206 protein-coding genes, 1 tRNA gene and 15 pseudogenes (1 of these 222 only partly in view) are annotated in these 230,686 nt (G+C 60.3%); 110 read left to right on the forward strand and 112 right to left on the reverse strand.

Going from position 1 to position 230,686, the window contains the following annotated elements; translation table 11 throughout:
- From tssF to tssA, 7 genes are all read right to left on the reverse strand, one after another.
- Window positions 1–605: the beginning of a type VI secretion system baseplate subunit TssF gene (tssF, locus tag A0U93_RS00820; RefSeq protein ID WP_077805688.1), read on the reverse strand. It extends 1,210 nt beyond the left edge of the window; only the first 605 of its 1,815 coding nucleotides appear in the window; its start codon is at window positions 603–605; the stop codon falls past the left edge of the window.
- A 7-nt stretch (window positions 606–612) separates the two neighbouring features.
- A complete protein-coding gene (gene tssE, locus A0U93_RS00825) occupies window positions 613–1,107 on the reverse strand; it encodes a type VI secretion system baseplate subunit TssE (RefSeq protein ID WP_077805689.1) in 495 nt (164 codons plus the stop codon).
- Window positions 1,108–1,911: a type VI secretion system accessory protein TagJ gene (locus A0U93_RS00830; RefSeq protein ID WP_077805690.1), complete on the reverse strand. Its 804-nt coding sequence runs from the start codon at window positions 1,909–1,911 to the stop codon at window positions 1,108–1,110.
- A complete protein-coding gene (gene tssC / locus A0U93_RS00835) occupies window positions 1,908–3,512 on the reverse strand; it encodes a type VI secretion system contractile sheath large subunit (RefSeq protein ID WP_077805691.1) in 1,605 nt (534 codons plus the stop codon). Before tssC (A0U93_RS00835) ends, A0U93_RS00830 begins: the two co-directional genes overlap by 4 nt.
- A 9-nt stretch (window positions 3,513–3,521) precedes the next feature.
- Window positions 3,522–5,018, reverse strand: a complete 1,497-nt coding sequence (gene tssC, locus A0U93_RS00840) for a type VI secretion system contractile sheath large subunit (RefSeq protein WP_077805692.1) — start codon at window positions 5,016–5,018, stop codon at window positions 3,522–3,524.
- A 5-nt stretch (window positions 5,019–5,023) separates the two neighbouring features.
- Window positions 5,024–5,530, reverse strand: a complete 507-nt coding sequence (gene tssB, locus A0U93_RS00845; protein WP_077805693.1) for a type VI secretion system contractile sheath small subunit — start codon at window positions 5,528–5,530, stop codon at window positions 5,024–5,026.
- A 66-nt stretch (window positions 5,531–5,596) separates the two neighbouring features.
- A complete protein-coding gene (tssA, locus tag A0U93_RS00850; RefSeq protein ID WP_077805694.1) occupies window positions 5,597–6,733 on the reverse strand; it encodes a type VI secretion system protein TssA in 1,137 nt (378 codons plus the stop codon).
- A 300-nt stretch (window positions 6,734–7,033) separates the two neighbouring features.
- On the opposite strand from tssA, the gene tssH reads away from it, so the two are divergent.
- The 17 genes from tssH (at window position 7,034) to A0U93_RS00935 (ending at window position 30,434) form a co-directional block, all read left to right on the forward strand.
- Window positions 7,034–9,688, forward strand: a complete 2,655-nt coding sequence (tssH, locus tag A0U93_RS00855) for a type VI secretion system ATPase TssH (RefSeq protein WP_077805695.1) — start codon at window positions 7,034–7,036, stop codon at window positions 9,686–9,688.
- Window positions 9,685–10,635, forward strand: a complete 951-nt coding sequence (locus A0U93_RS00860) for a hypothetical protein (RefSeq protein WP_147151194.1) — start codon at window positions 9,685–9,687, stop codon at window positions 10,633–10,635. Before tssH ends, A0U93_RS00860 begins: the two co-directional genes overlap by 4 nt.
- Before the next feature lie 44 nt (window positions 10,636–10,679).
- Window positions 10,680–11,258 carry a putative adhesin gene (locus A0U93_RS00865; RefSeq protein WP_077805697.1) on the forward strand — a complete coding sequence of 193 codons (579 nt, stop codon included), beginning with the start codon at window positions 10,680–10,682 and terminating at the stop codon, window positions 11,256–11,258.
- Between the two features lie 169 nt (window positions 11,259–11,427).
- Entirely contained in the window at window positions 11,428–11,907 is a 480-nt protein-coding gene (locus A0U93_RS00870) for an Hcp family type VI secretion system effector (protein ID WP_077805698.1), read from the forward strand.
- A 104-nt stretch (window positions 11,908–12,011) separates the two neighbouring features.
- Window positions 12,012–13,814 (forward strand): type VI secretion system Vgr family protein, encoded by a 1,803-nt coding sequence (locus tag A0U93_RS00875; RefSeq protein WP_077805699.1) that lies wholly within the window; start codon window positions 12,012–12,014, stop codon window positions 13,812–13,814.
- A 116-nt stretch (window positions 13,815–13,930) separates the two neighbouring features.
- Complete coding sequence (gene tagH / locus A0U93_RS00880) at window positions 13,931–15,535, forward strand: type VI secretion system-associated FHA domain protein TagH (protein WP_147151190.1); 1,605 nt, start codon at window positions 13,931–13,933, stop codon at window positions 15,533–15,535.
- Entirely contained in the window at window positions 15,532–16,857 is a 1,326-nt protein-coding gene (tssK, locus tag A0U93_RS00885; protein WP_077805701.1) for a type VI secretion system baseplate subunit TssK, read from the forward strand. The genes tagH and tssK overlap by 4 nt, the downstream gene beginning before the upstream one ends.
- Entirely contained in the window at window positions 16,839–18,191 is a 1,353-nt protein-coding gene (gene icmH, locus A0U93_RS00890; RefSeq protein WP_077805702.1) for a type IVB secretion system protein IcmH/DotU, read from the forward strand. Before tssK ends, icmH begins: the two co-directional genes overlap by 19 nt.
- Window positions 18,188–21,628 carry a type VI secretion system membrane subunit TssM gene (gene tssM / locus A0U93_RS00895; RefSeq protein WP_077805703.1) on the forward strand — a complete coding sequence of 1,147 codons (3,441 nt, stop codon included), beginning with the start codon at window positions 18,188–18,190 and terminating at the stop codon, window positions 21,626–21,628. The genes icmH and tssM overlap by 4 nt, the downstream gene beginning before the upstream one ends.
- Window positions 21,628–22,179 (forward strand): type VI secretion system-associated protein TagF, encoded by a 552-nt coding sequence (gene tagF, locus A0U93_RS00900; RefSeq protein ID WP_077805704.1) that lies wholly within the window; start codon window positions 21,628–21,630, stop codon window positions 22,177–22,179. The genes tssM and tagF overlap by 1 nt, the downstream gene beginning before the upstream one ends.
- Window positions 22,180–22,339: 160 nt before the next feature.
- A complete protein-coding gene (locus A0U93_RS00905) occupies window positions 22,340–23,998 on the forward strand; it encodes an ATP-binding protein (RefSeq protein WP_077805705.1) in 1,659 nt (552 codons plus the stop codon).
- A 5-nt stretch (window positions 23,999–24,003) separates the two neighbouring features.
- On the forward strand, window positions 24,004–25,155 hold the full coding sequence (locus tag A0U93_RS00910; RefSeq protein ID WP_077805706.1) for a peptidoglycan-binding domain-containing protein: 1,152 nt from the start codon (window positions 24,004–24,006) through the stop codon (window positions 25,153–25,155).
- Between the two features lie 4 nt (window positions 25,156–25,159).
- Entirely contained in the window at window positions 25,160–26,017 is an 858-nt protein-coding gene (locus A0U93_RS00915; protein WP_169852668.1) for a c-type heme family protein, read from the forward strand.
- Window positions 26,014–27,861 carry a serine/threonine-protein kinase gene (locus A0U93_RS00920; protein WP_077805708.1) on the forward strand — a complete coding sequence of 616 codons (1,848 nt, stop codon included), beginning with the start codon at window positions 26,014–26,016 and terminating at the stop codon, window positions 27,859–27,861. Before A0U93_RS00915 ends, A0U93_RS00920 begins: the two co-directional genes overlap by 4 nt.
- On the forward strand, window positions 27,858–28,892 hold the full coding sequence (locus tag A0U93_RS00925) for an FHA domain-containing protein (protein ID WP_077805709.1): 1,035 nt from the start codon (window positions 27,858–27,860) through the stop codon (window positions 28,890–28,892). The genes A0U93_RS00920 and A0U93_RS00925 overlap by 4 nt, the downstream gene beginning before the upstream one ends.
- Window positions 28,893–28,911: 19 nt before the next feature.
- A complete protein-coding gene (locus tag A0U93_RS00930) occupies window positions 28,912–29,625 on the forward strand; it encodes a PP2C family protein-serine/threonine phosphatase (RefSeq protein WP_077808224.1) in 714 nt (237 codons plus the stop codon).
- Complete coding sequence (locus A0U93_RS00935; protein WP_077805710.1) at window positions 29,622–30,434, forward strand: response regulator; 813 nt, start codon at window positions 29,622–29,624, stop codon at window positions 30,432–30,434. Before A0U93_RS00930 ends, A0U93_RS00935 begins: the two co-directional genes overlap by 4 nt.
- Before the next feature lie 9 nt (window positions 30,435–30,443).
- Here A0U93_RS00935 and A0U93_RS00940 read toward each other — a convergent pair whose 3' ends face one another.
- The 3 genes from A0U93_RS00940 to A0U93_RS00950 form a co-directional block, all read right to left on the reverse strand.
- Window positions 30,444–31,979, reverse strand: coding sequence for an APC family permease (locus A0U93_RS00940; protein ID WP_077805711.1), 1,536 nt, complete (start codon window positions 31,977–31,979; stop codon window positions 30,444–30,446).
- 128 nt (window positions 31,980–32,107) lie between these two features.
- Window positions 32,108–33,499, reverse strand: coding sequence for an NAD-dependent succinate-semialdehyde dehydrogenase (locus A0U93_RS00945; RefSeq protein ID WP_077805712.1), 1,392 nt, complete (start codon window positions 33,497–33,499; stop codon window positions 32,108–32,110).
- 206 nt (window positions 33,500–33,705) lie between these two features.
- Window positions 33,706–34,482: a class I SAM-dependent methyltransferase gene (locus A0U93_RS00950; protein ID WP_147151184.1), complete on the reverse strand. Its 777-nt coding sequence runs from the start codon at window positions 34,480–34,482 to the stop codon at window positions 33,706–33,708.
- A 107-nt stretch (window positions 34,483–34,589) separates the two neighbouring features.
- Here A0U93_RS00950 and A0U93_RS00955 point away from each other — a divergent pair, with 107 nt between their 5' ends.
- Window positions 34,590–35,327, forward strand: a complete 738-nt coding sequence (locus tag A0U93_RS00955) for a glycosyltransferase family 2 protein (RefSeq protein WP_077805714.1) — start codon at window positions 34,590–34,592, stop codon at window positions 35,325–35,327.
- Here the strand turns inward: A0U93_RS00955 and A0U93_RS00960 are convergent.
- Window positions 35,269–35,796: a COG4648 family protein gene (locus tag A0U93_RS00960; protein ID WP_077805715.1), complete on the reverse strand. Its 528-nt coding sequence runs from the start codon at window positions 35,794–35,796 to the stop codon at window positions 35,269–35,271. The genes A0U93_RS00955 and A0U93_RS00960 overlap by 59 nt on opposite strands.
- A 190-nt stretch (window positions 35,797–35,986) precedes the next feature.
- Here A0U93_RS00960 and A0U93_RS00965 point away from each other — a divergent pair, with 190 nt between their 5' ends.
- The 10 genes from A0U93_RS00965 to A0U93_RS01010 are packed head-to-tail and all read left to right on the forward strand — an operon-like array spanning window position 35,987 to window position 46,156.
- Window positions 35,987–36,274: a phosphopantetheine-binding protein gene (locus tag A0U93_RS00965; RefSeq protein ID WP_255318307.1), complete on the forward strand. Its 288-nt coding sequence runs from the start codon at window positions 35,987–35,989 to the stop codon at window positions 36,272–36,274.
- An 8-nt stretch (window positions 36,275–36,282) separates the two neighbouring features.
- A complete protein-coding gene (locus A0U93_RS00970) occupies window positions 36,283–37,950 on the forward strand; it encodes an AMP-binding protein (protein ID WP_169852669.1) in 1,668 nt (555 codons plus the stop codon).
- The gene (locus A0U93_RS00975; protein WP_077805718.1) at window positions 37,937–38,836 is read left to right on the forward strand and encodes an LpxL/LpxP family acyltransferase; all 900 of its coding nucleotides are present in this window, start codon (window positions 37,937–37,939) and stop codon (window positions 38,834–38,836) included. The genes A0U93_RS00970 and A0U93_RS00975 overlap by 14 nt, the downstream gene beginning before the upstream one ends.
- Window positions 38,833–39,408, forward strand: a complete 576-nt coding sequence (locus A0U93_RS00980; protein WP_077805719.1) for a LolA-related protein — start codon at window positions 38,833–38,835, stop codon at window positions 39,406–39,408. Before A0U93_RS00975 ends, A0U93_RS00980 begins: the two co-directional genes overlap by 4 nt.
- Window positions 39,409–41,754, forward strand: a complete 2,346-nt coding sequence (locus tag A0U93_RS00985) for an MMPL family transporter (protein ID WP_077805720.1) — start codon at window positions 39,409–39,411, stop codon at window positions 41,752–41,754.
- Window positions 41,751–42,941, forward strand: coding sequence for a beta-ketoacyl-ACP synthase (locus A0U93_RS00990; protein ID WP_077805721.1), 1,191 nt, complete (start codon window positions 41,751–41,753; stop codon window positions 42,939–42,941). Before A0U93_RS00985 ends, A0U93_RS00990 begins: the two co-directional genes overlap by 4 nt.
- The gene (locus A0U93_RS00995; protein WP_077805722.1) at window positions 42,938–43,735 is read left to right on the forward strand and encodes a beta-ketoacyl synthase chain length factor; all 798 of its coding nucleotides are present in this window, start codon (window positions 42,938–42,940) and stop codon (window positions 43,733–43,735) included. Before A0U93_RS00990 ends, A0U93_RS00995 begins: the two co-directional genes overlap by 4 nt.
- Entirely contained in the window at window positions 43,726–44,184 is a 459-nt protein-coding gene (locus A0U93_RS01000; protein ID WP_077805723.1) for a hypothetical protein, read from the forward strand. The genes A0U93_RS00995 and A0U93_RS01000 overlap by 10 nt, the downstream gene beginning before the upstream one ends.
- Entirely contained in the window at window positions 44,181–44,900 is a 720-nt protein-coding gene (fabG, locus tag A0U93_RS01005; RefSeq protein ID WP_077805724.1) for a 3-oxoacyl-ACP reductase FabG, read from the forward strand. Before A0U93_RS01000 ends, fabG begins: the two co-directional genes overlap by 4 nt.
- Window positions 44,897–46,156, forward strand: a complete 1,260-nt coding sequence (locus A0U93_RS01010) for an FAD-dependent oxidoreductase (RefSeq protein WP_077805725.1) — start codon at window positions 44,897–44,899, stop codon at window positions 46,154–46,156. The genes fabG and A0U93_RS01010 overlap by 4 nt, the downstream gene beginning before the upstream one ends.
- On the opposite strand, the gene A0U93_RS16100 is transcribed toward A0U93_RS01010, so the two are convergent.
- Together A0U93_RS16100 and A0U93_RS01020 are read right to left on the reverse strand one after the other, a co-directional pair.
- Window positions 46,041–47,378: a hypothetical protein gene (locus A0U93_RS16100; protein WP_147151177.1), complete on the reverse strand. Its 1,338-nt coding sequence runs from the start codon at window positions 47,376–47,378 to the stop codon at window positions 46,041–46,043. The genes A0U93_RS01010 and A0U93_RS16100 overlap by 116 nt on opposite strands.
- Window positions 47,379–47,446: 68 nt before the next feature.
- Complete coding sequence (locus A0U93_RS01020) at window positions 47,447–48,037, reverse strand: TetR/AcrR family transcriptional regulator (protein WP_255318306.1); 591 nt, start codon at window positions 48,035–48,037, stop codon at window positions 47,447–47,449.
- A 130-nt stretch (window positions 48,038–48,167) separates the two neighbouring features.
- Between A0U93_RS01020 and A0U93_RS01025 the strand changes: the two genes are divergently transcribed.
- Window positions 48,168–49,562 (forward strand): DHA2 family efflux MFS transporter permease subunit, encoded by a 1,395-nt coding sequence (locus A0U93_RS01025; protein WP_077805728.1) that lies wholly within the window; start codon window positions 48,168–48,170, stop codon window positions 49,560–49,562.
- 4 nt (window positions 49,563–49,566) lie between these two features.
- Here A0U93_RS01025 and A0U93_RS01030 read toward each other — a convergent pair whose 3' ends face one another.
- The 4 genes from A0U93_RS01030 to A0U93_RS01045 all read right to left on the reverse strand — a co-directional run bounded on the left by A0U93_RS01030 (window position 49,567) and on the right by A0U93_RS01045 (window position 52,559).
- Window positions 49,567–49,812, reverse strand: coding sequence for a hypothetical protein (locus tag A0U93_RS01030; RefSeq protein ID WP_077805729.1), 246 nt, complete (start codon window positions 49,810–49,812; stop codon window positions 49,567–49,569).
- A gap of 81 nt (window positions 49,813–49,893) precedes the next feature.
- Entirely contained in the window at window positions 49,894–50,898 is a 1,005-nt protein-coding gene (locus tag A0U93_RS01035; protein WP_077805730.1) for an inorganic phosphate transporter, read from the reverse strand.
- A 9-nt stretch (window positions 50,899–50,907) separates the two neighbouring features.
- On the reverse strand, window positions 50,908–51,570 hold the full coding sequence (locus A0U93_RS01040) for a DUF47 domain-containing protein (RefSeq protein ID WP_077805731.1): 663 nt from the start codon (window positions 51,568–51,570) through the stop codon (window positions 50,908–50,910).
- A 113-nt stretch (window positions 51,571–51,683) separates the two neighbouring features.
- Window positions 51,684–52,559 (reverse strand): oxidoreductase, encoded by an 876-nt coding sequence (locus A0U93_RS01045; RefSeq protein ID WP_077805732.1) that lies wholly within the window; start codon window positions 52,557–52,559, stop codon window positions 51,684–51,686.
- A gap of 99 nt (window positions 52,560–52,658) precedes the next feature.
- Between A0U93_RS01045 and A0U93_RS01050 the strand changes: the two genes are divergently transcribed.
- Window positions 52,659–53,558: a LysR family transcriptional regulator gene (locus A0U93_RS01050; RefSeq protein ID WP_077805733.1), complete on the forward strand. Its 900-nt coding sequence runs from the start codon at window positions 52,659–52,661 to the stop codon at window positions 53,556–53,558.
- Window positions 53,559–53,568: 10 nt separating this feature from the next.
- Here A0U93_RS01050 and A0U93_RS01055 read toward each other — a convergent pair whose 3' ends face one another.
- Window positions 53,569–54,471, reverse strand: coding sequence for a DMT family transporter (locus tag A0U93_RS01055; protein WP_077805734.1), 903 nt, complete (start codon window positions 54,469–54,471; stop codon window positions 53,569–53,571).
- A gap of 205 nt (window positions 54,472–54,676) precedes the next feature.
- Between A0U93_RS01055 and A0U93_RS01060 the strand changes: the two genes are divergently transcribed.
- From A0U93_RS01060 to mutL, 6 genes are all read left to right on the forward strand, one after another.
- Window positions 54,677–55,465 carry a deaminated glutathione amidase gene (locus A0U93_RS01060; RefSeq protein WP_077805735.1) on the forward strand — a complete coding sequence of 263 codons (789 nt, stop codon included), beginning with the start codon at window positions 54,677–54,679 and terminating at the stop codon, window positions 55,463–55,465.
- 89 nt (window positions 55,466–55,554) lie between these two features.
- Entirely contained in the window at window positions 55,555–55,728 is a 174-nt protein-coding gene (locus A0U93_RS16345) for a hypothetical protein (protein WP_169852670.1), read from the forward strand.
- Window positions 55,729–55,810: 82 nt separating this feature from the next.
- The gene (gene ileS / locus A0U93_RS01065; protein ID WP_077805736.1) at window positions 55,811–58,720 is read left to right on the forward strand and encodes an isoleucine--tRNA ligase; all 2,910 of its coding nucleotides are present in this window, start codon (window positions 55,811–55,813) and stop codon (window positions 58,718–58,720) included.
- Entirely contained in the window at window positions 58,717–59,220 is a 504-nt protein-coding gene (gene lspA, locus A0U93_RS01070; protein WP_245824989.1) for a signal peptidase II, read from the forward strand. Before ileS ends, lspA begins: the two co-directional genes overlap by 4 nt.
- Before the next feature lie 49 nt (window positions 59,221–59,269).
- Window positions 59,270–59,818 (forward strand): DUF3035 domain-containing protein, encoded by a 549-nt coding sequence (locus A0U93_RS01075; protein WP_077805738.1) that lies wholly within the window; start codon window positions 59,270–59,272, stop codon window positions 59,816–59,818.
- Window positions 59,819–59,833: 15 nt separating this feature from the next.
- The gene (gene mutL, locus A0U93_RS01080) at window positions 59,834–61,624 is read left to right on the forward strand and encodes a DNA mismatch repair endonuclease MutL (protein ID WP_077805739.1); all 1,791 of its coding nucleotides are present in this window, start codon (window positions 59,834–59,836) and stop codon (window positions 61,622–61,624) included.
- Window positions 61,625–61,653: 29 nt separating this feature from the next.
- Here mutL and A0U93_RS01085 read toward each other — a convergent pair whose 3' ends face one another.
- The 4 genes from A0U93_RS01085 to A0U93_RS01100 form a co-directional block, all read right to left on the reverse strand.
- Entirely contained in the window at window positions 61,654–62,337 is a 684-nt protein-coding gene (locus tag A0U93_RS01085) for a YfdX family protein (RefSeq protein WP_077805740.1), read from the reverse strand.
- 73 nt (window positions 62,338–62,410) lie between these two features.
- On the reverse strand, window positions 62,411–63,316 hold the full coding sequence (locus A0U93_RS01090) for an EamA family transporter (protein WP_077805741.1): 906 nt from the start codon (window positions 63,314–63,316) through the stop codon (window positions 62,411–62,413).
- Window positions 63,316–65,322, reverse strand: coding sequence for a DNA topoisomerase IV subunit B (parE, locus tag A0U93_RS01095; RefSeq protein ID WP_077805742.1), 2,007 nt, complete (start codon window positions 65,320–65,322; stop codon window positions 63,316–63,318). The genes A0U93_RS01090 and parE overlap by 1 nt, the downstream gene beginning before the upstream one ends.
- A 106-nt stretch (window positions 65,323–65,428) precedes the next feature.
- Window positions 65,429–65,947 carry a hypothetical protein gene (locus A0U93_RS01100; protein WP_147151205.1) on the reverse strand — a complete coding sequence of 173 codons (519 nt, stop codon included), beginning with the start codon at window positions 65,945–65,947 and terminating at the stop codon, window positions 65,429–65,431.
- Between the two features lie 524 nt (window positions 65,948–66,471).
- Between A0U93_RS01100 and A0U93_RS01105 the strand changes: the two genes are divergently transcribed.
- Window positions 66,472–66,840 (forward strand): hypothetical protein, encoded by a 369-nt coding sequence (locus A0U93_RS01105; RefSeq protein WP_245824991.1) that lies wholly within the window; start codon window positions 66,472–66,474, stop codon window positions 66,838–66,840.
- Between the two features lie 50 nt (window positions 66,841–66,890).
- On the opposite strand, the gene A0U93_RS01110 is transcribed toward A0U93_RS01105, so the two are convergent.
- The 11 genes from A0U93_RS01110 to acs form a co-directional block, all read right to left on the reverse strand.
- Complete coding sequence (locus A0U93_RS01110) at window positions 66,891–67,340, reverse strand: Rrf2 family transcriptional regulator (RefSeq protein WP_077805744.1); 450 nt, start codon at window positions 67,338–67,340, stop codon at window positions 66,891–66,893.
- A 230-nt stretch (window positions 67,341–67,570) separates the two neighbouring features.
- Window positions 67,571–68,695, reverse strand: a complete 1,125-nt coding sequence (locus tag A0U93_RS01115) for an OmpA family protein (protein WP_077808226.1) — start codon at window positions 68,693–68,695, stop codon at window positions 67,571–67,573.
- A gap of 262 nt (window positions 68,696–68,957) precedes the next feature.
- A complete protein-coding gene (locus tag A0U93_RS01120; protein ID WP_077805745.1) occupies window positions 68,958–69,293 on the reverse strand; it encodes a DUF1491 family protein in 336 nt (111 codons plus the stop codon).
- A complete protein-coding gene (locus A0U93_RS01125; protein WP_245824993.1) occupies window positions 69,290–70,906 on the reverse strand; it encodes a S41 family peptidase in 1,617 nt (538 codons plus the stop codon). The genes A0U93_RS01120 and A0U93_RS01125 overlap by 4 nt, the downstream gene beginning before the upstream one ends.
- A 185-nt stretch (window positions 70,907–71,091) precedes the next feature.
- Window positions 71,092–73,743 (reverse strand): type I DNA topoisomerase, encoded by a 2,652-nt coding sequence (gene topA / locus A0U93_RS01130; RefSeq protein ID WP_077805747.1) that lies wholly within the window; start codon window positions 73,741–73,743, stop codon window positions 71,092–71,094.
- Window positions 73,744–73,774: 31 nt separating this feature from the next.
- The gene (gene dprA, locus A0U93_RS01135; protein WP_077805748.1) at window positions 73,775–74,899 is read right to left on the reverse strand and encodes a DNA-processing protein DprA; all 1,125 of its coding nucleotides are present in this window, start codon (window positions 74,897–74,899) and stop codon (window positions 73,775–73,777) included.
- A gap of 40 nt (window positions 74,900–74,939) precedes the next feature.
- Entirely contained in the window at window positions 74,940–75,590 is a 651-nt protein-coding gene (plsY, locus tag A0U93_RS01140) for a glycerol-3-phosphate 1-O-acyltransferase PlsY (protein WP_077805749.1), read from the reverse strand.
- The gene (locus A0U93_RS01145) at window positions 75,587–76,879 is read right to left on the reverse strand and encodes a dihydroorotase (protein ID WP_077805750.1); all 1,293 of its coding nucleotides are present in this window, start codon (window positions 76,877–76,879) and stop codon (window positions 75,587–75,589) included. Before A0U93_RS01145 ends, plsY begins: the two co-directional genes overlap by 4 nt.
- A complete protein-coding gene (locus A0U93_RS01150; RefSeq protein ID WP_077805751.1) occupies window positions 76,876–77,820 on the reverse strand; it encodes an aspartate carbamoyltransferase catalytic subunit in 945 nt (314 codons plus the stop codon). Before A0U93_RS01150 ends, A0U93_RS01145 begins: the two co-directional genes overlap by 4 nt.
- The gene (gene gltX / locus A0U93_RS01155; protein ID WP_077808227.1) at window positions 77,813–79,219 is read right to left on the reverse strand and encodes a glutamate--tRNA ligase; all 1,407 of its coding nucleotides are present in this window, start codon (window positions 79,217–79,219) and stop codon (window positions 77,813–77,815) included. Before gltX ends, A0U93_RS01150 begins: the two co-directional genes overlap by 8 nt.
- A 40-nt stretch (window positions 79,220–79,259) precedes the next feature.
- Entirely contained in the window at window positions 79,260–81,161 is a 1,902-nt protein-coding gene (gene acs / locus A0U93_RS01160) for an acetate--CoA ligase (protein ID WP_077805752.1), read from the reverse strand.
- A 268-nt stretch (window positions 81,162–81,429) separates the two neighbouring features.
- Here acs and A0U93_RS01165 point away from each other — a divergent pair, with 268 nt between their 5' ends.
- The 3 genes from A0U93_RS01165 (at window position 81,430) to A0U93_RS01175 (ending at window position 85,912) form a co-directional block, all read left to right on the forward strand.
- Window positions 81,430–83,403, forward strand: a complete 1,974-nt coding sequence (locus A0U93_RS01165; protein ID WP_456306287.1) for a M61 family metallopeptidase — start codon at window positions 81,430–81,432, stop codon at window positions 83,401–83,403.
- 68 nt (window positions 83,404–83,471) lie between these two features.
- Window positions 83,472–84,710, forward strand: a complete 1,239-nt coding sequence (locus A0U93_RS01170) for an allantoate amidohydrolase (protein ID WP_077805754.1) — start codon at window positions 83,472–83,474, stop codon at window positions 84,708–84,710.
- Between the two features lie 2 nt (window positions 84,711–84,712).
- Complete coding sequence (locus A0U93_RS01175) at window positions 84,713–85,912, forward strand: pyridoxal-phosphate-dependent aminotransferase family protein (RefSeq protein ID WP_077805755.1); 1,200 nt, start codon at window positions 84,713–84,715, stop codon at window positions 85,910–85,912.
- On the opposite strand, the gene A0U93_RS01180 is transcribed toward A0U93_RS01175, so the two are convergent.
- From A0U93_RS01180 to A0U93_RS01190, 3 genes are all read right to left on the reverse strand, one after another.
- Entirely contained in the window at window positions 85,897–86,409 is a 513-nt protein-coding gene (locus A0U93_RS01180; protein WP_245824995.1) for a hypothetical protein, read from the reverse strand. The genes A0U93_RS01175 and A0U93_RS01180 overlap by 16 nt on opposite strands.
- Before the next feature lie 73 nt (window positions 86,410–86,482).
- Complete coding sequence (locus tag A0U93_RS01185) at window positions 86,483–87,358, reverse strand: SDR family oxidoreductase (protein ID WP_077805756.1); 876 nt, start codon at window positions 87,356–87,358, stop codon at window positions 86,483–86,485.
- A gap of 1 nt (window position 87,359) precedes the next feature.
- On the reverse strand, window positions 87,360–88,715 hold the full coding sequence (locus A0U93_RS01190; protein ID WP_077805757.1) for a hypothetical protein: 1,356 nt from the start codon (window positions 88,713–88,715) through the stop codon (window positions 87,360–87,362).
- Between the two features lie 252 nt (window positions 88,716–88,967).
- Here A0U93_RS01190 and rplM point away from each other — a divergent pair, with 252 nt between their 5' ends.
- Window positions 88,968–89,444: a 50S ribosomal protein L13 gene (rplM, locus tag A0U93_RS01195; RefSeq protein ID WP_077805758.1), complete on the forward strand. Its 477-nt coding sequence runs from the start codon at window positions 88,968–88,970 to the stop codon at window positions 89,442–89,444.
- A 5-nt stretch (window positions 89,445–89,449) separates the two neighbouring features.
- On the forward strand, window positions 89,450–89,935 hold the full coding sequence (gene rpsI, locus A0U93_RS01200; protein WP_077805759.1) for a 30S ribosomal protein S9: 486 nt from the start codon (window positions 89,450–89,452) through the stop codon (window positions 89,933–89,935).
- A gap of 89 nt (window positions 89,936–90,024) precedes the next feature.
- Here rpsI and A0U93_RS01205 read toward each other — a convergent pair whose 3' ends face one another.
- Complete coding sequence (locus A0U93_RS01205; protein ID WP_211274036.1) at window positions 90,025–90,270, reverse strand: con-10 family general stress protein; 246 nt, start codon at window positions 90,268–90,270, stop codon at window positions 90,025–90,027.
- Window positions 90,271–90,574: 304 nt separating this feature from the next.
- Here A0U93_RS01205 and odhB point away from each other — a divergent pair, with 304 nt between their 5' ends.
- Together odhB and lpdA are read left to right on the forward strand one after the other, a co-directional pair.
- Window positions 90,575–91,858 (forward strand): 2-oxoglutarate dehydrogenase complex dihydrolipoyllysine-residue succinyltransferase, encoded by a 1,284-nt coding sequence (gene odhB, locus A0U93_RS01210; protein WP_077805760.1) that lies wholly within the window; start codon window positions 90,575–90,577, stop codon window positions 91,856–91,858.
- 16 nt (window positions 91,859–91,874) lie between these two features.
- Window positions 91,875–93,272, forward strand: a complete 1,398-nt coding sequence (lpdA, locus tag A0U93_RS01215) for a dihydrolipoyl dehydrogenase (RefSeq protein WP_245824997.1) — start codon at window positions 91,875–91,877, stop codon at window positions 93,270–93,272.
- Window positions 93,273–93,345: 73 nt separating this feature from the next.
- Here lpdA and A0U93_RS16900 read toward each other — a convergent pair whose 3' ends face one another.
- From A0U93_RS16900 to zapE, 3 genes are all read right to left on the reverse strand, one after another.
- The gene (locus A0U93_RS16900) at window positions 93,346–93,474 is read right to left on the reverse strand and encodes a hypothetical protein (RefSeq protein ID WP_281251205.1); all 129 of its coding nucleotides are present in this window, start codon (window positions 93,472–93,474) and stop codon (window positions 93,346–93,348) included.
- Between the two features lie 164 nt (window positions 93,475–93,638).
- Entirely contained in the window at window positions 93,639–95,126 is a 1,488-nt protein-coding gene (gene mqo, locus A0U93_RS01225) for a malate dehydrogenase (quinone) (protein ID WP_077805763.1), read from the reverse strand.
- A gap of 143 nt (window positions 95,127–95,269) precedes the next feature.
- Entirely contained in the window at window positions 95,270–96,406 is a 1,137-nt protein-coding gene (zapE, locus tag A0U93_RS01230; protein WP_077805764.1) for a cell division protein ZapE, read from the reverse strand.
- Between the two features lie 315 nt (window positions 96,407–96,721).
- On the opposite strand from zapE, the pseudogene A0U93_RS01235 reads away from it, so the two are divergent.
- Window positions 96,722–96,934 (forward strand): annotated as a pseudogene (locus A0U93_RS01235) (Arm DNA-binding domain-containing protein); the annotation flags it as partial.
- On the opposite strand, the pseudogene A0U93_RS01240 reads toward A0U93_RS01235, so the two are convergent.
- Window positions 96,847–97,437, reverse strand: a pseudogene (locus A0U93_RS01240) (tyrosine-type recombinase/integrase); the annotation flags it as partial. The pseudogenes A0U93_RS01235 and A0U93_RS01240 overlap by 88 nt on opposite strands.
- Before the next feature lie 386 nt (window positions 97,438–97,823).
- On the opposite strand from A0U93_RS01240, the gene A0U93_RS01245 reads away from it, so the two are divergent.
- Window positions 97,824–98,234: a hypothetical protein gene (locus A0U93_RS01245; protein ID WP_077805765.1), complete on the forward strand. Its 411-nt coding sequence runs from the start codon at window positions 97,824–97,826 to the stop codon at window positions 98,232–98,234.
- A 30-nt stretch (window positions 98,235–98,264) separates the two neighbouring features.
- Here the strand turns inward: A0U93_RS01245 and A0U93_RS01250 are convergent, their stop codons facing one another.
- Together A0U93_RS01250 and A0U93_RS01255 are read right to left on the reverse strand one after the other, a co-directional pair.
- Entirely contained in the window at window positions 98,265–98,594 is a 330-nt protein-coding gene (locus tag A0U93_RS01250; RefSeq protein WP_077805766.1) for a hypothetical protein, read from the reverse strand.
- 16 nt (window positions 98,595–98,610) lie between these two features.
- A pseudogene (locus A0U93_RS01255) lies at window positions 98,611–99,024 on the reverse strand (hypothetical protein); the annotation flags it as partial.
- A gap of 448 nt (window positions 99,025–99,472) precedes the next feature.
- Here A0U93_RS01255 and A0U93_RS01260 point away from each other — a divergent pair.
- From A0U93_RS01260 to A0U93_RS01270, 3 genes are all read left to right on the forward strand, one after another.
- On the forward strand, window positions 99,473–100,726 hold the full coding sequence (locus A0U93_RS01260; protein ID WP_077805767.1) for a PAAR domain-containing protein: 1,254 nt from the start codon (window positions 99,473–99,475) through the stop codon (window positions 100,724–100,726).
- 68 nt (window positions 100,727–100,794) lie between these two features.
- Window positions 100,795–101,205, forward strand: coding sequence for an ankyrin repeat domain-containing protein (locus tag A0U93_RS01265; RefSeq protein WP_147151171.1), 411 nt, complete (start codon window positions 100,795–100,797; stop codon window positions 101,203–101,205).
- Window positions 101,178–101,660 carry a DcrB-related protein gene (locus A0U93_RS01270; protein WP_077805769.1) on the forward strand — a complete coding sequence of 161 codons (483 nt, stop codon included), beginning with the start codon at window positions 101,178–101,180 and terminating at the stop codon, window positions 101,658–101,660. The genes A0U93_RS01265 and A0U93_RS01270 overlap by 28 nt, the downstream gene beginning before the upstream one ends.
- Before the next feature lie 424 nt (window positions 101,661–102,084).
- On the opposite strand, the gene mntR is transcribed toward A0U93_RS01270, so the two are convergent.
- Complete coding sequence (mntR, locus tag A0U93_RS01275; RefSeq protein WP_077805770.1) at window positions 102,085–102,597, reverse strand: manganese-binding transcriptional regulator MntR; 513 nt, start codon at window positions 102,595–102,597, stop codon at window positions 102,085–102,087.
- A gap of 179 nt (window positions 102,598–102,776) precedes the next feature.
- On the opposite strand from mntR, the gene A0U93_RS01280 reads away from it, so the two are divergent.
- The 3 genes and pseudogenes from A0U93_RS01280 to A0U93_RS01290 all read left to right on the forward strand — a co-directional run bounded on the left by A0U93_RS01280 (window position 102,777) and on the right by A0U93_RS01290 (window position 105,566).
- Window positions 102,777–102,992 (forward strand): hypothetical protein, encoded by a 216-nt coding sequence (locus A0U93_RS01280; protein WP_077805771.1) that lies wholly within the window; start codon window positions 102,777–102,779, stop codon window positions 102,990–102,992.
- Window positions 102,986–103,162: pseudogene (locus A0U93_RS01285) on the forward strand (divalent metal cation transporter); the annotation flags it as partial. The gene A0U93_RS01280 and the pseudogene A0U93_RS01285, both read left to right, overlap by 7 nt.
- A gap of 235 nt (window positions 103,163–103,397) precedes the next feature.
- Window positions 103,398–105,566, forward strand: coding sequence for a TonB-dependent receptor (locus A0U93_RS01290; protein ID WP_245824998.1), 2,169 nt, complete (start codon window positions 103,398–103,400; stop codon window positions 105,564–105,566).
- 71 nt (window positions 105,567–105,637) lie between these two features.
- Here the strand turns inward: A0U93_RS01290 and A0U93_RS01295 are convergent, their stop codons facing one another.
- On the reverse strand, window positions 105,638–106,726 hold the full coding sequence (locus tag A0U93_RS01295; protein WP_077805773.1) for a Gfo/Idh/MocA family protein: 1,089 nt from the start codon (window positions 106,724–106,726) through the stop codon (window positions 105,638–105,640).
- 101 nt (window positions 106,727–106,827) lie between these two features.
- On the opposite strand from A0U93_RS01295, the gene A0U93_RS01300 reads away from it, so the two are divergent.
- From A0U93_RS01300 to A0U93_RS01315, 4 genes are all read left to right on the forward strand, one after another.
- Window positions 106,828–107,916 (forward strand): LLM class flavin-dependent oxidoreductase, encoded by a 1,089-nt coding sequence (locus A0U93_RS01300; RefSeq protein WP_077808231.1) that lies wholly within the window; start codon window positions 106,828–106,830, stop codon window positions 107,914–107,916.
- 56 nt (window positions 107,917–107,972) lie between these two features.
- Complete coding sequence (gene mgrA, locus A0U93_RS01305; RefSeq protein WP_077808232.1) at window positions 107,973–108,995, forward strand: L-glyceraldehyde 3-phosphate reductase; 1,023 nt, start codon at window positions 107,973–107,975, stop codon at window positions 108,993–108,995.
- 414 nt (window positions 108,996–109,409) lie between these two features.
- Window positions 109,410–111,518, forward strand: a complete 2,109-nt coding sequence (locus A0U93_RS01310) for a TonB-dependent receptor (protein WP_245825000.1) — start codon at window positions 109,410–109,412, stop codon at window positions 111,516–111,518.
- 3 nt (window positions 111,519–111,521) lie between these two features.
- Window positions 111,522–112,817, forward strand: a complete 1,296-nt coding sequence (locus A0U93_RS01315; protein WP_077805774.1) for an MFS transporter — start codon at window positions 111,522–111,524, stop codon at window positions 112,815–112,817.
- A 321-nt stretch (window positions 112,818–113,138) separates the two neighbouring features.
- Here A0U93_RS01315 and A0U93_RS01320 read toward each other — a convergent pair whose 3' ends face one another.
- Window positions 113,139–113,660, reverse strand: coding sequence for a hypothetical protein (locus A0U93_RS01320; RefSeq protein ID WP_147151167.1), 522 nt, complete (start codon window positions 113,658–113,660; stop codon window positions 113,139–113,141).
- A gap of 290 nt (window positions 113,661–113,950) precedes the next feature.
- Between A0U93_RS01320 and A0U93_RS01325 the strand changes: the two genes are divergently transcribed.
- A complete protein-coding gene (locus A0U93_RS01325; RefSeq protein WP_077805776.1) occupies window positions 113,951–116,023 on the forward strand; it encodes a phosphocholine-specific phospholipase C in 2,073 nt (690 codons plus the stop codon).
- Between the two features lie 97 nt (window positions 116,024–116,120).
- Here A0U93_RS01325 and zigA read toward each other — a convergent pair whose 3' ends face one another.
- Window positions 116,121–117,335: a zinc metallochaperone GTPase ZigA gene (zigA, locus tag A0U93_RS01330; RefSeq protein WP_077805777.1), complete on the reverse strand. Its 1,215-nt coding sequence runs from the start codon at window positions 117,333–117,335 to the stop codon at window positions 116,121–116,123.
- Between the two features lie 79 nt (window positions 117,336–117,414).
- Between zigA and A0U93_RS01335 the strand changes: the two genes are divergently transcribed.
- Both A0U93_RS01335 and A0U93_RS01340 read left to right on the forward strand, forming a co-directional pair.
- Window positions 117,415–118,047: a DUF1826 domain-containing protein gene (locus A0U93_RS01335; protein WP_077805619.1), complete on the forward strand. Its 633-nt coding sequence runs from the start codon at window positions 117,415–117,417 to the stop codon at window positions 118,045–118,047.
- A gap of 2 nt (window positions 118,048–118,049) precedes the next feature.
- On the forward strand, window positions 118,050–118,628 hold the full coding sequence (locus A0U93_RS01340) for a hypothetical protein (RefSeq protein WP_077805778.1): 579 nt from the start codon (window positions 118,050–118,052) through the stop codon (window positions 118,626–118,628).
- Between the two features lie 6 nt (window positions 118,629–118,634).
- On the opposite strand, the pseudogene A0U93_RS17165 reads toward A0U93_RS01340, so the two are convergent.
- From A0U93_RS17165 to A0U93_RS01360, 5 genes and pseudogenes are all read right to left on the reverse strand, one after another.
- Window positions 118,635–118,913 (reverse strand): annotated as a pseudogene (locus A0U93_RS17165) (transposase); the annotation flags it as partial.
- A gap of 25 nt (window positions 118,914–118,938) precedes the next feature.
- Entirely contained in the window at window positions 118,939–119,151 is a 213-nt protein-coding gene (locus A0U93_RS17170) for a transposase (RefSeq protein WP_456306288.1), read from the reverse strand.
- Window positions 119,152–119,197: 46 nt separating this feature from the next.
- Window positions 119,198–119,437, reverse strand: a pseudogene (locus A0U93_RS01350) (IS630 family transposase); the annotation flags it as partial.
- Window positions 119,436–119,865 (reverse strand): annotated as a pseudogene (locus A0U93_RS01355) (IS5 family transposase); the annotation flags it as partial. The pseudogenes A0U93_RS01350 and A0U93_RS01355, both read right to left, overlap by 2 nt.
- Window positions 119,866–120,209: 344 nt before the next feature.
- Window positions 120,210–120,299: transfer RNA gene (locus A0U93_RS01360), tRNA-Ser, on the reverse strand.
- A gap of 264 nt (window positions 120,300–120,563) precedes the next feature.
- Here A0U93_RS01360 and rplU point away from each other — a divergent pair.
- The 4 genes from rplU (at window position 120,564) to proB (ending at window position 123,447) form a co-directional block, all read left to right on the forward strand.
- Window positions 120,564–120,878 (forward strand): 50S ribosomal protein L21, encoded by a 315-nt coding sequence (rplU, locus tag A0U93_RS01365; RefSeq protein WP_077805779.1) that lies wholly within the window; start codon window positions 120,564–120,566, stop codon window positions 120,876–120,878.
- Between the two features lie 32 nt (window positions 120,879–120,910).
- On the forward strand, window positions 120,911–121,177 hold the full coding sequence (gene rpmA / locus A0U93_RS01370; protein ID WP_077805780.1) for a 50S ribosomal protein L27: 267 nt from the start codon (window positions 120,911–120,913) through the stop codon (window positions 121,175–121,177).
- A gap of 93 nt (window positions 121,178–121,270) precedes the next feature.
- Window positions 121,271–122,311, forward strand: coding sequence for a GTPase ObgE (gene obgE, locus A0U93_RS01375; protein ID WP_077808234.1), 1,041 nt, complete (start codon window positions 121,271–121,273; stop codon window positions 122,309–122,311).
- Window positions 122,311–123,447 (forward strand): glutamate 5-kinase, encoded by a 1,137-nt coding sequence (proB, locus tag A0U93_RS01380; protein WP_147150878.1) that lies wholly within the window; start codon window positions 122,311–122,313, stop codon window positions 123,445–123,447. Before obgE ends, proB begins: the two co-directional genes overlap by 1 nt.
- Window positions 123,448–123,506: 59 nt before the next feature.
- Here the strand turns inward: proB and A0U93_RS01385 are convergent, their stop codons facing one another.
- Both A0U93_RS01385 and A0U93_RS01390 read right to left on the reverse strand, forming a co-directional pair.
- On the reverse strand, window positions 123,507–124,205 hold the full coding sequence (locus tag A0U93_RS01385; RefSeq protein ID WP_077805782.1) for a hypothetical protein: 699 nt from the start codon (window positions 124,203–124,205) through the stop codon (window positions 123,507–123,509).
- Between the two features lie 130 nt (window positions 124,206–124,335).
- Entirely contained in the window at window positions 124,336–124,602 is a 267-nt protein-coding gene (locus A0U93_RS01390) for a DUF2312 domain-containing protein (protein WP_077805783.1), read from the reverse strand.
- Between the two features lie 212 nt (window positions 124,603–124,814).
- On the opposite strand from A0U93_RS01390, the gene zwf reads away from it, so the two are divergent.
- Window positions 124,815–126,290 carry a glucose-6-phosphate dehydrogenase gene (gene zwf, locus A0U93_RS01395; RefSeq protein ID WP_077805784.1) on the forward strand — a complete coding sequence of 492 codons (1,476 nt, stop codon included), beginning with the start codon at window positions 124,815–124,817 and terminating at the stop codon, window positions 126,288–126,290.
- Between the two features lie 19 nt (window positions 126,291–126,309).
- Window positions 126,310–126,783, forward strand: a complete 474-nt coding sequence (locus A0U93_RS01400; protein ID WP_371862845.1) for a hypothetical protein — start codon at window positions 126,310–126,312, stop codon at window positions 126,781–126,783.
- A gap of 5 nt (window positions 126,784–126,788) precedes the next feature.
- On the opposite strand, the gene gloA2 is transcribed toward A0U93_RS01400, so the two are convergent.
- The 3 genes from gloA2 to cysS are packed head-to-tail and all read right to left on the reverse strand — an operon-like array spanning window position 126,789 to window position 129,321.
- Complete coding sequence (gene gloA2 / locus A0U93_RS01405) at window positions 126,789–127,172, reverse strand: SMU1112c/YaeR family gloxylase I-like metalloprotein (protein ID WP_077805786.1); 384 nt, start codon at window positions 127,170–127,172, stop codon at window positions 126,789–126,791.
- Window positions 127,169–127,957, reverse strand: a complete 789-nt coding sequence (locus A0U93_RS01410; RefSeq protein ID WP_077805787.1) for an RNA methyltransferase — start codon at window positions 127,955–127,957, stop codon at window positions 127,169–127,171. Before A0U93_RS01410 ends, gloA2 begins: the two co-directional genes overlap by 4 nt.
- Complete coding sequence (gene cysS / locus A0U93_RS01415; protein WP_245825002.1) at window positions 127,954–129,321, reverse strand: cysteine--tRNA ligase; 1,368 nt, start codon at window positions 129,319–129,321, stop codon at window positions 127,954–127,956. The genes A0U93_RS01410 and cysS overlap by 4 nt, the downstream gene beginning before the upstream one ends.
- A gap of 109 nt (window positions 129,322–129,430) precedes the next feature.
- Here cysS and A0U93_RS01420 point away from each other — a divergent pair, with 109 nt between their 5' ends.
- On the forward strand, window positions 129,431–130,852 hold the full coding sequence (locus tag A0U93_RS01420) for an MATE family efflux transporter (RefSeq protein ID WP_077808236.1): 1,422 nt from the start codon (window positions 129,431–129,433) through the stop codon (window positions 130,850–130,852).
- A gap of 2 nt (window positions 130,853–130,854) precedes the next feature.
- Here A0U93_RS01420 and A0U93_RS01425 read toward each other — a convergent pair whose 3' ends face one another.
- The 5 genes from A0U93_RS01425 to A0U93_RS01445 all read right to left on the reverse strand — a co-directional run bounded on the left by A0U93_RS01425 (window position 130,855) and on the right by A0U93_RS01445 (window position 135,670).
- Window positions 130,855–131,322 (reverse strand): LysM peptidoglycan-binding domain-containing protein, encoded by a 468-nt coding sequence (locus A0U93_RS01425; protein WP_077805788.1) that lies wholly within the window; start codon window positions 131,320–131,322, stop codon window positions 130,855–130,857.
- 96 nt (window positions 131,323–131,418) lie between these two features.
- The gene (gene hpnK / locus A0U93_RS01430; protein WP_077805789.1) at window positions 131,419–132,279 is read right to left on the reverse strand and encodes a hopanoid biosynthesis-associated protein HpnK; all 861 of its coding nucleotides are present in this window, start codon (window positions 132,277–132,279) and stop codon (window positions 131,419–131,421) included.
- Between the two features lie 22 nt (window positions 132,280–132,301).
- Window positions 132,302–133,726, reverse strand: coding sequence for a hopanoid biosynthesis associated radical SAM protein HpnJ (hpnJ, locus tag A0U93_RS01435; protein ID WP_077805790.1), 1,425 nt, complete (start codon window positions 133,724–133,726; stop codon window positions 132,302–132,304).
- A gap of 77 nt (window positions 133,727–133,803) precedes the next feature.
- Complete coding sequence (gene hpnI, locus A0U93_RS01440; protein ID WP_077808237.1) at window positions 133,804–134,985, reverse strand: bacteriohopanetetrol glucosamine biosynthesis glycosyltransferase HpnI; 1,182 nt, start codon at window positions 134,983–134,985, stop codon at window positions 133,804–133,806.
- Between the two features lie 82 nt (window positions 134,986–135,067).
- Window positions 135,068–135,670 (reverse strand): ABC transporter substrate-binding protein, encoded by a 603-nt coding sequence (locus A0U93_RS01445; protein WP_371862848.1) that lies wholly within the window; start codon window positions 135,668–135,670, stop codon window positions 135,068–135,070.
- Window positions 135,671–136,230: 560 nt separating this feature from the next.
- Between A0U93_RS01445 and hpnH the strand changes: the two genes are divergently transcribed.
- Both hpnH and A0U93_RS01455 read left to right on the forward strand, forming a co-directional pair.
- Window positions 136,231–137,415, forward strand: a complete 1,185-nt coding sequence (hpnH, locus tag A0U93_RS01450) for an adenosyl-hopene transferase HpnH (protein ID WP_077805791.1) — start codon at window positions 136,231–136,233, stop codon at window positions 137,413–137,415.
- Between the two features lie 141 nt (window positions 137,416–137,556).
- A complete protein-coding gene (locus A0U93_RS01455) occupies window positions 137,557–138,849 on the forward strand; it encodes a hemolysin family protein (RefSeq protein WP_077805792.1) in 1,293 nt (430 codons plus the stop codon).
- 21 nt (window positions 138,850–138,870) lie between these two features.
- On the opposite strand, the gene A0U93_RS01460 is transcribed toward A0U93_RS01455, so the two are convergent.
- On the reverse strand, window positions 138,871–140,829 hold the full coding sequence (locus A0U93_RS01460; RefSeq protein WP_077805793.1) for a transglycosylase SLT domain-containing protein: 1,959 nt from the start codon (window positions 140,827–140,829) through the stop codon (window positions 138,871–138,873).
- Between the two features lie 189 nt (window positions 140,830–141,018).
- Window positions 141,019–141,795 carry a uracil-DNA glycosylase gene (locus A0U93_RS01465; protein WP_077805794.1) on the reverse strand — a complete coding sequence of 259 codons (777 nt, stop codon included), beginning with the start codon at window positions 141,793–141,795 and terminating at the stop codon, window positions 141,019–141,021.
- A gap of 79 nt (window positions 141,796–141,874) precedes the next feature.
- Between A0U93_RS01465 and A0U93_RS17015 the strand changes: the two genes are divergently transcribed.
- From A0U93_RS17015 to A0U93_RS01485, 4 genes are all read left to right on the forward strand, one after another.
- Window positions 141,875–142,498 carry a hypothetical protein gene (locus A0U93_RS17015; RefSeq protein ID WP_169852671.1) on the forward strand — a complete coding sequence of 208 codons (624 nt, stop codon included), beginning with the start codon at window positions 141,875–141,877 and terminating at the stop codon, window positions 142,496–142,498.
- The gene (locus A0U93_RS01475; protein WP_342743077.1) at window positions 142,381–143,688 is read left to right on the forward strand and encodes a tetratricopeptide repeat protein; all 1,308 of its coding nucleotides are present in this window, start codon (window positions 142,381–142,383) and stop codon (window positions 143,686–143,688) included. The genes A0U93_RS17015 and A0U93_RS01475 overlap by 118 nt, the downstream gene beginning before the upstream one ends.
- Entirely contained in the window at window positions 143,685–144,578 is an 894-nt protein-coding gene (locus A0U93_RS01480) for a 4-(cytidine 5'-diphospho)-2-C-methyl-D-erythritol kinase (RefSeq protein ID WP_077805797.1), read from the forward strand. Before A0U93_RS01475 ends, A0U93_RS01480 begins: the two co-directional genes overlap by 4 nt.
- 81 nt (window positions 144,579–144,659) lie before the next feature.
- Window positions 144,660–145,055, forward strand: coding sequence for a hypothetical protein (locus A0U93_RS01485; RefSeq protein WP_245825005.1), 396 nt, complete (start codon window positions 144,660–144,662; stop codon window positions 145,053–145,055).
- Window positions 145,056–145,103: 48 nt separating this feature from the next.
- Here the strand turns inward: A0U93_RS01485 and A0U93_RS01490 are convergent, their stop codons facing one another.
- Both A0U93_RS01490 and A0U93_RS01495 read right to left on the reverse strand, forming a co-directional pair.
- Window positions 145,104–146,090: an SDR family oxidoreductase gene (locus A0U93_RS01490; RefSeq protein ID WP_077805798.1), complete on the reverse strand. Its 987-nt coding sequence runs from the start codon at window positions 146,088–146,090 to the stop codon at window positions 145,104–145,106.
- 17 nt (window positions 146,091–146,107) lie between these two features.
- The gene (locus A0U93_RS01495; RefSeq protein WP_077805799.1) at window positions 146,108–146,686 is read right to left on the reverse strand and encodes a YqaA family protein; all 579 of its coding nucleotides are present in this window, start codon (window positions 146,684–146,686) and stop codon (window positions 146,108–146,110) included.
- A gap of 170 nt (window positions 146,687–146,856) precedes the next feature.
- Between A0U93_RS01495 and A0U93_RS01500 the strand changes: the two genes are divergently transcribed.
- The gene (locus A0U93_RS01500) at window positions 146,857–147,357 is read left to right on the forward strand and encodes a GlcG/HbpS family heme-binding protein (RefSeq protein WP_211274067.1); all 501 of its coding nucleotides are present in this window, start codon (window positions 146,857–146,859) and stop codon (window positions 147,355–147,357) included.
- An 18-nt stretch (window positions 147,358–147,375) separates the two neighbouring features.
- On the opposite strand, the gene A0U93_RS01505 is transcribed toward A0U93_RS01500, so the two are convergent.
- The 3 genes from A0U93_RS01505 to A0U93_RS01515 form a co-directional block, all read right to left on the reverse strand.
- Window positions 147,376–148,848 carry an ATP-binding protein gene (locus A0U93_RS01505; RefSeq protein ID WP_077808240.1) on the reverse strand — a complete coding sequence of 491 codons (1,473 nt, stop codon included), beginning with the start codon at window positions 148,846–148,848 and terminating at the stop codon, window positions 147,376–147,378.
- A gap of 86 nt (window positions 148,849–148,934) precedes the next feature.
- Window positions 148,935–149,654: a response regulator gene (locus A0U93_RS01510; RefSeq protein WP_077805801.1), complete on the reverse strand. Its 720-nt coding sequence runs from the start codon at window positions 149,652–149,654 to the stop codon at window positions 148,935–148,937.
- A 110-nt stretch (window positions 149,655–149,764) separates the two neighbouring features.
- Entirely contained in the window at window positions 149,765–150,745 is a 981-nt protein-coding gene (locus tag A0U93_RS01515) for a cysteine synthase A (RefSeq protein ID WP_245825225.1), read from the reverse strand.
- 142 nt (window positions 150,746–150,887) lie between these two features.
- On the opposite strand from A0U93_RS01515, the gene A0U93_RS01520 reads away from it, so the two are divergent.
- Window positions 150,888–151,286 (forward strand): rhodanese-like domain-containing protein, encoded by a 399-nt coding sequence (locus A0U93_RS01520; protein WP_077805803.1) that lies wholly within the window; start codon window positions 150,888–150,890, stop codon window positions 151,284–151,286.
- Between the two features lie 66 nt (window positions 151,287–151,352).
- Here A0U93_RS01520 and A0U93_RS01525 read toward each other — a convergent pair whose 3' ends face one another.
- Complete coding sequence (locus A0U93_RS01525) at window positions 151,353–152,225, reverse strand: DUF2272 domain-containing protein (RefSeq protein ID WP_245825226.1); 873 nt, start codon at window positions 152,223–152,225, stop codon at window positions 151,353–151,355.
- 165 nt (window positions 152,226–152,390) lie between these two features.
- Entirely contained in the window at window positions 152,391–153,497 is a 1,107-nt protein-coding gene (mtnA, locus tag A0U93_RS01530; protein WP_077805805.1) for an S-methyl-5-thioribose-1-phosphate isomerase, read from the reverse strand.
- Window positions 153,498–153,637: 140 nt separating this feature from the next.
- Here mtnA and A0U93_RS01535 point away from each other — a divergent pair, with 140 nt between their 5' ends.
- Both A0U93_RS01535 and A0U93_RS01540 read left to right on the forward strand, forming a co-directional pair.
- A complete protein-coding gene (locus tag A0U93_RS01535) occupies window positions 153,638–154,267 on the forward strand; it encodes an NUDIX hydrolase (protein WP_077805806.1) in 630 nt (209 codons plus the stop codon).
- Window positions 154,267–155,346 (forward strand): glycosyltransferase family 4 protein, encoded by a 1,080-nt coding sequence (locus tag A0U93_RS01540; protein ID WP_077805807.1) that lies wholly within the window; start codon window positions 154,267–154,269, stop codon window positions 155,344–155,346. Before A0U93_RS01535 ends, A0U93_RS01540 begins: the two co-directional genes overlap by 1 nt.
- Here the strand turns inward: A0U93_RS01540 and bioD are convergent.
- The 3 genes from bioD to A0U93_RS01555 are packed head-to-tail and all read right to left on the reverse strand — an operon-like array spanning window position 155,326 to window position 158,584.
- A complete protein-coding gene (bioD, locus tag A0U93_RS01545; protein WP_245825007.1) occupies window positions 155,326–156,762 on the reverse strand; it encodes a dethiobiotin synthase in 1,437 nt (478 codons plus the stop codon). The two genes, A0U93_RS01540 and bioD, sit on opposite strands and share 21 nt — an antisense overlap.
- Window positions 156,759–157,394, reverse strand: coding sequence for an alpha/beta hydrolase family protein (locus A0U93_RS01550; protein ID WP_077805809.1), 636 nt, complete (start codon window positions 157,392–157,394; stop codon window positions 156,759–156,761). The genes bioD and A0U93_RS01550 overlap by 4 nt, the downstream gene beginning before the upstream one ends.
- Window positions 157,391–158,584, reverse strand: a complete 1,194-nt coding sequence (locus tag A0U93_RS01555; protein WP_077808241.1) for an aminotransferase class I/II-fold pyridoxal phosphate-dependent enzyme — start codon at window positions 158,582–158,584, stop codon at window positions 157,391–157,393. Before A0U93_RS01555 ends, A0U93_RS01550 begins: the two co-directional genes overlap by 4 nt.
- An 86-nt stretch (window positions 158,585–158,670) precedes the next feature.
- Here A0U93_RS01555 and A0U93_RS01560 point away from each other — a divergent pair, with 86 nt between their 5' ends.
- Window positions 158,671–159,912: an adenosylmethionine--8-amino-7-oxononanoate transaminase gene (locus A0U93_RS01560; RefSeq protein ID WP_077805810.1), complete on the forward strand. Its 1,242-nt coding sequence runs from the start codon at window positions 158,671–158,673 to the stop codon at window positions 159,910–159,912.
- Between the two features lie 73 nt (window positions 159,913–159,985).
- On the forward strand, window positions 159,986–161,476 hold the full coding sequence (locus A0U93_RS01565) for a glucoamylase family protein (protein WP_077805811.1): 1,491 nt from the start codon (window positions 159,986–159,988) through the stop codon (window positions 161,474–161,476).
- A 92-nt stretch (window positions 161,477–161,568) separates the two neighbouring features.
- On the opposite strand, the gene A0U93_RS01570 is transcribed toward A0U93_RS01565, so the two are convergent.
- A complete protein-coding gene (locus A0U93_RS01570; protein ID WP_077805812.1) occupies window positions 161,569–162,024 on the reverse strand; it encodes a hypothetical protein in 456 nt (151 codons plus the stop codon).
- Window positions 162,025–162,100: 76 nt separating this feature from the next.
- A complete protein-coding gene (locus A0U93_RS01575; RefSeq protein ID WP_077805813.1) occupies window positions 162,101–163,087 on the reverse strand; it encodes an aldo/keto reductase in 987 nt (328 codons plus the stop codon).
- Between the two features lie 124 nt (window positions 163,088–163,211).
- Here A0U93_RS01575 and A0U93_RS01580 point away from each other — a divergent pair, with 124 nt between their 5' ends.
- The 3 genes from A0U93_RS01580 to A0U93_RS01590 are packed head-to-tail and all read left to right on the forward strand — an operon-like array spanning window position 163,212 to window position 166,555.
- Complete coding sequence (locus A0U93_RS01580) at window positions 163,212–164,543, forward strand: O-antigen ligase family protein (protein WP_245825008.1); 1,332 nt, start codon at window positions 163,212–163,214, stop codon at window positions 164,541–164,543.
- A gap of 9 nt (window positions 164,544–164,552) precedes the next feature.
- The gene (locus tag A0U93_RS01585; protein ID WP_077805814.1) at window positions 164,553–165,524 is read left to right on the forward strand and encodes a CobW family GTP-binding protein; all 972 of its coding nucleotides are present in this window, start codon (window positions 164,553–164,555) and stop codon (window positions 165,522–165,524) included.
- A complete protein-coding gene (locus tag A0U93_RS01590) occupies window positions 165,521–166,555 on the forward strand; it encodes a WD40 repeat domain-containing protein (protein WP_077805815.1) in 1,035 nt (344 codons plus the stop codon). The genes A0U93_RS01585 and A0U93_RS01590 overlap by 4 nt, the downstream gene beginning before the upstream one ends.
- Before the next feature lie 48 nt (window positions 166,556–166,603).
- On the opposite strand, the gene A0U93_RS01595 is transcribed toward A0U93_RS01590, so the two are convergent.
- Window positions 166,604–169,240 (reverse strand): M1 family metallopeptidase, encoded by a 2,637-nt coding sequence (locus A0U93_RS01595; protein WP_077808243.1) that lies wholly within the window; start codon window positions 169,238–169,240, stop codon window positions 166,604–166,606.
- A 482-nt stretch (window positions 169,241–169,722) separates the two neighbouring features.
- Between A0U93_RS01595 and A0U93_RS01600 the strand changes: the two are divergent.
- A pseudogene (locus A0U93_RS01600) lies at window positions 169,723–170,139 on the forward strand (hopanoid C-3 methylase HpnR); the annotation flags it as partial.
- Window positions 170,140–170,157: 18 nt separating this feature from the next.
- Here A0U93_RS01600 and A0U93_RS01605 read toward each other — a convergent pair.
- Complete coding sequence (locus A0U93_RS01605) at window positions 170,158–172,398, reverse strand: CHASE3 domain-containing protein (RefSeq protein WP_077805817.1); 2,241 nt, start codon at window positions 172,396–172,398, stop codon at window positions 170,158–170,160.
- Window positions 172,399–172,473: 75 nt separating this feature from the next.
- Window positions 172,474–173,367: a LysR family transcriptional regulator gene (locus A0U93_RS01610; RefSeq protein WP_077808244.1), complete on the reverse strand. Its 894-nt coding sequence runs from the start codon at window positions 173,365–173,367 to the stop codon at window positions 172,474–172,476.
- 99 nt (window positions 173,368–173,466) lie between these two features.
- On the opposite strand from A0U93_RS01610, the gene A0U93_RS01615 reads away from it, so the two are divergent.
- Entirely contained in the window at window positions 173,467–175,143 is a 1,677-nt protein-coding gene (locus tag A0U93_RS01615; RefSeq protein WP_077805818.1) for an alpha-keto acid decarboxylase family protein, read from the forward strand.
- Between the two features lie 48 nt (window positions 175,144–175,191).
- On the opposite strand, the gene A0U93_RS01620 is transcribed toward A0U93_RS01615, so the two are convergent.
- From A0U93_RS01620 to A0U93_RS01630, 3 genes are all read right to left on the reverse strand, one after another.
- Complete coding sequence (locus tag A0U93_RS01620) at window positions 175,192–175,893, reverse strand: septal ring lytic transglycosylase RlpA family protein (protein ID WP_245825010.1); 702 nt, start codon at window positions 175,891–175,893, stop codon at window positions 175,192–175,194.
- A gap of 280 nt (window positions 175,894–176,173) precedes the next feature.
- Window positions 176,174–178,252, reverse strand: coding sequence for a glycine--tRNA ligase subunit beta (gene glyS, locus A0U93_RS01625; RefSeq protein WP_077805820.1), 2,079 nt, complete (start codon window positions 178,250–178,252; stop codon window positions 176,174–176,176).
- Window positions 178,245–179,138 carry a glycine--tRNA ligase subunit alpha gene (locus tag A0U93_RS01630; protein WP_077805821.1) on the reverse strand — a complete coding sequence of 298 codons (894 nt, stop codon included), beginning with the start codon at window positions 179,136–179,138 and terminating at the stop codon, window positions 178,245–178,247. Before A0U93_RS01630 ends, glyS begins: the two co-directional genes overlap by 8 nt.
- 184 nt (window positions 179,139–179,322) lie before the next feature.
- Between A0U93_RS01630 and A0U93_RS01635 the strand changes: the two genes are divergently transcribed.
- Complete coding sequence (locus A0U93_RS01635) at window positions 179,323–180,069, forward strand: DUF2076 domain-containing protein (protein ID WP_077805822.1); 747 nt, start codon at window positions 179,323–179,325, stop codon at window positions 180,067–180,069.
- A gap of 78 nt (window positions 180,070–180,147) precedes the next feature.
- Here A0U93_RS01635 and A0U93_RS01640 read toward each other — a convergent pair whose 3' ends face one another.
- Window positions 180,148–180,303: a DUF3309 family protein gene (locus tag A0U93_RS01640; RefSeq protein WP_077805823.1), complete on the reverse strand. Its 156-nt coding sequence runs from the start codon at window positions 180,301–180,303 to the stop codon at window positions 180,148–180,150.
- Window positions 180,304–180,487: 184 nt separating this feature from the next.
- Here A0U93_RS01640 and A0U93_RS01645 point away from each other — a divergent pair, with 184 nt between their 5' ends.
- From A0U93_RS01645 to A0U93_RS01660, 4 genes are all read left to right on the forward strand, one after another.
- Window positions 180,488–182,005: an FAD-dependent oxidoreductase gene (locus A0U93_RS01645; protein ID WP_169852672.1), complete on the forward strand. Its 1,518-nt coding sequence runs from the start codon at window positions 180,488–180,490 to the stop codon at window positions 182,003–182,005.
- Window positions 182,006–182,098: 93 nt separating this feature from the next.
- A complete protein-coding gene (aspS, locus tag A0U93_RS01650) occupies window positions 182,099–183,895 on the forward strand; it encodes an aspartate--tRNA ligase (RefSeq protein WP_077805824.1) in 1,797 nt (598 codons plus the stop codon).
- A 6-nt stretch (window positions 183,896–183,901) separates the two neighbouring features.
- Window positions 183,902–184,702: an EipB family protein gene (locus tag A0U93_RS01655; protein WP_077805825.1), complete on the forward strand. Its 801-nt coding sequence runs from the start codon at window positions 183,902–183,904 to the stop codon at window positions 184,700–184,702.
- 105 nt (window positions 184,703–184,807) lie between these two features.
- Window positions 184,808–185,068, forward strand: a complete 261-nt coding sequence (locus A0U93_RS01660) for a YXWGXW repeat-containing protein (protein WP_147150884.1) — start codon at window positions 184,808–184,810, stop codon at window positions 185,066–185,068.
- 4 nt (window positions 185,069–185,072) lie between these two features.
- Here A0U93_RS01660 and xth read toward each other — a convergent pair whose 3' ends face one another.
- The gene (xth, locus tag A0U93_RS01665; RefSeq protein WP_174807250.1) at window positions 185,073–185,837 is read right to left on the reverse strand and encodes an exodeoxyribonuclease III; all 765 of its coding nucleotides are present in this window, start codon (window positions 185,835–185,837) and stop codon (window positions 185,073–185,075) included.
- Between the two features lie 9 nt (window positions 185,838–185,846).
- Window positions 185,847–186,206 (reverse strand): HesB/IscA family protein, encoded by a 360-nt coding sequence (locus A0U93_RS01670; RefSeq protein WP_147150886.1) that lies wholly within the window; start codon window positions 186,204–186,206, stop codon window positions 185,847–185,849.
- Window positions 186,207–186,256: 50 nt separating this feature from the next.
- Here A0U93_RS01670 and A0U93_RS01675 point away from each other — a divergent pair, with 50 nt between their 5' ends.
- From A0U93_RS01675 to A0U93_RS01720, 10 genes are all read left to right on the forward strand, one after another.
- Window positions 186,257–187,426, forward strand: a complete 1,170-nt coding sequence (locus A0U93_RS01675) for a deoxyguanosinetriphosphate triphosphohydrolase (protein ID WP_077805828.1) — start codon at window positions 186,257–186,259, stop codon at window positions 187,424–187,426.
- Window positions 187,427–187,463: 37 nt separating this feature from the next.
- Complete coding sequence (gene argS / locus A0U93_RS01680; protein WP_077805829.1) at window positions 187,464–189,263, forward strand: arginine--tRNA ligase; 1,800 nt, start codon at window positions 187,464–187,466, stop codon at window positions 189,261–189,263.
- The gene (locus tag A0U93_RS01685) at window positions 189,260–190,264 is read left to right on the forward strand and encodes an SPOR domain-containing protein (protein WP_077805830.1); all 1,005 of its coding nucleotides are present in this window, start codon (window positions 189,260–189,262) and stop codon (window positions 190,262–190,264) included. Before argS ends, A0U93_RS01685 begins: the two co-directional genes overlap by 4 nt.
- A 37-nt stretch (window positions 190,265–190,301) precedes the next feature.
- Complete coding sequence (locus A0U93_RS01690) at window positions 190,302–191,075, forward strand: segregation and condensation protein A (protein ID WP_077805831.1); 774 nt, start codon at window positions 190,302–190,304, stop codon at window positions 191,073–191,075.
- A complete protein-coding gene (scpB, locus tag A0U93_RS01695; RefSeq protein ID WP_077805832.1) occupies window positions 191,072–191,647 on the forward strand; it encodes an SMC-Scp complex subunit ScpB in 576 nt (191 codons plus the stop codon). The genes A0U93_RS01690 and scpB overlap by 4 nt, the downstream gene beginning before the upstream one ends.
- 40 nt (window positions 191,648–191,687) lie before the next feature.
- Window positions 191,688–192,284, forward strand: a complete 597-nt coding sequence (gene tatB / locus A0U93_RS01700; protein ID WP_077805833.1) for a Sec-independent protein translocase protein TatB — start codon at window positions 191,688–191,690, stop codon at window positions 192,282–192,284.
- On the forward strand, window positions 192,256–193,053 hold the full coding sequence (gene tatC / locus A0U93_RS01705) for a twin-arginine translocase subunit TatC (RefSeq protein ID WP_077805834.1): 798 nt from the start codon (window positions 192,256–192,258) through the stop codon (window positions 193,051–193,053). Before tatB ends, tatC begins: the two co-directional genes overlap by 29 nt.
- A 32-nt stretch (window positions 193,054–193,085) precedes the next feature.
- Window positions 193,086–194,357 (forward strand): serine--tRNA ligase, encoded by a 1,272-nt coding sequence (serS, locus tag A0U93_RS01710; RefSeq protein WP_077805835.1) that lies wholly within the window; start codon window positions 193,086–193,088, stop codon window positions 194,355–194,357.
- A gap of 121 nt (window positions 194,358–194,478) precedes the next feature.
- A complete protein-coding gene (locus tag A0U93_RS01715) occupies window positions 194,479–195,273 on the forward strand; it encodes an NAD kinase (RefSeq protein ID WP_077805836.1) in 795 nt (264 codons plus the stop codon).
- A 25-nt stretch (window positions 195,274–195,298) separates the two neighbouring features.
- Window positions 195,299–195,760: a c-type cytochrome gene (locus tag A0U93_RS01720; RefSeq protein ID WP_371862849.1), complete on the forward strand. Its 462-nt coding sequence runs from the start codon at window positions 195,299–195,301 to the stop codon at window positions 195,758–195,760.
- A 9-nt stretch (window positions 195,761–195,769) separates the two neighbouring features.
- Here the strand turns inward: A0U93_RS01720 and A0U93_RS01725 are convergent, their stop codons facing one another.
- The 3 genes from A0U93_RS01725 to petA are packed head-to-tail and all read right to left on the reverse strand — an operon-like array spanning window position 195,770 to window position 198,327.
- Window positions 195,770–196,459: a cytochrome c1 gene (locus A0U93_RS01725; protein ID WP_077805838.1), complete on the reverse strand. Its 690-nt coding sequence runs from the start codon at window positions 196,457–196,459 to the stop codon at window positions 195,770–195,772.
- Entirely contained in the window at window positions 196,456–197,649 is a 1,194-nt protein-coding gene (locus A0U93_RS01730; RefSeq protein ID WP_077805839.1) for a cytochrome b, read from the reverse strand. The genes A0U93_RS01725 and A0U93_RS01730 overlap by 4 nt, the downstream gene beginning before the upstream one ends.
- 3 nt (window positions 197,650–197,652) lie before the next feature.
- Complete coding sequence (gene petA / locus A0U93_RS01735) at window positions 197,653–198,327, reverse strand: ubiquinol-cytochrome c reductase iron-sulfur subunit (RefSeq protein WP_077805840.1); 675 nt, start codon at window positions 198,325–198,327, stop codon at window positions 197,653–197,655.
- Window positions 198,328–198,571: 244 nt separating this feature from the next.
- On the opposite strand from petA, the gene A0U93_RS01740 reads away from it, so the two are divergent.
- Window positions 198,572–199,873 (forward strand): hemolysin family protein, encoded by a 1,302-nt coding sequence (locus A0U93_RS01740; RefSeq protein ID WP_077808247.1) that lies wholly within the window; start codon window positions 198,572–198,574, stop codon window positions 199,871–199,873.
- An 18-nt stretch (window positions 199,874–199,891) separates the two neighbouring features.
- Here A0U93_RS01740 and A0U93_RS01745 read toward each other — a convergent pair whose 3' ends face one another.
- The 13 genes from A0U93_RS01745 to gspG all read right to left on the reverse strand — a co-directional run bounded on the left by A0U93_RS01745 (window position 199,892) and on the right by gspG (window position 211,771).
- Window positions 199,892–200,080 carry a hypothetical protein gene (locus tag A0U93_RS01745; RefSeq protein WP_077805841.1) on the reverse strand — a complete coding sequence of 63 codons (189 nt, stop codon included), beginning with the start codon at window positions 200,078–200,080 and terminating at the stop codon, window positions 199,892–199,894.
- A gap of 625 nt (window positions 200,081–200,705) precedes the next feature.
- Complete coding sequence (locus tag A0U93_RS01750; protein WP_077805842.1) at window positions 200,706–201,488, reverse strand: type II secretion system protein GspK; 783 nt, start codon at window positions 201,486–201,488, stop codon at window positions 200,706–200,708.
- On the reverse strand, window positions 201,485–203,809 hold the full coding sequence (gspD, locus tag A0U93_RS01755) for a type II secretion system secretin GspD (protein WP_077805843.1): 2,325 nt from the start codon (window positions 203,807–203,809) through the stop codon (window positions 201,485–201,487). The genes A0U93_RS01750 and gspD overlap by 4 nt, the downstream gene beginning before the upstream one ends.
- Window positions 203,806–204,291 carry a general secretion pathway protein GspN gene (locus A0U93_RS01760; RefSeq protein WP_147150888.1) on the reverse strand — a complete coding sequence of 162 codons (486 nt, stop codon included), beginning with the start codon at window positions 204,289–204,291 and terminating at the stop codon, window positions 203,806–203,808. The genes gspD and A0U93_RS01760 overlap by 4 nt, the downstream gene beginning before the upstream one ends.
- A gap of 83 nt (window positions 204,292–204,374) precedes the next feature.
- Window positions 204,375–205,004 carry a type II secretion system protein GspM gene (gspM, locus tag A0U93_RS01765; RefSeq protein WP_149026857.1) on the reverse strand — a complete coding sequence of 210 codons (630 nt, stop codon included), beginning with the start codon at window positions 205,002–205,004 and terminating at the stop codon, window positions 204,375–204,377.
- A gap of 2 nt (window positions 205,005–205,006) precedes the next feature.
- On the reverse strand, window positions 205,007–206,053 hold the full coding sequence (locus tag A0U93_RS01770; protein ID WP_077805846.1) for a PilN domain-containing protein: 1,047 nt from the start codon (window positions 206,051–206,053) through the stop codon (window positions 205,007–205,009).
- A gap of 69 nt (window positions 206,054–206,122) precedes the next feature.
- Entirely contained in the window at window positions 206,123–206,731 is a 609-nt protein-coding gene (locus A0U93_RS01775; RefSeq protein ID WP_077805847.1) for a prepilin-type N-terminal cleavage/methylation domain-containing protein, read from the reverse strand.
- Window positions 206,728–207,156: a PulJ/GspJ family protein gene (locus tag A0U93_RS01780; RefSeq protein WP_147150890.1), complete on the reverse strand. Its 429-nt coding sequence runs from the start codon at window positions 207,154–207,156 to the stop codon at window positions 206,728–206,730. Before A0U93_RS01780 ends, A0U93_RS01775 begins: the two co-directional genes overlap by 4 nt.
- Before the next feature lie 3 nt (window positions 207,157–207,159).
- Window positions 207,160–207,582 (reverse strand): GspH/FimT family pseudopilin, encoded by a 423-nt coding sequence (locus A0U93_RS01785; protein ID WP_077805848.1) that lies wholly within the window; start codon window positions 207,580–207,582, stop codon window positions 207,160–207,162.
- Window positions 207,572–208,804, reverse strand: coding sequence for a type II secretion system F family protein (locus tag A0U93_RS01790; protein WP_245825012.1), 1,233 nt, complete (start codon window positions 208,802–208,804; stop codon window positions 207,572–207,574). The genes A0U93_RS01785 and A0U93_RS01790 overlap by 11 nt, the downstream gene beginning before the upstream one ends.
- A 29-nt stretch (window positions 208,805–208,833) precedes the next feature.
- Window positions 208,834–210,366 carry a GspE/PulE family protein gene (locus tag A0U93_RS01795; protein ID WP_245825014.1) on the reverse strand — a complete coding sequence of 511 codons (1,533 nt, stop codon included), beginning with the start codon at window positions 210,364–210,366 and terminating at the stop codon, window positions 208,834–208,836.
- Between the two features lie 197 nt (window positions 210,367–210,563).
- A complete protein-coding gene (locus tag A0U93_RS01800; RefSeq protein ID WP_077805850.1) occupies window positions 210,564–211,340 on the reverse strand; it encodes a prepilin peptidase in 777 nt (258 codons plus the stop codon).
- A gap of 8 nt (window positions 211,341–211,348) precedes the next feature.
- Window positions 211,349–211,771 (reverse strand): type II secretion system major pseudopilin GspG, encoded by a 423-nt coding sequence (gene gspG / locus A0U93_RS01805; protein ID WP_077805851.1) that lies wholly within the window; start codon window positions 211,769–211,771, stop codon window positions 211,349–211,351.
- Between the two features lie 116 nt (window positions 211,772–211,887).
- Between gspG and A0U93_RS01810 the strand changes: the two genes are divergently transcribed.
- A complete protein-coding gene (locus tag A0U93_RS01810) occupies window positions 211,888–212,292 on the forward strand; it encodes a lytic transglycosylase domain-containing protein (protein ID WP_077805852.1) in 405 nt (134 codons plus the stop codon).
- A gap of 74 nt (window positions 212,293–212,366) precedes the next feature.
- Here the strand turns inward: A0U93_RS01810 and A0U93_RS01815 are convergent, their stop codons facing one another.
- Window positions 212,367–214,142: a glycoside hydrolase family 68 protein gene (locus tag A0U93_RS01815; RefSeq protein ID WP_077805853.1), complete on the reverse strand. Its 1,776-nt coding sequence runs from the start codon at window positions 214,140–214,142 to the stop codon at window positions 212,367–212,369.
- Window positions 214,143–214,518: 376 nt separating this feature from the next.
- On the opposite strand from A0U93_RS01815, the pseudogene A0U93_RS01820 reads away from it, so the two are divergent.
- Window positions 214,519–215,351 (forward strand): annotated as a pseudogene (locus A0U93_RS01820) (IS701 family transposase); the annotation flags it as partial.
- Between the two features lie 77 nt (window positions 215,352–215,428).
- Window positions 215,429–215,978, forward strand: a pseudogene (locus tag A0U93_RS01825) (transposase); the annotation flags it as partial.
- 389 nt (window positions 215,979–216,367) lie between these two features.
- Here the strand turns inward: A0U93_RS01825 and A0U93_RS01830 are convergent.
- The 3 genes and pseudogenes from A0U93_RS01830 to A0U93_RS16910 form a co-directional block, all read right to left on the reverse strand.
- Window positions 216,368–216,925 carry an NADPH-dependent FMN reductase gene (locus A0U93_RS01830; RefSeq protein WP_077805854.1) on the reverse strand — a complete coding sequence of 186 codons (558 nt, stop codon included), beginning with the start codon at window positions 216,923–216,925 and terminating at the stop codon, window positions 216,368–216,370.
- 45 nt (window positions 216,926–216,970) lie between these two features.
- On the reverse strand, window positions 216,971–217,375 hold the full coding sequence (locus tag A0U93_RS16905; RefSeq protein ID WP_255318283.1) for an NAD-binding protein: 405 nt from the start codon (window positions 217,373–217,375) through the stop codon (window positions 216,971–216,973).
- A 6-nt stretch (window positions 217,376–217,381) separates the two neighbouring features.
- Window positions 217,382–217,861: pseudogene (locus A0U93_RS16910) on the reverse strand (NAD(P)-dependent oxidoreductase); the annotation flags it as partial.
- A 183-nt stretch (window positions 217,862–218,044) separates the two neighbouring features.
- Here A0U93_RS16910 and A0U93_RS01840 point away from each other — a divergent pair.
- On the forward strand, window positions 218,045–218,773 hold the full coding sequence (locus A0U93_RS01840; RefSeq protein WP_245825017.1) for a helix-turn-helix domain-containing protein: 729 nt from the start codon (window positions 218,045–218,047) through the stop codon (window positions 218,771–218,773).
- A 6-nt stretch (window positions 218,774–218,779) separates the two neighbouring features.
- Here the strand turns inward: A0U93_RS01840 and A0U93_RS01845 are convergent.
- Together A0U93_RS01845 and A0U93_RS17070 are read right to left on the reverse strand one after the other, a co-directional pair.
- Window positions 218,780–219,548: pseudogene (locus A0U93_RS01845) on the reverse strand (IS5 family transposase).
- Window positions 219,549–219,954: 406 nt separating this feature from the next.
- A pseudogene (locus A0U93_RS17070) lies at window positions 219,955–220,227 on the reverse strand (DUF6538 domain-containing protein); the annotation flags it as partial.
- A gap of 471 nt (window positions 220,228–220,698) precedes the next feature.
- Here A0U93_RS17070 and A0U93_RS01855 point away from each other — a divergent pair.
- From A0U93_RS01855 to A0U93_RS01870, 4 genes are all read left to right on the forward strand, one after another.
- Window positions 220,699–220,941, forward strand: coding sequence for a type II toxin-antitoxin system Phd/YefM family antitoxin (locus A0U93_RS01855; protein WP_077805858.1), 243 nt, complete (start codon window positions 220,699–220,701; stop codon window positions 220,939–220,941).
- The gene (locus A0U93_RS01860) at window positions 220,938–221,363 is read left to right on the forward strand and encodes a type II toxin-antitoxin system VapC family toxin (RefSeq protein WP_077805859.1); all 426 of its coding nucleotides are present in this window, start codon (window positions 220,938–220,940) and stop codon (window positions 221,361–221,363) included. Before A0U93_RS01855 ends, A0U93_RS01860 begins: the two co-directional genes overlap by 4 nt.
- Before the next feature lie 210 nt (window positions 221,364–221,573).
- Window positions 221,574–221,816 (forward strand): type II toxin-antitoxin system Phd/YefM family antitoxin, encoded by a 243-nt coding sequence (locus A0U93_RS01865; RefSeq protein WP_077808250.1) that lies wholly within the window; start codon window positions 221,574–221,576, stop codon window positions 221,814–221,816.
- On the forward strand, window positions 221,817–222,254 hold the full coding sequence (locus A0U93_RS01870) for a type II toxin-antitoxin system VapC family toxin (protein WP_077805860.1): 438 nt from the start codon (window positions 221,817–221,819) through the stop codon (window positions 222,252–222,254).
- A gap of 20 nt (window positions 222,255–222,274) precedes the next feature.
- Here the strand turns inward: A0U93_RS01870 and A0U93_RS17075 are convergent.
- The 3 genes and pseudogenes from A0U93_RS17075 to A0U93_RS01890 form a co-directional block, all read right to left on the reverse strand.
- Window positions 222,275–225,250 (reverse strand): annotated as a pseudogene (locus A0U93_RS17075) (AAA domain-containing protein); the annotation flags it as partial.
- Between the two features lie 1,108 nt (window positions 225,251–226,358).
- Window positions 226,359–226,571: a hypothetical protein gene (locus tag A0U93_RS01885; RefSeq protein WP_077805861.1), complete on the reverse strand. Its 213-nt coding sequence runs from the start codon at window positions 226,569–226,571 to the stop codon at window positions 226,359–226,361.
- Window positions 226,564–227,487 (reverse strand): hypothetical protein, encoded by a 924-nt coding sequence (locus tag A0U93_RS01890; RefSeq protein WP_077805862.1) that lies wholly within the window; start codon window positions 227,485–227,487, stop codon window positions 226,564–226,566. The genes A0U93_RS01885 and A0U93_RS01890 overlap by 8 nt, the downstream gene beginning before the upstream one ends.
- A 673-nt stretch (window positions 227,488–228,160) precedes the next feature.
- On the opposite strand from A0U93_RS01890, the pseudogene A0U93_RS01900 reads away from it, so the two are divergent.
- The 3 genes and pseudogenes from A0U93_RS01900 to A0U93_RS01910 all read left to right on the forward strand — a co-directional run.
- Window positions 228,161–228,364, forward strand: a pseudogene (locus A0U93_RS01900) (hypothetical protein); the annotation flags it as partial.
- An 11-nt stretch (window positions 228,365–228,375) separates the two neighbouring features.
- A complete protein-coding gene (locus A0U93_RS01905; RefSeq protein WP_077805864.1) occupies window positions 228,376–228,897 on the forward strand; it encodes a helix-turn-helix domain-containing protein in 522 nt (173 codons plus the stop codon).
- Window positions 228,894–229,115 carry a hypothetical protein gene (locus tag A0U93_RS01910; RefSeq protein ID WP_077805865.1) on the forward strand — a complete coding sequence of 74 codons (222 nt, stop codon included), beginning with the start codon at window positions 228,894–228,896 and terminating at the stop codon, window positions 229,113–229,115. Before A0U93_RS01905 ends, A0U93_RS01910 begins: the two co-directional genes overlap by 4 nt.
- 151 nt (window positions 229,116–229,266) lie before the next feature.
- Here the strand turns inward: A0U93_RS01910 and A0U93_RS17080 are convergent, their stop codons facing one another.
- Together A0U93_RS17080 and A0U93_RS01915 are read right to left on the reverse strand one after the other, a co-directional pair.
- Window positions 229,267–229,497, reverse strand: a complete 231-nt coding sequence (locus A0U93_RS17080; protein ID WP_147150931.1) for a DUF4113 domain-containing protein — start codon at window positions 229,495–229,497, stop codon at window positions 229,267–229,269.
- Window positions 229,498–229,550: 53 nt separating this feature from the next.
- Window positions 229,551–230,564 carry a Hint domain-containing protein gene (locus A0U93_RS01915; RefSeq protein WP_077805866.1) on the reverse strand — a complete coding sequence of 338 codons (1,014 nt, stop codon included), beginning with the start codon at window positions 230,562–230,564 and terminating at the stop codon, window positions 229,551–229,553.
- Between the last annotated feature and the right edge of the window lie 122 nt (window positions 230,565–230,686).

Consider the following 230,686-nt stretch of genomic DNA (forward strand, 5'->3'; position numbering starts at 1 on the left):
ATGAGTTGATGCAGTGCCGAGGATTGCTCCGGTGGGGCATGGATGAAAAACTTGAGTGCTTCCGGGGCGATATCGGCAAACTGTGCTTCCGGATTGGCCAGCGTCAGCCGCACGCTCAGAACACTCTGCGCGCGGCGTGAGGCCGGATGAACCGGCGCTTCGAATGGGACCGCCTGCATGCGGGTGTCATGCGCGCGGATCGGCCATATATCGGTTGGCGCCGCCGTCCGGAAACGACATGTTGCACCGTCGGGAAGCGAAGTCTGCACGGGCGTATTTCTCGGAATGGGGATGGCCGTGCGGGCGTCCGACATTCCTTCGAATTGAACCAGACATGCGGAGGGGAGGGGGGCAAGATAATGCGGGTAGAGAATATCGAGCAGCGTGTCGGTAAGTTCGGGATAATCGTCATCCAGACGTTGCTGCACACGGCCTGTCAGAAAAGCGACGCCTTCGAGCAGTCGCTCGACATGTGGATCGTCCACGGTGTCGCGTGACAGACGCAAGCGGCCGGCAATCTTCGGGTGGGTCTGCGCGAACGTATCCGCAAGTGTGCGAAGGGCATCGAGTTCACGCTGATAGGCGTCGATGAAATCTTCAGCCATGGTGTCCCTATGTTTCGCGAACGGCTTGCACGGAGATCGGCTGGCCGGGTGGCAGGATCGCTGTGCTGTATCTGACGAACTCGGGCTGGGGATCGACCAGAAGGATGCCCTCTATGTGCAGACGGATCACCGCGCTCAACGGTGCATCGTCTGGCAGCAGGGTAACACGGATATCGGTCAGTCGCGGATCGAAGCGGTGAATGGTGGCCTCGACATCCGCCCGGATGCGTTCACGTTCTTCCTCGTTTGAAAGAACGCGCGCCGTGACATCCGCGATGCCGAAGCCGAGCGGAGATGTTTCCAGCATCGCCTGATGTGGCTTCAAGACGATCCAGGGACGCGTAGCGTTCAGAAGCGCCTCGAGATCACGGCGTAATGCGGCGCGCATCTGCTTTTGCGTACGAACCTCCGAATGTGGCGGATCGGCAGACCGGTCCGGGTGTTCGTCCAGCAGCCGATCGAGCACCGAGAGCGATGCTGGCGCGTGATGTCGCGCGCGCATTTACCCGAACGACAATTCTGAGACCTGCAGGACGCCCAATGCATCGTCGCCTGCAAGGAAAACACGCTGTCCACTGCCGCGGACAGGGCCGTCGCCGGTTGCCCAGTCCGTCTCCCGGCCAAGGCGCAACGCGGTGGTCGCGCCAGCCGGATAATAAAGCGAAGGGAGGTAGACATCGCCTTCCGGGCCGTTGCGCACGACGACCGAAGCACGACGCCAGAACAGATCGCGGGGGCGGCGGGGCGGATGAAACATGATTTCCACGAAAGCTTCTGTCGGAATCCAGAAACATTTTCCGGTCGTCGTCAGCACTTCAAGCGAGCCGCACAGAATGTCGTCAGCATCACGAAAATCGTCGAACACGTTGTCGATACCGTCCTGAACGCTTCGGCCTGCCACGCGGGGGCGGGCAGCCTCCGCGGCTTCTGCCGCCTGAGTTGCCTCTTCCCTGTCGCCATTGCGCAGCGCGGCCAGCGCACGGAGGGATTCTCGCTGGCTGTCCGTGGGCGCACCGATGAATTCGGGCGCCGCGCCGTCGTCCAATATGGCGCGGCGCTGCATTTCCGCACGGAGAAGCTGACGGAACTCCGCGGCAACCAGCCCCATGTCGGGATTGATCGACGTCAGCGCACTCGCCAGCGTTTCGGCACGCTGTAGATCGCTGGCGAACAGACTGTATTCTGCAAGAAGCAGACGTGGCGCAGCATCCGAGGGCGCAGCCTTTACCGCAGCAGTCGCGGCGGCGATGGCACCATCAAGATCGCCCTGGCGGAACAGGTCATCGGCGGACAGAGGCGTCGTCATCGGGTTGGCTCCAGTGAACTATGGTTTGTGCTACCTCCGGCACGGTCCGGAGACGCGAGATTGGTGACAAGTCGGAATGTCGTCGAGATATCGTCAAGCTGGTAATGCGGTTGGAGATGGATCACGCATCCATAATGACCTGGCTGCCCTTCCCGTGCGTGGACGCTGACCCGGCTGGACAAGAGAGGATATCGTGCGCGGCTCTCTCCGGAAGACAGGCTGCTGGCATTGGTGTATCGCCCCAGCCAATCCTGAAGTTCGCGCTCGATTTCTCCCGGGGTCGGCAATCGGCCGATCATGTCGCGGCCCAGCATCTTGATGTGATGAGCAAAACGACAGACGCAGAGCAGTGAGACGATATCGGCGGAAATGCGACGGTTGGCGTGTCCGGGCTCGGGCTGGCGCGGCGCGGTCGGGCGCGCCTGAAGACTGCGGGTCGACGCGAACGCGGCACCACCGAAGGGCAGCGTGTTCAGCGGCATGAAGCCTGTCTCGATCAACGCCTGACATTGCCGATCGGTAAAACCAAGTTCCGTTGGCGCTCGGGCAATCCGGGTTCTCGCACCGAAGCGGAAGGGATCTTTCACAGTATCCGCCACGAAACTGCCTGTCTGTCGGCCGGGTGTCACGCCGCGTACGTCGGCCGGCCAACGATAAGTCCGTTGAGCACGCAGGACATTGCGCGCAAACGCATATCCTGCTGTGTGCCAACATATATCCGTGGCATCGGGCGCATATTCCTCGTGCCGCAAACGGTTGTTGTCGCGCGCCCAGCGGGGACGGGCGCGTAGATGCGGCAGGGTCAGGCACAGAAAGCGACTGTCCTCCTGCGCGACAAGGCCGCGCCAACGTCTATGGTCCTCGTCATCCAGAACCGTGGTCATATCCTGAGCCAGGCTCAGTTCGGAAAACGCCTCCACCCCGAGAAGGCGCGGCGCGGCGGAAAGCACGGTCGGCACGAAGGCCGCTGCGGCGACGGCTGCAAGTTGCCGCAGGACTGCGACATCATCAACCGGCGCCATGCTGTCGAAGGCCGAGCGACGGGGCGGCTGATGGGCGATTTCATGATCCACGACCAGAAGGCCAAATGGCTGGCCGCCCGCATGACCGAATTCACCTTCGTAAACGAGCTTGAAAAACGCGGATTGATCGAATTCCAGGGCTCGCCCGAAGTCGCGCTCCAGTTCCTGCCACTTCATTGAGAAGATTCGAATGAGGATGTCTTCTGCCGGATCGCATGACGAGACGAGCCAGAGCAGGCCACGCCACGATCCCTCAAGCAGAAGAAATCGTGGGTGATGAAGAATGGCATCAATCTGCCGCGCGATCATGATATCGATCTGCGCAAGGTCACGATCTATCCGACCGCGCAGGGCCAGACCGAGCCGATTATCCTTGAATTTCCGGAAGTCCTCGAGCGCTTCCAGACCGAACCATGCAAGCAATGCTCCACGATCGTCTCTTAGAAACTGTTCGAATGCCTGGAAATCCCAGTCTGGCCCCGTATGCGCCCCGGCCAGCAAGCCTGCACGCAGCGATGACGTCCTTTCGCCATCGGATGCGTCCGGCTTGCTGAATTCCTGGGGTGCGACAGACGGCATCCCTGACGATCAGACCCGTTCCGGAATACGTGCCACCATACGCATGCTGGTCGTCAGTTCTTCCAGTTGCAGCCAGGGCCGCATGTAGGCGACGGCGTTGTAGGCGCCGGGGCGACCGGGAATTTCCGCGACTTCCACACGGGCTTCCCGGAGCGGGTAACGCGCCTTGCTTTCCGGACCGGCAAGATCGTTGGCGTTGACGTAGCGGCTGATCCAGTCGTTCAGCCAGCGCTCGCAATCGCCGACCTCCATGAACGAACCGATCTTGTCGCGTGCCATGACCTTCAGATAATGCGCGAACCGGCTGGTTGCCATGATATAGGGCAGACGAGCGGAGATCGCGGCATTGGCCGTCGCCTCCGGTCGATCGTAGACCTTCGGCTTCTGTGTCGTCTGTGCACCGAAGAAGACGGCGTAGTCCTCGTTCTTGTAGTGACAGATCGGCAGGAAACCCAGATTGGACAATTCGTTTTCACGACGGTCGGTGATGCCGATCTCGGTGGGGCATTTCGCGTCCATATCGCCATCGTCGGACTGGAAGATGTGCTGCGGCAGATCATCGATCCGACCACCGCCCTCCTTTCCGCGAATCATGGTGCAGAAACCGGTGCGGGCGAAGGCATCCGTCATGCGCGCGCCCATAACGTAGGCCGCATTCATCCAGCAGTACTCGTCATGATCGAGGGCCAGCGGCTTGCCATCATCGGCACGCGGAGCCTCCTCGTAGCGGAACTCGTCCACGGCCTTCACGCCTTCGCCATAAGGCAAACGGCTCAGCACGCGTGGCAGCGTCAGGGAAACGAAGCGGCTGTCCTCGCTATCGCGGAAGCCACGCCACTTCAGGAATTCAACCGTGTCGAAAGCCTTTGCGAGATCGCGGGGGCGGGAAAGCTCGGTCCAGTCCTCGAAACCGAACATGCCGGCACCTGCCGCCGACACGAACGGTGCGAAAGCCGCTGCCGAAACGTGGCTGATTTCGCGCAGCGTCTCGATATCTTCCGGCGCGTTCGTCCATTCATAATCGCCGATCAGCGCGCCGTAAGGTTCGCCACCGGGTGTCCCGAACTCGTTCTCGTAGATCTTGCGGAACAGCAGGGACTGGTCGAACTCGACAACGCGCGTCAGGTCGCGGTGCAGTTCACGCTTGCTGGCATTGACGACGCGGATTTTCAGGTTGCTGCTCGTCTCGCTGTTCATGACGAGGTAATGCAGGCCACGCCAGCTACCCTCCAGCTTGAGAAAGCGGGGGTCATGGATGATTGCATTGAGCTGCTTGGAAATCGCGGCGTCCAGCCCCTCGACCGCGCGTTCGATCGTGCGGGTCAGGTTGCGGTCGAAGGAGACGGTTCCTTTGCCGGCCTCCTCGACCAGGGTGCGCACCAGTTCGGCGGCCCGGTCCGGTTCGGTTTGCCGTGTGGCGGCAACGACCTGCGACAGGAGATTGGCACCGCTTTCCGTGGTGACGGCGCCCGGAGCCTGTTGGGGAGAATGAGCGGAATCGGACATGGAGGTCAGCCTTCCTTCCGGGACTGGAATTCGGCATTCAGCGCCGACAGTTCCTCATTATTCTTCAGGATGCGCTCGAGGAGTAGTTCGAGCTCTTCGGAGCGATCTGCCTTGCTCATGAGATCACGCAGGCGATTGCGCGTTTCAAGAAGCGCCTTGAGTGCGGGAACCTGATCGACGACGCGCTGGGGCTCGAAATCCTCAATGCTGTTGAAAGCCAGATCGACGGCCATCGTCTCGTCACCGCCCTTGAGCGTGTTGGCGACCTTGAGATTGAGGCCCGGCGACATGCGCTGCATGACCTCGTCGAAATTGTCCCGATCAATCTGGATGAAACGTCGTTCGGCGAAAGGACGCAGCGGCTTGGTCGGGTCGCCGGAGAAGTCGCCTACCACACCGACGACGAACGGCAATTCGCGAACGACCTCCGCCCCTTCGATCTCGACTTCGTAGGTTATATGGACTCGCGGCCGACGAACGCGGGCCAGTTTCTCATGGATGCTTGCACTCATGAATCGCTCCAATCGTTATTAAGGCCCGCCAGATTGGTCGGGCGGCGTTCCAGCCGAAGAACCGCGCTAGACATCGAGTTCCTGGATGCCCAGTCGGGTCAGGATTTCAATGCGCGATGAATCGTCCATCACCACTTCACGCAGAAGATCAGGGAGGGACAAACGCGCACGCCGGACGGCATTTTCCAGCGTGTAACTGAAAGGGGAATGTGGCTCCATCTCACGGAACTGTTGCGCGATATCCATGGCCGCGTCCAGCAGTTCGCTTCGCGTAGGACGCGCGTGCCGATGTGGGGCCGCGGCTTCGGCGGTGGTGCCCCCGACTGCCTCCGCGTCATGCAGGTCGCCTGGATCTTCCGTGACATCGTTTGCCGGCAACTCGTCGGGAACGACATAACGATGGGCGGCGGCGCGGATATCGCCAAGGATATTCGCGACGCGACCCATGGATGGCGCCTCAGCCGCAGGCACCGTATCCTGGCAGACTTCAAGGAATATATCGTTCAGTTTCTGCCAGGCGGCATAAGCCGCATCGGCATGCCGGGCGACGATCGCAAGATCCGCGTTCCCGGATCCACGCGCAGCGCTTTCCATCTGGTCGAGGGAAGGCAGACCGTCATGGACAACCGCGATATGCTCGCCCTGCGCACTGGAGGCCGCACGGGAACGGGCCCGTTCGTACTCCCAGAAAGCGATCGGACGACCGTCTTCGAGTTCGAACAGAATGGTCTTGCGAAGTGGTTGGATCAGCGATCCATCCCGATCCGACCCGCTAAGTCCTGAGACGGCGAATGTCCGCGCTTCGGGATCATCGGCTTCAAGGGCGGGATAAAGGCCCTGCGACCAGAAAGATTCTACCAGACGCGTCATGATCCGCGCGCCGAGTGACAGACCTGCCAATCCCCCACGGCGCGCCAGCGATTCCGCAAGAGCGCTGGCAATCTCGAGGTCCTTGGTCTCGGTCGTCAGCGCTTCGATCGCCAGCGCTTCGACAGTCCGCCATTCCTCCGGCATACCGATGGCACGTTCAGGATCATCATCTCCCGCACGTTCCTGCATGCGCGCGGCCGAACGGGCGTCCCGAAGTGCCGAATAGGTGGAATTGACGCCCGCGCCTGTCCGAAGGTCCCGGCCGCATGGCATTGCATCGCCAATGGGCGCGGCAATAGCGGCAAGAATGGTTTCCTCGTCAGGCAGAAGCATGTCTGTCGATCACACCTTTCCGCATCATGCCATCCCGCCCTTGCGCGACGCGCTGCGGAATGAAAAATGGTGAGAGACGCGAAGTGAGGCAACGACCGACTTCATGAACTCTCGATGACGTCAACTATGCGCAGCATCATTATAGGCGACAAGTCGAATGTCACGATGAAAAAGCTACAAATGAAACGTCAATGCGGTAGACGTGGGTCCATTTACTGCCGAGAATTTCCCACTACTTGCGCGACAGACCGCCGTGCCAATGCGCCGGTTTGCCGAAAGTGAACGGACGACGGGGTAAGCATGGCGGCGGTGATCGATCTTCAACGACTGGTCGGGCATCTGGACGATGTCTGTCGACGTGCACTCGAAGCGGCGGCAGGCGCGGCAATGTCCCGCACGCATTACACCGTCGATGTCGAGCATTGGCTGGCGCAGATCGTTCAGGACGCGCAATCCGATGTCGTGCAGATTCTTCGGCGCGAGGATATCGACCCTGGCCATGTTGCGGCGGGCCTCAATACGGTGCTCGACCGCTTCTCGACGGGCAACGGGCGTAGTCCGGCGCTTTCGCCGGAACTCGTCGGCATCCTGAAAGATGGCTGGCTGATCGCGACCGTTGATCGGTCCGACCGGGTTTTGAGATCGGGCCATGTTCTCTGCGCCTGTCTGGCGGACGAGGTCGTGGCATCCCGACTGCGCATCGCCTGTCCCGCCTTGCGAAAGCTGGCGAGCGAAATACTTGTCCGGGATTTTGCGAGGCTGACCGCGGATAGCGCCGAGGGCAGGTCCACCGAAGGTCACGCCCCGGCAGTCGACAGCGGCCCGGCAATCGGGAGCAACGCAGCACTGGACCGCTTCACGACCGATCTGGTCGGACTGGCAAGAGCCGGGCGGATCGACCCGATCCTGGGGCGGGATACGGAGATCCGGCAGGTGATCGATATCCTGACGCGTCGTCGACAGAACAATCCCATCCTGACGGGCGAGGCGGGCGTGGGCAAGACTGCGGTCGTCGAAGGTCTGGCGCTTCGGATTGCCGAGGGTGATGTGCCGGAGGCCTTGAAGGACGTCTCGATCCGGACGCTGGATCTCGGCCTTCTGCAAGCCGGCGCCGGTGTGAAGGGCGAATTCGAAAACCGCCTGCGGTCCGTCATCGACGATGTCCAGAAGTCCCCGACGCCGATCGTGCTGTTTATCGACGAGGCACACACGTTGATCGGTGCCGGCGGGCAGGCCGGGCAGGGCGACGCCGCCAATCTGCTCAAGCCGCCGCTGGCACGAGGGGAGCTGCGGGTGATCGCCGCGACCACGTGGGCCGAGTATAAGCGCTATTTCGAAAAGGACGCCGCACTGACGCGGCGTTTCCAGACCGTGAAGGTCGATGAGCCTTCGGAATCGACGGCTATCGATATGCTGCGCGGACTGATCGGCGTGCTGGAGAAACACCATAAGGTGCGTATTCTGGATGAAGCGATCGAGGCCTCCGTGCGTTTGTCGAAACGCTTCATCCCTGACCGGCAATTGCCGGATAAGGGCGTCAGCCTGCTGGATACGGCTTGCGCACGCGTGGCGATGAGCCAGGGCTCGACGCCAGGGACGATCGAAAGTCGACGTCGGCGTCTGACCGCGATCGAGCGTGAGATCGACCTTCTGAAACGCGAGGGCCTGTCCGGCGTGTCGCAGGAAAAGCGTCTTGCGCGGCTGGATGCCGAAGCAGCCGAGATTGCCGAACGGCTGGCCGGCGATGAGGCGCGCCTTGCGAAGGAAAGCGAACTTGTCGCCTCTCTGAGCGCGTTGCGTGAACGGGCGGAAAGCGGCGGCACAGACTCATCCGGCACACGAGCGCAGGCGATTGCGGTCGCGGCGGAACTCGAGGCATTGCAGGGCGAGCATCCCATGATCCACCCTGTCGTGGATGCGCAGGTCATCGCGGAAATCGTGGAGAAGTGGACGGGCGTCCCGGCGCGCCGGATGCGTTCTGACGAAATTCAGCGCCTGTTGCGTCTCGAAGACGATCTGCGCGCCCGTGTGGTCGGGCAGGATCATGCACTGACGGCGGTGTCCGAAGCGATCCGCGTTTCGCGCGCGGGACTGACGGATTCACGCAAACCCGTGGGCGTTTTCCTGATGGTCGGCACGTCTGGCGTCGGCAAGACCGAAACGGCGACCGCGCTGGCCGATCTGCTCTATGGTGGGGCACAGAGCCTGACGACGATCAACATGACCGAGTTCAAGGAAGAGCATAAGGTCAGCCTGCTGATGGGCAGCCCGCCCGGTTACGTCGGATACGGCGAGGGCGGCGTGCTGACGGAAGCCGTGCGGCGTCGACCGCATTCCGTGCTGCTTCTGGACGAATTCGAGAAGGCGCATCCGGGCGTGCAGGACATCTTCTTTCAGGTGTTCGACAAGGGCATGATGAAAGACGGTGAGGGACGGGACATCGACTTCCGCAACACCATCATCATCATGACGACCAATGCAGGCACGCAGCTGATTGATGCGCTGTTCGCCGATCCCGATACAGCGCCCGATACCGATGGCCTGACGACAGCCCTGCATGACGAGATGCTCAAGCACTTCAAAGCCGCTTTTCTCGGTCGGGTGACCACAGTGCCGTATCTCCCCCTGTCGGACGAAACGCGGCGGCTGATCGTGGACCTTCAGGTGGCGAAGGTCGTGCGGCGGGTTGCGGCGGTTTATGGTGCGAAAGTCGCATTCGACGACACGGCACTGGCGGCACTGCAGGCCCGGTCGGTTTCCAGTGCATCGGGCGCGCGGGTTATCGAGCGAATGATCGCGACGGAAATACTGCCGCTTCTGGCGCGCCGTTTTCTTGGCCGGTCGGCCGATGCCCCGGATGCCGAAATACGTCTGGTCTATGACGGCCAGAGCTTCGATCTGCTGCATGATATCGATCAACGCACGTCGTCCATGCACGAAGGAATTGTATCATGAGAGAGACCATGCGCCGCAATGTGCCGGTTCCTGGCAACGTCAATGCGGAACGGTATCCGACCCTTCATCAGGGCGATTTGAACACCAACCTGCGAAAATCGCTTGGCAAAGCCGAGGCGTATGGGAAATCGAAGAATGCGCCCGACCGTCTGAAAGCGGCCGTGACGATGTCCGATATCGCCACAACCGTGATCGGCACCGCGGTTTCCGGCAGTCATGCGTCGCAGGCAGGGGGCTCGATCGATGTTCTGAATGCATTCTACAAGGCGACAAAGAAGGCGGAACTGCCGGCCAATCCTTTTCTGGAGGGCAGCACCTACGAAGGGCGACATTCACCACAGACACTCTCCTATCTGCGACAGCGTGCCAAGAAAGGGATCGGGACACAGATTCTTTCGCTGGGCGGCTCGGCCGCATCGGCGAAAACCGCCGGCATCAATGTTGCCGGCCTCACGCGTCATGTCAGCTCCCTCTCCACGACGGTCATTCATCTCATCAAGCTCAGGCAGATTGCGGCCGATCGAAGCGGAGAGGAGCATGAGCGGCTCGTCGAATGGTGCGATACGGTCATTCGCATGAAGCAGATCAAGATGTCCCGCCGGGGGATCAATACGGCTGTATCCGCGATTCCGGTGGGATCGATCATTGGTAACATCGACAACCTGATTACGATGGGCATCAATATCGGTGCGTCGTTCGAGGGTGTCGCCACGCCGATGGGTGTCGGACAGGCATGCTATGCGGCGGCCGCTGGCCTTCACTGGATGGCCTTCGACGAGCACAGGTTTACGTTGCGCCAGTCCGATAGTCAGGCCACGCGCATGATCTACGAACTTTTTCAACAACGCGGACTGACACGTCTTTTCACGCGCAAATATGACGTGATGGGTATCATTCGGGAACCGGCCGGATGGCTGGCGATTGGAGACAAGCTTCTGATGTCCTGAGTGATCTTTCTCCCTGTCGTTTCATCCAGGAAAGAAAACCGTCGATGCCATCGCTGATCAGAAATGAAGTTGGAAACAACTTTTACGTATGGACTCTTGCAGATGGCCGATCGAGCAAATCCGAGTGCGTCATCACCGCGCATGGGATGATCGATCCACTCCATCGCCGATATTCCGGGCCGGATGTTACATTTTCCTTTTATTGCAGTCGCCGCACGACCCTGACCGATCCGGGGATTGCCATGTTCAATACGGAAAGCGCCAATCCGAGAAACGCTGAACGTGTTGCGCAGGGTTCATCATCCTCTATGGATGAATACCTGCTGGGAAAATATACCAATACCGATGGGCAAAGTCGTCAGCACAATGGCATGGGTGAGGACTACGCGAAACTCGCCGACCTTGGCCGGTTTTTACCCAGATACGATGTTGTCAGCGTCCGCAATCGGGGGTTACGCTATGCCAACCCGGTTACGTTGACCGAGCTTGTCGGAACGCTGTGGGAGCACGGGTATCGGTATAATGTTTTCCACTGTCTTTTCTGTCGACCGACTTTCAGTCAGATGGTCAGCGAGACACTGAAGGGATCGGCCGTCCCGTCTGAAACGGTGCAATGGGCGTGACCTGGTCCGGTCGAGCCGTAAAGCGTGCCTGATAAAGATGGCGGAATTTTACATTGGTAACCCAGAATCGAAAGACCTGCCTCAGTAAAGGGTCTAGTTTTTTCACGTAGGGCTGCCGTGTGGTTGGCCTTCGGATGTATCGACTAGTAAAAAAGGGTGCAGAAAAAAGATGGGTATCTATCTTAAATACGGTGACGCCCAGGGTGATGTGACCGAAACCAATCATACGAACTGGATCGAACTGCTCGACGCCCAGTGGAGCATGTCCCGCACGATCCGTAGTTCCGTTGGTATTGGCAAGAACCGCGAGTCCACCTCGGCATATGTGAGTGAACTGACACTCACCAAATATATCGATGCGTCGAGCCACACGCTCTCGACCTACGCTTTCGTCGGGCAGGCGAAGCAGGCGCAGATCGACTTCACGCGCGTCAACGAGGGCGGGGAGACGTTGTTCCGGTCTCTCATCCTGAAAGACTCCATCACCTCCAGCCTCGTGAATTCCGGGCACGGCAAGGATCGTCCGACAGAGACTCTGACCCTTAATTTTACCGAGATCACGATCGAAGATTACGGTGAGGGTGCGGACGGCAGCAAAACCGGTCCGAAGCGGATTATCTACGATCTCACGCAGGCAAAAACTTCCTGATCGCTTTTTTTCTGCTCGGTGGGTGCTGCATCGCAACGGCATGCAGCACCGTCATATGATCGCGCTATTCATCAGGCATTGAACCCTAAACGAAAGTGGAGGCCATGGGAGGCGAACTCCAGAACCTCCTTCTTCTGACGTCGCCTCTGGGCGATGATACGAAGCCGTATCAGGAAGGTAGCCTGCACGCCATTGGCCTGCATGCGACCGAGCAGCTGAGCGCACCTTATCTGATTGGCCTTGATGTCGTTTCGACAGAAAAACAGATCGCGCCGGACTCCCTGCTTCACAAGCCCGTAACCGTTACAATACGCCGCAAAGATGGCATCGATCGATATTTCAACGGTCTCGTCCGTCATGTATCGTCCAGCGGTGTGGAACACCGTGGACGTTGGGAATATCACCTCGACGTCGTGCCATCCTTATGGTTCCTGTCCCAGACAAGTGACTGTCGAATTTTCCAGAAGAAAACAGCTGTGGAAATTTTGCGGCAGTTGTTCGCCGATCATGCTGTCCAGCCGGTCGATTTCCGTGTGACGGGCAGTCAGCCGGTGAGAGAGTACACGACCCAATACAATGAAAGCGATCTCGCGTTCTGCCAGCGCATCATGCAGGAAAGTGGGCTATTTTATTATTTCGTGCATGAGAAATCACAACATACCCTGGTTGTAACGAATACCAATCAGGGCTTCCGAACGATGGCAGATCCAGTTCATCGCGTGATGATGCAGGGAGACAATGTTGATATCATCAGCGAGTGGCGAACGGCAAAAATGGTTTCACCGGGTGTCGCGGTGCATCAGGATTACGATCCTACCCGTCCCCTGAGTCCTGTCACCGGCCAGACCGTCGCAGATGACGCCGGCCCGGGCTCGGGGCAGCGGCGTCATTTCGTCTGGCCTGCGATGACCACGGAAAATGATGTTGCACGCGATCGGACGCGTTATGCGCTCGAGGCCAGTGCGGCGTCGGCTGGACTCACGTCAGGTTTGTGCCACGACCCGCATTTCTGTGCCGGATTTCGTTTCCAGATTGAAAATAATCCCGCATCGGGCGGGAACGAATATGTCGTGCAGGCCGCGCAGCATGTCGCGCGGGACGAAAGCTGGCTTGGCGGTACTGCGCCGTCAACTTATCACGTCATGTTCTCGGCGTTTGCTTCATCGTTGCCATGGCGTGAACCGCTGACAATTTCCCGCCCCTCGATGCCCGGGATTTATTCCGCTATCGTGCTGGGCGAGGGCGGCGAGGAAATCCATGTCGATCGACTGGGGCGCATCAAGGTTCGCCTGCTTTTCGACCACCGTCGGGACACGGTCGCCGGCATGGCGACCTGGGTGCGTGTCATGCATCCATGGGCCGGGAATAAATGGGGCTGGCAACATCTTCCGCGTGTCGGAACGGAAGTCGGCGTTTCGTTCATGAGTGGCGATTGCGACAATCCGGTTGTGATGGGCTGCTTTTATCACGAACAATACCAGCCCGTGTTCAGCCTGCCTGCCGAAAAGACGAAGATGGGCTTCCGAAGCCGATCCACGATGGGGGGTGGCACGGCGGACTTCAATGAGCTTTCGTTCGACGACAAACTGGGTCAGGAAATGTTCTTCCTGCATGCCCAGCGCGACCATCGCGTCGAGGTGGAGCGCGATCATGCATCGGAGGTCGGACGCGACCGCACCACGGTCGTGGAGCGCGATGAGACGTTGAACAGCCGTACGGGCGATATCCGCGTGCAGGCAGACTCGAAAACAGTCACGGTTCAGGCCGCGGAGGAAATTCGTCTGATATGCGGCGCTTCGTCAATCACCCTGTCGCCGGCAGGGGTGACGATCCGTTCGCCCAAGGTCTCCGTCGAAGGAGAAGCGGAAGTGACGATCGAGGGTGGCATAGTCCGTATACAGCCCTGACTTTGCCCGATCGACTGGCATAGTATCGGCTATCGCGCGGCGACGGCGGCAGGAAAAGGGTTGTGAATGCCGGGCGGAACAGCAATTCGTTCCGGCATGGAGGGAAGGAACAGGAGATGGCAGAACTTACGCTTGTGCCGCGCCGCACGCCATCCGGCGTTGGGCTGGAGGCGTTTCATGTCCATAATCGGCATGCGTCTCTCGGGCGTGGGGCGCACTGCGACTGGGTGCTGCCCGACCCACAACGCCTCCTGTCCAAACGTCATTGCGAGATCGTCTGGCGCAACGGCCATTGGACGATCACCGATCTCAGCAGCAACGGCACGACGGTCGGCGGCCGGACGCTCCCCCCGGGCGTGCCGCACGAACTGCATGATGGCGACCGGATTGGCTGCGGCAGCTACGAGATGGACGCGGTCTTCGGCCCGACGACCGAGGACGAGCCGACGCGCATCGGCATCCGGCCACAGGATACGCTCGTCAATGCGCCGTTACCGCAATTTTCCAATCCTTTCGAGGATGCAGGCGAGCCTGGAGACAGGCGGGAGAGTTCGTACACGCGCAAAATGCCCCCCGATGATGCCGCGCCGTTTTTCGAGACGACGTCTCCCCGTTACGGACGGAGTTCAAGCGAGACGCTGTCGATCATCCATCCGTTCGATTTCGCGCTCGGTGCAAACGATTCGGGTTTTGATCTCGGAGCCGGAACGCCATCGGGAGACGTGTCCTCCGTAGCGCCCCAGACGACCGGCCTGCACGACTCTTTCCAGCCGCCACGACCGGCCAGCGAGCTGTTGCCGGAAGACTGGAGTGCACCGGAAACGCGTCAAATGCCGCCGATCGCGCCTGATCCGAAAGCGCCGCCGCCTGTTGGGGCGGACGAGCCATCGGAACACGATGACGGATCGCCGAAAGGACTGTTCACGGCGCCGGTCGCGCCAACGTCAACCCAGGTGTCGCAGGCTGAAACGGCATCTCCAGGCGTTAGGCCTGACCATGGAATCGATCCGCTATCGGTGCGACTGGATTCCGAAATCGCGGTCGAGGCCACACGACCAGGACTGCCCGGTCAGGCGGATGGCGCCGCCATTATCGCCGCATTCATGCGTGGCGCCGGCCTTGAAGGCGCGCCTTCGAAAACGGCCGAAGCGTTTTTCGAAGGGCTTGGCCAGACGTTCAGGGCGTTCGTCGTCGGGTTGCGACGCGCGATGATCGCTCGCGCCGAGATCAAGGGCGAGTTCCGCATCGACCAGACCATGATCCAGCCTTTCGGCAACAATCCCCTGAAATTCGCGGTCGACGACGATGACGCTCTTGCCGCACTTCTTGGCGTGGGGCGCCGGACCGGTGTCTCAAGCCCGGATGCCGTTGCGGATGCCTTGCGCGATATACAGGTTCACGAGATGGCGCTTACGCGCGCCATCGAGCCGGCGGTGCGCGAGTTTCTCGCCGCCAACGGCCCCGCTGCGGTGCTCGAACTGCTGTCCTATCCCGCCGACCAGCCCCTTTCCCTTTTTCGTCGGGCAAAGGCCTGGACGACCTATGTGCGTCACTATCAGGAGACCGCGGACGTGGCGACGGAGACCCTCGATGGCGCCTTCGGTCGGGCATTCGGGCGCGCCTATGAAGCTGCGCGTGCTGAAATCGAGGGCGCTGGCAGCAGCGGCGGGAGAACGAACAAAACTGCGTTCTCCCGGTTGCCGCCGGAGCAAGGCCGATGAGTTGGGGTAGCCGGGTCGTCTGGCAGGAAGGCATGTTCCTGCGTGCGCAGCATTTCCAGCAGCAGGATCGATGGAGTGCGCACGATCTGGCGCAGGGACTATCGTTGACGCGCGCCTATGGCTGGGGATTTGCCGAACTCGACATTGCCCGCGATCTGCTGGCGTCCGGACGCATCGGCCTGTCGACGGCAAAAGGGATTTTCGGGGACGGCACGCGCTTTTCCGCCCCGGACGAGTCGCTGCTGCCTCCGCCGTTATCGGTCCCGGATGGCGCGCGTGATGTGCTCGTCTATCTGGCCATTCCAATCGCCGGGCCGGGCCGCATGGAATTCAGCGCCGACTCGGGGTTGGCACGCTTTTCGGGAACGAGTCAGGAGATTTACGACACGCATAGCGGTTCACCCGACCCCGCGACGATCACGGTCGGACAGTTGGCGCCCCGCCTGATGCTCGGCACGGATGACAGGGCGGGGTATCACTGCCTCTCCGTGGCGCGGATCGTCGAGGTGGCGGCGGATCGTCGCGTCGTTCTGGATGCCACATGGATTCCACCGGTCCTGACATGCGCGGCAACGCCGATCCTGGCCAACCTGCTGATCGAACTGGCCGGGATCCTGCATCAGCGTGGCGAGGCGATCGCCGGACGGCTGAGCGCAATCGGCGCGCGCAGCAACACGGAGATCGCGGATTTCATGTTGTTGCAATCGCTCAACGGCTGGCAGCCGCTGACGGCGCATCTGGCTGACGGCGCGCGTATCCATCCGGAGGAACTGTTCCGGCTGTTGCTGACCATGGCGGGCGAACTGTCAACCTTCACCGAAACGTCGCGCCGTCCAGACCGCTTCGAGCCTTATCGGCATGACGACCTGCATCGTAGCTTCGGGCCGGTGACGGCCGCGATCCGGCGCGCACTTTCCAGCGTCCTGGAGCAGACCGCGGTTCAGATCCCGCTCAAGGAACACAGACATGGTGTCAGCGTCGGCGCCATCGCCGACCGGACGATCCTGACCGGCGGCAGCATCGTTCTGGCGGTTCGGGCCGATGTGCCGATCGAGACGCTGAGGCGCGTTTTCCCGACGACCGTCAAGATCGGTGCCGTCGAGCATATCCGGGAACTGGTGAACGTGGCGCTGCCGGGAATCGAGCTTCGGTTGTTGCCTGTCGCGCCACGCCAGATGCCGTTCATTTCCAATGCGCTGTATTTCGAGCTGGAGCGCCATTCCACGCAGTGGGACGCGCTGCGCCATTCAGCAGGTTTTGCCATCCACGTGTCGCATGACTTCCCTAACCTGAGGCTGGAACTATGGGCAATCCGGGCGTGAACGGGATGAACAACCCCTTTGCGGAACCGGATGACGACGATCGCACCGTCATCATGCCGAGAGAAGCTGTCTCGGCCCTTTCCGCGCGGCAGAATCTCGCACCGGTCGAAAGGGCCGAAGATCAGGATATCGAGTTCTCGGCTTTGCCGCAGGGGGGAGAGTCGCCGATCGTCGCCTGTGCAAGTTCGCTGCTGACCCTGATGGCACGCCTGCGCAATACCGTCAGCGTGCCGGACGCCAGCGCGTTGCGTGAGCGGGCCGCGCGTGAGATTGAGCGCTATGGCGCGGCACTGCGCGAGGCGCGGCTGCCACCGGAGACGATCCGCCTGGCGCATTATGTCATGTGCGCGAGTCTGGATGATGTGGTGCAGTGCACGCCGTGGGGATCGCATGGACCATGGGCAGACCTTTCGCTGACCTCTGCCTATCATCGTGATGTCCGGGGCGGCGAACGGTTCTTCGGAATTCTGCGCAAGCTGCTGGAGAGCCCGAACGCCTATATCGGCGTCATCGAGTTGATGTATCTGTGTATGTCGCTCGGCATGCAGGGGCAGTATCGGCTCATGCCACGCGGACCTGCCGAACTGGAACGCGTGCGCGAGGAAACCTATGCAGCAATCGTGCGCATTCGCGGTGCGGCGGCGGCCGATCTGTCGCGTCATTGGGTTGGCGTGGCGGAGCCGTATCGACCCCTGCGGTTCGAGATGCCGTTATGGCTGGCTATGGCTCTCGGCACGGGAATACTGGGCATTGCGTATGCCCTGGCGCTTCTGGCCACGGGTGCGGCATCCGATTCCCTGCTCGCCGGTGCTACCGGTCTGCCACCCCACGCCATGCCGGCGATCGCGCGGCCGGCGCCAGTGGTTGCGCCGCCGGTCGTCCCGCATCGCGATGCTTTGCGTGCGCGACTGGTCGCGGCGTTGCAATCCGACATCCACGACGGCGTATTGAGTGTAGCGGGAACCGAACGCGTGCCTATTATTCGTCTTCAAAGCCAAGGCATGTTCGAAACGGGCGCGGCGACCGTGCTGCCGCAATATATTGCGGTCCTGCGCCGCGTCGGGGATGCAGTCGGCCGCAACGAGGGCCACACGAACGTTGTGGGCTACACCGATTCCCAGCCAATCCGCACGCTGGCGTTTCCGTCGAATTATGCGCTGTCACTGGCACGGGCACAGGCAGCGGCGGCCGTGATCGCGCCATATGTCGGGGCGACACGCATTGCCGCGTCCGGGCAGGGAGCGCAGTCGCCTGTCGGCGACAATGCGACGGAGGCGGGGCGTCGCGCCAATCGGCGTGTTGAAATCGTTGTCGAGGAGGGTCGCCCGCAGTGAGCGTCTTCTACACGTTGCTCGCCCTTGTACAACGTTGCGTCAGCAATCGCTGGGCGCAGGCTTTCGGGATCGCCGCGCTCCTGACGGGGCTGCTCTGGTTTTACCTGCCACTCTCACCTTTTTTTCTGCCGGCAGGGCGGCGTCTCGGCATCATCGCTGTTGTATGGGTCGCGGTCTTCGCGGTCGCATGGCTCGTTCAACGTCGTCGCAGTCGGGAGGAAAAGGATCTCAGCGCAACGCTCACGGGCGGTGGCAAGGCCGACCGGGACGACGGAGAGCGGGACGGTCAGGCCGCGAGTGATGAAGTGCGTGAACTGCGTCGCCGCCTTTCCGCAGCTGTGGCCACATTGCGCAAGCGCGGCGTGCGGCGGCTTTACGATCTACCGTGGTATGTTTTGATCGGCCCGCCGGGCTCGGGGAAAACGACATCGCTGCGTCACTCCGGTCTTCATTTCCCGCTGGAAGCCGATGGTGAGGACTCGCTGCGCGGCGTCGGGGGAACGCGGTTGTGCGACTGGTGGTTTGCCGATGAGGCCGTGCTCATCGATACTGCCGGGCGATACACGACACAGGACAGCGCCAAGGCTGTCGATCGCGCCGGCTGGCTTGGCTTCCTCGACAGTCTTCGCAAGACGCGCCCGCGCCAGCCGATCAACGGCGTGATCGTCATGATCTCGTTGCTCGATATCGCGGCCGGTTCCCCGGAAACGCGCGAGGCCCATGCGCGGCAGGTTCGGCTGCGCATCAACGAACTGACGGAGAAGCTTGGCGTCCGGATTCCGGTCTATCTGATCTTCAACAAGATCGACCGGCTCACGGGTTTCGACATGTTCTTCGATGATCTCGATACGGCGAGCCGGGGGCAGGTCTGGGGCATGACCTTTCCGGTCGATGGCGGTGTCGAGCACTTCCAGAACGAATTCGATCAGCTCATCGCGCAACTGGACAGGCGGCTGATCGACAGGCTTCAGGCGGAGCGCGCGCCGGAGCGACGTGCCGTCATGAGTGGCTTTCCGCTTCAGGTCGCAAGTCTTGCGGAGCCGATGAGCGCCTTCCTCAATAGCGCCTTTCGCGGTAGTCGGATCGACAAGCCGCCATTCCTGCGCGGGATCTACATGACATCCGCGACGCAGATCGGTGCGCCGCTCGACCGTCTGTCGGGCGCGCTCGCCCGATCCTTCGGGATTGACCAGCAACGCTCCGGCCCGCCGGCGGGGGCACGGGGGCGTGCTTACTTTCTGACGCGGCTCATGCGTGATGTCATTCTTGGCGAAGCCCTGCTCGGCGTCTATGCGCCGGAACGGTATCGCAGACGGCGCAGACTGCGCGCGGCAGCCTTCGGCGTCATTTCCGTCGTGACATTTCTGGGCGTCATGCTGATCTGGCAAGGACACCGGCAGGCGCGGGCGATGGTGCAGGAGCGATTTGCCCGTTTTGCTGCCTATCACGATGCCGTCGCGCCGCTTGTCGGCAGAAGCGTGGATCGCGATGCCGATCTTCCCGCCGTATCGGACGCGCTGGATCAGGCCCGGGCATTAGCCTACGGCAAAAGCGGCGGTCTGGTGGGGCGTCTGCGCCTTGGGTCCGATGCCGCGGCGGAACAGGCCGGCCGTGGTGTCTACGACAATGCGCTGGCGCGTGTCCTGTATCCGCGCCTTCTCTGGCGGCTCGAACACGATATGCGGGAGCGTTTCCAGGATCCGTCATTTCTGTATGACGCAACCCGGGTTTATCTGTTGCTCGGAGGGTTGGGGCCACGCGATCCGGAGATCGTCGAAAGCTGGTTCGCCGCCGACTGGGAGCGTCGTTACCCCGGAGCCCTGAACCGTGCGTTGCGTGAGCGGCTTGGCGTTCATCTCGCGGCGCTGCTTGCAAATCCCGTTCCCGACGATGCGATGCTGGATGGAAAACTCGTTCAGCAGGCACGCATTGCGTTCGGTCATGTCACACCTGCGCAGCGGATTTACAGTCGCTTGCGCGATCTGCCGGTTCCTGCGGGCGTTCATGGCTGGTCTCCGCAGGACGCTGTCGGCAATATGGAGAATTCTGTCTTTGCACGGCGCAGTGGCGCGCCGCTGAACGATGGAGTTCCTGCTTTCTTCACGGGGGAGGGTTACGCGCGGATACTGCGTCCACAATTGCCGGCTGCTGCACAGGCCGTCGCGGATGAGTCGTGGGTTGTGGGGCATGATACGGCCATGACGGTTCGCGGCAGCGACGCATCGGCGCTGGAAGCGAGTGTCGCACGTTTGTGGAGCGATGATGCGCGTGCGCACTGGTCCGGCATATTGAATGATTTGACAATACGGATCGGCGGTTCACCGTCCCAGGTATCCGGCGCACTTTATCTGCTGTCGTCTCCGCAATCGCCGCTACGCGACATGGTCAGGTCCATCATTGCTGCCCAGACCATTCCGGCGCCCGCTGGACAGAAATCGGCCCCGGGCGCTGAAGCGAAGCCCGTAAGTGCCGGGGAGGGCGTGGATTCGCTCGATGCCATCGACCAGGCGGCGGCGTGGAATGCGTCCATCGCACCACTGGCGGATATGCTTCATCCGGCGACGGGCGGCACGCCGCCGATCGAAAGCGTTACGGCATTGATCGGCCAGCTTGACAACGCCGTCGCTCTTGGGGGCGTGTCGCAGCAATCCGGTTCAGCTACCGGTCTTGCCATGCCCGACCCGGGCGAGCGGCTGCGCGCGGAGGCGTCAAGGCGTCCGCAGCCGGTTGCAACGTGGTTGCGTGAAATTGCGGACTCTGGACAGGCATCACGAGAGCGGGAGGCAAAAGCGACCGCCTCCGACACCTTCAACAGTGCTGCCGGCCCCGGTGCTGCTTGCCGTGCGCTGGTGAAGGGGCATTTCCCGTTCGACCCGACATCGACGCAGGATGCGCCACTGGAAGGCTTTATACGTGTGTTCGCACCGGGTGGCTTGCTCGATCGTTATGTGGAGCAGTCCGTAGCACCGTTCGTGGATCGCAGTGGCTCCACGTGGCGCCTGCATGATGCTGGCGGCGTGCACGCACCATTCACCGCCGCGCAACTTCCTGCGTTTCAACGTTCTGCCGCAATCCGTGACACGTTCTTTCCGGCTGCCGGTGCGCCTTTTGTCAGCCTGACGATCAGGCTTCAGGGCGATAGTGACATGGCAATGAATCTTGGGAGCGCCACGGTTCGGCCCGATGTGCCGGTCACGCTGTCCTGGCCCGGATCCGACGGGCTTTCTCCGGCTGTCATCTCCCGCACACGCAATGGTAAGCCGCAGGAACTGGAGCGTGGCGATGGAATCTGGGGTCTTGCACGCCTGTTGCAGAAGGGAATTAGCCAAGGGACCGGCGCGCTTTATTCGGATGGTGAGACGGTATCGATCTCGGGTGCCAAAGGTGCGTCGCCCTTTGCCCTGCTATCCGGTTTCTCCTGCCCGGAGGTTCCCTGATGCTCGAACCGTTTGCCGGATACTGGGGAAAACTGCCGGCACATGGCGATTTCCTGAAGGCAGGTTTTCCGCAGGAGGTCGTAACGAGGCTCGATCGATGGATCGATACGCAACTAGGGGACGCCGAACACCGGCACGGCGCGCGCTTTAACGGCATCTGGCACGCGGCGCCGAGCTGGTGTTTCGTGGTGCGACCCGGTGTTCTGGACCCTCTTCACGCGGTGACGGGCATCTGGACACCCAGCATCGACTCCGTTGGCCGGTGTTTTCCCTTTCTCTTTGCCATCCTGCACGATCCGGCAATGGCAGCTTTCCGGGCACTGCCTTCCTATGACACGGTCATTCGGCAGGCAATCGAACGGACACAGACGATCGGCGTTCTGGAGGAAGCCTTGATCGCGACCGGGCAGGCGCCCTGGCCGCCAGCCGCGCCCGTGTTCGACGTCTGGTGGTGCGTTAATCACGCGGGCGGCGGAACATTGCATGGCGCCTTGCCGGTGGGCGCGGCATTCGACTGGTTATTGGACGGCACACCGCCGACAGGGACTTAAAAAACACGACCATATGAAATATTGATGCCGGCAGATGAAATTTATGCGAAGCAGAAGATAGGTCGTGGCATATATGTTACCAACTTCCATGATCTGTCCGTATCAAGATTCATCCGGAGTTCTTATGCATCGCACCACAGTTATGGGAAATCGGTGATTGATGCACGCAGGTGACCCGCAGATTGACCGTTTGCCGTCTTGCGACACTGCATTCCAGACGACTGCTGCCCGAGATGGTGATGCGCTTCTCGATCATATCGCCTGTGCCTTTGCGGCATGCGCGTCCTCCAGCATACGCACGACGACACGCCAGGTCCTGCGCGATCTGGCGGCGGCCTGTAGGGCCGAATGCGCCCTCATCCTGAGGCATGATGACAGCCAGCGGTATGGCCTTGTCTCATCGACATCTGAAGACGATCTGCCATCGGGTGACTGGATACGTCGGGTTCTGGAAAATGGTGGTGATGAATTCTTTGAACTGACGGATTGGCAGAAATCTGGCGCAACGGTTTATGCGCAGCGTTTCGATGGCCGCGACACACTTGTGTTGCGATGGCGTGAAAAACCTGCGGGAAATTTTTTGCAGGATTTCTTATCTCTGACCCGGCGGATCGGCAAGCTGATTGCAGCGGCCATGAAACGTGAAAATGCCGCCGAGGAAAGGCGGATACTCCTGCGCCGTTTAAGTGAGAGTCAGAAGCTTGACGTCGCAGGAACGACGGCCGTGGCGATGGCGCATAATCTGAACAATGTTCTGGCGGCCATGCTTGGGCAGACCGAAGTTGCGCTGGATGCACTGCGGAACCAGCCGCGCGGATACAATGCCGTTATGGCGATCCGCAATGCGAGCGAGCGGGCGGCCGAACTGATCGAAAGCATACTGGGTTTCGGGCAGCGGGATATAACAAGCGCACCCATCTCAATGTCGAGACTGACCAACGAAACGCTCGAACTGCTCCGTCCAGCGATACCCGAGCGGATCACTATCACCTTTGAGGATCGAGGAGATGAGGAGCGCGTTCATGGGCGGGCGACCGAACTGCAGCAGGTCATTCTCAATCTTCTGCGCAACGGTATGCAGGCTATTCCCGACCGTGGGCGCATAGTTCTGCGGATTGAGGTGAGAGAAGGCCATGGTCGCCTTGCCATGCAGATCGGCGCTCTGGAAGAACGACCCTATCTGGTCGTCGAGGTGAAGGATACCGGCGTCGGCATCGATCCGGCCTCCCACGCGACGATTTTTCGCCCGTTCCACACGACGCGCCCCGCCGGAACCGGGCTTGGGCTGTCGACGGTGGCGGATATCGTCAGTGACCACAACGGGGCGATCCGCATCGTCGATCCGCCTGAAGGCGGTACAACTTTCGAGGTCTGGCTTCCGATTTCCCGTGAGATCGAAGGACGGCCTGCGCTTGAAAACGGCACCGGCCAGCCGGTTCTGATCGTCGCGCGCGATGCGGTGCGCGAACGGTTCGAGGACATTGTTGCCGCACTCAATTACGAGCCGGAGGGCTACGCCAGCATCGATGCAGCACTTGGCGCGATTGCGTATGATCCGCTTCGGCCCTGCGCGATCATGCTGTGCACCGAACGCGCCGATCTTGACGGATGCATCGTCATGGCGGAGCGTTTTCGTTCATTACCAGGTGCTTTGCCTTTGACGATACTCATGCCGGGGCGAATGTCCGCGACGCCGCTCGGTCAGATTGCGGGTCGGCCGATGTGGCTGGCCGGATCGGAAAATAATTCCGCGATTGCGGCCTGCATGCGCCTGATGGCCGATGCAGCCGTGCTCACACCCCAGGGAGCGACGAAGTGAGGTCCATGCGTCAGATAATGATTTCAGCGCGAGCAGGCGGTTCGGCGCGTGACAAGGGCGCTTTGCGTCTCGGCGCACTTGCCATGCTGACAGGCGGAATGCTGCTGACGGCGGGCCAGGCGGCTGCCAGGCCCTCTCTGGTGACGCTGATCGACCTCTCTGCAGGCAAGGATATGAAACCGGCGGCCTGCTCGACTGCATTGTCTGGTTTGCGGGACGCACTCGACGCAATCGGCATCCCGACCGCACGCCCTGCCGTGCCGACGGTCGATGCGCTTCGTATGGTCCTGCTGCAACTCGGCAATCAGGGAAGCAGCGAACCGCGAATGGTCGTGGCCTGCGCTCAAGGCGCTTCGGCCGAGGGGCAACTCTACCTTGCGCCGGCAAACCTTGCCGCTGACAATCGCGACCTGAGTCGGAATGGCGTCAGTGCCGACACATTCGCGCGTGTCGCGGGGGCGGGCGGCCTGACGGCGCTCGACATCGTGCCGATTTCCGGAACGAGCCTCTCCGAGAATTCAGGCGAGCAGTGGCGGCGTGCGGCAGAGCCCAATACGTCGCGTCTGATCGCGATTGAGCAGGCGCCCGATGCGGCCACCCTGATCGATCGCCTGACCGCAGCCGCGAAGGGGCATGGCGATGCCATGTTATCGGCGTTCCTTGGCGTGCAGCCTGCTGAAAGGTCGGCAACACCGCCGCCGCCGACCGTGGCGCCGGTAGCCGTGCCGACGATTGCCGCCAAGTCAGACGACAATACCGCTCATCCCGCTGCGGCAAATGGTTCTTCGGCTCAATCCTCGCCGACTTCAGCGACGGCAGATACACCTGCGCCGAAGCCCGTGAACAAGCCGTCCGAACCGGCCGTCGAGGCGGCGGCACCGAAAGCGGCGCAGGCCGCCGCGCCGCCCGCGGCCACGAAGCCTGTTTCCGTCAAACCTGCCGTGGTGCGCCATCCGCCTGCAAAACGTGTGGTGGCCGATCCTGCGGTGCATCAGGTGCAGCTTGGCCTTCTAGCGAAGGGTTTCTATCATGGCAGGGTATCGGGCATCAGCAATGTCGCAACCGTGCAGGCCATTCGGCATTATCAGGAGAAACTGGGTCATCAGGCGACAGGAACATTGACGCCCGATGAACAGAACGAGTTGGCGGGCAAATAAGACCATGACGCTTCGTTTGAAGATCTACGCGACGCTGGGCGTAATAGCTCTTGTCGGTTATCTCGCGCTTCTGGCGAGCATAACTCACGGTGATCGCACGGCGCGTGTGGCTTCGGCGGAGCGTTCGGCCCGGTTGATGATCGTCCAGGCCGATGCGGCCGATCAGTATACCCGTCATGAGATCGCGCCACTTCTCGACAGTGCCATGCATAGCCGTCTGGTGTTCATTCCCCAAAGTGCGGGCTTTTACGCCGTGGAAACTCAGGGGCGTCAGATCGAGCGGGCCCTTGAGGGATATCGCCTGCGACGGGTCGTGCTCGATTCCACAGGACCGGCCGATACGCCGGACGGGTGGGAGCGCGATGCGATCATGCGCCTTCGGGGGACGCCGGACGGCGCGCCTTTCGCTGAACTGCGGCCTGACGGCGCTCTGGCCTATGTCGTGCCGCTCACGATGCAGGACGGCATTTGCGCCACGTGCTATCCCTCTCGCGATCAGGCGCCGCTGTCCGTGCGGGACGCTTTCGGAAGTGCGAAGGGCTTTGATCGCCATCCGGGTGAAATCGTCGGGGCGACGATTGCGACCGTCCCAGTCGCGCCGTTTAACCTGTTTGGCAATGCGTCCCTCTTGCTGGCGGCTCTCGTCCTGTTGATCTGCTGGGCCTCCGCCTGCCTGCTGATCGAATTCATGGTTCTGCGGCCGCTCTCGCAAATCGCGACTGTCGCGGAGCGCGTATCGCTCGGCGCGCCGGATGTCGAAGAATTCGATACGCGATCGGGCGGGGAGATCGGCGCATTGACGCTGTCCTTCAATCGCCTGCGGCGCAGCATGGAAACCGCGATGGCGTTGGTCCGGCCATGACGGCGACGTTGGAGATACCCCAGCGGATCGGGCGCTTTCGCATCCATTCGATGCTGGGGCGCGGGGCGATGGGCGTCGTCTACAAGGGGCATGACGAGCATATCGACCGCCTCGTGGCGATCAAGCTGATCCGAACCGATCTTCTCGACAGCGAGGAGCGCGAAAACTATTTCCAGCGTTTTCGTAATGAAGCGAAGATCGCCGGGCGATGCGTGCACGCGAATATCGTCGGTCTGTATGATTTCTCATTCCATGAGAGCAATCCCTATCTCGTCATGGAATATGTGGACGGGATGGGCCTTCAGCAGGCCCTGCCGCGTGGCACCCAGTGGCGGGAAGAGGAAGTTCTGCCGATTGGGTTGCAGGTGCTGGACGCGTTGCAATACGCGCATGAGCGCGGCATCGTCCATCGCGACGTCAAACCGCCCAACATTCTTCTGACGACCGAATCCAAGCTCAAGATCACCGATTTCGGCATCTCCCGGCTGACCAGCACCGAGCAGACCATGACGCCGTTGCTGATCGGAACGCCAAGCTATATGTCGCCCGAGCAGTGCATGGGTGCATCGCTTGACGGGCGATCCGACCTTTTCTCCCTGGGTTGTGTCCTATACGAACTTCTTGCAGGGCGACGGCCGTTCACCGGCGCGAACTACACCGATACGATTCTCGGCATCATCAACCGGCCACATCCGCCGTTACAGGATTTCCGCGACGACCTGACGCCGGCATTGATCGATGTCATCGACCGGGCGTTGGCCAAGAATCCCGCCGATCGCTTTCCCGATGCCAGTGCTTTCTCTCTGGCGCTGGAGCAGATTTCCGGTTCCCCGTTTCGTGTTCCCGCCATTCCGCGAAATCTGTCCGATATCGTGGTGGCGTCGCAAACGCGTGACACGATGGATCCATCAGGCGCAGTCGGGCATGTCGCGCCACTGGTCGGCGATGAGGCAGATACTGTGCTCGCTCCGCGCAGGGCCGAGCCGGATCGTGCCGAGGCAGCGACAGCACGACCCGCAGAGGCTGATGCAGGAGAGCCGACGCAAGACAGGCGCCTGTCGGGATATGAAACCGCGAATGACGGTGTGGAAGCATCGGAAGTGACATCCGTCCGGACGATCGTGACGACTGTGCCGTTGCGGGACGAGGCGGACGCCGTCGAAAGCGCGCCGGCGGATGAAATGGAGAGAGCGGTCGTCGATGAAGACGACGATGCAACCCGTATCATGCCGTCACCGGCATCTCCCCTGGCGCCGCCGTTCGTCGCCGACCCGATGGCAGTGGCGTCCGTCGAAAACGACGAGGGGGCGATTGCTGACCGATCGTCCCCGGAGGTGCCTGATAGGTCTTACGTTTCGGTTGAGGAGGAACGCGAAGAAACGCGCGAGGGCCGGTCGGATGAAGGCGGTGAGCAGGAACCGCTCATGACGCCGCCAATGGACCCGGCGCCAACGGCGTATGCAGGGGAACAGGAGACGATCCGCGAGATGTCGTCACCTGATCTGGCGGCTGTGGACGCCATCCAGGCGATACCGGATCAGGCGACCCCGAACGGCGATGCGCGTGTGGTGTTCGGAGATGCATTTGCTGGGGCAACGACCGACGATCACGCTCTCGAAGTCGACTGGGGTGCCTGGCAATCCTGGACGGCGATCTGCTTGACGCGTGTGATCGGGCCGATCGGACCGATCCTCGTCGCGCGTCATGGGAACGATGAGCAACCTGATCGTCTGGTGGACCATTGCGCCGATTTCATTCAGCATGACGACGAGCGTGCGGATTTTCTTCGTTTCGTCGGGGAGCGTCCTGTTCCCGCAGCACTGGCGCGGAAGGGGCAGCCATGACTTCCCTCATACTGAGTCTGACATGCGCGCCGGGCGGTATTCCGCTGGAAACACGCCAGATCGACGCGGATCGATATTCGCTCGGCCGGGACCCGGATAACGACTGGATTTTGTTCGATCCCACCTGTCAGGTTTCACGGCATCATTGTCGTATCGTGCGGGAAGGTGACGACTGGCTATTCGCCGACCTCAGCCGCAATGGAACGCGGCATGAGGTGGGTCACGCCTCGGGGATGACGTGCGACGAAGTCGGATCGCATCGACTGGCATCCGGTGATCGACTTCACCTGGGTGATTACGAGATCGCGGTGACGGTGCAGGAAGAAGAAAGCTCATTCCGGATCATGCCGTTGCCGGATTTCATCGCCGACCTGCGAAGCAATTTCGCGGCGCGCCCGCCCACGTCACGAGAGCCGGGTAGGACGCGTGCCCGGTCGGAGACGCGCCTTTCGTCATCGGCGCGCGGGACAGAAGCGCGGTCCCCGCAAAGAGGGGACCCGTTGCTCGAACTGCTTGGGCTGGAAGGCACAGACCTTCCGCTGGGACGCCGGTCTGTCGTCCTTTATCGTCTCGGCGCTTCCCTGAGCGCTGCGGTGCATGGTCTTCGACGCATGGCGAGGCCGGGGCGCGCCGCGGAAAAAGGCGAAGATTTCCGATTGCTGGACGAAAGCCAGCCGATACCGAAGGTCCTGCGCGCGATTGCAGGAATGGACAAATCGGTGATCGCCTCGCCGGAGCAGATCATCGGGCAGGCATTCGACGATCTTCACCGTCATCAGCTATGTCTGTCGCTTGCTTATCGCCGGTGTATGAAAGAGATGTTGCATGCTCTGGATCCAGAGGAAGCCTCCCCCTCGTCCGTGCGAGAGGGTGGGCAGGGTCGTCGGACATTGTCTCTGTCGTTTCTCAAGCGCAGGCATCGACGTGTGAGCGAGAATTTCGACCGGATCGTCGAGGCATCCTTCGCGCGTCATTATCGGGAGGAATGGGAGCGTCTGGATTCCGGCCGGGATGCGGCGGGGCGGGATTGAAGCGGATCGTGGCCTGTCGATGACGACCTTGTCGGAATATAGTTACTGCGCGACGCATAAAGGGCCGTTCCGCACCGAAAATCAGGACGCGCTGATCTGCCGTCCCGATCTTGGCATCTATGTCGTCGCGGATGGCGCGGGCGGACATCGGGACGGTCGACTGGCGGCCAATACCGTTACGGATGCGATTGCGGCCTTGCCGGACGGTCTGCCGCCGGACCAGCGGCTTGCCATGCTTCGCGGCGCCGTTGGTGACGCGCATCGCCGTTTGAGGGATCTCGCCGGAAATCTCGGGAATGGTGCGGTCTCGACAATCGCAGCACTCCTCCTCGAAGGAGACTATTTCGTTGTGCTCTGGGCCGGGGACTCTCGCATTTATCTTCTTCGAAACGGCGAGATGACGCAGTTGACGCATGATCATACCCTGGTGCAGCAGATGGTGGATTCCGGTTCGATTTCCCCTGCGGAAGGGCGCAATCACCCGAAGGGAAACATCATCACACGCGCTGTCGGGGGCGCTGATCCGGAGCTGATTCTCGACAAACGCATTGGCATGGTTCTTCCGCACGACCGCTTTCTTCTGTGCAGTGACGGCCTGCTGAAAACGATGGATGAAGACGAGATCGGCTATCTGCTCGGGCAGGATGGAGACGTGGCGGACGCCTTGCTGTCAACTGCCCTGCGGCGACGCGCCCGCGATAATGTTTCCATCGTGGCGGTGGTCCGGCCATGAGCAACGTTGCACCGGATTCGATGGCACTTCACGACGCGGCGCGCGCGCGTTCGGTTCTGCTGATTGACGATGACCACGAGTTTCGCTCGGCGATCGGCAATTATCTGGCGCTTAATGGCCTTCGGGTCATTCTGGCATCTGGACCGGAGGACTTGCGTGACGTTGAGGTCGACTGGACGCATTGCGTGATCGTGCTTGATCTCCAGCTTGGCGGCATTGATGGTATCGACGTCATGCGGTCGTTACGGGAGGCGACCGACGCACCGATTATCCTGATGACCGGCCACCGGATATCCGAACTGGATCGTGTGATCGGGCTCGAACTCGGTGCGGACGATTATCTGGTCAAGCCATTCGGCCCGCGTGAGCTTCTTGCGCGCATACGTGTCCTTGGCCGCCGGCATGATGAACTCTGTTCCATTCGCGAGGCTCAGGCAAACCGGCCCATATCGGAGAATGATGAGACCGACAGTCTCACGATGAAGCGGGTCTATCGTTTCGGTGAATGGGAGCTCGATCGACGCTCACGCGTCCTGAAAGATCCTTCCGCTCGCGTCGTAAAGTTGACGAAAGGCGATTTCGCATTGCTTGTCGCATTTCTGGATGCGCCAGGACGACCGCTCACGCGAGAATATCTGCTCAACGCCACGCGAATTCACGAAGATGTCTATGATCGCAGTGTCGACGTCCAGATCCTGCGTCTCCGGCGCCGGTTCGATAAAGGCAGTGTGGACGGCCTGAGCGGGCGCGACATCATCCGCACCGATCGCGGCGCAGGATACGTCTTCACGCTCGATGTGACGTTCTGACCGCACCTGTCAACGTTCGAGCCGACGCTCCTTGCGCATCAGGCGTTCGATAAGGAAACCGCCGACAACGAGATAGGCGCCCAGAAAGATCAGGGCTGCCGAATGGCCTGAGCGCGCCTGGACGACAAGGTCACTGAAGACCACGCCGATCATGACGCAGCATGTTGTGAACGCGGCAATCGGTATGATGCCGAGCCACATGCCGTGCAGGACGATGCCGCCGAGAGGCACGCGAAACCGCCTTGGCAGGGCAGGGGCCGTTACGCGCAACCGCATGAGACTCAAGGCAACGCCGGCAAAAGCGACCATCGTTCCGATGCTGACGACATCGGCAAGGATCGAGATGGGGAACAAGGCCGCGATGATTCCGGCAGCCAGCGCGCTCGCCGCGATTCCGGCACGGGGCGCACCGGAATGTGTATCCACCGTTGCCAATCGCCTTGGCAGGACACCGGCGCGCGCCATGGCGAGGCTGATCCGTGAATGACCGTAGATATTGGCGAGGATGACCGATCCAAGGCCCGCGAGGGCGCCAATCTTGATCAGCATTGAAAGTTCAGCATGGCCGATCGTTCTCATGACGCGCGCGATGGGGTCGGGTACGTCAAGCTGCCTGAACGGGACGATGCCTGTCACGACAAGGGAGACGGCGATGTAGAGACTCGTGCTGACGACAAGGGTCGCGATAAGGCCGAAAGGCACGTCGCGCCCGGGATTGCGTGCTTCCGCAGCGCCATTGGCGACGGCATCGAAACCCAGATAGGCAAAAAAGACGATGCTGGTCGCACGTATGAGACCGCCGAGGCCATAGTGGAATGGTCCCTCGGAGGCGGGCAGAAAAGGATGCCAAAGCACGCTGTGTATATGCGTGAACCCCACCGCCAGAAAGAGCGCGAGGACACCGATCTTGACGGCCACCAGAACGGTGTTGGCGTGCGCTGTCACTCTTGCGCCGAACATCAGGGCAAAGCCGATCAGACACAGCACCAGCACCGCTGCGATATTGGCACTCGCACCGATTGCTGGCATCGGGTCGTGGGGCGGTGCGACGGTCGCCGTCATAAGCGACTTCGGGATCGACAACCCCAAATCGAGCAGGAGGCTTTGCAGATAGGCGACGAAACCTGTCGCGACGGTCGCATTGGCCAGCCAATATTCCAGCATGAGCATCCAGCCGATCCATAAGGCCGGTCGTGTGCCGAACGCCCGCGCCGCATACAGATACGCTGCTCCGGCTTCCGGCAGCGCGGCGGCCAGTTCCGCGTAACATAACCCGCTTAGAAGGCAGCCGATCCCGGCCATCAGGAAAGCGACAGTGACGGCCGGACCGGCATATTCCGCTGCTGCAACGCCGGGCAGGATGTAGATACCCGCACCGACGACACAACCGATGCCCAGCAGCACAAGGTCGCGGGCACCCAGTGTGCGGTGCAGGGCGCCTTTCTCGACGTCGTCCGTCAAATTCATGATGACAGGTTTCTCCTCCGCCGGTTCGGCGTCCACCGTTGCATCGCGGCAATTCTGCAAGGCGGCCAAAAGCGTCACGCAGAGGCTGGCTTATATGATGGCCGGGACTTTCAATAACGATATCGAAATATACCGTTTGACGACCCATAGCAAAATGGCCCTGCGGCGTCATGCCGCAGGGCCATTTTCTTTCCCTTGGGGGCGGATCAGAAGGGCGCGTCGATATCGACGACGTCGATCAGCTTATGATTGACGAATTCCTTGATCCCCAGGCCGATCAGTTCGCGACCGTAGCCGGACCGGGCGACGCCGCCAAAGGGAAGGTCGGCTTTCACCATGGTCGGATGATTGATGTAGACCATGCCCGTATAGATCTGCTCTGCCACCTTCACGCCCCGTTTCGTATCGCGGGTGAACACGGAACCACCAAGACCGAACGGGGAGTCGTTGGCGATGCGGATCGCATCGGCCTCATCGTCCGCTCGGTAGAGTTGGGTGACCGGGCCGAAAAACTCCCAGTGACGGGCTTCGTTTTCGTTATGCAGGTTCGTCATGAGCAGAGGCTGGAAGAAAGCGCCTTCCTTCGGCACAGGTGCGCCGATCGCCTCGACCTTCGCACCATGTTCCTTGGCACTCTCGACCTGCTTCAACAGATCGTCCGCCGCTTTCTGGGAGGAAAGCGGCGCCAGCGTGGTGGCGGGATCCATCGGATCGCCCGCCTTCAGTTCGGCAACGCCTTTCTTGTAGAGCTCGACGAACCTGTCATAGACGGCATCCACGACGATCAGTCGCTTGGACGAGACGCAAACCTGCCCTGCGTTCCAGTGGCGGCCAAAAACCGCCCATTTCGCTGCCTTTTCGATATCGGCATCTTCCAGGACGATGAATGCGTCCGAACCGCCCAGCTCCATGGTCGCCTTCTTCAGGGCCTTTCCTGCGATACTGGCGACGATACCGCCCGCCGTTTCCGAACCGGTCAGCGCGACGCCACAGACGCGCGGATCGTTGAGGATCGTTTCCGTGTGGTGGCGGGCCGTATATAGGTTCCGGAACGCGCCTTTCGGCAGCCCGGCTTCCTGCATCAGTTCATCGAAGGCGTTCGCGCTCTGCGGCACGTTTGATGCGTGCTTCAGCAGGACCGTGTTGCCGGCGGAAAGCTGGGGGGCGATAATTCGGGCAATCTGGTAATAGGGGAAATTCCAGGGCTCGATCGCCAGCAGCACACCCTGCGGCTGATGCGCGAGAATGGCCTCGCCTTCCTTCGCATCGGCAACCGGCAGTTTCTCCGGCTTCAGCAAATCCTCGGCATTCTTTGCATAATATTCGAAGATTTCGGCGGACAGTTCGGTCTCGAGCTTCGCTTCGCTGTAGAGCTTGCCCATCTCCAGCGTCAGCAGTCTGGCATATTTGTCGATATCGCGGCGCAGGATATTGGCAGCCGCCGTCATGACCTTGGCGCGGTCCGCGAATGAAACATGGCGCCAGGAAAGGAAGGCGTCATACGCGTCCGTCAGAGCAGCCTGCACCTCCTGATCCGTCGCCTCCGGAAAGGTCCTGAGCTTTTCGCCGGTATAGGGATTGATTGTTTCGTAAGCCATTTTCTTCCGTTTCCTTCATCGTCAGCTGAGGCTGTAACAGGCCAGCGTTACTGTCTTATCAGGCTAGTCAGACATACGAAGTCCATGTTGTCCATGTTCGCGGCTGGCGCGACGCGGCCCTAGCGGCGTATGCGAGCGGAAAGCATATGCCGCCGTTGTGTTCCTGACTGACGCTTGAGCGATGCCGCGGTTTTCTGAAAAGAATGTCATGCGTCCACATGATGGTGGTTCAAGGCGGTGGCATTGATCGGTCTGGATGCAAGATAGGCGTGGAAGACGCCAAAATGTGTCTGCTTTCGGACGTTGGAAAAACCGGCCTGCTGCAAGGCGGCCAGAATACTCTCCGGCGCGACGCATTCCTCGATCGTATCCCAGTAGTAGGTCATGAGCGTGCGACTCTCCGCAGAGGCGGTAACGCCGGAGAGAAACGGGACGACGCGACCGAGATAAACGCGCAACGCTGCCTGAACCCGTCTGCTTCGCGCGCGCCCGATCTCAAGGATAATGAGGTTTCCGCCCGGCTTCAGCACGTTCAGAAACGCGCCAAAAGTTGCCCCCAGATCGTGGACGTGCCGCAAGGCATAGCCCATGCTCAGCATGTCCATGCTCGCATTGGCAACAGGGAGCCGCTGGGCGTCCGCCTGAATGACGTCGATGGACGATCTCCTGCGGCACTCCGCCAGCATGCCGGGACTCATGTCCAGCCCGATGACGTTGCCTTTGCCGGTTATCCGCTCGGCCTCCCTTGCGACCAGTCCGGTACCTGTCGCGACGTCAATCAGCTTGTGACCGGCCTTCAGCCCGGCGACGCCGAGCATGTGCCGGCGATACCAGCGCCCGGTTCCCAGAGAGAAGATGGCATTGATCCGGTCATAATAACGCGCGGTCCCGTCGAACAGCGAACGGACGAATGTCACGCGGTCGCTTTCGGAACGATAATATGCTGACAGGATCGGATGGGGCGGGTTGGGGTCGTCTGGCACTTTCAGGTTCCGTCGATTGGCGGCTCAAGCTCTTTTTCCGGCTTCTTACGGCATAAGAACCATGGAAGGATAGCCAGCGCATAATCCGATCGATAACGTAACGCACGATGTCGCTCTCGCCACGCCACGCGGTTCTCATCCCGTCCTACAATTCCGGGTCGCTCCTTGCCGAAACGGTGAAAGAAGCCCTGGGAGCCTGGCCGGATGTCATCGTGGTGATCGATGGTAGCGACGACGGCAGCGATCGGGTTGTGGCAGGTTTGTGCGCCGAACATGCCGGGCTGGCCATGTTGCGGCTACCGACCAATCGGGGAAAGGGCGCAGCTGTTCTGGCCGGCGCGCTCTGGGCGCGGGCGCATGGCTTCTCCCATGTCCTGACCATGGACGCAGACGGCCAGCACCCCGCGAGTGCCATCCACCCCTTCGTCAGCCGTTCACAAGCCTGGCCGGACGCCATGGTGCTGGGCAGGCCGGTTTTCGGCAAGGACGCGCCCTTCATCCGAGTTTGGGGGCGCGAAATCTCGAACATGCTGGTCGGCATTGAAACTGGCGGGATGGTACGCGACTGTCTGTTCGGATTTCGTGTGTATCCTCTCGCGCCCCTTATCGCGACGATGGAAGCCTCCCGCTTTATGCGCGGTTTCGACTTCGATCCCGAAGTGGTCGCGCGCCTTTGCTGGCATGGTGTGCCCGCAGAGAACATCCCGACGAGCGTTCGTTATCCTTCAGCCAACGAGGGCGGCATCTCGCATTTCCATTACGGGCGCGATAATCTTCGCCTCATACTCATGCATCTGCGGCTTCTTTTTGCCTGGATGCGGGGCGGAAATCGCGAAAGGCGGTAATCGTCGTCCTGAGAGATACATGGTCGAAGTTGCGAATGACGATCCGCCGGAGAAAGGCCTCCACGGCCATCGCGAACACCGCCGCCGCAATCGTCCCTCCGGTCATCGGCCAGCGCCAGCTGCCGGATGGTCCCCACAGGAAGAGAGCGGCCGGTAACAACAGGGCAATCGCGAAGAAAAACGACCAGAACATCGTGACGCGACGGGTATATCGCGCGACATCATCCCGCAATGTGCCGTGCACGTGTCGGGCGAGAGTAGAGACAAGGGGCTCGTGCCCCGGACGGAGCGAGCCGGCGAAGCTGGCCAGCATGGCGCCCATGGCAAGGGAATAAAAGCCGATACCGTCCAGAACGATCGTCTGTTGGGGCCAATGCGCGGCAAACGGAAGAAAGAGGATTGCGAAAAGGATCGGCAACGCATGCCATTTGCTCAACAGGGACAATGCAAGGCCTTGCAGCACGATCATCGACAAGGCCTGCGCGACCGGATGGAGTTGACGTGGCCCTATATGGGCGATGAGGAAAGACAGCAGCAGCAGAGCACCGCCGAGCAGACGGTAGCCGCCCGCGCGATGCTTTCGCCCCGTGGCCTTCTTTGCGATTGTATCGCTGTGTGATAGCAGGACGCCTCACTCCTCGTGCGACATGAGATGGACGGTGAATACGAACAGTGCCTCGGCGTTGCAAACGCCTTTTGAACATGAGATGGCGGAACGTCTGGTCGAATCGCTTCAACTCGAGGTTGCCTCCGAAGACATTGACCCCGTCGCGCCGCTGTTCGGAGAGGGGCTCGGCCTGGATTCGATCGACGCGCTGGAGATCGCCCTTCTGATCGGTCGGGATTACGCCGTCACGCTGCGCTCGGACGATCCGGACAACAAGCGCATTTTTGGTTCGCTGCGGTCTCTTTGCGACTACGTGCTGGCGCATCGTCCAGCGGCCTGATGCAAGGCTTGCCACAGTCGTCCATTGAAAGCTGGCCGGATCTCTCGTTGGTCCATGCGCCGGAGCGTATGCTTCTGCTGCGGGGCGATCGGCATATTACCGGCACGCAATTCCTGGCAGCGGCACACCGTCTGGCGGCCTTGCTGCCCGATCGCCCTGTCATGCCGTTATGCGGCGATACGGGACGATTCATGTTCCTGTTCGCCGCCACCCTGTTGCGCGGGAAGCACGCGCTTTTAACAAGCGAGCGGGCAGCCGATCGGCTGTTCGACCTGCTGACAACGCACGATGCCATCGCCGTGACGGTCGAGGGCGACCCGGATGCATCGAGCCTGCCTGAAGGGGGGATCGTTCTGCCCGATCCATGGGCATGGAACCGGACGACCGATGATGTGCCGGTCAATCCGTCCTTCCCGGCTGACAGGCTGGCGGCGATCGTTTTCACGTCCGGAAGCACGGGCAGGCCGATCGGGCATCGGAAAAGCTGGGGCGCGCTGGTGGCCCGCAGTGTTGCCGCACTGGATCTGCTGGACCCGGAGACGGAGAGTGCCTGTATCATTGGGACCGTGCCACCCTATCATATGTATGGGTTCGAGACACTTGTCCTGCAAAGCCTCAACACGCGCGTTTCGCTCTCGGTGGGTCCCAGTCGCTATCCCGCCGACTGGCAAGATCAGCTTCGGCAGGCCCCCGCGCCAAGGATGCTGGTGACGACCCCGTTGCAGCTCCGCAGCCTGTGTCGTGCCGGGCTCGACCTGCCGCCGGTTCGCCGGGTGATTTCGGCGGCAGCGCCCCTTGACGCATCTGTCGCCGCGGATGCCGAGGAGATGCTCAAGACCGAGGTCATGGAAATCTATGGCGCGACCGAGATCGGATCGGCGGCGACGCGCCGTACGCTGGAAGGCCCGGAATGGCGGCTTTACGACGGTATCGAGTTGTCGGTGACGCAAGCGGGAGCGACCATCGCGGCGCCTGGCGCGCCGGCCTATCCGATTTCTGACGTTGTGGAGCGTACGGGCGCGCGTGGGTTTCGACTGCTGGGGCGTATCGGCGATCTGATTAAACTGGGCGGCAAACGCGCCTCCCTCTCGGCGCTCAATGCCGCGCTGAACGCCATTCCGGGCATGGAGGACGGTGCTTTCCTGCCGCCGGACGGGGAGCGCCTCGCCGATCCGGCGGCACGGATGCAGGTGTTCGCTGTCGCGCCGGGCCGGACGGCGGACGAAATTCTTCACGCTCTCAAACAGCACATCGACCCGATTTTCCTGCCGCGCGGCATTCGCATGCTGGATGCCTTGCCACGTAACGCCGTGGGCAAGCTGACACTCGCGTCTCTTCGCAAGTTGGCCAGCAACCATGAGGATGAGGAATCCCTTGGTGCTTTCAACATCCCCGCCGATCATCCATGTCTGGCCGGTCATTTTCCCGGCATGCCGGTTGTGCCGGGCGTGATGATGCTGGACGCCGGACTGGCGTGTCTGGCGAATGAATGGGGCGATGTCGGATTCCCTGTGCACATCCGGATGGTGAAGTTTCTGAAACCGGTCTTTCCCGACGAGACCGTGCAGTTTCTGGCACGCCGTTCGGACAATACCATCTGGTTGCATGGTCGGCGCGCGGATGAAACGGTTCTGCGTGTTGTGCTCGAAATGAAGCGCGGGCATGAACCGGCCTGATATCCGTTGGGTCGTGCCAGAGCGCGGCAACCGAATTGTCATGACGGCGCTGCTCGGGTTCGCGCGACGCTTTGGCCGTCGCCGGACGTCGATGCTCCTGTGGCCGATCAGCTTTTATTTCCTCGTGATGGACTATCGGGCGCGGCGCGGCTCACGCGTCTGCCTGCAACGCATCCTCGGGCGACAGATCGGCCTGCGCGACATATTCCGGCATATCCACCGTTTTGCCGAGGTCACGCTGGATCGCGTGTATTTTCTTCTCGGGGGCGTCGACGAGCCGAAACTGCATGTTTCGGGTCGTGATGTCCTGCTCGACGCACTTGGGCGCGGGAAAGGCTGCCTGCTTCTGGGCGCGCATATCGGTTCCTTCGACGCCATGCGTGCACTTGGGGCCGAACGCAATATTCGCATGCGCATGCTTATGTATCGGCGCAATCTGGGTGGCGCGACGGCTGCGCTCGAGGCGCTGGCGCCGGATTATGAGGCGGGCATCATCGCCATCGGCCAGCCGGACACGATGTTGAAGGTGGCCGAGAGTCTGGCACGTGGGGAGGTGGTCGGCATTCTGGCGGATCGCGCGGCGATTGCCGGGCGAAGCGTCGGCGTGCACCTGTTCGGGCGTGAAATCCGGCTGCCTGAGGGACCATTCCGTCTGGCCCTGCTCACCGGTGCGCCCATCGTGATGGCCAGTGCCCTGCGTCGGAACGATGGTTCCTATGATGTGAAATTCGAAGCCATGCCCAGCCTGCTGGCAACGCAGGGTCGTGGGCGTCGTGCGCTCGTTCAGGCTGCGGCTGAACGATATGCGGCATGGATGGAAAATCTATGCCGGGCGCATCCGTTCGCATGGTTCAATTTCTACGACTACTGGAATGAGACGACATGAAGCCTGTTCGCGTTATCCTTGCGGTCGGCATCCTGACGGGCATCGGCGGTGCGAAGGCTGCCGATCAGGGCGCGGAACTTGCCGCGCGTATCGTCGCGCAACTGGGGCAGGTGCCGGAACGTGCCCGCCATTTCCAGGAACACCGTGAGATTGCGGCCCTCGACCGCCCGCTCGTGACGACGGGTACGCTGACGTTCCGCAAGCCGGATTTTCTCGAAAAGACGACGATCACCCCGCGCCTCGAGGACATGACCATCCAGGGCGACAGGGTATCGATCCGGCGTGGCGATGGTCCGGTCCATGTAATCATGCTCGATCAGAGCCCCGAGCTTTCCGTTCTCGCAACCACCCTGCGCGCGCCCCTTTCCGGCGACAGTCAGGCGCTCAGGCATTACTACACGCTCTCCGCCAGCGGCGATCTAGGCCATTGGACTCTCCTGCTGTCGCCCGTCGATCAGGAAGCGGCGCGATATGTTCGGAATGTTACGCTGGCGGGGCGCAACAACGTCGTCGATAGCGTTCGCGTCGTCCTGAGAAACGGCGACAGGCAGATGCTGGTTATCGATCCCTAAATGACGTCAGGAAAACACTGGTGGCTCGCGATGGCGTTCGTATGCGCCGCCATGTTCGCGGGCGGCGTTTTCATCGTCATTCCGTTGCGTATGGACATGGCCGGTTTCCTTCCCCGAGGCCACGATGCGGGGTCGCGCTTTCTGTTGCGGGAAGTTCAGCAAGGCGTCGCGGGTACTGTCATTATGGCCGGGATCGACAACGCGCCGGAGCCGGAGTTGGCGCGTCTCAGCATGGGACTGCGCAACGCCCTGGCACAGGACCGCCAGTTCGTGACCGTGGCGAACGGTGCGTTTTCGATTGAGGGCGATGAAGCATTGCGTCGGATTATGTTCCAGAACCGGTATGTTCTGGCGCCCGATGCCGCCAGTCGGGATTTCCGGCCGACCTCGCTTCGGCAGTCCTTCGGCAGGCTGCTGGACGACCTGAATTCTGAATCTGGCGCGCCGTTCTCGGGCATGTTGCTGCGCGATCCCACGGGTGCGTTTCTCGATTTGGCGCGATCATTCTCACCCGATGCCTATGTCGGCTTTCGCCAGGGCGTATGGTTCGCGCCCGAACAGACGGAACGCGCGCCGCGCGCCTTGCTGTTGATCCGCACGCGGGCAGCGGGCATGGACCTGCCGCATCAGGCGTCGGCACAAAAAGCCATCCGGGGCGATTTCATGGCCCTGCATCCCAAGGAAGCGCGGCTCCTGCTCAGCGGTCCGGGCGTTTTCGCGCAGGCGAGCGCGGGCGGTATGCGGCATGATATCGATACGATCTCTGCCGCCTCCCTCCTGTTGGTCATTGGCATTCTGTACTGGCGCTTTCGCTCCCTGTGGATGCTGGCGGCGATCGGCGTGCCGTTCCTGTTGTCTCTCGGCGCAGGCATGATCGCGGTGCGCGCGGTCTTCGGTTACGTGCACGGCGTGGCTTTCGGCTTCGGCATGACAATGCTCGGCGTTTCGCTCGACTATCCCGTGCTGCTGGTCGGGCACCGGGATCGCGGGGAAGGGCCGGAGGCAACGTTGCGCCGGATCGGCAGGAGCATGCGTATCGGGGTGGCCACGGCAGTGCTTGGCCTGACGGGTATGATGTTCTGCGGCCTGACCGGACTCGCGCAATTGGGTGTTTTCGCGGCGGCGGGTTTGCTGACAGCGGCGTTCGTGACGTTATACATTATGCCGAAACTGATCGTTGCGGCGGATCTGGCGCCAAATATCAGCGGTCCATCGCGGATTTTGGCGCGAATGGAGCAATGGCGTCAGGCACGCGCGATTTGCCTTGTGCCGGTATTAATCAGCGTGGGGGTTATCGTCTGGTACCCGCCGGCATTCGATGTCCGCCTGACCGCGCTAAGCCCCATTCCCGATCAATTGCGCCAACTGGACACGGCGTTCCGGCGCGATCTCGGCGTGCCGGATGCTTCGCTGCTGGTGGCCGTGTCCGATGTCAGCGCGGAGGGGGTGCTCGAACGTGAAACGGCGCTGGAACCGGCTGTCGCCGCACTGCGCGCGCAAGGTGCATTGGCCGGTGCCCAGAGCGCGACACGCCTTCTCCCCGCCGCCGCGACGCAACGCAGTCGAGCCGCCACTTTGCCGGATCCAGCCACTCTGAAGGCAGCCGTCGACGAGGCGCGACGGGATCTGCCGTTTCGTGCCAACGCTTTCGATGGGTTCACGGCCGATGTCGCCATGGCGCGTCAGTCGCCGCCAGTGATTCCGCAGGATTTTCATAACACGCCGTTGGCAGCGGCATTGTCGCCGCTCCTGTTCGAGCGGGACGGCCGATGGTGGGGCCTGCTCTTGCCGGAAGACGTGCGGGATCGCGTTGCGGTCACAAGGGCTTTCGAGAATATACCGAACGTGATGGTCCTGGATTTCCGCCAGGAAATGGACGGCCTCAGCGCCCATTACCTCCATCGAACCATCCGTTGGATGGCTGTAGGTTGTATTCTGGCGATCGCGGTGCTTGTCCTCGGCCTGAGGGAAATCCGACGCGTGGCGCGCGTTCTTGGCGTGGTGATGAGCGTGATCGTCACGATGATGGGGGCTGCCTCGTTAGCTGGCGTGCCCTTGACCCTGGTGCATCTTGTGGCGCTGCAATTCGTGCTGGGCGTCACGCTCGACTACGCGTTGTTCTTCGCACGGCCGCAACTCGATGATGCCGAACGGGCGCGCACGATGCGTACGCTCCTGATCTGCAATGCCATGACGGTCATGACATTCGGGATGCTGGCGTTGTGTCATACCATGGTTCTGCGGCATATCGGCGCAACGGTCGCGCCGGGTGTGCTCCTGGCGATGATCTATGGCTTCCTGCTGGCCGGGGAGCGCCCGGCGATAGAGAGAACCAACGCGTCATGACGCCACTGTCGATCAGTGCCGGTACGGTGCTCAGCGCGATTGGCGCGGGCTGGGCCGAAACGGATAAGGCCCTGTGTGCCCGCCGTTCGGGCCTGCGACCTTGCGATTTCGCGGGCATCACGGCGGGGTTTGCCGGTGAAGTCGCGGGCGTTGCCGAACATGCGTTCTCCGGTCCTGCGGGGTTCGACTGCCGTAATAACCGGCTGGCCGATATGGCGCTGGGGCTGGACGGTTTCGGCAAAGCCGTGGCCGCGGCTGCGGCATTCTACGGTCGCGCGCGCGTTGCTGTCGTGGTGGGAACCTCCACGTCGGGCATCCTCAGTGCCGAGGATGCCTATGCGGCAACCGATCCCGAAACTGGCGCCATGCCAGCCGATTTCGATCAGGCGCGCACGCAGGACCTTTTCTCGCTGCCGCGTTTCGTGGCGACGAAACTGGGTCTGGAAGGGCCGTTGTTGACAGTTTCGAATGCCTGCGCGTCGTCTTCGCGTGCTTTTGTCGACGCGCGGCACTGGCTGGAAGCGGGACTTTGCGATGCGGTTGTCGTTGGTGGGGCTGATAGCCTTTGCCGGATGACATTGCGCGGTTTCGCGTCGCTGGGACTGGTCGCGCCCGGTATGACGCGCCCCTGCGATGTGGCGCGCGACGGGATTTCCGTGGGCGAAGGCGCGGGGTTCGTATTGCTGGAGCGAACCGGCGTCCGGCCCGATGCCCCTGTTCTCGCACGCTGGCTCGGCTATGGCGTGAGCAGCGACGGACACCATATGTCATCCCCCGACCCGGCCGGACGCGGTGCCGTGGCGGCGATGTCTCAGGCGCTTGACCACGCCGGATTGCAGGCCTCCGACATCGACTACATTAATCTGCATGGCACCGGCACGCCTGCCAACGATGCCATGGAGGATCGCGCTGTTTTCACGGTTTTCGGCGATCAGGTTCCCTGCGCGTCGACAAAGGGCTGGACCGGGCATACGCTGGGGGCGTCGGGTATCATCGAGGCGATGATGGCGGCGATCATGCTGCGGCAGCATTACCTCGCGGGTTGCCTGAACGTGGGCGCCGTGGATCCGGCCTTCAAATCATCCGTGATGACGGAGACAATTGCGGCGTCGCCAGCCTTCATCATGAGCAATGCCTTCGGCTTCGGTGGCACGAATTGCAGCCTCCTGTTCGGTGCTGCGGGATGAAGGTCATCCTGCGTGGAACATCGGTCTGGGGACCGGGACTTTCGGGATGGTTGCAGGCGGCGCCGGTCCTGCGTGGGGATGTCGGCTGGGCATCGTCGCCGGTGCTGCCGCCGGCGCCAAGCTGTCTGCCGCCCAATGAACGACGTCGTTGCGGGCCTGTGACACGGCTGGCGCTCGCGCTGGCGGAAGATGCGTGCGTGCGGTCCGGACTCGCACCTGCGGCGCTCCGAAGCGTTTTTGCCAGTTCGAACGGGGATGGAGGCGTCGTGGATGATATTCTCGGTGCGGTGACGACGCCCGGTGGCGAGGTGTCGCCGACGCGCTTCCATAACTCCGTCCATAACGCGACTGCCGGATACTGGACGATCGGCCAGGGCACGATCGCGCCGGCGGCCGCGCTCGGATGTTTCGACTGGTCCTTCGGCCAGGGATTGCTCAAGGCGATGGCGGAATGCGTGGTCGAAGATGCGCCGGTTCTGTTCGTGGCCTACGACCTGCCGATCCCCGGGCCGATTGGCACCGTGCGCATCACGCAGGAAGCTTTTGGCTGCGCATTGCTGCTCGATCCTGCAACGACGACCAACGGTCTTGCGACACTCGACGCCGCATACTGCCCGACAGCGGTCACGGAGGACGACATTCCACTAGAGGCGCTGGACCGTTTGGCCATGGGCAACCCGGCAGCCAGAAGCATTCCGCTGCTCCGCGAAATCGCACGAGGCGGTACGGGTAAGCCGCTGCAAATGGTCTGTCAGCCCGGAATTTTGCATATCAAGGTAACGCCATGCCCCTGACCGCTGCCCTCGAACGTGCTGACATTCTCGCGCTGATCCCGCATCAGGGTCGATCATGCCTGCTCGATACCTGTCTGGGCTGGACGGACACGACACTTTCGGCACAGACGCGGATGCATCTGCTGCCCGACAATCCATTGCGGGCGAATGGTCGCCTTGGGGCAGGAGCCGGCGCGGAGATGGCGATGCAGGCGGCGGCCCTGCATGGGGCGTTGACTGCCGGGAGAGAAAAGGCGCCCGGCTATCTCGCCGTCCTGCGTGACATGGAGATTGCAGTGCCATGGCTCGACTGTCCTGATTATGGCGCGTTAGCCATCGACGTCACACGTGAGCAGGCGGATTCAGCCGGGATGATCTACGGGTTTCGTGTCTCGTCAGAGAAAGGCGAAAGACTTCTGGCGGGGCGTGGGATCGTGATGTTTCGATCGATCTCAACGGTGAATGCATGAAACGCGCTCTGGTCACGGGTGGCGCCAGCCCGATCGGCGCTGCCATATGTCGGCGTCTGGCGGCGGATGGTCTGCATGTCATCATCCATGCGCACGCATCGGCGGCTCATGCACGCGATCTTGCGACGACGATCTGCCGGAAAGGTGGTTTGGCCGAAACCTGGATATGTGATCTGACCGACGCTGCGGCGACGCACGCGGCGCTTGCCGGGCTTACGACACAGGGTGTGCCGCAGGTGATCGTACATAATGCCGGGACGCACGATGACGTAACGATGGCGGGGATGAGTGCCGCGCAATGGCGCGATGTCCTGGCGGTCTCGCTGGATGGCTTTTTCCATATCGTGCAGCCACTGTTGCTGCCCATGACGCGGACGCGCTGGGGGCGTATCATCGCCCTGTCTTCCGTCACCGCGCGAATGGGCAACCGGGGGCAGGTCAACTATGCCGCCGCCAAGGCCGGGCTGGAAGGTGCCGTCCGCTCCCTGGCGCGGGAGGTCGGAAGCCGAGGCATCACGGTCAACGCCGTGGCGCCGGGCATTATCGAATCTCCGGCAACCAGCGTAGTGCTGGACGCCGGGGCCATTGCCGCGATGGTGCCCGCCAGACGTGCCGGGCAGCCGGATGAGGTGGCCGATCTCGTGGCCTTTCTGGCATCCGAACGGGCGGCCTATATCTCCGGGCAGACAATCGGAATCAACGGAGGCATGGCATGACCGAGGCAATCGCACCGGAATTGTGCGATGTTCTGGTGATTGGCGGCGGACCGGCCGGCAGCACGGCGGCGACGCTGCTGGCGCGCCGTGGCTATTCCGTCGTGATGCTGGAAAAGGAGCATCATCCGCGCTTCCACATCGGCGAATCCCTTCTGCCATGCAACCTGCCGCTGCTCCGCGATCTGGGCGTACTGCCGCAGGTGAAGGAGATCGGCGTTTTCAAGCCGGGTGCCGAGTTTGTCTCCGATGGCGGGGAAGGGCGGGTGGCGTTTCCGTTCCGATGGGCGATCGGTGCCAGGGAAACGCATGCCTATCAGGTTCGGCGCTCGGAATTCGACGAGATACTGTTCCGCAATGCCGCGGCGCATGGCGTGTCCACGCGGGAGGGAATACGCGTGACCGAAGCCCGTTTTCCACCGGGCCAGCGTGCGGACATTCTGGCTGTCGATGGACAGAAGCGGGTGCGCCGCTTTGCACCGCGGTTTGTTCTCGATGGGTCCGGTCGCGATGGTTTCCTGTCGCATCGCTTCCACGAGCGAAGGGCCAACAAGCATAATTCCACGGCCGCGATCTTCACCCATTTCCGCCATGTCGAGCGACGTGAATCGGGCATGGAAGGGTATATCTCGATCCATCTTGTCGAGGATGGATGGTTCTGGATGATCCCGTTGCGTGATGACGTCATGAGTGTGGGTTTCGTCGGCGATCGGAAGGCGTTCCGGGAACATGCGGGTCCCAGAACCGATCTTTTCTGGAAGAAGGTGGCCGAGAGCCCCAGCGTGTCCCGGCGTCTGGCAAATGCGACACAACTGAACCCGCTCTCGACGACGGGCAATTACTCCTATCGCGCCGACCGCAACTGGGGGGCGGGATATTACATGATCGGGGATGCCTACGCCTTTCTCGATCCTGTCTTTTCCTCCGGCGTGCTGTTGGCCATGCGAAGTGCCTATCGGGGCGCGCGGGTGGCTTCGGCATGGCTACGCAGTGCGGAAGCCGGACGACGCGCCGCGCGACGCGAGGAGCGCCGAACAAAGGCGGAAATGCGCCGCGTGGCCTGGATGATCTATGGGATCAACGACCCGGATCAGCGAAAGCTTCTGCTTAATCCCCGCAATTTCCTCCGGATGCGCGATGGCGTCATTTCCCTGCTGGCGGGAGACTTCGGAGGGCGCTGGATTGTGCAGTTGCCGCTGGCGGCGTTTCGACTGGTATTACGGACCATGCGCTGGCGCCGGGCGCGGGCAACTGGTTGAGACCGCGCTCGACCAATGCCTGCTCACGTGTGAGCCAATCGTAATATGCGTTGTAGAAAGCGCTGAAATCGGAAGGCTCGCGCCCCAGCCACCACGCAAGCGGCTTTCTTTCGGCGCTGATTCGAGCATACAGGGCACGGTACCATAAAAGGTTGGCGCGCAGATCGTGATAGCGCGGTGCATCGAGATATCGCTGGAATGCACGATGATAGTGCCCCAGAACCGGGTCGTCATAAAAGATCAGCGCTAGTCTGGTGTTGTAAACGTCGTTCGGTGTCCTGACGGGGTGGGAGTCCAGGATGATGCCCGGTTCACCCGGCAACCAGCCGTCATCCATGAGCGAGCGCCGCGTCAACGGATCGTGATATAGCGCGTGCAGATCATCGGGTGCATGACGCGCGGCGCGGTCCAGCAGATTGACGACCTCATTTTTCGGCACGGGAAAACTGAAGGCGGACGTCAGGATGAAACGATCGACCGGCCAGTTGTGCCAGAAGCCCGCAGCGGCGAGCGCGTTATGGGTGAGATGATTGCAGTTGTCCTGCAACACATTGGTGTCGAAGGTTTTTTCTCCCTGATGATAGGGTGCGTTACGGCTATTGAGGAAGGAGATGGCGCGACTCATCTGCTTTTCCGTCAGCGGCAGCCGTGCGCAGTAACGCGCCCGGCCGAAACTGACCGCATAATCCGTGCCGATGGAGACCTCGTATTTCCATGACTCGCGTGAGGTGCCGGCCGGTCTGTCGGCGACGGCCCAGTCCCGGAAATTGATCGCGCTGTAAAGCCCGCGTTTCTGCGCCTCGGCCTTCGTTGCCTGATAATCGGCGCGGCCAAGTCCTTCACCCGGCCTGAGGATGCCATCGAAAAAGAACGCGCGATCCCCGATGCCGACCCAGTTCGCATTGACAAAATGGGCGTTCATGCTGATCCCGGTGCCCCCATCGGCACAGGCGTGCAACACCGGATAGGTCGAATGTGGATCGAGGCACGCACCGTGCAGGAACATGACGGCATGGCCGCCCGGGCCGCCAGCAATATCCGCCCCATAGCCCGGCTTCTTGGATATCTGCGAAACGGCGCATAATTCGGCCCATTGCGGAAACAGACCGTCGTATGCTGCATCGTTCGCAAGCGGACCGGGATGGTTGAAGTCTGGCGGTGTGCATCCAACGAGGCAGATGACGGTTGCTGCGACAGGCAGAAAATAGGCAAAAAGGCGCACGCGGTTCCCTGGCTGATGTGTGTTCGAGCGTCGGCAACCGCCAGTCCCGATTTTGACATGTGCGTCGTTTATTCGATCGGCGCAGCTTTCAGCCTCGATACCAGATAAAGCCGATTCATGAAGCGCAATTCGTCTGATGCGCCGTTGCTGGTCGGCAGGCTGCCGTTGGTCATACCCAGCATTGTTTTCATGTTATTGGCAACGACAGCTGCGATATCGGCGGTCTGCGCCGTCGATATGTGCGGCGCATGTTTCCCGATTGCTGCGGCGATACCCGCCAGCGCAAGGGCGCGGGAATGCCGGCGTATTTCCGTCCGGTTGGTGTGGGCGTCCATCAGGATGGGCAGGGCGTTGATACGCGGGTAGTGGGTCACGAGCAGATCGACCAGCAGGTCGGCTAACTCCGGCGTGCCGATCGTGTCGGCGCGATGCTGGATGGCTGCATATTCTTCATGCAGGATGGCCATCTGCTGGGTCATGAGTGCTTCAGCCACGCTCTCCTTGTTGGGAAAGAACCGGTAAAGCGACCCGATCCGCGCGCCTGCGCTGGTCGCGATTTCCGCCATCGTCGTCGCATCGTAGCCCCGCTGTTCGAACACCTGTGCCGCAGCATTCAGGATTGCGGCGACACGCTGTCGGCCATCGGCGCGCTGAGGCACCAGTGCTGAACGGCTTGACGAAGTTGAGTGCGTGCTCAAATATCCGGCCTTGTTTGAGGATTGGCTCAATTTCCAATGACGCCCGTCGGAGGGATCCGACTGAGGGACTGTCCGATGAAAAGTAGGTCCGATGAAACCTCTCGTAAATGATATACGCGATGGGCAATGGTCGTCCGATGTCTGGAAGGTGGTCGCCGTTGCAGCCATCGGATCATTTATGGCGCAACTGGATGCGACGATCGTCAATGTGTCGTTGACGACTCTCGCGCATGAACTGCGAACCTCGCTGAATACGATTCAGTGGACGATGAGCGGATATCTGCTGGCGTTGGCACTGACGCTGCCACTCAGCGGCTGGCTTGTGGATCGTTTCGGCACGCGAGCCGTCTATCTTGCCTGTTTCGTGGCGTTTACCTTGTCTTCGGCACTATGTGGCCTCGCCTGGTCTGGCGAGTCGTTGATCGTCTTCCGTATTTTGCAGGGCATGAGTGGTGGACTGCTGACGCCGATGGCGCAGCTGGTCGTCGCGCGGGTTGCCGGGGAGCGCCTGCCGCAACTGGCCGGCATCATGACGATGCCGGTGTTGCTTGCGCCTCTTTTCGGTCCTGCCATTGCCGGCGTGCTGCTGCACGTTGCGTCCTGGCGTTGGCTGTTCTGGCTCAATCTTCCCGTTGGTGGGCTGGCCGTCGTCATGGCGATGCTGTTTTTGCGTGAGGAGAGCGATCGACAAGCGCCGAGGTCACTGGATTTGCGGGGACTTGGGTTGGTTTCCGTTGCTTCTGTTCTGTTTCTTCTTGGACTGGATCATGTCGCTGCGATGGGCGGCTTGGCAGCCCTGCTCGCGGCGATGACGTCCGCCGTATCATACTGGCTTTGGGCGCGACGGCAGGGCGAGCGGGCGTTGATCGATCTGCGGCTGTTGAAGGTGCCGCCGTTTCGTATTGCGCTTGGTGGCCTGTTCCTGATGAATGGCGTTTCCTTTGCCGGTCAGATGCTTGTGCCGGTCTATTTCATACGCGACTGCGGCATGTCTCCCGAGCGCGCTGGTCTCTTCATGATGCCTCTGGCATTGGGGATGATGTGTGTCTTTCCGCTCATGGGCCGCCTGACGGCATATTTTGGCATTCGGCGGCTGGCATCGTTCGGTGCCATTGCGGCGTTGTCCGGCACGCTGCTCCTCGTCGTCATGGCTCGGAACGGCTTCTCATTCTGGATGTCGAGCGTCGGACTGTTGCTGAGGGGCGCCGGGATCGGCGCGGTCGGTATTCCGGCAATGAGCGCCGGCTACCGTTCTATCGCCAAACCCGACCTGCCGATGGCGACGACGGCATCAAATATCGTGCAGCGCCTTGGTGGTCCGGTCATTACGACGCTATGCGCGATTTTGCTCGGTTGGCAGCTGGGAACACAGAAGTCGACGACCGATGCTCTTACGGCTGCCTTTGCGTTCCTGTGCGCCTTTCACCTGCTGCTCTTTTTTGTCGCCATGCGCCTGCCCGCGACGCTTCCCAAGGAGGAAAACTGACGGATCAGGATATGCCGACGTGATACAGGAAGAACATGCTCCAGAAGAATGTCGCGGCCAGAGCGATATAATTCGTGTGGAAGTACCCTTGATCGTCCATCCACGTGCCAGCGATCGCCCAACCGACGCAGACATGCGCCAGAACGATGCCGACGAGCATGCCGATCAGCCGCCTTTTCAGCCGGCGATCATCCGACTTCTGCTTCTCCCGCTTCTCGAAGGAACTGGTCGGTAACTGGATAACGTCCATCTGAGCCTCCTGCGGGAAAGATAGGTCGTTTGATGAGAAAAAGCCAACTTTTGACCGAAGAAAATCAGATAGGCTGCAAAATCATATGAGACGTCCGATCCAGTAACCGCCAGCACCGGCCAGCGCTGCAGCGGGAAGTGTCAGACCCCATGCGATGACGATTCGGCGGGCGACTCCCCAGCGCACCGCTGAAACACGGCGGGCCGCGCCCACGCCGACCACGGCGCCGGTGATGGTGTGCGTGGTGGAGACGGGCACGCCAAGCCATGTCGCGCCGAACAGGGCCGCGGCAGCGCCCGTCTCGGCACTGAAACCCTGCATCGGCGTCAGATGCGTGATGCGGGTGCCCATGGTGCGGACGATCTTCCAGCCACCGCACAGCGTGCCCAGCGCCATGGCGGTCTGGCAACTGAGGACCACCCAGAGCGGGACATGGAAGGGGCCACTCAGCCTGCCCTGGGCGTAGAGAAGGACGGTGATGATGCCCATCGTCTTCTGCGCGTCGTTACCGCCATGCGCGAGACTGAGCAGGGCGGAGGAGATCAGTTGCAGGTGCCGGAACCGGCGATCGGCGGCAAGCGGCATGGATCGGACGCAAAGCCAAGACGCGACGAGGATGAGGAGCATGGCTGCGACGACGCCCGTCAGGGGCGACAGGACGATGGCCGAGGTGACCGTCGCCAGACCGCCCCACAGGACTGCGCCGAAACCGGCCTTGGCGATACCGGCGCCGATCAGACCGCCGACGAGCGCGTGGCTGCTGCTGGAGGGGATGCCCAGCCTCCAGGTCAGGACGTTCCAGAAGATCGCCCCGCTCAGCGCGCCGAAGATGACCGTGGAGTCGATCAGACTTTGTGCGACGAGACCATGCCCGATCGTGCCGGCGACATGCAGGCCGAACACCGCGAAGGCGATGAAATTGAAAAACGCTGCCCAGACAACGGCCGTCAGGGGCCGCAGCACGCGGGTCGCGACCACGGTGGCGATCGAGTTGGCGCTGTCATGCAGTCCGTTGAGGAAATCGAAAATCAGGGCGACGGCGATCAGCCCGACGAGCATTGGCGCGTCCGCGATGATATTCATCATGCCGACGGATCACACCTGTTCCACGACGATACCGTCGATCACATCGACGATATCCTCGCATCGATCGACGACGGCTTCGACGAGGTCATAGACCTTTTCGATAATCAGCTTGTCGCCTGCCGTCATGTCGCTTGCGAAAAGCGTGCGCAGGCCACGGTCCAGCAGGTCATCCGCCTCGCTCTCGCAGGCGCGGACGGCAACGGACATTTTGCCCAGCGCTTCCGCGTTCTTGTCGATGGCGTTGAGGAGCGGCATCGCCTCGGAGATCAGGCGTGAAGCACGCTCGGAGCACTCCGCCATCGCGCGCATTTCCGGCGTGAAGGCCACGCCATACAACGTCATGCGTCGGCCGGTATCTTTCATCAGATCGATCGTATCATCGAGCGCGGTAATCAGATCGAGGATCTGTGAACGATCGAAGGGCGTCACGAAAGAGCGGTGAATGTCGAGAACGGTGGCGCGCGTGATGCGATCCGCCTCGTTCTCCAGTCGGTTGATTTCGGCAACCTGCAATGCGCTGTCGTCGCCATTGGCGGTCAGGCGATGGAACGCGGCGGCGGCCCCCACGATCAGCTGCGCATGCGAACAGAAATAGTCGATGAACCTGGCGTCGCTGGGCATCAGCGAACGATAGAAACGCAGCAATATGTTGGATTTGGCAGCCTTGTTCATTCGATCTCGCTGTTAAAAGCCCGTCGTTCCTGGCGATCCATACTGGGCCTCGATCCGAATGGAAAGGGAAAGGCTGTGAGACCGGCTCAGCGAGCACCGGTCCCACGGATGACTCAGGTCGTTTCGCCGGCGATGGCGTCGAGTTGCGCCAGGGTCCGCGCATCGAGTTCCAATCCGGCGGCGCCAAGATTTTCCCGCAAATGGGCGGTCGACGACGTTCCGGGAATAAGGAGGATGTTATCCGCATGCGCCAGGAGCCAGGCCAGCGCCAGTTGACGCGCTGTGGCGCCGATCCGCGTTGCGATGTCGTTCAGCTTTGTCGACTGGATGGGGGTGAATCCGCCAAGCGGGAAAAACGGCACATAGGCGATCCCCTCGCGGCCCAGGGTCGCGATGACAGGCTCGTCCTGTCTGTGGACGATATTATAGAGGTTCTGCACGCAGACGACCGGCGCGATCTTCCGTGCCTCGTCGATCTGCGTTGCGGTGACGTTGCTCAGCCCCAGATGGCGGATCAGACCCTGTTGCTGCAGCGCGGCAAGCGTCGTGAACTGCTCTTCAATGGAACCCTCGCTCGGCGCATGCACGTCGCCCATGACGCGCAGATTGACGACATCGAGACGCTCGAGGCGCAGTCGCCGGAGATTGTCATGCACCGCCTGCGTCAACTGGGCAGGGCTCTGGGCCGGGAGCCAGGATGCATCCTCACCACGCACCGCCCCGACTTTCGTGACGATGCGCAGATCGGCGGCATAGGGGTGGAGGGCCTCGCGGATGAGGTCGTTCGTCACGTGCGGTCCATAGAAATCGCTGGTGTCGATATGATTGACGCCGGATGCGACCGTCTCGCGCAGGACGGCGATGGCCTGCGCCCGATCGTTCGGTGGGCCGAACACGCCCGGACCGGCAAGCTGCATGGCGCCATATCCCATGCGGTTCACGGTGTCGTCGCCGAGACGGTAGGTTCCGGCATGGTTCACATTGGTCATTCGCCTGTTTCCCCTGGTTCGTTATATGGCAATGATGATCCTGTCGCTGCCTGCTCACAATCGGCGCCTCACGAAACACCCTGTTCGGAATTGTGCACAATGTCGGTCGAGATGCAGGATCTGTCAGTGTTTATGGCCGTCGTCAGGGCAGGCGGGTTCCGCGAGGCAGCGCGCCGGACGAATGTCTCGGCCTCCAGCGTCAGCGAAGCGGTCCGGCGGCTTGAGGCACAACTGGGTGTGCGCCTGCTGAACAGGAATACGCGCAGCGTGCATCCCACGGAAGCCGGCAGCCGATTGGCGGATCGCCTTGCTCCCGCATTCGACGAAGTTGGCGCGGCAATCGCCGCCGTCAGCGATTTCCGCGATCGGCCGGCCGGCACGCTGCGGATCAACGTGCCGGGGGGCGCCGCCCGGCTCATCCTGCCGGAGATCGTTCCGGCTTTCCTCAAGGCCTATCCCGACATCACGATGGAGGTCATCGTGGAGGACGGTTTCGTGGATATGCTGGCCGCCGGTTGCGATGCGGGAATACGTTATGACGAGGCTCTGGAGCAGGACATGATCGCCGTGCCGATCGGGCCGCGCTGGCAGCGTTTCGCGACGGCGGCGGCGCCGTCCTATCTGGCCGCCAGAGGGTGGCCCGAGCATCCGCTTGATCTGCAACGACATGCCTGCCTGCGTGGGCGATTTTCGAGCGGGACGATGCCGGCATGGGAGTTCGAGCGGGCAGGTCAAATCCTCCGCGTCGAACCTACAGGGCCGCTGATGGTGCGCCTTGGCGCGGCTGTCGATCTGGCGATCAGCGCGGCGGTGGAAGGTCTGGGCATCATCCACCTTTATGAAGAGTGGCTACGACCGCATCTGGAGAGCGGCGCGCTGGTGCCGGTGCTCAAGCCGTGGTGGCAGACGTTCAGCGGTCCTTATCTGTATTATCCGAGCCGACGGCACATGCCGCCGCCACTACGCGCCTTCGTGGCCTTTATTCGCACGAGGCGCTGAACCGCGCGCCTTACGAGCAGGATGCCTTGACCGGCGAAAATGTTTTCTTTCCGAACCTGTTGGTGATGAAGACGCCCGTCATGACGACCGCCCCGCCAGCAAGGGTGTTAACGGTCGGAATTTCGCCGGTGAGGAAAAATGCCAGCACGATCGTGGTAGGGGGCAGGAGATAGAGCAGCGTTGCCGTCCGCGCCGCGCCGCGGATGCCGATGACATAGGCCCATGCGGCATAACCGAGGGCCGCAGGAAATATGCCGAGTTCGATCACTGCGGCACGGGTATGCCAGGACGCGCGTGCAAGTCCGTCGACGGCCTGTGGCCACCAGGGCGACAGCAGAAGCGCGCCGACGATCAGCACGTAGGCGGTCGTGGTCAGCGCGCCGTATCGCCGGACAAGCGCCTTTTGCGCCGTGGTGTAGATGGCACCCGATATGGCACAGCCGATGACGAGGACCGCGCCGGAGCCGAACGACAGGCCGTCACGCATGCCCAGAACGATCATCGCCACACCGCTGAAGCTGGTCAGTGATCCAATCCATCCCCATGCTGAGAGCTGCTCCCCCATGAGAAAGACCGCGATGAGGGTCGCCAGCAGCGGGGCGGCGCTGATGATGAGGCTCGCCGCACCGGCCGACACCGTCTGCTCGCCGGTGTTGAACAGGATATTGTAGATCGTGATGCCGATCGCGCCGCAGAGCACGAAGCGCAGCCAGTCCCGGCGGGCGGGAAACGGTGGACGATGATAGAGCAGCCAACCCAGCGCGAGCGTTGCGGCCAGACCATATCGGGCGGCGGCAAGGGGGATCGCCGCGATCTCGGGCAAGGCGATGCGCACGATGGGATAGGCGCTGGACCACGAAAGAATGGCCAGCGCTGCCGCGAAGACGATGAAGCGTGAAGGAACCGGTTCCATGCAAGCGATCCGTTGGAAAGAAAACAACATCTTGTGCCGCCGCCTCTTGCATGGCGAATTGCATACGCGTCAGGATTGCGGTCATCGATGGCGAGGCGGTGTTTCGCCATGGGAATGACTGCGTTTCAGCGCAATGTCCATATGTTTCCCCGGAAGAGACAGACCGTCGCTTCGGGCTTGAAATGCACCGCGGGGGGATACGCCGATGAAAGTGGCTTTGGGTCAGTTTGCTGTTGCGGCCGAATGGCAGGCAAATCAGGCGACGTGTCTCGATTTGATCGCCCGGGCAAAGGCTGGCGGCGCGGATTTGCTCGTTTTGCCGGAAGGGGTTCTGGCGCGCGACATCAACGATCCGGAAATCATGCCGAAGACGGCGCAGCCGCTTGATGGTCCTTTTATGGCCGGGCTGGCCGCGGCAACCGATGGCATAACCGTGATGGGCTGCGTCAATGTGCCCGATGGCGCGGGGCGCTTCCACAACACGCTATTTGCCTTGCGCGACGGCAGGCTGGTGGCGTGCTATCGCAAACTGCATCTCTACGATGCATTCAGCGCCCGTGAGTCCGAGCGGACCGCACCCGGGAACGAACTGCCGCCGGTGATTGACGTGGCTGGCGTGAAGGTCGGCGTCATGACCTGCTACGATCTGCGCTTTCCCGAAGTGGCGCGCGCCCTGGCGGTTGCCGGTGCTGAGGTGATCGTCGTGCCTGCCGCATGGTTTCGCGGCCCGGGCAAGGAGCGCCATTGGGAGGTGCTCAACGTTGCCCGCGCACTTGAGAATACCTGCTATGTCGTGGCAGTGGGGGAGTGCGGGTCGCGGAACTGCGCCGCGAGCATGGTGATTGATCCCCTGGGCGTCATCGTTCTGGCGTTGGGGGAAGCGCCGGCGCTTGGCTTCTACGATATCGATTCCACCCGTATTGCCGACGCCCGACGTATGTTGCCGGTTCTGGAAAACCGCCGCTTCGCGGACCCGGTTCTCCGTCAGTCATGAGACGATCCGGCAAATAAGGGAAACGGGACCGCCGTCATCTGCGTTGTTCATGACAATCATGGGCCAATTCAGGCGCAGGGGAGGTGGTTATGCTGGGAACGATGCAATTTCTTCATCATCTTGCGTGGCATCGTCATCTGCTGATGCTTGAGGCGGCTGCGCGAATAGCGGCAATCAGCGGATCGACCGTCCTTGTCGAGGGCGACGAACTTGAAATTGTCGGCGATATGGCGAATGAGGCTCAAAATCCGGCTTGTGGATGAGGTTCGGGGCGCTGGCCTCTTGACCCTTTCCTCCGCATCTTCGCATAACTCGCGGTTCCTTGACCCGTTCGATTGATTGAAGATGTCTGACAAAGCCAGCACAGAGTCGCAGGATCGCTATCGCGATACGGTATTCCTTCCCCGTACAACGTTCCCGATGCGCGGTAGCCTGCCTGTTCGTGAGCCAGAGACACTGGCACGCTGGAAAGAGGCCGGTCTGGACGCGAAAATCGCGGAGAGCGGGCGGGACAGGCAGACATTCACATTGCACGACGGCCCGCCTTACGCGAACGGCCACCTGCACATCGGTCATGCACTGAACAAGATCAACAAGGACGTGATTAACCGCGCGCAACGTATGAGCGGTTTCCGCGTGCGTTACGTGCCGGGCTGGGACTGTCACGGCCTGCCGATCGAATGGCGTGTCGAGGAAGAGTATCGCAAGAGCGGCAGGAACAAGGACGAGACGCCAATTCTCGAATTCCGTGCGGAATGTCGTGAATACGCGCGTAAATGGGTCGATATCCAGAGCGCGGAATTCCAGCGCCTTGGTGTGCAGGGCGAGTGGCAGAACCGCTATGCCACGATGGATTTCGCGTCCGAAGCGAGCATCGTCGAGGAAATTGGCCGTTTCCTGCTGAACGGTGAGCTTTACCGTGGGCTACGTCCCGTCATGTGGAGCCCGGTCGAGAAGACGGCGCTCGCCGAGGCGGAGATCGAATATCACGACATCACCTCGACCACGATCTACGTTGCCTTCCCGATCGTGGCGGATCCCACGCCCGCGCAGGCGCTGACAGGCGTCTCCGCCGTGATCTGGACGACGACGCCATGGACCATTCCGGCCAACCGCGCGCTCGCCTACGGGCCGGATATCACCTACGTCGTCCTGCGCGCGGACGAGGTCTCACCCGACAGTCTGGTGCCGCAGCGGGCGCGTCTGCTGGTCGCCGAAGAGCGCGTCGCGGATTTCTGCGCTGCCACGGGTATCGTCTCTCATCACGTGCTCTACACATTGCCCGGCGATGCGCTGGAAGGGGCGATCTGCGCCCATCCGCTACGGGGCTATGGTTACGAGTTCGACGTGCCGATGCTGCCCGGCGACTTCGTCACGACCGATACGGGAACGGGCCTGGTGCATATGGCGCCGGCTCATGGTCAGGACGATTTCCTGCTGACGCGCCAGTATGGCATCGAGGTGCCTGAACTCGTGCAGGACGACGGCACATACGCGCCCTGGGTGCCGCATTTCGCGGGGCTTCATGTGTTCAAGGCTGCCGATCCGGTGTGCGAGGCCCTGGCGGAAGCGATGCAACGCTGGATTTCGAACGGCGATGTCGCCGCCGGCCTGTTGGCGCGCGGGACGATCAATCACTCCTATCCGCACTCCTGGCGGTCGCGGAAGCCGATCATCTTCCGTGCCACGCCGCAATGGTTCATCCGCATGGATGGCAAGGGAGAACTGCGTGCCAAGGCGCTGGACACCCTGAAGGACGTGACCTTCGTGCCGGAGATCGCCCGCAATCGACTGACCTCGATGGTGGAGCAGCGGCCCGACTGGTGCATCAGCCGTCAGCGTGCATGGGGTGTGCCGATTGCCGTTTTCGTCCAGAAAGGGACGGGCGAGGTGTTGCGGGACCCCGCGGTGATGACGCGGATCGTGGAAGCGATGCGGGAGCATGGCGCGGATATCTGGTACAGCGCCGACCCGGCTGTCTTCCTGGGTCCCGATCGCGATCCGGCGGATTACGAACAGGTTTTCGACATCGTGGACGTCTGGTTCGAAAGCGGATCGTCCCACACCTTCGTCCTGGGTGACGACGGGCTCAATTTCCCGGCGGACCTCTATCTCGAAGGGTCGGATCAGCATCGCGGCTGGTTCCAGTCCTCCCTGCTGGAAAGTGTCGGGACACGCGGGATCGCGCCCTTCAGGGCGCTGGTGACGAACGGCTTCGTGCTGGACGAACAGGGGCGCAAGATGTCCAAGTCGCTCGGCAACGTGATTGCACCTGCCGACGTGACCGACAAGCTCGGCGCGGACATTCTGCGGCTCTGGGTTGTCAATTCCGATACCAATGAAGATCTGCGGATCGGCAACGAAATCCTCAAGCAGCAGGGAGAACTCTATCGCCGCCTGCGCAACACGCTGCGATGGCTCCTTGGCGCGCTGGATGGTTTCACACCCGATGAGGCGTTGGGTTATGACGACCTGCCGGAACTTGAAAAATACATCCTCTATCGCGTGAGCGAGTTGGGCGGCATGATCGATCGCGGCGTACAGACGCATCAGTGGGTCGGCATCTACCCGGCGCTGCACGGCTTCTGCACCACGGATCTCTCCGCATTCTATTTCGACGTGCGCAAGGATGCGATCTACTGCGATGCGCGGGACAGCCATCGCCGCCGCGCGGCGCGCACGGTGCTGGATATCCTGCATCGCGCACTCTGCACATGGCTGGCGCCGGTGCTGGTCTTCACCGCCGAGGAGGCATGGACCGCGCGTTTCGGGCATGAGGAGAGCGTGCACCTGCAGCCGTTCCTCCAGCCGGAAGCAATCTGGAACGATGTGGAACTGGGCGACCGCTGGACGCGCCTGCGTGCTGTTCGACGGGTGGTGACCACGGAACTGGAAACCGCGCGTCGCGGCGGCGTCATCGGCTCGTCGCTCGAGGCGAAACTCGTCCTGCCGGTGTCGGAGCGGGAAGCCGGCGTGCTGGGCACCGTCGATTGGGCGGAACTTGCGATCGTCTCCCAGGCCGATATCGAGATTCTGCCGAACGCGCCCTCATTGTATCTGGACGAAGAGATGTCGGAGGAATTGCCCGGCACGCCGGAAGCGCATGGTGGACCGCGCGTTCTGGAAGCACCGGGCGAGAAATGTCTGCGTTGCTGGCGGGTGCTGCCGGAAGTGGGCACACATGACGCGCATTCCGGCCTTTGCCTGCGATGCGTGGCCGTCGTCGAAGCGCAGGGATCGGGAGCCTCCGCGTGATCGCGCCACGGCAGCAGCGGCATTTCCTTGTCGGGATCATTGTCCTGCTGCTTGTTCTGGCGGCCGATCAGGCGAGCAAATGGTGGATACTCTACCGGTTCGATCTGCCGGCGCGCGGGAGCGTTGCGTTAACGCCATTCCTGAACTTCACGATGGTCTGGAACCATGCCGTTACGTTCGGCATGCTGGGCGGTCTGGGCAAGGCGGGTCCGGTCATTTTCTGCACCGTGGCGCTCCTGGCCGTTGTTGCACTGCTGTGGCAGTTGACCCGGACCGTGAAATTGTCACTGGCCATCGCCATGGGGGGCATTGCCGGGGGGGCGATCGGTAACGTCATCGATCGGCTCCGCTTTGGCGCGGTCGTCGATTTCATTCATGCGCATGCTTTCGGCTGGAGTTGGTACGTCTTCAACGTTGCTGATTCGGCCATTGTCTGCGGCGTGGCATTATGGCTTGTCGATACGCTCCTTGCCGAGCGTGCAGACGCAAGGGTGCATTGAATTGACCCACTTGTCCGAACGGTTCGGGTTGCGTAGGAATAATGCCATCATGGCTCAGCATCCTTCTTCGTCCGCTCGTTTCGTCCAGCGTGCCTTGCCCCTGCTCGGTGGCGTCATGCTGCTTGCCGGCTGTTCCGGTAACGACATATCCCGTGCGTTCAGCCTGGAACGTTCCACGCCGGATGAATACACGGTGACGACGCGCGCACCGTTGTCGATGCCACCGTCGGAGAAGCTGAGCGCACCGGGTTCCGGACAGCAGGCGCCGGATGAAAGCCCGAGCATGCAGGCGTTGGAAACGTTGTCGCCGAACGCCGCCTTGCATCAGTCCCAGGGCAGCACGAGCGCGGGGCAGAGCGCGCTTGTGGGAGAAGTGGACAAGGCCTCCAGCGCGCCAAACAACGCGGAGCTGGGCACGGCAGGCGCCGGACTGGTCGACAATCTTATGTTCTGGCACGGCGGAAGTGCCGGTTCCGTCGTCGATGGAACGGCGGAAAACAGACGTATCCAGCAAGAATCGGCGCTGGGCAAAGGCCCGGCTTCGGGCGCCACGCCGACCGTTCGGGCGAAGTCCTCGGGCTTTCTCGGAATCTTTTAAGTTGCCGGGTTGCGCATGATCGCGCGACCGACGATCCGCCGCCTGAGCGGCCATGTGATCGATCTGATCGCTGCCGGGGAAGTCATTGAGCGTCCTGCGGCAGCGCTGAAGGAGCTGCTCGAGAACGCGATCGACTCAGGCGCGGATCGAATCGAGATCGCATTGCTTGCCGGTGGGACGGGCCGTATCGAGGTCGTCGATAACGGATGTGGCATGACGCCGGACGAACTGCTGCTGGCAGTCGAGCGCCATTGTACGTCCAAGCTCATCGACGATACGCTCGTGCAGATCAAGACGTTGGGTTTTCGTGGCGAGGCCTTGCCGTCGATCGGCGCCAGTGCGCGGCTTCGGTTGACCTCGCGCACGCCGCATGCGGACACGGCCTGGTTGTTGGCCGTCGACGGGGGCATCATCACGCCACCTGTCCCGACCGCAGGCGTGCCAGGTACGCGTGCCGTCGTGGAAGACCTGTTTTTCGCAACTCCCGCGCGACGAAAGTTTCTGAAAAGTCCCCGCGTCGAAGCCGGACATGCCGAATCCACCGTTCGGCGGCTGGCTCTGGCGGCGCCTCATTGTGCGTTCCTGTTGCGCATGGATGATCGTGTTGTGCTGGACCTGCCGGTGCAGACGCCGCTTTCACGCGCGCAGGCGATTCTGAACGAGACTGATGCGCTCCATCCCCTGGATGAACAGCGGCAGGAACTTCACCTCACCGGTTTTCTCGCAGGGCCGGCGTGCACACGCTCAACGGCGACGGGACAGTTCTTTCTTGTCAATGACCGTCCCGTGAGCGATCCGGTCCTGAAAACGGCCATACGGATTGCGTATCGTCCGCTGATCGAGCCCGGACGACAGCCGGTGGTCGCCCTGCATCTCCGCATGCCCATGGAAGCGCTGGATGTGAATGTGCACCCTGCGAAAACGGAACTGCGCTTCGCAGACGAGGCGGCTGTCCGCAGCCTCGTGATCGGTGCGCTTCAAAGAGGGCTGGGGCGCGGTGCCGGGGGAGGGGGCCAGCGTATCTCGTTGCAACGCGCTCGCCCGGCCATTCACTACCCGCCTCCGGAGTCGCATCCGCCAGTGACGCCCGTTTCTCCCGTGCCGCAGCGCGTGCAGGGCGGTTTCGCGGACACCGGTGAGACATTCGCCCCTGCCGCGCGCCGTCTCGAGCCACCTGTTGCTGCACCCTCGGTGTCAGGGCAGAGCTATCCGTTGGGGGCAGCCGTTGCGCAGGTGCTCGACACCTACATCATCGCAGTGGCGGAGGATGGCGATCTGGTTCTGGTGGACCAGCATGCGGCACATGAGCGGTTGACGCATGAAAGGCTCCTTGGCCAGTTCGGCGCCGGGCGTATTCGTGCACAAAGGCTGCTTCTGCCAGAGGTCGTGGATCTGCCCTCCCGCCAGGCCGATCAGCTTCTTCTGCATCGGGAGATGTTGTCGACACTTGGTCTGGAAATTGAAACTTTCGGCGGTGGGAGCATCCTGTTGCGCACCATGCCCGATCTTCTGCAGGGGAGCGATCCGTCAACGCTTCTGCGCGACCTTGCGGAAGAACTCTTCGACGATCCTGACCTGACACCGGGGGATGCGTCCGCCGTGGAACGACGCATGGACGCAGCCATTGCGCGCATGGCCTGTCATGGCAGCATCCGCGCGGGACGTCGTCTCAACGCTGATGAGATGTCGGCATTACTCCGACAGATGGAACAAACGCCACGCGCGGCAACCTGCTCGCACGGACGACCGACCTGGTTGAAATTGAGCCGTACGGAGCTGGAACGTCTTTTCGGCCGCATCCGCTAGAAGCCGGCCGAAAAGACATAGGCTTGGCATCAGACGCGTTTATGCTTCGTGACAGGCGCATTGCCCTGCGGGGCAACGGTTTCCAACGTGTCCTGCGATACGAAAACAACGGTATCGAGCGCCCCCTGCAACGCTTCGTTGGCATCCTTCGCGTCGCCACCGTCAAGAAAAACGGAAGCGCGGTGTACGTCGCCTGATGCCTGTTGCAGCGGTGCCAGGCCGATGATGTAGTCAACATCAATGCCCACAATCTTCAGATCCTGCACGACCAGTGGTTTGCGGCCTTGCGTCAGATGCTGGTTGGCGTTCTGAACGGCCTGCTGTTTATCCGGCGCAAGATCGTCCGCGACGACATAGCTGCCCGAAACAGGAATCCACGTGTCCGGCGTGGCAGACGGCGTGTGGCGCACGCCGTGCTGCGGTGCGCCGGCCGCCGACGGCAACTCGGTTTCCGCTTTGACAAAGGCTTTATGATCGGTTGCCGCATGAGCGAGACGGCTTTCGGCATCCTGGATGAGGGGAAGCGCCTGAGTCGTCTGGCCTGCGGCCAGCGCGGTTTGTGCCTGAGCGATGTCTGCGAACGCCACCTGACCATCATGCGAGAGGCGGCTGAAATCCCGGTCCACAGTCGCAGAGTTGGACTTGGTTGCAGCGTTGGCGGGTAGGCTTGAAGCCAGGGCAAGTACCGTGGCGACGGTGAGAACTGCCTTCATCTTTTCTTATTCCTTCTCCTGTCATTCTTTGTAACGAATGCAGGTGAGGGAAAGATCGGACCTAACCGCTTTTTTAACCGGGGGGCGGCTGTGGCTTCGTGACAGATGGCCGACTGCTGAGCACATTGCCGACGGACGCCGCGACAACGCAGCCCACACCGACCCATCGGGCGGTGGATAATGATTCTCCCAGCAGGACCAGGCCGGACAGCGCGCCAAGCATCGGCTCCATGCTGAGAAGAACGCCGAGTTCGCTCGGTTTCAGGCGGCGCATGGCCATCATATCAAGGATATAGGGCACTGCGGAAGACATGATCGCCACGCAGACCGCCCACATGCCCTGATTCGGATGCGTCACTGCCAGGGGCAGGGCGGGCAGAAGCCATGGGGAGAGAAAAAGCGCGCCTATGGTCATGCCCAGGGCAGTGGACTCGCCCGCCGGCATGGTGCGACCGATACGGGTTCCGGACAGGATATAGACAATCCACCCCACGCCGCTGCAAAGGGCCGCCGCGACGCCGATCGGGTCCAGATGCCCTACAGCTTTTTCCGGGCGTAGAAGCAAAAAAACACCGATGGCGACCATAACCGCCCATAAGAGGTCGAGCGCCCGGCGGGAACCGAACAAGGCGAGACTTAAGGGACCCATGAACTCCAGGGCAACGACCAGACCAAGGGGTAGCCGCGTCAGTGCAATGTAGAAAAAGAAGTTCATGACGGCCATCGACGCGCCATACGGTATCAGCAGCGGCCAGACGTCACGTCGGAATGCGGTCCGGGCAGGACGCATGACGATCAACAGAATGACCGCCGCAAATCCGACGCGCAAACCAACCATGCCAGTCGGTCCAAAAAGCGGGAAAAGGCTTTTCGCCAGCGCCGCGCCAATCTGGAACGACGAGATGCCGCCGACCAGCATGGCAACGGCGCCGATGTGCTGGATACGCACATCGGACGCCTGCGAAGTTGCTGCCGACATCAGACGTCGAGCAGTTCGGCGGAGCGGGCGTGCTCCTGAATAAAGCGGAAGCGAAGTTCCGGACGACGCCCCATGAGGCTCTCGACGCGATCGCTCGTTTCCGCGCGGTCTTCAGGTCTGGCGACCACCTTAAGCAGGGTGCGGCGTTGCGGATCCATCGTCGTCTGCTTCAGATCGGAGACGGGCATTTCGCCCAAACCCTTGAAGCGTGACACTTCGACCTTCGCATTGGCCTTGAAGTCCCGCTTGATGCTGCGCTCGCGGTCGCGATCGTCCATGGCGTAGATGGTCTTCGCACCGTGCGTCAGGCGATACAGGGGCGGCCGGGCCAGATACAGATGTCCGCCACGGATGAGTTCGGGCATTTCGCGATAGAAGAACGTCATGAGCAGGGACGCGATATGGGCGCCGTCCACGTCAGCGTCCGTCATGATAATGACGCGACCGTAACGCAGCCTGGCGATATCGAGTGACGAACCGACGCCGCAGCCCAGTGCCTCGACGAGATCGCGCAATTCCTGGTTGGCGCGCAACTTGTCCGCCGATGCCGACGCAACATTGAGGATCTTGCCTTTCAGGGGAAGAACAGCCTGCGTTTCGCGATTGCGGGCCTGCTTGGCCGAGCCGCCGGCCGATTCGCCTTCGACAAGAAAAATCTCGGTTTCGGCGGCATTTTCACGTGTGCAATCCGTCAGCTTGCCGGGCAGCCGCAAGCGGCGCGTAGCACTTTTGCGAGGTGTGTCCTTGGCCTCACGACGACGCAAACGTTCTTCCGCACGCTCGATCATGAACGCCAGCACGTTGTCCGCCTGGGACGGATTCCCACCCAGCCAGTGATCGATGCGATCGCGCAATGCCCCTTCGACCAGACGCGAAGCTTCCTGTGTCGTCAGTTTTTCCTTCGTCTGTCCCTGAAAATGGGGATCACGAATGAAAACCGAGAGCTTTACGGATAATGCCCCGAGGATATCTTCAGCCGTGATGGCCGCTGCGCGTTTGTTGTTACGCTGCTCCCCCCAGGCGCGAAAGCCCTTGACCAATGCCGCCCGAAAACCGGTTTCATGCGTGCCGCCCTGCGGCGTGGGAATGGTGTTGCAGTATGATGTCATACTGGACGTGCCGCTTTCGAGAAAAGCCACCGCCCACTCCAGCCGGCCGCCGGGGCGTCCATCAGCCGCCGCTGGAAGCTCCGCTTCGCCGGCCCAGATGGGCGCCAGCAGAGCCGGTTCCGAGCCAAGTTCGGCGGCGAGGCTGTCGGCCAGTCCATTAGGGAAATGGATGACCGCTTCCTGCGGCGTCTCGTCGCCGGCCTTGAGGAGCCCTGTCGCGACATTCCATCGAATCGTCACACCCCGGAAGAGGGCTGCTTTGGAGCAGCATAGGCGATACAGGCGCGCGGGAGAGAAGCTGAGATTGCCGAAAATCTGCGGATCCGGTGCGAAGCGGATCGTCGTGCCACGGCGGTTGGGCGCGTTTCCGACCTGCGTTAGCTTGTTGAGCGGCAGGCCGCGCGCATAGTCCTGTCGCCAGACGATCCGGTCACGCGCGACTTCGACTTCCAGCTTCTCGGAGAGCGCATTGACGACTGACGAACCCACACCATGCAAACCGCCGGAGGTATCATAGGCCTTGCCGGAGAATTTTCCGCCCGCGTGCAGTGTCGTGAAGATCACTTCCAGCGCCGAACGGTCCTTGAACTTCGGATGGGCGTCCACCGGGATGCCGCGACCGTTGTCACGGATCATCAGGAGACTGGGCGCTTCCAGGCTGACATCGATCGTCGAGGCGTGTCCGGCGACCGCTTCGTCCATGGCGTTGTCGAGAATTTCGGACGCCAGATGATGGTAGGCGGTTTCGTCCGTACCGCCGATATACATGCCGGGCCTGCGGCGGACAGGCTCCAGCCCTTCCAACACCTCGATATGCTCGGCACCGTAGTCGCTGGGCACGGGCGGCTTACGGCTTTTTCGGGGTGTGCCGCCATCGGAATTGAAGAGGTCGTTCATAAGACGTTCTTGCCGATCTCCCGCCCCGGACGTCAAGCGCCGACTTGGCGAGGGACCCATGTCGTTCGTGCTTCCCCCGAATTCACTGCCGGGAAAGCAGTATCTGTCAGGTTCGCGCGCGATGGCGGCTGGTCGTGTGACGAGTCGTGCCGTGCTTCGAGTAGCGGGAAACGCTGGCTTCCGGCGCACCGCAGATTTCGTAGGATGCCGGTTGCACCACGTCCTTGGCGGCAGCGTAGTGTGCCAGATCGGCACTGTCGTCCAGAGCAGCAACCTCGTCGAACATCGCGACGCGTTGCATGCAGAAAATCGTGCCGGCGCGCAGACCGCCTTCCGACTGAACGTTCGCAAGCTGCGTTATGTAATCGTCGTGCTCTTTCTGAGCATTCCGGCCATATGTCGTGCGGAAATAATTGTTCAGGCGCGCTTCTTCATCGGTGAGGTTGCTGCGGAACTTGCCGACGAAGGCGTTGTAGCGATCCTGTGCATTGCAGGAGAGGGCCGTCACCATCAACTCGCTTTTCAGGCCCTGAACGTCGAAAGCTTCATGAGCGGGCGACTCGCCGCATGTTGCGGCATATGCCATCGGTGCCGAAAACGTCATGGCCGAGAAAACAGCGGCCATCAGAGCACCGGCCGAATGACGTGCAGGGCGGCACCGGGGGAAAAGCGACATCGAGAATACTCCAAACCAGCATGAGTGCGGGCGGCACGAGGCAAGATGATGATGCCACGCCATGCGAAGGACGGCCGGCAAGCCCCTATAGTGCAACAAGAATCGCGGCGGGAAAATGGCCAAAGGCCGTTCCATGTCATGATTTCAACGAAAAGAGGGGGCAAACTTCCCAGATCGATGCGCCCGGGGAGCATGCTCCCTTTCGCGGCGACGCGTCTTGCGCTAGGCCAAGCATCGCTTATGCCGTCGCAGGTGTTAAGCAAGCGCGTTTTGATTGATGGATACGGGGTTTAACGGTGCGACTGCGAGGTTTTGTTTTTCTGTTCGGCTCGGCGCTGGCTCTGGCCGCCTGTGCTCAAAAACCGGTTGTTCAGCGCGTTGCGCCGCCCAACCCATTTGGCTACCAAAAGAAATCCGCTGTTTGTCAGACGACACCGATCGTCACGGCGGCTGACGGTTCCAAAACAGTCTCGATGACCGTTCGTAGCGATGACGGTTTGTGCGCGCTGAAGGTGCAGCAGGCCGACAATACGAATTACGCGTCATTCGGCGTATCGCCCACGCCGCAGCACGGGAAGGCTTTCCTGTACAACTACGATGGCGCGACTTACGTCAATTACACACCGTCGACAGCCTATGCGGGGACCGACAGCTTTACGGCGGTGCTGATTCCGGGAGGGGGGCGTCCGCGTGTCAAGCTGGCAGTGACGGCATCTGTGGACGCTACGGGTGTTCCCGTTGCTCAACCCGCGCCGGCACCGGCGGCTCCCGCCGCGACAACGACCTCAGGCAAAAAGAAGTCGGCTTCCGCCGTTCGTCGTAAACATACGACCCACCGCTGACGGCTGATACTGATCCGTCGGAGGCCGCTGGGGCGCCGACGGATCGTCATTCAGATTGAGAACGAAATGGGCTCGTGAACGGGACGTCGCAATCCGGCGGCTTCTGCTCGACGCACCATCTCCTCCAGATTCAGTGCCTTCAGCTGCTCGCAGATGCCGTTGTCGAGCATGCGCCAGCAGGGCTCGATAACGCGGTCGAACAAGGCGCCGCTTGGTCCATCACCCGCAGTGGCATCATCGGTCGCCACAGCACGAACGATTTCATCCAGCGCGATATCCCTCTGCGGTCGGCCAAGGCGATATCCACCGCGCGGCCCACGAACACTTTCAAGCAATCCGGAGCGCGATAATGCCTGGAGCAGGGGTTCGATCCCCCGGCGCGCCAGCCCGGCGCGCTCTGCAATATCCGCACCACTTACCAGCCCGGATCGGCCGGCGTGAAACGCGACGTCAACCATGATGATAACGGCGACCATGGCCCGATCACGGCGAAGATACATACCACTTATTCCCCAGACTTTCGATGATGCCATCTTATCAGCTGGATATGGGATATAACATCCTTCCTCCGTAGAAATAGAGGCAGGCCGCATCGTTCGCCGAATATGTCCGCTGAAACCGCGTTCGAATGTCGTGAACTATAAGCGGGAGCGTATGCCGGTGCTCCCGTTCATCCTTTTGCGCCGCGTCTAGGCCCGATATTGATCTTCAATCGATCGGGCCAGACACGTCATTTAATGATGATTTCTACGCGCCGATTTTGCGGCTCACGCGTATCCGCTGCTGTCTGCACCAGAGGATGCGCCTCACCAAAGCCTTGGGTGGTGATCGTGCCACCCGGCACACCGTCCCGGATGAGTTCCGACTTGACGGCTGCCGCCCGTCGTTCCGACAGCTTCAGATTATATTCCTGACCACGTCGACCCGGATGGGCGGCACTGTTGTCGGTATAGCCATTGACCTCGATGCGCGTGACCTGGGTGTGGGTCGACGACTGCGCCGCCGTGGCCACGATAGCACGCGCCCTCTCGCTAAGCTCGGCGCGATCCCAATCGAAAAACACCAGGTAGGTCCGTGCTGCCGCAGGAGCCGGGGCGGCCGTGACAGGCGGCGCCGGCGGTGGCGGTGGTGGCACGGGGTTGAACTCGTAACGCAGCCCCAGCAGAAGCGAGTGATTGAAATCTGTCCGGGTGTCGCGGTTGCCGGATGCGACGCCGTAGGGCCGGGGTTTGTCATAGCCACCGATACTTCCGATGGCGGTAGCGCCATGACCCTGTGGGCCCAGCATGCTGTAGAATCGATATTCGCTTGTGAAGGAGAGTCCGACGACCCACGGCACGGGGAATGAGAGGCCGAAAATGCCCTGATAGGCGAAATTACCTGCCGTTCCGCCCGTGTACTGCGTGAAATAGTTGTTCGGCGCCCGCACCGTCGTGTTCATGCTCTGCCAGCCATATCCGACGCCAGCGCCGAAATAAGGATAGAGCCAGCTCTTGCCGATATCGAGATCGAAAAGGGCATTGGCCATCGCACCATAGCTCTGCTGGCGCCCACCGACAGAAGACGGGAAGGACGAACTTCTGAACTGTTGCAGTCGGTTGTTGCGATAGTTCCCTTCGATTTCCACGCGAAAACCGTTACCAAGGCCCCAGCCGACTGCGCCGATGCCGGTCACACCGGCGTCGTAGTGATCTCGTCCGCTGGGAAACACAGGAGACAGGCGCACTTCCTGATCCTGGTTGAAGCTCGCGCCACCTTCGCCGGAAACATACAACCCACGCACCGGCTGTGCGATCGCGTGCACGGATACACTGAAACCGAGGCCCGAAAAAAGGGTCAACGCAGCGCGTCGCATGGCGCGCGAAGGGCGTGACCAAGGTGCGCTGGTCGTTCGCTGTCGCAGCGTCATATCGTCATCTCCATTCATCCCCGCGCACATCTGAACAGGCTGGGCTGTCGAAGCTCTGGCCTGGGCGCTTCTGTTGTATTGCTTTCTTGCCGAAACGCCTTCGTAGCGCAACGCACCGCGCCTCGTGTGGTGCGCCCATGTCGCATCAGGACGATGCAATCGTGTCTTGAGTGTGGACATGCCGCAACACTTCCACCCCGACTGGAGATCAGAAAAAGTCGCGTCGCCGTCCCAGAAACTCTTCCAGTGGTCCATCGATTGATGAAACCTCCACCTCGATGATCCACAGATCAGGATCATAACGACGCTGTCGCGCGAGATATGTGTCCAACGCAGCCTGATCGTCGATTGGCACGCGACTCCAGCCTGGTTCGGACATTGTTTCGCGCAGCACCACGATCGTGCCGCTCCGTTCAATCGCGACGACCACGACATCGCCGGCATCTTCATCGCCACGATGGAGAACCATCGCGGATCGGCCTTCGCCGGCAACACGCCGCAGGATTGCGCGCACCCACAGGCCGCTTTTCAAACGCGCACTCATGGAACGGCACTCAGGTCGTCAGGAATAGCTGAGAGTGCGGTTTTATAGGCACCGGGCGTCGTCAGAATCGCTTGCGCCGCATCGAGGTCCGCATCAGTTCCGATGGCCGCCGGACAATTCCGTCGAATGTCGAGGATTCTCGAAACGGAGAGTGGATAACGTGCGGCGCGGCTCGCTCTCACCGTCGGCGCGTCGACAACCTGTCCGTCCCGAAGAGCGCGGAGGCTATGCTGCAGGTCCGCCTCGCCGCGGGCCGTGCAGATTTGCGGAATGACGCCCAGGCCCTGAAGGGGCCAGCCGAGCGGCGCGAGAACGCGACTCCATGTGACGAACAGTTCGCCACCATCGGGCATTTGTCCGATGGCCTGAACCAGCCCTTTACCGAGTGTGGCACTGCCAATGACGACAGCCCGCCGGTGATCGGCCAGGGCGGCTGCCATGATCTCCGCCGCGCTGGCTGTTCGGCCATCCACCATGACCACGATGGGCACGCCTTTCGTCATATCGCCACCTTGCACGGCCCAGATATGGTTTGCGCGCTGATCCCGCCCGTTCGTCACAACGGCGACGCCGTGATCGAGAACGAGAGCCGTGGCCGTCACCGCCTGTTGGAGAACGCCACCCCGATCGCCTCGCAAATCGAGGATGATACCGGCCAGTTTCGTATCCTGCATCGACTGATCGATATATTGGCTCAGCTCCTCGGCCGTTTCCGTCGAGAAAGACGTGACACGCAAGACAACGAGGTGCCCGTGCGTATAGGCGAAGACGGTCTGCGGTGGGACTGAGGCCCGATGAAGTACAAGATTGGCACGACGACGGCCAGGATCAGCTAGTGTCAGAAGCACGCGGCTGTCCGACGGACCGGAGAGCCAGTGCGCGACGCTCTCGGGGCTTTGATTGCGCGTGCTTCGGGAATCGACGGCAAGGAGTCGCTGGCCGACATTGACGCCAGCCGTCCATGCCGGCCCGTTGGCATTGACCGCAGAGATGAAAAGACCACGGTCGTCACGTCCCAGTGTGACGCCGACATCCGCCGCGCCCCCGAAGCGGGCCGTTCGATCCTGCACGGCGGGCGCAGGGCCGACATAGCGCGAATAGGGATCGAGATGATTGAAAAGTTCGTCGAAAAAACTCTGGAGCAGGGCCGTGCTTCCCGCGGCGCGGATGGTGGTGGATTGAGTCCACGCTTCCTGCATGGCGCTGACGACGAGCGCGATCCAACCCGCGGTGTCCGTGTCGCCAGGGCGCGGAAAGGTGCGAAGAACACGCTGTCCGGACATCAGCTGAATTGCTGGAGGCTTGCGCGTCTGCGGATCCGGCGGGGGGACCTCTTCGATGACGATCGCGGGATCGATGGCCGTCAGACCGTCCAGCCCCCACCAGCATAAATCCCGCGCACTGTAGCTTTCGAGGGTCCGTGGCTGCAGGAAATTGAGCGCGCTCGAAAGCACGTTACTCAACATGCCGATATTTAAAGGAGACGAAGTCGCCGTTTCCGGTGTCGCGACCGGATCGACAGGTGCTGCTGCAACGGCCCCGAGGGTCCCCAGCAGGAGCAGAACACGCGCTGCGTACCCGGCCATGGAGCGCGGGAACGACCGATGGCTCATGCTCGGCACGATCATCCGACAATCACATGCTGGCTAGAAAAATGTTGTGGAACAAAAAGCACTTGTCGGTCCGAAAGACATTCTATGACTCCTGCCCATACGCGCAAGGCTGAAGGTCGGATACGGGCGTCATGGAGGCTGCCTTATTTTTGCCAGGATGTGTGACCGAAAACGCGCGCTTGTTATCACGCGCTTTCCGGGCTTGCCTTCTTTCGGGTCGTTGTCCGTGTTTTGGCAACCGCGCCGGTTTTCTTTGGCGCGCGCGCTGCTTTCGCTGGCCCCTCGGCATTCTTGGCGGATTTCGGCGCCGCTTTTCGGGTCGTCTTGCCTTTTGGCTTCAGAGCCTTGCCCTTTTCGGCAAGAAGGGCCACCGCCTCCTGAAGTGTCACATCATTCATGTCCTGACCCTTGGGCAGATTGGCGATGACCTGGCCATGCTGCAAATAAGGACCGAACCGACCCTTTCGGACCATGACCGGCTCGGCATCCTTGAGGTGTGGGCCGAGATTGCGAATCGACGCGAGTTTTTTTGCCAGGCTGTCCACTGCGCGATTGAGGCCGACGGTCAGCACGTCATCATCAGCATCCAGTGTGCCGTAGATCGCGCCCATCTTGACGTAGGGACCAAATCGCCCCAGCCCGGCTTCGATCGGTTCGCCCGTCTCCGGATGAAGTCCGACAAGTCGTGGAAGGGAAAGGAGTCCGCGCGCTTGATCGAGGGTAAGCTTGTCACCCTCGATGCCCTTGGGAATGGTCGTGCGTTTCGGCTTGATCTTCTTGTTCTCGGGGTCTGCTTCGCCTTGCTGGATATAGAGTCCATAGGGTCCACGACGAACGGTGATGTCCTGTCCGGTTTCGGGATCCTGACCAAGGACCTTCAGCCCATCCTTCAATGTTTCCGCGCCACCTTCATCCTCGGCAACCAACCGCCGCGTGAACTGGCATGTTGGATAATTTGAGCAGCCGATGAAGGCGCCGAATTTACCGAGCCGGAGCCCAAGACGCCCGGTACCGCAGGCCGTGCACTGACGCGGATCGCTGCCATCTTCCGGGAGGGGAAAAAAGTGGTCGCCCAGATCCTTGTCCAATGCGTCGATCACATCGGAGATCTTGAGGTCTTTCGTCTGGCTGACAGCAAACGAGAAGTCACGCCAGAACGCCGCCATGACGTCATGCCAGTCGGCACGGCCGCCGGAAATATCGTCCAGCTGCTCTTCGAGGTTGGCCGTGAAATCCGTGTCGACGTAACGCTCGAAGAAAGATGTCAGGAATGCCGTGACCAGGCGACCGCGATCTTCCGGCATGAAGCGTCGGCTTTCCAGCCGCACGTAATTCCGGTCGCGAAGCACGCTAAGGATCGACGCATATGTGGAGGGACGGCCAATGCCGATCTCTTCCATCCGCTTGACAAGACTGGCCTCCGAATAGCGGGGCGGCGGCTGGGTAAAATGCTGTTCAGCCAGGGCGCCTAAATTCTTCAGGCGATCGCCTTCCTGCATCTTCGGCAGGACACGGCCCTCGTCGTCCTCGCCTTTCGCATCGTCGCGGCCTTCGATGTAGAGCTTGAGGAAGCCGTCGAACGAGATAATCGAACCCGTGGCACGTAGGACGAGTTTGCCGCTGTCGTCAGCCAGTTCGACGATGACCTGGTCCAGTTCAGCCGACTGCATCTGCGACGCGACCGATCGTTTCCAGATGAGTTCGTAAAGACGCTGCTGCTCGCTGGACAGATGGCGTGCGATGTCGCGCGGTTCACGTCCCACATCGGTCGGGCGGACGGCCTCATGCGCTTCCTGGGCGTTCTTCGCCTTGGTGGAATAGAGGCGGGGCTTTTCCGGGACATACTGCTCACCAAAAGATCCGCCGATATGCTGCCGGATCCCACTGATGGCTTCACCCGCCATCTGCACGCCGTCCGTTCGCATATACGTTATCAGGCCGACCGTTTCGCCGCCGATATCCACACCCTCATAAAGCTGCTGCGCGGCGCGCATCGTCGTCTGGGCGCTCATGCCGAGCTTACGTGAGGCTTCCTGTTGCAGCGTCGAGGTGGTGAAGGGCGGCGGCGGATTGCGTTTGACTTTTCGCCGTTCGACGGAGCGAACGGTGAACTGCCCACGGGAGACAGCGTCCCGGGCAGCGTGTGCTCCCGCTTCGTCATGCAGATCGAACTGGTCGAGCTTGCGGCCGTCAAAGTGGGTGAGCCGAGCCGTGAAATTGCTGTTGCCCGGTGTCGTGAAATCGCCTGTGACGGTCCAGTATTCGCGAGGCTTGAAAACCTCGATTTCCGCCTCGCGCTCGCAGATCAGGCGCAGGGCGACTGACTGCACCCGACCGGCGCTCCGGCTGCCCGGCAGCTTGCGCCACAAGACGGGCGAGAGCGTGAAGCCAACGAGATAGTCCAGCGCGCGACGGGCCAGATACGCCTCGATCAACGGTTGATCGAGCTCGCGCGGCTTTTTCATCGCCGCGAGAATGGCGGATTTTGTGATCTCATTGAACGTAACGCGCTGCACCTCGATGCCGCGTAGAAGATTCTTGTCCTGTAAGACGGCGCGCACATGCCAAGAAATGGCTTCTCCCTCGCGATCCGGGTCAGTCGCGAGATAGAGGTGTTTCGCCCCCTTCAGGGCCTTCGCGATCGTGGCCATCTGCTTGGCACCACGCTCGTCGGTCTGCCAGTCCATGGCGAAATTCTCGTCCGGGCGCACACTGCCGTCCTTGGGCGGCAGGTCGCGGACATGGCCGAACGACGCAAGGACCGTATAGCCGTTGCCCAGATACTTATTGATGGTCTTGGCCTTTGCGGGGCTCTCGACCACTACGACGTCCGTCATCTCTACTCCGGTCCCGATGCAGCGACCGACCTTATCGGCGCTCCTCTGGCAACAACACCACGCAACCGCCCGGCAGGAAGGTCGCGGACCCACCTAATTCCAGTTCCGATAGCGCGGCAAGCACTGCCGAGACCGAGAACTGGCAGCGACGGGCCACATCGTCAACCGGCATGGGCGTCATCGAGAGCAGGGAACGCACCTTTGCGACCACGCTGCCGGAGACGCCGTCCGGTGTGCGCCATGTTTCGGGAGACTCCGCGAAACCCGCCAGTTCACGATCGACAGGGTCGGGAACGACCCGAGGAAGATGCGGCAGGATGTCCGCGACGCTTTCCGTAACCCAGGCGCCTTCACGCAGCAGATTGTTCCCGCCACGCGACCGCGGGTCGAGCGGCGAACCGGGAACGGCGAACACCTCCCGGCCATACTGGGCAGCCAGCCGCGCCGTAATCAGCGTGCCGGACCGCAGCGCCGCTTCAACGATCACGCAACCCAGTGACATACCAGCAATCAGCCTGTTGCGCCGGGGGAAGTGACGACTCTGCGGAATGGTCCCCAGGGGCGCTTCGGTCACGATGCATCCCTTTTCCGCGATCTCTTTTTGCAGATCGACATGCTCCGGCGGATAGACCTGATCGAGCCCTCCGGCGATCGCGGCAACCGTCAGGCCCCGATAAAGCGCCGCCTGATGCGCAGCCGCATCGATTCCGCGCGCAAGGCCGGATATCACACAGATATTTTCTGCAGCGAGTTCGGTGGCGATTACCTCAGCCATACGAATCCCGGCGGCAGAAGCGTTGCGAGCCCCCACGATTCCGACTGCGCGATGTGAGAGCAGGGATGCATTGCCCATGATCGATAGAACAGGCGGCGCATCGGGAACGTGAACGAGCTGAGCAGGATAGTCCCGCTCACCCTTGATGATTATGCGTCCGCCCAGCGCCAGCGTGCGCGCAATGTCGTCCTCGATCTCACAGCGTGTCGGTATCTTAGGAACAACGTGCCGACCGGCGTCGCGCATGCGTGCTGGCAACGCTGCGAGCGCAATTTCCGCCCGACCATGAACCTCCAGCAGCCGACGGAACGTTATCGGGCCCACGCCGTCGACGCGCGCAAGGCGGATGAGATCGGTGCGTTCGGCAGCAGAGAGCGTCATAGCGATGGACTATGTCGATAACTGGTTAACAACCGGTGAATCAGATCTTCATTTTGCCTTGTGGCGGTGCATCGATCCTGATGCGGGATTCGTGCCCTGAGATAAGTCGCGCAATATTTCCGGCATGGCGCGCGACAATCAGCAGGGTTAGCAGCAACGTGGCAATGGGCAGCGGCGAGTGTAACGGTTGCTCGCTCAAGGGCGGCATCAGGAGTGGGGCCGCGATGAATGCGGCCAGCGCGCCGGCGGACGAGATATGGCTGAATTTCGCAACGGCCAGCCAGATCAGGCAACAGGCCAGTCCGACCGGCCAGCAAAGCGCCCAGATTACTCCCAGCCCCGTTGCCACGCCTTTTCCGCCACGAAACCCGAGCCATACCGGGAAGCAATGGCCGATCACGACCATGACCGCCGCAAGGCCCATGCTCTCCATCGTGCCGGTCTCGCAAAGTGTCCGCGCCAGAAGAACGGCAAGGAAACCTTTCAGTCCGTCCAGCAGGAGTGTTGCCGCCGCCAGGCCCTTACGGCCGGTCCGCAAGACATTGGTCGCGCCGATATTGCCCGAACCGATCTTGCGAATATCCCCGGCACCGCCCATGCGGCTGATTAGCAAGCCGAACGGTATGCTGCCCATCAGGTATGCGCCCAGCGCGACGACCGGCAAGCTCGGTGGCATCCAGTTCCATGTCATGATGGCGATCTTTCGAAAACCCTTGCACCGTTTTTCCAGGTGCCGATGACGGCACCACGCAGGAGGCGACCGTCAAATGGCGTGTTTTGTGCGCGACCGGGCAACTGGCCGGATGTGACCGTCCACACCAAGTCGGGGTCGAACAGGCAAAGATCGGCCGAAGCGCCCGTCGCCAGACGGTCTCCAGACAGACCGAGCAGTCTGGCGGGGCCGTCGGTCAGCAGATGCAAAGCCCGCTCGAGCGGGATATCGCCCGCGTGCACGCGTTCGAGCGTGACACTCAACAACGTCGCCAGACCGGTTCCGCCTGCTGCAGCCTGGGCGAACGGCAGGCGCTTATCATCGGCATCCCATGGCGTATGATCCGATGCAACGGCGTCGATCGTGCCGTCCGCCAGTGCCGCACAGACCGCCACCCGATCCGTCTCTGAGCGAAGGGGCGGTGAGAGTTTGGCGTAGGTTCGGAAATCGGTGATTTCCTGCTCGTTCAGCGCAAAATAAGGCGGCGCGGTATCACAGGTGATTTTCAGCCCACGCGCTTTGGCGTGGCGGATCAGTTCGAGACCTTCGGCTGTCGAGACGTGGCCGAAGTGCAGCCGGGCTCCGGTCATTTCCGCAAGGCGGATGTCACGGGCGATCAGGATCGCTTCCGCTGCCGCCGGTATCTGGGGCAGGCCAAGCCTGGTGGCGAGAGCGCCGGCCGAGGCGCAGCCGCCGCGCGCCAGAGAGGGATCCTCGGGATGCTGGACGACCATGGCATCGACGCCATGCGCGTATGACAAGAGCAGGCGCATGCGCTTGGTGTCGGCGATGGCGCGATTGCCGTCCGTGAAGGCAACGGCGCCCGCTTCACGAAGCATGGCGATTTCCGCCATCTCCTCGCCGTCGCACCCTTTGGTCAGGGCACCATAGGGCAGGATCGACACGATACCTGTCTCGTCGCCCCTTGTCCGGAGCAGTCGCACGAGTGACGGCTCATCGATGGCCGGTCTGGAGTTGGGCAATACGGCGATTGTCGTGACGCCACCCGCCGCCGCAGCGCGTGCACAGGACGCAATCGTCTCCCGGTATTCGAATCCCGGCTCCCCAATGGCAACGCGCATATCCACGAGGCCCGGCGAGAGGATGCCGCCATCCCCGTCAATGATGTCGACATCCTCCGGCTTGCCCTCCGCGCCAGCAGAATCGCGACCCACAATCAGGCCGTCCCGGACCAGCAGACGCCCGGGCGCGACCTGTCCGGTCGCCGGATCGAAAATGCGAATATTTTCAAAGAGAAGTCCCGTCATGCCGGAACCCTCAGGCGTGACAGTCGATCCAGAACCGCCATGCGGACGGCAACCCCCATTTCAACCTGTTCCTGAATGACGCTCTGCACCGAATCCGCGACATCCGATGCGATCTCGACACCCCGGTTCATCGGTCCCGGATGCATGACCAATGCGTCAGGCTTCGCGAGTGCCAGACGACGGCGATCCAGCCCGTAGAAGCGAAAGAATTCGCGTGCGCTGGGTACCAGCCCTGCGCCCATGCGCTCACGTTGAAGGCGCAGCGTCATCACGACGTCGACATCCCGCAAGCCGTCTTCCATGCTGTGAAAGACCTCGACATTGCCGAGCGATGCGATAGCTCCCGATACGAGCGTCGGTGGTCCAATAACCCGGACCTTGCTGCCCATGGCCGTCAGCAGGTGAATGTTCGAACGAGCGACGCGGCTATGGCCGACATCGCCGCAGATGGCGACGGTCAGCCCATCCAGCTTTCCGGCGTGCCGCCGAATGGTCAGCGCATCCAGCAGTGCCTGCGTCGGATGTTCATGCATGCCGTCGCCGGCATTGACCACGCAGGCTTCCACCTTTCGGGACAGCAACGCCGGCGCGCCGGATTGCGCGTGACGCACGACAAGCAGATCGCAGCGCATGGCATTCAGGGTCGCCGCCGTGTCCAGCAGGGTTTCGCCCTTGTTGACCGAGGATGTCGCCACGGTCATGTTGATGACATCCGCGCCGAGACGCTTTCCCGCCAGTTCGAAGCTGGTGCGGGTGCGGGTACTGTCTTCGAAGAACAGGTTAATCAGCGTGCGACCCCGTAGGGCATCGCGCGGGGCGGTCCGGGATCGTGACAGAAGGGCGTAGCTGGCGGCGAGATCGAGAAACGGCGTGATCTCAGCCGCCGTCATGCCTGCCAGCCCGAGCAGATGCCGCCCGTGCGATGCAGCGGCATCAGCCATGGGCGATCGCCGCGCCGATGCGCGCCAGAGCCTCGTCGCGCCCCAGGGCCTGAATGGTGAGATCGATGCCGGGCGACACGGTGCTGCCCGTCAATGCCGCGCGCAGGGGCTGTGCGACCTGGCCCAGCTTGAGAGCGTGTTTTTCCGCAAACGCACGCAGGGCAGAATCGATCTGCGACGCTTCGAAGGGTTCGACCAGCGCCATTGCCTCCGCGACGCCCCGAAGCGTTGCCTTTCCGGCGTCATCGAGTTGCTTCAACGCCTTGGCATCGTAATCGAACGGAACGTGGCGCCCGAGGAATGCTGCGCTATCGGCCAGTTCGGTGAGGAGTTTCGCACGTTCCTTCAGACCCGGCATCAGGGTCAGCACGCGCTGGCGGACGGTGTCGTCGGTTGCGATTCCCGCCCGGTTCTCCAGACGTTTCATGACATCGTCGGTCAGACGCACGTCATCGGCTTCACGCATATAAACGCCGTTGAGATGCGCCAGCTTGACATAATCCATGCGCGACGGCGAGCGACCGACACCATCCAGATCGAACAGACGGATCTGTTCGTCGCGGGAGAGGATTTCCGCGTCGCCATGGCCCCATCCCAGACGCAGCAGGTAGTTGCAGAGCGCTTCCGGCAGATAGCCCGCGTCCCGGAAGTCCACGACCGATTGTGCACCGTGGCGTTTGGAGAGTTTCGCGCCATCGGGGCCGTGAATGAGCGGCAGATGCGCGAAATGCGGAAGATCCCAGCCCATTGCGCGGTAAATCATCGCCTGTCGGAACGTGTTCGTCAGATGGTCGTCACCGCGCATGACATGCGTGATCGCCATGTCGTGGTCGTCCACGACGACGGCATGCAGATAGGTCGGTGTGCCATCCGAACGCAGGATGATGAGATCGTCCATTTCCGTATTGGCGACTGTGACATCGCCCTGCACGAGATCGTGGATGACGGTCTCGCCGGCGCGCGGCGCCTTGAGACGAACGGCATAGGGTGCGCCCTCCGGCGCCTCCGCAGGGTCGCGGTCGCGCCAGTAACCATTGTAGCGCGGCGGGAGGTTGTTGGCTTTTGCCTCCTCGCGCATGGCGGCAAGTTCTTCCGCCGTGCAATAGCAGCGATATGCCAGTCCTTTCGCGAGGAGTTCCTGTGCGACTTCCGTATGACGCGCCTGCCGCGTGGACTGGAACACCGGTGTCTCGTCCGGCGTGATGCCCATCCAGGCGAGCCCATCGAAGATCACATCCACCGCCTGCTGGGTGGAGCGTTCCTTGTCGGTATCCTCGATACGCAGGAGGAATTCGCCGCCATGATGGCGGGCGAAAAGGAAATTGAACAGGGCGGCGCGGGCGTTGCCGATATGCAGCAAGCCGGTCGGGGAGGGGGCGAAACGCGTGCGAACGGTCATGACCGGTCCCATAGCACGAAGCCCTGTGTCAGCCTATCGTCTACGACGTGGCGCGCTGTGCGATTTCGATCAATGTCGGCACGATATCAGGGTTTGCCAGAGTGGACAGATCGCCGAAACCCTCCGTCTCACCGCAGGCAATCTTGCGCATGAGGCGGCGGACGTTCTTGCCCGAGCGTGTTTTCGGCAGATCCGGCACGACGAGTACGCGTTCCGGCACGGCGTAGCGCCCGACCTTGGCCGTGATTGCCTTGACGGCGCGTGATTCCATCTCTGCTGCGGAGGGATCGCGCGGCACGACATAGACGACGATACCTTGGCCTTTCAGGTCGTGGGGCACGCCGATCGCGGCGCTTTCGGCGATGGCGTGATCGGTCGCCAGAGCGTCCTCGATCTCCGCGGAGCCGATTCGGTGGCCGGAGACATTGATGACATCGTCCACGCGGCCGGTGATCCAGAAATAGCCTTCCTCATCGCGCCGTGCGCCGTCGCCGGTGAAATAGTGACCGGGATAGGGTTTCAGATAGGTCGTCTGGAACAGGCCGTCGTCCTGCCAGATCGTCAACGCGCGACCCGGCCATGCGCCATCGATGCACAGAACGCCTTCGGCCGCGCCGTCGATCGGCGCGCCTTTTTCGTCCACCAATACGGGCTGGATGCCCGGCAACGGCAATGTCGCGGCTGCCGGCTTCTCCTTGACGGCACCAGGGATGGGCGAGATCATGATGCCGCCGGTTTCCGTCTGCCACCACGTGTCGACCAGTGCGCAGCGCCCCTTGCCAATGACATCGTGGAACCATGTCCAGGCATCATGGCTGATCGGCTCACCCACCGTGCCGAGCACACGCAGGGTAGAGAGGTTGCGGGCGTCCGGCACGTCGTCGCCTTCGCGCATCAGGGCGCGGATGGCCGTCGGCGACGTGTAGAATGTTGTGACCTTGTGATTCTCGATGACGTCCCACCAGCGACCGGGATGCGGCGAGGAAGGCATTCCCTCGAAAAGGAGAATGGTCCCACCATTGGCGAGCGGGCCGTAAACGACATAGCTGTGACCGGTGATCCAGCCGATATCGGCCGTGCACCAGAATATATCGCCCGGCTGATGGTCGAACACCATTTCCTGCGTATAGCTGGCCCAGGTGAGGTAACCGCCAGTGCCATGCACGATGCCCTTGGGCTTGCCCGTGCTGCCGGAGGTGTAGAGCAGGAAAAGCGGATCGTTCGCGGACATCGTCTCCGCGTCGCATGACGGCATGGCGGCTTCGAGAAGGGGTTCGAGTGCTGCATCCCGGCCGGTCTGCATCGGCACCGAATCGTCGGTCACCGACACGACAAGCAGCCGTCGAACGGACAGCGGGCGCAGGCCGAGTGCCGTGTCCATGGTTGCCTTGAACGGGATGCGCTTGGCGCCGCGGCGTCCAACATTCGCCGTGATGGCGACGACGGCGCCGCTATCGGCAAGCCGGTCGGCAATCGCTTCCGCGGAGAAGCCGCCGAATAGCACGACATGCATCGCGCCGATCCGTGCGCAGGCGAGCATCGCCACGATGCCCTCCGTCACGCCCGGCAGATGGATGGCGACGCGATCACCGCGCTTTACGCCTTCCTCGCGAAGAACATTGGCCATCCGGCAGACCCGCTCATGCAGATCGCGATAGGTCATGCGGATGATGTTGTCCGCCTCCTCGCCCTGCCAGATGAGCGCAGTCTGATCGCCGCGCGTCGCCAGATGCCGGTCGAGGCAGTTCACGCTCGCGTTCAGCGTGCCATCCGCGAACCAGCCGTTCGTGGCATCGTGAATCTTATTGGGCCATTCAATCCAGTCGAGACGCTGCGCCACCTTACGCCAATAGGCCTGCGGATCACGCTTCGCTTCATCGCTCAGGGCACGATGATCGGCAGGCGTAAGGCGCGGGCTGACGTGGGGATCGGGAGCAGACATTATATCGACAGACTCATGAGAAATGGAAAGGCATTTCGCCGGATAAATGACACGGCAATACGTGACATTAACTTAAGCAACGAACCAAATCCATCCGGCCGAAACGATCGGTCAGTCGCCGACCATCCTGACCGGGCACGATCGCATCGGAAGTGAAATAATGTTTTAACATGAAACGTCTTCTTGTCAGAACGGACGGTTTCAAGTCTTCTTTCGCGACCGATCCCGCATGAAGCGGGCATTTGCCATTCTTGGAGCCTCGTCCAGCGTGCTAGACAAATTCCGCCTGTCGCTTCTCGCCCTTACGGCACTCTCTACCTTCCCGGCCGTAGCCCAGACGCCCAGCGCCGATCCGACCGGCAAACAGCCGCAGCCCGAAGCCGCGCCGATGCCGCCGGCCATTCCCGCGCCGCTCGACAAGACATTTCCCGGCACCATCAAGTTGACGGTCGATGCCACGGACACGGTGCGTCATGTGATGTCCGTCCACGAGACAATTCCCGTTCCGCAGGACGCGCGCGAGAAGGGCGACCTTATCGTCCTTTATCCGAAGTGGCTGCCGGGAAATCATTCGCCAAGCGGTGAGATCGAGCAATTTGGCGGTCTGGTCGTGAAATCGGGCGGCAAGACGCTCGATTGGGTTCGCGATACCGCCGATGTCTATGCTTTCCATATTCCCGTCACCAAGGCACAGACGTCGATCGACGTGAGTTTCCAGCTCCTTTCACCGATCACGCCGAACGAAGGGCGCGTCGTGATGACGCCGCACATCGTCAATGTGCAGTGGAACCAGGTATCTCTTTATCCGGCCGGCTATTATTCACGTGATATTCAGGTGACGCCCAGCGTGATCGTGCCGAGTGGCTGGCAGATCGGCACGGCGCTTCGCCCGAGCGGCAAGGGTGTCGGAAACACCACGACGTTCGGTACGGTAACATACAATACGCTCGTGGATTCACCGCTGTTCGCGGGTGAATATTTCAAGAAGGTGCTCCTGACGCAGCCCGGCGCCGTCCCGGTAACGCTGGACATGGTCGCGGACAAACCTGCCGACCTGGTCTATAACGATCAGGAAATCGAGGCGCATCGCAGTCTCGTCAAGCAGGCATTGCTGACGTTCGGCTCGCAGCACTACGACCATTACGATTTCCTGATGGCCCTGACCGACGATCTTGGCGGGATCGGTCTTGAGCATCATCGTTCGAGCGAGGATAGCGTCAGCCAGGACTATTTCACGGACTGGGCGCATTCCTTCCCGCAGCGCGATCTGCTGGCGCATGAATATACGCACTCCTGGAATGGCAAGTATCGCCGCCCCGCCGATCTTTACGGACCCACGTTCAACAACGTGCAGCGCGGCTCCCTCCTGTGGGTATACGAAGGACAGACCCAGTATTGGGGCAATGTGCTTGCGGCGCGCTCGGGGCTGGTGACCAAGGCGCAGGGGCTGGACTCGCTTGCCATGGTGGCGGCGACATACGACCAGCAAGGCGGTCGCGTCTGGCGTCCCGTCGTGGATACGACCAACGATCCCACGATCGCGCAGCGTCGACCGAAGTCCTGGCGGGATTACCAGCGTTCGGAGGATTATTACTCGGAAGGCCAGCTCGTCTGGCTGGATGCCGATACGTTGATCCGCAAGCTCTCAAACGACAAGCTGTCGCTGGACGATTTCGCCAAGCGATTCTTCGGCACGAATGACGGCAGTTACGTCGTCAGCCCCTATAATTTCGACGATGTCGTTCGTACGTTGAATGCGGTCGTTCCGTATGACTGGGCCAAATTCCTGCACGATCGCATCTATACGGTGCGTCCGCATGCCCCGCTGGATGGACTGGCTGCTGGCGGCTATCGTCTTGTCTTCACGGACAAGCCGAACGAGTTCATGGCGCAGAGCGACAAGAATCGCCATCGTCTCAACCTGATGTTCTCCGGCGGCTTCATGTTGACGGAGAAGGGGGTCGTCAATGGCGTGCACTGGAGCGGGCCGGCTTATGAGGCCGGGCTGGTCATCCATGACCAGATCGTGGCCGTGAATGGCGACGCCTTCAGCCCGAGCGTTCTTCGCGACGCGATCACGGCGGCACATGCTACCGGCACGAAGCCCATCGAATTGCTGGTGCGCACGGGCGATCGGTTCCGCACGATCGCCCTGGCCTATCACGATGGCCTTCGCTACCCGCATCTGGAACGGATCGAGGGCACGCCGGATCGTCTCGGCGCGATCTACACGGCGCGCTGATAGAGCGCTCCGTGCGGGTAGGCGGCCTGACGTTTTAAGGTCGTTTGCCTGCACCTTCGAGATGAGACATGCTGGGTCACATGGAAACGGTTTTCTCCCGCGCGAAAGCACGTTGTGACCTTCTGGGCATCGCGCCTTACAGCGACCGGTCGGACATGCTGTTCCGGCCGTATCTCGGGGCGGGACACCGCGCGACGCTCGAAACGCTGACGACGTGGATGCGGGAGGCCGGCATGACCGTGTCGGTCGATGCGGCGGCCAATATCGTCGGGCGCTATGGCGCAACGTCGCGCGAGGCACCGGTTCTGCTCTTCGGTTCGCATGTCGACAGCGTGGAGAACGGCGGTCGCTATGACGGCATGCTCGGCGTGCTGCTCGGGATCGAAGTGGTCGAGCATTTCCATCGGCAAGGCCGGCGCTTCCCGTTTGCGCTGGAGGTGATCGGCTTCGGTGACGAGGAGGGGTCGCGCTTCCCGGCCTACATGCTGGGTTCGCGCGCGGCCGCCGGCATGCTTGGCGAAGCCGATGGCGACGTCCGGGACATTCAGGGAATCACGTTGCGTGAGGCACTTGCCGAGTGGGGGCTGTCGCCTGAACATCTGCCGACGGCCCGGCGCATGCATGTCGCCGCCTATATCGAAGCACATATCGAGCAGGCCCCGCATCTGGAACGCGCCGGACGATCGCTGGGGGCAGTCCGTGGCATCGCGTCCCAATACCGTTACCGCGCGACGTTCGAAGGACAGGCAGCCCATGCCGGGACGGCGATGCACGAACGGCGCGATGCGCTTGCGGCCGCAGCGGAAGCCATACTGGCCCTTGAGCGGATCGGGCAGGATGGGCCGTCCGATCTGGTCGTGACCGTCGGCGATATCGCGGTCATCTCCGGTGCGCCGAATGTCGTGCCGGGACGCGTCGGGTGGAGCATCGACATGCGGGCGCTCGACATGGCGGTTCTGGAGCACGCGGCGAATGCGGCGCGTGCCGAACTCGAACGGATCGCAACAGAACGCGGAATGGTCTTTTCCCTGGCGCGCACGCAGGATTTGCGCGGCGCGTTATGCGATGTCGCGCTGGAGAGACGAATCCGCGATGCGATCCGCGAGACGACCGGCGAAGAGCCGCCGGAACTCGTCAGTCAGGCCGGCCACGATGCAATGATCGTGGCTGACCTCGCGCCGATGGCCATGCTGTTTATCCGCTGTGCGGGCGGAATCAGCCATAATCCGGCGGAGGCGGTTGCCGAAGATGACGTGGAGGTGGCACGCGCCGCCCTGATCCGATTTGTGGAAAAATTCGAGGTTTGACGATGGGCAGCGATTTTTTCGGTGAGATCGACCCGCCCCAGCGCCTGTTGATGGGGCCGGGGCCAGCGAACGTTCATCCACGCGTTCTCCGCGCCATGAGTGCCGATGTGTTGGGACAGTTCGATCCCGAGATGACGGACTACATGAACCAGACGATGGCACTCTATCGGCAGGTGTTCATGACGCGAAACCGCTGGACGTTCCTGATCGACGGAACGGCCCGGGCGGGGATCGAGGCGGCTTTGACGTCCTTGATCGAGCCGGGCGCCCGGGTGCTCATCCTGCGCGGCGGGCGGTTCGGCATGCTGCTGTCCGAAATCGCCGAGCGACTGGACGCCGATATTCGCACGGTCGATCTCGAATGGGGGGAGGTCGCGACGCTGGCGCAGATCGAGGCGGGACTTGCCGAGCATCGCCCTGCCGTCTTCGCGGCTATCCATGGCGATACATCCACCACGACAGCCCAGCCTCTGGATGGTGTGGGCGCGCTATGTGCTGCGTATGGCGCGATGTCCTATGTGGATGCGACAGCCACGCTGGGTGGCATGCCGGTCGAAACCGACAAATGGGGCATCGATGTCGTCTCGGCCGGGTTGCAGAAGTGCATGGGAGGCCCGCCGGGTTGCGCACCGATAACGATCTCCGATCGCGCTGCGAACTTTATGGCGGCCCGTCGCAAGGTGGAGAGCGGAATTCGCCGGGCCGACATCGCAGATGGCGATCGTCCGTTTATCCGCTCCAATTATTTCGACCTCTCCATGATTATGGATTACTGGTCCGAGAAGCGGCTGAACCATCATACGGAAGCCACCTCCATGCTTTATGGCGCGCGAGAATGCGCGCGCGTTCTGCTGCAGGAAGGGTTGCCCGCACGGTTCGAGCGCCATGCCCGATGTGGCGCCGCGATGACGGAGGGGCTCCGTGAGATGGGGCTGGAAGTTTATGGTCAGGACGCCTATCGGATGACCAACGTCACCGGCGTGTATATTCCGGCGTCAATCGATGGCGAACGGGTGCGCCGCCGTATGCGTGAGGATTACCAGATCGAGATCGGCACGGCGTTCGGCCCCCTGGCAGGGAAGATCTGGCGCATCGGCGCGATGGGTTACAATGCCGAAATGGACAAGGTCCGTCGGACGCTGGATGCGCTGCGCCTGACGCTGGCGCAGGAGGGCTTCGTGCCGGATCAGGCCCGACCGTAACCGAAACTGTCGCGCTTTCGGGGGGCGAGGCGATAGGTCAGGCCGCCGGGCGAGAGGTCGGGTTGTCCGTTCGCCGCCGTCGGCACCAGGACGCCGTTCGGCAGCTCGATATAGTCGGTCACGAGAGTTGCGTGATGCATGCCGGTATCCAGGCCATGAAGGATCAGTCTGTGACAAGGCTGGCCCTGAATGGTGACAGGGTGAATCTCCCAGGTTCCCGTCAGGAAATCCGACTCGTTGAGCGGGCTACCATTGGTCCACATGGTCTGGGTATGCATTCTGAAGCCGCCATGGTCTGCCGTCAGTGGCCCGTCGAGAACGAGTTCGACGCTTATCTGGGCCTCTGGCACGGGCAGTGGCTGATAGCCATACCAATCTCCGAAAACCGGGCCAGTCGGGTCCGTGCAACTTGCCAGCCCCAGGAATAGCCCGATCTGGCCGAGCAGGAAGCGCCGTAATCCGGAATGCATGATGATTCGATCCATCGCCCGGGTCATGCTTCAGTCGATGATCGTCCTGCCGCGTGCCGAAGCCTTCATAGACGAATTTCGTGCGGGCGTGACGAAAGAATCAGTCGCGGGCGAAAAGCTGCGTCAGTCCGTCTTTCAGGGGGCGGGGGTCGACTCCCAGAACAGTGCGCATCGGCGTTATATCGAAAGCCTTGTCTTCCATGAGGCGTCGAATTTCATCGCGACCGATTCGCGGTAGTCCGGGAAGGCGAGCGGCGAGCGGCGTGATCGCCATCAGCGCGGCGGCAGGGAGCGACAGGATCGGTCGTTTGCCAAGTCCAGCCGCTTTGGCGACGCCCTGAACGAAATCGCGATAGGCCATGGCCTGCGGACCGGCGATGACCATGCTTCCCGGCGCATCGAGCTTGCCGGACGTTGCCCGATCGATGGCGGCGATCAGGGCTGCGGTGACGTCGTCCTGATGAATGGGCTGCACCAGCGCCGTTCCGCCCTGTGGAAGGGGAACGATCGGCAGGAATTTCAGAAGCCTTGCCAGACGCTGAACGTTGTCTTCCCCGGTCGCCCCATAGATCATGGTGGGATGCAACATGATCCCTGGCCGCCGGGACGTCATCAGCGCCTGTTCTCCGGCCAGAACGCCCGTTCCGTGAGCGTCGGGCCAGCGGGTGAACTTTCGCGTGCTTCCCAATCCGATCAAGGTCGCATGGGGCGGCGCTGCGTTCAGAATCGCACCGGTGTGGCGCGCATGAGCCGTGTTGACGATATGGCGCGCGTCGGATAGCGCGCGAACCAGAACCTTGGCTGGACCGGACACATCCGCCACACGCGCATCGGCGGCATATCGATCATCCGGCGGCAAGCGTGCCGGATCACGCACAATGGGAACGACCCGATAGCCACGCGCGTGCAGGGCACGACATAATGAGCGGCCCGAGCGTCCACTCGCGCCGATGACATGGATGATCCGATCGTTCATGTCAGCGAACGCGCGTGGTCATGATCGGCGGCTGAAGCAGCTCAGGATGCGCTATGAGGTTCGCCGGTGTGAGTAACGTCGCCAGTTGAGCCATGGGCAGGGGGGACGTGGGATGAAACGATATTTCGAGTGTGTGGTCGTCGGGTGACGACACGTATTGTGGCACGTCATGCAAGCCTGGAATCGCGCTCGTCACGACATTGAGGGTCGTGATTGCCTGATTGCGATATTGATCCGGCGTCATCTGGTGTCGTTGCGCCTGATCCTGGAAGAACCGGTTAATCAGCGACGAGTCACGATACGTTAAGGTCGTGTCGATCAAACGCATTGCCGATAGTGTCTCCGCTGTCATTTTCGCACCGGGTGTTGGGATGCGGTCGAACTGCAATGTCAGTGTCGTCGCAGCAAGGGCAGGTATGTCGAGCGTCTCGACGACGCGCATCGTATCGGTGTTCGGTGGACGCTCGGCATCGATGATGACGCGCGCGGGCTCTCCCTGTGCCGCGAACGGAATCGGTGGCGCCTCGTCGAAACGCAGACTCGGTGCATTCAATGTCAGGTGAAAATGATTTGCATCATGCCGCTCGACCATGTCGGACGCGGTTGCGGCATGCCGACCGCTGACAATCCGGATGCCGCTCAGAGTCGTGTCGCCCGTTACGACGGCCGATGCCGACATGTTTTCCGTTGGGGCAAACACGGCGGCGAGATCGCTACTATGGCCTTCACCGCGCGCAAAAGACGACGAGAACGCGCGCGGTGACTGTCCTGTCGCGCCTTCAGGCATCAATGCGGAGACCGCACTGCATCCGAATGTTGCGTGGTCGAATGCGTAATGGCCTTCCTGCTGGCGTCCGTAATGGTCGATGGCAAGTTGGCTCACAGCATAAGAGCAGCCAGACCGGCCGCCTTGACCGGACAGGTCCCGGAACACGGCTTTATCGAAGCGAATGCGTGCCGGCTGGATGATGTCGCTGGCCAGACCCTGCCCGTTTATCGATGACGGTACGTCGAGGCGGGAGATCCTGATATCGCTGGCTTGCAGGGTTGCCGGGCCGCTTAGCGTGAGATGCTGCGCGTGAATCCTGGAGATGTGCATCCCGTGCGGTGGCGTATCGATCGGGTTGTTGATTGTCAGCGATTGGGCGTCGAGCGTGAAATTGCCCTGGGCATAGTGAATATTGCTGAAGGCAGCGCCGCGCGCGAGTATGCGTGGCGCGGCATCGGTGTAGGAGAACTGCGCGCCCGGCGGCAGGGCGGCGCGAAAGCGCGATATAGCCCGCTGCAGTTCGGCATTGGCTTCATGATGAATGCCGAATCCTCCCAGAACTACCACAAGCAGAATTAAGCCGGTCATGAGCCAGGGTCGGTTCACGTCGAAGATTCCTTACACTTCGGTCAGCGCCGACGAAGGGCGTATCGTATCATGCCGACAAGGTCGAGCGATGATCGCGGCACGCATGTGCGGTATCTGAATACCATACCGCGAAAAATCCCGGAAAACCGCCGGAAATCATGGTGGTCCAGGCAAGAAAACGCTTGACGCTGCACAAGGGTGTCCGCATAAGCCCTCCCCACACGCCAACACACGTTGCTGGAATTGTACACCATGAAAACCACACTTTCGTTGAAGCCCGCCGAGGTGACGAAAGGCTGGGTGCTGATCGACGCCGAAGGGCTCGTTCTCGGTCGCCTTGCCACGATCATCGCCAACCGACTGCGCGGCAAGCACAAGCCGCAGTTCACGCCGCATGTCGATTGCGGTGACAATGTCGTCGTGATCAACGCGGAAAAAATCGTGCTGACCGGCAACAAGGTCGGCCAGAAGCTGTTCCATTACCACACCGGGCACCCGGGTGGCATCAAGGAGCGCACCATCACGCAGCGCCTGACCGGCAAGAATCCCGGCAGCGTCGTCGAGAAGGCGGTCGAGCGCATGATTACGCGCGGCCCGCTGCAGCGTGCGCAGATGAAGCATCTGTACGTCTATGCCGGTGAGTCGCATCCGCATGAAGGGCAGCAGCCCGTCAAGCTGGACGTTGCCGCCATGAACCGCAAGAACACCGTCACGTCGATCGGGGCCTGAGAATCATGTCTGAAACCCAAGAGCGCACGGGCTCGCTGCAGGACCTCGCTGGTCTGGCGCCCACCACCACGTCCGCACCGGTCCATGAAGTCAAGCGTGACGCGCAGGGCCGTTCCTATGCAACGGGCCGCCGCAAGGACGCCGTTGCACGCGTCTGGATCAAGCCGGGCAAGGGGGACATCGTTGTCAACGGCCGCTCGGTCGGCACGTATTTTGCCCGTCCGGTGCTGCGGATGCTGATTACGCAGCCGTTCCTGATTGCGGATCGCTACAACACCTTCGACGTCTATTGCACGGTCAAGGGCGGCGGTCTGTCCGGTCAGGCTGGTGCGGTGCGTCACGGCATCTCGCGCGCGCTGACATATTATGAGCCGGGCCTGCGTGGCATTCTGAAGGCGGCGGGCTTCCTCACCCGCGATAGCCGCGTTGTCGAGCGCAAGAAGTATGGCCGTGCGAAGGCACGTCGTTCCTTCCAGTTCTCGAAGCGCTGACAGTTTTGCCCCGGCTTATGGCCGGGGCAAAACCTGTGTCGAAAAACCCCGGTCGCATTATGCGCCGGGGTTTTTTTATGAAAATCGGATCAGCTTTTGTGAGAAGCCTTTCCGCCTTTATGTCCGGCTTCTGAGGCTTTTTCGGGATTATCCGCGAAATTGCCGCTGCCTGAATGTTCCTTTTTCGCTCCGGCACTATGCTGGCCACCTTTCTGGCCTGCTGACGACGCTTTTTCGCGATCTGCGCCAAAACTGCCGGGGTTGTGTGAAGATCCGCCTGTTTTGCCGCTGGGTGACATCGGTACGGTGCGACGATCGTCAATCAAGAAAAACATTGTCTTTCTCCTTATGCACCCAAACAGCATGGCCGCCGTATCGACTGCGGCAGCACGATCGTGCTGCTCGTCCTGGTGCGACGACCTCAACGCGAGAAAGCGATCAGGTTTTCGCGAGGAACAGGCTGGCCAGATAACATATTGCGGCTGCGGGATGTCGTTTGAAGACTTGAAAGAGCGTGACATCCGACGAATACGGCTTCCCTCAGGATAATGTGCCAAACCATAGTGTAGGCATTGTGTGAAATCAGCACTATGTTCGCCAGACAGGTAAGGCGCGTCGTCCAGACGCAAGGGGAAAGAGATGTCCGCCGAAATCAAAGTGCCGGTATTGGGTGAAAGCGTGACATCGGCGACAATTACCCGATGGCTGAAGCAACCGGGCGACTTGGTCGCTGTGGACGATCCGGTCGTTGAACTTGAAACCGACAAAATCAGTGTGGAAGTTCCCTCAATAGCTGCCGGGACGCTCGGGGCGCATGCGGTTGAGGCCGGTGCGGACGTAGCTGTTGGGGCTCTTTTGACGACTGTCGACCAGCAGGGATCACCGACAGCGGCAGAGACTGCGGCGAAGACAGGAAAGACAACGGAGCCCGCAAGCCAGTCGCCGCCACCCGTTGCAACACAACCTCCGGCGGTTTCGCCCATGCCGGCCGCTGCGCGCATGATGGAGGAAAATGCCGTGCAGGCTGACGCCATCGGCGCCGGCAGCGGTTTGGGCGGGCGCGTGACCAAGGGCGACGTTCTGGCGTTTCTGGAGCAGAACAACCCGTCATCCAAGCCGGACGAGCCAGCGGTGAAAGCGCCGGAGACGCGCGCACCGGCGTCGACTGAAGACCGGACCGATATGCCGCGCCAGTCCTCTGCCGGTCATGTTGTTGCCCAGAGTGATCGCGAACGACGTGTTCCGATGACCCGCTTGCGGCAGACCATCGCACGTCGTCTGAAAGAAGCGCAGAACACGGCTGCGATGCTTACGACCTTCAATGAGGTCGACATGAGTGCGGCCAAGGCCCTGCGCGCAGATTATCGCGACGTGTTCGAAAAGAAGCACGGCGTTCGCCTGGGCTTCATGTCCATTTTCGCACGCGCTGTGATTGAGGCTTTGCAGGAATTCCCGGCTATCAACGCCGAGATCGACGGTGATGACGTCATTTATCGGCAATTCGTCAATCTGGGGATCGCGGTTGGCAGTGAGCGCGGCCTCGTGGTGCCGGTTCTGCATGACGCCGAGACGCTGAGTTTTGCCGAACTTGAAAAGAAAATTTCAGATTACGGAAAGCGTGCCCGGAACGGTACGCTGAAGCTCGATGAGCTTTCACGCGGGACTTTCTCCATCACCAATGGCGGCGTTTTCGGATCGCTTTTGTCCACGCCGATTCTCAATGCGCCCCAGTCTGCCATTCTGGGCATGCATGCCATTCAGGATCGGCCTGTCGCACTGGACGGACAGGTGGTCATTCGGCCGATGATGTATGTCGCGCTGTCTTACGATCACCGGTTGGTCGATGGGCGGGAAGCCGTGAGCTTCCTGGTGCGCGTGAAGCAGTATGTGGAAGACCCGCGACGTCTTCTGCTGGATGTGTGAGTTGGAAAGTCGCGTTATGGCTGAACAAACCGATTTCGACCTTGCCGTCATTGGTGCCGGCCCCGGAGGCTATGTGTGCGCGCTGCGCGCTGCACAACTGGGGATGAGGGTGCTGTGCGTGGACCGCCGGGCAACGCCTGGCGGCACATGCCTCAATATCGGCTGCATTCCGTCCAAAGCCCTCCTGCATGCATCCGAGCGACTGCATGAGGCGCAGAAGGATTTTGCGACGCTGGGCATTGATGTCACGGACGTCAGGGCAGATCTGGCCCGAGTCATGGCACGCAAGGAAAAGGTGGTCGGCGACACCGTCAAGGGTGTCGGTTTCCTTTTCAAAAAGAACGGTGTCACGTTCCGCCACGGTACGGCACGGATCACCAAGCCGACCGAACTGGAAATCGATGGCGATCGCGTTACGGCCACCCATATCGTGATTGCAACGGGGAGTGCGCCGATCGCGCTGCCCGGCATCGAGTTTGACGAGCAGCAGGTGGTTTCCTCTACCGGCGCCCTGTCGCTCCCGGAGGTGCCGAAACAGCTTGTTGTGGTCGGTGCGGGCGTTATCGGGCTGGAACTCGGCAGTGTATGGCAGCGTCTCGGCGCGAACGTGACCGTCGTGGAATACACGGATCAGATTGCTTCCGGCTTCGATCGCGGCCTGTGCACCCAGTTTCAACGAAGCCTGAGCAAGCAGGGTATGACCTTTCGCCTGTCGAGCCGGGTAACGGCGATCGAGAAAAACCCGAGCGGCGCGCGCGTCACCTACGAACCCGTGCAAGGTGGCGAGAAGCAGACCATCGAGGCGGATGTCGTGCTTGTCGCGGTCGGGCGGCGACCGGTCACTGACAGCTTGGGGCTGGATACGCTGGGCGTTACGCTTGATTCATCCGGTCGGGTTCAGACGGATGCTCGTTATGCTACGAACGTCGATGGGATTTACGCCATCGGGGACGTCATTGTCGGGCCGATGCTGGCGCACAAGGCGGAAGAAGAAGGAATTGCGCTGGCCGAGCAGCTGAATGGTCGTGCTGCGCATGTTCGTTATGATGCGATTCCCTCCGTGATCTATACCCAGCCGGAATTTGCGATGGTGGGCCGCACGGAAGAGCAGTTGAAAGCGGACGGTATCGACTATCGGATCGGCAGTTTTCCGTTCATGGCAAGTGCGCGCGCCCGCGCGATCAACGCAACCGATGGTGCCGTCAAGGTTCTTGCTTGTGCCAGGACAGACAAAATTCTCGGCGTTCATATCCTCGGGGCATCCGCAGGGGAGTTGATCGGCGAGGCGACACTTGCCATGGAGTTCGGCGCCAGCGCGGAAGACGTGGCACGGACATGTCATGCGCATCCAACGCTATCCGAAGCCCTGAAGGAAGCGGCGATGGCGGCTTATGACAAGCCACTGCACATATAGAAAAAATTTCATGTAAATAGACTGAAGCCGAGACAGTGCAGTCAGCCAACTGTCCCGGCTTACAAGCGGGTGATCAGTCGCCCGTGGCGCGATCGATCGAGCGTCCTGCTTTTTGCAGGGGCCCCTTCGGCGGGTCGACGGTGTCCTGAACCTTCTGCCCGAACGTGCGATGCTGTTCGCAAGCGGCGAGAGAACCTGACATAAGGACAAGAGCCAAAGCAGATAGGCAGATTTTACGCATGAAGTGCCTTTTTCGTTCAAGTTCGAGACCGAAGAAACACTGTCGAGCGGCCTCGACAGTCTGAAAAACGGTCATGGCGCCATAACAATTTCGCCTGCGGAAAGTTGCGATCGAGCGTGTTCTTCTCAGAGGCCAAGTGCCTCGGCTGTCTCTCGGCGACTTGTCGCACAGGCGTTCCGATCAATCGTCAGGTCGATTCCGTAGAAAGGAAATACGGCGTGTAGTCGACGCAGCCATTCTGTTTCACGCATGCGATGACTGAAACATGTCTGCACGATCTGGAGTGCAACGGAGGCGGCCACCGATGCGCCCGGAGATGCGCCCAGAAGGGCAATGAGCGAATTGTCGGCGTCGCTCACCAGCTCGGTTCCAAACTTCAATGTGCCACGCTTTTTGCCATCCGGTTTGATGATCTGGACCCGTTGTCCCGCGATCGCCAGTTTCCAGGCGTGAGGACTGGCCGCGGGATAAAAGTTCAGCAGGGAAGAGAAGCGCTTGCCGCGGCTCTGTAAGACTTCCTCGATAAGATACTTCACGAGCGACAGATTGTCTTTCCCGACCTGAAGCGTGGGCAGCACATTATTCGTATTCAGCGTGCGATAGAAATCGGTCCACGATCCGCGTTTCAGGAATTTCGTGGAGAAGCCCGCGTATGGCCCAAAAAGCAGGTGCCGCTGCGCGCCGATCGTACGCGTATCGAGATGCGGCACCGACATGGGTGGCGACCCCAATGCGGCCTTTCCATAAACCTTCGCATCGTGCTGCGCCACGATATCGGGCGCGTCACAGCGCAGCCATTGGCCGCTGACCGGAAAGCCAGCATACGCTTTTGCTTCAGGGATGTTGGCTTTCTGAAGCAGCTCCAGCGCCGCACCACCAGCACCAATGAAGACGAAACCAGCCGAGACTGACTTCGTCTCTCCCGTCTTGGTATGGCGTGCAACGATATGCCAACGGTCGCCGGGCTCCCGACGAATCTCCGTTACCTTGTGGCTGTAATATGTTGCGGTCTGTCCGCTTTGCGCCATGTGGCTGAACAGGTTGCGGGTCAGCGCGCCGAAGTCGATATCCGTGCCGTCGGCAACGCGCGTGGCTGCGACAGGGCGCCGGAGATCGCGTCCCCGCATAATCAGGGGGGCCCATTGCGCGATGACGGCAGGGTCCTCGGAGTATTCCATTGCCCGAAAACAATGATGGGCAGACATCGCGTCATGCCGTGCCTTGAGAAAGGCAACATCCTGTTTGCCTGTCACGAAACTTATATGCGGGCAGGCACGAATGAACTCTTCCGGTCTGGAAATCTGCCCGCTGCGGACCAGATAGGTCCAAAAGCTTCGGGACTCATCGAACTGCGCGTTGACCTCCAGTGCTTTTGTTATATCGACGGAGCCGTCAGCCCGCTGGGGCGTGTAGTTGAGTTCGCAGTTGCCGGCGTGTCCGGTGCCCGCGTTGTTCCATGCCTGTGAGCTTTCCAGTCCACATGCGCCCAGTGTTTCGAAACACGTGATCTCAAGCCCGGGGTCGAGTGAGAGAAGAAGCGTGCCGAGTGTCGCACTCATCACCCCCGCGCCGATAAGGACGATGTCGGGGCGGTTCTGCGGGGCGGAGGCCATAAATGTTCGGTCCGGAAGTTTCTTGAAGCTGGATATGACCTAGTCAAACCACGAAAACCGGCAAGGCGAAAGCACCTTGGTGGACGCTGACGACGAGAAGGGCTCCCCCAATCTTCCGCGAGGCTTCTCAACAGTTTGCCTGATCAAATGTGGCGCGCTGCAAACCATGTGCGTGAGCGCATCTCCTCGAGGCGGGACGCCGTCCGCTCGAAAATCCGCGCATTCTCTCCAGCCTCATACAAACTGTTCGCTTCACAAGCCGCCGATGCGAAAAGACAGATACGATGCTCATACAATATATCGATCAGCGTGATGAACCGACGTGCCTTGTCGTAATTTTCCGGACTCATGCGCGGAATATCATCGACGATCAGCACGCCGTATGATCCGGCAAGTGCGAGATAGTCGTTGGCGCCAAGAGGTTTGCCGCATAGGTCATCGAAACAAAAGCGTGCCACTGGTCCCGAAGCGGTCGGCACCGTGATGACACGTGAGCCGACTTTCACCCTGGCCGCAGCGGCCGGCCCTACGGCATATGACGAAAAAACGGTATCCAGTCGTGCATGTGCGTCTGCATCCGCGGGAGTGATCCAGGCGGCTTTGTTTTCTTCGCGATCGCGCCGATAATCACGCGCCGCGCGGAGGCGCACCAGCTGCATATGGCTGGCGAAACGGCGGATATACGGAATGACTGCTTCGCGACCCAGATGATGTTGAAGGAGTTTGTCGGGCTCCGTATTGGACGTAACGACAAAAACCGTCCCGGCATCGATCAGCGCGTTGAGCAGACGGAGGATGACCACCGCGTCCGACATATCGTGCATCTGGAATTCGTCAAAGCAGATCAGACTGTATTGCTTGGCGATACGTGCCGCGAGGGCGGTGACGGGATCGTCCGTACCGCTCGACTGCTTGTGCTGCCCTGCCAGAGCCTGATGCATTTCCTGCATGAAGGCATGGAAATGCACTCGGCGCTTTCCTGGGATGTCCATATATTCATAGAACATATCCATGAGCATCGACTTGCCACGACCGACGTCCCCCACAAGGTAAACGCCGTCCACAGAAACCGATCTGGCCTTCGTAAGGCGGGCCCAGAACGTACCCGCAACTGTGGCATTCTCTCGTTCGTGTATTTGCCGCGCCAGGCGATCAAGCACGTCCACCGCCTGGGCCTGGGCCTGATCGAACAGGATATGACCATATTGTGTCTTGTTGACATAGCGCGCTGCAAGCGTCGGCTGCATTGGGGACGACACGAGCGCGGCTTTGGATGGCATCTGACTCTCTCTGAATACGACAGAATTCGCATAAAGAGTTCACACCTGAAGCCGAAGCGCGTCCATCCGTTTCAGGGCGTATGCCGGGATTTTTATCGAGGCTTCCGACGCATTCGCCGGGAACTGCTTTTTTGAGGATTTTCTGAAAGTCTGGCGGAGAGGGTGTCTGCCGATGTAGGGCGTCACGGAAAAGCAGGTCAGCGCAATAACCGTTTTTTTTCATAGCTTTACGGAAATTCATGCCATCCTGAAGAAGCAGATAGACGCATTGAAACCCATCCCGTAAGGTGGGACGGAAGATGGGACTGAAAAGCCATGAGCAAGCTTCCGCCGAACCAGCTGACTGTCCGCAAGGTCGCCTCCCTCAAAGACGGGGTTCACGGCGATGGCGGAAATCTATGGATCACCGTCCGGGGCGACACCCGGGCCTGGACCTTCCGCTACAAAAGCCCTGAGACCGGTAAAAGACGGGAAATGGGACTCGGTCCCGCCCGGGATATTTCTCTGGCCGATGCCCGGCTCAAGGCGACCAAGAACCGGCGCCTGCTTCTGGAAGGGATCGACCCGCTGGAAGAAAAAGCCCGGCAGGCGGCCTCGACCTTGTCCCCGATGGCATGGGCCAAAGCCATTTCGGCGACCTCGCGTGGAAAGTCGGTTTCCTCGGCCGCCCAGTCCCGGAAGCTGGAGCGCAAACCATGGATCGTCACATCCTTCGTGCCTGCAGCCTGATGGAGGGCCTTCGAGACCGCGACATCACTCAACGGTGATCCGACCCGGCCACCGGGAAACACGAAGCTGTCCTCACCGGAACTGGATCTCAAGGTCTGGACTTTATACAGCAGCGCCATCGCTCCGCCCGTCAGGGGCACACGATGCTCCCGTCCGGCCTTCATCCGCTCGGCCGGGATGGTCCAGATCTTTTTCTTCAGATCGATCTCCGACCACAGGGCCTTGCGGACCTCGCCAGACCGGGTTGCGGTCAGGCAGACGAACCGTGCGGCCAGAGCTCCCACACCATGCTCGGCGCTGAGGCATACATCGCGTCAGGGGATCGTCCGCTATGATCTATGTCCCTGTAGCAGCCCATTCGCGATGCACCTTCGCAGTAGGTGGCGTACGCTGCATTCGCACAGACAATCTGGTAGAGTAGTCCAGTCACAAACAGACCTACCCATCTAAGCTGCTTCTGTGTCCTCTATTTTCGTCAGAAGACTTTACCTACTCGCAATCTGGAACGTCTACGCGTCGAGCCAATTTTGCGAGGCACGCCGGGACAAAGTCTTTCGTCCAGTGATCCCGTTGGAACACCCAGCGCTAGAATGAGAACTCCGCATTTGCGCCTCAATCGGGTAAGGTATTCTTGGGCGATTCCAGAGATGCCCGTTGAATGCGCACATCTTTCTCTAAAGGGCAGGTCATGAGTCTTATCATTCTAATCGGCCACGCGGTGATCGAAGCTATGCCCGCGCAAAGCGTAACGACATTCCCCCAGGACTTCCCGCAAGATGTCTACGATCGGGTTTTGCAAGGCCCTCACAAATTCGTCGCAGTGTCCTTAGAGCGTCGCGGCACGCACGGAAGTAGAGATGTCTGCGCGATAGCGCTCTTGGTGACCTCGGCACCTTACGACGATCAAGAAGTCGCTAACTGTGTCTACGGCTTCGTCGACACAGAGCCGACTCTCCGCGCCGTTGCTCGTCAAAAAGACCTTATGCCTGCGTTGTCGCGCCTGGGATCTTTAGCGAGTCATGATTTGCGTGACGTCAATTCACTTGAAAGGGTGTTCGCTGAAATTTGGATCGCCCGTTCTCGAACCTCTATGATGTAGGAGATAATAATGCTGCCTCGCTAGGCCCTGTTAGGTCTTGATATGATCTGCTGCCAGGTATCTGGCCGATATCCAGCGCGGGCGCAGCGCGAAGTCGACCGTCTCAACGTAACCATTCGACTTCCTGCCCTGGTCCCTGATTGCCACCTGCATGCCGGCTGGCGCGACATTCGGCGCTGAGTCCGATGGCTCCATTTTGAACGAAACCGGGTTCTTGAAATCCATGGATTGCTCGGGCGTTTCCTCGATCATTATGCATGTGTAGCCTTGGAGCGGCTTCACAGCTGTCAGGCCGGCAGCCATTGCTGGCACGCAGGACATCAGAACGGGGAGCGCGAGGGCGAATTTTAACTGGCGCATCGTAATTCCTATCAAGTCATGTCAGGATTGGAGAATTCGCAGAGGAACCCATCTTGGCGGCGACGCTCGCCTTCCATTCTCCGACGGTCTCTCCGCTCGTAATGCCGTTACTTGCAAGCTGCGCGGCCGACATGTTGGACAGGACTTCCGCCATTGAGGTGTCATCGCTGCTCTGCGCAAGCTGAACCCCGGCTTTCAGCCCGAAATTATAATAACCTCGAGCGTCGAGCGCCGTCGGATTGCTGATGCCGGAGCTTTGCAGCGTCGTAGCGGCATCCTTGAGATATTGCGCGGCCGCGACCGCCTGGGTTGCGGGATCCGTTTGCCCCGCCAGCCCGGTATCGCTCAGGCTCGCGGCCAGTGACGGGTTGGAAGCAAGCGCCTCCTGCATCGCCTGCGTATACGTGCCGTCCGACATCTGGAATCCTCCTTACATCCACAACCTCAAATCTGTGCCATTGGCGCTGACGGCGGACAGTCTGTCTGGTCGCGTCTGGCGGATGCGATCTCGGAGCAAAATCGACCCCGGATGCTGCCGGATGTGCCCGATGACTGGCTGGAGCATGCACGCAAATGCAGTGAGGCGTTGGCCGCCCGGCGGGCGGCCGAGAAAAAACGCGACGAGGACATCAACCTGGCCATCAACGGGAAACCTGCGCCCGGGCCGTCGTCACGGGGACCAGGAATGGGATAGGGGGCAGCAGTTTTCAGTTCGAACAGACAGGTTCATCGCGATCTGACCGCCCGCAGAAAGATGGGAAAGCCAGTTGTCTGAAGTGCGTTCCCTGTGGGATTGTGGATCAGGTCGTGATGAGGCCGATGCTAGACAGCAGGCCCCATAGACAGCGTGAGCGTCCGGGTTAAGCACGAGGATCACCATGAGTAGTCTTCCCGCCGCCCGTGTCACTGATCCGTTCGGCCATTCAGCCGCTTTGGGAGGGCTGGTCGCCGGCATGGCGGTCGGCACGGCCATCGGTGTCGGTGTCATCGCCACCGGTGGTTTGGGCGCACTGGCCATCGGAGCCGCTCTCGCCACAACCGGTATCGGGGCCGCCATCGGAAGCATGATGGAAGGCCCCGCGACCGGCGTCATCACCACCGGATCGCCGAACGTCTTCATCAACGGCCTGCCTGCCGCCATGGTCGCGCTGGCTACCGGTGAATGCGCCATGCATGGCGGCGTGCCCAATCCCGTCATGACCGGGGCCGCGACCGTCTTCATCAACGGCAAACCAGCCGCTCGGACGTCGGACCTGATGGCCTGCGGCGCGAGCATTCGCATCGGATCGCCCAACGTTTTTATTGGCGGTCCCAGGCAGTCACCGGTCTGCTCGGCCCTGCGCGGCGAGGAGGCGAATTTCGACCGCTTCCGGATCGACGCACAGGCCGCCAGCGCCGCCTACGACCCGCCCGAAAGCCGCACGCCACCCGACGGATACCGGAACGCGACACCAGAGGATTTGAGGAAACTGCGTCTGTCTCCTGAGATGCTTGAACACCCCAAAGATCGAGGCAATGGCAACAAGCGATCCGAATTTCGGGCCGCCGTGTTCATCAACGACACGACCGGCGCGCCTCTTGTTGCTTTCAAGGGCACAAGCAGCGCCGAAGACTGGAAAGAGAATTTCGCGCAAGTGCGGGGTCAGCACTCATTCTATTACGATCAGGCGCAATTTATCGCTCGCCGTGTGCAACAAGCACCCGCTGGAGCCGGCGTCCACTTCACCGGTCACTCCCTGGGCGGAGGCATGGCATCGGCGGCCGCGCGAGCGACCGGGCTGCCCGCGACCACCTTCAACCCGGCCGGTCTGAACGCCAGAACCGTGCCGCATCCCGTGGACGCCGATATCAACGAAATCTACGTCAAAGGCGAAGTTTTGCATGGCGTCCAGTCAGTGCTGCCGATTCCCGAAGGCGCCGCCACCAGGACCTGGCCACTCGATCCCCCGAGCCTCAGGAGTGCTGTCACCGACCCGAGCTGGAAAGTCAGGGCCGCCGGGTGGCTCCGGGCTTCCCGGATCGGGGCCGGAGTCGGGAGTGTACTGCTTCACTTCATGGACAACGTCGATGCCGCGCTGGGCCAGCGTCAGCACCAGATCGAACGAGATCTTGCCAGAAATGGATGCCTCTGATGCGCATCGTGCCCCTCATGCTCGTGGCCTGCCTATGCTGCGTCGGATGCAAAAAAAAGGAACACACAGTGAGCCAGAATTCTGACAAAGAGCCTCACCTCCCGATGATTGGTGCCGTAATGCACTCAGACACAGATGAGGTCCGTCGATTGGCCGCCAAGGGTATTGGCCTCAACGAACGCGCGCCAGAAGATCAATCGACCCCTCTTCTAATGGCGGCGGCGACAGATCAGTGGCCTGTAGTGGAGTTGCTTATTGATAGCGGCGCAAACATTTGGAATCACAGTGAATTTGGAGACACTTCGGCCAATTACACGCTGGATAGCCGTATCCTGCGGGGATCTCCAGAGGATGCCGCTCGCGTTCGTGTGATCGAGAAGCTCAAGGCTAGAGGTTATCCTTTTCCGCCTCCTAATCCCGACGAGGTTCTGGCGCTCGACAAGGCGGGCAAATGGCCGCCGCCGGGAGTGAAACGCTGATGTCGGGCACAGAAACCACCGTCTCCGTCCAGAACATGTCGATCGGCTGCCCGGACGGCTGGCGCGACGCCTCGATGCTCATCGTCACCGCGGATGCACCCTCTCCGTCCGGGGTCACCCCCAACATCGTCGTTACCCGCGAGCCCCTCTCCGATACCCTGCCGACCGGACGCGTTGAACGTCTCGAGGAGTTCGTCGAGCGCCAGATCGATGGTATGCGTGAGGCCCTGACGGACTTTCGCGAAGTCGCCAGGCGGCGGGTCACCCCCGAGCGTCTGACCGCTTCGCTGACCATAGACTGGATCTCAGAGGGTGTTCCGGTCACCCAGTGGCTCACCTACGCCTACGCCAACGAGAACACCGTCGTGATCTCCACCGCCTCCGCTGGCCGGAAGGAATTCTCCGACCTGGAATTCCGTTTCCGCTCGATCCTGCAGAGCTTCAGGATAAATTAAAGGAAGTCCCACTCAGCCCCTTGGCCCATGCGGGTCGCTTTCTGATTGAGACAGCGAGGCGTTCAGCCGGATTCGACCCCATCAAGCCTGCTACCGTCCGGAAGAAAGGTCTACCTTTCTCCACATGTTCGAATGCCGACGCAGCATCGTATCTGACAAGGACAAGGGCTGACGAAGCGCAGCATACGATGGCATATAGTCAGAATGAGGTGCTGGCAGCGTTCGACCGAGCGTTGCGTGCAGCGGCGCGAATTGACCGCCCGCCGGATGCACTTGAAGGAGTGGAACAAATGGCTCCGAGGACTTTAACGCAAGAGGCACGTGAGGCGCGGGTTGATTGGGCGCGCGTCCGCGCCACGACTGACGAGGAAATAGACCGCCAGGCCAGAGAGGACGAGACCGACAGCGAGTTGTCCGGCCTCGCCTATCCGCGACTCCGACTGTCCCTTTTGGCGTTCACCATGAACTGGTCCAAGCCGGCATTCATGGCGAGCTGAAACGCCTCGAGCGTCTCGGCACCGACATAATGTTCTAGCCCTTCGGCGTCGATCCGTGCGTTTTCGGAGCTTACCCCCAGAGCCAAAAGAAACGCTTCCACGATCCGGTGACGGGCACGGACCTTTGCCGCCAATTCTCGGCCTGCCTGGCTGAGAAAAATGCCGCGATACGGCTTGCGGGCAACGAGTCCTTCCTCCGCAAGACGGGTCAGCATCTTGGCAACAGTCGGTTGGGCCACCCCAAGACGTCCGGCGAGATCGACCTGACGCGCTTCTTGGCCTTCATCCAGAAGATCGGCAATCAGTTCCACATAATCCTCGACAAGAGCGTTCTGTCGGGCAGCGCGATTGGCACGAAACCCTTCTGAATGGGTCTCTGTGTCCGGAAGAGTATCAGGGGCGCTCGTGCTGAGTTCATTTTGTGATGTTGCGGTGATCATGGACCTGAGAACCTCCAAGATAAGCTTGATAAGAGAGAATTATTCAGCTTGGAAAGATATATTCTCAAAAGAATAATATAGCAAATGCTGTACAAAGACCAAGCCGGATAATATTTTCGCAGACGCTTTCTAATATAGCATATTGCATGTAGGTGCGACCTGCAGTCTACTGGGTCATCATGGCCCATCCCACTGACGTCAGTGCTCCGTCTCCTGCACCGAAATCTGCGGCACGGCGCCTTTCCAGGCCGACAGAAGTCGGCAGCAACAGCCTGCCGGAAGCCTTTGCCAGCGTTCGCGTTCCGGCCGCTGAAGCCTACTGGTTCCGGCGGTTTCTGGCGTTCGTCGGGCCGGGCTATATGGTTTCGGTCGGCTATATGGATCCGGGCAGATGATCCTGTCGATGCAACTGCCCTTCGCCGTCATTCCCTTGGTCCTGTTCGTCTCGGACCGCCGGAAAATGGGTGAATTCGTCATTTCCCGGAAACTCGCCGCCCTCTCGTGGGTCGTGGCAGCTGTCATTCTGGTTCTCAACGTCAAGCTGCTCTTCGACACGACTTCCTAGGCTCAACCGCCCTCGGGGCGCCTCTTCACAGGAGAAACGCATCATCATGCACGCCACACGATATAGCATATGCTATCTTAATCAGTATGGTCGTTTCCGAAAGACTCATATGTGTCAGTATCGCGCATTCCGAGCTAGAAAGCGCAGCTTGCTCTGCGCGTGTGTGTCTGTCGGGCTTGGGTGCTTCAGCGTGGACAGGGCACGAGCTGACGGCACCGCTCAATCACCGAGTGCTGTGACCAACAAACCTGTTCCGGCATTGGCGAAGCGTGATTCTGCGCGGCGGTCCGCCAGGAAAGACGCGAAAGCAGGCACCGCTGGCGCCAGGGTGGCTCAGGCCGATGCCGCCGCAACCAGCTCGGAGCACATCAATGTCATTGGGCGACTGAACCAGGAACGTGCGCGCATTTTCCCGGGTCTCGGGTCTGTCGACTACCATATCGACCAGCATCAGATCGGCGTGACGCCCGGAGGCCAGAACGCCGCGTTCAATCAGATCCTTCTGCGCGTGCCCGGTGTCGTGCTGGACAGTTATGGGGAGGTGCATGTTCGTGGCGAGCACGGGGGCTTAACCTATCGCGTCAACGGTGTGCTGCTGCCCGAGGGGCTGAACGGCTTCGGGCAGGAACTGGACACGCGCATCATCCAGTCGGTGGATCTGCTGACCGGCACCCTGCCGGCGCAGTTCGGCTTCCGCACGGCCGGGGTGGTGGATGTGACCACCAAGACCGGCGACAGCCTGAAGCACAACCAAGTCTCGCTTTATGGCGGCAGCTACAACACGTTCGTGCCATCTGTGCAGCTTGGCGGCCAGCATGGAAAGCTGGACTATTTCACGACCCTGTCGTTCACCCGCAACAATATCGGCATTGAAAACCCAAGCAATACATTCCGGGCCATTCATGACGTAACCGAGCAGGAGAAAGCCTTCTCCTACCTCTCCTACCATATCGACGATGTCAGCCGGGTGACGCTGCTGACCAGCGCCTCCTATGCGGATTTTGAAATTCCCAACTCGTTCAAGACGTTCGACGTGAACAGCCCGGATTACACGACCATCTATGATGTGGCCGGCGTGAATCCTCATGATCCGTCAATGAACTGGGCCAAACTGGACGACAGCCAGACGGAGCAGAATTACTACGCGGTGCTGTCCTATCAGCGCACGACGGGCAAGCTGAATTTTCAGGCTTCCCCGTATTTCCGTTATGGGCGGATTGACTACACGCCGGATCGCAATCGGGACCTGATCTATCAGGGCGTCTCCGAACATGAAGTCAATGACTTCACCACCGGCGGCATGCAGTTCGATCTGTCATACGAGGTGGCGCCCCACCACACCTTGCGGGCCGGTCTTCTGGGGCAATATACATCGGAGCGGCTGGATACCAACACGCTGGCCTTTCCCGTCGATGCAGTAGGAAACCAGAGCTCGAATGTGCCGGTGCGTCTGATCGACAATACGGGTAACTGGTCGGTCGAGGCGGGCGCCTATCTTCAGGACGAATACAAGATCGCCCGGAACCTGACATTCAACTACGGCATCCGCTATGACCGGTTCGCATCGTCCTTTGGCAACGAGGGACAACTCAGTCCTCGCGCGAACATGGTCTGGAAGCCCTCGCCCACCACAACGCTTCATATCGGCTATTCGCGTTATTTCGCGCCGCCTTCACCCCAGTACGTCTATCCGTCCACACTGGCCCGATTTGCAGGGACGACCAATGCCGCCGCCAACATGATCGACGAGGCGACGAAGGTAGAGAAGTCCAACTACGTGGATGGCGGCATTCTCCAGCGTATCACGCCCGAATTCCAGATCACGCTCGATGCCTACGCCAAATGGGCCCATGATCTCACCGATCTCGGGCAGTTCGGCCGGGCCGTGATCCTCGCCCCCTTCAGCTACAAGCGTGGGAAAGTCTATGGCGCCGAGTTCGGGAGTTCATGGAAGCATGGCCCCTGGTCGTTATTCGGGAATTTCTCCTATGTAAAAACCTCGGCGCGCGACATCAACTCGGCGCAATATCAGTTTGCCTCGGACGAACTGGCCTACATCCAGACCCATGCCATCCAGCTTGATCATCAGGGTGAATTTACCGCCACGGCCGGCGCCTCGTGGACTACGAAACAGGATATGGCCTATGTCGATCTTGTCTATGGTTACGGGTTGCGCAGCGGCTTCGCGAATCTTGAGAAAGAACCGGAGTACGACGTATTCAATATCGGCTACCAACATACCTTCACGAAAGTGCCTTTGGGCCATGATATCAAGGTGCGAGCCGATGTCGTCAATCTGTTCGATAAGCGTTATCAACTGAGGGACGGAAGTGGCGTTGGCATCTACCAGGCGCAGTATGGGCAACGACGCGGAACGTTTTTCTCCGTCGTGTCGGAGTTCTGACTAAGGCTGGGGAACAGGTTGACGTGTTCCCCTGTCCGATCTCCTGTGCCCCTCGAGGCGTCTTCCGATCTTCAGTTCAGAATTTCCCGCATGTGCACGACCCGCTTTTCCCTGGCGCTGATTTCGGCGGCGGTGCCCATCGCGACCGCGATCAATCCGTCCCGCGCCGTGACCTGAACAGGGGCGTTGCCGGCGGCAGCCTCCAGGAAGGCGAGCAGCTGGAAATAGGTGGCCCCGTGATGGTGCCCGGCAGCCAGGACATCGTCCCGAACGGCGATATGCTCCCGTGTGACGGCTTTCGGTGCGCCGATCGGTACACGGGGCGAGAGGGTCTTGATCCCGCTTGGAATGCCGACTTCGAGCTTGGCCTGGTCGCCGATGGCGACAAGAAGTTCCTGTTCCTCCGACCCTTCGGCGAACATGCACAGGTCCAACATGACGCGGACGCCATTGTCGAAATCGACGGTCGTAAAGCTGTTGTCGATGATGTCCGGTACCGCGCCGCCATAATTTTCGTCGCGATGATTTACGTCGGAGGCGCCCGAACAGAAGACACTCACGGGTTCGGCCTGCACAATGGTGCGCATCAGGTCGAAGAAATGGCAGCATTTCTCAACCATTGTCCCGCCGGTGTTACGGTTGAAGCGATTCCAGTCCCCGACCTTGCGCAGAAACGGAAAGCGATGTTCGTGCAGGGCCAGACGACGGAGAGGGCCGGTGGTACCGTTCCGTACATCCGTGATGAACCGGGTGACCGGCGGCATGAACCGGTATTCCATGCCCACCCAGAAAATTCCGCGTCGGCTTTGGCTGCGAAGCATGATGTCCTGCGCATCGGCAAGGGTCGTGCATAATGGCTTTTCGCACAGGATATGCAGATCGGTCGCCAGCAGAGGCAGCAGTACCTCGTGATGCGTGAAGTTGGGGGACGAGACGATCACCGCGTCAGCCGCGACAGTATCGAGCATCGACGCCACGTCGGCGAAACCGGGAATGTCGGCGGATTCTGGGCCGAATGCCTCGGTCAGGCTGCGACGCGCCCATAAAAGGGAAGATGGTTCCGGATCGACAAGCGCGATGACCGAGCATCCCGGGGCCAGCGCGAGGTTTCTGATGTGTTCCTGGGCCATCAGGCCCGTGCCGACCAGAGCGAAGCGCATTCCACTATTCTTTAAAGTGAATCAAGACAGGGGCTCTATACAGCGCAGGAACGAAGGCGTAAATGGCAGACATATTCTACAGAACAAAATCGGGGAGCACCATGGCTGCTGATATTGCGTGTCAGACTTCATGCGAAGTCAGCTGGTTTTCCGCGCTCTGTGATGACGATTATGAGTTCCTGGGCGTGCCGGATCCGGCATTGCGCTCGTCCTGGGCACATTGCCGTGACATCGTCCAGGCGGCGGAAACCGTCGGGTTCGATCGCATCCTGCTGCCGTCGGGCTACAAGCTGGGCCTGGATACGATCGCGTTTGCGGGCGGCGTCGCTCCGCTGTTGCGCAGGTTACGGTTGCTGACCGCCATTCGCTGTGGCGAGGTCTGGCCCGCGCAACAGGCGCGGCAGCTCGCCACCCTCGACCAGATGACCGAGGGGCGTCTGGACATCAACATCATATCGTCCGACCTGCCGGGGGAAACGCTGGATAGCGCGCCACGTTACCGCCGAACCTTGGAATACATGCACATCCTGCGTGACCTCATGAATGGCAAGGCGGTCGACGCGGATGGCGAATTCTACCGGTTCAACGTCGAGCCGCCGCGACTTCAGGGGTATGGGGGCAAGGCACCGCTGTTCTATTTCGGAGGATTGTCCGAGGCGGCGCGGGAAACTGCGGCAGCGGCGGCCGACATCTATCTGATGTGGCCGGACACGCTGGACAAGGTGCGGGACGTGGTCGCAGACATGCGGGCACGCGCCGCGCGCCACGGACGGAAGCTGCAGTTCGGCTACCGTGTCCATGTCATCGTGCGCGAGACCGAGACCGCCGCGCACGAGGCCGCGACGCGCCTGCTTTCACGTCTCGACGCGGCGAAGGGCGATGAGACCCGCAACAAGTCCCTGGACGCCGTGACATCCGGAGTGCTGCGCCAGGGCGAACTGCGCCAGGCGGCGGATGCCGACGGGTATGTCGAAGACAATCTCTGGACGGGCATCGGCCGGGCGCGCTCGGGCTGTGGTGCCGCGATCGTCGGCGATCCGGACCAGGTGCTCGCCAAGCTTCGCGCTTATCAGGACATCGGCATGGAAGCGTTTGTCCTGTCAGGGTATCCGCACCAGGCGGAGTGCGATCTCTTCGCGCGTCATGTGCTGCCATATCTGGAGCACGCCCCGCTCTCCCGTTTCGGCTAGACCGACCACGATACGCTCTGGTTCGTTGCCAAGACTATCGATTGAAGGACAAAAACGTGACCTGGACACCTGCGCCCGATCGCTATCAGACTGCCAATTTCCGCCGGTGCGGCCAATCCGGCCTCGATTTGCCGCCGATCTCCCTTGGACTTTGGCATAATTTCGGTGGCGTGGACGTGTTGGAGACCGGGCGTGCTGTGATCCGCCGGGCGTTCGATCGTGGCGTGACGCATTTCGATCTCGCCAATAATTATGGTCCGCCCTACGGCTCGGCGGAGGAGAATTTCGGCGCGATCCTCAAGAAGGATTTCGCGGCGCGTCGCGACGAGATGATCATTTCTTCCAAGGCCGGCTGGGACATGTGGCCCGGTCCTTACGGTTCCGGTGGGTCGCGCAAATACCTGCTGGCGTCGCTCGACCAGAGCCTGTGCCGCATGGGTCTGGATTATGTCGATATTTTCTATTCCCACCGCCCTACGCCCGACGTGCCGCTGGAAGAGACGATGGGCGCGCTTGTGCAGATGCACCGCCAGGGCAAAGCGCTTTACGTCGGCATATCCTCCTACGGGCCGGAGCGGACACGGCAGGCAGCAGCCATTTTGAAGGCGGAAGGCGTCCCGCTGCTGATCCACCAGCCATCTTATTCGATGCTGAATCGTTGGGTTGAAACCGAGTTGCTGGATACGCTTGCCGAACTGGGGGTGGGCTGCATCGCTTTCTCGCCGCTGGCGCAAGGACTATTGACGAACAAATATCTGAACGGTGTTCCCGCGGAATCGCGTGCGGCCGCAGGAGACTCCTTCACGCAGGCCATGCTGACGGACGAGAATATCGCTCATGTGCGCGCGCTTAACGACATTGCGCAGAAACGTGGCCAGAGCCTTGCCCAGATGGCGATTGCCTGGGTGTTGCGCGACCCGCGCGTGACCTCCGCCCTTATCGGCGCGCGTAATGTCCGCCAACTCGACGATTCCCTGGACGCACTTAAAAACACGACTTTCAGCCGCGAAGAACTGGAACTGATCGACACCTATGCCCATGAGGGTGGGATCGATCTGTGGCGCAATCTTTCCGATTGACGCGCAGCGCGGGATGACGACGTCCGGCAGGCTCGGGCGTCGGTCGGGCGCATAATATACGACGGAATTCCGTATGATATAATCATTTGACGATCTAAAGTGACAGTTTATAACGGTCGAAGCGGTGCTTCGGAAGGTAAATCACTGATTATGGTCGTTGAAATGGAACGTATCTGGACCGTTGCTATACATCCTGGCACGGGCTTCTCTTCGATCAAGTACCTCTTGATGACGGGGGGTGTCGCCTGCCTGGTCGTTCAAGCCCACGCCGCGGTTCCTGGTCGCCTGCCGCTTACACCGTCTTCGCCACATCGGGTGCCGAAGGCGAGCCCGGCGAAACCCGCTCGTATCGAGGTTGCGGATACCGCGCCTACCGAGGAAATCCAAGTTACAGTACGCCGGCGCAGTGAACCTTTGCAGAAGACGCCAGTCGCTGTTTCGATTTTTACCCGCGCCCAGGCGGACAAGCTGAACGCGCACGACCTGTCGAGCATGCTGGCGTTCGTGCCGTCGGCAAACTTTCAGACGGCAGCTTCGGCGAACGACCGGGTCGTCTTCGTGCGCGGCATGGGCACCACATCGACGTCGCCGGGCGTAGAGCCGTCAGTCTCGACGGTGATCGACGGGGTCGTATTGGCACGTGCGGGCGAAGCGCTGTCCGAAATGATCGACCTGGACCATATCGAGGTCCTGCGTGGCCCGCAGGGCACCCTGTTCGGGAAAAACGCCTCGGCCGGTGCGATCAACATCACCACGGCGGCCCCGACCAGGGCTTTCCATGCCTATGCCGATGCAGCCTATTTCAGCGGCGATGAATATCGCCTGGCTGGTGGCGTTTCCGGCACCCTGGTCCCCGGCAGGTTGACTGGAAATTTTGGCGCGCTGGTCAGTGGATTCACCGGAAACGTCTATAATACGGCGCTGGGTAAGGAAGTGAACGGCTACCAGCATCGGGGCTTCCGGTCCAAGTTGGCCTGGACGCCCGATGACGAGACAACGGTCACGCTGGGGCTCGACTATATCCATGCGAATGATCCCGTCGTGAACGGAATCTTTTCGGCGACGTCGCGGATCGCCTATCCCACCGGCACCGTGACGCCCAGTCCTGCGCTCGCCGCGGCACTGCGCTCGGAAGGAATTAACCCGTCGAACCACAACGCCACGATTAGCAACAACAACCTGACTCAGTCGATCGACGATAATGGTGGCGTATCCGTCACCGTCGATCGGAAACTTGGCGGCGGCTACAGATTGACGTCGATCTCCGCATACCGACGCTGGCAGAACGACCAGAACCAGGATTACGATCAACTGTCCCAGCCCTATCGCGGGCTGCCGCAGGTGTATGATCAGGGGCGGCTCGCCTTCTGGCAGGCGTCCCAGGAATTGCGCATTGCGTCGCCGAAAGGGCATTTCTTCGATTACGTTGCGGGCCTCTATTACCTGCACACGAACAATATGAGCGACTACCACCGGGAGGTCACGGCCTTACCAGGGGATGCGAACCAGAGTGCCGTGGGCGACATGCATTCGAACCTGACCGGAAACAACTATGCGATCTTCGGCGAAGGCAACCTGAATTTCACCCGAAACTTCCGGGCCATCCTTGGCCTGCGCCTGCTGCGCGATGACCTGGATTTCGGTTTCAACCGCGTCTCCACCCTGCCGGTCGCAACCCTGGGCATTCGTCCGCCGCTGACGACGTCAGGATCGACGGCCCATAACGGCTATGGCGACCGGATCGGCCTGCAATACGACATCACCACCGACATCAATGCCTATTTCACCTATTCGCATGGCTACAAGGGACCGTCCTTCAACGTGTTTCCCAATATGCAGATCACGGATACCCGAGCCCTCAAGCCGGAGACGAACCAGAGCTTCGAGATCGGCCTGAAATCGCAGTTCTGGCACCGTCGACTGACGCTGGATTTTGCCGGTTTCATCGAAAATTTCTCGAACTATCAGGCCAACCTGCCGCAATTCGTCAATGGCGGCTTCATCACGACCCTGATCAATGCGGGCAGTGTTTCGACCAAGGGCGTTGAGGGCGACATGACCCTGCGCCCGGTGCGCTATCTGACCCTGAATGGCAATTTCGCCTATACCTATGCGACGATCGATCGCTTCAACTGCCCGTCCGGCGCGGCCTCGTCCTGCAATGTCGACGGCAAGCCGCTGCCCTTTGCGCCACGCTGGAAATTCGTCCTCGGAGCCGATTACGATCGGCCCATCAACGACCGGTTCAGCCTTGATCTGAACAGCGTCTATACGTGGCAGAGCCAGACCCAGTACTCACTGGCCGAAACGCCCGATACAATTCAGTCGGCATACGGGATATGGAATATGAGCGTCGGTCTGAATGACCGGCCCGACCGTTTGAAACTGACGCTGGTGCTCCGCAACGCTCTGAACACGCATTACGCATCCTTCCGCAAATACGGCAATGAGGCCGGGGTGACCAATTTCATCGCCCGCGACTTCAACCGGTATGGTGGTTTCGAACTGCGCAAGGAATTCTGACCGATGGCATCCGTCCAGGCGGACGGCCGGGCAGCCTTGCCTTCCGCGCGGTCTCGGTCGCGGCGCACGATGCTGATCCTGCTATTTGTGATTGGGATCGTGGCCTATGCGGACCGGCAAGTGATCGCCCTGCTGAAGCCGGTTCTGGATCGGGAATTCGGGTGGAGCGCCGCGGATTACGCGACGATTTCGTCCTGGTCGCAACTGGCGATCGCTTTCAGCCTCCTGGCAAGCGGCTGGGTCACCGACCGTTTCGGCGTCCGGTGGACACTGGGGGCCGGTCTGGCCGGATGGAGCCTCGCCACCGTCCTGCACGCCGCCGTCAGTACGGTGTCCGGGTTCCTGGGCGTCCGTATCGCGCTCGGCGTGTTCGAAGGGGTGGGCACGCCCGCCACCATGAAGGCGATGGCGCAATATTTTGCTCCTGACGCGCGAGGGCGCATGATCGGCTTGCTGAACGCGGCGCCGAACCTTGCGGCGATGCTGGCCCCGCTACTGGTGTCGGCGCTGTCCGGCTATACGGGCTGGCGGGGGACGATCGTGATCGTGGGCTCGATCGGCCTGGTTTGCACGGTGCTCTGGTTCAGCCAGACGGACGCCACGCATGTTCCAGCGCGGGTTGACGTAAATGCGTGGTCTGGCAAGGGGGCTGCCACGTCACGTCCTGTCGTGGGTGGCACTGGCCGTCGCCTGACAGCAGCATTCGCGCTGGGGAAATTTCTGACCGACCCTGTGTGGTGGTTCCTGCTGTTCTGGCTGCCGGACATCCTGCATCGGCGCTATGGTCTGGACACCGCCCATCTGGGTGCGCCGCTGGCCGTTGCGTATGCCATGGCCGCTCTTGGGTCGATCATCGGTGGCTATGCGCCCGCAATGCTGGCTGGCAACGGCTTGTCCCATGAAAGGGCACGGCGGGTCGTGATGGGGCTGGCGGCCTTGTGCGTGCTGCCTCTGCCTCTGGTTCTGTGGATACCGACGTTGGGCTGGGGCGTCCTGATCTGCGGACTGGCGCTTGCCGCGCATCAGACTTTTGCCGTCAATCTCTTTGGTCTTTTGACCGAATGGCTACCGCACGACCAGGTAGGGCGAGGAACCGGGATCGGGGCGTTCTGTGGCAATATCGGGGGCGCCCTGGCGCTTCACATCGTCGGCGGCTTTGTCGCGGCAGGGCAGCTTCTGCCGGTCCTTGGCTACTGCGCCGTGGCATATGTTTTGGGGTGGGGCGTTCTCATCCTTTGCGTGCCGGTGCGTTCTCTGGTCGCCTTGCGCAAGCGCGCCGACGCGAACGCCGCGCAATGAATACAACGTTGTCGAGTTGATTTTCTTTTACGCACGGCCGCCTCTAGCAGGCTGCTGAAAAGGTCTGGACGCTGCTGGCTTGAAGTAACTCGCTTTCTGCGTTGGGTGAAGGGTGCGTTGCGAGGCCAGGAAGGTCGATCACGGAACTGTTTTCGTCTATTCGGCTGGAAGAGCGGATCGCGGCGGATCACTCGCTTCGGGTTATCTGGAGTCTTGTCGAAGAGGTTCTGGGTCATCTACGGGGGCGGTTTGTGGAACGCGCCACGTCACGCCTTGGTGCGGAGAGTCGCTCAGGGAAAAGAAGAGTGAACCGTGGAAGGTTCAACGTCCTTCCGTGGAGCAGATTAGACGCAAATCAACGTCGCGCAGCGTCACGGTGGTCTGGTTGATTGTGCGATCGAGCGTGCCACGGGCAGTGATGTCATATTGCGGGCAATCGCTGCCGTCGTTCTGTGGCTTGATCAGACATCTGGCGCGCAGAGTAAAGGTATTGAGCCGGTCGCCGTCGTGGCGTGCTCGCCTGATCTGCGGTTTGCCAACGTAGGCACGACAGACCTGCGTGATGAGACCGCCACCGTCAATGATGCGGGAAGACAGATAATGATCATCCGTCAGCATATCGGTGTCATGGTTTGAGGTGTCTTTTGCCCATGTCGGCGAGACGCCGAGGCCAATGGCGACTGTCCATGCCCAGACTGCCTGACGGACGGGTTTGGTGACGTCGAGCAGGCTGTTGGGCAAGGCCAGAGTTTCCCTGTTCCAGAACGGATTTTCATATGACATCGATTTTGTCACCCGTTTGAGGTCGCCTCGACTAGACCACGGCATTTCTTGCGCGTCCATTAACGTTCAATGGCGGCGGAGCGCCGCCACCGTGGAATTCAGCATACAGGTTCCTGTCCTATGTCAGCTTTCGGGATACCGTGGCCGGCAGTGGACCGACCGGAGGAAGGGCAATCGCTGCCTGTCCGCTCAATTCGTTCAGGAAGACAGCCGCCCGGGCTGGGCAAGCAGACCGATGGCGTTCAGTCATATTTGTTGTGACGGTGACATGAAATTCGCTGGAGAACCGATCGACGTCAGGGCGAAGATGATACAATATAACGTTTCTGTGTGCTTGGGGGAACGTATCATTGCCATCAGACATCAAACGCCGAAGACTGCTGACAGCGGGCGCCGGCCTCTCGCTGGCCAGTCTGCTTCCGTCGATCCAGCGTGCCCGCGCCATTCCTGCGCGACGCGAAAGCGGAACGATCGAGGATGTCCAGCATATCGTTGTCCTGATGCAGGAGAACCGGTCGTTCGACCACTATCTCGGTCATCTCTCCGGCGTGCGCGGCTATGGGGACCGACATGTCGTGCGCGGCCCGGAAGGCCTGCCCGTCTGGTGGCAACAGCGACATAACGCGACGGACGGCTGGATCACGCCCTTCCATCTCCCGACACAGACCACCAGCGCGCAATGTGTGATCGACCTTGATCACAGCTGGTCGCCGACACATGCCGCGATCAACAAGGGCTGGAACAATCAATGGCCCCGTCACAAGACGGATATGACGATGGGCTACTATACGCGCAATGACATTCTCTTTCATTACGCACTGGCCGATGCGTTCACGGTCTGCGACCACTGGTTTTGTTCCACGCCGACCCAGACACATCCCAACCGCTATTACCTCATGACCGGCATGGTCGATCCGACCGGAGCTGGTGGCGGTCCGGTCCTCGACAACAGGGACTGGGTGGATCGGCCCTTTTATCCCAACGTTGCCGCGCCCTTTTCCTGGACCACGTATCCTGAACGCCTTCAGGAAGCCGGGATCGACTGGCGTGTCTATCAGCAGAGTCTGTCAGTCTCGGATATCGAAAACGGGAATTTTGGCACGAACGTGCTGATGAACTTCCGCAATTTCGTCGATGCGCCCTCGGGATCGCCCCTGCATGAGCGCGCGATGACCGCCCGTACGCTCGATCATCTGCGACAGGACGTGCTGGCGGATCGCCTGCCGCAGGTCTCCTGGATTCTGCCGCCGGCGGCCTATTCCGAACATCCCCGCTGGACGCCGGGCTATGGTGCGACCTTTATCGCGCATGCGCTGGACGCCCTGACGGCTAATCCCGAGGTCTGGGCAAAGACCGTCTTTCTGGTCATGTACGACGAGAACGACGGGTATTTCGATCACGTGCCGCCGCCGCAGCCGCCCACCCCCGTCCTGCCGGGGAAAAGCACGATCGAAACCACGGGCGAAATTCACGACCGCGTCGCCGCTTTCCGGCCAGAGAGCCAGACGGCGGACATGCTGCCCTTCGGCCTGGGGCCGCGTGTGCCGGCGTTTGTCATTTCGCCCTGGAGCACGGGCGGTTTCGTCTGTTCTGAGGTATTCGATCACACCTCCGTCATTCGCTTCATCGAGACGCGTTTCGGCGTGCAGGAACCCAATATCACGCCCTGGCGTCGCGCCGTCTGCGGCGATCTGACAGGTGCATTCGACTTCGCACGCAAGCGAACCGTGTCAGTTCCGCTGCCCGATACCAAAGCCTATCGCAAGATTGCCGATGCATCCTGCAAATTGCCAGCTGTCGTCGTCCCGTCGCAAAGCCGCATCGAGGATATCGGTCGGCAGGAGCCCGGAGCACGTCCGGCCCGGGCATTACCCTATGCGCTGGCTGCGGATCTCACCGTGTCCGCGCCCGATGCGCTGACAGTCGACATGCGCAATGACGGCACGCGGGCGGCGTGTCTCCATGTCTATCGTGATGGGACGGATGAGACGCCACGTCGCTACACCATCGGGGCGGGAAAGTCCGTGCGGGATACATGGCCTGTCGGGGACGGAGGCGATCACCGCATCACCGTGCTGGGGCCGAACGGCTTTGCGCGATATTTTCGTATGTCCAGACCGGTAACGGTCAGCCTCGCCGCGCGCCACGATGCAGCCGCCGGCACCTTGGTTCTTAGCGCTGCAAACAGCGCGCGGATCGTCAGGCGCCTGTTACTCCGCGACAACGCCTATGGTGCCGCGGATCGCACCCTCGACATTCCTGCTATCGGGACATCGAGCCTGTCCATCGACCTCGTGGACAGTCATCACTGGTATGACCTGACTGTGACCATGCCGGATGAACCGGGCAATGAAATCCGCCTCGCCGGCCACGTCGAGACCGGCCGCGTGAGCATCTCCGACCCAGTCATGGGTATCGCATGACCGGCTGTTGCATGATCGGGCGTCTCATGGCGGGGCGCTCCCTGCCGCGAGACACTGGCCGCCGGACCGGCGCAGAAGCTCAGCCGGCAACTACCGGCTATGCCCGCCATGCCGGGAAGGGATCGGGCAAGCGGGCATAGCGTTGCGACCTGAAAGCGTTGCCTGTTTCTGCGGGCGCGAGGCAGGCATCCAGTGCCTCGCGGATCGCCGCATCGTCGAGACCCGCACCGATGAAGACCAGCTCCTGACGCCGATCTCCATAGGTCTTATCCCATTGTTTCGAGATCATGGTGCGCCATTCTGCATTGTCCGGCCACTGTTCGCGCGGCACATTCACCCACCAGTGACCTGCCGCCTGATGCCGGGCCAGGGCGCCGGCGATGCTGAGTTCGCCCACCCAGCCCGGGCGCGTCGCGAGCCAGAAATACCCCTTGGCACGGATCAGTCCTGGCCACGACCGTTCGATGAAGCGCGCGAACGCTTCTGGCAGGAAAGGGCGGCGCGCTCGATATACGAAGCTGCTGATCCCGTATTCCAAAGTTTCCGGGACGTGGTCTTCGTGACCATGAAGTTCCTTGAACCAAAGGGGGTGTTCATGTGCCCGCTCGAAATCGAACCGGCCGGTGTCAAGCACACGGTCGAGCGCCACACGGCTCTGGCTGCTTTCGATGACGTCGGCATCCGGATTGAGCGACAGGATGATCTGCCGTGCCGCGCTGACCTGCTCGGATGATGCGGTGTCGATCTTGTTGAGGATGACGACATCGGCCAACTCGATCTGTTCGACGAGCAGGTCTACCAGCGCACGCTCGTCACCTTCTCCGGCCGTCTCGCCGCGGTCGCGCAGAAAATCGGACGAGGCATAGTCCTTGAGGAGATTGACCGCATCGACCACTGTCACCATCGTGTCGAGACGGGCAAGATCGCTCAGGCTGTGGCCGTCCTCGTCCCGGAATTCAAAAGTCGCCGCGACAGGGAGCGGTTCGGAGATGCCCGTTGATTCAATCAGCAGATAGTCGAACCGACCTTCACGGGCCAGGCGCCCGACTTCCTGCAGCAGGTCATCACGCAAGGTGCAGCAGATGCACCCGTTGCTCATTTCCACCAGTTTTTCGTCGGCCCGTGAAAGATTGCTGCCGCCGTGGCGCACGAGATCGGCGTCGATGTTCACTTCACTCATGTCATTGACGATGACCGCGACCTTTCGCCCCTCGCGGTTGTTGAGGATGTGGTTGAGCAGCGTGGTCTTGCCCGCCCCGAGGAAGCCGGAAAGCACCGTGACGGGCAGCTTGTTGGTCGCAAGGTCGTTCATGAGGCCCACCTGAATGTTGTCTCTGCCTACCTAATACGTTATGTTATAACGTACTATCAAGATGGTAGATGCTTCGACCATGCCTAACGTCACGCCATCCGATGCATGCTTAACGCGAAGGGAGATTCAGCTCCTTGTCGATTGCAAGCCCGTACGCGCGCCCGGACATGCGATGGCCATGAGCCGTCGCGTGCTGCCGGACCGACTGCGTCAGGCGGCACATCGCCACCTCGCAACCGGTCCGCGGCTGATTGTGGCGAGAGGAACGTTTGCGTCCATCGACACGGCGGTCCGTCAGGCATTCACGGCCGAGACGCAGATGCTTCTCGAGGATATGCGGATACTGGCGCAGACTTTTCAGTCGATTTCCGGACATGATGCGCTTCGGGTGCGGCTGGAACGCGTCGTTAGCGACAGTTGCCGGAAATTCCATGTCGATTGCGTGGATCTGCGCCTGCTTTGCACGTACTGCGGCCCGGGTGTTCAATGGACGCGCGACGAAGGGCGCACAATTGCCGAGGCCGAGCCGGGGGCGGTCGTGTTTCTCAAGGGGCGTTGCGCACCGAACTGGCGGGAGGACGACACCCTCCGCCACCGTTCGCCGCCGCTCTCGGTTCTGCCCGAAGGTGACAGGATGCGGCTTCTGCTGACGGTCGACGCCGCGGATGCCTGTGGAGCCTCCGCGGACGAGCCTCTCGTCATCGCGGCCTGAGCATGCTTGTTATTGAAAGCTGGCCGGATCCGGCTGTGGCTTTGGCGCCGCGCGTGCGCGCCGCGAGTGACCCGACCATTCTGCTTGATCTGACCATGACCGCGATCGACGTGGTGGTCTGGGGACGGAATGTCCCGCCTGCCTGGCAGGAGGAACTTTCCGTCAACACAGCGCCATATGAAGGGTTTACGCTGGAAGGCACGCTCGATCAGATCACAGCGGCATTGCGGGACGCAAAGCGCCGGCGCCAGTTCCCGGTGTTTCTCATGGACGATGTCGAGCACACGGTCGCGCTTGCCGCCGCGCTGGCATTTTCGAACAGACTTGTTGTCTCCCTTGAGCCATTGGCGCCGCCGGGCGCGCCCGTCTTGAGGAATACGGCAGCGCTAGAAGTCTATTGCTGTTATGGCGGCGCTGTAAGCTGGGATTCCGGTTTGCCGAAAGACGCAGAGAGCACCACGACATCTGTTTGTGCTCTGGTTTTTATACCATCCTTTTCGGACGGCGAAGCAACACTGCGTTTCGCCTCCGTGGTCGAAAATGCCTTCGGTCTGACAATTCTTGCTTACCGGGACGCCTAGAGGGTGTTATGCACCCTGCATCAGTTGAGCTGCGTGTTTGAGCATATATCCGACAAATGCGATGACGTGGAAGCTGGCAGGTGTTGTGGCATACCGCTCGTAGTCCTTCACCAACCTGCGGCAGCGGGTCGCCCAAGCGAACGACCGCTCCACCACCCAGCGCCGAGGCAGCAGCACGAAACCGCGCTTTGCTTCCGGCAATCGGACCACGTGCAGAGCGATCCCCTCGGCCTTTGCGGCATCTGCCGCGGTCTCGCCGGTGTAGCCCTGATCCACGTAGGCCAGGGTCACGAAGCACCCGGCTGCCATCCTAGCGCTGCGCCTGTTGGTAGACCGCAGCCCACGGCAGCAGGTCATTGGGCATGGCGCGCCAAGCGATGCCGTAGCGCAGCGCATTGAACAACTCTCGCAACGAGTGCTCCCGCTGCGGGGCAGTTTCCGTCATCAGCGTCAGATACGGCACCACCAACGACCATTCTTCGTCGCTGACGTCAGAGGGATACGGCTTGCGGGCACTCGGCAATGCCCTCCAGTATGAATCAAGCCGCGCAGAAAGTACATAATACCCTCTAGTCACCCGAATCTGAAGTCCGTGTCATTATCTTGTGGCAGAAACGTTTGACGGAAGCGAGGATCTGGTCGGCGGATTTAACCCACCGATACGGTTTGGGGTTTTCGTTATGTGCTTCGATGAACGCGACGATATCGGCTTCGAGGTCGGCCGTGGACCGATGCACGCCACGCTGGAGTTGCTTGCGCGTCAGTTCAGCGAACCAGCGCTCCACCTGATTGATCCAGGATGCGGATGAACGACAGGGCTTTTCCGCGCCCATTGGCCGCTACGCAGACCTTGCTGCCAAAGCCTCCACGCGAGCGACTAAGTGCCTGACAATTGCTTCGGCTCTTTCGGAATCCCCCTTTTTGGCCGCTCCCGCCGCCTTGTGATGCGCCCTGATGTTCGTGCCATCGAGAAAGACCATGCCCAGGGCTGGATCCTGGTTTTTTGCTCGCTCGAAGAGTGCTTCCCAGACGCCGAGTTTTGCCCATCGAATGAAAAGCTGGCTGCGGTCCACCAGGGGCCGAATTCAGAGGGGATAGATCGCCATTTCGCGCCGTTCTGGTGACGCCAGAAGATCGCCGACACCGTCTGACGCAAGTTGCATGGCGGTGTTTTACCTCTGGGACGCACCGCCTCGATCAAAGGCTCCCAGACCCGCCACGCATCATCGGAAATCACAGACTGCATCATGTTCATCACAAAGAGCTATGCAGAAAGCGAGCGCTTTCAAGCCCTAACAGGCCCTAGCCTTCACCGCAAATATGAAGAATCCACAGAAATCTTGCTCTGATGAAATCAGCAGCTATGAACGGTCGCTGTTTCAGTCGCGCCCTCAGATCATCTAGATGTCTCTGGGGAAAGCAGGACATCGGTCAGCAGGTCAACATCGGGAAATTTATAAAACGACGCATATCGCGTCCGGACGCTGCACGATGACGCATTTTTTAAGATAGGACCCAAGGTGGAATGAATTTCGACAAATCAGATAACTACCTAAAAAATCTGGGAATTTTTGATTTATCTGGCGGAGAGGGTGGGATTCGAACCCACGGTACCCGTGAAGGTACAACGGTTTTCGAGACCGTCCCAATCGACCACTCTGGCACCTCTCCAATCCGGCAAGCCGGGGTCGTTGGCGGGCTTATAGGGGGGAGGTGAAGGATCAGGCAAGAGGGCAATTCGAAAATCGTGGCGATTTTGCAAAATTTCCTTTCTCGTGCCGACGGATTTCATTGACGAACGCCCGCCGCGTCCTGTAGGGAGCGCACCTCGCGACACCCTTGAGTGTAGCCAAAAACAAAAAGCGACGGGGCGATGCCGACCGAGGAACACCTCGGCAAATATCGTCAAGAGTTCGGACACGAAAGAGAATACAGATGTTCGCAGTTATCCGCACAGGCGGGAAGCAGTATCGGGTGGCACCGCAGGCCACCCTGAAGGTCGAGAAGCTCGAAGCCGAAGCCGGCAGCACGGTGACCTTTTCGGATGTTCTGGCCGTCGGGTCGGAAGCAGGCGTGACGATCGGTGCGCCGCTCGTGGCCGGTGCGACCGTTACGGCAACCGTGATCGCCCAGGACCGTCTGGCGAAGGTGATCATCTTCAAGAAGCGTCGCCGCCAGAACAGCCGCCGCAAGAATGGCCATCGCCAGCCCGTTACGGTGCTGCGCATCGACGCCATCAACGCAGCCTAATCGTACCGAACCGGATATAGGGAGAAAGACCCATGGCACAAAAAAAGGCAGGCGGTTCCAGCCGCAACGGACGCGATAGCGCCGGCCGACGCCTCGGCGTCAAGAAATTCGGTGGCGAGAGCGTTGTTGCCGGTAACATCATCGTTCGCCAGCGTGGCACGAAGATGAAGGCTGGCAGCAATGTCGGTCTCGGTCGTGATCACACGCTGTTCGCCCTGGTGGACGGGCATGTGAAGTTCCAGCGCCGCGCCGAAGGGCGTGTCCACGTTTCCGTGGCGCTACCGGAAGCCGCCGAGTAATTCGGCGCATCGTTCGTATCGTCTCTCAACGATGCGCACAGATGGAGGCCGGTCCGGATGGGCCGGCCTTTTTCGTTTCTTCAGGAATCAGTGATGAAGTTTCTCGACCAAGCCAAAATATATGTACGGTCCGGCGACGGCGGGGACGGCGTCATTGCTTTCCGACGTGAAAAATATATCGAGTTCGGTGGGCCGGACGGCGGCAAGGGCGGTCGGGGTGGCGACGTCATCTTCCGTGCAGTTGCCAATCTCAACACATTGATCGATTTCCGGTACACGCAGCACTTCCGGGCGCGCAAGGGTGGCAACGGCGCTGGTTCCGACCGCACCGGAGCCGCATCGCCGAATGTTGTCATCGATGTGCCGGTCGGTACGCAGGTTTTCGATGAGGATCGCGAAACGATGCTGGCGGATCTCGATGTGGTCGGCAAAGAGATATTGCTGTGTCGCGGGGGCGATGGCGGCTTCGGCAACGCGCACTACAAGACCAGCACCAATCGCGCCCCGCGGCGTGCCGATAAAGGCTGGCCGGGCGAGGAGCGCTGGGTGTGGCTGCGGCTCAAGCTGATTGCCGATGTTGGGCTGGTCGGTCTGCCGAATGCAGGAAAGTCCACCCTGCTATCCGTCTGTTCCCGAGCGAAACCGAAGATCGCGGATTATCCGTTCACGACGTTGCACCCGCAGTTGGGCGTGGTGCGGATTTCCGCCACGGAAGAGTTCATCATCGCCGACATTCCCGGTCTGATCGAGGGCGCGAGTGATGGTGCCGGGCTTGGTGACCGTTTTCTCGGACATGTCGAACGGTGCGCGACGCTTATCCATCTTCTCGACGGCACGGAAAGCCAGATCGTCAAGAATTACCGAATGATCCGGCACGAACTGGCAGCTTATGATGAGAATCTCGCCGCCAAACCGGAGATCGTCGTGCTGAATAAATGCGACGCGTTGACAAAGGCGCAGATCACCACCCGCAAGCGCGCATTGGCCAAGGCTTCCGGCGCCCCGGTTCTGACGCTCTCCGGCGTCACTGGAGAGGGCCTGCCGGAACTGCTTCGTTTCGTGCAGGATCAGGTCACGGCAACGCGTCGGGCAGAGCAGGAAGCAGTCTCTGTCGCATCGCCGGACCGGATGTGATGACGACGTCGGCTGCCGAACGATTTCGTGTGGCGCAGCGTGTCGTCATCAAGATCGGCAGTGCGCTGCTCGTCGATGCCGAACGCGCTGCCTTGCGGGAGAACTGGCTGGCCGGCGTATGCGCGGACATCGCGCGCCTGCGTGCCGAAGGTAAGGAAGTGGTCGTCGTCTCCTCCGGCGCCATTGCTCTGGCACGGGTCCAGCTGGGGCTGGCAGCGCGCAAGCTGCGTCTGGCCGAAAAACAGGCGGCAGCCAGCGTGGGTCAGATCGGTCTTGCACAGGCGTGGAGCACGGCGCTGGCGCAGGAAGGCATGACGGCCGCTCAACTGCTCCTCACGCCCGACGATACCGAGTCACGCGCGCGGCATCTGAATGCACGTGGAACGCTTTTTGCGCTCCTGAAGATGGGTTGTGTGCCCGTCATCAATGAAAATGACGCCATTGCGACGGCGGAAATTCGCTTTGGTGACAATGACCGCCTCGCGGCGCGTGTCGCGCAGATGATCGGGGCCGATCTGCTGGTATTGCTGTCGGATATCGATGGCCTTTATACGGCGGATCCACGTATCGACCCCAGCGCCCGCCATCTCCCGTTCATCGAGCGCCTGACTGATGACGTTCTTGCGATGGGCGGTGCGCCGCCGCCAGGTTATTCCTCTGGCGGTATGTATACGAAGCTTCTCGCCGCACGTATTGCCAACGGTGCTGGCGCATCGATGGTCATTGCAGCGGGGTTGAGTGAAAGGCCGTTGTCGCGCCTGATCGATGGAGGTCGGTGCACGTGGTTTCAGGCCATGACGGATGCCGGATCGGCACGTAAGCGGTGGATTGGCGGCAGCCTGAACGTCGGTGGGCGCCTCGTCGTCGATGGGGGCGCTGCGGCGGCACTGATGCAGGGCGGATCGCTGCTACCAGCCGGCATCCTGTCTGTCGAAGGTGATTTCACGCAGGGAGACCTCGTCTCGATCGTCGATCAGGACGGGCTTGAGATTGCGCGCGGCCTAATCCAATACGATTCACAGGAAGCGGGTCTGCTTGTCGGCCGCCGATCGGAAGATATCGAGACGGTGCTGGGCTACAGGGGACGGCACAGCCTCGTCCATCGGGATGACCTTGTCCTGACATTCCGCCAGTAAAGGGCCGTTCCCTGGGCCAGCGGTCTTGGCCCGAGGCTGCCTCACTTACTAGTCGGATTTCAGCCGCGTGGTGGCCAGCGCAGCGTTGGTTCCGATCGCGGGCGGCGATTGCCGCTCTCGTCGTCATACCGTCGCCGTGCGTCCTCATCGGGTCTGGGCGACATTTCCTCACGCTGGCGAACTGGCGGCTCCTGGCGTCGTGGTTCGGGAGTAGGAGAGGTCGGCGAAGCGTTCCATGCGGGTGGCGGTGCCTGCCTTGGCGCCTCACGCGGCGGTGGCTCGAAATGCGTAGGTCTCAGAATCTGGCTGACATGATCGGGTTTGGGCTGATCCTCGTAGCGGTTTTCAGGCCTGGATGCAGGCGCAGCCGCCTGACGCGGCGTGTCAGCCGGCGGTTTCCTGACATCGGGACGCGGCTGGTTCGCTTCGTAAGGGGGCGAAGACCAGGGCATGGGGTCGCGGGTCGTGTGCTGTGGTCGCTCGGGCGCAGAGGCGGCGGCCTCTCGCGTATCGCGCGTTGGCGGCCGGAAAACAGGCTCGCCCGAGGGGCCGGTTTCCGGTTCGTTGCGTGCCAGGCGCATAGTGAGAACGCGGAGTTCGGCACGCACCTCGCTGAGTTGCAGCTCCACTTCCTCGAGCCGCGGCTTCACGCCGAACACCGAGAAAGGCATCAAAAGGAAAATCAGCCCCAGCGCGGCGGCGCCGAGGGCGATCAGAAACTGCATCCACAGGGGCATCCAGGCGAATAATGACGTCATGGCGCGATCTAGTCGAATTTCAGGGAATCCGCCAAGAGTCAAATGTCAAATTTGTTTATGATGCGTTCACGAAATTGCCCGCCACGCCGTGCTGGTGGCGTGTGGGCATCTATCGGGGGTGCTTCAGGGCTTACATGCCCAGTGCGCGACGATAGACATCCAGAAGGGTTTCCTGTTCCTCGACGTCCGCAGGCTCCTGCTTGCGAATGCGGATGATCTGCTTGATGACCTTCACGTCGAAGCCGGCGGATTTCGCTTCCGAGAAGATGTCCTTGATATCGCCGCCCAGTGCCTTGCGCTCTTCCTCGAGGCGTTCGACACGCTCGATGATCGAACGCAGGCGATCCGCCGCGATGCCACCGACGGACGCATCGTCATGTAGGGTCTCGTTATCCATGGGTGTTCTCCGTTCGATGCCCTGATTGCGCGAATGCGGGGGCTTATCGCGGGGTCGTGTAGGCGGTCAATGGGGTTTGACGGTCTGCAAGTCTTGACATGAACAGGTGACGGACGGAACTAAAGTGCATTCATCCGAGCAAGCGAGATGGCAGCGGCCCCGGTCGTGTCACGCCAGTTCGCCCGCCGCCCTCAAACGAAAGAGGCCGTATCATGACCGCTGACAAACAGGTGAAGCCATTCGACTATGTCGTTTTCGGGGCGACAGGCGACCTGACGATGCGCAAGCTGCTGCCCGCCTTCTACTATCGGCTGCTGAGTGGCGAGGTGCCGGATAGCGCGCGCATCATCGGTACAGCCCGCTCGCCGCTTGATCGCGCGACCTATCAGGGCCGCGCCCGTGACGCCCTGAAGCGGTTCGTCGCGCCGGCGGACTTCAAGGAGGCGCAGGTCGAGCGCTTCCTGAATATGGTTTATTACGTCAGCCTGGACGGCTCGAAGGCGGACAGCAACTGGGAAGGCCTGTCGGGTCTGCTGTCGGAAGGGCCGCAGGATCATGTGCGCGTCTTCTATTTCGCCACGGCCCCCAACCTGTATGAGGCGGTCTCCGCCAATCTGCACGCCAAGGGGCTGGTGACGGACGATGCGCGCGTCGTGCTGGAGAAGCCGATCGGAACGGATCTTGCCACGGCGGATGAGATCAATACGGGGGTGGGCAAGTTCTTCAAGGAGAACAACATCTTCCGTATCGATCATTATCTGGGCAAGGAGACCGTCCAGGATGTGATCGCGCTGCGGTTCGCCAATCCGTTGCTGTCGGCGGTGTGGTCCGGTGACTATATCAAGTCCGTTCAGATCACGGCGGCGGAGACGGTCGGCGTGGAGGGGCGGGCGGCTTATTACGATACGTCGGGTGCTCTTCGCGACATGGTGCAGAACCATCTTTTGCAGGTGCTCTGTCTGGTGGCGATGGAGCCTCCGGCCTCGCTTGAGGCCGATGCGGTTCGCGATGCGAAAGTGGCCGTGCTCAAATCGCTGCGCCCGCTTGCCGGCGACCGTCTGACAAGCGATACCGTGCGCGGCCAGTATGTCGCCGGTGAGATCAACGAGGAGAATGTCCGCGGCTATCTCGAGGAACTGGGCCACGCGAGCAATACGGAGACCTATGTCGCCCTGCGTGCCGAGGTCGACACGCCGCGCTGGAAAAACGTGCCGTTCTATATCCGGACGGCGAAGCGGCTGCATCGCAAGGTGAGCGAGATCGTCATTACCTTCAAGCCCGCCGAGACAAACCTCTTTCCGCAGGCGCCAAAAGCCAATGTTCTCGTTATCCGTGTTCAGCCGGATGAAGGGCTGACCTGGCACCTCAGCGTCAAGGATCCGCAGGACGACAGCTTCGAACTGCGCGATGCGACGATGGACACGCATTTCGGCCCGCAATTCAAGGTTCGCTATCCGGACGCATATGAACGCTTGCTGTTGGATGCGGTCCGCGGTTATCCCGTGCTCTTCATTCGTCGCGATGAAGTCGAGGCGGCGTGGCGGTGGGTTGCACCGATCATGGAGGCCTGGGCGAACGGCACGGTCCCGATGTCGCAGTATGCAGCTGGCAGCTGGGGACCGGAAGAGGCCACGGCGATGCTCGCCGAGCATGGCGATACGTGGCACGAGGCGATACATCGCCAGTAGGAACATGGAGTAAGGCAGTTTGGCGGGATCGGATACCACAACACCACGCAAGTTGGGACTGGGCAATCTCAAGCGGCCGCCGCGCAAGCCGCGTACGCTGAGGCAGCATCTGATCCGGCGTCTATTGGTGGTGATCCCGGCTTCGCTGCTGATGGTCGTGCTGATGAAATCCGGCTGGATCGATTTCGCCGCCGATCGCATGACGTTCGACAAGCTCTCGTGGTTCGACAATACCAAGCTTGTCGAACATCTGCGCATTCTCGTGCGTCATGATGGCCTGACGGACGAACCCGCGCATTGTCTGATGTTCATCGTCAACGGCGACGACCCGCCGAATGCGACGCGGATCGACGTCATGGCGAAGCACGTTGGCAACTGCCCGAATCCCAACGGCGAGTTCCCCAAGCTTTTCACGGTGAAGGTCGACAAGGCCGAGCGACTTCTGTTCACCGATGCGGGGACGCCCGGTAATTTCCGCCCGATGCCGCAATAGAAACGTCAGATCTGGTAGAGTTCCAGCGGCAGATCATCGGGGTCGGCGAAGAACGTGAAGAGTTTTCCGGTATGCGGATCAGTCCGTACGGCCTCGCACGCGACGCCTCTTGCCGCGAGGTGCCGCACAGCGTCGTAAATGTCACGAACGGAAAGCGCCAGATGACGCAGGCCGCTGGCCTCAGGCCGGGATACGCGCGCCGGTGGCTCGGGGAACGAAAATAACTCGATCTGAGCCGAACCGAGTGCAAGATCGCATTTCCAGGACTGTCGTTCCTTGCGATAGACCTCGCGCACGATCGGCAGACCCAGGATTTCCGTATAGAAGGCACGCGAACGCTCGTAATCCGACGCGATGACAGCGACGTGATGGATGCCTTCGATATTCATGCCGCGCCACCTTGCCTTGCTTTTCTGCCCCGGGACAACTCCGTTACCACGCCATGGAGTGTCCGCAACTCCTGCTCCGTGACATCGCCACGCTGGAACAGATGGCGGAGATTCCGGATCATGCCGGCGCGCTTCTGCTCGTTACGCAGGAAGCCGCAGTCATCGAGATCGCGCGTGAGATGACCCAGAAAGTTCTCCAGTTCGCCCTTCGTCGCGACATGTGTCTCGTTGGTCATCAAGGTTTGCGGTGGCGTCTCGTCGCAGGCCATCCACCACTCGTAGGCCATGATGAGCACCGCCTGCGCAAGATTGAGGGACATGAAGTCCGGGTTGAGCGGATAGCGGATCAACGTGTCCGCTCGCGCCATGTCCTCATTGTCGAGACCGGCACGCTCAGGCCCGAACAGCAGTCCGGAGCGCAGGCCGCGATTGGCGATCGCGCGCAGCTCGGCGGCGGCGCCTCGCGCCGTCATGACGGTCTTTACGATATGGCGTGGGCGAGGGCAGGTGGCCATGACACGATGCAGGTCCGCCGTTGCTTCATCGACGGTCGAATACACGGTCGCAGCGTCCAGAATACGGTGCGCACCGGACGACGCATACCAGGCGCGCTCCTGCGGCCATCCGTCGCGGGGCGCGACCAGCCTCAGGTGAAACAGACCGCCATTTGCCATGGCGCGGGCCGTCGTGCCGATATTCTCGGCCAGCTGTGGTCGCACGAGAATGACGACCGGACTGTTTTCGCCGATCGGGCCGATATCCGCACCGCCGTCACGCCCGGTCATGCACGCCTCCATGTCGTGCCCTGCGGGCCGTCTTCCAGCAGAATGCCCTGAGCGGCAAGCTGCGCACGTATGGTATCGGCCTGCGCGAAATCGCGTGCCTTGCGGGCGTCCAGCCGTGCCTGGATCAGCCTTTCAACCGCATTCTCGTCCGTTCCGGCGCGAAACCATTCGTCCGGCGACTGTGCGAAAAGTCCAAGCAGTTTTCCGCCCGCCTTCAGCGATGCAGCGGCCTGGGCGTCGCCCTGCAGGGCGGCATCCGCCAGCGGATGGAGGGCCGCGATGGCCAGAGGCGTGTTCAGGTCGTCGCAGAGAGCCGTCAGCACGGCGCCCGGGATCGGCGCATCCTCAATGGACGTCGTTCGCTCAAGGGCGCGATAGAAGCGATCGAGCGTGCGTTTGGCATCGTCCAGTTTTTCCCACGTGAAATCGAGTACCGAGCGATACTGCGCGCTCAGGAAGAGCAGACGCAATGCCTGGGCCGGTGCGCGGGTGATGACCTGACGGATCGTGAAGAAGTTGCCCAGCGACTTGGACATCTTCTCGCCGTTCGACAGCAGCATTGCGTTATGCAGCCACACCTGCGCGAAGCGGCTGCCGGGATAGCAGCACAGGGATTGCGCGCGTTCGTTTTCATGATGCGGAAAGAGCAGGTCGTCACCGCCGCCATGGATATCGAAGCTTTCGCCAAGATAGCGATGGGACATGGCGGAGCACTCGATATGCCAGCCCGGCCGGCCACGCCCATAGGGGCTGTCCCAGCCCGGCTGATCCGGCGTGGAGGGCTTCCACAACACGAAGTCGCCGGGATCTCGCTTGTAGGGCGCGATCTCGACGCGCGCGCCGGCGAGCATGTCGTTCAGGCTGCGGCCTGACAGTGCGCCATAGGATGCAAAGTCGCGGACCGCGAACAACACATGGCCCTCGGCCTCGTAGGCGTGCCCGTTCTCGATAAGCCGTCCGATCATATCCAGCATCTCGGGAATATGATGGGTGGCACACGGCTCGATGTCCGGAGACAGGATATTGAGTTCTGCCAGATCCGCGTGGAAATCCGCCGTCGTGCGCGCCGTCAGGGTTGCGATATCCTCCCCGTTGGCACGGGCGCGGTCGGCAATGCGATCGTCCACATCGGTGATGTTGCGTACGAAGGTGACGCGTGGATACAGCACGCGCAGGACGCGCACGAGCACGTCCGCGCTGAGCATGGCGCGAAGGTTGCCGATATGAGCGGCATCGTAGACTGTAGGACCACAATAATAGACACGCACATGTTGCGGGTCGAGCGGCGAAAACGCCTGCTTGCGACGTGTCTGGCTGTCATGCAGCGCCAACGTGGGCGCCATGGTCGGGGCGATGCTGTCCATGATCGCGATTAGATGCGTTACTGTTGGATCGGACGCAACAGGGTTTCAGCACCTTCCGGCAATATAACGGGGGGTGGCGGCATTTCCCACGATCTGCCAGAAGATTTCCATGTCTCAATCGAATGATGAGGTGGTGGCGGATCGATGTATCGACGTCTCCACCCGGTGGCCTCGGCAATTCACAACGCTGATCCGCATCGCTCTCCCCCTTAGCCTTTCGCAAATCAGTGAAATGGCGATGGGTATCACCGATACCGTCCTGCTCGGCGGCATCGGTGCCACGGCACTTGCCGTGGGAGGACTGGCGACCACGCTCTTTTTCGTCACGTTAATCACCTTCCAGTCCGGGCTTGGCGGCATCAGCGTGCTGATCGCGCGGGCGCGAGGGGAGGCCCATCGATTTGGCGATTCCCGCGCGGCAGATCTCTCCCGGCTGATTTCCACCGGTGTGCTGTTCGCGCTTGCCCTGTGCCTTCCGGTAGCGGCGATTTTATTATCGACAGGATGGCTGCTTCAGGCCTTTGGCGAACCGGACAAGGTGATCCACCTGAGTTCCCGGTTCATCCATGTCCTTCTCGGGGCCCTGCTGCCGGATCTGGTTGTCATTGGTCTTTTGCGCATCGTGCTTCCGGCATTCGGTTGCGAGACGCTGCTGCTCTGGACGATGCCGGGAATGGCTGTCCTCAATGGATTGACGAATGCGGCACTCATCCACGGCTGGTTCGGTCTGCCTGCCATGGGGCTCTGGGGCTCGGCGACGGCAACGGTTCTGACCGGATGGCTCGTTGCGGGCGTCCTGTTGTTCCTGGCGCGCAGGCAGGCCGCCCTGCATCGACATCTGCGACTGGCGCGCCCGGACTGGGCGGCCTTGAAGAGAATGTTGCATCTGGGTTTGCCGATGATGGGTGCCACAGGCGCGGAAGTGGCTGCTTTTCAGGTGACAGGTCTGCGTGCGGGGCATTTCGGCACGACATCACTGGCAGCCCATCAGGTCGCGCTGAGCGTCACCAGCACGCTGTTCATGATCAGCCTTGCGCTGTCTCAGGCAGCCAATATCCGTGTATCGTTCTGGCTTGGGGCGAGGCGGATGGTGGCAGCGAAACGCGCTGCGGCCGGTGCAATCATTCTTGCGGTTGCATGGAGCGTGATGAGCGGACTGATCCTGCTGATCTTTCCGCATTGGATTGCCGCTTTCTATCTCCGCGCAAATACGCCTGACGGTGCGGAAGCGGCGCTCATCACCGTCAAGCTTCTGAGAATTGCCGCGATCTATCAGATTTTCGACGGGATTCAGGTGACATGTACGGCCGCCTTGCGGGCGTGTCATGATACTCTGGTGCCGATGCTTGTCATGATCGGCAGCTATTGCGTTCTGACGCTGGGTTTCGGAGGCTGGTTGTCGACTGACGGCCACATGGGCGTCGTCGGATTGTGGATCGGTCTGGCGGCCGGGTTAATGGCTGTGGGAATCATCCTGCCGCCAAGACTCGTCGTCATGTTGCGGCGGCAGGAAGCGGAACTGTTGCGCTAGCTTTACTCCGGGATGCGGATCGTTTGGCCAGGATAGATCGCACCGTCGTTTTTCAGAAGTGGCGCGTTTGCCTTGCGAAGGTCGTCCGCCGTGACATCTGCATCGACTTTCTCGGCGATTGCAGCCAGCGTTTCGCCTTCCGCTACCTGATGGAAGGTCGGGTCCGGTGTGCCGGCTGGCACGGTGATCTCCGACTTGACGGTGTCGATCCCGGCGATGTTGCCGGCAGCCAGGATCATATGATCGCGCTGGGCGGCCGTCTCGGCATGGCCTTTGATCGTGATGGTGTTGTCATGGACGACGATATGCGCCATCGCGAGCTGCGACAGGCCGTATTGCTTGAAGGCACGCTTGATGATGTTCTCACGTGGCGCTTTCGGCACGGGATGACCGGCATGCTTGATCGCTTCGACGATGGCCTCGTCATTCAGATGACGACCTGCCGCCCGGTTGAACTTGAAAATAGCCATGATCTGTTTCTCTTGAAAAATTGCCCGTCGAAACGGGGATTCGATGAGGTTGGGTACGAAACGTTGCGTTTACGGGATCGTTCAATTCCGCAGATATCAGGCGGAGATCACGCGCGCGCCATCCCATGAGACGCATTCAACGTCTGCTCGCTCCACCGCCTGACGAAACATTGGATGAGTGAGGGCATCCAGTTCGCCAACATGGTCGTAGTCCGGCATCAGGGTGCTCAACTGCCCATTGCGGGCTGTCGCCGGATGGAAATAGATCTCGGACAATCCCGGTGGCAGGTGACCGATAAGCGTCGACACGCGCCCAGCTGACATATGGCCGCTCCAGGCAATGCCGAAGCACCAGTCATTGGTCGTCATGCCGGCGCGTTGGATCTGCCAGCGGAGCACCCGGCACCATTGGCGCAAGGCCGCATCGCCGATCGTATCGAGACGGGTTTCGACCGCCTGTATCGGTGCAACCGGCTCCCGTGGCGTTCGCACGTGACGCAGCCCATGTTGCAGGCCGGACTGGATCAGGAAATGCCCGACAGTCGGATGCAGGTGCATGTGCTTGTGGGCGTTGGCGTGATCCAGATGCAGACCGGACCGCGCGAATGCCCGAAACTGCGCCTCGATCTCTCGTGCCAGGGCCCGCCGCGCGGCGGGCCGGAAATAGTAATCGACGCCCAGCTTCAGCTGATCGCGGCCCAATTGTCCGTCTGGACTCGCTATGGCCGCAATAGTCGACGGGGGCAGGGTCGCTTCGCCCTCGATCGCGACGACATGCAGCCCGACGTGGAGGTTTGGCAATCGCCTGGCCCGTCGTACCGCGTCCATACTCGCCGGGCCCGCCACCATCAGGCTGGCCGTTGAGAGGAGCCCGTTGCGATGGGCGATCTCGACGGCCTCGTTAACTTCCTCGCTTAGCCCGAAATCATCGACCGAGACGATCAGTTGTCGGGTCATGACAGGATGTAACGATTGCAAGTCAGGCGGCGTGCCGATCCTTGAGGAACTGGAAGAACTCCACACCTTCCCGTAGGCGACGCTTCATCATCTGCGGGCTGCGCACCATCTCATTGACGATGGACGCGATCTTTGGCGCGCGGAAATAGAACTTCCGATAAAATTCCTCGACGCTCTCGAAAATCTCGGTGTGGGACAGATGCGGATAGTGCAGGGGCGCAATCTGGATGCCGTGCTCGTCAATCAGCTCCGCGGCTTCCTCGTTCAGCCAGCCGTTCTCCGTTGCCTGCTTGTGGAGGAAGGTGCCGGGATACGGCGCGGCGAGGGAGACCTGCAACGTGTGCGGATTGATCTCCTGAGCGAAGCGAATCGTTTCCTGAATCGTTTCCTTCGTCTCGCCCGGCAGGCCAACGATGAACGTGCCGTGAATCTTGATTCCCAGCTTGTGGCAGTTGCGTGTGAATTCCTTGGCGACTTCGACTCGCATGCCCTTCTTGATGTTGTGCAGAATCTGCTGGTTGCCGCTTTCGTAGCCGACCAGAAGCAGGCGCAGACCATTGTCCTTCAGGACTTTCAACGTCTCATAGGGGACATTGGCTTTCGCGTTGCACGACCAGGTGATGCCCATCTTGCCAAGCTCACGAGCGATGGCTTCGGCACGCGGCAGGTCATCCGTGAAGGTGTCGTCGTCGAAGAAGAACTCCTTCACCTGCGGGAAATACTGACGTGCGAGGCGAATCTCCGCCGCGACATGCTCCGGGCTGCGCGTACGATAACGGTGGCCGCCAACCGTCTGGGGCCACAGGCAGAATGTGCAGCGGGATTTGCAGCCACGGCCCGTATAGATCGAGATATACGGATGCATCAGATACCCGATGAAGTAGTCTTCGATGCGCAGGTCACGCTTGTAGACTTCCGTGACGAAGGGCAGGCTGTCCATGTCCTCGATCATGGCGCGGTCGCGGTTGGTGACGACAACACCTTCGCTGTTGCGCCACGTGATGCCGTCGACGTCCTTGAGATCGCGTCCCTCGGCAATTTCCTTGATCGTGAAATCGAATTCATTGCGTGCGACGAAATCAATCGGGCCGCCCTTGGCCATGCTTTCTTCCGGCTGCACGGCGACCTTCGCGCCCACCATGCCGATCTTCAGATTCGGATTGGCGTCCTTCAGCATCTGCGCCACACGCACATCGGAAGCGAATGATGGCGTGGACGTATGCATGACAACCAGGTCACGGTTCATCACGTCTCGCAGGATCGGCTCCATGCCCATTTTCGCCGGCGGTGCGTCAATCAGGCGCGACCCCTCCACCATGGCCGCGGGCTGCGCCAGCCAGGTCGGATACCAGAACGACTTGATTTCGCGCTTGGCTTGGTAACGCGAGCCTGCACCACCATCGAATCCATCAAAGGAGGGGGGCTGGAGGAAAAGGGTACGCATCATGAGTAGATCGATCCTAGCAAGAGCAGCGCGGCTGGCCGCGCCATGATAGTCTGACGGCTGTCACCGATATAAGGACGTCAGTCCCCCGGTTCGAGCGGTTGTCTTAAATTTGTCATAGCCGAATGTCGCTGAATATGCAGCGTCTGTCCGCGCCATGCCACGCGCTGGCCACGCGCGCTGCAGACCATGACGCCAGCCGAAAGCCATTCGCGCAGTGGCAGGATGGGCAGGACCCCGAGGTTTAGATGGCCGAGCGTCATGTCGATCGAGACGGCGGCTAGGGCCCTGATGGCCCAGACAGCACCGAAGAAAATCCAGGCCCCATACGTGCCGCCCCAGCATAAAAGTGAAATCGTCACCCAGAAAAGCGGCAGCTGGATGGACGACAGTCCATAACCGACCGGCTCGATATTCTTGACCGTACGTCCCCAGCGCAATTCATGGGCGAGCATTTCACGCAGGGATGCCTCGCCGCTGGTCGTCCAGGTCATGCAGGGTGCGAGCGCGATGTCCATGCCCAGATCCCGCACGGCGTGGCCAAGAACGGCATCGTCCGCGACATGAGAAGCCAGCTTCGTCAGGCCGCCAATCCGCGTCAGCGTCTCGCGACGCAATGCCATCGTGGCGCCGAGGCAATCCCGGCGCCCCAGCAGGCGCGACATCATGACACCGGGCAGGAAGTTATGATTGATCTGGCAGGCGCAGAGCTGGCGGATCAGACTGCGTGTCGCCGGAAGCCCTGCATACAGCGTCGTCACAAGACCGATGTGCGGGCGAAGCAATGTCGTGACGACATTGCGCAGATACGCACTGTCCACGTGAATGTCGGAATCCGAGATCACGAGAATATCGTGTTTCGCCAAACCGTACATATTGATGAGATTGCCGATCTTCCGGTTCGTGCCGTGCTGGGTCGTATCGATGACCAGTTCAAGATCGAGTGTCGGATAGCGCTGCTGAAGATGACGGACATGCGCGATGGCGGCATCGTCTGTCCTTTGAACGCCGAAGATGATCTGGAATTGAGGGTAATTCTGGCGACAGAAAGAATCGAGAGCGTCTTCCAGCAGTGGTTCATCGCCGTGTAGCGGCTTCAGTACCGTTACCGGCGGCAATCCATCGGCGGGGGAGGGCGGGAAGCTGCGCCGCTCCCGTCGGCGAAAGCGCGCGAGAAGGCTCGCGCCGACAGCGGATTGCACGCATCCGGCAACCGCGACGGCTGCCGTTGCCGTGCCGAACCAGTTCAGAGCGACAGACAAGCGGAAGCCGCAGAAAAACAATCGGTGGAAAATATGGCGTCGCGGTCAAGGACGCGTGGACGACGCGCGAATCGAGGCATGATCAGTCGTTCATGAAGTTTTGTGTCTTGCGGTTCAGTAGTCCGACAAGCGCATCAGCGCCACCCTTATTCAACGATGAACTGAAATCCGCGCGATGTGCCGCCACCTGACTGATATGGGCGTTGAGTAACACATCCACGATACGATAGCCGCCTGCCATCGGCTTCATGACGTAATCGATCGGTGTGCCGTCGTCCGATGCGCCGCCAATCTTGGTATCCACAATTACGCCGCCACCCAGGGGCGCGGGACGCGAACCCGGCTGAATGCTGAACTTCGCGCCTGCGCCCGGTTTGAAGTTGGAGACATATTGGGCGATCGTGAACTGGCGGAAGGCCGCAAGAAGCTTCTGCTGTTCGTCGGGGCTCAGGGCCGCATAACGCATGCCGACCGAATTTTTCAGCAAGGTCGGAAGATCGAACGCCTGATCGATGGCGGGTGCCACGATCTGTGCACGAGCCTGGGATGTTCCGGCACCCGGGGCCTCGATGCGCTGCAGGGCATTGTAGAGGGCTGCGATCGGCGCCGAGGCATCGCTGGCCGAGGATTGAGCGATCGCGGTCGCAGGGGCTGTCATCAGTGCGACCGGCAGACCGGCCAGCATGAGCAGGGCAGTGGACGCATGGCGTATCGTCAGCTTACGCGACGCTGCTTTTTCACGTTTCGTAAGGCTGGAGGTCTGCATCATACCATGGTCCTTGAACTGATATCGCAAAGAGCACTGACTGTGTTCGATACCGAACGGGCGGCGCTTCGGTATCTGATCCGCCATGTCGCCGATCCCACGGAAGAGATGAGATCAGTGCCGGATATACACCGAGCGTCGATGTGTTACACAGGTCGTCGGTTAATGCGATGCGTCTGTGGCGAAAAAGACACAAAGGCCTGTGATAAGGACGAACAGCGTTGAGAGCCAAACGAGGCTCGGTGTATAGCCAACGGAATGTCGACGCATCGGCATTGATTAAGGTTTCCAATTTTTAAGAACTGAAAATCAGAACTTGCGCGCTTTTCCGTAAGGCTTTTTGTTAAAGGCACTTCGGAATGCCGACCAAGTCAGGCACGGGTTCTTGTCTATTGACGCCTGAGAGGGCTGCCGGTTTCTTCCGCCGAGGCGGAAAAAGGCGTCGCAGAACTTCGCAGGGCGCAGGAGCAAACAGATACATGGCCGTCCCTTTGATGCAGGCCGTCCGCGTTGGACGCTACGTCGTGAAACAGCACCTTACCGGTCGGAAACGCTATCCGCTGGTGTTGATGCTGGAGCCGCTTTTTCGTTGTAATCTCGCCTGCGCCGGTTGCGGGAAAATCGATTACCCCGCCCAGATTCTCAACCAGCGCATGAGTCTGCAGGAGTGCCTCGACGCCGATGCGGAATGCGGTGCGCCCGTCATCGCCGTCGCCGGTGGCGAACCCTTGCTGCACAAGGAAATGCCGCAGATCATCAAGGGGCTGATCGCGCGCAAGAAATACGTCTATCTCTGCACGAACGGCCTGCTGCTCGAAAAGAAGCTGGACGACTACGAACCGTCGCCCTTCTTCTCATGGGACGTGCATCTGGACGGCGACCAGATCATGCATGACGCCTCGGTCTGCCAGGAGGGCGTATTCGAGCGTGCGACAGCCGCGATCCGTGCGGCGAAGCAGCGTGGCTTCCGCGTTTCGATCAATTGCACGTTGTTCGATGGCGCGGATCCGAAGCGCGTGGCCGCGTTCTTCGACGAAGTGATGGCCATGGGAGTCGATGGCATCATGACGGCGCCGGGCTACGCCTACGAGCGGGCGCCCGACCAGGAGCACTTCCTGAACCGTCAGAAGACCAAGCAGCTGTTCCGTGATATTTTCCGCTACGGCAAGGGCAAGAAATGGCGCTTCACGCAGTCGCCATTGTTCCTCAACTTCCTTGCAGGCAACGAGAACTATCATTGCACGCCCTGGGGCAAACCGCTGCGCACCGTTTTTGGCTGGCAACGGCCCTGCTATCTGCTGGGTGAGGGATACGCCAAGAGCTTCCGTGAATTGATGGACGACACGGCCTGGGAGCAATACGGCACCGGTGCATACGAAAAATGCGCCGATTGCATGGTTCATTCGGGCTACGAGTCGACTGCTGTCATGGATGCGGTGAAGCGGCCGTGGCATATCGCCAAGGTGGCATTGTTCGGCCCGGAGACCGAGAAGCCGATGGTGCCGGAAATCTCTCTGGCGAATCAGCGTCCTGCCGAATACCAGTATGAAAAGCAGGTCGAAACGCAAATGGCGGAAATCACCGCGCGCAAGCCGTCGCGTGGTCCACGCGTTCGCGTTCACAAGGCAGCCAAGGACGATGTTATCGCCGATGCCGCAGACTGAAAATTCTGCAGTCGCTTCGTGATTTACCGAGAAAGCCCGATGCATCATGCATCGGGCTTTTTTGTTGGTGTAAATCGTTGCGCGATTTCTGGCAGGATTTGGGCTACAGAAAGGAAGACCTGCCACTAATCGAATGGACCGATGTTTATCCCCATCCTCGTTATCGTCTTGCTGATCGTGCTGAACGGCGTTTTTGCGATGGGGGAGTTGGCGCTGATTTCAGCGAAACGTGCGCGCCTCGCAGCGCTTGTGAAGAGAAGGGTGCGCGGGGCGGATCGTGCCCTCAGACTCTCGGAAGAGCCTCACGCATTTCTGCCGACTGTCCAGATCGGCATGACGCTTGTCTCTATCCTCGAGGGTGCGTTCGGTGGCAGCCAGATCGAGACACATGTCACGACGTGGATTGCACGTATTCCGGCCCTGAGGCCCGTTGCCGGCGATCTCTCGATCATCCTGGTGGTCATCGCAATCACCTTTGCGATGCTCGTCTTTGGAGAGCTCGTCCCCAAGCAGATCGCCCTTCAGCAACCCGAGCGTATAGCTGCAAGATTATCCTTGCCTCTTGTCGCCCTGGCAAATGTCGCCAAGCCAATCGTCTGGCTGCTGAGCAGGATGTCATCGCTCATTCTTCGCCTCGTCGGCGTTGGTCCGCTGACCAGGGCCGCCGTGACGGAGGAAGAGTTGCGTGCGGTCCTTGCGGAAGGTGCACAGGCGGGCGTTCTGGAGACGGAGGAGCGCATCATGATCGAGCGCCTGCTTCGACTCGCAGATCGCCCGGTTCGCGCCATCATGACGCCCCGGAACGAGCTTTTCTGGGTCGAGCGCCATGCGAGCCGCGAGGCACTGATCGCCAAACTGCGACAGAATCGCTTCACGCGCATCGTCGTTTGCGAAGGAGATGTCGACCATCCTGTCGGCGTGATCCTTGCCAAGGACATCATGGCGCGCCTTGTGCAGGGTCAATCCGTGTCAATTGAGGCGGTTCTCCGACAACCGCTGACCGTTCCCGACAGTCTGACAGCGCAGGACATGATCGAGCGAATGCGCGGCGTCGATCTCGGGATTGCCTTCGTCCTCGATGAGTATGGATCTTTCGAAGGCATCGTTACCCCATCGGATGTTTTCGAGGCCATCGTCGGTGACGAACGTATCGAAAAGCGTGGCCCGGAACGTCAGATTGCCGAGGAGGCCGGGGAATATGTGCTTGATGGCTTCATGCCAGCCGACGAGGTAAGGACAATTCTCGACCTGCCCAGCCTTCCGGCCACAGGAAGCTACCACACGCTCGGCGGGGCGATCCTGGCGCTGCTACGTCGTGTGCCTGCGGTTGGCGACAAGGTCGTGTTCGGCGGCTGGCTGTTCGAGGTTCTGGAAATGGATCGCCGTCGCGTTCTCCGCGTGCGGGCCAGCCGTCAGATATTGGCCGCCAACTGAACGGCGGGCCTCACTTCATCCTCAGTGGAATGTCACGTCCCGTCCCGCGATCGCCTGCTCCTCGGCGAAGCGTGGCCACTCCGCGCGAGCGAGGCGTTGCAGGGATGGGGCGGGAAGGTCGAGCTTATCGGCGTAAATCCACAGATATGTGAGCGCGTGCTGCACGTAGTCCCGCGTTTCCTGGCTGGGAAGTGTCTCCATGAACAGCAGCGGATCGGAAAGCGCGCCGTCCTTGGCGGCCTTCTCCCAATGCTGGATCGCGCCTGGTCCGGCATTGTAAGCGGCCAGGATGTGCACGAGATCCCCATGGTCGACCCGATCGTCATCATGCGTGGCGATCGAAGCCAGATACAGCACGTATAACTGCCCGATCTCCAGATTGACCGAAGGGTTGTGCAGGCGCTGCACCATGTTGGGTGGAACGTTGATGACCGCTACGCCATGGGTGTCGAACGTCGGTTTGGGCCCTGTAACAAAGCTCGCGGTCAGAGGCCGGATCTGCATCAGACCATGTGCGCCGGCACTTGATGACGCTGCGGCGTCGAAATTGGATTCAAGACGCGTCAACGCGTAAACGAGAGCCGGATCGATCCGGAAGCCGTGACGGGGCGACAAGCGCGGCACAGGAAAACCGGCGACATCGGCCGGCCGTCCGTCACGCGCCGCGAGGAGAGTCGCAATCTGTTCGGACAGGTCGTGCAGCCCGGCTGCCGCCGCAACCAGTTGGACCGAATGGCATAATGCGGCATCTGCGGCGATGTCCGGCCAAAGGCGGCGAAGCAGTGCCTCCGCCCGATCGGTCTCTCCCAGTTGCAGCAGCGCGAACAGGCGCCGTCCTTGCGGTGCGGCAGCTACCGCTTCGACGTCGATTTCGCCCATGACGGGAATGGGATCGTGTAACGCAATCTCATCGTCGGCTGTGAAGATGTTGCCGGATGTGCTGCGATGACGACCGAGCGCCTGCTGGGCCAGGATACCATAAAAGGTGCCTGTGGAAGACGAGGCACGATGCAGCCAGGCGGCGGCATTTCCCGGTGCGTCGAGGCGCCTCTGGCAGCGCGCTGCCCAGTAGGCAGCGCCGGCATGGATCGCCGGGGATGTCAGCGGCGCACGGGAAGCCATCTCAAAGAAGTGGGATGCCTCCTGGATACGATCGTCACGCCATGCCGCCAGTCCTGCAACATAGGCGGCGCGACCGAGGCGCTGGCGGGATCTTGAGAAGGCTGTGGACGCCGTATCGAATGCAAGCCCGCTTTCGCCGGTCGTGAGAAGCGTCAGCGCCAGTTCGGTACGCAGAACACCGGCGTAAAGATCCGTCATGCCGGGTGTCGCATCGATTAGATGCAGGGCGCTCAAGACGCCCTTTCCACCCCATGACGCCCGTTCGGCCACTGTTCGATCCAGCAGAGGATTGCGCGCGATGAGATGCGACGACGGGTCTGATTCCGCCACCATCGGGGCTTCCGTCACGCCGGGGGACAGAGGGGTTGGGAAACTTTGTGGCGCGACACTGCCGCGCGGACTGATGGCGATGAGTCTGGCCTGAATGGCCCCGGCATCCGCCAGGGATGAATAGGTCTTCAGCCAAGCGCGAAGCTGTGCCGGCTCGGGATGGTAACCGGGATTAAGATACCGGTCGGCCAGGATATCACCCAGAAGGGTGTCGTCTTTCAGTGTTTTGCTACGGGCGACTGCGGTGTCAAAGTCGCCCTGACGCTGCGCGCGCAGGATATCGCGCACGGCTGCGGCATCCGAAGCGGAGAGCGGCCGTGGCAACGCGACCGGATCGTGATGGCCGGGAGTGCGTGGCACGGCAAATGCCGTTTCCTCATTCTGGGCCGGATCGCGATCCGGCATCGGCTCGATGCTTTTGGAGCCTTGCGCTCGTAAAGGCGTCAATGTCGCGCCAAGGAGTATCGCACCGAGAAGAAGTGCTCGCGCACTGTTGCCGGGCGAAAATTGATGATGAGTCCCTCGCATGGTCCGAGGGGCAATAGCCTCTTGCGGGTCGGAAGGCAACCCGACTGTCTGATCGCACAGCAGAGGAGTTCGCTATCGTAAGGTTTTCCTGATGTTTTTACCAGAGGGGAAAGTCGGATTTTCACGAGAAATTCGCGGAACGATCGGCAGGATTTTCAATTTTCCGTCAGTGCCTTGATCGATTGCGTGTCAAACCGTGTCAGCCAGCGTGAGCAGGTCGCGCCAGGCGTCGCGTCTGGCGGTGGCACTGGCACGAATCTGGGAGGGATGGCGCATCGGGAGAAGCCGGATTTCCCCAAGACCGCGAATCGTCGTGGTCGCCCAGCGGCCACGCACGCGGGCGAGTTGGGTCGTCTCTCCCAGCAACATGCGCGTGGGCGTCGTGCCGAGGACGACGAGATGTTTCGGCGCACACAATGCGATCGTGCGTTCCAGTATTGGCCGACACAGTTTGAGTTCGATAGGGGTGATGTCCCGGCCGCCAGGGGGGCGCCAGGGCAGGGCAGGCGTCTGCGACATTCCTGTCCGGTCCAGATTGATGCTTGCAAGCATACGATCGAGAAGGATGCCGGTCGCACCCGCAAAAATATTGCCGCTTCGGTCCTCATCGGCATCCGGTACCTCCCCGATGAGCATGAGCTGTGCACCGGGCACATGAACCGGCCCGACGTAATGCGTGGCCATGCGCGCCAGTATGCAGTCCGGTAACTGGCTGGCGGCATGCTCGAGCGTTTTGAAATCGGGCGCGGTCTCGATGCTCAGACCGACCGACGCGGAAGAGGACGCCGGTGTTTTCCCAACGGATGCCCTGGGCCTCGATTCATGCGGTTGCTGAGCGGGAGCGGGAAGGGAGTCGAACCGATTGACCGCCTCTTCCGACAACGTGCAGTCGACACCCCAATCGCGATAGAGATGCAGCAGCGCCAGAATTTCGCTGTCGGGGATCGGCTGGGTCACCGGAGACATTCACTCGCCTTGTTCTGGCATGGATTTCGGCCCGAACTTGTTGGTTTGGCCTCTTGGGCGTAACAGTCTAGGTTACGTCATGATGCAAACCAAGCTCTTCGCAATGCTCCGGTCGACATACGCCGACATGACGCCACGGCCCGGCCTGCGAAACGCTCTCGCCGCCATCGTTCTCGGCCTTCCTATGTGCGTCATGCCCAGGGCGGTCGCGGCGCCGGTGGTGCCTGAAGCAGCCCGGAACGTGAATTCAACGCTGGACGGTGATCTGCTCGCAGGCATCGTGTTCACGCAGCGGCATGACGTCCATTACGCCGGCGGCGCTCTCTATGCCGCAGTGCATGACGGCATGACGGATCCTGTGTTCATCAGCACGGCGCTCCATTTCGTGGCGATGGATGCCGGTGACAACGCTGCCGAGCGTGCGGTCGATCTTGCTTCAAAACTACAGGACGACAACCTTGCGCGTCTGGTGCTTGGTAATCAGGCCATCTATCGGGACGACTGGTCCAAGGCGCTCGGCATCTTCCAGACTGACAGAACGCCCCCTTCTTTCCTGACGTTCCTCGCTCCCGTCCTGCAGGCATGGTGCCTTTTCGCGCAGGGCAAGGGGGCGCCGCGCTTGCCATCCTGCATAAGGCGCCGCATCAGGATATCATGGGCAGTCTGGCGACCCTGCAGGAAGCGCGGCTTGCCGCCATACTGAATGACCAGAGCACACGAGGATTGTTTGACCATCTGGATCAATCGGCGGCGGCATTTCCCCCGATCATCCGATATATGATGGCAACCGATGAAGCAGCATGGCGCGTCCAAATGGGCGATCGAGCGGCTGCAACGCAAACACTGCGCAATCTGGGCCAAACGCTGCCAGCATTCCAGCTTGTCGCCGCCCGCCTGAGTCCCGAAATCCTGTCTCGAAAGCCGGTTCACGTAAAAACGGAAATTGCCGCCTATTATACCGGTTTGGCAGCATTGCTCGCGGCAATCGACGATAATCATGCCGCGCATGACCTCGGCATGCGGCAGTTTCGCGTGATCGTTCTGCGTCAGGCGCTTCGCCTCGCACCTGACATGACGATCACCAAGCTGGTTCTCGCGGAAGAACTGCGTGACGGCAAACAACTGACGGCCGCACAGGCCGCCCTTGATGGAATCGACGCCAGCGATCCGCTGGCCCCAATCGCCGATCATACGCGCGCCAGTATCGCATTGCAGCGGAACGACCTGCCGGCGGCGCTTGCGGCACTGCGACGTGTCGTCGTCGCCGATCCCGCGAATGCCGATGTGCTGGACGAACTCGGCACGGTGGAAGATCAATCGGGACTGGCAAGAGAGGCAGTGAAAAGCTTCACGCAGGCGCTCGGTCATGTGAGTGTCATGCAGGCCACTACCTGGCCCATCCTGTTGGGGCGTGCGATCGCCTACGATCATCTGGGCGAAAGGAACCTGGCGCAGGCCGATCTGGATCGTGCGATTGCTTTGGCGCCCAAAGAGCCGCAGCTTCTCAACTATGCCGGTTACGCCGATGTGGAACATGGCGAACGGCCCGCACAAGCCATCGAACTTCTTTCGAAGGCGGCGGCGCTGGCCCCGAACGACCCGGAAATACGGGACAGCTATGCATGGGCGCTGCTGAAGCAGAATGGCGATCTTGATCGTGCCCTGCCGCTGCTGGTCAGCGCCGCCGGCGGTGCTCCCGGCGATGCGGAGATCGCCTATCATCTTGGTGTTGCCTACTGGTATCGTGGACGACAGATCGAGGCCCGCGACCAGTGGAACCAGGCACTGGCTGACAAGCCGGAAGCCGCAACGCGTGCATTGATTGAAAAGGCCCTTCGGGAAGGGCCGTCCTTGACGCGCCTGCGTGATCGTCCCATTCCGGCACCACGATGAACACGCTCGAAACATTCGCGCACGCGAAGATCAACCTGTTCCTGCACGTTACGGCGCGTCGCCCGAATGGCTATCATGAACTCGATAGTCTGGCGGTCTTCGCGGCAGCGGCGGACCGTCTGCGCCTCGTGCCCGCCATGGCAGAATCGGACGGAGCCCGGCTTTCGATCTCGGGTCCTTTTGGCGCTGGCCTGGAAGACGGTCCGGGAAATCTCGTCTCACGGGCGATCGACCTGTTGCGGAACGATGCCGGCGCACGCGGCAGCAGGGTCTTCGGGATCGAACTGGACAAACGTCTGCCGGTCGCTTCGGGAATTGGCGGCGGTTCGGCGGACGCTGCCGCAGCGCTCCGACTGGCGGCCACGGCATGGGATATGGCGCATGTCGATCTCACGCCCTATGCGGAAAAGCTGGGGGCGGACGTGCCGGTCTGCCTTGCGCAGCGCCCGGCGCGCATGCAGGGCATCGGCGAGGTTCTGACGCCCGGCCCGATCATGCCGCGCCTTTCCATGGTGCTGGCCAATCCCGGCATCGCCGTGCCGACGCCTGAGGTTTTCGGGCTGTGGAAGCAATCCGGCGCGGCCTTTCGCGACATCACCACGTTGCCAGCCGAGTGGCATGACCTGACCTCGGTCGTCGATACCCTTCGACACACGACGAACGATCTTCAGTCTGTGGCGATCGCTCGTTATCCTATGATCGGAACCGTTATCGAGGCGCTTGGTGCGCAGCCGGGATGCGCATTGGCGCGGATGAGCGGTTCAGGCGCCACGTGTTTCGGGCTTTTCGCGACCCGGGATGCGGCGGAAACGGCGGCATTTCATCTGGCGCGCGAAGGGTGGTGGACGCATGCTGGCCCGCTGTATGATCCGGGTTGCGATCCTTCTTGACAGACAGGGGGCTCGCGTTCCCTCATCGTCCATCTTCAACCGGACGAACGACCTCCCCGTTCAGCAAGGAGACTGTTAGCCATGTCCACGCCACGTATGCAGGTCCTGTTGAATGATGACGGCAAGAATGCCACGCTGCGCTTTCTGGAAGGCAGTGGGATCGATGGCGAAATAGAACTCTCGGTCGAACAGATCACGCAGTTGATCGCCAGTCTCGGCCGCACTCGACAGGCCATGGTTGGCAACTTGCCACCGCCGCCAATCGAAGGTGCGAAGTTCTCGCCTGTCTATCGTACGAACTGGGCGTTGCAGATCGACGCGCTGACCGAAGGGTCCATGCTGGCATTCCAGCATCCGGCCTTCGGGCCGATCGGTCTCGTTCTCGCGCCGCCAGACGCCGAGCAGGTCATAAAAGGTCTGCAACGGCACCGGGCAATGATTCATTCCACGCCGGACGCCGCGCGCAAGCCGAGCTGAACGCTCAAGCCTCGGCAGGGATCGATATATTCACGTCGGATGCCGCAACTATCGGCGATGCCGAAGAAGCAGGCCCGCCAGAATCGCACCGCCTGTAATCAGGCCCAGCCGCAGCGGGGCCGTCAACAGAAGCGGCGGTCGACCCTTGTCGCGATAGGGAACGGCCTCATAGGGGCCATGGGCAGCGAAGGCGCCGGGCAGGCTGTCCGTCAGCGTGTCGGACGTGGCGTCCAGCGGCACCTTATCGAATTGCCGCGAGAAACCGAATCGGGCCAGGAACCGATCTCTCAGCCCTGGCGCCAGAACGGCTGCGATGCTTGGTAATACGCCACCGGCTCCGACCCATAGCTCGCGGTGATGTCCGAAGATCGCATGGGAAATCGCGTTCGCCGCGACCTCAGGCTCGTAAATGCGCCCGACGGGTTTGAGGCTGTGGCCTGTGCGATTGCGGCTCCAGCCGAGGCGTGGCGTATTGATGGACGGCAGGTGCACGACAGTGATGTCGATACGATCGCCGAGGCGGCGGATTTCAGGGCGAAGGCTGTCGCAGAAGGCCGTGATGGCCGCATGAGCGGCGACGTTGGCCGATTGCATCGGCAGGCCACGCAGCACCTGCGACATGCCGAGATTGACGATGGTGCCAGTCCCACGCCGTCGCATGCATTCCAGCGCCGCTTGCGTGCCATAGACGCTGCCGAGATAGGTGACATTCGTCACACGTTGGATTGTCTCGGCATCAAGCGATATCGCCGGTCCGAAAGCGGCTTGCCCGGCTGCGTTGATCCATACCGTGATCGGCCCCAGTTCGCTTTCGACGCGGGCGGCGGCGGCCCGGAGAAGCTCTGCGTCAGAGACGTCCACCGGGATGGCGAGAAGACGGACATGCTTCTCGGCCAGTTCTGCCACGGCATCCGCCAGCCGTTCCTCGTTACGGCCGAGCAGGGCGATATCGAAACCCAGCGACGCCAGCATCCGCACTGTCGCGCGCCCGATTCCGGCGCCAGCACCGGTGACGACGGCGATTTGTTTGGTCATGGCTGTCTGCCCTCTCTTCAAAGATACTTCAACGCCGCAATACCCACGACGACGAGAATCAGGAACGCGGTCAGGACGAGTGTCAAGCGACGCTCGATGAATGCCTGTATCGGTTCGCCGAATATCCGCAATAATCCGGCGACCAGGAAGAAGCGCGCGCCCCGTGTCACGATGCTCGCGGCGATGAAGGGTAATAACGAAAAATGTGCCGCGCCGGCGGCGATGGTGACGATCTTGAAAGGGATCGGCGTCAGTCCCTTGATGAGGATGATCGCAATACCATACTGCACGAAGCGTGCCTGCAACGCCCGCAGCGTTGTTTCCGCGTGGTAGAAATGGACGATCGGCAGCGCGACGTGCTGCAACAGGAAGGCGCCGATCATCCACCCGAGGACGCCCCCGGCAACGCTACCGATCGTGCAGATCGTCGCCAGCATCCATGCCCGGTCGCGTCGTGCGAGAACCATGGGGATCAGCAGAAGATCGACCGGCAAGGGAAAGAACGACGCTTCCGCGAATGCGATGCCGAAGAGCCAGAATGCCGCGTTCGGCGACGCCGCCAGCCTCATGGTCCATTGATAAAGACGATCGAGCAAGACGTATCCGCGTGGCGATTGATGAACGACAGGGAAGGGTGATCGCAGAAGGCGCTCTCTTCGGCAAGGGAGCGTCTTCGCGGGATTGTCATCGGGCGGCGAGAATTTCCGTGCCACTCTGTCGACGGTCAAGCGGGAGAATTCGTCGCATGCGAAAGCGCGCAAGGATCATGGCATGGGTGGTGGCAGTAGCATCCGGATCGGTCACGGTGCCGGCCATGGCGCAGCATCTGGTCACGACACAAAAACTGGACTGGCGCACGGCGGAGAAACTCGCGGCACTTGCCGTGGAAGACTGCGCCGGCAAAGGCTGGTCCGTGACCGCGGCGGTCGTCGATCCGACCGGGCATGAACAGGTCGTCATCAAGGGCGATACGGTACCATTGCAATCGCTCTCCGTATCGTATCGGAAGGCCTATACGGCATATTCCTATGGGCAGGCGTTCGACAAGGATACGACGAGCGCGTTGATCGACGCGCATCTCTCCGGCCCTCCCAACGGCGCCTTGAATACGATCCCGGAAGTGCTGTTCGTTCCGGGCGGCGTGACACTGCGCAAGGCCGACCGAACGGTGCTCGGCGGCATCGGCGTTTCAGGTGCGCCCGGCGGGGAAAAGGATGAGGCTTGTGCCATGGAAGCCGTCCGAAAGATGCAGCCGGAATTTCACTGACCGGGCCGCGTTCTGTTCTCACACAAGCAGCGTGACGATAGCGCGCAGACCACCTTCGCGACGGTTCTCCAGCCGCACGTCACCGCCCTGCGCCCGGACAATGCTCCGCGCGATCGCCAGCCCGAGACCGGTGCCCCCGGTTTCGCGATTGCGGCTCTGCTCGGCGCGGACAAACGGTTCGAACATGCGTTCCAGATCCTCCGGCGGCAGGCCGGGGCCGCTATCCTCGATCACCACCTTCACCCATCGCTCATCCTTTGCGCCTCGTTTGACCGTATAGGGCGCGGCAAGAATGACATGGGCGCCCCCGCCATATTTGATGGCGTTCATCACCAGATTGGTCAGCGCGCGCTTGAGGGCGAGCGAACGCGCCTTGATGCGAACCGGAACGGCTGGTGCATCGAAGCTGATCTGGTCGGCGAAGTCGGGCGCACCTTCGCTGGCCTCATCCGTGATGGTCTGCAACAGGGCGCTGAGTTCCAGCGACACCAGTGGCTCGCGGGATGCGCTGTCCCGGCCGAAAGCCAGCGTGGCCGATACCATGTTCTCCATCTCGTCGAGATCCGCCAGAAACTTGTCCCGGAGTTCATCATCCTCGATGAACTCCGCGCGCAGTTTCAGGCGCGTGATCGGCGTGCGCAGATCGTGGCCGATCGCCGTCAGCATCACTGTCCGATCCGTTACGAAACGCCGGATGCGCGCGGCCATGGTGTTGAAAGCGATGGCCGCGCGGCTGATTTCGGTCGGTCCGTTTTCCGGCAGCGGCGGGGCATTGACGTCGCGCCCCAACGACTCGGCAGCCTGAGCAAGCGTCGCAACAGGTGAGATCAGCCGCTGCGTGCCCCACAGGATCAGGGCGCCCCCACTGACGGTCATCAGTAGAAACGCGATGAGAAAGGTCGGCGAGTCGAACGGGCTGGCTCTTTGTTCCCTGAAAGTCACGATCAACCAGCATTTTTCATCCGGCAGGAGCAGGGATATGGCATAGAATCGGGACTGCGGCGGATGACCGATGATGATGCGGCGCGGGTAGAGCCGTGGCGGCAGCATTGCCACATGCAGGATTGGCGGCAGTTCCTCTGCAAGGTTCATGCGTGGATCATGAGGCGGCTCAAATCGGCGCCCTGCATCGGGATCGGGTCCGAAATCGGGACCTGGAGGTGGCGGCATTCCGTGGGGCATCATACCGGGCGGCGGCATGCCAGGCGCTCCGTCCATCGGGTGACGGGACAGGAAGGTACGGCGCGCCGCCTCAAGCACACGTAACGGCATGGGAATGTCGGTCCCATGCAATTTCTGGTCGGGCCTGTCGGACAAGACGACTGTGAAATTTGATGGGATATGCAGTTCGTTCAGGGTCGCCGGGCGTGCGGCAGGCTCCGTCTCGGCAATTGTGCGATAGATAGAAAAGGCGTGATGCTGGTTTTCGCGCAGTTCCGTACGTCTGACGACATCCAGATGGTCCAGCGCATGGATGGTGAGCCCGGCCATCTGGACGATGCACAGGCCGACGATCAACAGCAGGCTGGTGCGCGCCCGTAGAGACCGCGGCAGGAGTTTTGCGGGCCAGGAGCGGGTCAGAGGCGTTCGACCTCGGCAGCCAGAACGTAACCACCGCCACGTACGGTCTTGATGACCTGCGCGTTACGGCCGTCGTCTTCCAGCTTGCGGCGAAGCCGACTGACCGCCACGTCGATCGCCCGATCGAAGGGGCCCGCCTGCCGGCCGCGTAGCAATTCGAGCAGCATGTCCCGGGTCAGAACGCGGTTGGCGCGGTCGAGAAGGGCGACCAGCAGATCGTATTCGCCGCCGGTAAGCGGCACTTCCGCACCATCCGGATTGAGCAGGCGACGCCGGCTCGGTTCCAGACTCCAGCCGGCGAACCGGATCAGACGCGTATCGGCTGCCTGACGTTTCTCGGCCGTTTCACTCGTGCGCCGCAGAACGGCCCTGATCCGCGCCAGCAATTCGCGAGGGTTGAACGGTTTGGCCACATAGTCATCCGCACCGAATTCCAGGCCGATGATGCGGTCGGTCTCGTCGCTCATCGCCGTCAGCATGATGATCGGCACGTTATCCTGGCTACGCAGCCAGCGCGCGATATCGAGCCCGCTTTCGCCCGGCAGCATCAGGTCGAGCACGACAAGCTGGTAATGGCCCGCCGACCAGGCGCGTCGTGCCTCCCGGCCATCGCGGGCGGACGTGACGCGAAAGTGGTTGCGTTCGAGGAAGCGCGACAGAAGCTCGCGAATCTCGCGGTCATCATCGACGATCAGCAGGTGCGGTATCGGTTCCATGTTTGTAACAATGATCGCTTCGACAACGGCTGGCTAGATGGCGTTGCATTTGGTTGCAACTTGCCATGCAGTGACAAGAACTCCCTTACAGACGAAGGTCGAACAGTGCGTCAGCTGAGCCATGATGGCGTCGGCAGCCCTTTCGAACGCAGGAAATCGGGGTTGAAGAGCTTGGACTGATATCGCGCGCCGCCGTCGCACAGGATCGTCACGATCGTATGGCCCGGCCCCAGGCGCCTGGCGACACGGATTGCGGCGGCGACATTGATACCGGCGGACCCGCCGACCGAAAGTCCCTCTTCCGATTGCAGGGAGAAAATCTGCGCCAGAGCTTCGGCATCGGGAATCCGCTCGGCATCGTCGATCATCACGCCATCGAGGTTGCCGGGAACGCGCGACTGGCCGATGCCCTCGGTGATCGAATTACCCGAAATGCTGAGATCGCCGCTTTTGACCCAGCCATACAGTCCCGAACCTTCCGGATCGGCGAGCACGATCTCCGGCCGTTTGGCGTTTGCGCGGTGCGCGAGATCGCCGAGCCCCAGGGCCACGCCGGCCAGCGTGCCGCCTGTGCCGCAGGCGCATGTGAACGAATCGATCTTGCCTTCGGTCTGGGTCCATATCTCGACGGCTGTCGTGTGCCGATGGCCTTCCCGGTTCGCAAGGTTGTCGAACTGGTTTGCCCAGACCGCGCCAGTTTCCTCGGCCAGCCGTTTCGAAACATGCACGTAATTGCCGGGGTCGCGAAAAGGTTTGGCCGGAACAAGGCGCAAATCCGCGCCGATCATCCGCAGGAAGTCGATTTTCTCCTGGCTCTGGGTCTCGGGCATGACGATGACGGTCCTGTAGCCGCGTGCGCTGGCAACGAGGGTGAGGCCGATACCCGTATTGCCAGCTGTGCCCTCCACGATCGTGCCACCCGGCTTGAGCACGCCGCGGTCCTCCGCGTCGGTGATGATTGCCAGGGCGGCGCGATCCTTGACGGAGCCACCGGGGTTCATGAACTCCGCCTTGCCGAATATCTCGCATCCCGTGATCTCGGATGCGCGCTTCAGGCGAATAAGCGGCGTGCCGCCGATGGCGCCGGTCATGCCGTCGGACGGGGAGGTCCAGCCGGCGATGGCGGGTGGGGTGGCATCGGGGTGCGGATGGGTCATTCTGGAATTCCGTCCTATGCGTCTGCGATATGCAAGTCTAACGTCCGGTCACGAAAAACGGTCGAAAGGAAAGATCATGGCTGAACGTATTTCCGCAAAAGAAGCATGGCACGCGCTGGAAACCAACCCGCAGGCGGTCCTGATCGACGTGCGCACGCCCGAGGAGTGGCGCGTCACGGGTGTGCCCGATCTCTCGGCAATGGCGCGGGACGTCGTTCTGCTGACCTGGAATCCGTATGATGCCGGGGCATTTGCCGCGGCCTTGCAGCGGCATGTTCCGGATCGGCAGACGCCTGTCTATTTCATCTGTCGCTCCGGTGCGCGGTCGCAGATGACCGCCGATCTCGCCGAGCATCTGACATACGAGACGAGCGTCAACGTCGTGGAAGGCTTCGAGGGACCGCCGGACGATACCGGTCGACGCGGTACCGTTTGCGGATGGCAGGCCGAGAATCTGCCGATACGACAGGTGTAACCGGGCGAGACGATACCACGTGCCGTGATAGCGAAAGATCGCGGATTGCCGCTGCCGACCGGTAGGTTAATCGCCGCTGTCGGGTTCGCGATCCGCGTCGTAGAGAATCTGAAGCACGGCACACCAAGGGTAACGCGTATCGTAGATATGGCCGCTCGTATCGGCCAACGCACCACGTGCATCCGTCGGCACATGCGTTAGCGTGACGGCATCGTCCACATTGCCGCCGACGATGCTGAGTTCGTGGCCGAACGGTGGTCCGTTCTGATTGACGGCCGTGACGATGCCGCAATGCGCCGGAAAGCCATAGCTGGTGGGCAGCATCGAGAACGTCACGGATTTGCTGTGGCCGCGCCCGACGCATAGCAGGTCGCCCATTTGCGGCACATATGTCGCCGGGTCCTGAGCGCGTACACCGCTGGCCTGTCCGGACGCGGCGGCGTTGATGTATGTCGCGTGGTTCGGCGAATATGGGAAACGTTCATTGGCGCCGGCAATACGCATGACGTAGGAGATGAACGCGGCGGACCATGCATAATGCCCGTCATGCACCGGGTCGAAGCGCTGGCCGTCGGCGTCCTGCTTGCCGGTCCATGAGACTTCCGTCTCATACGGATCCTGCCCGATCCACCAGTATTCGCCGATGCGCTGCCACAGACCCGGAATGCGCTCCGGCTTGAGTGCTGCATAAGCGGCGTCGGGACGCTGCTCCGGATCGTCGTCATCGACAGGGCTGCCAAACATCCGCCATTCTCGAAGCGCGATGGCGGCGGCGTCCTGTCGATTAAATGGCTCGAAATTCCGGGAAGCGAAGTCCGGCACGTGGCTGTCATAGCCGACCGGCCCTACACGCCCGCTCGCATATTGGGCCGTGGGCGTCTGGGCAGGCCGCGCAGAGGGGTGAGGCGTATCGGCACATCCGCCAAGAAACGCCGACACGCAGACCGTCGCAAGGCACCACTGGGCAACATGGCGTCGAAACGCGGTATTTTTCCTCACCAAACACGCCTCGGCCACCATGCTGCTCGTTCCAGTCCCCTGATTTCCCGCAAGAATCGGGATGTGTCATTCAATGACGAGATAGGACCGAGCAACGCGCCGTGGTCAAGCCCGCGCCTGTTCCGGGAACAGGCCGGCCAGTCCTTCGGCCGTGGCGGCACAGGGACCGCGCTCCGTCAGGAGACCGGTCACAAGCCGCGCGGGTGTGACGTCGAAGGCCGGATTGGCAGCTTGGGTGGTCTTGGGCGTTACGCGCAGTCTTGCCGGGCGATCCTGTTCATTGAGGCCATGAACGAACGTCACTTCCTCGGCGGAGCGCTCCTCGATCGGGATTTCCTGCATGCCATCCCGCACGCGCCAGTCGATCGTGGAGGAAGGAAGGGCAACCCAGAACGGCACATTGTTATCGTGCGCGGCCAATGCCTTGAGATAGGTGCCGATCTTGTTGGCGACATCGCCCTGCCGCGTGACGCGGTCGGTCCCGACAATCACGCAGTCAACATTGCCATGCTGCATAAGGTGGCCGCCGGCATTGTCGGCCACCAGCGTATGCGGCACGCCATGCGCCCCGAGTTCCCACGCCGTCAGCAGGGCGCCCTGATTGCGCGGGCGCGTTTCGTCGACCCAGACATGCACCGGTATCCCCAGATCGTGCGCCATGTAGATCGGGGCCAGCGCGGTGCCCCAGTCCACCGTGGCGATCCAGCCGGCATTGCAATGCGTCAGCAGGTTCAGGCGCTCCTGGCCGGGACGACGCCCGTCCCAGAGTTCCTTGAACAGGGCAAGTCCATGACGACCGATGGCCTCGTTGACCTCCACGTCTTCGTCGCAGATCGCATCCGCTTCACGATAGGCGGCATCTGCCCGTTCGCCAGGCGGAACGGGCTTCAGGTGCGCGACCATTCGCTCAATCGCCCATCGCAGGTTGATGGCCGTCGGACGCGTCTCCACCAGAGCGGCGGCGGCGGCATGCAAACCCTGATCGCTCGGGTCGCGATCCAGGGCGAATGCCAGGCCATAGGCCGCGACCGCACCGATCAGCGGTGCGCCACGCACCTGCATCGAGCGGATGGCATGGGCGACGGCATCCATATCTTTCAGATCAAGGATATCGAGTTCCCAGGGTAATCTGGTCTGGTCGAAGATATGTACGAGACGAGGGTCGGCGGCGTCGCGCCAGACGCTGCGATAGGGCGTTCCGTTGATTTTCATGCGGCCTGTCCGATCTGGGTTCCTGGGGGAATTCGAGAGGAGGATGTGGGACAAATCGTCGTGATGCTCAAGAGGCAGTTGCCATTGCCGTTATGCCGTCCTCCCGCTTATGTTGCGCCCTTACGACGGGGGGAGCGCCAATGAGCGAGCCGGATTGGTTGATTTGTGCCCGTGAGGCTCAGGCAATCGCCCAGACCGGGCTTGCCTACTGCCGCGACGTATACGACCGGGAACGCTACGAGCAGCTTCGGGCGCTGGCCAGTCGGCTGATGGCTGGTTTCGTCAACGCGCCATCGGAGCGAATCGACGATTTCTTTAGGGCCGAACAGGGCTACGCCACGCCGAAAGTCGATGTTCGTACCGCCGTGTTCGACAATCGCGGACGCGTGCTTCTTGTGCGCGAGAAGATCGACGGCGATCGCTGGACGCTTCCGGGCGGCTGGGCCGATGTCAATCTGACGCCGGGCGAGAATGCCCTGAAGGAATTGCGGGAGGAAAGCGGCTATATCGGTGAGATACGCAAGTTGGCCGCTGTATGGGATCGTGGGAAGCAGGGGCATCCCCCGGACCCGTTTTCATGCGTGAAGATGTTTTTCATTGCCGATATCGTGGGCGGTGAACCCATGACAAGCATCGAGACCTCGGCGATCGGCTGGTTCGGGCGTCACGAACTGCCTAAGGCGTTATCCATGGGCCGCGTGCTGCCGCATCAACTGGCCAGAATGTTCGATCATCGCGCGCATCCCGACCTGCCGACCGATTTCGACTGATGCGTGTCCTGACAGTCCTGCCTCGGCGTGAGGGCTACGCCTTCGACCGCGCCGGTGCGATCGCCCTGCTGGTATCGCGCCTGGCGGACGCCGACGATGCTGTCCTGGGATGCCCCGTGGACGGAGACCCGCTGCCGGGCGGGCGGTTCGTCCCGATCGAAGAGGTGGGAGCCCCCTGGTCGTGGCTGTCGGAGAACATGCGTTATCAGGTGGCATGCCAGCGGGCGATACGTCGCCTTCGCCCGGATCTCATCGAGGTTCACAACAAGCCCGCCCTGGCTGCGGCGTTGTCGCGGCAGGCGAAGGTGCATCTCATCCTGCATAACGATCCTCAGGACATGCGTGGCGCACGCTCTCCGGGGCAGCGGGCAGACCTGCTCAAACGCGTCCGGGTGATTACGGTGTCCGACTGGGTGCGAAAACGTTATCTGGACGATCTGGACGACGCACCTGTGACCGTTATGCCCAACTGCCTCGATCTGTCGGCGTTGCCGCCAAGACTGACACAGCGCAAGCCGACGGTACTTTTCGTCGGTCGCATGGTGGCGGACAAGGGGGCGGATGCCTTCGTTCGCGCCTGGGCTTCGGTCGCGGGGCATGCTCCGGACTGGAAGGCGGTGATGATCGGCGCGGACCGTTTTCGTTTCAATTCGCCACGGACGACATTCATCGACCGGGTCGAGGCGCAGGCGGACGCCGTGGGAATCATCCATACCGGCTATCAGACGCACGCCCAGGTGCTGGCCGCGATGGCGGAGGCTGCCATCGTCGTCGTGCCGAGCCGCTGGCCGGAACCGTTCGGTCTGACGGCTCTGGAAGCGATGGCCAGTGGTGCGGCGGTCATCTCGTCACCCTATGGCGGCCTGCCGGAGACGGTCGGGGATGCGGCGTTGCGCGCGCGACCTGACGTGGCGGGTGAACTCGAAAGCGCGATGCTGCGATTGATCGGCAACGACGCCGAACGTGAGGAACTCAGTCGTCTCGGCCTTGAGCGGGCACGCGGCTTCGACGTGCCGGCAGCACGCCAGCGGTTGATGACATTGCGACGGCAGACCGTGTCAGGCGATCTCGGAATTTGACGTCGACAAGGTGGCATCGGGGCCGAAGATACTGTCAGGCGGCGGCATAAACTGCGCCCGTTCATCGATAACCTCGGCCGTCAGGGACGGTAAGAGCGGAATTTCCGCCAGAATCCGCACATGCCCGAAGCGTTCGATCATCGCCCGGTTGCCGGGATTGGGCGCGCCGTTCAGGACGACGCCTGCAATCGGGATTGCGCGGGCACGCAGGGCTTCGATGCTGAGCAGGGTGTGGTTGATGGTTCCCAGACCGCTGCGTGCGACCAGTACCACGGGCATGCCGTAAAGCGCGATGAGGTCGATCAGCATCCAGTCATCCGTCACGGGGACCAGCAATCCGCCGGCACCCTCGACCACGAGGGGCGTCGTGTCGCTGCACGATGGCAGCGAAAATCGCGCAGGATCGATAGTGATCCGTTCCATCTCCGCCGCTGCAAGCGGAGAAAGGGGAGCCTGCAAGGCATAGGCGGAGGGCGACATGCGGTTGTCCGAAAGCCTTGCCAGCGACCTGACTGTCGGTGCGTCGCCGTCTTCTTCCGCCAGACCGGTTTGCAGCGGTTTCCAGTAATTGGCGTGCCATGCGCGAACCAGGCAGGCGCTGGTCAACGTCTTGCCGACGCCGGTATCGGTGCCGGTAACGAATACGCCCTTGGGTATGTGGCGCTCGAAATCACCGAACGCAATCTTGTACGTGACTCCAGACATCGTGCTGTCGAACCGCCGGATCACGCGACGCAGGGCGATGCCCGCGGACCGGCTGTGGAGAGCCGGCGTGGTTGCGCCGATGTCGCGCAATTCGCGCAGGAAGGTCATTCCATCGGCGGGTGTATCCCTTAGGTCCACAACATCCCATTTGCCGTGACCGTTGACCGGCCAGTCCGAAGCCAGGGCATCCGGTTCAGGATACGTGGGAAAACCGCAGGGAACGCGCTCGGTGTCGCAGGCTTTACGCCACTCGTCGAAGCTGCCGCGTGCCAGCGTCGTGACCATCAGGCGACCGGCTGCGGAAAGCTGGCTTGCCAGACGCGCGAGACCGAGCGCCCTGTCAGTGAACCACTGGAGGCAGAGGCTTGAACAGATCAGGTCAAAGCGCCCGTCGGGTTTCGGTCGCTGCGCGTCCATCACCTCGAAGCGCACATTGGGCACATGGAGACGGCTCTGCGCGCGGCGGATCATGCCGGGTGCGATATCGGTTGCCACGATTTCGGCATGGGGAAACAGCCGGACGAGTTCCGCTGTCAAGAAGCCCGTACCGCAGCCGAATTCCAGAATTCGTTTCGGCGACTTGCCGCAGAAAATTCGCCGGATACGGTCTGCAAGTTCCATGGCACAACGCTTCTGGATACGTGCGGCGGTATCATAGCCGGACGCTTCGTCGAAACGCTGTGCGATGTCGGACAGACCGGCTGCGTTCACGATATCCGCTCCACACATTCCCGAATAAATGCGGCTGTGGAGCAGGGGCGTTCGATCGGCAGAAGATGACCGCCCGGCACGACTGCGCCGAAACTCTCTTCCGGAAAGCTGGCGCGCGCGACGACCGGGGACAGAAGCGGATCGTCCGCGCCCGCCAGCCAGGCCAGTCGTGCGCTTCGACGTCTTGCGTCTTCGCGCCTGTCGTCGGTCAGCAGACGATCCAGCCCTTCGGCCAGACGCTCGACATTCGGTTCGCCGGTCCAGCCTTCCGTGGCGTGGATGCGCGCGCGAAAATCGGCGAGGACGCCAAGTGGTGCCTTGCCGATCTGCCGACGCATCCGTGTCAGGATCTTGCCCGGAACGCCGTCCGGAAAATCCTCGCTCTGTGCAAAGCGCGCAAACCCGTTCAGGGCGATGATTCCGGCGCAGTGGTCGGTGACATGGTCCAGAAGCCATAGCGAACCGGCGGAATGTCCGACAGCAATATAGGGCTCATCGGGCAGATCGAGCTGGATCTCGCCGCCGAAATAACCGAAATCCAGACAAAGCGGATCATCCGGCTGCAACTCGTCCAGCAACGGCTGCCAGAACCGATGGTCGAAACCCCAGCCATGCACGAAAACATATCTCACAAACTGACCTCTTTCGTCGCGGCAATCACTTCCCGCGCCAGAATATCGATATCTTCCGGCTCATGTACCGCGCTCAGTGCAAGGCGCAACCGCGCCTCGTTCCGCGGCACGGTGGGTGGTCGGATCGCAATCGCAAGGATGCCGCGCGTGGCGAGCCGCTGTGCGATATCGACGGCCCTCTGCGCGTCGCCAAGGATGACGGGGATGATCTGCGTCGTCGAACGCCCCGTATCGAGGCCCGCATCGCGCAGCATCAGGCGAAGGCGCTCCGCCGAGGCTGCCAGTTTCGCGCGCTCGCCGTCCATTCCAGCAGCCAGTTCCAGAGCCGCATCCATCGCGCCGAGCATCGGAGGGGAAGGGGCGGTGCTATATACGAAGCCCGACGCGGTATTGATCAGATAATCGCAAAGTGCCTGTGACCCCGCAATATAGGCACCCATGCCGCCGAGCGCCTTGCTGAAGGTGCCCATCGCCAGATCCACCTGATGGCCGGCGGAAAGTCCCGCGCCGCCGGGGCCGAGAACACCCGTCGCATGCGCCTCGTCAAGATAGAGGAAAGCATCGTGCCGTGAGGCCAGGGCGCGCAGGGCGCCGACATCGGCCCGATCGCCGTCCATCGAGAAAACGCTCTCCGTCAGGATGAAGCGCAGGCCGGGCTTGTCGGCATGGTGTGTCAGAAGATCGTCGAGATGACCGAGATCGTTATGGCGGAAGCGAATCTGCCGTATCCCGGCGGCTTGGCAGCCATGATGGAGGCTGGCGTGATTGAGCCGGTCCGTGAAGACAAGCGCGGGATGACCGGTCCGGCTTCTGGAAAGTTCGAACAGGGCAGGCAGCACGGCAGCGTTCGCCTGCCAACCGGACGCGAAGATCAGGGCCGCTTCCGTGCCTTTGAAGCGGGCGAGACGGGCTTCGACAGCCCCATGGAGATCGAGCGTCCCGCTCACGAGACGCGATGCCCTTGAGCCCGTGCCATATCGTTGGGCCCAGTCTGCCGCCCGTGTCCGAAGCACCGGATGAAGGGACAGGCCGAGATAATCGTTGGACGAGAAGTCTCGTAAAACCTGGCCGTCACGATGCAGACGGCTGGTGTCGGCGACCGTGCGCGTAACCGGATTGAGGCGACGGCGAAGGGCGCGGTCACCAAGATCGTCGAGTGCCTGCTGGAAAAAAGGATCGAAGCGCGTCATGAGGAGGTCGTCCCTGCCGGATCGACCGCGAACGGTCAACCGGTCTCCTGTTGTTCGTCTGGCGGAGAAAAGCATTGTCCAGTCCCATGGCCGCTGAGGGCCTGTCCAATATCTGGCTGCCTTATACGCAGATGCGAACGGCGCCGATGCCGCAGACGGCGAAGCGAACGGAAGGCTCCGTCATCGAACTGGCCGATGGCCGGCGGCTGATCGACGGCATCGCCTCGTGGTGGACGGCCTGCCATGGCTATAACCATCCGCACATCCACGATGCCGTATCGCGGCAACTGCGTGAAATGCCGCATGTCATGTTCGGCGGCCTCGTTCATGCTCCGGCACTCGATCTGGCGTCGCGGCTTGCGCGACTTCTGCCCGGCGATCTGGAGCGGGTCTTCTTCACCGATTCCGGTTCCGTGGCCGTCGAGGTGGCGATCAAGATGGCGGTGCAATACTGGATCAACAAGGGGCAGCGGGGACGCACGCGCCTTCTGTCTTTTCGTGGCGGCTATCATGGCGATACGCTCGGCACCATGGCCATCTGCGATCCGGAGGAGGGCATGCACGCGATGTTCGCGGGCGCGCTGCCGGAGCAGATCCTGGCAGACCTGCCCGACGACGATGCAAGTTTCACGGCCCTCGACAAGATCATCGCCGACCATCGCCACGAACTGGCGGCCATCGTTGTCGAACCACTGGTGCAGGGCGCTGGTGGCATGGTTTTTCACGCGCCGGAGACTCTGCGACGGCTCCGTACGCTGGCGGACAGGTACGGCCTGCTGCTGATCCTGGATGAGATATTCACGGGCTTTGGGCGCACCGGCAGCATGTTCGCCTGTGAGCAGGCCTCCATCGTTCCGGATATCATCACGCTCTCCAAGGCCCTGACAGGCGGCACGATGGCGCTTGCCGCCACGGTGGCGCGGCGGCACGTCTTCGAGGCATTCTCCTCCGACGATCCCCGGCACGCGCTGATGCATGGTCCAACCTTCATGGCCAATCCGCTGGCCTGCGCGGCGGCCAATGCGTCGCTCGATCTCTTCGAGCGGGAGCCTCGCCTCGACCAGGTCGCGACGATCGGCGACCAGATGCGGCATGAACTGGCGCCATGCCGAGCGTTGCCGTGTGTCCGCGACGTCAGGGTGATGGGGGCAATCGGCGTGGTGCAACTGACGGAGATCGAGAACCTCAATGCGCTGAAGGCGGCATTCCTGAAGGAAAACGTATGGGTCAGGCCATTTCGGGACATCGTTTACCTGACGCCGGCACTGACGATCTCCCGGGACGAACTGTCGCAATTGACGACGGCAATCCACCGTGTGTTGCGATAAGCCTTCCAACTGGTTGACGATCTTTAAGAAAACCGATGCTGCAGCGAGCTGAATCAGTCGTTTTACTGGTGGGATGCCGAAGCCAATTCTGCCGCCCCCACTTCGACGTCTTCTCTGTCATGGCCTGACGATCGCCTGCCTCGGCACGTCGATCGCGGGAACCACTTGGGCGGCATCGACGACACGCGACCCCGTCGCTTCATTGTCGCGCGGTGATGCGGCCCTCATCGGTGATCTGGAACGCAGGACATTCGACTGGTTCTGGCAATCGGCCGATCCGGAAACCGGCCTCATCCCGGATCGGTTTCCGTCGAAGGGCGGGGCGGCGAGTATCGCCAGCGTCGGCTTCGGATTGACGGCTTACGGCATCGGCACGGAGCGTGGTTACGTGTCCCGTCGGGAAGCAACGGCCCGCACGCTCAGGACATTACGGTTCCTCGCGTCGCGCCCTCAAAACGACGGGGTTGACGGGGCCAGCGGATATCACGGTTTCTATTATCATTTTCTCAACGCCCGGACCGGGACGCGCTTCGCCCACTGGTCCGAACTGTCCAGTGTCGATACCGCGCTGCTGATGAGCGGCGTTCTCTTCGCTCAATCGTATTTCGATCGTAAAAATGCTGACGAAGCGGAAATCCGTCGTCTCGCCGACATGCTTTATCGTCGCGTCGACTGGCCATGGATGCGTGCGCATGGACCGTGGCTGGACATGGGATGGACGCCATCCGGGCATTTCATTCAGAGCGACTGGAAAGGATACAACGAAGGGCTGATCATTTATCTACAGGCGCTGGGTTCACCAAGCCATCCGTTGTCCGCATCCACATGGGCAGCATGGACCAAGACTTACGATACGCAGTGGGGCACATTCCAGGGCAGGACGCTCCTCAATTTCGCGCCGCTTTTCGGCCATCAATACAGCGAGTCCTGGGTTGATTTCCGGGGTATTCAGGACGACTGGGGCCGCACGCATCATGTGGATTATTTCCAGAACAGTCGTAACGCCGTCTATGCACAGCGTGCCTATGCGCAAGCCAATCCAAGTTCTTGGAAAGACTACGGCGCCAATATCTGGGGTCTGACCGCCTGCGATGGGCCGGGTGATGCGCAAGTCGCCGTTGACGGCCGGTCACGGCATTTTCTGGCCTACAGTGCGCGCGGCGCCGGTCGTGACTACGTTCTGGACGACGGCACCATCGCACCGACAGCCGCAGGAGGGTCCATCGCATTCGCACCGGAGATCGTCGTGCCTGCCTTGCAGGAGATGCGCAGGCGATATGGGGACAGAATTTACAACCAGTATGGATTTGTGGATGCCTTCAATCCGTCCTTTCGTCGTGACGGACATTATTGGGCAGACGACCAGCAGTTGGGTATCGACCAGGGGCCGATCCTTCTGATGACGGAGAACTGGCGAAGCGGTCTGGTGTGGAAGATCATGAAACGAAACCGCTACATCCGTGCCGGGTTGCAGCGGGCGGGTTTCGAGGGCGGCTGGCTTCAGAAGCCGGTCCCCGTTTCCACGGTGATGGCAAATGCGGAAACAGGGGAACGTCATGACTGAGCGGACGGCGGCAGTTAGCGCCCGCTCGAGAAAGACGCGAAACCCCTGTTGCGATGATGGCAACAGGGGCCAATGCTACCGAGGAAGGTCGCTTACTGTTCCAGCGTCAGGGTAAGACCCTGCGCGCCAGCAGCAAGGCGCGCGCCACGGGTCACGCTCTGCAACTTGAGGCGAACACCATTGCTGTTGCTCAGCACGGCGCCGCCGAGCCCCTTGTCCAGGGTGGCCTCTCCGGAGAGCGCCCCATAGGTGCCGTCGAAATCATGCAGGTTCTTGAGGTTGTAGACGACGGCGCTGGCTTCCACCTTCGAATATCCGACCGCCGCGATATCCGCGCCATTCACCTTGAACTTGTAAGTATGGTGGCCGTACGTCAGACGGCCTTCACCCCAGGTGAATCCCACGCCGACATCGGCGGACTTCACGAGAAGCGTCAAATGGCCAACCGGCGTGCCCATCGCGTCTTCCGCACGGGCAGCACCGGTGCCAGCAAATGAGAGCGCGGTGACGGCGGCAATAGCGACGAAGCGGGAGTAAGAGAACGGCATTAACTCAACCTTTCAGATGAATGCGAGATGACTGCCGCTTCCTAACGCCGAAATGCCGCCGTCGTTGCAGGAGAGATCAGTCGCGTTGTGGCGGCGCCATGAAATCGGGATCGATCGGCTGAGGGACATGCCGCTTCAGGATGGCATCGATCTCCGTCTTGTCGCTATCGCTGAGGGACCACCCCAACGCGTCGTTCACACCATCGATCTGTTCCGGTTTGCGTGCGCCCCAGAGCGCAACTGTTGGTCCCTGATCCAGCACCCAGCGGATCGCCAGGGAGAGAACGCTCTTGCCATGTCTGTCGGCGATCTGCTTCAGGTCTTCGACAGCCGCCAGATAGTGGTCGAAATTCGGTTTCTGGAATTTCGGGTCGCTGCTGCGCAGATCGTCCGACGGGAATGTCGTCTCCCGCGTCATCTTGCCGGCCAGTAAGCCGCGACAGAGCGGACCGTAAGCCATCACCACCGCATCATGCGCTTTCGCATAAGGCAGGATTTCACGTTCCGTCGCACGCTCGAAAATATTGTAAGGCGGCTGGATCGTGCTGAGAGGCGCGATTTCGCGAAAGATATCCATTTCCTGAACCGAGAAGTTGCTGACGCCCAGCGCGAGGATCTTGCCTTCCTTGTGCAGTTTCTCGAGTTCACGTGCCGTCTCCTCGATGGGGGTCTTCCCATCCGGCCAATGGACCTGTTCGAGATCTATATGGTCGGTTTTCAGGCGACGAAGCGAATCCTCAACCTCCTTCCGAACACGTGCGGCGCGACTGTCCCGATAGGGCTTGTGATCGTCCGTCCAGGCCAGACCGAGTTTGGTTGCCACGATCGCCTTATCGCGTCTTCCCTCGAGGGCGCGTCCGATCACCTCCTCACTATGCCCAAAGCCATACACGGGCGCGGTGTCGATGAAGTTGATGCCCTCGTCCAAGGCACGGTGGACAGTCTTTATGGCGTTGTCGTCGTCCGGACCGCCCCACATCCATCCGCCGATCGCCCAGGTACCGAGCGCGATGCGGGAGACGGGGCGCGATATGCCTTTGATCGAGATCGTGTCGGTACTCAAAGAGAACTCCTTTTCAGTATCTTGCACGGTGCATGAGCATCAAATGCCTGTAATGCGGATCGGTTGCGTTCCGGCGGGGAGGAAGGCTTGCCATACGGTGCGCGCTGCCGCATGTGCACGGCTCATGCATGCTATGAAAATCCAGCCTCCTATCGTCGATCGACTTGGTCAGGCAGCGACGCTGGCCTTGCCACTGTTTCTGACGCACGGACGCGGTCTGGCCGAAGTGACGATGGATCTTCTCTCGGTCCTGTTCATGATACGATGCGTCGTCAGGCAGGACTGGTGCTGGAGCCGCCAGTCGTGGTTCGTCGTATCTCTGGCATGGTGGGGATGGCAGGTGTTCTGTTCATTGCCGGTTACACCATTCGGCATTGGCGGCGTGCCAGCCTTTGGGCAGGCACTCCTGGCGATACGATTCCTGATGATGGCCGCCGCAATGCAGAACTGGACACTGCGCGATGCCGTCACGCGGCTATGGATGCGCAGGATTCTCGTGATTTGCGGATGCTATATCGCCATGCAGATCGTCGTTCAGGCGATCTTCGGTCATAATCTGTTCGGCGTGCCGCGTTTTCCAGACGGCACACTGACCGGCCCCTATGCGCATCCCCGCGCGGCGGCGCCGCTTTCCCGATTGCTGCTGCCCATCCTGATGCTTGCCTGTGCCGATGTGCTTCGCCGCACCGGCGGACATGGCTGGCGCAGCCTGGGCGGAATGGGCGCTGTGGTCGTCGCGGGCGTTGCGGTCATGGTGCTTGCGGGGCAGCGTATTCCTTTCGCATTGACCCTGCTTGGCCTGTTCATCTGCGCGGCCTTGTTCCGGCCGATGCGTCCCGCAGCGTTGCTTGCGGGACTTCTCCTGCCGGTGATCGTGACACTGGTGCGTGTTTTCTCACCGGGCAGTTTCCAGCATCTTGTCATCCTGGCGCATCGGCAACTCATGCATTTCGGGCAATCGTCCTATGGCGCGATCTTCACGCGCGCCTGGGTCATGGCCGCCGACAATCCGATTACCGGGCTGGGCTATGATGCATTCCGGCATGGCTGCGGCAACCCGCGCTATTTTCACGGTCTGTCATGGCTGAACGCGACGCCCGATGGTGGCGGGGCGGCGATCTGCGTCCAGCATGCGCATAACCATTATCTTCAGGCGCTGACGAACGGCGGCGTTCCGGAGTTGATGCTGTTCGTCGCCATGGTCCTTGCCTGGCTCGCAACGATCCTGCCGCGCAACGCGCATGCGTCGGATCGGAACAGTGCCTGGCGCATCGGGCTGTTCGCGGCCGTCTTCATTCAGGAATGGCCCATCGCATCCAGCAGCGATCTGCTCAACCTGCCTCTCGGTGGATGGGCGTTTCTGCTGCTTGGCGTGGCATTGGCCGAAACGAGGCCCCCTGTCACATGCGAGAAGACGCGCCTATATCCTGAGCCAAACACATCTTCCGTGACATAAGGATCGTGCATGTCCGAGACGACCACCAAAGCGCCGGTAACGGTGCTCACCGGCTTTCTGGGTGCCGGGAAAACCACGCTGCTCAATCATATCCTGTCGGCCGAACATGGGCGAAAATACGCCGTGCTGGTCAACGAGTTCGGTGAACTCGGCGTCGATGGCGATCTGGTCGTGGATGCGGACGAGGAGGTTTTCGAGACCAATAACGGATGCATCTGCTGCACCGTGCGCGGCGACCTGATCCGCATTCTCGGTAGCCTTCTGCGTCGCCGGAACAAGTTCGACGGGATCATCGTGGAGACTACCGGACTCGCCGATCCCGCGCCCGTGGCGCAGACTTTCTTCGTGGATGAAACGTTGCGTGAAAAAGCGCGGCTGGATGCTGTCGTGACCGTGGTGGACGCGTACAATATCCTTCAGACGCTGGATGAAAGTCATGAGGCGGTCAATCAGATCGCCTTTGCGGACGTCATCGTGCTGAACAAGATCGATCTGGTCGATGCAGCAAGGATCGAGGAGATCCAGGCCCGAATTCGCAAGATCAATGCCAGCGTCCAGATCCATCCGGTCAACCGCGGCGATATCGCCATGAGCGATATCCTCGACCGTGGCGGTTTCGACCTGAAACGCGCCCTGGCGACGATGCCGGACTTTCTCGAAAACAGCGACCACAGCCATGAGGAGGGCGTCACTAGCATGTCGTTCTCGGTTAACGAGCCGCTTGACGAGGCACGTTTCCAGGCCTGGATCGGGGCGATCCTGCAGGAGCAGGGACCGGATATCCTTCGTTCGAAAGGCATTCTGAATTTCGAGGGACAGAAAGACCGCTTTGCCTTCCAGGCCGTCCATATGATGGCGGACGGCGATTATATCGGCCCGTGGAAGGACGATGAACCGCGCGTCTCGCGGCTCGTGTTCATCGGTCGAAATCTCAACCGGCCGCAGCTTCGCCGGGGCTTCGAAAGCTGCCGCGCAGCATGAGCGGGATTGTCGAACTCCTGGTCTCGCGCGGCGCGGAACGCCGTGTCGACGTGCCCATAAGCGCAGTCGCCTGTTCGCGTGACGGTCAGACCTTCGCTGTCGGAACCGTGGAGGGGGAAATCTATCTGATTTCCGTCGCGGTTCTGCGACAACCGGAAGCATGGCAGCGCGTGGAAGCGCATGACGGCGCGGTACTTTCCCTCGTGGCCGATACAGGCAGTGGCGGTTTTCTGAGTGGTGGTGAGGACAACCGGCTTGTCCGCACGGCGGCTGACGGCGCGACGACCGAACTTCATAAGGGCCGGCGCTGGGTCGAGCACGTCGCAAGCACGTCGACGACCATTGCTTTCTCCGTCGGCAAACAACTGGAACTTCGCGACGCTTCCGGTGAAAAGACCCTGAAGGGGCTGGATCACCCTTCGTCGGTTACGGGTATCGTTTTCGATGCCAAGGGCAAGCGTGTCGCTGCATCGCACTATAACGGTGTTTCGATGTGGTATGTGCAGGCGAAGGTCGACAACGTGCGCCCGCTTGAATGGAAAGGTAGCCATATTGGCCTTGCCATTCATCCCGGCGGGGAGGCGCTGGTCAGTTCCATGCAGGAGAACGATCTGCATGGCTGGCGTCTGTCAGATGGCCACAACATGCGGATGAGCGGCTATCCGCGACAGGTCGCGTCCATGGATTTCACGCGAAACGGTCGATGGCTCGCGACGTCGGGTGCGGACTCGGTTGTCATGTGGCCGTTCTTCGGCGGGGGACCGATGGGCAAACCGCCATCCGAGCTTGCAAGGTTGCCCGGTGTTTTCTGCTCGCGGGTCAAGGCCCATCCGAAGCACGACATGGTTGCGGCCGGTTTCGAAGACGGCACGGTGTTGCTGGCCGATACCGGATCGGAGCGCGTTCTGCCTGTCTGCATGGAAGGACGGGGCAAGATTACCGGGCTCACCTTCAGCCCGCAGGGCGGCTACATGGTTTTCGGCACCGAGGACGGCGCGATCGGGGCGATCGATCTGTCTTCCACGGGTTAATGGCCAGACCCGGCGACAGGATTGTCGCCGGGTCCATGGAATTCTCATTCAGTCTCCATGTGATGCCAGCCATTGCCGGGTCTGTGTCTGAATGCGTTCCGCGACGGCTGTTCGCGCACCAATAGCGTCCAGCGCGCGGGCCGTAGCAATCCGGGCGCCCGTGGTTTTCTGCGAAGCCGGATCGTTCTTCAGTTGCTCTGCGATTGCGGGATTCGACGTTGCGCGGGCGACGCCGGCCAAGAGCCCATCCTGCGACCATGGCGCGAGATGTGCGCGTATTTCGCTTTCGTGCTTCTTGACCAGTTGCCAGACCAGGTCCGGATTGCCGCTCTCTGCCGCAATCGCCGAGAGCGCCATGGCGATGCGCCCATCCGGAATGGCGCCGCTATACGTCAGTTCCACATTACGTTCGATCAAGGCAGGGTCCGTTACGTGCGCGAGTGCGTTGAACAGACGCAGCTTCATCTCCGTGCTCTGCGCGTTCCGGACTTTTGTCGCCAGGAAGTCGTACGTGGCATCGTCGGCATGGCGTGCGGCAATCCCCGTGACGGGCGCTACCAGATTCGCGCGCAGGGATGCGGGATCGGTCTGCCAGGATTTGAAGCGCCGTTGTGCCTCGGCAATGACGGACGGGTCTTCCAGTTCCCCCAGTTCAGCGATCACGGACGGACGCAGCATGTCGTCCAGCACGCTTTCGCCCGGCTTCGGGTCCCAGCCGAGCCGGTTCATGGTGGGGTTCAGAACGCGCCGCGCGAAATCCTGGAAAGCCGGGCGTGTGGCTTGATGACGCTCGGCATCGTTGATCGTATCGAGACGCTCGATAACATCCTCGAGTACGGCGATATCACGCTCGTTTTCGCCGGGCAGGGCGCTGGTGAGATCGAGATAGACCGAAAGCGTTGCTTCTCCGGCTTCGAACAAGGCATATTGATCGCCAAGCAGGTTGGCTCGATCGACAGGTGCGAACGTGGCGAACGATTTCATCAGCGGTGCCAGGGCACGGGTATCGTAATGGACCCGATAATAACCGCTTTCGCCCAGATCGAACTTCAAAGGCGCCTCACATGACGGCACGGTCATCGTCGCAGGCTGTGCGCCAAGAACAAGCTTTCGGGTTTCCAGACCAGGGCCGCCGGCAATGACCGGCACGTTCCAGCGTAGTGCGCGAGGATGGGGATCGTGAATCGCGAAGCGGCTTTGCGTCAGCGTATAGACACCTTTGCCGCTCTGGCATGTAAGCGCGACATTGATCTGGGGAATGCCGGGCTGTTCGACGAAACTGCGTGCGACGCGACCGACATCCTGCCCTGATGACCGAGCCAGGGCGTCCCACAGGTCCTGACTGGTCGTGTTGTTATAGGCGTGGGATTTCATGTAGATGCGCATGCCGTCCCGGAACGTATCCTCGCCGAGCCAGCCTTCGAGCATGCGGATGACGAGTTCACCCTTGCCATAGCTGATGCTGTCGAAAGCGGAGTTCGCTTCGCTGACATTGTGGATGACCTGCTGGATGGGATGTGTCGTCGGCAAGGCATCCATCGCCATCGTGTGTTCGCGAGCGTCATGCTGACGCGGCCAGATGTCCCAGTCCGGATTCATCTTGTCGGTGGCCTTGATCTCCATCCAGCTCGCAAAGCCTTCGTTCAACCAGATGTTGTCCCACCAGCCCATCGTCACGAGATCGCCGGACCATTGATGGGCCATCTCGTGCGCCACGACTTCATAGATGAGTTCGCGCGTGTGTGGCGTGCTGTTGTGCGGATCGAAAAGAAGGACGTTGTCGATATAGGTCAGGGCACCCCAGTTCTCCATTGCGCCAGCCTGGTAATTGCCGGGTATGGCGATCATGTCCATCTTCGGGAGCGGATATTTCGTGCCGAAATACGTGTTGTAGTAAGGCAGGATCTTTTCCGCGGCCCCGAGGGCGTATCTTCCCTGCTCCTGCAATCCGGTTGGCGCGTAAACGCCGATTGGCGTTCCATCTCCATTGCCGTGAACGGCTGACATGTCCCCTGCCACAAGCGCCAGCAGATAGGTCGACATGCGGGGCGTGGTCTGGAACGACACGCGCTTGGCGTCCGGTCCGGCTGCTGTCGTGGCTGTCACGGGCATGTTGCTGACAGCGACGTCTTTGGATGGCAGGGTGACGTTCAGCTGGAAGGTTGCCTTGAATGCCGGCTCGTCCCAGCCGGGAAACATCCGGCGCGCGTCTGCCACCTCGAATTGCGTGACGAGCATACGCCTTGGTTTGCCGTCGGGAGACTTATAATCGTCGATATAGATGCCATTCGGCGTTTCGATAATCGGTCCGGTATAGTCGATGGCCAGCGTGTGGTGGCCGGCAGGCACGGGCTGTGCGAATGTCAGCGTGGCAGTCTGCGCGTCATCGTCCTGCCTGATCGCGGCGACCATGCCGTTATCAAGTCTGGCGCTGGAAAGCTTGAGACCGGCCTGATTGAGCGTTACGCTTCTGGAGGGCGAAGCGACGTCCAGTGAAATCGTCTCCTTTCCGCGCAAGCTCAGACGGTTCAGGTCCGTCGTGATATCGATCATATAGGCTGTCGGGATAACATTTTTCGGAAGTTCGCCCGGTGCCGAAGCAAAAGAAAAAGGAGCCTCCGCGAAAGCCGACGCGGTAAAGGGAAGCCCGGCCATGAGCGTGGTGAGGGCCAATAATCGGCGCATTCTGAACAAATCCTTGTCTGGTCGGCGAGTCGGCCGCGCGTATATCGCGATGACCGCCTGATATTGATACGATGACATATCGATGGCATGAGGCAAAGGCACTCAGTCCGCCCGTAGGTATTTCCCGAAAAGGAAAATATTTACAAGTATTATACAATTTATATGAAGAATATGTATTTCATTTCATTATGAAAACGCGGGTTTGATTACTGAATAATTGCGGTGGATAGATGTAATCGCGCTTGATCGAACGCCATTTCCTTACGTTCGACGGCTGTCTTTCTCATCCGGCAGGAGAACGGTGCCTCTCATGCGACTGCACGCGATTCATCCCGGCGCGCTCACATACAGAGATGGTCCTTCGGCTGGAACCGCTGGGCGCGAACTCGTCGCGGACGCCGCGCATGCCACGGGTCATGGTGTTCGGATCGTTGACCTCCAGATCGAGACCCACCGGGACTTATGGCGGATGATGGAGGATTTCCAACCGTCTGAACATACGAGACTATCGCCTGTTCGATATCCAGCATGTGGTCATGCCGGCATGCGTCCCACGTCACGAATTTTATGAGAAACCGGTCAAGGCGCAGCAGGTGCTGAACATGCAACACATGGGACTCGCCGCTCTAAAAGATGCGAGCGGCATTGCCGCACACCTGGCCGCCAAAGGTCAGACGAATTTCCCGAATATGCTGTGGAAGTTCAATACCGTCTTCAATTCGAAGCTACAAATCGCTGATTACGCCCGCACACCCCATTACGAGATGGCAGTGCAGCCGGAGGCCATGACGCAGATTAAGCGGAAAAAACTTTATATCCATGCTCCGGCAGGACGACGCAGGCGTTCGATCGACGATGTGACGGAGAAATTTGTCGATGAGACCCGGGCGGCATCCTGATTCTCCGAGGTGTGATACTCACCCAGGCCAGGACTTGAGCGACACGACATTGCCGCCCGATGGCTCGTCATTCGTTGCGGATGTCGAGGCTGAGTCCTGCAGGATGCCAACGATCCGTCGTATGAGATTATCGCGAGAGAAGGGCTTGCCGATCAGGTTCACACCGTCATCAAGACGACCGTGATGAACGATGGAATTCTCGGTGTAACCGGACATATAGAGCACCGGCACATCGGGGCGAAGAGCGGCAACCCGCTGCGCCAGATCACGTCCGCGCAGTTCGCCGGGCAGCATCACGTCGGTCAGAAGGAGGTCGATCTCCCCGATATGGGTGCCGAGGAGGCGCAATCCTTCCTCGCCGTCCGCGGCACTGATGACCTTGAAACCGAAATCTTTCAGAATGGCGATCGTCACCTCGCGGACGGCGGCTTCGTCCTCCACGACCAGGATCGTCGCCGCAGATGACGGCATGACAACCGGCTCGATGGACTGCGTCGATGTCGCCTGCGCTTCTTCGATGGAACGGGGTAAATATAGTCTTACCGTCGTGCCGGCATCGACCTCGGAATAGATTTTGACGTGGCCGCCGCTTTGCTTGACGAAGCCGAAGACCATGGCCAGTCCGAGACCCGTTCCCTTGCCTTCGGCCTTGGTGGTGTAAAACGGTTCAAACACACGGCTGACGATTTCCGGTCGCATGCCGTGGCCGGTATCCGATACGGCGACCATCGTATAATCGCCGGGCGTCACCTCCGAATGCAAACGCGCATATTCTTCGTCCAGAACGACATTCGCGGTCTCGATCGTCAGACGACCGCCGTCAGGCATGGCATCACGGGCGTTCAATGCGAGGTTGAGCACGGCGTTTTCGAGCTGCGCGGCATCGGCCATTGCGGGCCAGAGACCGGCACGTTCGACATAGCGGATATCAATATGCTCGCCGAGTGTCCGGGTCAGCAAGGGCACGAGATCGGGCAAGGCTGTTGCAAGATCGATCGGCTTTGGCGACAGCGGTTGCTTCCGCGCGAAAGCCAGCAACTGTGCCGTCAGGGTCGCGCCGCGCCTGGCGGCCCATGAGGCGCGTTCGATCTTCTTTTGCAGATCGGGCGCGTTCGCCAGCTTGCTGTTCACGAGCTCCAGATTGCCCAGAACAACCGTCAAGAGGTTGTTGAAGTCGTGCGCGATACCGCCGGTCAACTGGCCTATGGCTTGCATCTTCTGCGACTCCCGCAGAACAGCCTCGGCCTGGGCGCGTTTCGTCATGTCCGTCAGCGTCAGGATAAATCCGCCATCCGGCATTGGCGAACGTCGGATCTCGACCTGGCTGCCGTCGCTGCAATGGCGGCTGTAGACGATGGACTCGTTTCGCTTGGGACGGGAGAGGCGCAATTGCGCTTCAGTTTCCAGAAATTCCCCTTCCGACTCAGCCAGGTAGTCGACAAGCGTCGTGTAGGATGTCCCATTCCGAACTAGGGCTTTGGGTAATTTCAGCAACGACTGGAAGCAGGCATTCCAGTTCACCAACTGCCGGCTTGGGGAAAAAACGCCGACGCCTTGCGTCAGGCTGTCGAGCGATGCCCGCAGCTGGGAGGCAACCTGACGCTGCTGTGCTTCGAGCACATAGGCATTCGACCACGCCCGGTTCAACATGCGCGCGGCCCAGACCAGCGCGATGGCGGCAAGGACTATACCGCTGATTACCAGCCAGCGCACCCGTATGGCGCGTGTGTCCGCCGTCTGCTGATGCTGTGCCAACACGATATTTTCGTGCTGCGTCATCTTGTCCAGTATGGCGACGATCGCAACCGTATAGTTTCGCCCCGCATCCGTATTGACGGCGGTAAGGGCGGCATCCAGGCCGACTGTGCGTCTGAGCACGATCGTCTGCGCCAGTTCTTCCAGTTTTTTCTGCAGGATGGGGTCGAGTGCCGCAATGCTGTCGCGTTCGATGCTATCGTCGTTCGCCAGTCTCTGTAGCTTGCCCGCAAGGCGGGTTACGTGTGCGATGGAAGAATTGTAGGGGGAGAGATAGGTGTCGCGGCCAGTCAGAAGATAGCCACGCTGTCCCGTCTCCGCATCGCGGAGCGCGATATTCAGATCCTTGATCGTCAGCAGCACGTCATTGGCGCGCTGCGTCCATAATCGCGCCGAGCGCGCCATGTCGATCTGATTCCACGTGGCACCACCGACCAAAGCGAGGACCGCGATCAACATGATGAGCACGGTCAGATTGGCGCGTGCGACAAGGTGTTTCGTCATACTACTCAGGGAACCTAGCAGAAATCCGAACATCGGATTCGGAATGAACGTGTAATCGCATCCGCAGCGACATATCTAGGACGCCTTATCGCACAACGACCGCAAAATGCGTTCAAAATTCGCCACCGGCCCCGAAGAAGGCCGATTGTGGAACGCCAGCGCGATCGTCGAGCGTGGCGCAGGTCCGACGATGGGGTGGAACGTCGCGCCTTCCGCATGGATCTGGTCGAGATATGCCGGCACGATACTGACCCCCATACCGGCCGCCACCATCGGAACGGTGGCGGCAATCTGCGGCGCGGATTGTCCCAGTCGCGGCGTGAACCCTGCCTGTTGGCATGCGGCGATGATGGCATCGTAGAACCCGGGGCCGAGTTCGCGCTCGAACAGGATGAAGGGCTCATCAGAAATATCGTTCAGATGCAGGCAGCGTCGTCGCCACTTGTCGTGGCCTTTGGGTAAGGCAATGACCGTGCGCTCCTGCATCAGCGGCACGACGACGATATTCGGATCCGGTGCGGGCGGCCTGATGATGGCGATGTCCACTCGTCTGTCATGCAGGGCCTCACAGAGGGCCGGGGTGTTGCTTTCCTCCAGCGTGATGACGATCTCGGGCCATTTTTCCCGAAAGGCGCGGATGGCATTCGGGATGATCGGCAATAACGAGACGGCGCCCGCCATGCCGACGCGCAGGCGTCCCTGCTCGCCCCGCGCGAGACCACGGGCGAGGGAGAGGAACTCCGCTTCCATGGCGAGTATCGTGCGCGCCTGTTCGATCAGGATGCGGCCCGCTTCGGTTGGCACGGCACCTTGTCTCGAACGGATGAAGAGCACCAGCCCAAGTTCTTTCTCGAATGCCCGTATCTGCTGACTGAGCGGTGGCTGTTCCATATGGAGTTGGAACGCCGCGTGCGTGAAGCTGCCCGCTTCAGCGATGGCAACGATGTATCGGAGGCGGCGAAAATCCATATCCATATCCAATTCATATGGAAAACATCGAATCCATATATTGGACATTCATGTAACCCATGGCCCATTGTCTTTGCAAGATCAGGAAAGGGATGAAACATGGCTTACACCGTCGGGATGTATCTGGCCGAAAGACTGGCGCAGATTGGCCTCAAGCATCATTTTGCGGTGGCAGGAGATTACAATCTTGTCCTGCTGGACCAACTGCTCCTCAACAAGGACATGGAGCAGATTTATTGCTGTAACGAGCTTAATTGCGGGTTCAGTGCAGAGGGATACGCTCGCGCCCAGGGTGCTGCGGCGGCTGTCGTCACGTTCAGTGTCGGCGCGATTTCCGCGATGAATGCGATCGGCGGCGCCTATGCCGAGAACCTGCCCGTTATTCTGATTTCCGGTGCGCCAAATTCGAACGATCACGGTAGTGGCCACGTGCTGCATCATACGATCGGAACAACGGACTATGGCTATCAGCTTGAGATGGTACGTCACCTGACCTGCGCTGCGGAGAGTATTGTCTCGGCTGAGAATGCACCCGCCAAGATCGATCATGTCATCCGCACCGCCCTGCGTGAGCGCAAGCCAGCCTATCTGGAAATCGCCTGCAACGTCGCAGGCGCTGAGTGCGTGCGGCCTGGACCGGTATCCTCTCTGCTGCCGGAAACGCCCTCCGATCTGACAAGCCTGCAGGCGGCACTCGATGCCTCACTGGCCTGGCTGGCACCACGCGACCGGGTTGTCCTGCTGGTGGGCAGCAAGCTCAGAGCCGCTGATGCGCAGGCGGTTTCCGTCGAGTTGGCCGATCGCATGGGCTGCGCGGTGACCATCATGGCTGCCGCGAAAGGTTTCTTTCCCGAAGACCATCCCTGTTATCGCGGTTTGTATTGGGGCGAGGTCAGCTCTCCGGGTGTGCAGGAGCTGGTTGAAAGTGCCGATGGCATCATATGCCTCGCGCCTGTATTCAATGATTATTCGACGGTTGGATGGAACGCCTGGCCAAAGGGTGACAACGTTCTGCTTGCTGAGCCCGATCGCGTTACTGTTGCGGGTCGTAGCTATGAGGGCATTGCCCTGCGTGACTTCATCAAGGGCATGACGGCACGTGCGCTGTCGAAGCCTGTCACCGCTCAAGGCACAACGGCACCGCGTCTCGAACTTGCGCAGGCCAAGGGCGATGCGCCGCTGACCAATGACGAGATGACACGTCAGATTCAGGCGCTGCTCAACAGGGACACGACGTTGACCGCTGAAACCGGCGACTCATGGTTCAACGCGACACGCATGAACCTGCCCGGTGGGGCGCGGGTCGAACTGGAAATGCAGTGGGGACATATCGGTTGGTCGGTTCCATCGGCATTCGGCAATGCCATGGGCTCGCAGGATAGACGCCATGTCCTGATGGTCGGTGACGGATCCTTCCAACTGACCGCGCAGGAAGTCGCTCAGATGATCCGTTACGAGCTGCCGGTGATCATTTTTCTTGTAAACAATCGTGGCTACGTCATTGAAATTGCAATTCATGACGGCCCCTATAACTACATCAAGAACTGGGACTACGCCGGGCTGATCGCGGCATTCAACGCTGGCGAGGGCCATGGGCTTGGGCTGCATGCGAAAACAGGAGACGAACTCCAGGACGCTATAGAGAAGGCGGTCGCAAACAAGCGCGGGCCGACATTGATCGAATGCTCTATCGCACGCGATGATTGCACAAGCGAACTGGTGAACTGGGGTAAGCGGGTTGCGGCAACGAATTCACGCCGTCCGGCAGCTGATTGAGGAACGGTTAACTCAAGATCGCTGATCGCCAGGGAATAACTCCGGCGATCAGCCGTGTATGCGATGATGACGCGTCGTCGTCGCGTTCTGGCGTCGTGTCGTAACGCGATGCACGGTTGCGTGTGCTGGCTCAGCTGCGGCGATAGCCTGTTCATTGGTATCTGCGGGCTCGGCCTCGGCCACTTCCATGGGTGCCTGTTCGGTATCGGTTGCGGGCGGAAGCGCGGCAATCTTCACGTGCGCCGTACCCGCAGAGAGCATGCCGATCTTCGCTGCCGCGGCATGGGAAAGATCGATGATCCGGCTGTTGAACGGGCCGCGGTCATTGATCGTCACGACGACGGAGCGGCCTGTGTCTTCCGACGTCACCAGTACTTTCGATCCCATTGGCAGGGTCGGGTGCGCAGCGGTCATGCCCTGGGAACTGAACGTGCTCCCGTCGCTGGTCCGATGGCCCAGAAAGCCGCGCCCATACCAGCTTGCAACCCCGTGTTCCGACCAGTTGATCGCATGCCGGCCGGCGTCCACGGCGTGGTGCATTCTTTCGGAAAGCGCCTTGCGTACCGACTCTGCCCAAGGCGTCTGCACCAGAGCCGGTCGCTCTTCAACCGATGCGTCTGTGGCCGCATAAGCACCATGGCTACTGACAGCCGATAGCAGAATTGCAAGCTGGCGAACGCGTTGTCGTGCCGGGCGGAAACCGGCGATGCGTCGTAGGGTTCGGATTTTCAAAGTCTTGGAAATCTGCACTTACGAACCAGCCTTATCGGGACGATACTCCAGATGGGTCCGTTCGCAATCATACGATCCAACCCGACGAAATATCTTCGCTAACACAGTCTGCCGAAATTGTGAAATCCCGACGATCGAAGACCCGTATCTTACGTGCGACTATGGAGAGAATAAGGCGAACTTGATCTGGTCTTCGTTTCATATTCGCAAATAGTAAATGGGATATACCAGATGATCTTTCATCCGGGGATTTTGAGTGCACGAGGCAGTAGACCTCGTGCACTCAAGTATTGACCCATTATCCTTCGATCTGGCCAAAATCCGCAATCCGGCCCAGCGTCCTGGACATATGCGCGAGCAGATGCAGACGATTGATGCGCCTTAGCGGGTCCGAATCGTTGACAGTGACCTTATCGAAGAAACTGTCCAGAGTAGGGCGAAGAGCAGCCACGGCACGCATCGCGTCAGTGAAACGTTCGTCATCAAGCGCGCGCTCCGAGGTTGCCGCGGCCTCATCCAATGCTGCGGACAACGTTCTTTCTTCGTCCTGCGTATAAAGCGACGGATCGGGCGCGCCATCATGTGGCCCGTCCTTCCTGTTTTCAATCCGCAGGATGTTGGCGGCACGTTTCCCGGCAGCCAGCAGATTTCGGCCGTCTTCCGTTTCGACCATGGCCGCGAGGGCTGCCGTGCGGGTCAGAAGGCGGACAAGATCGCCGTCCAGTCCGCCCGCAAGCGTCGCCGAGAGCACATCATGCCGTTCGCCCTCGTTTCGCAACTGGACACGAAGCCGCTCGGCGACGAATGCCATCAATTCCTGTCGTTTGTCGTGCCCTGCTTTCTGGCCGATCTGGGCAGCGACGCGATCGAGAGCGGCGGCGAACAGCCGTTCCAGATCAAAGCGCAGGCCGTTGTCGCGTATCGTGCGGATCACGCCGAGAGCGGCCCGTCGCAGGCCGTAAGGATCACCCGAACCGCTTGGCGTCTCATCGATCAGGAAGAACGAGGCCAGAAGGTCGAGTCGATCCGCCAGGGCGACAGCGACCGAGACCGGGGCGCGCGGGATCTCGTCGTTCAGACCGCGCGGTTGATAATGTTCGGCGACAGCGCGCGCAACCGCGTCGCTTTCACCGTCGTGCCGGGCATAATAACCGCCCATGACGCCCTGAAGCTCCGGAAACTCACCGACCATTCCCGTTGTCAGATCGGCCTTGGCGAGGCGCCCAGCGCGCGTAGCGTCGGCGATCTCCGCATCCGACAGCCCCATGGCCATGGCAACCTCGCGGGCCAGGGCCTCGATACGCTCGACGCGCGCGCCTTGCGTGCCAAGTTTCGCATGGAATGTGACGGCGTTGAGCGCACCCACCCGATCGATGAGCGCGATCTTGCGATCCAAATCCCAGAAATGCCGCGCATCCGCGAAGCGCGCACGCAGAACACGCTCGTTGCCCGCGATTGTCAGGGCGCCACCGTCAGCAAACGTCATGTTGGCCACGAAAGCAAAATAGGGCGCTGCCTTTCCGGTGCGATCGCGTAGCGCGAAATAGCGCTGATTGATCCGCATCGATACCTGCATCACCTCCGGCGGGAGATCCATGAAGGTGTCGTCGATGCGCCCCATCAGCGGCACAGGCCATTCGGTCAGTCCTGCAACTTCATCGACAAGTCCGGCGTCGGCAACGACGTCCAGATCGGCTTTTGCCGCCATATCCGCGATACCTGCGACGATACGCTCGGCGCGTTCATCCGCATCGACAAGGACATAGCGGCCCTTGAGCGTCTCCTGCCATTGACGGGCGGACGAGACCTCGAAAGGATCCGGCGCCATGAAACGGTGCCCGGTGGTAAGAACGCCGGAGGACAGACCGTGTGCATCGTCTCCGTCACGGGCAAGAGTGAAGGGCACCGGGGTGCCATCCAGAAGGCAGATGATGCCGCGAAGGGGGCGCACCCATGTAAAGTTGCTGCCAGCGCCCCAGCGCATGGATTTCGGCCAGGAAAAGCGCCAGAGAATATCGGGAACCACATCGGCCACGCGGTCGGCGGCCTTGACCGGTGGCACCACGCGATTCAGAATCCAGGAGCCATTTTCCGCCACCAGTTCGTCGCGTGTGGCATCGTGCTTCCGCAGGAAGCCGGCCAGGGCCTGCTCCGGTGCGCTCTCACGTGGGCCACGCTCCGACCTGGTGCTGGCCGGAACTTCCATGTCGATCTCGACGCTGGCTGCGATCCGCCGAGGCCCCCAGAAAGCTTTTGCGTTGCGCGGATTCAGTCCCGACAGGGCCGTGGAGAGCTGGCTTACGAGCTCCCGGCCCGCCGCCGCCTGCATCCGGGCTGGAATTTCCTCACTATCGAGAACGAGCAGCAATTCAGCCATGAGCGTTCTCCGCCGCACCCGCGAGCCAGGTTTCGCAGCACGCTTTCGCAAGTTGCCTTACGCGACCGATATACGATGCACGCTCGGAGACGGAGATCACGCCGCGGGCATCAAGCAGATTGAAGAGATGGCTGGCCTTGACGCACTGGTCATAGGCAGGTTGCGCGATGCCTGCTTCGGCCAGGCGCAGGGACTCCTGCTCGGCGTCCTGGAAATGGCGCATCAGCATATCGGTATCGGCCAGTTCGAAATTGTGGCGGGAATAGTCACGCTCCGCACGGAGGAAGACGTCTCCATAGGTTGTGCCCTGACCATTGAAGTCGAGATCGTAAACGTTCTCGACGCCCTGGACATACATCGCCAGACGTTCCAGACCGTAGGTCAATTCGGTGGAGGGCACCGTCACAGCGATGCCGCCGACCTGCTGGAAGTATGTGAACTGCGTCACTTCCATACCGTCGCACCAGACTTCCCAGCCGAGGCCCCATGCGCCGATCGTGGGGTTTTCCCAGTCGTCCTCGACAAAGCGGATATCGTGTTTGTCCGTATCGATTCCGATCGCCCGGTAGCTGTCGAGAAGAAGCTTCTGGCTGTTCTCGGGGGTCGGCTTCAGCAACACCTGATATTGATAGTAGTGCTGAAGGCGGTTGGGATTCTCGCCGTATCGTCCGTCGGAGGGGCGACGGCACGGCTGAACATAGGCGGCCTTCCAGTTGTCGGGGCCGAGTGCGCGCAATGTCGTGTGTGGCGACAGCGTGCCCGCGCCGAGTTCAGTATCGTAAGGCTGGAGAATGACGCAGCCCTGCTTTGCCCAGAATTCATGAAGACGAAGAATAAGTTCTTGGAAAGACGGCGGGCGGTCTTTCCGGGCGGTCGCAAGGGACAAGGTCTTGAGGCTCCGGCGGTGAAACTGTCTGCGTCAGTCCTTACTACCGTAAGGCGCAAACCGAAAGGATCGCCGTGCGTTCAATGAAGGGAAACCATGTCGACAGCGTGATGTCTTGCGGCATTGCCGGCGGCGGGCCACATAGAGACGATCACCACGCTCCGATCCTGGAGGATTTTCGAAAATGAATAACGAAGAACGTGACCTTATCTCCCGCTTCGTCGCACGCGTCGGCGGGGCGCCCAGTGGCGGCGCTTTCGGCTCGGCATCGCAGGCGCCGGCAAACCTGCCGCCGATCGATCCGGAGGCCGACCGCTTCATCGCTGAGAACTTCCAGAAATATCCGGAAGCTCGATACCGTGTCACGCAGATGGCGGTTGTTCAGGAAGCGGCGCTGGCAGAGGCCCAGAACCGAATTCGGCAGTTGCAGTTCCAGCTTCAGCAGGCCCAGAGCCAACTCGCGCAGACGCAACAGCGTCCCGGTGGTGGTGGCGGTCTGTTTGGCGGCCTGTTTGGCGGAGGTGCGCGACAGCAACAGCAGGCGGCCCCGCCTCCGGGCTGGGGACAGCCGCAGGGCGGTTATGCCGCACCGCCGCAACCGAACTATCCGCCGGGCTATAATCCGGGCATGTTCCAGCGTCAGGGTTCCGGATTTCTGGGTTCGGCTCTGACAACCGCCACCGGTGTCGCAGGCGGTATGCTTGCCGCAAACGCGCTTGAAGGTCTGTTCAGCGGCCATCATGACGGCGGAATGGGCGGGGCCGGCGACTTTGGCGGTGGCGAAACCGTGATTAACAACTACGGCGATGCTGGTGGTGCCGACCCGTTTGCCGGCGGTGGCACTGACGCTGGCGGCAACTACGATGCTGGCGATTTCGGCGGCGGCGATTTTGGTGGAGACGGCGGCGGCTGGGGTGACGACTCGTTCTGACCGCTCCTGAGGATTGTCTTAAAAGAAAAGCCCGGACTGTTGGTCCGGGCTTTTTTTATGATGCGGATGCCGATGAGGTCAGATTTGACCCATGACAATCAGAACGACCACGATCAACAATAAAAGACCCAGGCCTCCGGATGGATAGTAGCCCAGATCAGGCGCCAAGCCCCAAGTGGGCAGAGCGCCGATCAACAGAAGCAGAAGAACGACAATAAGGATAACGCGTAACATTCAAGATATTCCTTGATCTTGATAAGCGGACGTCGTGCCAAACGCCTTCCTGCTTCACGTTGTTGCCTGTCAGATAAACAAAAAGTCACATGTGACATTTCTGCAACGAAATTGATACCACAACCGTGCTTGCCATAAGGCGTTGTTCAAAGACTGGAACCACGCGCAGGGAGAAGGCAGCCACATGCCCGAGATCGACATGTCATGGAAAGACGTCGCCGCATTTGATGAACTGGCGCAGGACAAGCTGGTGCCGGTGTCGATCGGCGATACGCCGATTGTCCTTGTTCGAAAGGGAAATGCCGTTACCGCGCTCGGTGGCAAATGCCCTCATAAGGGCGCTCCTCTTGAGGGCGGAACGCTATGTGACCGGCCCGATGGGGAAACGGTTATCGTATGCCCATGGCATAAGGCCGTGTTTTCTGCGGCCAGCGGAAGGCTTCTGGAACCATTGGCGCTCGATCCGCTGCCAAATTATCCTGTCGAAATTCACGATGGACGGGTATTGGTTGGGCTGACACCCCGCGCATCAGACGCGCCGCCCCCGATGCGGGAAAGCGAAACTGTCGCCATCATTGGGGCTGGAGCAGGCGGTGTGACAGCTGCCGTGACTCTGCGTCAGCATGGGTTCGCCGGTCGGATTCTGCTCATCGGTCCGGAACCGGAGCTGCCCTATGACCGAACGGCCCTCAGCAAGATGGTGTTGTCCAGCAAGCCGGAGGACCTCAAAATTCCGTCGTTGCGCCCCTCCGCTTTCTATGAAGAAAACAATATCGAGCGGATTGAGGACATCGTCACCAATCTGGACATTCCCGGGCGGACAATCCGCATGCGGGATAATGACCCTGTTCAAGCTGACCACATACTTCTCGCAACCGGCTCAAAACCTGTCCAGCTCGACCTTCCCGGCAGCCACCTGAGAGGAGTCTCCGTCCTTCGCACTGCACAGGATGCACGAGATATCGTGGAGGAGGCAGGACCAGGCAAAACCGCTGTGATTGTCGGTGACAGTTTCATCGCGCTTGAGGCGGCCGCGGCATTACGCAGGCGGGGTGTCGGCGTTACGGTCGTCTCGCGCAATGACATACCGTTCGAGAGCAAGTTCGGACGCGAGATCGGCCAGCGTATGCGCGAGTTGCATGAGGAGAACGGTGTTGCCTTTGTGCCGGATTGCAACGTGACGGCATTGACGGGCATGGAGAAAGTCGAGCAGGTCCATCTGGATGATGGCACTGTGCTTAACGCCGATTTCGTGCTGGCCGGGATCGGCGTCGGTCCGGTCTCGGATTATGTTTCGGACCACCACCGGGCGGATGATGGCGGGATTGAAGTCGACGAGCATATGCGGGTCGCACCGGGAGTCTATGCTGTTGGCGATATCGCCAGCTTTCCCCATGCTGACGGGCGGTTGCGTATCGAACACTGGCGTACCGCACAATGCCAGGCGCGCATCGCCGCCCGGGCGATGCTCGGCCTGCCGGTGGAGCCGTTGCCCACGCCTTGGTTCTGGACCCAGCAATACGATCAGAAGCTTGAATATGTCGGTTGGCCGGCGAAGTTCGACAGCATTGATTTCGAGGGAGATCTCGACCAGTTCGACTTCATGGCGAAACTGAAGAAGGACGGGCGGACGATCGGCATGATAGGCTCCAGGCGGGCGCAAGCGATCGGCAAGGCATGTATCGACTTCGATGCGTCTTGACAGCGTGCGGTCGTCCCGGCTTCCTGCGCGCAAATCGTTCGGGACGGCTTGAGCGCCCCGCATTCTCATCGTTGTCGAGCAGGAAACTGATTCATGCACTTGTATCGTACCCACAGCTGTAGCGCGTTGCGCGCGAATGACGCTGGCCAGACTGTACGTCTGTCGGGCTGGGTGCACAGCAAGCGCGATCATGGTGGGCTGCTTTTCATCGACCTGCGCGACCAGACCGGCATCACGCAGATCGTCATCCCGGCTGGAACGGATATCCTGGAAACCGCCGACCGGCTGCGGGTCGAAAGCGTGATTACAGTGACGGGCGAGGTGGTCATCCGCGAGGACGGCCAGCGTAATCCGTACCTGCCGACAGGCGATATCGAACTGCGCGCGCAGGCGATCGACGTGCAATCGACCGCTGCCGTGCTGCCGTTCCAGGTCGCTGGACATGAGAATTACCCTGAGGATCTCCGCCTTAAATATCGCTATCTGGATTTGCGGCGGGACAAGATGCATCGCAACATCATGTTGCGTTCGAGCGTCATCGCCAGCATGCGGCAGCGGATGATCGCGCATGGTTTCACGGAGTTCCAGACCCCGATACTGACGGCTTCATCCCCGGAAGGCGCGCGCGATTTCCTCGTGCCCGCTCGCCTGCATCCCGGCAAGTTTTATGCACTCCCCCAGGCGCCGCAGCAGTTCAAACAGCTGGCGATGGTCGCGGGGTTCGACCGCTATTTCCAGATCGCGCCGTGTTTCCGCGATGAGGCGTCACGCGCCGATCGCAGTCCGGGTGAGTTCTATCAGCTCGATTTCGAAATGGCATTTGCGACGCAGGAAGACGTGTTCGCGGTGCTGGAAGACGTCCTGAGCGGCCTGTTCTCGGAATTCGGTAATGGTCGCGCCGTTACTGCGGCGCCGTTTCCGCGCGTTCCGTATGATGAGGCCATGCGCATCTATGGCTCGGACAAGCCGGATCTGCGCAATCCGCTCAAGATTACCGATGTGACGACAGCGTTTGCCGATTCCGGCTTCGGTCTCTTTGCGAAAATCGCGGCTTCTGGCGGTGAGGTCCGGGCCATACCGGCACCCGGAGCCGGCGATCGTCCGCGCGGCTTCTTCGACAAGCTGAATAACTGGGCGCGCGAGAGCGGTGCGGGCGGTCTTGGTTACATCGTCTTCGAGGCTGACGGTGGCAAAGGACCTATCGCGAAGAATCTGGAGCCTGAGCGTGTCGAGGCCATCCGCAACGCGTGCGGTTTGAATCCGGGTGATGCGGTCTTCTTCGCGGCGGGGCAGGGCGATGCCGTCGCCAAATTCTCGGGCCTCGTGCGCACACGGATCGCGCAGGAGCTTGACCTGATTGAGAAGAACGCATTCCGGTTCTGCTGGATTGTCGACTTCCCGATGTATGAGATTAACGAGGAAACCGGTCGTATCGACTTTTCCCACAATCCGTTCTCGATGCCGCAAGGCGGTCTGGAGGCACTCAACGGGCAGGACCCGCTTACCATCAAGGCGTTTCAGTATGATATCGTCTGTAATGGCATCGAACTCTCTTCCGGCGCGATCCGTAACCATCTGCCGGAAGTGATGATCCGCGCGTTCGAGATCGCAGGCTACGGCGAGGAGGAAGTCGAAGCGCGGTTTGGCGGAATGCTGAACGCTTTCCGCTACGGTGCACCGCCGCATGGCGGTTCGGCACCGGGTGTGGATCGCATCGTCATGCTGCTGGCTGACGAGCCGAATATCCGCGAGGTCATCCTGTTCCCGCTGAACCAGAGCGGCGAGGACCTGATGATGGAAGCGCCGGCATCTGTCGAACCGGCAAGACTGAAGGAGCTTTCTTTGGCGATCCTGCCCCCCAAGCCCAAGGCGACGACACAGAAGGACTAAAAGCAGGTGCGCGCGGCGATACTGACGATGACGCTGGCATGTGTCGCGCCGACCGATGCCAATGCGGCGTCGATCGCCGCCCATGCCATCGATTACGATCTGGCGCTGGCGCAACTCGAGCACGGCGATACGGTCGATGCCACGGGGCATATGAGCTTTCGAATCGACGATCAGTGCGATTCATGGACGACGCAGCAGCGTTTGCAGATGCAAACCGTGAGGCGTGGCGGTGACGTTCAGAACACTGTCACAGATTATGCGACCCTTGAGACAAAGGACGGTCGCCATATGGCATTCGAGACTGTCCAGAAGCTTGACGATCAGGTTCAAAGCCGCGTCGAGGGAGAAGCTGATCGCCGCGCCGATGGTCGCGTGGCTGTTCGCTATAAACTACCGGCGGCGCGGACTATCCTCCTGCCAGCAGGAACGCTTTTCCCTCTGGCGCATACCATGGCGATCGTGGATGCAGCCCGGCTCCATAAAGAAAGTATCGCACCGCGTCTTTTTGACGGAACGTCACCGGACGATGCGTTCGACACCTACGTCACGCTTGAGGGATGGTCTTCCCGAAATGCCGACGCGCCGGCCCGAAGTCTTCAGGCTATGGGCGCGGCACAAACACACGTGGCATTCTTTGCCACAGGTCCCGCCGTGATGACGCCTGATTTCGAAATGGCGGCGCGCTATTTCGAAAATGGTGTGTCGGATCGGCTCTGGATGAATTTCGGCGACTTCGCCATGCGGGGCACGGTTGCGAAATTCATCCTGCTCCCCGTGCCAAGATGCTCATCACGGAAACATTTGTAACATAGGGCATTTTTTCGAGATCGATCAGCCGCACCACGGCCATTCTCATACGTTTGATTGACCTGAGGAGCAGCACGAAGCAGTGCTCTCCCTGGGAACAGAACTATGAGCAAATTTACGAAATTATGCGTTCTTGCTGCCTTGGTCAGTCTGCCGATGGCCTCACATCATGCGCAGGCACAGGTGGTTTACGGCCCGCCCCCCGGTGCCGTCATCGTTCCACGACCGCCACCACCGCCGATGCGGTATGAGATGGTGCCACCGCCACGGCGTGCGATGGTCTGGATTCGTGGACACTGGGACTGGCGATATCGGGGATATGTCTGGGTGCCTGGACACTGGCGTGCTATCGGCCGTTATCGATAAAACATCATCCGGCGATCGTGGTGACCAGCGGCACATGATCGGATGGCTGAGGCCGGGCGCGTTCATCGCGATCCGGCCTCACCGATTCCAGTCGTTCGGCCAGACGCGGCGACAGGAGCGCATGATCGATTCTGAGGCCGCTGTCCCTATCCCATGCGCCAGCCTGATAGTCCCAGAAAGTGAAAGCACGACCCTGAGGTTGCACCGCACGCTGTGCATCCGTCAGACCAAGCCAGCAAAGACGACGCCACGCTGCTCGACTGGCAGGGTGTATCAGCGCGTCCGATGCGGAGAGGGCACCGGGCCTGAAATCCTCATCGGTCGGACATACGTTGAAGTCGCCTGTTAAAACAACGTCCCGCTCGGCTTCCAGCAATGCGCGCGCGCGACCATAGAGCGCTTCGAAGAAATCCAGCTTCGTCTGGAAACCTGCGGCGCTCCCCGAATTGCCATTGGGAAGATAGAGATTGCCGACAATGATGCCATTCCAGTCGATCTCCACGTAACGCGCCGCTTCATGCGCAAAACCCGGTAGACGGCGGTTTGTCACGGTCAGTGGTTGTCGGGAGAGAATGGCAACACCGTTATAGGACTTCTGCCCCACCGCGACCGCGTGATAGCCGACTTCGGCGAAGCGGGCAGGAAACAGATGCTCCTCGCACTTGATCTCCTGGAGACAGAGGATGTCGGGCTGATGACGATCGAGCCAGTCGACGACCAGCCCCTCTCGCTGGCGAACCGAATTGACGTTCCAGCTTGCGATTTTCAGTGACATGCCTCAGGCCAGTGAGAAGCTGGTGCCGCAACCGCAGGACGAGGAGGCATTCGGGTTGGTAACGGTGAAATGCGCGCCCATCAGCTTGTCGACAAACTCGAGTTCCGCGCCCTGAAGGAGATCGAGGCTTACTGGATCGACCCACACTTCCGCACCGTCCCGGCGGACGATGATATCATCGTCGCTACGCTCCCGGTCGAGTTTGAACTGATATTGAAAGCCGTTGCATCCGCCCGCCAGAACGGCGACGCGTAGCGCCAGGCCCTCCGTCGGCGATTGCTGGGAGATGATTTCCACGATTCGTGCCGCAGCGCTGGGCGACAGGGAAAAACCGTTTGGGGCAGGGGGCATGGTCTGGCTCATACTCTCCATATAATATGTCGCTCGACACTCTCAAAGGGAACCGCGGGTAAATGATCGGTCAGGATGTAGCGCCCTATGCGGTGCGCAAGGAACAGGGGCGGGGCCGTCTCTATGCGGAGCCCGAAGCGCCGACTCGCTCACCCTGGCAGCGCGACCGCGACCGCGTGTTGCACTCCGCAGGCTTCAGAACCCTGCAATACAAGACGCAGGTGTTTATCAATCATGAGGGCGACTTTTTTCGCACACGCCTGACACATTCGCTGGAGGTCGCGCAGATCGCGCGCTCGATTGCGCGTCAACTCCGTCTGGACGAGGACCTGACCGAGGCCCTGGCGCTGGCACACGATCTTGGCCACACACCTTTCGGCCATGCGGGTGAGGACGCCCTGAAGCAGACGATGGAAGGCTGGGGCGGTTTCGATCACAATACCCAGTCGATCCGGCTCGTGACGCTGCTGGAAGGGCGCTACAACGATTTCGACGGGCTCAACCTGACCTGGGAGACGCTGGAAGGGCTCGCGAAGCATAACGGTCCGGTGAAGGAGCCGTCGCCCTATCTCGCGGAATACGATGAGAAACACCATCTGGCGCTGCACAGCTTTGCTTCGGCGGAAGCCCAGGTAGCGGCCCTGTCGGATGATATCGCCTATCATGGTCACGATCTTGACGACGGACTGCGGGCTGGCCTGCTGCATATGGAGGATATCGAAAGCCTTCCGCTTGTCGGTGATGCGCTGAAGCGCGCGCGCGCCGGCGCGAAGGCAACGGAAAAGTTCGACCGTGAGCGCCGCATCCGGCATGAAACCGTCCGGCAGGTCATCAATGCGCTGGCCTCCGACCTCACGGATCAGACGCGTCGTAATCTCGAGGCACTCAAGCCGCGCAGCGCCGATGACGTCCGGAATGCGCCATATCCCGTCGTCTCGTTCAGTCTGGCCATGCGAAGCGCGAATGCGGCGATCCGCGAATTTCTTTACGCTAAGATGTATCGCCACTGGCGGGTTCAGCGCATGACCCGCAAGGCGCGTCTGGCCACCGTCGAGATTTTCGATGTGCTGGCGAATGAGCCTGCCCTGTTGCCGGATGGCTGGCGGGTCCGCGCCATGTCGTGCGATGAAGTCACACGTCGTCGGATTGTTGCCGATTATATTGCCGGAATGACGGACCGTTTTGCGATGGAGGAACATCGACGGTTGACGGAACTCTCTGCGCTGGGCTGATAAGGCGTCGATCATCATGCCAGGAACCAACACGTCCATGTCCGAGAACACCCCGACCACCGATTGCCTGTTCGCGCGCTACCAGGCGCAGGTGCGCGATGCATTGCGCGACGTGGTGCCCGGACTGCCGGACGAAGTCGCCGATCGTGTGGAGGTGACGCCCGCCCGCGATGCGGCACATGGCGACATGGCGACCAATGCTGCGCTGCTGGCGGCGAAACCGGCCAGACGGAAGCCGATCGACATCGCGAAGGATCTGGCGGCGCGGCTTTTGTCTCTGCCGGGCGTCGTAAAGGCCGAGCCCGCGGGACCGGGGTTCGTCAATCTGACGCTGGAACCGCAGGTGCTCCAGTCGGTCGCACGCACGGTTCTGGAAAGCGGGGAACGCTTCGGTGATTCGCGCTGGGGCGCGGACCTTCGGGTCAATGTCGAGTATGTTTCCGCCAACCCGACCGGGCCGATGCATGTCGGCCACTGTCGCGGTGCCGTCGTGGGGGACGCGCTGGCGAATCTGCTCATCAAGACCGGCCATCGGGTCACCAAGGAATACTACATCAACGATGCCGGCGCGCAGGTGACTGCCCTGACATGGGCGGTCTACTGGCGCTATCTACAGGCCATCGGTACGTCGCTGGACGAAGATGCCTTTGCAGCCCTGACGCCGACGGGACTGCAATATGGCGGGGACTATCTGATCCCGATCGGACAGTCCCTTGCCGAAACGCATGGCGGGGCACTCGCTGAAGAGGGTTGCCCGGCCGACACGGCCATCTGGTTCGACCTGGTCAAGAACGAGACGTTGAAGCGGATGATGGCGGAGATCCGTGAGGATCTGGCATTGCTGGGCATTGAGCACGAGGTGTTTTCGAGTGAGGCCGCGGTTCTCGAAAGCGGAAAGGTCGACGCAGCGATCGAGGCGTTGAAAGACAAGGGTCTGCTCTACGAAGGCGTGCTGGAACCGCCGAAGGGCAAGACGCCGGAAGACTGGGAGCCACGTCCGCAGACACTGTTCCGCTCGACCGAGTTTGGCGACGACGTCGACCGGGCACTGCGGAAATCCGACGGAAGCAATACCTACTTCGCCAACGATATCGGCTATCACGCCCAGAAAGCGCGCGAAGCGGATGTCCTGATCGATGTGCTCGGCGCGGATCACGGTGGTTATGTCTCCCGCATGCGTGCCGCCGTCAGCGCGCTGACCGACGGCAGGACCGGGTTCGAGGTCGTGATGTGTCAGATCGTGCGCATCGTCAAAGGCGGGGAGCCCGTGCGCATGTCCAAGCGCGCCGGCACTTTCGTGACGATGCGCGACCTTATCGAGGAGGTCGGGCGCGGTGCGGTCCGCTTCACGATGCTGACGCGCAAGGCTGATGCGCAGATGGAATTCGACCTGGATGCCGTTGTCGCGCAGACCCGCGATAATCCCGTGTTCTATGTCCAGTACGCGCATGCCCGCTGCTGCTCGGTTTTGCGTGCGGCGCAGGAGATGTTCGGCGCGGCAAGCATTGAGCCGTCCGCTTTACTTGGCGCCGATCTTGCGCGGCTTGATTCCGATGTCGAACTGGCCCTGCTGCGCCGGATTTCGACATTCCCGCGTGTTGTCGAGGGCGCGGCGCAGGCTCGGGAGCCACACCGCATCGCGTATTTCTGCGGCGAACTGGCGGCCGACTTCCATGCCCTGTGGAATAAGGGACGCGAGGACACGACGTTGCGTTTTCTCCACGAGAACGATGCTGCCGGAAGTCTGGCCAAATTGGCATTGGTGGCCAGTGTCGCACAGGTGTTGCGCTGCGCGCTCGCCATACTGGGGGTTGAGCCGCTTGAGGAACTACGATGAGCGATAGTCAGGACTGGCGCGCCAGTCGCGACCGACCTGCCCGTGAGGGACGGTCGCGCGACGATGAGCTGCCGCGCCGCGAATCCGCGCGATATGATGACTCCGGCACTCAGGGCGAACGACAGCCGACACGCGGCCGCGAGCGCATGAGCGCCGATTATGACGACGATCCGGCGCCGCCGCGCCGCCGTCCGAAAGCAGGCGGTCTCGCGGGGTTGCTGGGCTCCGATGAGCTGACGCGGCGGCTTGTCTATGGGGCGCTTGGCGTCGGCGGCGTGCTGGCGCTGGGGATCGGCGGGTGGTCGCTGCTGGGTGGTCATCAGAGTGGCATCCCGATCCTTGGACCGCCACCGGGTCCGGTGCGTGATCGCCCGGCCGATCCGGGTGGCATGCAGATCATGAGCGGCGACAGTGCCGACACGGATACGACAGGGCAGGGCGAAGCGCATCTCGCACCCGGTCCCGAGCAGCCGCAGCCGGAGGCGCTGGCGAAACAGTATGGTCAGCCAAGCTCCGCGCCCACATCCGCGCCGGAAACGCCAGCCCTTCAGAAACCGGCACCAAGGGCCAACGAGTCGAACGACACGCCCGCACCGGCTTCGGAAGCGGGTAATGACGCGATGACATCTCCGGCCCCTGCCAAACCCGTAGCGCCGGCTGCACACGATCAGCCTTCTGTCAGCAAACCGACGCCGGAAGCGACCAAGCCATTACCGGACAAGGCGGCAAAAGCACCAGTGGCAGCAACGCCGGAAGGACACTTCGCCGTGCAACTGGCAGCCCTGGACAGCGATGCGGAAGCTCATCGGGAATGGGATCTGCTGAGCCGACAGGCGCCCGATCTGTTCAGCGATCGTGCCCCCCTGATCGAGCATACCCAGCAGAACGGCCATAATTATTATCGTCTGCGCATTGGTGCCTTTCCGACGGCGCAGGCGGCGCGTGCGTTCTGCATCAAGGCGCATGCCCGCACCATCGCGTGCACGCCAGCGCAGTTCTGATCGTCCGTTTGCCGTGCAGGAGATAAGACCCATCGCGATGACGCCGGTCGTGCCAGCGGCGCCGCATCTCAGTCTGGACGGCTTTGAGGGTCCGCTCGACCTCCTGCTCGAACTGGCACGCGCGCAGAAGGTCGACCTGGCGCGAATCTCGATCCTTCGGCTGGTCGAGCAATATCTGGCGGTGGTCGAACGCGCGCGAAGCGTGAAGCTTGAACTGGCGGCAGATTGGCTCGTCATGGCGGCGTGGCTGGCCTGGCTTAAGTCACGCCTGCTGTTGCCACCCGAGAATCCGCCAGACACGGAAGCTGAGGACGCGACCGAACTCTTGCACGCACGGCTGGCCGAACTCGACCGCATGCGTGCCGCCGCCCGCTGGCTGGGCGACCAGCCGCGTCTGGGAGACGACGTTCGTGGGCGGGGCATTGCGGAGGATTTGACGGAGATCGACCGCAGTGGGTTGCGCGTCGATGTCTCTTCGTTGATCGGGGCGTATCTCGGGATCATGCGACGGCGTGGCCGCAAACGGCAATATACGCCGCCGCGTATCCGATACTGGACCGTCACCGATGCGGCAGCCGCGCTCCGCCGGTTGCTCAATACCAGTGAGATTGTGGGGTGGCACAGCCTGACGACGCTCGTGCCCGAGACGGAAGCAACACCGCCTGCGCGCCGCGCCGCGATGGCGGGTGCTCTGGTCGCAAGTCTCGAGATGGCCAAGAATGGGGAACTTGAACTGCATCAGCAGGAGACATTTGCCGATATCATGCTGCGCCGTCCGGATATAAACCCGTTCGTCCCGGAGGACGCGTGACCGATCTGACCGACCTTGTCGAAGCCCTGATTTTCGCCAGTGCGGAACCTGTCGGCGAGAGCGCGCTGCGGAAGCTGATCGAAAGCCAGGGAGGCGATCCGTCGATCCTGCCGAGCGTGCTGGATGCGGTGGGGGAGCGCTATATCGGTCGTCCCATGGTTCTTGCCGAGGTGGCGAATGCCTGGCAGTTCCGCACCCGGTCGGAACTGGCCCCGGCATTGACGACGGTCATCGAAAGGCCCCGGCGCCTCAGCCGGGCTGCGATGGAGGCCTTGGCCGTCATCGCCTATCATCAACCCTGCACGCGCGCCGATATCGAAGGGATTCGGGGCGTGGCGCTGAGCCAGGGCGTACTCGACGCGCTGGTAGGCGACGGTCTCATCGTGCCGAAGGGGCGCAAGGAGATGCCCGGCCGGCCCGTCTTGTGGGGCACGTCATCGGGGTTCCTGAGCGCTTTCGGGCTGCGCGACCTTCAGGCGCTGCCTCGCCGGGAAGAACTTCTTGTGGATCCCGGTGCTCTGGCTTTGACCGGCACCGCCGAAGAGGGTGTTTCCGAAGGGGACGCGTCGTGATAGTCCTGCCAGCTTCCGCCGCCGCGTAAAGATTGGGTTCATGTTCGATTTCAGTTGGTCCGAGATCGCCTTGATCGTCATCGTGGCGCTGGTCTTCATCGGACCAAAGGATCTTCCGATCGCCCTGCGCAGCCTGAGCAAGGGAATCAAGACCATCCGAAAGATGGCCTCGGAGTTTCAGGGACATGTCGATGACATGGTGCGCGAGGCCGATCTGGGCGAGGCGCGGGAGCATTTCCGGGATCTGAAGCGACTGAACCTGCGCGATCGCGTGGCGAAAGCCGTGGACGGCGACCATGCCATCCGGGACAGCTTTGAGATGACGCCCAGGCCGCCATCGCTTTCGGCGCCACCCATGTCGCCGACAGAAACGCCAAACGCGGTCGCCGCCCCTCGGAACGACATACCGGACCTCACCGGGCCGCGCATACTGCCACCCGCTGCGGGGCGCCGACTGGCACGGGAAAGGGCGCGGTGGTATCCGCCCCATATCGTGCCGCCGCCGATGGTGGGGCACGGGCGTCGACGTGTGGCGCTGGGCGTGACAAGCGAAGCGCCCTCTGTCGAAGTGCCCACTGCCGAAGCGGACACAGCCGAACAAGAAATTCATGCCGGGAAACAATACGCTGGACGATAACGCCATCGACGATCAGCCGATGCCGCTGCTCGATCATCTGGTCGAGCTACGCAGGCGCCTGATCTGGTCCATCGCGACATTCGCTGTCGCCTTTCTGGTCTGTTACCATTTCGCCGGTCGGATTTATCTGTTTCTGGCGGAGCCTCTCGGCGCGATCATGCGTCAACAGGGGGAGCAGCCGCATCTGATCTACACGGCGCTTTACGAAGCGTTCTTCACCTATGTGCGCGTGGCGTTCTTTGGTGCGGCTTTTCTATCGTTCCCGATGATCGCGATCCAGGCGTGGATTTTCATAGCGCCCGGCCTGTATCGCAGCGAGAAGCGCGCTTTCGCACCCTTCCTGATTGCAACCCCGGTTCTGTTCGTGCTCGGTGCAGCGCTCGCCTACTACTTCATCTTCCCGATGGCGTGGCGCTTTTTCCTGTCTTTCCAGACGGGACCGACAGGCGCGAACGGCCTGCATATCGAGTTGCAAGCGAAAGTGTCGGAATATCTGGCACTTGTCATGAAGCTCATCTTTGCATTCGGCATCGCATTCGAGTTGCCGGTCGTGCTGACGCTGCTGGCGCGGGTCGGGATCGTATCGTCGGCGCAGCTTCGATATTTCAGGCGCTATGCTTATGTAGGTGCCTTCGTGGTGGCTGCCGTTCTTGCGCCACCGGATGTCATCACGCAGGTGGGACTCGCGGTGCCGCTCATCGGTTTATATGAGATTTCGATTGTCACGGCCAAGCTTGTGGAGCCCCGCGCCGTTTCCGACGATGAATAACGATCGACAATTACTGACCCAGGATTTTTCCGATGCATGATTTGCGCGCCCTACGCGCCGACCCGGACAGCTTTGACGCGGCACTGAGGCGCCGCGGCCTGTCGCCCGTGGCACACGCGGTCGTCTCGCGTGACGAAGCGCGGCGCGCAGCCCTGCAGGCGCTTCAGGAGCATCAGGCAAGGCGGAAGGTGCTGGCCAGGGAGATCGGTCAGGGAAAACGCCAGGGCCTCGATACCGGTAGCCTTGAAACGGAAGCGGTAGAGCTTCGCGACGATATCGCGCGGCTGGAAACGCAAGCCGGTGCGATTGAACGCGAGATCGCCGATACGCTGGCCGGTCTGCCGAACCGTCTCGACGAGACAGTTCCGGACGGTTCGGACGAGGAGCAGAATGTCACAGTCAGGACATTCGGTGCACCGAAGGAGTTCCCGTTTGCGGCAAGGCAGCATTTCGAGTTGGGCGAAGCGCTTGGTCTGATGGACTTCCCCACGGCATCGAAATTGTCGGGCGCACGTTTCACGGTCCTGCGGGGCGCGCTGGCGCGGCTGGAACGTGCGCTCGGGCAGTTCATGCTCGACATTCATACGACCGAATTCGGCTACAGTGAGACGAGTGTTCCGCTTCTGGTCAACGATACGGCGATGTACGGAACGGACAAGCTGCCCAAGTTCGCGGAGGATTCCTTTCGGACCGAGGACGGACGCTGGCTGATTCCGACGGCCGAAGTGCCGCTGACGGCGAGCGTTGCCGGTGAGATCCTCGATGTGCGGACTTTGCCGATCCGCATGACGGCCCTGTCTGCCTGTTTCCGGTCGGAAGCCGGTTCGGCGGGCCGGGACGTGCGCGGGATGTTGCGACAGCATCAGTTCTCCAAGGTCGAACTCGTCTCGGTCACCAGGCCCGAAGAGAGCGATGCGGAGCATGAGCGCATGACCCGATGCGCGGAGACGGTTCTGGAACGCCTTGACATCCCTTATCGACGGCAACTGCTTTGTGCCGGAGATACCGGGTTCGGCGCGGCCAAAACATACGACCTTGAAGCCTGGCTGCCCGGTCAGCAGGCATGGCGCGAGATATCGTCATGTTCCAACACGCGTGATTTTCAGGCGCGTCGCATGAACGCGCGCTTCCGCACGGAGGATGGCCCTGTGTTCGTTCATACGCTGAACGGTTCGGGTCTTGCCGTCGGTCGCACGCTGATCGCGGTGCTGGAAAACTATCAGACCGAAGCCGGGACGATTATCGTGCCGCCCGCGCTGCTCTCCTACATGGGTGGCACGGCGGTGATCGAGGCGAGCCGCTGATCCCGGACGGACAAACAGGCGAGTTGCGCCTGCCTGTCAGATGCGGATACGGTCACGCCGCATGAAACGGGAGTGCGGCGGACATGCATGACGAGATGCGACGTCACCTTGAGGCACGGTCGTGAGTCGCTGGGCGGACGGTCGGCCGCGCGACTGGGCGAAAATTGCGTTCCTTGCAGCGTCGACCGACGTCGCAAGAGCATGCCGGGACAACCTGATCCGGCATTACGGCAACGTCCCGCTTCATGAAGCTCATGTGGCGGTGTGCCTCGGCGGCGACGGTTTCCTGCTTGAATCGATGCATCGCGTTCTGGACCTCGATATCCCTGCTTACGGATTGAACTGCGGCTCGGTCGGGTTTCTGATGAACCCGGTCTCCGAGATGGACCTGCCGGAGCGATTGTCGCGGGCACAGGAAACACAGTTGCACCCGTTACGCATGGTAGCGCACGATCACGCGGGCGGCGTGCATGAGGCCTTGGCGTTCAACGATGTCTTTCTCTTTCGGCAAACGCGTCAGGCCGCGAAGATCCGCATTGAGGTCGATGGACGTGTTCGCTTGCAGGAACTCATCTGTGATGGCGTGATTGTCGCGACGCCCGCCGGTTCGACGGCCTATAACCTGTCGGCGCATGGGCCGATCGTGCCGCTGACGGCCAATATCCTTCCGTTAACGCCGATATCGGCGTTTCGTCCCCGTCGGTGGAGAGGCGCCTTGCTACCGTCCAATGCCGCGGTTCATTTCACTTTGCTGGAAAGCGAGAAGCGCCCGGCGGCAGCGGTCGCGGATTTCACGGAAGTCCGCCATGTGACGAGCGTGTCCGTGAAGGAAGACAAGTCACTTCGCACGACACTGTTGTTCGATCCCGATCATGGGTTGTCCGAACGCATCATTGCCGAGCAGTTTTCCGGCTGAACATCCGCACAACTGGAACCGTATTATTGTCATGACACGCTTTTTTATTCTCGTGGCGATGGCCACGGGCATCTCATCCGCTTTTGCGGCGACTGACGGTCGCAGCGTCTATGATGGTAATTGCAGTGCATGCCACCAGAATGATGCAAGTGGGTCTCCGGGCCAATATCCGCAATTGAAGGGGCGTGTGGACAAGATTGCCGGCAGCGCCGATGGCAGGACATATCTTGCGCATGTTCTGCTGAATGGCTTGCATGGCTCGATTGAGGCGGCGGGAAATAATTATGCTGGCCTTATGCCGTCCTTCAATTCCTTGTCCGACGATCAGATCGCCGCCGTCCTGACATATGTCAGCGCCTTGGGCGATACGAAGCCCGCGCCGGATTTCACGGCGGATGATATTCGTGAACTTCGTGCGACGCATAAGAAAAACAAGGACATTTTGGCGGAACGACACGCACTGGAATCGGCGCACGCCATCCCCTGATGTGACTACTCAGAACTTGCGACGTCGCCATACGCGCGTTTTCAATGCGAACATCAGCCCCGTCATGATCGCGAGGTAGACGAGCACTGCCACACCGACACGATGCCGTGTCGCGAGATGCGGCCGGGCAATCCAGTCCAGAAAGGCGGCAATATCCTGTGCCATCCGTGGCACGCTTGCCGGCGTGCCGTCACGGTAGGTGACCTGCCCTGGGTGCCATGGTGATGGCATGCCGATATGCTTGTGCGACATCGCCGTGTTGTAGAATGAACCAGCCGGAAGTTTCAGGTCGGGTGGCACCGATGCATAAGACTGCAACATATGCGCAATCCACGCTGAGCCGCCGCGTTGGGTAAGTGCACGTCGGGAGAAATCGGGCGGTATATCGCCATGATTGGCCAGGCGCGCCATTGCATCGTTGGGATAAGGTGAGTCGATCGTGTCCTCCGGTGTCGCGGGACGCGTTTTGGGGTCGCCATCCTCATCCACACCGTCAGGAACCTGATGCTGGGCGGCATAGGCCTTGATGTCACCGACAGGCAAGCCGAGATCTGCCAGATCCGCATATCGAACCTGCTTCAGGCTATGGCAGGTTCCGCAAACCTGACGATAAACGATGAATCCCCGTTGTGCAGCCGTATCGGCATGTGCCGCGCCAAGCGAGGCCGCCAGAAAAAGGGCAGAAACAATGGTCTTCATAAACAATGGGTGTCCTGAATACTGGACATCGCGTTCGGGTTTTCGATCCTGGGCAGTAAGGGGAGAACGAGCAGAAAATAGGCATACCAATAAATGGTTGCCGCGCGGCTGATCCACAGCCAGCCCTCGGTTAAAGGGCGCGATCCGGCGAGACCCAAAAGAATGAAGGCAAGAAAGGCACCACGCAGCGCCCACCGCATCCGGGGCCGATGACGCGCCGAGCGGATCGGCGATCGATCGAGCCAGGGCGTGAAGAATAGCAAAAGCACGCTGCCCGAGGCGAGAAGCAGACCGCCCAGCTTCGAAGGGACTGCCCGCAAAATGGCGTAAAATGGCGAGAAATACCACTCCGGCATGATGTCTCGCGGTGTCACGAGGGGGTTGGCCTCGACGTAGTTGCTCGCAAGCGTCAATATATCGGGCAGGAAGAAGATCAACCCGGCGTAAATCATGAGAAACAGACACAGGCCGAGCCCGTCTTTCGTCGTATAATAGGGATGAAAGGGCAGGGTGGCTTCCGGGCGACGCGGCTCGATACCGGCGGGATTGTTGGGGCCGACAACATGCAGTGTTGCCACGTGCAGGGTAACGATGCCGATAATGGCAAATGCCGTAACGAAGTGAAGAATGAAAAACCGGTGAAGGGCAACGTCGCCCAGGCTGCTATCCCCAAGCAGCCAATTGGACAAAGGCGTTCCTACGAGGGGAAGGGCTTTCAGCGCATTGATGACAACGGTTGCGCCCCAGAATGACATCTGTCCCCAAGGCAGGATATAGCCGGCGAATGCTGCCAGCATCACGAGGATCAGCAGACATAACCCGGTGATCCAGACCAGTTCGCGAGGTGCCTTGTAAGACCCGTAATAAAGGCTGCGTGCAATATGGATATAGAGAGCGGCAAACAGCATGGAGACGCCGCCTATGTGCAGGGAACGGATAAACCACCCCGATGCAATCGCGCGGTCGATCTTTTCGACGCTACTAAAAGCCGATGTAATCGTAGGCGTGTAGTTGATGGCAAGAAAGATGCCGCTCACAACCAGGAAAACCAACGCAATCGTCAGGAAAGCACCGAAATTCCATAGGTAATTGAGATTTCGCGGCATCGCGAAATCCAGGTATTGACGCCGGAAGGAAGCGGCGATCGGGAAGCGGGAGGCCAGCCAGCCAGTCTGGGAACGATTGGACATCGATCAGATCTGCTGGATGTCGTTGATATCGAAAGTCGGGTCTCCCTTGCTCAGGCCGATGCGCAACGTATTGGCGGAGAGCATTGTCACCGGAGGGACAGGGAGGTTGTAAGGCGCTGGGGCATCGGAAAACGCACGTCCCGCGATATCGAAGTGCGAGCCATGGCATGGACAGACATAACCGCCCGCAAGATCGGTCGCCGAGGGCGCATTGTAGTTCGGCACGCAACCGAGATGCGTGCAGATGCCGATATAGACGCCGATTTCCGGAACGACCGACCGGTGCCAGTTGGTCGCATCGCGCGGTTGCTGCAATACTCGGGAAGCCGGATCGCGCAGGTCCCGATCGGCACCCGGGGCCTGGAGCGACGCGAGCGCCTCAGGGGTTCGGCGCTGGACGAACACAGGCCAGTTACGCCACTGCACGACTTTCTGCTGGCCGGGACGGAGCATGGAAATGTCGACGTCCACGACGTCGCTCTCGTCGAATGCGCTGGCGCGCGTGCCGTTGAGGCTGTCGAGAAAGGGATAGGCCAACGCGCAGACGCCGGCGCAACCAGCGCCGAAAGTCAGTTTCGTCAGGACATCCCGGCGTTTGGTATCGATGTCATCATCGATAATCCTATCGCCGGTCGTGTCCTTGCCCACTGAAATGGGCGGATTCTCGGGTTCCTGCATGTGGTCCTGTGCTTAACCGGCGTTCCGATAATCATTCCGCCTCGCTGCCATTGAGTCAATCAATCACCACGCCGTGACGCAGGCGGCGTGATTGTCCGATGGACAAAGCGATGAATTCAACTCGCGCCGCCCTGGATCGGCTGGTGTCCATGCCTGCTTTTCCGCTAGTATAGCGAATGATGACATCATTGATTTTACAACGGTATTCCGGGCCGTGATTCTTCTCCTCATCGGCGCATTCGCCATGGTAGCGGCGATTGTCGTCTCCATTCTGATCTCGTTGTCGGAAATCTCCTTTGCGGCTGCGCGGGACACGCGGCTCCGTGCGCGCGCCGAGGCTGGCGACAGCCGGGCCGCGGCGTTCCTGAAGTTGCGGCGCAACAGCGGGCAGGTGATCACCGTTCTTCAAATATGTCTGAATGCTGTCGGCGTGGCAGGCGGCATCATCAGCAGTGAACTCCTGACGCCAGCTTTCACGCTCGCCCTGCGCGAAGCGGGATTGCCGCTTTCAACGGCGGCGCATGTGGCGGCGGTCGTGTCCTTCATTCTTGTGACCGGCCTTTTCGTACTTTTCGCGGACCTGCTCCCCAAGCGCATAGCGCTCAATGCGCCGGACAGGGTAGCAATACTTGTCGGTTGGTTTCCGGAGCTGGCGCTGAAGGTGCTTTTTCCTGCGGTCTGGGTTTTCTCCAAAATATCGGACTGGCTCCTGAAAATCATGCATATTCCTGCGGCGTCCGCCGTGGAGCCGGTAACGCCTGAGGACCTCGCAGCGATTCTGGCGGCTGGTACGGCCTCAGGCGTGTTGCTGGAGCAGGAGCATCACGTCATCCAGAACGTATTGGGTCTTCAGGACCGTTCCGTGACATCGGCAATGACGCCCCGTGATGAGATCGTTTTTCTCGATATTCAGGAAAGTCCGGAAACGCAGCGCGACAAGGTGGAGGTGCGACCTTATTCGCGATACCCCTTATGCGATGGCGGTCTGGACCATGTTATCGGTTCCATACGGGCAGAAGACGTTCTTGTCGCGGTGGTTGGCAATGCGAGCGATGGGGACAGTCAGGGTGCGAGCGGGAATCCGCTATTCCGTCGGCGCCGGGATGTCCTGTCGTTGCCCGAAACGCTCAATCTGTGGGACACGCTGGCGCAATTCGATACGCATAGCGCCGGATTTGCCTTGATCGTCAATGAATATGGACTGGTGGTCGGTCTGATTACTTTCAAGGATATCATGGGCGCGCTGATGGATGGCCTGGCCAATCCCTTCGAAGAGCAGGCGATTGTCCGCCGCGATGAAAATTCGTGGCTCATCGATGGTGCAGCGCCCATCGGCGATGTTTTTCGTGAATTGCAAATCGACCATATCGCCGAGCGAGACCAGTTCGACACAATCGGGGGGTTCGTCATGCACCGTCTGCGCCGCATGGCCCGAAAGGCCGATAAAGTGGACGCCGCGGGTTACCGCTTCGAGGTGGTGGATGTCGAAGGCTTCCGCGTCAACCAGCTTCTGGTCTCACGGCTCAATCAGAATCGCCCGGTCTAGGATCGCTTTCCTGTTTTATCATGCGTCTATGTTGCTAGGCAGCATTTCCCACATAAGCCAGGATGCAACGGCAATCCACAGTCCCAGCCAGACGAAAAACAGGCTGAATGGTGCATATTGCGCTGATTGCTGCCAGCTGAACGTCGTTCCACCAACGGCGAGCCAGCAGCCAAGAATCAGGCCATAACCCAGGAAGCGCATCCACATCAGACCAATCTCCAGCCCTGTTATTGGTCGTCAACGCGGATCCGGTCTCGGGCGTTGCGTATTGGTCATCGGCATTCTTCTGCAATCGAGGGGGCTTGCCGAACCCAAGCATTGGACGTGATGCATTTATTGCCGCGCCAATGGGACGCAAATCTCAGCCACCTCGCCTGTCTGCGAAGGAAGAAGGTCGTGGAATAAGCTGTTGATAGGCATAGCAGGTCTTTCTGCATCCTCAGTTATCTCACACTATCAACTGTCCCTGTGTAGTTCCGCCTTGATCGAGCTTTATATTTGACGGCGATGGCGGAAGCAGGCGCATTCGCTGGACGTGAAGACGAAGAGTGTGGCGTCCATGGCGCTCTACAAGGCAGTGATATTTCGCTCGAATCTTGCAAGCAGCGCGGTCTTTCGTTTCGAAGAGACCATGTCGATGAAATTGATGTTCGGGCTGTATGGCGGGCGGAACATCATGCCTGCTCGATAGCCTTCTGTGCCATCGGAAACTTGTGAGCTGGAAGATTGTGCCGTTCCTGGAGCCGTCATGCGCGAAGGAATCGGTTATGCTGGCGATAAAGGCATTATGCGTCTCCAGCAAAGAAGACTCTCGATGGTGAATTATCCATAGTTACTGCTGCCCAGCAGGTTCGATCAAAACGGTGGCATGGCGATATGTGCGAAAGCCCTGTTTGCTTTGTAATGATACATCGATAATGACAGTCCTGGATTTATCAGAACCATGTATTTCTGGATGCACGATCTGGCGGGGCGCCGTTATCTTCAACGCCGACTTGACGAGTGGATCGGCCTGCGCAAAGTCCGGATCATCCATTTGTGTAACAGATAAATGCGGAGCAATGGCCTTTAAAAGCACAGGTGGCATATTGACGATAAGGCCTAGTTCATCGACGCTATGAAACGGCTCCTGTGGTGGCGCGTAATCCAAACCTGCAGCAAGGTAGTGCCTCTTTATTTCATCAGGCGGGATTGATCGATTTCCCCCTCGCCATATGACGATTTCTTCGGCAAGCGCGTGGGCTTGTTCCGATCTCGCACCACATAATCGAAGCACTTCTTCAAGAAGGGCACGCGACGCCGTGTTTGGATTAATCAAGCCCGCTTCGGAAGTGATAGTGATGTTTTCCGACATGCCCTGTAATTGTCGCGAATAATCCTTTCCGTATGACCAACGTTCCGGCCCACTTACGGATGCGTGAAATATCCCCTCCCAGATCGCGCCGTCAGCCCGTGCCTGCATCTGAGCGGCCCTTAGAGCCATATCGGCAACACGAACCTGTTGATCTGCTGACGCAATGAGGACCGATAGTACGAACGATATAAGAATCAGGGTCCACAGGACGATCAGCAACGCAAAACCCTGATCAGTCTTTACGTCACCCTGCGATTTCACGGACCCAGCCCCACCTTTTCACGAATAAGACGCTGTGGGTCCGGGCTGCCGCTTTCGCGCATGTTATGAAGTTCATCCGGAACATTTGCGGCATTTGGGTGCGTTTCCCGCAAATCCTCCATTAGAGACACAGCATCATGTTGATCGTGAATCACGTGTGGCGTGATCAGAATCAGCAATTCGGTTCTTTGGTGGTTGTTGGTCTGGTTGCCTGCAAGAATTCCAAGGATTGGTATATTTTTCAGCCACGGAATACCACTATTGCCGCGGCTCGATGAATCCGTAATCAAACCGGCCAGCCCGACGGTCTGCCCATCCTGTACGACCACACGTGACGTGACGGAACGATCGTCAAATGTTGGGTTAATAGTGCTGGTTGATGTCGGATTGACTGAACTGACCTCCTGTTCAATATCGAGCGTCACCAATCCATTATCGTTGACTCGCGGCGTGACCTGCATGATTACGCCCGTTGGCTGGTAATTGAACTGGTTGTAAATAGACGTTCCGATGGTGCTGGATTGCGACCCCGTTTGAACCGGCACGAGTTGGCCTACTTGCAAACGTGCTGGTCTGTTATCCAGGACCATCAACTGTGGCGAGGATAGGACATGTACCGTTGTCACGCTCTGCAGCGCGTCGATTGCAAATGGCGCGCCGCCGCCACTGGCACCCCCGATGATAAACCCTGGCAATGTGTGACTAAAGGCTGACGTCGCGAGCGTGCCAACTGTAATCTGTTGATTGTTATTGCTTAAAACGCCGTTGATACCGCCAGATTTGAAAAAGAACTGTGTTCCATATTGGAGCGCATCGTTCAGCTGAACTTCGGCGATGACTGCGTCGATACGAACCTGCAAAGGCATGATATCGATTTTTCGCAGCATCTGCGCGACGTTGTCGCTCTCCTGTTCCGTCGCATACACCAAAACAGCGTCATGTTGACCGTTCGAGATGATACGCATTTCATTGGCATGCCCCGAAGCGCCATTGGCCGTGCTATCCAGACCGCCCAGTAAAGGGTTCGCGGTCGCGGCATTCGCAGCGGTTGCGCCGCCGGCAGTTGACGGCGCGCCGCCGAGTAATGGTGAAGAAGCGCCGTTCATTCCCAGGAAATTGCTGCTGTTGCCGCCCGATAGGTTATTGCCAACAGCGCCCCCCAAGCCGTTTGAAAACCCTCCCGCCATACCCCCACTGTTGAAGCCTTGCGATGTCTGACCCGCGCTATTTTGAGCCTCAGGCGGCATAGCCGTAACGTTCTCAGGTGTAAAAGCCTGCTGAAGCGTATAAGCAATATCGTTCACATTTGAATTTTGTACATAAAAGACGTGCCACGAGCGCATGTTCGCTCTTCGATTACGCATAATCAATGCAAAAAGACGACGAGCATCATCGATGTAGCGTGCTGACGGCGCAACGACCAACACGGCATTGACCCGCGTCATCGGCAGGACCTGGATTGCTTGCGTCAGGGATGGACTTGCGCCGTGAAGGGCTGACTGCAATGTCGTGGCGACATCCCTCGCATTGCCGGATTCCACCGGCAACAAGGCATAGGACTGTCCGCTAAGCCAATCGACGTCGAATGACCGGATCAGCGCTACGACTGTATTGCGTGCGGTCGGATCGACGCTTACCAGCATCGTATTGGCGCTGGCAACGGGAACAGCACGTGCGCCGGATTGAAGGAATGGTTGCAACATCTTTGAAATGCTTGTGGCATCGGCATAGCGCAATGGCACCATAATCGAACCACCGAGATACGATCCATCCGCCAGCGATCCCGATGCGCCACCTCCGGCATCTCCTTGGGCCGGCACGATGCGATAAAGCGTTCCGATGCGGGTGATCGTGGCGTGAACCTGCTCAAGCAGAATCTGAAGGGCTGGGAACAGTTGCGATTCCGTCAACGGCGATGCCGTATGCAGGGTCACACGTCCTTTTACGGCCGGATCAATCGAATAATTGACATGCAGAATATCCCCCAGAACTTGTGAAACGGCGTCTCGAATATCCGTATCCGCAAAGTTCAGGGAGATGTTGCCGGCAACATCTTCATGACGCGCCGATGTACGGTAACGCGGTGCTACCGCTTGGCCATAGCTGTATTGCACATTATCCGGCGTTGCGCCTGAACCCACAATGCTATCGCTCAGGCTGGATTCCGCCGACGGCAGAGGTATAGGACCCGGCAATGGCTTGACGGAAGGTGTTTTCAAGGTGTCGCAACCGCTCGCCAATAGGCACGATGCCATGCCGAGGCATAACAAAAGGCGGCAATGTCGTTTTGCTGATTCCTGCAGGCGGAACGATCGTGTCATTGCGGGCGACTTGTTGATGGCGCAGTGGACAGGACGGTGTTGTCCTGATCCGACTCACTGTTGTCTTTGGGCATGGGGTTCTCCGACGCGCGGATACGGTCGGGTTTCATTAACCTTTCGCCGCCAGTTCCGCTTATCTTGACGGTGTTTTGCTCGATAGCCACGATGCGCCATTCGCCGATTGTGCTGCCGATTTCGACCACGACGCCTTGTCCGCCTTCCTGCGACATGAAGATTGCCTTTTTTTGCCCATTGGATAAGACGATGCCCGTCAGACGCAGTGTCGGTGTTGTGGCGCCGGGCGCTGCATCCGGACGCCTTGTGGGGTTGAAAAGGGGGCGTGTCAGAACGACGTCCTCCCAAGCTGCGATTTGCGTGGCATCCTCGAGCCCGGAATCATATGTTGCGATATCGTGATGACGAACAGGTTTTAACACGCTGCGGCTTGGATCGGATGGCGGCAGCGCGCGATCCGCGGACATGGGGTAGAAATTCCGAAACGCCAGAAATGTCGCCATTAGTATTGTGAGCAATATCATGCTGCGTTTCAGGCGAATTGATATTTTCATGGTTCCGTTTTTTCCCTGATAATCGGGAAATCAGGGCCATCGTGACGAAATGCATAGACGGTCATGTCGATGCGCATTGCCGAGGTCGGATTATCGCTGTCATCTGAAACACCGATATGGATATCGTCCATGGCGACAACCGGCGATGATTGCTCAAGCAAAGCGACAAGACGCACAAGGCTGTCGAAAGTCGCATCCAATACGATATGGACGCCGATCCTGCTTGACGGACCGCTTGTAGATATCGGGGTGTTTTCAACGCTGACGATCGTGGCGTGCACGCTCGCCGCAGCCTTCTGCAGGTTGTCCTCAAGGTTGGCGCTCGCGATGGCGACAGTGTTTCCCGCCACCAGGAAATCTGTTTTGACAGGCAACGCGGCTTTCTCTTGTTCAAGGCGGGGCACGGCGTGCACAAGCGCGGCCATGTGTTCGGCCAACTGACGTTGTAAAGTCAGGGCATCCGTGCGTTGTGCGTAGGTCGATAATAATGGGCCAAAAACGAGTGACCATAACAGAGCCAGGATCAGGGCCAGAAGACCCAGGGCGGCAACTTGCCCAAGGCGCCCTTCTGGCAACGACCGTATGAAGTTTTCCCGTAGCGAGAGCCAGCGAGCCGAATGTATCACGATCAGCGGCCCACCGTTGCGCGTAGCGAGAATACGCTAACGTTCTGGCCGTCCACGCGCGTGACGGGAGCGATAAAAACCGGGTTCCTGAACACGGAATCTTGGCTGAGGGCATGGATTAACGCCGTCGCGGCAGGGGAGCGTCCCGTCATGATGACCTCTCCTTGTCGCATGATGAAGTCGGTCAGATAACTGTCATCAGGCAGGATGCGCGTTGCTGCCGCCAGCACGGCAAGAGGATCGCCAAGGCGTCTACGCTCCCGTGCTACCAGGCCTCCGCCGAGGACCTGCTCGTTGATTGCCTGCTGTAAAGTGCGCGCATGCATGGCAGCCGGTCGCAGGGTCTCGATGGTCGCAGCAAGGCGATGCTGCTCCACGGATTGCGCCCAAAACCCATAGGAAATGCTCGCCGCGACACACAACGCAGAAGCGATGACGACCGCAAGGCGTATGCGACGCATACCGCCCGTCGCGAGCGTCCGATTTGCGAGGGGAATCGCCATGGAGCAATCTGTCGCCAAGAGCAGGTAAGGCCGAACGCCGAGTTGCGCCATAATATCGACGGCACGTGCAATCAATATTTTTGGGACAACCCAAAGACGGATATCGAGCAGTTGCGTTTCCGGATGCCGCCGCAGGATCTCGTGCCCCTTTGCGACAGCATCGGCTGGAAAAGGTGTCAGGCGGTCCATCTCATAATCTATGACTGTATCGAGATGCCGTTCCGTCGCAAGCGGCAAGGTGACGTCCCGTTCCAGAACCGCTTCGTGCCGAATAATTAATGATATCGACTGAAATCGCAGGCGTTTCAGGAAAGGCAGGATGGCTTGCCGGCACCGCGCGAATTGTTCACTGTCGGCGGATTCCGTCAGATCGTAGGAGAAGAGTTTGGTAGTATGATTTTGTTTGCGATAGGACAGATGCAACACATTGTCATCGAGCTCGGCTGAGATCGCCGCCAACTTCGTCCCGAGCCGGCGACGGCACCATTCTGGCAATAAACTTCTTATCTGATGCCACCACCATGTCGATATATCATTGATCAGCATGGTATTTCAGTGTTCCCGATGACGCCGGCAGGAACGCTCGGATTTTGGGACGCGTTGGTCATGTTGACCCTAACCGGGTATTGCCCAAGCGTGCGGAGCTGAGACGATGTCTGGCCAGCGTCGCTCGTCTCCAGACGGGAAAATGATGCGTATCTTAACCAGTTTGGGCAGTCCGCGGGCGAACCATTCGTTTTTCCACCCATTGGCTGTCAGGTAATGGCAATCGATCCGTTCAATGTCATTTAACAGCACGGCTCGATGAATATCGTTCCTGGCCTCGCGAACATGACGATACGGCGCCCAGGCAAGGATCAGGCGGCGATTGGCATCGACCGAAAAACGAAAATCCGCCATGGAATCACCTTTGCCGCCAAGAGATTGCGGCAATATGCCGCGTAGCACGAATTCTCCATTCCGCCCAGAAAAAACGAGGTCGTCCTGCGGCCACCCCGGCTCTGCATCGTCGATAAGCCGCCGGAGAAGACCATCGACGGCGATCAGTTCCGCTCGGTTACCAAGCGAGCGCCGCTGCAATTCAAACGCGATCGTTACAGCGCGGACGCCTTGTTCCAACGCCACCATCACAAGTGAGAAGACCATGAGGACGACGAGAATTTCCAGAAGCGTGAAGCCGCCCTCCCGTGCCGTTGCCAGTCGGACGCCGTCCTGCCCCCTCATGATCCGGACCCCTGAGTGGACCCCAGACGTTGTGTCGTAAGAGTTACCGTATGCCACCCGCTTTCGACAGCCGCATCGGGCCAAGCTATATCGACCTCGACGAGGTAGAGTGTAAGAGACGGCGACTTTTCCCCTCTGGAAGCGGTTTGCAGTGGCGTGATACGCAGGCGCCACCGAAACCCGCTGCCGTCGTCGCCTTGTTGAACCGTCGTTCTCACCGCCATGCCGGATCCGACAGCAGCGAGATGCGACTGCGCACGCGACAACGCCTCCTGCGTTCGCATAGAGAGGCGTGTTGCATTGAGGCCGGTCGAGATGCCCTCATAGGCCATTCCGAGCGCCAGCATCGCGATGACAAACGCGACCAGCACCTCTACCAGGGTAAATCCCCGCTCGTCTGCTGTCGGATTGTTCAAAGTGGGCATTGCCTAAGGTCCACCTATCGAGACAGCGCCGGTGAGCCATGCTGTATGAATAGCGATCGTATGTCCGCCTTCCGAAAGCCTGATCGTTGCTTCAGATGCACTACCGTCGGGGAAAAAGGTGACTGCCATCGCAGAATTCGCCGCGAAGCTGACCCCCGGCGGCAAGGTGCGATAACGACCTCGCATATCGATATACGTCCGCTGCGCCGCATTTATGCGCAGGACGGTGGTCGTATCCGACGCTATCGCAAGCATCCGTGTCTGACGAAGTGACGACGCCAGAACCTGTGCCGTGCCACGCAAATCAAGCGTTGTGGAATGGAGGGGACCGCGTGCCACGAGAAGCGTTCCGATCATGCCCAGAATCACAATCACCACAAGGAGTTCGATCAGGGTAAATCCGGCGTCGCTGCGGTTATTGCGCAAGGTCGTTTATGCTCAACATGGCAAGAAGCAGGGACGATACGATACCGGCAATCACAAGTCCCATGATGATGGTCACGACAGGCACGAAAATGGCCAACAGTCGTTGCGTGACAATCCTGACCTGTTCTTCGTGAATGTCAGCCGCGCGCAGGGACATCGTACCCAGTCGCCCGGTTTCCTCACCCAACTGGAGCAAATGCACCATTCGCTCCGGGAAAATGCGGGCGCCACCTACGGCGCCGGACAAGCCGCGCCCGGCTTTCGTGTTTTGCATCGCGACCTCGATGACATGTCGGGCTTCGACATTGCGAAGAGCATCCCGGGCAATGTCCAGGGCGTTCAGGATCGGCACCCCGTTTTCGAGCAAGGTGCCAAAAATACGTGCGAAACGAGCTGCCATGATTTCACGCATCAACGCATTCAGCAGGGGAACGCGAAGCAGCCAATAATCGACCCGGCGGCGCAGGGCGGAGCGACGCAACAATCTTGTCAGAGCGACAATTGCAATCAGAAGGACAAGAAGAATTATAAGGCTGTCATGCTCGAGAATGCGCCCGATATCGACCAGCAACTGGGTCGTGGGTGGAAGCGCCACACCGTTTTGCTCGAATAGAGGCACAAATTGCGGCAATACACTCGTGAGTAGCAGATAAATCGAGCCGCAGGCGGCAACGATCAGCAGGGCTGGATAGATCATCGCCGAGGTTATCGTTGCACGAAGGGCCCGCGTCCGCTCCATCAACTGGGCCAGATGTGCCATGGTGGGCGCAAGGTCGCCCCCGGCTTCGGCTGCCCGCACCATGGCGATATAGAGGTGTGGAAAACTTTTAGGGCGTGCCGCCATAGCCTTGTGCAGCGATTTGCCGTTACGCACTTCGGCACGAATTTCCTCCAGCACCCGGCGCCCTCGGGAGCCGGGGAGGGTTTGAACCAAAAAACGCAAGGCATGATCGATATCCTGGCCTGCTTCGAGCATGACGGCCAGTTCGCGCGTGATGAGTGTGAGTTCCGCGTGCCGAAGATCTTTTCGGAGAGGGAGATCGACGTGCAACCAGGATATCTGGCCGATGCTCGGGCGTATCGCAGAAATAAGCATGGGAATTTGACCAGTCTGACGAAGACGCGCGACAGCAGCTGTTTCGCTCTCCGCCTGCAACGTGCCTTTGCTAACGACGCCCGTCTTGTCCACAGCGAGGTAGGAGAACTCGATCATTCCCGTCATTCAGCCTCCCTGACTCTTGACTGCTTGTATCAATGGCCGGCGCGAATAGTGCGGATGACTTCCTCAACGGTCGTCACCCCGGCCAGCGCCGCCTGCAGCCCGGCCGTAAACATCGGCACCATGCCGGCCTCGACGGCGGCGCGCTCAAGCGCAGCATGGTCGCGCCGGGCAAAGACAAGCCGCTCGATTTGCTCATCCGGCTCGAGAAGTTCTGCGATAGCCTGCCGTCCGCGATAGCCTGTCCGCCGGCAATTCAGACACCCGACCGGTCGATAAAGCGTTATGGGACGCTCATTCGCCAGCTTGTCCAACCCCAATTTCCCGATCGCCTCAGGTGTTGGCTGATAGGATTCCTTGCAGTCGTCGCACAGTCGCCGCACGAGGCGCTGTGCCAGCACACCACGCAGGACGGCGGTAATCAGGAAATCCTCAATTCCCATATCGCGAAGCCGGATGATGGCGGCCGCAGCGGAATTGGTGTGCAGCGTGGAGATTACCAGGTGCCCCGTCAGGGCAGCCTGCACGGCGATCTGTGCCGTCTCTGCATCGCGGATTTCACCGACCATGATGACATCAGGGTCCTGGCGCAGGATCGAGCGCAACAATGACGCAAACGTCAGGCCGATCTGGGGGCGAACCTGAATCTGATTGATACCAGCCAACTGATATTCAATGGGGTCCTCGATCGTCACCACGTTACGGCTCACCGCGTTGAGATCCGACAATCCGGTGTAGAGCGTTGTCGTTTTTCCCGATCCGGTAGGGCCGGTCACGAGAATGATTCCATTGGGTTGTTCGATGAGCGTGCGAAAGCGCTCGATCACCTGCGGAGCCAGGCCGAGACTGCTATAGTCGAATACGGTGTTCGATCGATCGAGTATGCGCAGCACAACGGTCTCGCCATGCAAAGCCGGTACGGTCGATATGCGGAAATCAATTTCGTGCCCCCGGATCGCCAGTTTGGTGCGCCCGTCCTGCGGCAGGCGCCGTTCCGCGATATCGAGTCGCGCCATGATTTTAATGCGCGAGATGACCGCCGGGATCAGTTGCGGCGGAAAGCTTTCGATTTCATGCAAAACGCCATCGTAACGATATCGCACGCGGAGACGGTCATCGAATGGCTCAATATGGATGTCCGACGCAAAAGTCTCCACCGCCCGTGCGATCAACTGATTGACCAGGCGTATGACCGGTGCTTCCGACGCCAGATCTTTCAGGCGTTCCGCGTCTTCCTCCAGTGGCGCAGCATCCGCATCACTTTCCTGCGCCACATGTTGTTCGTCATTCGGATAAAGGCGCTCGATTGCGGCATCCAGATCAAGCGGCACAGCGACGAAAACACGTGCATGCAAGCCCGTGACGGCAGAGATGGCCGATGCGAAGAAAGGGTCGAGCGGATCACGGAGCGCAACGGCAATGCTCTCGCTATCCACAGCCAAGGGAATTGCGCGCGCGTCCTTCAGGAAGCGCGCGCTTAAAATTTCCGGAAGAACCGGGCTGTCTGGATAGAGTTCTGGCGTCACCATGGGAAGATCAAGGAAGGCCGCATAGGCGGTAGCCATTTCCCGTTCCGACATTAAGCCAAGCTGAAGCAGCACCTTGTCAACGCGACCACCATTTTGCTGGCTTGCTCGTCGGGCGCGATCTACGGAACGGGCGTCACAATATTCCATTTCCGACAGCCATGCAGCAAATCGTTCAACGAGCGAATTTGCCTGTGCTGGCGAGGATGGCGTTGCGTCATGGGTGGTTTGCAACATCACTGTTGTCCCACGACGTGAAAATCTTGCAGAAGCCACATGCTCCAGATCGCCGCTCCCAGGCCGGGGCCGAACGGCACCGCGAGTTTCGCCTGAACAGGAGAACGACTGAAAAGAATGATGCCGCAAAGGGTCACGCAGGCGCCCCAAAAAACAACGTAAGGCAACGCATGAAGGCCAACCCAGGCACCTGCGGCCGCGAGAAGTTTTGCGTCACCCCCACCAAGACCTTCCTCGCCCCGATAGTGCCGGTAGAGGCGTGACGTCGCGCGAAAAAAAACGTATCCAATCGTTGCGGCCAGGACATTCTGGCAGAAATAAGCAATGCCGTGACCTGCCGAAATAAAAAGCCCCATGGCGATGAGTGGCAAAGTCAGGAGGTCGGGTAATCGCTGGTAACGTAGATCGATTATCGAGGTGGTGAGTAACCACCAGCCCAACAGGGATCCGAGCCATATCGTCTCGAGCGCCGTTGTGCCGCTAGAGTGATTCAGCCTGATTAGTCCGAGGGGAACAAGGACAACAGAAATCGCCGCGAGTTCCATGAGGAGGTGAATCCCGTCAATGCGAGCATGGCAGCGACGACATTTTCCACCCTGCGCCAGAAAGCTTACGATCGGGATCAGCTCAATTGGCGAAAGCGGCGTTGTGCAGGACGAACAGGCAGACCGCGCGACGATTACAGGAAGGCCGGTCGGCAAACGCAAGACGACGACGCAAAGGAACGAGCCGATAAAAGGCGCGACGATAATTGGAAGGTAAATCGATTCCGCCATAATACTCGCTAATGGTTGCATATCTCTTCCCCGGCATTCGCCGCATTTCCATGAGATCCGCGTGAGCAAAGGTCGTAGTCGAATCCCTGTCGTTCCGATGGGTTCCGATAGATGAATGGATGATTCCAGGGATCACGCGGCTCTTGCGCACCCTTCAGATAAGGTCCGTTCCAGTTATTGGCATCTGCTGGTTTCGTGGAGAGAGCGTTTAACCCCTCGTCGGTGCTCGGATATGATCCGACGTCCAGCCGATAAAGATCGAGAACCTGCCCTAGTCGCTGAATCGATTGCCGTGCAATTGTCTCCTTGGCTCCTGATAGTTGACGCAGGGCGGCTGGCGCGACGAGGCCGATCAGCAGACCAAGAATCGCAATGACGACAAGAAGCTCAATCAGCGTGAAACCATCATCGTCATTTTTTCTGATATGCATGCAACCACCCAATATCTCTATCAATGGTACTTGTAATTATGCGATGTGGTCTATGCGACGATTTCTATTCCATGTAAGATGTGACGAATATCTCAACTGGAACAAATGATCGAGCTATGGGAATCGCCTACTTGCATTGCATGATGTCCGTGGCGGCGATTTATCATCTGCCGCCACGCGTTCTTCCAGTTATTCAGGCAGTAGAGGGAGGCAATATTGGCAACGTTCGTCAGAATACAGACGGCACGCAAGATCTTGGTATTATGCAAGTCAATACGCGTTGGCTTTGGCCGATTTCGCGTTATACACATACACCTGTAGCCGTTGTTTATCGAAACCTGATTGGAAATTCTTGTTATAATATCAGTGCTGCAGGAGCAATTCTGCGGACCTACCTGAACGAAACGCATGGTGATCTGATGCAGGCCGTGGGAAATTATCATTCTCATACGCCCAAATTGAACGCCGCGTATCAGGCGCAAGTCCTGGTGTTTGCTCAACAGCTGTTTTCCTCTCGTTAAATATGACGACCACGAAAATTGTGCAGAACAACCTGTGGTGGCTAATTTATTTCAATTAGCCACCACCGCATTTTTTATTGCAAAAAATTACTGATTTGCGCCACTGATGGGGACATACTCCCCTGACTCAGCCCATTTACCTGACTCAATAGAGACGAGGCCGTCGAGCGTTGTCCCAAGAGATCAGCGATCAGAGCGGCAATATTGATGTCTGCGCGATTTGCTGGAATGTTTCCATAGGCACCCAATCCGTTGGTGCCATAAGCGAGATCGATCGCCGATGACGCGCGCGTAATTCTGAGTTTCACCGTCGGCGCAAGTGTTCCGCCCCGTACGCCATCAATCGTATCGATAAACGATTCAACTAGGCCGTTCGGCATGACATAGTGAGAGTAGGACTGAAATGCGTTCGGATTTTGATCCGGATTAGCCTCAAAGTCTGTTCCTGCCGGCGTGTTAAGATCCGTTGGATTACCCAATACAAGCCCACTACCGTAATTCATTGGCTGGAAATCACTACGAATGCCATTGCCGACAAAACCATAGACGCCATCCGGCCCATCCATGCCTGCCGCAAATGTGGTGCGGTGACTGATTGTGAAAATATAGTATTTTCCGTTCTTTATATAGACCTGAGGCCGTTCGGTTTGATCGTTGACGCAATTCGCGGAAATCAAGGGAGGAAGAAACTTCCATTTTGAAAGAGCACTGTTCTGTGCAATGGCAAGGCCGATATTCGCTTTCTGATAATAAGCCCCGCCGTCAATGACTTGCTGAAGCGTCTCGGCATGCGGGTCATTCGGGCGATATCCAAGATCCGCAGCATCACAGGACGGGACACCGCGATTACCTGCCGTATTACCTTCAAAGACCATGTAATTTACGCCAGGATGGTCCGGGTCTTCAAAAGTGAATGGATCACGAAAACTGTAAAACTCGTTTTGTTGGCCCGTCTGATAATAAGTTCCATCAGGTACGAGCAGTGGCGTATGATTGTTGAAGCCGGTAAACCAGACATGCTGGAAATCCGAATGTATAGTGCCGAGAGATTGGGTGATGGTGGCTACGGGGGGTGTTATATTTCCGCCGCTGGCACTTCGATTGAATGCTAGGTTAGTATAGAAAACGGAGATTTTATTTCCGGTTACATCGATAAGCCGGGTCGATCCGGACCATTCGGCCTGGTTCGTATACGTCGTGCCTGCATAGACTTTTGCGCTAGCTCCGTTGGGGAATAAGAATCCGCCATATATCCACCCGCCATTTGCAGGGCGCTGATATGCCGGTATTCCGGCACGGCGATAGAAATACCCTATACGGGCGTGAATATGGCGGTCGTCGAATGTGTAGCCTGCGTTTTTATCTGCAGTGAGAGAAAAAATCACTTCCCACCCATTATAACTGAATTGGTTCGCCTGTTTGTCGATTAGTGTCCAGGTATCCCAAATCCATACATCTGGGCTGATGGAAGGAAAGTTTGCCGGTATAGCCGGCATCGTCAATTGGGAGGGTAGGGAATTCTGCCGCGCCGCCACATTGGGATCGGAATGGGCCTTGATCTGGATCGCATCCGCACGCGTCCACCGGGCAGTAAAATTTGATTGGGGATTATAGGCTTGTTGCGTATGAATACTGGGGCTCGCAAAGCCGGGAACCGTTGCGAGTGAACGTCCTAAAAATAATGGAGCGCCTCTCGGCATCACCCCGGGAGCGGGTGAAACACGCTGTGCTTCTCGTCGAAGCGCAGGTGATGTTGTTTGAGCAAGGCAGAAGGGAGAGCTCGTAATTCCAGTAGCAATTGCTGCGAAAATTATAAGATTTTTACGCGCTTTATAAGACTTAATGGCCATTTGAACTTTCTCCCAAACGAGAAATACTCGGCAGTCATGCGAGGTATTAATATTGGCAAAAAGACAACATTACTAAATGACTAAGTATAAACTTCGATGAAAAGACTAGCCATATTTCTCTAAGGCGACGTTGATAAAAAGTCAAAGTTATTGATTTTTATTCACAATAAAACACAAACAAAAAACTGGTTTGCATTTTTGTTTGAAGCTAAGGGCCCTTTTGGAAATTCACGGATGAGTGTTTCGGCGTAGCTCAGGGCTTCCCATGGTGATGTGGGTTATGGCCTCTGCGACATCGATAAAGGGCTCTGAGCCCGTCGCCGCATTGACTGACCGTCAGGTTGTGCTTTTCTGGGAATTTTGAATCTGGGTAACCATGATTCTGAACGAGATGAATGGCACGGCGTCGGTTGAAGCTGTCCTGGCGCTGACGTTTGAGGGACTCCGGGATGCCAAGGCATGAATGCGCCCGGTCTTCGGGCAGAAGCGGATCGCGGCGTCGGTGGGCCGTTTTCTGAAAACGTTACTGGGCAACGAGTTGCGCAAGACCGGCTGGATGCAGGCAGAAGCGGCAGGTGACCCAGCCTCATGGCGCCAGCAGGTCTTGCTGGGCCGAGCCCGGTGGGATGCCGATGCGTTGCGCGATGTCGTGCGAGATCATGTCGTGGGCCATCTCGGCGATCCCGATGCTGTTCTGGTCGTCGACGAGACAGTGTTCCTCAAAAAGGGAGCGGCCTTCTGCGCTGTGAGCCGGCAATACACGGGTTCCGCCGGAAAGATCACCAACTGCCAGATCGGCGTGTTCGCGACCTATGTCTCCGACAAAGGGCACGCATTTCGTAAGCGGGCACGCTACCTGCCGAAAAGCTGGACAGACAAACCTGAGCGACTGGTGGCGGCGCATGTGCCCGAGGATGTTCGCTTTGCCAGAAAGCCGGCGCTGGCGATTGCGATGATCGGACGTGCGCTGGCGGCCGACGTAACGTTTGCCTGAGTCGCGGGCGACAGTGTTTATGGCGTCGGTGACCTGGAAATGGCGCTGCGCCGCGCGGGCAACGGTTCGTGCTGGGCGTGAACGCCAATCACTGGTTTCACTCCTGGCGACCGGACGTCATGTGGGTCAGCGAGGCGCGCGAGATTATCAAGGCACTGCCCGACGAAGCCTGGAGCCGCGCTTCGGTCGGACACGGCACCAGGGGCGAACGTCTGTGTGCTTCACTGCCATGGTTCCGTGCCTCTCCTGATGCGAGCTTAAAACGCTCAGTCAACCGGCACAAAAGCGTCACAGGTCCAAAGGCGGTCGTCCTCCGTTTGATCCGGTGCTGATGCTCAAGATCCTGGTGGTCCAGACCTTGAACAATTTATCTGATGAGCGGACGGAGTATCTGATCAACGACCGTCTGTCGTTCATGCGCTTTCTGGGATTGGGGCTGTCGGACCGCGTGCCGGATGCCAAAACAATCTGGCTGTTCCGCGAGCGTCTGACACAGGCGGGGGCCATTGAAAGACTGTTTAATCGCTTTGACGTGACCCTGCGCAACGCGGGCTATCTGCCGATGTCCGGCCAGATCCTGGATGCAACACTCGTGGCTGCGCCAAAGCAGCGTAATACGAATGCCGAGAAAGCGGATCTCCGAGCAAGACGTATTCCCGAAGACTGACAGGACAGGCCCGCAAAGCTGTCGCACAAGGATCGTCATGCACGATGGACGCTGAATCACGAAGGCGAAGCGGCAGGACGATGGAACCATGCCATCGAGTGATCTCGCCATCCCGTTCTTGGGCTACAAATCCCACATCTCCATTAACCGGAAGTTCCGGTTCATCCGCAAATGGAAGAAGACGGATGAGGAAATAAAGTCACTCAGGCAAGCGTGGGCAAAGTCGTCCGCTTTGAGATCATTCGTTTGTGCTTCAAATTGTCCGACATGCGGCGAAACCGGCACGTCCGCTCCTCATCGTAAACATTACGAAACGGACATCGCCGACACTTCCAGCGTAGCTTGATTTGGTAATGATAGTACGGTCGTTTACTCGTTATAAATTCGACATTCGCACATGTATTTGCGTTGGCACTATCGTGCGTAGCAGTCCGTCTCCAGTGTTATTCCAAAATCTTGACGCTGTTCTTAGCGGTGAGTTCGATGTTCGCTTCGAACGGGGTGCTGACCGCGTTTTTCAATGAATTATCATTTCCCGCCTGATAATATGAACACATGCCGGGTTTACGTCGAAGAGGACAGGCTTTCGGCGAGGGCTGTCCAACCATCCTGGACTGAGGAAAGAGCCGCTTCAAAAGTCACTTCATCAAGAGGAGCATTTTCTCGAATCATGGCGTTTGAAAGAGTGATCGCAGGCATTGGAAAAACAGGTCTCATTTTGAGCCCGTCGGCGACCTGACATAGTTGTGCCGCGCACTTCCCGCCTCCATGACCGCCATAGGTGACGATCATCAGGGGTTTTCCTTTCCACTCGAGATAGCAGTGGTCGATTGCGTTCTTTAAAACGGCCGTATACCCCCAGTTATATTGGGGCGTCACGAAGACGAAGCCGTCCGCTTGTGCCACCTTTTCGCTCCAGGCTTTTGAATGCGGCTGCTTGTAGAGGCCGAGCGCCGGAAGGCCCGGTTCATCGTCCATGGGGAGTGGCCATTCCGCGAGATCGATGATCTCGATGGCGAGATTGGTCTTGTCCTGTCCGACTGTGGAAACCCATTGTGTGATAGCAGGGCAAAGACGTCCGGCCCGCACACTGCCCATGATTACCAGAACCCGTTTCGTCATTCCTATGGCCAAGCCTCAGTTGTGTTTGCACAGTTGCCGTCCGTCCTACTTCAAGCCGCTCTCCTGCCGCACGCGCTCCAGCAGCACGACGAAATCGCGATCGGCATCTCCGGCACTGACGGCGCTGAGCAGGCGATCGCGAACAACAGAAGCGTAAGGCAGCGGAACACCATAGTCGTCTCCGGCCTCCATGAACATTTTGACGTCCTTCAGGCCGAGCGTCACTGGCGCTCCGGGGTAGTCATAATCGTGCTCGATCATCAGCTTGCCGTAGTTCTTGTGAACTGGGGCATTATAGAAGCTGCTCGTCATAACCTCGAAGATTACGCGGGGGTCAGTTCCGGCTTTCTCATTGAGCGCGAACACCTCCGCCATCTGCTCAATGGTCGAATAGATCATGAAATTTAGCGATAGCTTGGCGAGATTAGCCTGTATGGGATCGTCGCCCATCCGAAAGATATGTGGGCCGAAGCACTTAAGCAGCGGCTCCAAGCGGTCCAGCACGTCCTGGGCACCGGCAGCCATCACGAACAATTCCCCCGCTTCAGCCGCAGGAGGGCGTCCGAGGACATTGGCGCTGACATAAGTCTGTCCACGCTCTGCATGACCGTCACGCAGGCGACGCGCCTGGGCGAGGGAGACGGTGCTACAGCAGACGTGAATGGCTTTTGACGACAATCCGGCCGCGATCCCGTCCTTGCCGAATGTTGTTTCCTGGGTGGTCGCATCGTCAAACATCATCGAAAAGACAACATCGACTTCCCACGCGACTGCATCGGGTATGTCTCTCAGCGTTGCGCCCCGCGCGACAAGATCAGAAGCTTTTGCCGCTGTCCGATTATAGACGACGAGTTGGTGTCCCGCGTCCAGAAGGCGTTTCGCCATAGGGTGGCCCATGGCGCCCAGTCCGATAAATCCGATTTTCATGGTCGTGTCTCTTGCTGTGCTTTTGCGAGCGCCGCTGGCGCCTGTGTTACTTCACGCAAGATTTTGGGGGAGTCGGGCTTGGCGTGCTTCATCATGTAAGCCAGATTTCAACTCATGCGCGCCACTTCATCCCTAGTCCCATCCTATATGGACAGTTCAGATGCGGATCTTCCCTGGCTGTTGGGAGGACATATGCAGCAGGACACCAGACGGGTTAAGGACATCCATTCTCATACCCGGGGTCAGATTCTTGGAATTGGGCATGGCGTTATGGGGGTGCGAACCGACAAGGCATACTGGCTGATCGGCCCCGGCCAGACTTTGTGGTTACCACCTTGTCTCTGCCATACAGCCCGTTCTCACGGTGGCGTGCGTGGATGGAGCCTGTTCATCGATCAGGCCCGATCCACGCTGTTATCTGCCCAGCCTTTCCTCGTGCGAGGTACGCCTCTTCTGATCGCGCAAGCAGAACGGTTATCGCATTGCACGTCAGATAAATCCTGGAGCGATGTTCACGCCCGTCTCGCCGAGAGTTTCTGGGATGAATTTCTGACCTTGCCCTGCGCGTCGGTTTCCCTGCCTTTCCCGACAGATGGTCGCTTGCGGCGTGTGGCTGATGCACTGAGTGAAAATCCGGCGGATGCGCGTGAGCAAGGGGATTGGGCCAACGAGGCTTCTATGTCAGTGCGTTCCTTCGTCCGGCATTTCGGAGTGGAAACGGGCATGCCGTTTACAGCCTGGCGTCAGCGGCTGCGTATCCTCAATGCCCAGGAAAGGCTGGCACGCGGGGAAACAGTCACAAGCGTCGCACTTGATGTCGGTTACGAAAGCCCGGGCGCCTTTTCGGCAATATTTCAGAAGATTACGGGACATAGTCCCGCAGCCTATATAAAGCTGTGCAGATTGAGCGACAAAGGTTAGGCTCTGTTAGGTCTTGATATGATCTGCTGCGGCTGCGATGCAGATGACGGAGATGAAGGAAGCGGCGGTTTTGTCGTATCGGGTGGCAACGGCTCTCCACTCCTTGAGGCGCGCCCATAGGTTCTCGACCAGATAGCGGTGCCGGTAGGCCCATTTCGGGCACGAGACGGCAGCTCGTTTCGTTTGGGCAGAATGACCGGGCGCGAGCCTCTGCTCCACAGTTCCTCACGAAAGCGGTTTGAGGCATACCCCCGATCACAGACAACATAGCGCGGTGCGACCGGCAATGCGTCCAGGAGCGCCATGGCAGAGGGCAGTTCGTGCGCCTGTCCTGGCGTTAGGGTGAACGACAGGGCTTTTCCGCGCCCATTGGCCGCTACGCAGACCTTGCTGCCAAAGCCTCCACGCGAGCGACCAAGTGCCTGACAATTGCTTCGGCTCTTTCGGAATCCCCCTTTTTGGCCGCTCCCGCCGCCTTGTGATGCGCCCTGATGTCCGTGCCATCGAGAAAGACCATGCCCAGGGCTGGATCCCGGTTTTTTGCTCGCTCGAAGAGTGCTTCCCAGACGCCGAGTTTTGCCCATCGAATGAAAAGCTGGGCTGCGGTCCACCAGGGGCCGAATTCAGAGGGGATAGATCGCCATTTCGCGCCGTTCTGGTGACGCCAGAAGATCGCCGACACCGTCTGACGCAAGTTGCATGGCGGTGTTTTACCTCTGGGACGCACCGCCTCGATCAAAGGCTCCCAGACCCGCCACGCATCATCGGAAATCACAGACTGCATCATGTTCATCACAAAGAGCTATGCAGAAAGCGAGCGCTTTCAAGCCCTAACAGGCCCTAATCGGCTTGTTCGTAATCAGATCGCAGGCCTGCTTAAATGTTATATTATAGCTTTCCCGCGTCTTTTCGGAGATTCCAGGGTTGTCTCGGAAAAAGGACTTGATATGGCCCGTCCACGGCTCGTCCGACTCATTCGGGCGCGCAGGGGAGGGATTTGGCTTGGGTTGAGTAGCAGGGGAGGTCAGCCCCCCGGTCAACTGGATAACCCTTTCCATGCCCGCTTGGACGCCCTTCTGGTGAGCCTCGCTCCACAAGTCGGACAAAATGGACGACATATTATTTTGTTCACGAATGTTCTCGTTTTCACAAGTTTTCCGTGAAATAATCATCTCCATCCATCAACCAAACTCATTTTTAATCTCTGATGGAAGATTGTCTATTTCATTCGAGTTCGTTCTGACGAATGACTTGAGGTCGGCTGATGAGATTTTCCCATCTGTATAGTTCCGAATCTCTTCTGCCAGTCTTCTTCTAATGTCCATCCAGATACCGTGAAACCCTGAGAGCAATGCAATGGCACGTTGACTGGCAATCATTCTATCAGAAGTTTTCAGGGAACGAACGACATATGAGCCAATGACAGGTTTCAGGTCGGCAGGAATCCTAACCCTTAGAAACCATGTCTAATATCTGCGAATCATATACGGAGTAGGCAAACTTTTGTCGTCCCATATGTAACACCAACATGTGCCACCAAGGAAAACGACAAGAAATTATACCAATAAAATCAGCCACTTAGAGTGAATGGCGTCCCATAGGGGATTCGAACCCCTGTTGCCGCCGTGAAAGGGCGATAAGTAGTGGCTAAATGGCTGGGCTATTCCGTTTAAAGTGTTGATAACAAGGACTTTCATATCACTGACTATCACTGGATACAACTGGATATCACATCAGGGTGGGCCCAAGATGGGCCCAAAGAGTTACCGCCCTTTTGGATTATCTAACGACATCTCTGTGAGCTGGCGCTGCCTCAGTTGAGAGTGTGAAAAGGACGCCATCGCTTACCACCACATACCTATTCTAATAGGCATGCCCACTGTTTTGCTCTATGATGTGACCAGTTTAATGGTTTGGAGTCTACGATGCAGACCGTCAATCTGGTGGAGGCCAAAGCCCATCTCAGTCGTCTGGTCGACCTGGCAAAGGATGGAGAGTCCGTCCGTATTCTGCGTCGCGGCAAGGTGGTCGCACAACTCGTCAAAGTCGAGCCGGTGCGTAAACGGATTGCAGTGAGTGCTCTGCGCTCACTGACCGATGCCATGACGTTGCAAAAGGAGTCTGCTGCGGACGTTATCCGCGAGATGCGTGATGAGGCAAGATATTGAGCCTCTATATTGATACATCTGTTATGGTGGCGGCCCTGACCAATGAGCGGGAAACTTCTCGAATGCAGGACTGGCTTGGCGCTCAGACACCTGAGGATCTTTTCATCAGCGATTGGGTCATGACGGAATTTTCCTCTGCGCTGTCGATCAAACTGCGGACGGGACAGATCAGCGTCACGGATCGCGCGAACAGCCTGGCGATGTTCACACGTCTGTGTGCCGAAAGTATTGGGGTCTTGCCAGTGACCAGTCAGAACTTCCGGACGGCAGCAAGGTTCTCGGACCAGTATGCGCTGGGTCTACGGGCCGGAGATGCCCTTCATCTGGCGGTTTGTGCGGATCAGGGCGCGACATTGTGTAGTTTGGACCGTCGCCTTGCAGAGACAGGGCCTCAGGTTGGTCTGGCTACCACTCTGGTGTGATCGAAATTGGCCGTAGCTGTAGCACTGACATTTCTTTCACGTTCGGGGATGAGAGCTTTTTTCGTGATGCTGGGTCCATAAAGGAATGATGCTTCCGGGGTGCTTTCTGAATGAACAGATAGGACCAGTAGATGGCTCAGGCCCAAGAGCATTCTCTTGCAATGAAGTCATATTCATAATATGACTACAGTAGTTTCAATGGGGACTGTCATGCACGAAATTCAGCTACGCGATGCCAAGGCGACCCTGTCTGCGGTTGTCGATCACGCCTGCGCGGGTGAGCCGGCCATCATTACGCGGCACGGCAAACCAACGGCTGTTATCCTGAGTTATGCGGAGTGGGAGAGACTTTCCCGCGTGCCCTCATTTGGCCGTTTGCTGATGAGTGCTCCACTGGATGAAGCTGACTTCCCGGAAAGAGTTGAGAGTGGTCTCCGGGAAGTGGAATTCTGAGTGTATCTCGTCGATACAAACGTCCTGTCTGCGGCCGCACCAACCAAGGCCCGGATAGAGACAGGTCTCGTTGAATGGATAGACAGGAACAGTGATAAGCTGTTCATTTCTGTCATTACAATCGCCGAGATTGAGGCTGGTATTGCCAAATTACGGGACAACGGCAGCCTGAAGAAGGCACAACGACTTTCCGAATGGCTTGAGACGCTTCTCCATCTCTATCAGCACCGAGTGTTGCCGCTGGATCTTCAGGCAGCACGCGAACTGGGATGTATGACACAGGCGGTACGTCAGGCTGGCCGTATGCCCGAAATGGCCGACCTGTCGATCGCGGCGACAGCGATGGTGAAGGGCTATGTCGTGCTGACCCGCAACCTGCGACATTTCCAGGGAACGGGGATCATAGCTCTCGATCCCTTTGAAAGCCTGCCAGCTTAAGGTTCGCAGGCAGCGCTCTCCTATAGATGAGGCGTGTAATGTGTATCTTTCATACGGCGCGCTTCATTCAGAGCCGTGGCGAAGCGGGCTCGTGTTGCCTGTCCCATACGGCTCATGCCGCAGGCATCGCGCATTCTTGCAATGGCATCCTCGTCCGGGCAGTCGATGGCGATGGCGCGGCAGGCGAGGTCTACGAGGGCCGGAAGAGGAACCAGCGCCGGGTCCGAGGATTTCTCAGCCGTTAATGATGTGAGGGACAGTCGTGGAACGACAGGCTGTCGATCCGACCACAGAAAAGTGCCAACATCTTCTTCGGTGCGCCCCATTGATGAGGGAATAGCGCGTTGGACGCGTTCACGAATCTCACGCCCGACGCGACTAAAACCGTGTGCCCGTGACATGGTCTGAATAAGCATATCTTCACGGATGACCTTTGCCTGATCGATTGTATGAATGACAAGGCGAGCTAACGTCGGCAAATAATCGTCCTGCGTGAAGCTGGATGGATCGGCCTCGACATCCGAACTGGTCGCGTCATCTGATGGAATGTGTTCGGGTGCCTTTGCGTAAAGGGGCTCTAAATGCCGGATCTCTTCAGGTGAATGTTCTGGGTCGGGTTGAGCAGTAACAGATTCAAACTGCGATGTTTCGGCAGAAGCAACGGGATCTTCTTCGCGCTCATTCACAGTCGCGTTCAGCAGTGCTTCAGCTTTTGCAGCATCCCGCTCTGCCTGATCAATGCGCTTCTGACGGGCAATCTCCAGAAAGCTCTGTAGGGCAGCATCAATCCGTTCAACCTCGCGAGGGGCATTCGTCCACCAGTCCGTGGACCAGAGGCGCAGAATATTCCAGCCGAGATTTTCAAGAACAGCCTGTCTCAGGCGGTCTCGGTCGCGCGCCGTTGCGCTCCGGTGATATGTGGCGCCATCGCATTCGACGCCTGCGAGGAACGTGCTGGGTAAATCGGGATCAATGACGCCAAGATCCACGCGGAATCCGGAAACACCGACCTGTGTCGTGACCTCCCATCCTTTTGCCTGAAGCATCGTCGCAACTTCGACTTCGAATATGCTGTCATACCCTCCGACAGACCCTTCATCCGCGCCTCCGCAGGATTGGTGTGCGACCCATTTTTGCCGGGTTCATAAATCCCTTTCGGGACAAAGCGGAAAGAGACTGCCTGATCCGCCGTGACCGGTGACGGAAAGGTGACCAGATCGCCGCCGTAATAAGCCTGATTTGAAAAAGCGATCAGACTTTCGTGACGACTGCGATAATGCCACTCCAGACTGATGGCTGGGACACCTGCTCCGAGGCATTCGTCAAGGATCGAGTCAAGATCGGTCATCTCGTCAGATGTATGAGCATCAGCCGCTGCCAGACCCGCCGTGAAGAAATCCGTGGGTGGCAATTGCTTGGGATCGCCAACCACGATGACCTGCTTGCCACGACCGATTGCGCCAATTGCGTCCCATGTTGCGATCTGGGACGCTTCGTCGAAAATAACAAGGTCGAACGGAGCAGCATCAGCGGGCAGGTACTGGGCGACTGACAACGGACTCATCATGAGACAAGGCGTGAGGGTCCGAAGGGCGCCTGGCATCTTTTCGGCCAATTGACGGACCGGAAGATGACGGGTTTTCTTGGCAATCTCGCGCGTCAGGACTTTGTATTCCGGATCGTGCTGTCCCGCGGCCTCGCCGGGAATACGCCCGGCAAGGCGTGCCCGGATCAGACGAATGGCCAAGGTTTTCAGCTTTTCGTCCAGTTCGCGGAACCTGACAATACGCCCTTCATGGGTCGCGGCTACGAAACCGCTTAACAAGGCAGAATCACTGACGGCATGCATGGTCCACCAGCGCGCGTAATTCGCTTCAAAAACGGCCAGCACGTCATTCCGCGCGATCAAACCGTGCTCAATGCCTTCGATCATGGGTGTCAGACCGAGTTGCGCGGCTTGGTGGTAGGCACGGCGCCACGAACACCAGTCGCGCAGTTCGCGAGCGGCCTCTTTCCAGTCCCGCAGCCTGTCTGCTGTCTGTTCGAGCCAACCGGGATTTTCGGGGGGAACCAGCCGGGTAACGTCGCTGGCACCACAATTTCCCAGTGTTTTCAGGGCAGCATCAAGGTCGGTAAATACCGCGAGATAACGGGTCAGGGAGGCGTGGACTGTTCCGCCGGGTGCGAGAAGATCCTGGCCTTCTGCCAGCAGAGTCCGGAGATGGGCGCGGGCGGTGAGCAGTTCTCCTGTCTCGGCTGTACAGCCCGCAAGGCGGGTACGTGTTTCCTGTCCCCAGTCAAATGTGGCGTTGATGGCGTCGAAGTCAGTATCCAGCCCCCGCCACATCGGACCGATGCTTGTCTTGTGAGAAGCATTCGTGAGTTTTTCAAGAAGGGTCGCACGTTCGACCAGAGCCTCAAGGTCACTTTCGCAGTCTTCAGGCAGGGCGATGGCATGAGGTTCAAGCCGTTTGCGAATAGCCTTCTGCCCCATGGAACGGGCCAGCAGCCACTTTTCCTTGACGGTACGCCATTCTGCAAGGGTTTCAGCCAATGGAAGAGCGCGTATGCTGTCTTTCCAGCGAGTATCAAGATCTGCTGTCAGAGCGTGGCACCGTGTAACAGATTCCTGTTCCCGTAATACGACATCGCGTGTTTCGCGGGCACTTTCCGTGAAGCTCCATGCCGCTGCGTGAGGCAACAGAAGATGGGAGCAAAGCGCTCTGATCTGCTCAAGCCGCTGATGGGAGAGATTGTTCTGAGGCAGCGAAAGCGCCTTGGTAACACTCAGCACCGCCTCTCTTAGCGTGTCGAGGGCGGAGAGTGCTCTATTGACGGCGTCAAGCAGTCTGCCTTCCCACAGTGGTGACCAGTCAGTCTGCTCAAGACCTGCCAGTCTGGGTGAGACGACAACATCTCCGATACGGGCAAAGGGTCGACAGATCCTCAACGGATTGGACCAATGTATCGTAATCGGCTTTTGAATGAACATCTGATCCCAACTCCAGGTCGTTTCAACCGCATCAACCGTATAGGCATCCCCGGAGGGCATGTCCCAGCTGCTGCCAGTTCCGCTGATGCTCATGAAATGGCGTGGCTCCAGCGTGATCCGACCAGGCAAGGTGAGCGAGATCGTACGATCATGCGCCACGATCTGATTGTATTTAGCCTCGGCAATCCGCTCTACATCGTCCTGCCGCGCCCCCGGCACGCGGAAGGTATAAAGCGTGCCCATGTTCTCGGACTGAGTGCGCGAGTGACCTTCCGCGGAGAACCACGTCTCAGCGACGGCGCGGCGCCGACTGTCCCAGGACATAACATGCACCATGACATTTTTGCTCGTGACGTAATCACGTTCCAGCATCATCTGCGCCGCACTAGCGCGGATTGGCTTGTCCGGCCCTGGGTCGCTGTAGTCAAAGGGGTGGATCACTGCAGAACTGGCGCCGGGCGACAGGGCCGGGTGGCAGACGATCGTGTTGCCGTCGGCATACAGGTCGCATCCGAATTCATCGGCAATGTAGCGTGCCAGATCGAATGCTGTCTGGAACTTGTGATGGGCGCTGGCTGACGTGCGTTTGTGCTCTACCTGCCAGAACTGTCCGGTCATGTTCGCAGGAAACGAGGCCTGCGGCGTCAGCCCAGCCTGTTTGATGATGGCATTCAGCACGTCCGGTCCAGTCTGGTTCAGCCACGCCATCTGCACGCGCATGTCCATCAGCTTGGCCAGCATGTCGCGGCACTCGACCTCCAGCTGCGTCTGATCTGGCGTCCAGCGCACCTTGTCGACTATGCCGGAGAACACTGTTCGCCACTGCGCGCCGGTGTGTGCTTCTTCGCGCATTTCGATAGCGACATTGATGTCAGGCGGCGTCTGGCCGGCGCTCACCGAGACGTCGAACCATTTGCTATCTTGCTGTGCGAGCAATGTGCGGTTGATGGCCAGGGTCAACTCTGCTGTATCGCAACGAGCGTAGCGGGTGCGGCTGAGCGTGAAGCCCTCCAGGGGCGTCTCGTCTCGTGTGGTTCCGTTGATCAGCAGGCGCGCACGAGGCTGCCGCCAGTGTGCCGCTTTCGGATAACCAACGACGGTGTAGGTTTCGCTCATGACGATACCAGACCCGGCACGCCAGCCGTCTGTGTGGCATCAACGGGTGGCAGCGTGAGTGCGACAGGCGCGGTCAGCCAAGACAGATCGGGGTCGGCCAGTCCGTTCATCTGGGCTATTCGCCACCATTGCGTGGCATCGTTCAGTTGTTTGGCCGCAACATGATACAGGCTCACGTCCGCCGCTGTGACAGTGATTGTGTCAGGCATGGACCAATGGATCTCCGATTGTCTGGCCGCCGGCCGTGAGCGCATTGACGTTCGCACGGTTGACGGACGCTCCGGCGTCGACCGAAGCGCTGTGCACTTCGGCGTTCTGACTGATGGCGATCAGCGAGGCTGGGTTCGTCAGGCTGATGCCTGACAGATTGGCACCGGTCTGGGTGATCGTCGCGCCGATATTCTCGCCAGCGGATTGCAGGCCTGTCAGCGTGCTCGACAAGCCGGACGGAACCGCAGAGAGGTTGATGCCTGTCACTGAGATACTCTGCACGGTCGTTAGGCCGTTCTCGGCGCTGGCCAATGGGCCACCGACGCCGATGATGTTGGCGATCGGCGTGACCTGCCCGATGATCGTTTGCGCTTGCCCCGCGATATTCTGCGCTGCCGTGGAAACGTCAGAGATCGCCGTCGTGATGCCGGACAAGGCGTCCGCGGCGTCATTGCCGATAAGTTTGGTGAGGGCCGTGAGGCTCGATCCTGCGCTGGTCGATGACTCGCCCGGCAGTTCCAGTTGCAACGAATAGGCGATGATTGCGCCCTTGGAAGAATAGTCATACCGGAAATACCGGATCATGACCTGCCATGAGAATCCAGCGGCCTGAAACTGGACCGGTTTTCCCTGACGGCGCATGGCCTGGATGGCTTCAGCGCGCGCATGTGCCGTAGGGCCGGTGAACGTTCCGCCAAGTTCCAGCCGATCAGGATCGTTTCCCGCGCTATCGATAATCCGGTCGCCGCCGATCAGTCGATGAATGACCAGCGCGTTCTGGCCGCCGACCGACAGACGCGACGGGACTTCCAGCCCGGTCAGCGTCACAGTCCCGATGGCGACTAATGCGCTATTGGCGCTACGGCCGATCGAGCCAAGCGCGGTTTCAATATTGAGCAGGCTTGTTGCGCTCATAAGCACCTCAAACGAAAAAGGCGCCCCAAAGGACGCCTATAAGTCTCACCAGCGGGCCCCCGCCTGAGGCGTGTTGCTATCTCGTGGGATATAGGGATACCCCGCTTCATTGATGGCCGGGTTCTCGGCCATTGCCTGTAGGGCGGGATCGGATCGAAGATCAAGCGGCAGATAATGTGAGCCGCTTGCTGTAAGTGGCGACCCTAAATCCATGCGCATGCAGCGACTGGCTGCGCCGTCGAAGGGCAGCGGACCGTTCGTCGCGCCATTTCCATATTTCATCTGCTGTCGAACGCACGTGGCATCAGACTGCCCCGGCATACGGCCCATAGCCGCACATCCGGAAAGTGCGAGGAGCGCGATGGCTGGTAGGACACGACATGTAATCATGCCGCATGTTATGACGACGACGCCAAAAAGTACAGCGGAATGCTCTCCCATGACCGTTCACGAATTCTGCCTCGCTTTGGTATGGGCCTTCTCCCGCTGTTACCATGATGGCACCCTGCTTTCGCACGGGAGATGTGCTGCAACACATCGTGACTTGACGCCACGTCAAGATAAGCCGTAAGTCGATGACTGTGAGGTGATAGTGGCATACCATTCCGAGCAACGGCGCCTTCGAGAGGCGCTGGAGAACGGCTCCCGAATTATATAGCGCTATCATGCAGACCAGCGCGCCAAAGAGCGCCGGATATCAAAGCTGATTGCCGAGCGCGTTTTGCGTCGCGGTTTCATTGATTGCGTCGAGGCATCAATGAACGGCGAACAATGGCGCGTTGTCGGCAATGACAACGATGGACGCAGGATCGGCGTTGTGGTGTGCCTGGAGGACGATATCTGCGTCATCTACGTCATCACAGTGATTGGTCTATGAGGAGTGAAGGCATGTTTCGTACGATCAAGGAGCATCACGAAGATGGTCTTGGCTTGCCCTATCCTGTGGTTCTGATTGAAGCTGCTGAAGAAGAGATCGATCCTGCAACGGGCGATGTCGTTGGTATCCACGTTCCGGACATCGAAGGGCTCGCCGCTGCGGTGGCGCTCGCGCGCGTTCTGACGCCCACGGGCCTTCTGCCGCAGGAAGTCAAGTTCCTTCGCGACGTTCTCGATCTTGGCTCTGCTGAGTTTGCGGCTGATCTATCCATGGATCCGGCAACCTACTCCAGGTGGGAGAACGGAAAACAGCAAGTGGGACAATGGGCAGACAAGCAGGTGCGCCTGATTGTCGTTGCGGCGCTGCGGGATCGCTTCCCTCATTTCAGTGTTGATCCCAAAGAGATCGTCGGTATGCGGCCATTATGCGCAGATCCTCGGCAACTCGCGCCGTTATTGCGGATGCGGCGTCGCGCGTTGCCGCAGCATACCGATATGGATGATGAGTGGGATACGCTCCCGCTTGCAGCGTGACGGTCCACGAATTCAGCCTCGACCGAATCGCCGCCGACCCGGAAAAGGGCGCCGAGCAGATGCAGCGCTTGTTCGGGGGTGATGTCGACGAAGCTGCTCTCCGTCAGGCTCAGCACTTCATCGCGATCGACGCTATGGACCAGCCGCATTTCTGGCTGGAGGTGAGGGCGCACCTGCGGGAGATGGAACTGCGCGGGCGGATGGGCACGGTGCATTAAGGGGCAGGGCTAACGATTAATCTTGAAGATTAACGAGAATTTAACTAAGGGTTACATTGCCGGGTGGCGATCTGTCACCTGTGATGACGGAAGACGGCCACCATGCGCCTGTTCCTCGCATGTCTCACGTTGATATCCGCAATGACCGCTCTCACGGCGACATATTACCTGAGTTACAATCCTGCGGCCAATGGCCCTGTAACGGAGTCGCAGAGCGCGGACAGATCTTCGCGCATCGTGATAGTGGAGAGACGCTAGGTTTCGCAGTCAAAGGGCTCTGGGAACATCTTCCTAACCAACTCCGAACCCCCACGATCTCACTCAGTCTCGTCGTATAGCGCGCCGATAGCAACGTCTGGCGCGTCTTCCACGTCTGCTGGATGGCAGTCGAGGTGACGCGCTTTCAGATTTTTCGAGTCCTGTGGATTTTTGTTATCACGCGTAGTCCAAGAGGCATGCCTTGATCCTGTCCAGTTGCTCGCTTTCCCAGATCATAGGACAGCAATGCGCATGCCGGGCTGGCCTGTTATGCTGGAGTGGATACGTCGCCCCATTATCGAACTTGCGGTGGAAGTTATCGAACTCGAAATAGGACTCCGACCATGCACCGTCCGCTTGCAGAATACTGTGCTCGGACAATTCAATATGAAAATACTCCATTTCCTGCACCTCGGTCGCACGGACGATTGTGCTGCCGTTGATCAGGAGGAAGGCGCAGATCCGAACACCGTCAACGTAGATGCCATGCAACGGCGAGACGTAAAAATCGCGTGTCGGCATATCGGGCCCGAGTGAACCGGCTTTGAAGCAGACCGGCTGGAACTCATGTCGTCGGCTAACAGGATAGTTGCGGGCGCTATCCTGTCTAGTGCCGATCCAGATGACAGGTTTCATGTCGCCGCTGATCGTCAGCACCATGTCGCCAATAAGAAGATCCTCGACAGCAACGTCGCCACGAGCAGTCTTAATCAACGTGCCGCCGCAAAAACAAGGAGGGTGGTTAAGCTCTGTGATTGCGTTGACCGGGTTAGGGTCCTTTGGCAGTGGCGTTTCGGGCGTGGCCGTGAATATTGCGAAACCATTAATCGTGCTGAATGGCGTAAGCGTGGCTATACCAAGTTCTCGGCCACTCACGCCAATTCCCCACTGTGTGGGCCCCGTCCAGTTCGCAGGCTTATCTGTATCGATATTGAGGCTATAAGTTTGAAAGCCCTCTGTCTGGGACACCGCGTTACCGGGTATGCCCTGCGTTCCTGTAGGTCCCTCCGACCCAAGACCGGTGATATTGGCTGTACCTTCTCCTGCAATAGTCACCGTTCCATTGATTGACGTCACGTCATACCAATAGTCGTTGACTGTCGAAGACGGGGTTGATGCTGTGGTGAATGTTCCTTGCATCGAAGTGATGCCGGATTGGAGCGTGAAATCCCAAACGGTCTGATCAGTCATCACAGCCTCGCATAAGTTCCGGTCGACTCGTCGTAGACCATTGTAAGGAATTTTTGCGTGGATTGTCCTGCGTTGCAAGATAGTTTCATTGATGGCGGCCGCTTAGCTTCAATGGGCTATCG

Source organism: Neoasaia chiangmaiensis (genome assembly GCF_002005465.1).
Lineage (GTDB): Bacteria > Pseudomonadota > Alphaproteobacteria > Acetobacterales > Acetobacteraceae > Neoasaia > Neoasaia chiangmaiensis.

Coding starts and splice junctions, on each gene's coding strand:
- A0U93_RS01125 (WP_245824993.1), bottom strand. CDS start 70,906: ATGAGCCATCGGTCGTTCCCGCGCTCCATGGCCGGGTACGCAGCGCGT.
- gspD (WP_077805843.1), bottom strand. CDS start 203,809: ATGACACGATCGTTCCGCCTGCAGGAATCAGCAAAACGACATTGCCGC.
- A0U93_RS00980 (WP_077805719.1), top strand. CDS start 38,833: ATGAAGCCTGTTCGCGTTATCCTTGCGGTCGGCATCCTGACGGGCATC.
- glyS (WP_077805820.1), bottom strand. CDS start 178,252: ATGGCTGAATTGCTGCTCGTTCTCGATAGTGAGGAAATTCCAGCCCGG.
- A0U93_RS01335 (WP_077805619.1), top strand. CDS start 117,415: ATGCCTAACGTCACGCCATCCGATGCATGCTTAACGCGAAGGGAGATT.
- A0U93_RS01060 (WP_077805735.1), top strand. CDS start 54,677: ATGAAAGTGGCTTTGGGTCAGTTTGCTGTTGCGGCCGAATGGCAGGCA.
- mutL (WP_077805739.1), top strand. CDS start 59,834: ATGATCGCGCGACCGACGATCCGCCGCCTGAGCGGCCATGTGATCGAT.
- A0U93_RS01150 (WP_077805751.1), bottom strand. CDS start 77,820: ATGGCTGATGCCGCTGCATCGCACGGGCGGCATCTGCTCGGGCTGGCA.
- gloA2 (WP_077805786.1), bottom strand. CDS start 127,172: ATGAATATCGAAGGCATCCATCACGTCGCTGTCATCGCGTCGGATTAC.
- A0U93_RS01090 (WP_077805741.1), bottom strand. CDS start 63,316: ATGTCGGCAGCAACTTCGCAGGCGTCCGATGTGCGTATCCAGCACATC.
- A0U93_RS01810 (WP_077805852.1), top strand. CDS start 211,888: ATGGGAATCGCCTACTTGCATTGCATGATGTCCGTGGCGGCGATTTAT.
- topA (WP_077805747.1), bottom strand. CDS start 73,743: ATGACGGACGTCGTAGTGGTCGAGAGCCCCGCAAAGGCCAAGACCATC.
- A0U93_RS01340 (WP_077805778.1), top strand. CDS start 118,050: ATGCTTGTTATTGAAAGCTGGCCGGATCCGGCTGTGGCTTTGGCGCCG.
- A0U93_RS01865 (WP_077808250.1), top strand. CDS start 221,574: ATGCACGAAATTCAGCTACGCGATGCCAAGGCGACCCTGTCTGCGGTT.
- A0U93_RS01830 (WP_077805854.1), bottom strand. CDS start 216,925: ATGACGAAACGGGTTCTGGTAATCATGGGCAGTGTGCGGGCCGGACGT.
- A0U93_RS01480 (WP_077805797.1), top strand. CDS start 143,685: ATGAACACGCTCGAAACATTCGCGCACGCGAAGATCAACCTGTTCCTG.
- icmH (WP_077805702.1), top strand. CDS start 16,839: ATGGGCAATCCGGGCGTGAACGGGATGAACAACCCCTTTGCGGAACCG.
- A0U93_RS01205 (WP_211274036.1), bottom strand. CDS start 90,270: ATGTTTTTCTTGATTGACGATCGTCGCACCGTACCGATGTCACCCAGC.
- A0U93_RS01585 (WP_077805814.1), top strand. CDS start 164,553: ATGTCCGAGACGACCACCAAAGCGCCGGTAACGGTGCTCACCGGCTTT.
- A0U93_RS00905 (WP_077805705.1), top strand. CDS start 22,340: ATGCACGCAGGTGACCCGCAGATTGACCGTTTGCCGTCTTGCGACACT.
- A0U93_RS01520 (WP_077805803.1), top strand. CDS start 150,888: ATGGCTGAACGTATTTCCGCAAAAGAAGCATGGCACGCGCTGGAAACC.
- A0U93_RS01535 (WP_077805806.1), top strand. CDS start 153,638: ATGAGCGAGCCGGATTGGTTGATTTGTGCCCGTGAGGCTCAGGCAATC.
- A0U93_RS00975 (WP_077805718.1), top strand. CDS start 37,937: ATGAACCGGCCTGATATCCGTTGGGTCGTGCCAGAGCGCGGCAACCGA.
- gspG (WP_077805851.1), bottom strand. CDS start 211,771: ATGCATATCAGAAAAAATGACGATGATGGTTTCACGCTGATTGAGCTT.
- A0U93_RS01795 (WP_245825014.1), bottom strand. CDS start 210,366: ATGGCTACCGCCTATGCGGCCTTCCTTGATCTTCCCATGGTGACGCCA.
- A0U93_RS01115 (WP_077808226.1), bottom strand. CDS start 68,695: ATGCGACGCGCTGCGTTGACCCTTTTTTCGGGCCTCGGTTTCAGTGTA.
- tssB (WP_077805693.1), bottom strand. CDS start 5,530: ATGAGTGCAAGCATCCATGAGAAACTGGCCCGCGTTCGTCGGCCGCGA.
- A0U93_RS17015 (WP_169852671.1), top strand. CDS start 141,875: ATGATGCAAACCAAGCTCTTCGCAATGCTCCGGTCGACATACGCCGAC.
- A0U93_RS01055 (WP_077805734.1), bottom strand. CDS start 54,471: ATGGAACCGGTTCCTTCACGCTTCATCGTCTTCGCGGCAGCGCTGGCC.
- hpnJ (WP_077805790.1), bottom strand. CDS start 133,726: ATGATGCGTACCCTTTTCCTCCAGCCCCCCTCCTTTGATGGATTCGAT.
- A0U93_RS01505 (WP_077808240.1), bottom strand. CDS start 148,848: ATGGCCGGGCTCACCATCCATGCGCTGGACCATCTGGATGTCGTCAGA.
- tssK (WP_077805701.1), top strand. CDS start 15,532: ATGAGTTGGGGTAGCCGGGTCGTCTGGCAGGAAGGCATGTTCCTGCGT.
- hpnK (WP_077805789.1), bottom strand. CDS start 132,279: ATGACCCGACAACTGATCGTCTCGGTCGATGATTTCGGGCTAAGCGAG.
- A0U93_RS01915 (WP_077805866.1), bottom strand. CDS start 230,564: ATGACTGATCAGACCGTTTGGGATTTCACGCTCCAATCCGGCATCACT.
- A0U93_RS01010 (WP_077805725.1), top strand. CDS start 44,897: ATGACCGAGGCAATCGCACCGGAATTGTGCGATGTTCTGGTGATTGGC.
- A0U93_RS01905 (WP_077805864.1), top strand. CDS start 228,376: ATGTTTCGTACGATCAAGGAGCATCACGAAGATGGTCTTGGCTTGCCC.
- cysS (WP_245825002.1), bottom strand. CDS start 129,321: ATGGACAGCATCGCCCCGACCATGGCGCCCACGTTGGCGCTGCATGAC.
- A0U93_RS01670 (WP_147150886.1), bottom strand. CDS start 186,206: ATGAGCCAGACCATGCCCCCTGCCCCAAACGGTTTTTCCCTGTCGCCC.
- A0U93_RS00860 (WP_147151194.1), top strand. CDS start 9,685: ATGAGAGAGACCATGCGCCGCAATGTGCCGGTTCCTGGCAACGTCAAT.
- hpnH (WP_077805791.1), top strand. CDS start 136,231: ATGGCCGTCCCTTTGATGCAGGCCGTCCGCGTTGGACGCTACGTCGTG.
- A0U93_RS01050 (WP_077805733.1), top strand. CDS start 52,659: ATGTCGGTCGAGATGCAGGATCTGTCAGTGTTTATGGCCGTCGTCAGG.
- rplM (WP_077805758.1), top strand. CDS start 88,968: ATGAAAACCACACTTTCGTTGAAGCCCGCCGAGGTGACGAAAGGCTGG.
- A0U93_RS00930 (WP_077808224.1), top strand. CDS start 28,912: ATGACGACCTTGTCGGAATATAGTTACTGCGCGACGCATAAAGGGCCG.
- parE (WP_077805742.1), bottom strand. CDS start 65,322: ATGAACGACCTCTTCAATTCCGATGGCGGCACACCCCGAAAAAGCCGT.
- A0U93_RS01840 (WP_245825017.1), top strand. CDS start 218,045: ATGCAGCAGGACACCAGACGGGTTAAGGACATCCATTCTCATACCCGG.
- A0U93_RS00915 (WP_169852668.1), top strand. CDS start 25,160: ATGACGCTTCGTTTGAAGATCTACGCGACGCTGGGCGTAATAGCTCTT.
- tatC (WP_077805834.1), top strand. CDS start 192,256: ATGCCGGGAAACAATACGCTGGACGATAACGCCATCGACGATCAGCCG.
- A0U93_RS01515 (WP_245825225.1), bottom strand. CDS start 150,745: ATGACCGGCGCCATCGGCGGCACGCCGCTTATTCGCCTGAAGCGCGCA.
- A0U93_RS00990 (WP_077805721.1), top strand. CDS start 41,751: ATGACGCCACTGTCGATCAGTGCCGGTACGGTGCTCAGCGCGATTGGC.
- tssA (WP_077805694.1), bottom strand. CDS start 6,733: ATGCTTCTGCCTGACGAGGAAACCATTCTTGCCGCTATTGCCGCGCCC.
- A0U93_RS01775 (WP_077805847.1), bottom strand. CDS start 206,731: ATGAGGGGGCAGGACGGCGTCCGACTGGCAACGGCACGGGAGGGCGGC.
- A0U93_RS00985 (WP_077805720.1), top strand. CDS start 39,409: ATGACGTCAGGAAAACACTGGTGGCTCGCGATGGCGTTCGTATGCGCC.
- A0U93_RS01725 (WP_077805838.1), bottom strand. CDS start 196,459: ATGAAGACCATTGTTTCTGCCCTTTTTCTGGCGGCCTCGCTTGGCGCG.
- A0U93_RS00865 (WP_077805697.1), top strand. CDS start 10,680: ATGCCATCGCTGATCAGAAATGAAGTTGGAAACAACTTTTACGTATGG.
- A0U93_RS01045 (WP_077805732.1), bottom strand. CDS start 52,559: ATGACCAATGTGAACCATGCCGGAACCTACCGTCTCGGCGACGACACC.
- A0U93_RS01385 (WP_077805782.1), bottom strand. CDS start 124,205: ATGACGTCATTATTCGCCTGGATGCCCCTGTGGATGCAGTTTCTGATC.
- A0U93_RS01615 (WP_077805818.1), top strand. CDS start 173,467: ATGGCTTACACCGTCGGGATGTATCTGGCCGAAAGACTGGCGCAGATT.
- A0U93_RS01250 (WP_077805766.1), bottom strand. CDS start 98,594: ATGCGCCAGTTAAAATTCGCCCTCGCGCTCCCCGTTCTGATGTCCTGC.
- odhB (WP_077805760.1), top strand. CDS start 90,575: ATGTCCGCCGAAATCAAAGTGCCGGTATTGGGTGAAAGCGTGACATCG.
- A0U93_RS01410 (WP_077805787.1), bottom strand. CDS start 127,957: ATGACCGGGCGTGACGGCGGTGCGGATATCGGCCCGATCGGCGAAAAC.
- A0U93_RS01110 (WP_077805744.1), bottom strand. CDS start 67,340: ATGTATCTTCGCCGTGATCGGGCCATGGTCGCCGTTATCATCATGGTT.
- A0U93_RS01730 (WP_077805839.1), bottom strand. CDS start 197,649: ATGTCCAATCGTTCCCAGACTGGCTGGCTGGCCTCCCGCTTCCCGATC.
- A0U93_RS01740 (WP_077808247.1), top strand. CDS start 198,572: ATGGTAGCGGCGATTGTCGTCTCCATTCTGATCTCGTTGTCGGAAATC.
- tssC (WP_077805692.1), bottom strand. CDS start 5,018: ATGTCCGATTCCGCTCATTCTCCCCAACAGGCTCCGGGCGCCGTCACC.
- A0U93_RS00945 (WP_077805712.1), bottom strand. CDS start 33,499: ATGGCTTACGAAACAATCAATCCCTATACCGGCGAAAAGCTCAGGACC.
- A0U93_RS01260 (WP_077805767.1), top strand. CDS start 99,473: ATGAGTAGTCTTCCCGCCGCCCGTGTCACTGATCCGTTCGGCCATTCA.
- rplU (WP_077805779.1), top strand. CDS start 120,564: ATGTTCGCAGTTATCCGCACAGGCGGGAAGCAGTATCGGGTGGCACCG.
- tssE (WP_077805689.1), bottom strand. CDS start 1,107: ATGCGCGCGCGACATCACGCGCCAGCATCGCTCTCGGTGCTCGATCGG.
- A0U93_RS01465 (WP_077805794.1), bottom strand. CDS start 141,795: ATGTCTCCGGTGACCCAGCCGATCCCCGACAGCGAAATTCTGGCGCTG.
- A0U93_RS01890 (WP_077805862.1), bottom strand. CDS start 227,487: ATGAGCGCAACAAGCCTGCTCAATATTGAAACCGCGCTTGGCTCGATC.
- A0U93_RS01760 (WP_147150888.1), bottom strand. CDS start 204,291: ATGTCCGCGGATCGCGCGCTGCCGCCATCCGATCCAAGCCGCAGCGTG.
- A0U93_RS00875 (WP_077805699.1), top strand. CDS start 12,012: ATGGGAGGCGAACTCCAGAACCTCCTTCTTCTGACGTCGCCTCTGGGC.
- A0U93_RS01540 (WP_077805807.1), top strand. CDS start 154,267: ATGCGTGTCCTGACAGTCCTGCCTCGGCGTGAGGGCTACGCCTTCGAC.
- proB (WP_147150878.1), top strand. CDS start 122,311: ATGACGACGTCGGCTGCCGAACGATTTCGTGTGGCGCAGCGTGTCGTC.
- A0U93_RS01315 (WP_077805774.1), top strand. CDS start 111,522: ATGGCATCCGTCCAGGCGGACGGCCGGGCAGCCTTGCCTTCCGCGCGG.
- A0U93_RS16900 (WP_281251205.1), bottom strand. CDS start 93,474: ATGTCAGGTTCTCTCGCCGCTTGCGAACAGCATCGCACGTTCGGGCAG.
- A0U93_RS01580 (WP_245825008.1), top strand. CDS start 163,212: ATGCATGCTATGAAAATCCAGCCTCCTATCGTCGATCGACTTGGTCAG.
- A0U93_RS01770 (WP_077805846.1), bottom strand. CDS start 206,053: ATGCTGATCAATGATATATCGACATGGTGGTGGCATCAGATAAGAAGT.
- A0U93_RS01605 (WP_077805817.1), bottom strand. CDS start 172,398: ATGACGAAACACCTTGTCGCACGCGCCAATCTGACCGTGCTCATCATG.
- ileS (WP_077805736.1), top strand. CDS start 55,811: ATGTCTGACAAAGCCAGCACAGAGTCGCAGGATCGCTATCGCGATACG.
- A0U93_RS01075 (WP_077805738.1), top strand. CDS start 59,270: ATGGCTCAGCATCCTTCTTCGTCCGCTCGTTTCGTCCAGCGTGCCTTG.
- A0U93_RS01635 (WP_077805822.1), top strand. CDS start 179,323: ATGAATAACGAAGAACGTGACCTTATCTCCCGCTTCGTCGCACGCGTC.
- rpsI (WP_077805759.1), top strand. CDS start 89,450: ATGTCTGAAACCCAAGAGCGCACGGGCTCGCTGCAGGACCTCGCTGGT.
- A0U93_RS01510 (WP_077805801.1), bottom strand. CDS start 149,654: ATGGAACCGATACCGCACCTGCTGATCGTCGATGATGACCGCGAGATT.
- A0U93_RS00960 (WP_077805715.1), bottom strand. CDS start 35,796: ATGATCGTGCTGCAAGGCCTTGCATTGTCCCTGTTGAGCAAATGGCAT.
- A0U93_RS01025 (WP_077805728.1), top strand. CDS start 48,168: ATGAAACCTCTCGTAAATGATATACGCGATGGGCAATGGTCGTCCGAT.
- A0U93_RS01040 (WP_077805731.1), bottom strand. CDS start 51,570: ATGAACAAGGCTGCCAAATCCAACATATTGCTGCGTTTCTATCGTTCG.
- A0U93_RS01320 (WP_147151167.1), bottom strand. CDS start 113,660: ATGGACGCGCAAGAAATGCCGTGGTCTAGTCGAGGCGACCTCAAACGG.
- tatB (WP_077805833.1), top strand. CDS start 191,688: ATGTTCGATTTCAGTTGGTCCGAGATCGCCTTGATCGTCATCGTGGCG.
- A0U93_RS01390 (WP_077805783.1), bottom strand. CDS start 124,602: ATGGATAACGAGACCCTACATGACGATGCGTCCGTCGGTGGCATCGCG.
- argS (WP_077805829.1), top strand. CDS start 187,464: ATGTCCGAGAACACCCCGACCACCGATTGCCTGTTCGCGCGCTACCAG.
- tssC (WP_077805691.1), bottom strand. CDS start 3,512: ATGCCGTCTGTCGCACCCCAGGAATTCAGCAAGCCGGACGCATCCGAT.
- A0U93_RS01145 (WP_077805750.1), bottom strand. CDS start 76,879: ATGACGGGACTTCTCTTTGAAAATATTCGCATTTTCGATCCGGCGACC.
- A0U93_RS00920 (WP_077805708.1), top strand. CDS start 26,014: ATGACGGCGACGTTGGAGATACCCCAGCGGATCGGGCGCTTTCGCATC.
- A0U93_RS01500 (WP_211274067.1), top strand. CDS start 146,857: ATGGCATGGGTGGTGGCAGTAGCATCCGGATCGGTCACGGTGCCGGCC.
- gltX (WP_077808227.1), bottom strand. CDS start 79,219: ATGACCGTTCGCACGCGTTTCGCCCCCTCCCCGACCGGCTTGCTGCAT.
- A0U93_RS01030 (WP_077805729.1), bottom strand. CDS start 49,812: ATGGACGTTATCCAGTTACCGACCAGTTCCTTCGAGAAGCGGGAGAAG.
- plsY (WP_077805749.1), bottom strand. CDS start 75,590: ATGACATGGAACTGGATGCCACCGAGCTTGCCGGTCGTCGCGCTGGGC.
- dprA (WP_077805748.1), bottom strand. CDS start 74,899: ATGACGCTCTCTGCTGCCGAACGCACCGATCTCATCCGCCTTGCGCGC.
- A0U93_RS01425 (WP_077805788.1), bottom strand. CDS start 131,322: ATGGCTATTTTCAAGTTCAACCGGGCGGCAGGTCGTCATCTGAATGAC.
- A0U93_RS01640 (WP_077805823.1), bottom strand. CDS start 180,303: ATGTTACGCGTTATCCTTATTGTCGTTCTTCTGCTTCTGTTGATCGGC.
- A0U93_RS01485 (WP_245825005.1), top strand. CDS start 144,660: ATGTCCACGCCACGTATGCAGGTCCTGTTGAATGATGACGGCAAGAAT.
- A0U93_RS01790 (WP_245825012.1), bottom strand. CDS start 208,804: ATGACGGGAATGATCGAGTTCTCCTACCTCGCTGTGGACAAGACGGGC.
- A0U93_RS16905 (WP_255318283.1), bottom strand. CDS start 217,375: ATGGGCGACGATCCCATACAGGCTAATCTCGCCAAGCTATCGCTAAAT.
- A0U93_RS01645 (WP_169852672.1), top strand. CDS start 180,488: ATGCCCGAGATCGACATGTCATGGAAAGACGTCGCCGCATTTGATGAA.
- A0U93_RS00925 (WP_077805709.1), top strand. CDS start 27,858: ATGACTTCCCTCATACTGAGTCTGACATGCGCGCCGGGCGGTATTCCG.
- mtnA (WP_077805805.1), bottom strand. CDS start 153,497: ATGAAAATCAACGGAACGCCCTATCGCAGCGTCTGGCGCGACGCCGCC.
- A0U93_RS01590 (WP_077805815.1), top strand. CDS start 165,521: ATGAGCGGGATTGTCGAACTCCTGGTCTCGCGCGGCGCGGAACGCCGT.
- A0U93_RS01885 (WP_077805861.1), bottom strand. CDS start 226,571: ATGCCTGACACAATCACTGTCACAGCGGCGGACGTGAGCCTGTATCAT.
- A0U93_RS01170 (WP_077805754.1), top strand. CDS start 83,472: ATGCTGGGTCACATGGAAACGGTTTTCTCCCGCGCGAAAGCACGTTGT.
- A0U93_RS01105 (WP_245824991.1), top strand. CDS start 66,472: ATGACCGTTCGTAGCGATGACGGTTTGTGCGCGCTGAAGGTGCAGCAG.
- A0U93_RS01800 (WP_077805850.1), bottom strand. CDS start 211,340: ATGGCGGAATCGATTTACCTTCCAATTATCGTCGCGCCTTTTATCGGC.
- zigA (WP_077805777.1), bottom strand. CDS start 117,335: ATGAACGACCTTGCGACCAACAAGCTGCCCGTCACGGTGCTTTCCGGC.
- fabG (WP_077805724.1), top strand. CDS start 44,181: ATGAAACGCGCTCTGGTCACGGGTGGCGCCAGCCCGATCGGCGCTGCC.
- A0U93_RS01460 (WP_077805793.1), bottom strand. CDS start 140,829: ATGCGAGGGACTCATCATCAATTTTCGCCCGGCAACAGTGCGCGAGCA.
- A0U93_RS01245 (WP_077805765.1), top strand. CDS start 97,824: ATGAGTCTTATCATTCTAATCGGCCACGCGGTGATCGAAGCTATGCCC.
- tssH (WP_077805695.1), top strand. CDS start 7,034: ATGGCGGCGGTGATCGATCTTCAACGACTGGTCGGGCATCTGGACGAT.
- A0U93_RS16345 (WP_169852670.1), top strand. CDS start 55,555: ATGCTGGGAACGATGCAATTTCTTCATCATCTTGCGTGGCATCGTCAT.
- A0U93_RS01295 (WP_077805773.1), bottom strand. CDS start 106,726: ATGCGCTTCGCTCTGGTCGGCACGGGCCTGATGGCCCAGGAACACATC.
- A0U93_RS01085 (WP_077805740.1), bottom strand. CDS start 62,337: ATGAAGGCAGTTCTCACCGTCGCCACGGTACTTGCCCTGGCTTCAAGC.
- A0U93_RS01190 (WP_077805757.1), bottom strand. CDS start 88,715: ATGACCGGCTTAATTCTGCTTGTGGTAGTTCTGGGAGGATTCGGCATT.
- A0U93_RS01445 (WP_371862848.1), bottom strand. CDS start 135,670: ATGCTGGCCGGTCTGCCGGTCGCACTGATGACAGCCCCTGCGACCGCG.
- acs (WP_077805752.1), bottom strand. CDS start 81,161: ATGTCTGCTCCCGATCCCCACGTCAGCCCGCGCCTTACGCCTGCCGAT.
- A0U93_RS01555 (WP_077808241.1), bottom strand. CDS start 158,584: ATGACGCGCTTCGATCCTTTTTTCCAGCAGGCACTCGACGATCTTGGT.
- A0U93_RS00910 (WP_077805706.1), top strand. CDS start 24,004: ATGCGTCAGATAATGATTTCAGCGCGAGCAGGCGGTTCGGCGCGTGAC.
- A0U93_RS01185 (WP_077805756.1), bottom strand. CDS start 87,358: ATGAACGATCGGATCATCCATGTCATCGGCGCGAGTGGACGCTCGGGC.
- A0U93_RS01100 (WP_147151205.1), bottom strand. CDS start 65,947: ATGGCCGCTGTTTTCTCGGCCATGACGTTTTCGGCACCGATGGCATAT.
- A0U93_RS01270 (WP_077805769.1), top strand. CDS start 101,178: ATGGCCGCCGCCGGGAGTGAAACGCTGATGTCGGGCACAGAAACCACC.
- A0U93_RS01560 (WP_077805810.1), top strand. CDS start 158,671: ATGGCCGCTGAGGGCCTGTCCAATATCTGGCTGCCTTATACGCAGATG.
- A0U93_RS00870 (WP_077805698.1), top strand. CDS start 11,428: ATGGGTATCTATCTTAAATACGGTGACGCCCAGGGTGATGTGACCGAA.
- obgE (WP_077808234.1), top strand. CDS start 121,271: ATGAAGTTTCTCGACCAAGCCAAAATATATGTACGGTCCGGCGACGGC.
- mntR (WP_077805770.1), bottom strand. CDS start 102,597: ATGATCACCGCAACATCACAAAATGAACTCAGCACGAGCGCCCCTGAT.
- A0U93_RS01180 (WP_245824995.1), bottom strand. CDS start 86,409: ATGACCCGGGCGATGGATCGAATCATCATGCATTCCGGATTACGGCGC.
- A0U93_RS00935 (WP_077805710.1), top strand. CDS start 29,622: ATGAGCAACGTTGCACCGGATTCGATGGCACTTCACGACGCGGCGCGC.
- A0U93_RS01035 (WP_077805730.1), bottom strand. CDS start 50,898: ATGATGAATATCATCGCGGACGCGCCAATGCTCGTCGGGCTGATCGCC.
- A0U93_RS01280 (WP_077805771.1), top strand. CDS start 102,777: ATGGCCCATCCCACTGACGTCAGTGCTCCGTCTCCTGCACCGAAATCT.
- lpdA (WP_245824997.1), top strand. CDS start 91,875: ATGGCTGAACAAACCGATTTCGACCTTGCCGTCATTGGTGCCGGCCCC.
- A0U93_RS01570 (WP_077805812.1), bottom strand. CDS start 162,024: ATGCCGTTCTCTTACTCCCGCTTCGTCGCTATTGCCGCCGTCACCGCG.
- A0U93_RS01685 (WP_077805830.1), top strand. CDS start 189,260: ATGAGCGATAGTCAGGACTGGCGCGCCAGTCGCGACCGACCTGCCCGT.
- rpmA (WP_077805780.1), top strand. CDS start 120,911: ATGGCACAAAAAAAGGCAGGCGGTTCCAGCCGCAACGGACGCGATAGC.
- zapE (WP_077805764.1), bottom strand. CDS start 96,406: ATGCCATCCAAAGCCGCGCTCGTGTCGTCCCCAATGCAGCCGACGCTT.
- A0U93_RS00955 (WP_077805714.1), top strand. CDS start 34,590: ATGTCGCTCTCGCCACGCCACGCGGTTCTCATCCCGTCCTACAATTCC.
- A0U93_RS01490 (WP_077805798.1), bottom strand. CDS start 146,090: ATGACCAAACAAATCGCCGTCGTCACCGGTGCTGGCGCCGGAATCGGG.
- A0U93_RS01660 (WP_147150884.1), top strand. CDS start 184,808: ATGAGCAAATTTACGAAATTATGCGTTCTTGCTGCCTTGGTCAGTCTG.
- A0U93_RS00995 (WP_077805722.1), top strand. CDS start 42,938: ATGAAGGTCATCCTGCGTGGAACATCGGTCTGGGGACCGGGACTTTCG.
- A0U93_RS01175 (WP_077805755.1), top strand. CDS start 84,713: ATGGGCAGCGATTTTTTCGGTGAGATCGACCCGCCCCAGCGCCTGTTG.
- A0U93_RS01675 (WP_077805828.1), top strand. CDS start 186,257: ATGATCGGTCAGGATGTAGCGCCCTATGCGGTGCGCAAGGAACAGGGG.
- A0U93_RS00830 (WP_077805690.1), bottom strand. CDS start 1,911: ATGACGACGCCTCTGTCCGCCGATGACCTGTTCCGCCAGGGCGATCTT.
- A0U93_RS01855 (WP_077805858.1), top strand. CDS start 220,699: ATGCAGACCGTCAATCTGGTGGAGGCCAAAGCCCATCTCAGTCGTCTG.
- A0U93_RS01565 (WP_077805811.1), top strand. CDS start 159,986: ATGCCGAAGCCAATTCTGCCGCCCCCACTTCGACGTCTTCTCTGTCAT.
- A0U93_RS01455 (WP_077805792.1), top strand. CDS start 137,557: ATGTTTATCCCCATCCTCGTTATCGTCTTGCTGATCGTGCTGAACGGC.
- zwf (WP_077805784.1), top strand. CDS start 124,815: ATGACCGCTGACAAACAGGTGAAGCCATTCGACTATGTCGTTTTCGGG.
- A0U93_RS01780 (WP_147150890.1), bottom strand. CDS start 207,156: ATGCCCACTTTGAACAATCCGACAGCAGACGAGCGGGGATTTACCCTG.
- A0U93_RS01120 (WP_077805745.1), bottom strand. CDS start 69,293: ATGAGTGCGCGTTTGAAAAGCGGCCTGTGGGTGCGCGCAATCCTGCGG.
- A0U93_RS01300 (WP_077808231.1), top strand. CDS start 106,828: ATGGCTGCTGATATTGCGTGTCAGACTTCATGCGAAGTCAGCTGGTTT.
- petA (WP_077805840.1), bottom strand. CDS start 198,327: ATGCAGGAACCCGAGAATCCGCCCATTTCAGTGGGCAAGGACACGACC.
- mqo (WP_077805763.1), bottom strand. CDS start 95,126: ATGGCCTCCGCCCCGCAGAACCGCCCCGACATCGTCCTTATCGGCGCG.
- serS (WP_077805835.1), top strand. CDS start 193,086: ATGCATGATTTGCGCGCCCTACGCGCCGACCCGGACAGCTTTGACGCG.
- A0U93_RS01420 (WP_077808236.1), top strand. CDS start 129,431: ATGTCTCAATCGAATGATGAGGTGGTGGCGGATCGATGTATCGACGTC.
- tagH (WP_147151190.1), top strand. CDS start 13,931: ATGGCAGAACTTACGCTTGTGCCGCGCCGCACGCCATCCGGCGTTGGG.
- aspS (WP_077805824.1), top strand. CDS start 182,099: ATGCACTTGTATCGTACCCACAGCTGTAGCGCGTTGCGCGCGAATGAC.
- A0U93_RS01815 (WP_077805853.1), bottom strand. CDS start 214,142: ATGGCCATTAAGTCTTATAAAGCGCGTAAAAATCTTATAATTTTCGCA.
- A0U93_RS01000 (WP_077805723.1), top strand. CDS start 43,726: ATGCCCCTGACCGCTGCCCTCGAACGTGCTGACATTCTCGCGCTGATC.
- A0U93_RS01690 (WP_077805831.1), top strand. CDS start 190,302: ATGACGCCGGTCGTGCCAGCGGCGCCGCATCTCAGTCTGGACGGCTTT.
- A0U93_RS01595 (WP_077808243.1), bottom strand. CDS start 169,240: ATGCGCCGATTATTGGCCCTCACCACGCTCATGGCCGGGCTTCCCTTT.
- A0U93_RS01610 (WP_077808244.1), bottom strand. CDS start 173,367: ATGGATTTTCGCCGCCTCCGATACATCGTTGCCATCGCTGAAGCGGGC.
- tagF (WP_077805704.1), top strand. CDS start 21,628: ATGCTCGAACCGTTTGCCGGATACTGGGGAAAACTGCCGGCACATGGC.
- A0U93_RS01745 (WP_077805841.1), bottom strand. CDS start 200,080: ATGTGGATGCGCTTCCTGGGTTATGGCCTGATTCTTGGCTGCTGGCTC.